This window comes from Desulfovibrio diazotrophicus, from assembly GCF_902498985.2.
Lineage (GTDB): Bacteria > Desulfobacterota > Desulfovibrionia > Desulfovibrionales > Desulfovibrionaceae > Desulfovibrio > Desulfovibrio legallii.
Map to the genome: position 1 here is coordinate 794,038 of NZ_OX346397.1, position 230,686 is coordinate 1,024,723.

Sequence of the window (230,686 nt, forward strand, 5' to 3'; positions counted from 1 at the left end):
AGCCGGCCCGCCGTTTTTTCCCAGGTTGTCGCAAAATCTGCCGCGTCCGCCACGGGCAGCCAAGGGCCACCATAACCGCCCCGCTGCAGGCCCGCGTGCACGGCCTCTGCCTGTCCTCCCTTCCAGAACACGGCCGCCGGGCCCAGAGCAGCCAGTTGCCGCCCCAGGACTTCATGGCAGGGCGCGGCCTGTGCGCCCAGTTCCAGCATTTCGCCCAACACCGCCACCAGGGGCGCACCCACAGCCTGTCCGGCGGCCGCTTCCAGCATGCGCTGCATGGACAAGGGGTTGGCGTTGTAGGTATCGTCCAGCAGCAGCCAGCCTGCCAGGCGCTGGCGGGCCAGGCGTTGTGCGGGTAACACGGCCCGCCCCAAGCCCTGGGCGATTTCCTCCATGCTCAGCCCCAGCACGTGCGCTGCTGCGGCCACGGCAGCCACGTTTTCCGCGCCGTAGGCCCCGCGAAAGGGCGCGGCCAGCGTGAACGTTACCCCTTCAAGCCGCACCCGAAAAAGCCCCTGTTCCACGATTGGCGGCGGATTCTCCGCGCCGTCCGCAACCGCTGCGCCTGAAAGAGGCGCCGGGCCCAGATAGGCGGCCGCGAAGTCCGCGCGTCGTCCTGTGGCGCTGAACAGACGCACGTCCGCGTCGTATGCGCTGGCTTCGCGCACCAGATCGGGATAGTCGGCGCAAATAAGGCCCAAGCCTCCGGAAGCCAGATACTGCAGCAGGCGCGCCTTGTGCCAGGCCACGCCCTTTGCGCCCAGGCCCTCCGTATGGCCCGCGCCCGCGTTGAGAACCAGCCCCAGATCAGGACGCAGCACCGAGCCCAGAGCATCCATGTCGCCGGCGTGGCTGATGCCCGCCTCCAGCACCCAAAAATCTTCCTGCCCGTCCGTGGCCAGCATGGCGCGGGGCATGCCGATCTGGTTGTTGTGGTTCAGGGCGTTGCGGGCCGTCCGACCGCGCACGGCCAACACCTGCGCCAGCACTTCCTTGAGCGTGGTTTTGCCCGCCGTGCCCGTGATGCCCACTACCCTGGCCCGGGTTTTGGAACGCCACAGCGCGGCAATGCGCCCCAGGGCCGTCACCGTATCCGGCACCAGCAGCACAGGCGCGCCCACAGGCGGCAAAGGCCGCTGCGCCAGCACCGCGCCTGCGCCCCGCTCCACGGCCGCTGCGGCAAAATCGTGACCATCCACGCGGCTGCCGGGCACGCAGACAAAGAGTGCGCCGGGGCAGGCCTCGCGGCTGTCCGTCACTGCAGTGGTCAGCAGACGGTCGTCCCTGCTGCCGGGCAAGCCCAGATGGGCTGCTATTTCCGCGTAACTCAGGCGCAATGCAGCAACTCCCGCACCACTTCCTGGTCACTGTAGTGGTGCTTTATTCCCTTGACGATCTGATAATCCTCATGCCCTTTACCTGCAATAAGCAAGGCGTCGTCCTTGCCCAGCAGGTCCAGCGCCCTGGCCGTGGCCGTGCGCCGGTCCACCTCCACCAGCACTTGCCGGGCGGTTTTCAGACCGGGCAGCACGTCGGCAAGAATGGCTTCCGGCTCCTCAAAGCGCGGATTGTCCGACGTCAGCACAGCCACGTCGGACCAGCGGGCCACGGCCTCGCCCATAAGCGGCCGCTTGGTGCGGTCGCGGTTGCCGCCGCAGCCGAACACAGTGACAATGCGCGCAAAGCCCGCCTCGCGCAGAGCCTTGAGCACGTTGACCAGCGCATCCGGCGTGTGGGCATAGTCCACAAAGACGTGCAGCCCTTGGGGATTGGGCACGCGCTCCAGCCGACCGCAGACGCCCGTAAAATGTTCCAAGGCCGTAAAGGTCTCCGGTTCCAGCCCCATATCCAGGGCCAGGGCCTGTACGGCCAACAGGTTGGAGGCGTTGAAAGCCCCCACCAGCGGCGAATGCAGCTCCCAGGCGTGCTTGCCCAGGCGCATGCGCAGATGACAGCCGTCAGTGCCGGCGGAGAGCAGCTCTCCCCACAGATGCCGCCGCTGCGGCCCGCCCTTCTGCAGGCCAAAAGAAAGCGCGTCGGGACAGAGCTCCAGCAACCGCCGTCCCCAGGGGTCGTCGGCATTGACGGCCACAGCCTTGTCCGCACGGGGTAATTCAAGGAAAAGCCGGGCCTTGGCCTTAAAGTAGCTCTCCATGTCCCTGTGGTAGTCCAGATGATCCTGGGTCAGGTTGGTAAAAATGGCCCCGGCAAAAGGCACGCCGTCCACGCGCTGCTGCTCTATGGCGTGGGAGGAGGCCTCCATCACAGCCACGTCCGCCCCGGCAGCGGCCATCTGCGCCAGCATGGCGTGCACATGCAGGGGGTCGGGCGTAGTCAGCGGGGCTGGTTCCGTGTGGCCGGGCCAGCGGTAGTTAACGGTGCCCATAACGCCCACTTTGTGCCCGGCTTCGCTGAACAGCCGTTCCAGCAGATAGGCGCAGGTGGTCTTGCCATTGGTGCCGGTGACGCCCAGGATCTTCAGCGCCAGCGCATCGGTGTGCCAGCGGGCCTGAGCCAACCGCCAAAGGGCCTCGCGCGGGTCAGGATGGGCCACCACAGCGCAGCCCCCGGATACGGCAGCGGCCGCATCGGGCCGGCAGACCACAGTAGCCGCGCCCGCCGCCACGGCTGCGGAAATAAAACGCGCGCCGTCCTCGCTCGCGCCGGGCACGGCCACGAAGACGTCTCCGGGCCCGACCTGACGCGAATCCGCGCGCACTTCCACGCCGCCGCGTCGGCACTGTTCCAGCAAGGCCGCAAAATCCCGTTCCATACCCGTTTTTCTCCTTTGTAACCGCAGCCGATCCCGCGCCCGCAACTGCGGTGGAGGCGGCCCGCTCCAACAGCACTATACTTTTGAGAATGCGCATTCTCAAAATTTTACGCAGCCACTCCGGCGCTTAACTGCGTGGCCCGCCTCCGTGGCAGACCTCGCTTGCGCAGATCCGTCAGGGCAGCTGCAAAACGGAATTGCCCTGAAAAAACCTGACGGACGCGGCCTCTGGCAACCCACAACCGCGCGCTGCCGCGCCGTCAGGAAAACGCGCAACACTCCAAAATCTACCGCTCTGAAAGCCAGAGGATATATTCCGCCCCACGGTCATCTTCGGGCCAGGCCGTACCCGGCAGGGGGCTCTGCTTGACCACACGGCTGCCGCTGCCTTTGAGTTCGGGCACCACGCCCGCGCGGGCAAACAGCTCTACGGCGTTGCGCACGGTTTTGCCCATGACGTCCGGCACGCGGCTGCCGGCCTTGGCCAGATGACCAGGCAGACGCATGCCCGTTTCGGGCCGAGCAGGCACGGCATTGCGCGCGGCAGGGCTGAAGGGCGTCTCCAGGCCCGCAAGTTTGAGGCTGCGGCCCCGGCCCTGAGCCGCGGCGGCCTTAGGTTTATCGGCAGCTTCGTCGGCCGACGTGGAGGCCAGCATGCCCGTATAGGTTACGGTGCGGGAAGCAATTTCCTTAAATACCGGCGCAGCCACTACGCCGCCGTACTGGTTGCGGCTGGGCTCGTCCACCATGACCAGAATAAGGTAGCGCGGCTTGTCCGCCGGGAAAAACCCCACAAAGGAGGCCAGCCGCTTGCTGCCATACGTGCCGGAGCGGTGGTCGGCCTTCTGAGCCGTGCCGGTTTTTCCGGCCACCAGCAGGCCGTCCACGCGGGCGCGCTTGCCCGTACCGTCCTTTTCTTCCACCACATCGCGCATCATGTGCATGACCTGACGCACGGCAGTTTCGGCATAGACGCGCGTGTGCGCCTCCACCACCCCGCCGTCGTCGCGGGTAAGACGCAGGGGCTTGAATACGCCGTTGTTGAGCAGAGTCAGATAGGCCTGCGCCATCTGCAGCCCGGTGACGGAAATGCTCTGCCCAAAGGATGTGGCCAGCACGTCCACTTCACTCCAGTCTCGCGGCTGACGTAGAATGCCCCTGCTGTCGGCCACGGGCACGCCCGTGTGCTGACCAAACCCCAATGCATGCAGATACTTGTAAAAAGTTGGCGCACCCAAGGAAAGGCCGATCTTTGCCATACCAATATTGGAGGAATAGCGCAGCACCTTGGTGGCCGGCAGGATGCCCTGACGAGAGGTGTCCCGGATGGTGAAGTTTTTATTCACCCATTTGCCGCCTTCGCAGTCAATGAGCGTATTGGGGGTGACCTTGTGCTCCTGCAGGGCCGCGGCCATGACAAAGGGTTTGAAGGTTGAGCCCGGTTCCAGAGCATCCGCCGCCAGGCGGTTGCGGTAGATGAGCGGACTCGCTTCCTTATAGGTGTTGGGGTTAAAAAAGGGGTACTGGGCCCAGGCCATAATCTCGCCTGAGGGCACGTCCACCACCAGCGCGCCGCCCCAGCGGGCGTCAAAGTCGCGCACAGCGCGGGCCACGGCTTCCTCCACAATAAACTGCATCTGCACGTCAATGGTCAGGGTCACGTCCTGCCCCACGGGCTCACTCTGCCCTTCTTCGTGCAGATAAAACCGTCGGCCCATGGCGTCGCGCTGCACGATCTGCCTGGTGGGCACGCAGCCCAGGCGGTCGTCCAGCGTGCGTTCAAGACCTTCCAGACCCTTGTCGTCCAGGCCGACAAAGCCCAGCAGCTGCCCGGCCATATGCTTGAAGGGATAGATACGGTCGTATTCCTTGCTCAGGCCTATGCCGGGAATATTGGCCTTGCGTACGGCCTCGGCGGTGTAGTCGTCCACCTTGCGGCGCAGCCAGACAAAGCGGCGCTTGGTCTGCGACAGCTCCGCATAGAGCTTTTGCGGATCCTGCCCCAGGATGGGCCCCAGTTTGATGGCCATGGCCTGAAAGTCTTCAATGTCCTGCGGTCGGGCATAGACTGAACGGGCCTCTACACTGCGCGCCAGCACCTGCCCGTTGCGGTCATAAATCATACCCCGCCGGCCTGTGACCAGTTCGGAAGCCATATGCTGCCGACGGGCGCGTTCCGCCAGGCGCGGCCCCTCAATCATCTGCAGGTACCAGGCCCGGCTCCACAGCCCCACCCACAACAGACAGAAGACGCCCACCACCAGGCGAATGCGGGCCCGGCCCCAGTCCACGTTGCGCGCCCAGGACGCGCGTTCGCGTTCGGACGTAACGTGACGGTTGGGCCGGGAAGTGGTCTTTTTGCGCTGGTCGGCTTCTGACCTGTTGTTTTTGCGGGATCTGAGTTTGAACATGTCGGTTCCTGCTCCGACGCCCGGCGGGCGTCCTGAAAAATAGACCTTTTAGCCCGGACAAGGCCGGGACTCAGCGCAGCTCCAGCCGCCGGATCTGCCCCGGCTTGGGTTCGTGCATGCCGAACTCTTCGGCCCGGCGACGCAGTTCATAGGGCGAAAGCAGGCGTTCGCGCTCCACTTCCAGCTTGGCCCGCAGGGCCTCGCGCTCACGCTGGGTATTCTGCGCGATGTTGATGAAATAGGTGGTATCCATGCGCTCGATGTTGCTCCACACCAGCACCAGTCCCATAATCATGCAGGATAAAAGCCCCAGCACCAGAACCAGCAGCCAACCCCTGCCGCCGGTTTGCCGCGCCGCTGCGGCCCGCTTCACGACACGGCCTCGGCGATTTTTTCCACAGCTCGCAGCTTGGCGCTGCTGGCGCGCGGGTTACGGGCCAGCTCCTCCGCATCGGCCTGGAGAGGCTTTTTATGCAACAGACGCACTTCGGGCACATGTCGACAAACACAGACGGGCACATGCCGGGGGCACCGGCAGCCCTCGGCCCAGTGGCGCATGGCCTGTTTGACCATACGGTCTTCCAGGGAATGGAAGGTGATGACAGCCAGCCTGCCGCCCAGAGAAAGCCGGGAAAGGATGCCATCCAGAAAGCGGCGCAGTTCGCCCAACTCGTCGTTGACAGCCATACGCAAGGCCTGAAAGGTGCGGGTGGCCGGGTGCCGCCGGGCCCTGGCCCGCCAGGCGGCGGGATAGGCTTTTTCCACCAGGGCAGCCAGTTCGGCAGTCGTGTCGATGCTGGCTTTCTGACGGGCCTCCACAATGACGCGGGCAATACGCCCGGCCTGGGGTTCTTCACCCAGGGTGGCGATGCATTCCTTGAGGCGGGCGAAACTTTCGCGGTTGACCCAGTGCCAGGCCGAAGGCAGGCCCGGCTGCGGGTCCATGCGCATGTCCAGCGGCCCGTCGCCGTGGAAGCTGAAGCCCCGCTCGGGCTCATCCAGCTGCAGGGACGAAACGCCGATGTCCAGCAGCGCGCCGTCTATCCTGTCCCAACCCAGTTGGTCCAAAGCCTGTGCAAATTCACTATACTGGCAGTGAAAAAAATGCGCCCTGTCGCCGAAGGGCGCCAGCCGCTGCCGGGCCAGTTCCAGGGCTTCCGCGTCACGGTCCAGACCGCAGAGCTCCACGGCAGGGGCCGCCGCAAGCACGGCGGCAGCGTGGCCGCCCAGGCCCAGAGTGCCATCCAGATACCGCCCGCCGGGGCGCGGGGCCAAAGCCTCCAGCACCTGGGTCGGCAGCACCGGCACGTGCCGGGCCGGATTTTGCTCTGACGACAAAGACTCTTGCATGACCGTATCCTGTGAGCGACGCGAGGTTGCAGGGCCTGCGGGAAGCGTGGCCCCCTCCCCGCCCGCGTTTACAGGCTGATGTTCAGGCCGCTGGCGGCCAGTTCGGCCGAAACGTCCTCAATACTCAGGGCGTTGAAGCGGGCCAGATCCCAGATTTCAAACTTGCTGAGCATCCCCACCAGCATGACGTCTTTCTCAAGCCCCACTTCATGCATGAGCGCCTGGGGGATACGCACCCGGCCCTGGGCATCGGGCGTCAGTTCCTGCGCAAGGCCCATGACCTTGGTTTTGAAGTGGGCCAGCCGGGGCGACGGCAGGGCGATGCTGCTCAACTGCGTGGTAACGGCTTCCCAGTCCTCCGGAAGGTAGGCCACCAGACGACCGTAAAAAGCGGTGAGCCAGAAGGTGCCGTTGCCGCCTTCGGCGCAAAGTCCTTCCCTGTACTCCGGCGGGAGCATAAGCCGGCCCTTGGGGTCCAGGCTGCGGGAAAGGCTTTTTTTGAAGAGTTTGTGCACCGTCTTACCACTTTTTTACTACTTTTTACCACTTTTTTCCACTTATGCCCCAAGGCTCCGAGGGTGTCAAGCGGGCTTTGCCACCATACCGACGGCTTGCCCCGGCAGGCTAAATACCTTGACAATGGCGGTAAAAGCGGCAACAGTTCAGTAAACGGGACGTTTTATGCAGAACAGAGCCGGCAGAATGCAGCATGCCGTCCCGTGGCGTTTAACCATAAAGAACACGCCACGCCCAAGGCTTGGGGACTCCGCCAGCACAGATGTTATGGGGCAATGGCATGGCCCGCCCAAGCGGCTTCAGCAAGGCATGTTCGGGAACAAACCATGAAAACCAAGATCGTCGCCACCATTGGCCCCGCCTCCAACAGCAGTGAAAAACTTCTGGCTCTGGCCGAAGCCGGAGTCAGCGTGTTCCGCCTCAATTTTTCCCACGGCGGCGCGGCGGACTTCGTGGCCATTATTGACCGCATCCGTGCGGTGGAGCGCACGCTGGCGCGGCCCATCACCATTATGCAGGATCTTTCCGGCCCCAAAATCCGCCTGGGCCTTCTGCCCGAAAAAACCATCAGCGTGAGCAAGGGCATGCGCCTGCTGCTGGGCCCCACGGACAAACGGGTAGCCGAAACCCCCTATCTGCCTTTTGACCACGACGTCATTCTGGAAAGTCTGGAACCCGGCGACCGCATGGTGCTGGCCGACGGCGGCCTGCAGTTTGCGGTGCGGGAACGGCGCGCCGACGGCCTGGTGGAACTGGAAGCGGAAAACGCAGGGCTTGTGACCTCCCGCAAAGGGCTGGCCCTGCCCGGCAAGGCCACCAAGGTGCGCGCCCTGACGGAAAAAGACAAAAAAGACTTGGCCGATGGCCTCAAACTGGGCGTGGACGCCGTGGCCGTTTCCTACGTGCAGACCGCCGACGACGTGCGGGAGGCCAAGGAGCTTATTGCCGCCGCCGGCAAGTGCGTGCCTGTGGTGGTCAAGCTGGAGCGGCAGAGTGCCGTGGACAATCTGGACGCCATTCTGCGCGAAACGGATGTGGTCATGGTGGCCCGCGGCGACCTGGGGGTAGAGTGCCCCCTGCCCCACCTGCCGGCCCTGCAAAAGCGCATCATCAGCGCCTGCAACAAGGCCTCCAAGCCCGTCATCGTGGCCACGCAGATGCTGCTTTCCATGGTCAACAGCCCCGCCCCCACCCGCGCGGAAACCACAGACGTGGCCAATGCCGTGCTGGACGGCGCGGACTGCGTCATGCTTTCGGAAGAAACGGCCATGGGCAACTTTCCGGTGGAGACCGTGCGTTACATGCGCCGCATTACCGACGAGGCCGAAAGCCTGCTGCTGCTCAACCGCAAGCTGGAGGAACCGGACGCGGACAAGGGCATTCCGGAATTTCTGGCCTATTCCGCCTGCCTGCTGGCAGACAAGGCCGGGGCCAGGGCTCTGGTTTCCCACAGCCTTTCAGGCAGCTCAGCCCGGCAGGTTTCGGCCAGGCGCCCCTCGCAGCCCATCTACGCCCTGACCCCGGACCCGGTTACGGTCAAGGCCCTCAACTTTGTCTGGGGCGTGGAACCCGTTTTTGTGGAAAACCCTGAAGAAGAACCCAGCCACCTGATCCGGGCGGAGAACTTCATCCACAACAGCCCGGAATTCGCCCCCAACGATTGCGCCGTGATCACCGCCGGGCAGGTCAAGGGCTCTTCAGCCACGCCGCGCGGCACCAACCTCGTGAAAATCTACTGGAAATAACCTATGGCCCAGAATATTAGGGAAAGCCGGCCCATCCCTCAGAACATCAATGAGGAATACTACCAGATTAGTGGAGAAATCCTCTCCAGCTTTCCCAAATACCGTCCGCCGGTAGATCTGTTCAGCTTTCGCGAGGACATCAGCGTGCTGGCCCCCTACTGCAAAAAGGGCGTGCGGCTCAGCAACGAGCAGGTGGACGAGGTGGCCGCCCTCTGCGCCGAGGGCAATCTTTTTGTTTCCCGCTCCGACCACCCCATCTACTCGCGCCATATCGTCAAGCAGCTGGACCTGGTGCTGCAGGATCAGAACCTCAAGGAAGCGGAAATCGCCGACATCTGCATCCGCGCTCTGCTCCTGCGCTACGGGCAATTTGCGGAACAGCCGGTCAAGCTGGTCTTTGAGCCTCTGTACCGCGACGTCATGGTGGTAACGGAATACCTCTGGAACGACCGCCACCGCTGCACTATCTTTATGCGGCGGCTGTTCCGCAAATATTCCCAGCCGCGCCACGCCATCAACACCATGATTGTGGGCCTCTGGCTGTGGCTGCAAGGCACGGGCGAAATCCGCCGCCGCGACCTGGACCGCATGGCCCTTGCCTTCTTGCTGCACGATGTGGGCATGCTCAAGGTGCCCGCCTTCCTGACCAACAAATCCGGCCCCCTCAAGACGGAGGAACGGGAAAAAATTCTGCCGCACCCCCTGGTGGGCATCAAACTCATGCAGAAGATGGACGTAGCCTTCGAGGAGCTGGTGCGGGCCTGCTTTGAGCACCACGAACGCCTGGACGGCTCCGGCTATCCGCAACACCTCAAGGGCGCGCAGATCAGCCGGGTGGGCCGCATCACGGCCATTGCGGATTCCTTTTCCGCCATGATCTGCGACCGCCCCTACGGCCAGGGCAAGGACATCCTGGCCGCCGCCAAAGAGCTGGCCGGCGACGCCCGCTACGACCAGGAAATGACCAACCGGCTGCTCACGGCCTTTGCCGCCGGCGGCATCGGCCCCACGGTGGATATGGACGCCGCTGTGGACGCCCCGGAAACGGCCGCGGACTGACCCCTTGCGCTCCGGCTGCCCGCGCGGCGCGCCGCCGCCGCACTCCCGCCGCGGGCGCGCCGACCTGAAAAATCCGCGGCCCACAGCCGCTCCTTGCGCCGGACGCCATCGCACCATGCAACGCCATCTTACACGCCAAGAGCTTGAAGGCCTGACCCTGTGCTGGGAACAGTGGGAGGCCGAGGCCGTCACCCGCACCCAGAAGCTCCTGCGGGCACGGCTGCACTTGGCCTTTCTGCTCATGCGCTACGGCGGCCTCCGCCTGGGCGAAGCGCTGCAGATTGTTCCCCGCGCCGCCATTGACACCATTACGGGCGTGCTCCGCGTGCCGGGCTCCAACGCCAGGGAAATCCTGCTGCCGGTGAGCGCCATGCGCAACATCCGGCGCATCCTCAGCCTGCCCCAGGCGGCCGAGCCGGATTTTTTGCAGCTGGACCAGAGCTTTTTGCGCAAAAAACTTTATGCGGTGGGCAGCCGCATGGGCCTGCCGGCCAATGCCGTAGGCCCGCGCGCCATCCGCTATTCCCGTGGCCTTGAGCTGCTGGAGCTGCACGTGCCCATGCCGCTGGTGCTCAAATTTCTGGGACAGCAGGACGCGGAGCAGCTGCTGGCCTTTCTGAATTTTTCCGGCGGCGCGGCCCGACAGGTTCTGAGCGCCCAGGCCCAACGCCGGAACGCCGCCTGCGGCGGCGAGGCGGACGATGGCGCCAACCTCTTCTGGGGCATTGTCAGCCGTATGGCCGTCGGCATGCGCAAGGTGCAGGTGGAGATCACCACTTTTTCCGATCTGCGTCTGCTTGCCGCCTGCACCCCGGAAGAGGCGGCACTTCTGGAAGTGCACGAAAACCAGGTTCTGAGCGCCCGCGTCGATCCGGAACGCATCGCCCTCACCCCGGAAAGAACCCCCCTGAGCCTTGCCAACTGCCTCAAAGGCGTGGTGGAAAGCCTGCATTCCGACCTGGTGGAAAGTTTTGCCTGCATCGGCCTTGCGGACGGCACCACCTTGCGCGCCACGCTGGAAACCGCCGCTCTTACCCAGGCGCGGCTGCGCGAGGGCGGCAAGGTCTGCGCCTACTTCTCCTCCGCCGCTGTCCGCCTTCTGGACGACTGAACCGCCGCCCTGCCCCGCAAGGGTTAGCCCCACCCCGCAGCAAGCCGTGCCGACGGACAGCCCCCGCCTGGCTTTTCTATCCCGCTTTTTCATGATACCGTGAACATTGTCGCGCACAACGCTCTACAGGCAAACTTGCCCTTACAACAGGAGTCGCACGCATGTTCTCTCCGGCACGCTTCAGCGCCGCAGTCTGCGCCGCCGTGGTTCTGACCTTCGCCCCGGCGGCCCAGGCCGCGGAAAGCCTCATGATGGCCACTACCACCAGCACCCAGGATTCCGGCCTGCTGGAATACCTTGAACCAGACTTCAGAAAGGAAACCGGCATCGACCTTAAATGGGTGGCCGTGGGCACCGGCAAGGCCCTGGAAATAGCCAAAAACTGCGACGCCGACGTGCTGCTGGTGCACGCCCCCGCGGCAGAAAAGGCCTTTGTTGCGGCAGGCCACGGCATTGACCGGCGGCAGGTCATGTACAACGACTTTATCATCGTGGGCCCCCTTGCCGATCCGGCGGACGTTAAAGGCCGCTCCGCTGACGCGGCGCTCCAGCGCATCTTTGCCGCCAAGGCAAATTTTGTAAGCCGCGGCGACCAGTCCGGCACGCACAAGGCCGAGCAAAGGCTTTGGCAACAGTGCAATCTTGCCCCTGATGCGGAGCCCCACTACATCTCCGCCGGGCAGGGCATGATGGCCACACTGAACATGGCTGCAGAAAGGCGCGCCTACGCCCTTACGGACCGCGGGACGTGGATTTCCTTCGCTGAAAGGACAGGCGACACAAACCCCCTGACCATTGTGGTGGAAGGCGATAAGGCCCTCTTCAACCAGTACAGCGTGATAACCGTCAACCCCGCCCAATGCCCCAAGGTCAGAAAAGATCTGGCCAAAAAATTTGAAGATTGGTGGGCAGCACCGTCCACCCAGCAAAAAATCGCCGCCTACAAATTGAAGGGCAAGCAGCTCTTCTTCCCCAACGCAGGCCAATAAAGCCGCACAGTGCGGAACAGACAGGGCCGAAGGCGCGGGGGCCAGGCCCTGTCTGCATTCCGAACTCCCTCAGAAAGCACCGGCGGCCACTATGGACTACCTTATCAACGGCTTTCAGAGCGCCCTGCACCTGCTGACGCGGATGGACGCGGCCACTTTTTCGGCCATTGAGGCCACACTGGCCTCCACCTGTCTGGCCATGGCGGCGGCCTTGCTGCTGGGGCTGCCCCTGGGCTTTCTGCTGGGCTACTGCGCCTTTCCGGGCCGACGTGCGCTGCGGCTTGCTTCCGATACCCTGCTGGCCTTTCCCACGGTGCTCATCGGTCTGCTGATCTATACCCTTATTACCGCGCGCGGCCCCTTGGGCGCTTACGGCCTGCTGTTCACCCTGCGGGGCATGGCCATAGGTCAGGCCGTGCTGGCCCTGCCCATTGTGGTTTCCTGGACGGCGCAGGCCGTGGAGGATCTGGACCCGCGCTGCCGCGAGACCCTCCTGACCCTGGGGGCCGATGGCCGCCAGCTGGCCCTCTGCTCCCTCTGGGAATGCCGCTACGCCGTGGGCATGGTCTGCATTACCGCCTTCGGCCGCGTCATCACCGAAGTGGGCGTGGCCATGATGCTGGGGGGCAACATCCGCTATGCCACCCGCACCATGACCACGGCCATTGCGCTGGAAACAAGCAAGGGGGATTTTGCCCAGGGCATTGCCCTGGGGCTGGTGCTGCTGCTCATGGCTTTTTTCGTTAACCTGGCGCTCGCCTTTTTCCGCCGCAGGAGCCGCGTATGACAGCCGCAATCTATGAAGGACGCGACCTTGTGCAGCGCTATGAAGGCCGCGAGGCGCTGCGTCTGCCGCGGCTGGCCATTCCGCAGGGCGCGGTGACGGCCCTCACCGGCCCCAACGGTTGCGGCAAATCCACGCTCCTGCGCCTGCTGGCCTTTCTGGAGCGCCCCGTGGCCGGAACCCTGCGCTACCACGGCGGCGCGGCCGGGCGAAAGGAAGTCACTCTTCTGCTGCAGGAACCGTATCTGCTGCGAATGAGCGTTCTCTCCAACGTACTGCTGGGCCTGCGGCTGCGCCGCCAGACAGGGAACCTGCGGCAGATCTACGCGCAGTGCATGCGGGCGGCAGGCTTTGCAGACCCCTGGGCCCTTGCCGGGCGCGGCCCGCACGAGCTTTCCGGCGGCGAACGCCAGCGCGTGGCCCTGGCCGCCCGCCTGGCCCTGCGGCCCAAGGTGCTGCTACTGGACGAGCCCACATCCAATGTGGACGCGGCCAGCGCGCGGGCCATGGCGGCGGCCGTGGCAAGCTGTGCGGCCCAGGGCGTCACGGTGGTCTGCGCCACCCACGACGCGGCCCTGCTGCGTGCCCTGGAGGCGCGGGAAATACGCCTTGGGACCGCCTGGGACGAGACTGACTGAACGACCAGGCAATACCATCGCTGCAGCCCCACAGCACAAAGCTACCCTACCCATCTGGAATAGAACAAGTTTTTGCAAAACAGCCCTCTTTTTTCCAATCCTTTGCCGTCTGCAACAGAAAAGCGAGACAATTTTTGTGCGGAGTTGCGCTCCTTTTTCCCCACAGGGTACAGAAGGGAAAACACGTACAGGCGTACCCTATGCGGCCTGGCAAGGAGGCTCCATGTTCCGTTTTCTGCGCGTCAATATGGCGACCAAGACCTGTGCTTTTGAAGAAATTCCCCAGGAATATGCCGGCCTTGGCGGCCGCGCGCTGACATCCACCATTGTCGCGCGCGAGGTACCGCCCACCTGCACCCCCATTGGCCCGCACAACAAGCTGGTCTTTGCGCCCGGCCTGCTGGGCGCTACCAACAGCCCTAACACCAACCGCCTTTCCGTTGGCTGTAAAAGCCCCCTTACCGAGGGCATCAAGGAATCCAACGCCGGCGGGCAGCCCGGCGGCCATCTGGCGCGCCTGGGCATTCTGGCCGTTATTGTGGAAAACATGGCCGAGGAAGGCTCCTGGTGGCAGCTGGAGGTGGGCAAGGACCGCGCCAGGCTCATTCCAGCCGAGGTTGCCGGCCTGAACAACTTTGCCGCTGTGGAAAAGCTGGTGGAAAAGCACGGCAAGGAATGCAGCTACATCACCATCGGCCGCGCGGGCGAATTCAGGCTGACGGCGGCCTCCATCGCCTGCACCGACCGGGAGCTGCGCCCCATGCGCCATGCAGGACGCGGCGGCGTGGGCGCGGTTATGGGCTCCAAGGGCCTCAAGGCCATCATCGTGAACCCAGAGGGCGGCAAAAGCCAGCCCCTTGCCGACGCCAAAGCCTTTCGCGAGGCCTCCAAACGCTTTGCCAAAGCCCTGGCGGAGCACCCCATTACCAGCAAAGGTCTGGCGGAATACGGCACCGCCGTGCTGGTCAATATCCTGCACGAGGCCGGGGGCCTGCCCACGGCCAACTTTACAGTGGGGCAGTTTGACAAGCACGAGGCCGTTTCCGGCGAATATATGAACAAAATTACCAAAGAGCGCGGCGGCGAAGGCGTGGTGGCCCACGGCTGCATGAGCGGCTGCATGATCCGCTGCAGCGGCATTCTGCCGGACAAAAAAGGAAAATTCCAAAGCAAATGGCCGGAATACGAAACTCTGTGGTGCTTCGGCCCCCATTCCGGCATTGCCGATCTGGACGCCATTTCCCGCTATGACTACATGTGCGACGACATCGGCCTGGACACCATTGACGTGGGCGTGGCCGTGGGCGTGGCCATGGCCGGGGGGGGCATCCCCTACGGCGACGCCAAGGCCGTGCTGGATGCCATGAACGGCATCAGCGAGGGCACCCCATTGGGCCGCGTTATCGGCTGCGGCGCGGCCACTACCGGGCGCGTCTTCGGCGTACGGCGCGTGCCCGTGGTTAAGGGGCAGAGCCTGCCCGCCTATGACCCGCGCGCGGTCAAGGGCCAGGGCGTCACCTACGCCACCACGCCCATGGGCGCGGACCACACGGCGGGTTATGCGGTCACTTCCAATATCCTCAACAGCGGCGGCACGGTCGATCCCCTCAAAAAGGAAGGGCAGATTGAGCTTTCACGCAATCTGCAGGTGGCCACCGCCTCCGTGGATTCCGTGGGCCTCTGCCTGTTCACGGCTTTTGCCATTCTGGACGTGCCGGACGCCCTGCCCGCCGTGGTGGACATGCTTAACGCCAAGTTCGACTGGCGGCTCACCGGGGAGGATGTGGTCACCCTGGGTCAGCGCGTGCTCTCCACAGAAATCGACTTCAACCGCCGCGCGGGCATCACCCAGGCGGCGGACATCCTGCCCGAATTCTTTATGGACGAGAAGCTGCCCCCGCACAACACCACCTTTGACATCACCCACGAAGAGCTCAAAACGGTGTTTAACTGGATTAAGCCATTTCAAAGTTGAAATGCCCTGGCGGCTGCGTGAGCAGACGCCCGCTGTGGAGGCGTAAGCGCAATTTATTTGCGCCGTTAAGCGCCAAAATGAGCGTGCCGCAAACTTTGAGAATGCAGATTCTCAAAGTGAATCTGCTATAAGGAGCGATAGCGCCTTTGTTCGCCGGGCCGCCCCGTACCGTGCTGGACGGCCCGGCATATTTTGTGTTGCGGCGGAAAAAAGATGCCGCTTGACGGCCCAGAACCCGCGCGGGCAGTATGGATACGGTCGCCCAACAACAGGAGCGCCTTATGCACTTAACCGTAAAGCTGAGCACAACCCTGCGCGATTATGTGCCGGACTATGCGCCGGAAACCGGGCTGCATGTCAGCATGCCGGAAGGCAGCACCGTAGCGCAGCTGGCGCAGCATCTGGGCCTGCCGCTGCAAGACATCAAAATCGTCATGGTCAACGGGCGTCAGCACAAGGTGGACGATCCCATGCGCGACGGTGACCGTGTTGCCTATTTCCCGGCTGTCGGGGGAGGCTAGCCCGTTGACCATGACCCTTCCGGAGCTGCGGGCCTTTTTCGGCCCCCACATCCGCGCGGCCTGCCCGGCGGCGGAAGGCCCGCGCGGCGCAGCGGCCCCCGCAGGCGCAGCGGAAACGCTTTTCGTCAGTCTTGACGGTATCCGCCTGTGGGCCGCGCACAACGCCCTGCCCCTCCGCGCGGCCATGGTCAGCCTGTTGGGCGCAAACGTCTGGCCGGAACGCTTCCGCCGCAATTTCGGGCTGTTTTCCGCCGCCCAGATGGCGCGCCTGCTGCACAGCCGGGTTCTGGTGCTGGGCTGCGGCGGCCTGGGCGGGCATGTGGCGGAGCTGCTGGCCCGCACCGGCCTGGGCGGCCTGCGCCTGGTGGACGACGACGTGTTTGAGGAAAGCAACCTCAACCGCCAGCGCTTCTGCGGCGAACGCGCGTTGGGGCTTTCCAAGGCGCTGACGGCGCGCGAGGCCCTGCGGGACATGGCGTCCCACATGGATGTGGAGGCCCTGCAGCTGCGGGCCGACGCCACAAGCCTGCCCGGCCTGGTGGCGGGCATGGATCTGGCCCTGGACTGCCTGGACGACATCGCCACCAAAACGGCCCTGGAAAAAGCCGCCCTGGCCGCGGGCGTGCCGTTTATCCACGGTTCCGTGCTGCGGGACGAAGGCTTCTGCTACGCCAACGCCGGGCCGGAAGCCCGCCTTGCGCAGCTCTATCCTGAAGGGCAAAGCCCCCGTCAACGCGAGCAGGCCCGGCGCGAAGGGGTAAGCGCTCTGGCCCCGGCCGCCGTGGCCTGTCTCATGGTCCGGCTAGCGCTGCGGGCCCTGCTGGAACACAGCGCGGATTCTCCCCTCTTTCATCTGGACCTGAGCGTGCCTGAGCTGGAGCCCTTTGCCTGGCCCGATTCAGCTTAGCCCGGCCCGCTTTCCCGCATACTCCCAAACAATCTGCCCGGTCTTTTCCGTACCGTAGCCGCCCATGCGCTCCACTGCCTGCCGGAAGGCCGCGCCGCGAATGACCTCCAGCAGGGCCTGCACTGCGGCCCCCGCAAAAAAACGGCGGGGAATGACCAGATCGTATTCTTCCACCCCCACCGGGATAAAGGGCAGGCCCAGGGCGTTGGCGGCGGCCCGCACGGCCAGACCGGCGTCCGCCCGGCCCGAAAGCACGGCCGCGGCCACATTCATGTGGGTATACTCCTCGTCGCAGTATCCGGAAATTCTGCCCGGCGCCAGGCCCAGGCGCTCCAGCCGGTAGTCGAGCAGCACGCGGGTGCCGCTGCCGCGCTGCCGGTTAACGAAGCGCACCCCCGGACGGGCCAGATCTTCTATACCCGCAATGCCCAGCGGGTTGCCGGGCGCGGTGAGAAGGCCCTGCTCCCTGTCCACAAGCCGCAGCAGCACTACCGGTTCGTCCAGGTTGTCTTCAATAGCTTTGCGGTTGTACACGCCGCTGGCCGGGTCCAGCAGGTGGCTGCCCGCCAGGTGGCACTGGCCGCGCTTCAGGGCCATGAGGCCGCCCAGCGAACCCACATGGGCGGACGTCAGCCGGAACTGCGGGTGCGCTTTGCGCAGCAGGCTGTCCAGCAGGTCCAGCGTGTTGTCGTGGCTGCCTATGGCCAGCAGCGCCCCGGCCAGGGCAGCGTGCGGCCGCAGCAGCTCCACCTCCACGGGCTCCCCGGCGTTGCAGCCTTCGCTGTCGCGGGGGATGCGGACAATGCCGTCCGCACGGCTGAGGCTGGTAACAGCGCCCGCGCCGCGCGCCAGGGGCACGGCCACCACCGTATCCCCCACGCAGCCCAGCTTGACCCGCAGCCGCTCTTCCATGCCAGGCCGGGAAGGCAGGGGGTTGCAGGGCACGGCGCGGATCTTTTCCCGCTCAGGAGGGCAACGCCGCTGCCACAGGGCGAGCAGGGGCAGCACAAACTCTTCCATAGCAATGCCCGCGGAAACCGGATACCCCGGCACGCCGATCACGGGTTTACCGCCCGCCACGGCCAGCACCGTGGGCTTGCCCGGCATGACGGCAACGCCATGGGCCGTCACCGTGCCCATGCCCTCCAGCACATGCACCGTAAAATCGTGGCTGCCCGCCGAAGAACCGGCATTGAGGATGACCAGATCCGCTGTTTCCAGGGCCGCGGCCACGGCGTCCCGGATGGCGGCGGGCTCATCCGGAACCACAGGCAGAACGGCAGCTTCGCCCCCGGCTTCGGCTATCATGGCGGAAAAAATCAACGAGTTGAATTCCGGCAGCGCCCGTCCCGCGCGCAGGTCCTCTTCGCGGGCCTCCGCCAGGGGCACGATCTCCGAACCGCTGGGAATAATGGAAACCCACGGCCGCCGAAAAACGGGCACATCCAGAACCCCGCCCGCGGCCAGAGCCCCAAGGTCGTAAGGGCCAAGAGAGGTGCCCGGCGGCAGGATGATTTCTGTAGCCACCATGTCCTCGCCCATCTTGCGCACATGCTGCCAGGGAAAGGCCGCTTTTTCGATGACGGCCCACTGCTCTTCCGCGTGCGGCCCCTGAACGCATTCAAGGTGGACGTGCTCCATCATGACCACGGCGTTGCAGCCCTGGGGCAGGGGGCGGCCCGTATTGATCCAGTGGGCTTCCGCGCCGATTTTAAGCCGCAGGGGCTTGCGGGCTGAAGCGCTGAAGGTGTCTTCGGCATGGACGGCAATGCCGTCCATAGCCGCCCCGTGAAAAGCCGGGGAAGACCGCAGGGCCGCCACGGGGCGGCTGAGCACGCGCCGCAGCGCCTTGGTCAGGGGCGCCTGCTCTTCGCCCAGGGTGAAGGCTGCGGCGTCAAGGTCTTTGAACCAGCGGGCGCGGGCCTCTTCCGGCGGCAGAAGGGTCAGATATGTTGTGCGCTTCAAGGCAGTTTCTCCATGCGCGTATGCCCCGCGGGGCGTGTTTCAGCGAAAAAGCTCCACCATGACCAGCTCGCCGGCGTCGTAACCCTCCCAGTTTTCCGGGCAGACCAGCAGGCCGTCCGCGGCGGCCATGCCGGAAATAAGCCCGGAAGCGCCCATGATGGGTTCCGCCGCGTAGCGAGGCCGCAGACCAGCAACGGCTGCCCGCTCCTGCTCCGCGCCGCACAGGGCGCGCAGCCTGACGCGCAGGTAGTCGCGCCTTCCCTGCGCGGAAGCTACGGAGCGAACCAGCACGGCCGGGAGCGCTGCGGGCGTTTCCGGCACGGCCCCGCCCTGCAGATGGGCCAGCAGGGGGGCCAAAAAAACGCGGGCGCAGATGAGCGCGCTGGTGGTGTGGCCAGGCAGGCCCACCAGAGCGACCACGCGGCCCGCCATAACAGATCTGGCCAGAATAAACGGCTTGCCGGGGCTGATGGCCGCCCCGTGCACCAGCAGGCTTGCCTGCGGCAGGGAGGCGAAGATTTCCACCGTGTGGTCGCGCATGCCCGCGGAAGAACCGCCGGAAACCGCCACCACATCGTATTCCTGCGCCAGGCGTGCCACGGCCGCCTGCAGGGCCTGGGCGTCGTCCCGCACCAGCCCGGCCCGCAGGGCGTCGGCTCCGGCCTCGCGGCAGAGGGCTGCAATACTGTGGGCGTTGACGTCGCGAACCTTGCCGGGCGGGGGCGTCTCCGCACTGGGGACAACTTCGTCCCCGGTGGAAAGCACCGCCACGCGCGGCCGCCGCCGCACGCCCACCCCGCTGACGCCGAAGGCCGCCAGCAGGCCCAGATCCTGGGGCCGCAGGCGCTGCCCGGCCTGCAGCAGCACATCGCCGGCCGCGGCGTCGTCGTCGCGCAGGATGACGTTGTCGCCCGGGGCCTGGCTGCGGGTTAATTCCACCAGATTGCCTCCGGCCGGGCGGGAATATTCCACCATCACCGCGCAGTCCGCGCCCTGCGGCAGCATGCCGCCAGTCAGGATGCGCGCGGCCTGGCCCTCCTGCAGAACCACCTCCGGCACAACGCCCATGGGGCAGTCCGCCACGCATTCTACCAGGGCGGGGCTGCCCTCCTGCGCGCCGAACACATCCCGCGCGCGCACGGCAAAGCCGTCCACGGTGGCGCGGTCAAAACCCGGCAGCGCTTCCGGGGCCGCAAAAGACCCGGCCAGACGGCGCCCCAGGGCCGCATCCAGCGGGACGGCCTCTTCCTCTAGAACAGGAAAGGACCGGATATGCTCAAGGACGGATTCAACGGATTGTAAGGTCAAAAAAGGCTTCACCCGGCCCTCCGGTTGGTGTGCGCGACGGTGGAAGCAGGGGGGATTGTGGCCCAAACCCGGCCAAAGGGCAAGCAAAGCCGCCTGCGCTGTACCGGGAGCAGTGGGTCACTTGGGCGGCAGGCGCAAAAGGGCACGGCGGCCCATACAAGGAAAGGGAGCCCCCCGCAGGAAGCTCCCTTTCTTGTTCAACACGGTTCCGACACTTTTATCCGTTCAACTGTCGCGATATTTCCAGCGCCTTGGCCTGCGCCTCAAAGTCGGCAAAGCCGGAATGGTGCAGGGCGTCCAGCACAGTTTCGTCCCAGTTCCAGGTGGCGTAGATGACCGGCTTGTGGAAGGTGGAGCGGAAGCCCTGGAGCTCAGCGCGGTAGAAGTCTTCCTTGGGCGTGTCCAGGTGTTCGCGGAACTGCTCGTGGCGGCGTTGCAGCTCGCCCTCGTACCATTCCTGAATATCCTGGGGTTCCTTGTATTTTTTGAGGATGTGCCCGTAGCCGTTGCGCTCCATGAGGTCGGCCAGACGCTTGTGGTGCTGCTGGCCGAGCCAGGTTCCCAGTTGGGAAGCGGGAAGGTTCTCCCCTTCCACCGCGGCGATGTCGAACACGGTCTGGTAGTAGGTATCCGGCACCACAGAGGCGGAGGTGATGCCCGCAATGGCCACAAGGCCGCGCAGGATGACGCTGTTGGAAACGCCCTGACCGCAGAAGCCTACCTTTTTGCCGTACTTCTGGCCGGTGAAGATGCTCACCAGGATAGCCCAGACCACGGCGGGGTCTTCCTCGTCGTAGATGTGGGACAAGCGGGCGTTGTCGCGGTCCGTGGCCAGAACCATCTGGGTCATGTCGTTGGAGCCGATGGAGAAGCCGTCAAACTCCGAAATGAACTGCTTGGCCAGAATGGCGTTGGAAGGCAGCTCAGACATGAGGATGATCTTGAGCCCGTCCTGCCCGCTTTTGAGCTTGTGCACCTGCTCCAGGTAGCTGCGCATGGAGCGGGCTTCCTCCAGGGTGCGCACAAAGGGCAGCATGAGCCGCAGGTTGTTGCCGCCGTAGACGCCGCGCGCCAGCTTGAAGGCCTCGATTTCCCAGTCGTGGATATTGCGCGAGACGCCGCGGTAGCCCAGCATGGGGTTGTCTTCCACATGCTCGAAGAGGTTGCCGCCCAGCAGATTGCGGTATTCGTTGCTCTTGAAGTCTGTAGTACGGTAGGTAATGGGCTTGCCATAGAAGGCCATAGCAAAAAGCGCCAGATTCTGGGCCAGGGTCTGCACATAGTGCTCCTTGCCCGTGCGGAAGCCGCGCGACTTGATGAGAGCGCGGATTTTTTCCGGCAGATTGCGCACATCGTCCATTTCTTTTTTGAGGCCGGTGCGCAGGCCCACTTCTTCGCGCAGGTGACGGATATTGTCGCGCAGGCGAGTCACGGCGGGCAGGTCTTCAATGCGGTGCACATGAGCTTCCACGGCGGCCTCGATTTCGGCCATGCGTTTAGCCGCTTCGGGGTCCGCAGGGTTGAGCAGGGCCAGCTCATCGTCATAGCCCATGATGATGCGCACATGATCGGCCAGATCCGGCGAGGTCTTGAGCACTTCGATGCGGCGGGAGGCCAGCTCCATGTGCTGGTCGATTTTGTGGTCCAGCTCACGCATCTTGCGGTGCTGCAACAGCACTTCTTCGGCGCTGAGGCTCTTGTCGGCGTCGGCCAGAGCGTCCACTTCGGCGGCCAGGCCGGTCACTTCGCCCACGTACTCGCGCAGGTTAAAGTTAAAGACAATAAGGCCCGTGGCCATTTGTTCGCGCAGCACCTTGGAAAGGCGGTTTTCCAGCTCCTTGAGCTTGGTCCGCACCACGCCTTCCAGCTCGCCCTTGTCAAAGGCTTCCAGGGCCTGCGGGTGCACGCCAATGTTGCCCAGCATGAATTCCGCGCGCAGCAGGCCCACTTCAAACTGCGGGAAGTTACGCAGGCGCGAGAGGAACAGAGCCTGCCCCACATCGGCCAGCACCAACCCCACCTTGGTTTTGGTGGGGGGTAATTTGGCCACGTCCATTTCGCCGCCCACCTGATGCAGGGGCAGCAGCCCGCGAAAGACCCGGCCGCGCGTGCCGTCCACGGTCACTTCTACCCCGTCCAGAGCGCGCAGCACATCCAGGCGTTGGATGCCGATGACGGCGGCGATGCCCAGCTCACGCGAGGTAATGGCCGCGTGGCTGGTGTCGCCGCCCACGTCGGCCATGATGGCTGATGCCACCCGCATGCCCGGCACCATGTCCGGGTCAGTGCGTTCGGCAGCCAGCACATCGCCCTTGGCAATTTTGTTCAGCTCCAGAGCGGAGCGCAAAAAGCGCACCGTGCCCTGCCCCGCCCCGCGTGAAGCGCCGTTGCCTTCCACCAGCACTTCGGCTTCGGCGGCGGCTTTGGCGTCCACCTCACGCCGCCGCATGAAGATGGTGCTGGGGTGCAGCTCCAGATCTTCATTCCAGCGGGTTTCGGGTCGGGCCTGCACGAACCAAAGCCGGTCTTTGGCGTCAATACAGAATTCCGTATCCATGATAATGCCGCCGTAAGCCTTGCTCACGGCGCGCACGCCTTCAGCCACGCGTTCGGCCTGGCTCAGAGAGAGGGCCCAGCGCAAGGCTTCCAGCTCAGAGACTTTCTCTTCTCTGGTGCCGCCGCGCTCGTCGTAAACGATGCGCATGTCCTTGCAGCCCATCTGACGGATGACCACTTCGCCGCCGTCGTCACGCTGAAAGACGTAGAGCTTGTCAGGCGTGACCTTACCGCCCACCACAGCTTCGCCCAGGCCGTAACTGGCGTCTATGCTGACCAGATCCTTGCGGTCCGTGCCGCGGCAGCCCGTGGCCGTGTCGGCGGAAAAGGCCGTGCCGGAAATGACGGGATTGATCATCTGCATCATGCAGACGGAAAGAGAAGTGTGCTCAATGGCCCATTCTTCCTTGGCCGTGGTGGCGATGGATTCGTCGCCCGTTTCTTCGGCTTTGGCCAGAGCGTCAAGGATGGCCTCGCGCCTGTAGGTCATGGAGCGCAGATTATAGGCCGAGGAGCAGTCCCAGTGGTAGGCTTCCACCACTTTGTCCTCACCCACCATATTCAGATACGTGTCCTGCAGGCCGGCGAAGGCCTTTTTGCGGGAGTCTTCGCCCGCCGCTGAGGAGCGCACGGCCACGGGGGTCATGTCGTCCTCATTTTCCTTGCAGATGGCGCGATACGCGCTGCGCACGGCCTCGTCCACCTCGGTCGGCAGGGTAACGGACAAAATGGCGGCCTGTACCATAACCGAGCGTTTGCGCAGCTGGTCAATGCCTTCGGGCGAAGTGGCAAAGCCCTCCACCACATTATTAATGAAGGTGCGCAGCTTGGTGTGCGACTGCTCGCCTTCAGCCTGGGCCGCCAGGTGGATTTGTTTGCCCAGCTGACGGACAAATTTCTGCAGGAAATCCGGATCCTGGTTAATTTCCGGGTCATTCCAGTCGATGCGGCCGTATTCGCGGTCCACAACACTGCGCACCACCCGGCCGTTGACCTTGGTTTCCTCCAGCACACGGTGGAAAGCCAGGGACGAAACGGCACGAAAGTGGGGGGCCTGGATGCCTTCAATCTGGCTTATGAGCGCCGTATTATAGTTTTTACCACCAACAAGCAGTTCCGCTTCCGGCCCAAGTTGTACGATGTCCGCTCCGGTGAGCACCAGTTTTTTCTGGATGGACTCGGACGCGGCGGTCTTGGGTTTGGGTTGGGCGGGTTTGGCGGCGGGACTTTTGGCCATGACTTCCTCCGGGTTGGGAATCAGCGATCAACCGGTGAAATTGTATCGTGACAGTACCGAACTGTCCACCAGGCGCGCACGCCGTGGGGCAGTCCACAGCGGCGTGCCGGCCCACACCCAGGCGGGCCGGCCGCACGCTACCCTATGCGGGAACCGCAATACGGGCAAAAGGCGATATTGTCCATAGGGATGGGCTGGCCGCAGGCCTCGTTGGGGCAAATGCGCGGCACCGGCCCCAGCTCCACAATGAGTTCGCCCTCCCGCACAGAAACCATTTGCTTATTTTCCTTGAAGTCCGCCGTTTTGAGTACCCGTTTGACGATGCCGTCCACGGGGGCCAACACGGCTTTCTCCTGCTTCATAATGGAGACGTTAAACAGTTCCTCCCCGGCCTTGACCAGGTCGCCGGGGTGCACATACATGACCCAAAGGTCGCCGTTGCTCGGCGCGGCCACATGGAACTTGTTGGCCGGGTCGGCCATGAGCGTACTCTTGACGCCGCCGCCCGTGGGCTGGCGCACCTGCACCTCACAGCTCATGAATTCCGAATCCAGCACATAACGGCAGATGGACAGGCCGGCGTTGTCCGGTTCGGAAATGCTCAACAAAAGCAAGTGGTGCGGTTTGCCGCTGCTGTCGTTGAAGTAGAGATCCTGCCCCACCTTGAGCCCTTCAAACCAGACGTGCAAGGGCAGATTGTTGGGGTCGCCGAATTTGGCCCGGAACTGGATGGTCTTGAGCGCGTCCGCCGGATGGTTAAGGTAAAGCACAAATTCTTCGGCGTTGGGCTTGCGTTTGAGGATATCCGTACAGGCCTTCTCCTCCGCCGCCAGGTTCACGTCGGCCAGGGAATCCAGAGGCGAAGCCTCGGTACGGTTGGCCAGAGCGTTCTTCCAGTCCGATCCGAAGGCGCTTTGATAGACCCAGTCGGCCGGGAAGCCCAGAGGCAACCGCCCGAACTTGCCCAGCAGCAGATTGCGGAAAGCGTCGTTGCAGTCCCTATAGATGGCGAGCCGCGCCTTGCGCATCTCTGCGCTCAGCTCCGCTTCGGGCACGCGGGTCACCTGGCCCAGCACCTCCAGCAGATAGCGCACCTCGTCTTCGCCGCCGCGCTTCCAGGCCCCAGTCACGGCCAGGAAGGCCGTGTTCCAGGTGATCTGCGAGCCCGGCGTCACGTCGTGATAGCGCACGATCTGCCGCGTGCCCTCCAGAAACTTGAGCATGTAGGGCAACAAATGGATGTAGCCCTGCTTCATGGCCCCTTCCTGCGAAGAAGAGGTGGCCCCGCCGGGCATGCCGTGCCGGGTGACGTCATAGTCTATGCCCTGGAAGTACGGCGCACAGTAGCGGTCATAATAGGGCATGATCTGCTTGCAGACAAAGTTGGCGTCGCGGATGGCGTTTTTGTCCAGCTGGCAGGTCAGGCCCAGTTCGTCTTCCATATAGGCCACGGTGGCAAGCACGTCGCCCTGACCGTAGGACCGCACCGCCGAGCCCAGCCCCACATCGATGATGTGCGCTCCGGCCTTGGCGGCCGCACCGCAGGACGGCACAAACAGCCCGTCCGTATAGTGCCGGTGGTAGTGCAGCACAAGCTCCGGCCAGGCCTTGCGCAGGGCGCTCACCAGCTCCGTCATAAAGCGCGGTGGGCAGACGCCGCCCATGTCTTTGAGGCCCAGGATAATCTGACGCGCGGCGGCCTTTTTGTCCTTGCCCATGATATTGGCCACCATGCCCAGGATGGCTTCAGTGACGCCCAGATAGTGCTTGACGTCAAAGCCTTTGGCCCAGGACATGGAAAGCGCCGGCTCAAAAATGGCCTCTTTGCGGTCCATGACCACTTCAGCAATGGGCCGCATATTTTCCACATGGTTAAGGAAATCGAAACAGCGCACCACCTGGTAGTGGTCGCAGATCATCTCGCCCGTGACGCGCATAAGGTTGCGCGGCTGCGGCGTGTAGCCCAGCACGTTGGTGGAGCGCACCAGCAGTTGCTTGAGCGTCTTGGGGGCAAAGCTGTTCCACTCCTTTGCTTCGGTGAAAGGGTAGGTCATGTTGGCCATCATGGCCACGTGAAAATGCGCGCCGCCGCCGTTTTCAATGGAAAAATAGCCCGCATTGTCCAGGTATGGACCAATAAGCCTGTCCTCGGCCAACCGAAAACGGTTGCCGGAATTGGACTGGGTGAAGTCGCGCGGCGTGGTGTCGGTAAAATGCACGTTGCCCGAATGGCGGATATAGTCCAAGGTGGCCGTGCGGTCCCCTTGAGGATAGGGCGAGGCCTGCCGCCGCACGGCGCTGCTGATGGGCGGCAGCACCGGCTCAAAGGGGCCAAGCACCGGGGTATCTGCCGAACGGTACTGCCCCAGCTGCACATAGGGGTTGTAGCCCTTGGCCGAGATTTCGGCCACCAGACGCGAAAGCCGTTCGCCCTCCGGAGCCAGATCCGTGTAGACCATGAGCTCCGGATGGTCGGCGATGAAGTTGGTATTGATGCCGCCCTTACGGAACAGGGCATGCTTGATGACCTGCCGGAAGAAGGGAATGGTGGTCTTGATGCCGCCGATGACATATTCCCCCAGGGCGCGGTCCATGATGCCCAGGGTCTTTTCCCAGTCGTGAGCGTAGGCGATGAGCAGCGCGCCCGCCGAATCATAGTTGGCCGGAAATTCGTAGCCCGCGCTGATGTTGGAATCCAGCCGCACGCCGGGGCCGCCGGGCGAAACATAGCGCGAAATGAGCCCAGAATTGGGGGCGAAGTTGTCCTGCGGGTTTTCACAGTTAATGCGTACCTGCATGGAACAGTAGGAGGGCCGCAGATTTTCTTCGCGGTAACGCAGCTCTGCGCCGAAGGCCACGGCAATCTGCTCTTCCACCAGGTCAATGCCGTAGCGACACTCGGTAATGCCGTGCTCCACCTGCAGGCGGGTGTTCACCTCAATGAGGTAGGGCGTGCCGTCAGGCATAACCAGGAACTCCACCGTAGCCAGGGAGTGATACCCCACGGCCTTGATCAGCCGACGAGCGTAGTCCTTGAGCTTTTCCCGCAGGTTGCGGGTAATGCCCGACCAGGGCGAAGGGGTGATTTCAATGAGCTTCTGGTGGTTGCGCTGCACGGTACAGTCGCGTTCGTCAAAGGCGAATACGTTGCCGTACATGTCGGCAATGACCTGAATTTCAATGTGCCGCACGTCGGCCAGAAATTTTTCCACAAACAGCCGTGGGTTGCCAAAGGAAGCCTGGGCCATGGTGGAAGCCTTGAAAAAGGCGTCTTCCAGCTCCGCTTCCTTATGAATGGCAAAAATGCCTCGGCCGCCGCCGCCGCCTTCGGCCTTGAGCATGATGGGCAAGCCGATTTCGGCAATAATCTTGCGGGCCGTTTCCACATCCACAGCGCCGTCAGAGCCGGGCACCACGGGAATGCCCAGCTTGCGGGCCACCTGCCTGGCCTGCACCTTGTTGCCCAGCAGGTTCATGGCCTCGGCGGTAGCGCCGATAAAGGTAATGCCGGCCTCTTTGCAGCGCTGCGGAAAGCGCGTGTCTTCAGAGGCAAAACCCCAGCCGGGGTGGATGCCTACCACGCCGCGCTGTTTGGCCTTGTCGATAATGCGGTCAATATCCAGGTAGGCCCGGGGCTCAGGGCCCAGCAAGACCAGCTCCTGCGCCGTGGCCGCCGCGGGGGCGGTCTTGTCCACATCGGTAGCGGTCATGGCCGCCACGGCATCAAACCGCTCCCGGATGGAACGGCAGATGCGCCGGGCCGGGATACCGCGGTTGGCGACAAGAATAACCTTGCCTTTCAAAAATTCCTGCACTTCCGCAAATGTCTTGTTGGCCATGCCTTTTCTCAGCCCTTTCCCGCCAAAGCACCGCCCTGGCGTCTGCTTCGGCGCGGCGGCACAACGCCCCGCGCCGTTTTCGTGGGCGGCCCGGACAACGTTTTGCCCGGGCACCCTGCCCGTGTGCCGCCCCGCGCCGCAGCCGCAAAAACAACTGCGGGCACAGACGAAAAAGCCCCCGCTTCAGCCCCCGCGCCGGAGACTGCCGCAAAAAAACTCTTCCACGCGCGCCCCCGTATCCAGAAGCACGCCGCCTGAGGCGCCCAAGCCCTCCAGACGTCCCCGCGTCACCTGGCCGTCGTCGTGCAGCTCCACCGTGAGGCCCCGCCAAAGCAGCACCTCGTCCAGCCCTTCCCGCCACCTCTCTAAAAAAGAGTGGTCGTTGTTATATGCCGAATACAGGCATATTACAAGTTGTTGCCAGAGAGCCTCTGCTGTGGGAATATGTTTGGTTGCGCCTTTGCCCCCCACGTCGGCCTCCGCAAGGCAAATGGCCTCCAGAGCCGCCCCTGCCCGCAGCTCGGCCGCATCCGGAGCCCAAACCACGTCAAGCCCCACCCCGGCCAGCAGCACGCCGCCCCGCTCCTCCAGCAACACGCCCGCCAGCTTGCGCGGATTCCCAGCCGCATCGGCCAGCACCAGATCATTGGGCCATTTGAGTTCCACGGGCCAGCCCATGCCCCGCAGCGCCCTGACCAGCAGCACACCCATGGCCGGCCCTGCAGCGCTGCCGACAAAAGGCGATGCGCACGGCAAGCGCAGCACCGCGTACAGATTACCTACCGGCGAACGCCACTGCCGACGCAACTGCCCCCGCCCTGCCGTCTGCACTACGGCCTGCACACTTTCCCACGGAGAGAGCCACCCCCGTTCCGCCAGCCTGCGCGCCGTGTCCAGGCAAGATTCCACCTGCCCGAAACGCCAGACCCTGGGGCAGCCTTCCCGCAGCGCTGCCGCGCCGCGGCTTCCATCACACTGCGAACTCTGGTACGCCTTGTCCATGCAACTCTACCTCGTGGGCGGCGCCGTGCGTGACATGCTGCTGGGCCGCACCCCCATTGAACTGGATTTTGCCTTTGACGGCAGCGCGCAGGAATTTCTGGCCGCGCATCCTGACGCCTATATGGTGGGGCACAGCGTGCACGTCTGCCTCTGGCGTGGCCGGGAATGCATGCCTCTGCACGGCGGCAGCCCGGAAGCGGATCTGCGCCGCCGCGACCTGACCATCAACGCCCTGGCCCTGGGCAGCGACGGCATAATCCACCTGCACCCCCAGACCGTGCAAGACTTGCAAGACCGACTCCTACGCCCGGCCGCGGCCACGTCCTTTGCCGACGACCCTACCCGCGTTTTCCGCCTGGCCCGTTTTGCCGCTCTCTGGCCCGACTGGCGCATCGACGCCGCAGCCTTCGCCCAGATGCGCGCTCTGGCCCCCGCTGCCCTGGCCGCCCTCCCGGCAGAGCGCGTGGCCCGCGAGCTGCGCAAGGCCCTGGCCGCTCCGGTTCCAGGGCGTTTTTTCCGCGTCCTGGCCCAGGGCAATGCCCTCACCCCCTGGTTTGCGGAGCTTCAGACCGCCCGCGCCGTCCCGGCAGGCCCTGCGCGCTGGCACGCCAACAGCGTCTTTGGCCACAGCCTGCGCCTGGCCGACCAGCTGGCCGGCGATCCTTTGGCCGTGTGGATGGCCATCTGCCACGACCTGGGCAAAATCAACACTGACCCCACCCTGCTCCCCCACCACTACGGCCACGAACAGCGCGGCGTGCCCTTGGCGCTGCAACTGGCCCAACGCCTGCGCCTGCCCGGCGTCTACGCCAAGGCCGGCGCCCTCGCCGCCGCCGAACACATGAAGGCCGGCATATTTCACTCCCTGCGCACCGGCACCCGCCGCGACCTGCTCTGGCGCGTGCACCGCGCGGGACTCGAAGAACCCTTCTGGAAACTGGCCGACGCCGACAGCGGCGCAGACATCCGCCGCACTGCCCAGGCCCAACTCCAGGCCCTGCTGCCCGTGACCCTGCCCCCGCACTGGCGCAACCGCGGCGCGGACAGCGCCCGCCGTCTGCGTGAACTCCACTGTCAGGCCTTGGCTGCTCTGCGCGATGGAGAGGAGTAAAGTTTTTGTGGGGGGAAGGGAACTTTTGTGAACAAAAGTTCCCTTCCCCCCACGCCCCCACCCTTCAAAAAACTTTTTTCAGCCGGACCGCCCAAGGCGTACCCCAACGGATGGGATATGCTGCGCAAACGGCCCCGCCGTTGGCGCGCTTCAAAAAGGCCTTGTCTGTCCCTGCAAAGCCGCGTCGGCCGCCGCAACAAAACCGGCGCAGAGGCCGTCCATGGCCGGGCCATGGTCCAAACCGCACAAATGCCCCATGCCGTGGGCCAGCAGACGCAGGCAGTGCACTGCGGGCTCCTGGCCATAGAGCAGACATTCCCGCCGCAAGGTGTCCAGAGAAAGCAGCAACGCGCCCGGCAAGCTGGCGTCGCCGGGAAAGGACAGCACATTGGTAGGCCCCACGCAGCCGAGAAAGCGCCGGTTGGCCGCGCTGATGCCCGCGTCGTCCAGAATGTGCAGGTCAACGCCGCACGGGGGGAGCACTGCGCGGCGGTCTCCTTGCGCAGCCCGCAGCATGGCCGTCAGCACGCGGGTCAGAACGCGTTGATCCAAGGGCAGCAGCCAGGCCAGGGCGGGCGTGCCCGGCACCACCCGCACGGCCGGCCCCCCGGCATTGCGCGCCGCGTTCATGGCTTGGAAAGGCCTGCATTGGAGGTCTGGGCAGAAGTCTGGGCAGCGGTCTGGGCCGCCGGGGCCGCAGAGGCTGCGGAAAGCCCCGCAGACAACGTCGCCGCAGGTGCTGCCGTCGTTGCCGGAGAAGCTGCCGCAGCTGCCGTGGGCGACGCGGTCGGACGGCCCTCCGCCTTGGGCGTGGGGCGGGCAGGGGCCGGGCGGGGCTGGGCGCGATTTTCCGCAGGCCTGCCGTCTGCGGCGCGGGCCTCAGACCCTTTGCCTTCAGCCGCTTTGCCATCCGTTTTAGACGCGCCGCCTATCCGGGCTTCAGGATAAGCAATGCGCTGGTGGAACAGCCCGGTGAGAATGCGTTGGAAATTTTCGCTCAGGTAGTGCAGGTCTTTGAAAGTCAGTTCCGATTCATCCAGCTGTCCTTCAGAAAAAATGCCCTTGATAATGGTATCGATATGGCTTTTGATGCGCGCGGGCGTGGGGTCGGTGAGTGTGCGGCTGCTGGCTTCCACCGAGTCGGCCAGCATGAGGATGGCGGCTTCTTTGGTTTGCGGACGCGGGCCGGGATAATTGTAGTCCGATTCGCGCGGCTTTTCGCCCAGATTGACGGCTTTCTGGTAAAAATAACGGATCAGGCGGGTGCCGTGGTGCTGCCCAATAATATCCGTAATCTCCTGCCCCAGTTTATAGCGCTCGGCCAGCTCAATGCCCTTCTTGACGTGCGAGAGCAGAATAAGCGCGCTCATGGAAGGGGCCAGTTTGTCGTGCTTGTTGGGGCCGCCGAACTGGTTCTCAATAAAATATTCCGGATAGGAAAGTTTGCCCACGTCATGGTAAAGGGCCGCCACCTTGCACAGCAGGCTGTTGGCCCCTATGGCTTTGGCCCCGGCCTCCACCATGTTGGCCACCACCAGAGAGTGGTGGTAGGTGCCGGGCACGGTGACCATCAACTCCTGCATGAGCGGCTGTTCCAGGCTCATGAGCTCCATAAGGCGGAAGCGCGTGCTGTAGCCGAAGCTCAGCTCCAGCACGGGGCTCACGGCAAAGAGCAGAATGAGGGAAATAAGGCTGTTCAGGCACACGGCCAGCAGTTGCATGGGCACTTCGGGCAGGGTCGTCTGAGAAAGAAAGGCTGCACCCAGCCAGATGCAGATTTGGCCAATGGTCAGGGGCACAAGACTCCAGACCACGTCCTGACGGCTCTGGGCGGAGGTCACCAGCCAGGTGGCCAGCATGCCGCCCAGAAACTGGTACAGAAAATAAGAAAAATCCTCCTGAAACATGAGCATGGTAAAAAAGGACAGCAGCAGCCCCATGGTGCAGTAGCGCCGGGCCGCAAAGACCATGGCCACCAGACCCACGGCCCCGGCCACGGGATAGCCCAGGTTCAGGGCATTGAGCACAGTCACGCTGTCCAGGCGTGAGCCCAGCACATACACAAACTTGGCCCCGCCGCAGCACAGCAGCAAAATGAGTGAAATGAGCAGCATGTCCTTGCAGCGCAGCGGCGTGCCCGGCTTGCCGCTGGGGGCCACGAAAAACCCTATGGAAAGCAGCAGAGAAAAGGCGAAAGCTCCGGCGGTAATGTTCCAGTGCATGGGGTCTGCAGCGGATTTGTACAGCGTCTGCAGTTTGATCTGCTGTTCTCGGCTGACCCGTTCGCCCCGCCGCAGAAGCAGCTCGCCCTTTTGAATTTGATAAAGGACGGGCTCCACTGTGGAAATCACGGCGCTGCCGCGCTTTTGCGTGGCCTCGCGGTTGAGGGTCAAAGAAGCGGGCATGGTGGCTGAAAGCAGAATGTTGATAGCCCGACGCGACTGCGGATTCAGACTGGGCTCCCGCCGGATGTGGGAGGAAATCTCGGCCAGAAAGGACTGCACGTCCGGCAGATTGGTCACGTCCGGACGCAGCAGTTCCGTATTGGCGTCCAGGTTACGCACAATGACCCCGGAGCGCCCCACCCTGGCCTGCCGTATATCGCTCACCAGACCTTCGGCCATATGATCACGGATGCTGGGCAAAAGCACTTTGAGCAGATAGGTCTGTACTTCCGGCTGGGCCAGTTCCGGCAGGATTTCATCGGCCACGGCCGGGGTCAGGTCTTCCACCAGACGCGGCAGGGGGCCGCTGTGGGCCGCCTTGAAGTCGCTGCCCGCGTTGAGCGTGCGCAAAATCTCCACAATGCGGTTCTGAAAGGCGGTATAGGGCTCCAGGCTCAGGTCATAGACCGGCGGCTGCAGCAACAGCACCTGCTTGCGCCGGGCCTTGGTAGCCTGGGCGTCCTCCACCAGCAGGTCGCGATCGGCAATGACGTCTGAGTCCGCCACCTGCCCGGCCACATAAACCCTGGGCACCACTTCAAAATTAGCCCCGGCCAGCAGCGAAAGCAGCAAAAGCGTGCCCCACAGAGCGGCCAGCCCCCAGCCGCAACGGTGCCGGGCGCGCAACAGGCGAAAAAGCGCCAGAATGCTAGCGGGGCGTGTCGACTTTTTCGGCGTGATCATAGGCGGTTACAATGGCTCCCACCAGAGGATGACGCACCACGTCGGCCTTGGTGAAGCGGTGCACGGCCAGGCCGGGCACCTGGGTGAGAATATCCAGGGCGTGGATGAGTCCGGAGCGCGGACGCTGACCGCCGGGTTGCACGGGCAGGTCGATCTGCGTGGTGTCGCCCGTCACCACCATGCGTGAGCCAAAACCCATGCGCGTCAGAAACATCTTCATCTGTTCCTGTGTGGTGTTCTGGGCCTCATCCAGAATGATGAAGGCGTCGTTGAGGGTGCGCCCCCGCATAAAGGCCAGCGGAGCCACTTCTATGGAACCCACTTCCATCATGGAGGCTACCTTGGGCTGGGGCATCATGTCGTGCAGCGCATCGTACAGAGGGCGCAGATAGGGGTTGACTTTCTCCGCCAGATCGCCGGGCAGAAAGCCCAGGCGTTCCCCGGCCTCCACTGCCGGGCGGGTGAGCACAATGCGTTTGACCCTGTGCTGCTGCAACATGGAAAGTGCCATGGCTACGGCCAGATAGGTCTTGCCCGTGCCCGCCGGCCCCACGGCGAAAACCAGCTCGTAGCGCCGCAAAAGGTCCAGATAGGTGCGTTGGGCCACATTGCGCGCGGTCACGGTTTTGCGCGGGGTATTCACAAACACCGCATCCCGAAAAATCTGTCCCAGATTCAGGCCGGGGTCGCCGCGCAGCATCTCGTAGGCGCGGGCCATATCCTGCTGGCTCAGCGGCACGCCGCCGCGCAGCAGATCATACAGCTGCACAAAGACGTTGCAGAGGGTTTCGCGCACCTGCGGGTCAGGGGCATCCACAATCAGGCTGGCCCCCCGGCTGGTGATGCGCGCGCCACTGGCCGCGGCCAGCAGTTCCAGATGCGCGTTGCGCGGTCCGAAAAGCTGGTTGGCCACTACAGGGTCGTCAAAAGCGACCGATTCCGCCCCGCCGGATTTCGCGCCGGCGGTTTCTGGCGTGGTCAAACGTACTACCATGCCGGTCCTCTAGCCTATTTCAGTTCCCCTGTCCATCAGGACGAACCCCACGCCGCAGCCCCGGCACGGCAGGCCCTGCGGCCGCCGCGTCCGGCAGGGCCAAGCCTGCCCGGCAAAAAAATCCTGGCACAAAAAATGCTTCACCTCCGGTACGCGACCAGCACAGCCGTGCAACGGCAAAAACCGCCGCCGGCGTCTTTTTGCAGGAGGCCCCATGAGCATATCCAGCATCAGCAGCAGCTACACCAGCGCTCTGTACCAGTGGCAAAACCAGCAGCTTACCAGTTCGGGCAGCACCAGCTCACAGAGCTCCGCCAGCAGCAGCCTGAGTAGCCTGCTCGGCAGCTACTCCATCACCAGCCAGGTTTCCAGCATGGTGGAGCTGACCCAGTATGCCATGGACGCCATGGGCCTGTCTGACGACAGCCGGGTGACCTTCAACCAGATCCTCAAGTACCGCGACCAGCTCACCAGCGAATTTAACGCCAGCGTGCAGGAAGGCCTCGCGGACCTGGGGGTGAGCGACCCAGAAGGCGTCACCTTCACCCTGGCGGCGGACGGCAGTCTGACCGCCAGCAGCAGCAACGCCGCAGACCAGAAAAACGTCCAGTCCTGGCTTACGGCCAACCCCGACCTGGGCACAAGCCTGCGTGCCGCCCTGACTGCGGCTGGTGTGGATGCCGACGCCGCCGTAAGTATGACCGTGGACAGCAAAGGCGCGCTCACTGCCGCGTCTGTGGGCGACGCCACGGACGCCGCCAGCCTGGCCACGGCGCAATCTGTGCTGCATACAAGCGCACTGGGGTCCACCCTGTACTCCGGCATGACCGACCTGGGCGTGGACGCCGACGCCACTTTCACCATACAGGTCAACGACGACGGCACCGTCACCATTGCCGGCGCAGGCGACGACACCGAAGAAATCCAGCGCTTCTTTGACAACAATCCGGATCTGGTCAAAAAATACCGGCAGATCGATGCTCTCTCCGGTCTGGACGACGCCCGCAAGGCCCTGCAGGTCTCCCCTTCGGAGCTGCGCAAGCGCATTCAGGTGGAATCCATGGCCGCCTGGTGGTCTTCATCCGACAGCGCCAGCTCCTACTTCGGCAACTACAGCGATACGGACGGCCTCTCCCTTCTCGCTGGTCTCAATCTAAGTGTATAACTGGATATTTTTATGGATGAAGGGGAACTTTTGCGAGCAAAAGTTCCCCTTCATCCATAACCCCATCCCTGCAAAAAGCGCTTTTCTCTGCACCTGGCGGACGGCAGGCGTGAACAGGGAATGCGAACCCTGAAGTAGCATGGTTGTTCTGGAGCAGATTATCTTTGCAAATAGGTATTCTCAGAGGTAATGGTACGCTCGTTCCGGCGCTTAACCGCACAAATACATAGCGCTGCTGTCTTCACCTGTAGCTTCCTTTGTCGTAACGGGCCAAGCGCCTGCGCCGCAACGGCTGAAGCTGCGCTTGCGTCTCCACGATGGGCGTCTGCTTACGAACCGCCAGGGCATTGCAACGGAGAATGCCCTATTGCAGCTTCTGATGCAGAAGCTGATTGACCAGGGCGGGATTGGCCTTGCCCCTGGTAGCGCGCATGACCTGCCCCACAAAAAAACTCATGAGCTTGGTCTTGCCGCCCCTGAAGGCGGCCACCTCGTCGGGATTCTCGGCCAGCACCGTGTCCACGGCGGCTTCCAGCGCGCCCGTATCCGAAATCTGGCCCAGGCCCTTTTCCCGCACATAGGCTTCAGGCATGGCCCCGCTACGGAACAAATCGCCGAAGATGTCGTTGGCGATCTTGGCGCTGATGACGCCCTTGTCCACCAGCGTGACCAGTTGGGCCAGGGCCTCCGGTTTCATGGCCCAGTCTGCGGCATCTGCGGGGTTGCGGTCATTGGCGTGGCATTCCCGCAGCAACGGGCCGAGAATAAAGTTGGCCACTTTGCGGGGCTCGGCCTTCTGTGCTGCGGCCTCGAAAAAGTCCGCCAGACCGCGCCCCTGCACCAGCACTTCCACTTCCGCCTCAGCCAGGCCGGTCATGGCCGCAAAACGCCGGGCGCGGGCCTGGGGCAGCTCCGGCAGGGAGGCGCGCCAGGCTTCCAGGTCTTCTGCCGCAATTTCCACGGGCAAAATGTCCGGGTCCGGAAAATAACGGTAGTCGTGGGCTTCCTCCTTGCTGCGCATGGAGGCCGTGCTGTTTTTGGCCGCGTCGTAGAGGCGCGTTTCCTGCACTACGCTGCCGCCTTCGTCCAGCACGTCCTGCTGGCGGGCGATCTCGTACTCAATGGCCCGTTGCACGTTGCGGAAAGAGTTGAGGTTCTTGAGCTCCGTGCGCGTGCCAAAGGCCGTCTGACCCACGGGCCGCAGCGAAACGTTGGCGTCGCAACGAAAGCTGCCCTCTTCCATATTGCCGTCGCACACGCCCAGATAAGTAACAATACTGTAGAGCGTCTTGAGATAGGCCACAGCCTGGGCCGCGGAACGCATGTCCGGCTCCGAAACGATTTCCACCAGGGGCGTGCCTGCGCGGTTCAAATCCACATAGCTCAGGTTTTCGCCCTGGGCGTGGATGTTCTTGCCCGCGTCGTTCTCCATGTGGATGCGGGTGATGCCGATGCGGCTCACCCGGCCGTCGGCCTCAATATCCAGATAACCCTGCTCGCAAATGGGCAGCTCAAACTGCGAAATCTGATAGCCGGCGGGCAAATCCGGATAAAAATAATTTTTCCGGGCGAAAACGGAACGCCGGTGCACCGTGCAGTTGGTGGCCAGGCCCACCAGGGCAGCGTAGTGCACTGCCTGGCGGTTGGGCACGGGCAGGGCCCCAGGCATGCCGGCGCAGACTTCGCAGACGTTGGTGTTGGCGGGCTGCCCAAAGGTGGTGGGGCAGGAACAGAACAGCTTGGAGGCCGTGGCCAGTTGCACGTGCACTTCCAGGCCGATGACGACTTCATACGCGGCCATAAATACCCTTACTCCTCAAGCGGGGCCACGCCCCGTGGTTGCGTCCTTGTCCGCCCGCGCGGCGGCCTCAGCGGGTGATGCTGGCGTCAAAATATTTGCCCACCCCATATTCGCCCCGGCGGAAGAACAGGTGGGGCGCGGGGCCGATGATCTGCATCTCACGATTCCTGGCCTGCACCTCCATGGCAATGCGCATTTCCTTGGTGCAGCCCGTGGAGAAGGTGGCGTCCTTGCCGGACCAGCGCGGCGGCACCTTGCGCCCCAGCAGGGCGAAGCTCTCTTCAATGTCTTCAACAGTCTGAAAACGCCAGACGTCGATAAAACCACTGCGCTGCACCTGCTCCCACATATACATGAGGTCGTCGCCGTCCATGCCGTCCACAAAGTGCTCCGCAGGATTGATGATCAGAATATTATCCATTTTTTCGCGCAGACTGTCCACAAAGGCCCGCACCAGGGCAATGGCCGTGGCCGTTTCGCCGGGGATACTGCCGATAATGCAGCTGTAAAACATAACCGTGCGGCCCTGCGCCTTGGCCGCGCGCATGGTGGCTATAATGCCTTCCGCATGGCTGGTGATGTCGGCCTCGCCGCATTTGCGCACGCCTGGGGCGTGGGGCCGCAGCCTGAGGTGAAAGCCCGCCTCGTCCACCCAATAGCAGAGCACGTCGCGCGTAAAACTGTGGCTCGTGCCCAGCAACACGTCCGCACAGCGCCAGCCTTTGCCCAGCACGCAGTCCGCCTCCTTCCAGGCGCGGGAAAAAGTGACGGAGACGCGGTAAAGGTTCAGCCGCTCGCGGGTGCCGTCGCTGATGACCACCAGGCGGTGTTCGCGCAAGTGGCGCAGCAGCTCATTTTTGCCCAGGTTGTTGTCGTGCAGCACGATGCCGCCCTGCAGCAGCGGCTGGACGGCCGGGTCGCTGACCATGTCTTCCACTGTGGGCGCAAAAAAATAGAAGCCTTCCTTGACGGCAAAAATAACCCGATGCCCCATACGCATGAGGCTGCGGACCATAAGCAGGTCCAGGGCCAGACCGCCCTCCGCGTCGCACAAAAAAAGCACAGTGTTCTGTCGGCGGGCCGCAGCGGCAAAATACCCCCGCAGGCTGTCGGCAACGGCCCTGGCTTGTGCAAAGGCCACGCGCGTTTCCTCTTCGGTGGGGGCGCTCTCCAGCCAGCGCCGTGAATGGGCGGAAAGGCAAAGCAGGCGCACCAGCTCGGCGTAGTCCAGTGCGACGCGAGCCTCGTCCATGTTGCCGGGGGTAAAATCTTCAGGCACGGCCCCCAGCGGACTGCTGACGGCCGGGCTCTCAACCAGCTGCAGCTGCTGCCCGACAGAGGCGCGCCGCCACTCCCGCCAAGGGTCGTCCAGTCCGCCCTCCTGCGCCAGCACCAGATTGGTCATACGTTTGACCAGCCGCGAAGGAATAAGCGTGCCCTGGGCCACATACTGCGTGAAACGGTAGCGACAAAACTGCAGCAACCGCTGCCGCCGGGGCCGGTCCAGCCCAAAGGAACGCACCAGCCGCATGATGATGCGCCAGGAACGGTTATACTGTCGGCGCAGGTCCGGCAGTGTTTGCGAGGCGCAGAGCAAGGCAAAGGTGGCGTCTGAACAAGGCAGATAAACCTGATCCTGCCCCAGATGCACCATAAAGGCCAGCTGTTCCGGGCTGGCGATGATGTCGGGATTCATGTGGAAGGCCAGGTTGTTGTCAATGAGCATGCTGTAAAGCCATGCGTCAAAGCGATCATTCTGGCCAAGACGGATGCGGCTCACGGACTCCGGCGCCGCGAAGCCGTTGCTCATGCCCTGCCCCCGCTCAGTCCGCCGGGCGCGCCCTGCAGCACAAATCCGCGGGAACGCAACCGCTCAAAAAAGCAGGTGCCTTCGCCCATAAACTGCACAGCAGCGGGCAGCCCCGCCACCCGCACCACGTCGCCGCGCTCCAGCAGCATGCCTTCCTGGCCGTCCGCCGTGAGATAACAGTCGGTGGAACCCTGCAGTATCTCTATGGTCACAGACGTATTCCCATCAAACACCATCGGGGCAATGGTATTCAAAAAAGGGCAGATAGGCACAAGACCCAGAGCGTCCATGGAGGGATAAAGCAAAGGCCCCCCCGCGGATACGCTGTAGCCGGAGCTGCCGATGGGCGTACAGATGATTACGCCGTCGCTGCGCAGGGCCCCCATGTGCACGCCGTTGACGGCAATTTCCATGCTCACCAGTCGGGCCAGGGAGCCGCGGCTCAACACCACATCGTTGACGCCGTGGCCGTGGGCCAGGTCTTTCCCCTGGCGGGTCACGGACCAGGTCAGGGCCATACAGGCGCGCACGGGCTCGTCGCCGTGCAGACACTCCACCAGCTTGTCCTGCCACTGCTCCGGCTGGGCGTCGGTCAAAAAGCCCACCCGCCCAAAATTGATGCCGAGCACCGGCACCTTGCGCCCCACCAGCCTGCGCGCCACACCCAGCATGGTGCCGTCGCCGCCGAGCACAGTCACAAAGCTCAGATCCTCTTGCGCATAGGCGGGGGAATCCTTCTCGGCCGTGATAACCGAGGCCCTGTGCCCCTGCTGACGCAACCAGGCGCCGATTTCTTCGCCCAATGCCAAAGCCTGCGCGTGGCGGGCCTTACAGACCAGAAGGATGTTGCGACTCGGTGGTTTTTTCATGCAGGCAATCTACGTTATAGCCGCTCCAACCGCAAGCCCGTTCCCGCTGTGCTTGTCAGCGGCGGGGCTTTGACATATGAATGGTGACTTCGTCATCCTGTTGCTAGAGGAAAGGCCATGCACGACACCGCTCTGGAAACCATCGCCGCGCACGCGGCCGCCGGCGCGCGCCTGCGTGAAGAATTTTTTCGTTTGCGGGCAGAAGACCTGCGCCAGGCCGCCCTGCGCACGGCGGCCTGCCTGGCCGGCGGCGGCAAGGTGCTGTTCTGCGGCAACGGCGGCAGCGCGGCGGACGCGCAGCACCTGGCTGCGGAGCTGGTCAACCGCTTTCTTATGGACCGCCCAGCCCTGCCCGGTCTGGCCCTGACCACAGACACCTCCGCCCTCACCGCCATTGGCAACGACCTGGACTTCAGCCGGGTTTTCGCCCGTCAGGTGGAAGCCTTCGGCCGCAGGGGCGACGTGCTGGTGGGCATTTCCACCTCCGGCAACAGCCCCAACGTGCTGGCGGCGCTGGAGGCGGCCCGCAAGGCAGGGTTGCACACCCTGGGCTTTACGGGCAACGGCGGCGGGGCCATGGCGCCCCTGTGCGACATTCTGCTGGATGTGCCCCACGCGGGCACCCCGCTTATTCAGGAAACGCACATCGCCGCCGGCCATTTACTTTGCCAGTTGACGGACTATTATCTGTTTGAGAATGTGGCCGCTCTGCAACCCTTGCTGGGAACGGCCAGCACAACCGAGGTCTGATCATGCCCATTTATGAGTACAGCTGCACCAAGTGCGGACACGATTTTGAAGAACTGGTCTTTGACGACAATCCGCCCGCCTGCCCCCACTGCGGTTCGCACGCCACGCACAAGCTCATGTCCTGCTGCGCCCACCGCGCGGGCGGCGCTGCCGACGGCGGCGATTACGCCCCGCCCTCCGGCAGCGGGGGCGGCTGCGCCGGGTGCTCCGGCGGCAACTGCGCAAGCTGCGGGCACTAGGCGGGCGGCATGCGCGCATCCATCGTCATCGCCACCCGCGGCAGCCAGCTGGCCCTCTGGCAGGCCAAGCACGTGAGCGCACGGCTCCGGGCCCTGCAGCCAGACCTTGAAGTAAAACTTGAAGTCATTAAAACCAAGGGCGACGTCATCCAGGACGTGCCCTTGGCCAAGGTTGGCGGCAAGGGCCTGTTTGTAAAAGAAATTGAAGAGGCCTTGCTGGACGGTCGGGCGCATCTGGCCGTACACAGCATTAAGGACGTGCCCATGGAGCTGCCCCCGGGGCTCATCCTGGGCTGCATTCCCCGTCGGGAAGAACCAGCCGATTGTCTGCTCTCCTGCCGGTATGCCGATCTGGCCGCCCTGCCGCAGGGGGCCTGCGTAGGCACCAGCAGCCTGCGCCGTCAGGCCCAACTGCTGGCCCTGCGGCCCGACCTGCGCATTGAGAGCCTGCGCGGCAATGTGGACACGCGTCTGCGCAAGCTGCGCGAGGGCCGTTACGACGCCATCATGCTGGCCACGGCCGGGTTGCGCCGCTTGGGCCTGGACGCGCCCCACGTCCAGATTCTGGACCCGGAACGCTTTCTGCCTGCCGTGGGCCAGGGCGCGCTGGGCATTGAATGCCGCGAGGACGCTACAGACCTTTTCCCTTTGCTGGCGCAGCTGGAAGACACCGCCACCCGCGTCTGCGTGGAAGCCGAACGCGGCTTTCTGGCCGGTCTCAACGGCGGCTGCCAGGTGCCCATTGCCGGGCACGCCCGGCTGCTTTCGGACGAGGCCGTGAGCCTCACAGGCCTGGTGGCGCAGGTGGACGGCAGTACGCTCCTGCGTGAAAGCGTCAGCGGGCACACGTCGCTGGCGCGCCAACTGGGCCTGGACCTGGCAGCAACGCTTTTATCCAGAGGCGGCCGCGCCATTCTGGATCAACTTTATCAGCAATAATCAGCAAGAACCGCATGCCCACCATTACTCCCCTCCCCACCTCCCGGCTGCACGCCACCTTTGATCCCGCCCGCGTGCCCTGGGAAGACAGCCGCCAGATTCCGCAGCCGCGCAACGGGCGGCGCAATCCTTTTCAGCCCCGCGCCATGCAGGCCCTGGACCTGGCCCTGCAGATCAAGGCCCAGGGCTACAACGTTTATGTTTCCGGCGATCCGGACCTGGGGCGCAGCCATATGCTGCTCACCTATCTGCGGCCGCAGGCCCGCAAAGCGCCCATCCCGCCGGATCTGGTCTATGTGCACAATTTTGCCGATCCGGACCGCCCCACCCTGCTGCCCCTGCCTGCCGGACAGGGGATAAAGCTCAAGCAAAGCCTTAAAAACCTGGTGGAGCAGATCGAACAGGAACTGCCCCGCCGTTTTGAAGCCGGCGCATACGTCAAACGCCGCGCCCGGCTGGTGGACACCTTCCAGAACGCCCGCCTGGGGCTGTTGCGCAAGATGAATTCTGTGGCCGTGGACAAGGGTTTTAACCTGGACATGGACGACAGCGGCGGCCTGACCCTCTACCCCCTGGTGGAAGGCAAGCGTCTGAGCGAAGAGGAGTTTGACCGCCTGGACAGCACGGTGCGGCTCAAGCTCAAAAGCCGGGGCGACACTCTGGTCCAGGCTATGTCCGGTTTTATGCGGCAGCTGAGCCGGGCCGAGGAAACCCTGCAGGACGGCGAACGCGACCTGGAGCGCGAGGCCTTGGGCCAGGTGCTGGATGCTTTGCTGAATCCCCTGCGCCAGCGTTTTCTCAAGATCTGCGCCCAGGTTCCCGGCCTGGAGGCCTATTTCGACGCCCTGCGCGCGGACATGCTCAAAAACCCCGAAGCATTTCTGCAGCGCGAGGCCGCGGCCGGCCCAGGCGACCACAGTCAGGCCGACGACGTGCTTTACCGCTATGCGGCCAACCTGTTGGTGGACAACAGCGCCCTTACGGGTGCGCCTGTGGTGGTGGAGGACCACCCCACTGCCGTGAACCTGCTGGGTTGCGTGGAACGCGAGTCGGAAATGGGCGCGCTGGTCACAGATTTCACTCTCATCCGGGCGGGCAGCCTGCACCGGGCCAACGGCGGTTTTCTGATCCTGCATGTGGAGGATCTGCTGCAGCACCCCACGGCCTGGGAAGGACTGCTGCGCGCCCTGCGCGCCAATGCCGCCCGCATTGAAGATACGGGCGAAAATCCGGATACGGCCATCCGCACCAAGGGCATTGTGCCGGACCCCGTGCCCCTGACCCTCAAGGTGCTGCTCATCGGCGACGACGAACTTTACGAAACCCTGCTGCTCAACGACGAGCGCTTCCCCAAGCTCTTCCGCATCAAGGCCCACATGGCCGAAGTCACGGAGCGCACGGCCGCCAATGTCCGCGCCTATCTCATCCATGTGGCCGTCATGATCACAGAGGATGACCTGCCGCCCTTTGACCGCACGGCCCTGGCCTGGCTTATTGACCTGGGTTCGCACCTCTGTGAGGATCAGCGTCGGCTTTCCCTGCGCTTTCCGCTCTTGCGCGAAATCATGATTGAAGCTGCAGCCCTGGCCCGCCTGCGCGGCGCGTCCATGGTGGACGCGGCCGTGCTGGAAGAAGCCTACGCCGCCCGCACCTACAGGGCCAATCTGGTGGAAGAAGCCTTCATGGAGGACTACGACCGCGAGATGATCAAGGTGCGCACTTCGGGCAGCGCCGTGGGGCAGGTCAACGGGCTTTCCGTCACTTGGCACGGCGATTTTGAGTTCGGCCTGCCGCACCGCATTTCCTGCTCTGTAGGCGTGGGGCATGAGGGCATTATGGACCTGGAACGCGAGGCCGAATTGGGCGGCCCCATCCACACCAAGGCCATGATGATTCTCAAAAGCTATCTCACGGACCAATTCGCCCGCAAAAAGCCGCTGGTGCTTTCGGCCTCGCTCTACTTTGACCAGAGCTATGCGGGCATTGAAGGCGACAGCGCCTCCGGCGCAGAGCTGGCCGCCCTGCTCTCGGCGCTGGCCGAAGTGCCCGTGCGCCTGGACCTGGCCTTTACCGGCGCGGTGAACCACACCGGACAAATCCTGGCCGTGGGCGGCGTCACCAGCAAGATCGAGGGCTTTTACAAAGTCTGCGCCCGGCACGGCCTCACCGGCACGCAGGGCGTGATCATCCCCCACGATAATGCCGACCACCTCATGCTGGCCCCGGACGTGTTGGCAGCCGTAGACCAGGGCCGTTTTGCCATCTATACCGTGCGCAGCATAGAGGAGGCCCTCACCCTGCTTACAGGTCTGCCCGTGGGCCGTCGCCTCAAAAACGGCGGCTTTACCCGCAACAGCCTTTACGACAAGGTAGACCGCCGTCTGGAGCAACTGGGCGACTACGCCCAGAACGCCTTCCGTCGGCCACGCCGGAGTTAGGGCATTGCAATTTTGAAAAGCCTCGCGGTTACGTACGCAACCGCCCGCCACGGAGACGCAGGCGTAACTTCAGCCGCTGCGACGCAGGAGCTTGGCCCGTTATGACGAAGGAAGTTACGGGCCAAGACGCCGGCTAGCTGCGGCTGACGACAGCGCCGGAACGGGCGTGCCGTAACCTTTGAGAATACCTATTCTCAGCGGAGGAGGAAGTTTTTTAGCCCTTTTCCCCGCACGCTGCGCAATTTTTATTTCTGATCCGAACAGTCAGGTTCTTCAGGCAGGGAGGCAAGGGGCAACTTTCTGCAGTTATATCCGCCTGACGTGGCTGCTGCCGGGCTGCGTTTGCGGCTTTGTCGCCCTGCGCCGTTGCCGGAGCATTTACGCCGCATTTTTCAAACCAGAAGCCCCGGTAATCCGCTGCGGACCACCGGGGCTTCTGTGACGCAAACAGCCCGTATCCTCAGCGCGGCTGCAAAAGCTCCTGACGCGAAACCGTGCCCAGAAAATTCTGATCCACATACTGCCAGCGCACCTGCGGCAGCGTGCCCGCCTGCGCGCCCTGCCCGTCCGCCGGAGCGGGGCCCACCACAAAGGCCTCACGGGCGCGTTGCTCAAAGGCCCGCAGCAGATCCGTGCCGGGAATTTCCAGCGTGGGCTGATCAGCCAGTTCCGCCGGCAAGGGTTCGCGGTATTCCAGCACGATCTTGTCGCGGTCAAAATTGGCCCGCGCCGCAAACTGACGCACCAGCCAGGCCGCGGGCTGACCGCTCTTGTCGGTATCCGCACCGGCAAAAGCCGCAAAGGGGTCACGCGGGCCGCGCACAATGGCGGTACTGGCCTGAAAGCCCACGTCGCCCAAAAGCTCTACACCGGGGTCTACGCTGAAAGGCCGCCGACTCGCGCCGTCCCAGAACCAGCCCTGCGGCACTTCGGCATGGGCCACAATGGCCAGCGGGCCTTGCGGCGCGCCCGCGCCATACACGGCCAGCCAGACCCGCACGGGCAGACCGCCCACCATGTCTGTATCGGCAAGCTGGATGTGCCAGCGCCCATTGCCCAGCAAGGGCAACTGCGCCGCCCGCACGCTGATGGCAGGGCGCGCGGTGGAAATATATGCGCCGTCCAGCACACCGCGCCGCTCCGCCTGGACACAGCCCAGCGCCAGTGCGCCGCACAGGACCGCCCAGCACAGCAAAAACTTTTTCATATGTCCTCCTGGCGGACCTTCTGGCCGCCCTGTCCCAGCATACGGCAAGCCGCCCCCACTGGCAACGGACGGCGCCAAGGCCTGTGGGCGTCATCACGGGTCTGTCTCAAAAAAAAGGATAACGGCCTGCAGAAAACGCTTGCCCCCGTCTTTGGTGTAGAGCCACCCGTGTAGCGCTCCGAAGCGCTTGCTGGCCTGATGCAAAAGACGCCGCAGGTTCTGTGCCTGCGGCGTCTTGCTTTTTTTGGTCGGGATGGCGCGATTTGAACGCGCGGCCTCAGCGTCCCGAACGCTGCGCTCTAGCCAAGCTGAGCCACATCCCGTCGAGAAAGGGAACATAAGCAAGTCAGTCCTTTTTTGCAAGCTATTTTTTCGTTTGTAAAATGGAACAGGCTTTAGTAGTATGCACACCACCATCAAGGACGAAATTTCTTGCCAAGCGAGCACAACGACATGATCCGCGTTATTGTGGTGGATGATTCAACCTTTATGCGCCGGGCCATCACCTCTCTGCTGGAACAGGAGCAGGACATCAAGGTGGTGGCCACCGCCCCCGATGGGCAGGCGGCGCTGCAAATTGTCGATGAAGTGGAAGCCGACGTCATGACCCTGGATGTGGAAATGCCCCGGCTGGGTGGGCTGGAAACCTTGCAGAGGCTGATGAAGACCAACCCCATGCCGGTGCTGATGATCAGCTCCCTTACGGAAAGCGGCGCCGAAAGCACCCTGAAGGCCCTGGAATACGGAGCTCTGGACTTCATCCCCAAGATCATGAGCAACGAGCGCGAAGTTTTTGGCGCAGAGCTGCGGCGCAAAGTGCGCGCCCTGGCCCGCAGAAAAGCCATTATCCGGCTCAAATACCGGCGCATCAACCACATCCCGGCGCCGCAGCCCCGCTGGCAGCCTTCGCAGCCTGCGGATTATGTGCAGACCCCCTGCCTGGGCCCGCGCGATCTGGTGGTCATCGGCGTTTCCACAGGAGGGCCGCCGGTGGTGCAAAAAATTCTTTCCTCCTTGCCGGCGGATCTGCCCGCCTGCATTCTGGTGGCCCAGCACATGCCGGCTACCTTTACGGGCCCCTTTGCCAAAAGGCTGGACAACGTCTGCCAGATTGACGTGAGCGAAGCAGTGGACGGCGACAAGTTTAAAATAGGGCACGCCTATGTCTGCCCCGGCGGCAAACATATCGGCATCCGCATGCGCGGCCCCTTGCCGGAGGTTTCCGTAACCGAGGAACCGCGCGACGCCCTGTACAAGCCCACGGTCAACCTGCTTATGGAAACGGCAGGCCGGACCATGGGCCGCCGCACCCTGGGCGTCATGCTTACGGGCATGGGCTCGGACGGTTGCGAAGGCGCACGGGTGCTGCGAGAAAAAGGCGGCTGCCTCATCGCCCAGAATGAGGCCTCCTGTGTGGTCTACGGCATGCCCAAGGCCGTGGTGGACGCCAAACTGGCCAACCTTATCCTGGATGCGGACGACATTGCCAAGGCCATCATTACAACCGTTAAAGGCTGACCCGCACCGCCACAGGACAGAAGTATGAACATGGAAAACCCTCACCCCCAGGCCCAGGAAATCGTGGAGGCCCTCAGCTCCGCAGACAGCGAAACCATTCGGGACGCGGCTTTCAAAGCCGGAGATCTGGGCTTGGAAGAGGCCGTGCCCCAGCTCTGCGAGCTGATCAAAAGCCCCAGTGTGGGCGTGCAGGAGGCCGCGGAATACGCCCTGCGCAAAATCCGGGGGCCACAGGTGGTGGGCGCTCTGCTCCCCCTGCTGCGCAGCGACGAGGCCCCGGTGCGCAATGTGGCTATGGACATACTGCGCGAAATCGGCGTGGACAGCATTGAAAGCATGCAGCCGTACCTTATGGATGAAGACCCGGACCTGCGCATCTTCATCACCGACATTCTGGGCTACTGCCGCACCCACCAGGCCTCGCTGCTGCTGGGGCGCGCCCTGCTCAAAGATCCGGAAGTCAATGTGCGCTATCAGGCGGCCGTGAGTCTAGGCAATCTGGCTTTTCCCGAAGCCGTGGGCGTGCTGGTGCAGGCCATGCACGACGAGGAATGGGTACAGTTTGCCGTGGTGGAGGCTCTGGCCAAAATCCGCGACCACTCCGCCGCCAGCGGGCTCGTCAAACTGCTGCCCCAGGCTTCGCCCCTGGTCAGTTCGGCCATTGTGGACGCCTTGGGCGATATGGGCGACGTCAAGTCCATTCCCCTGCTGTTCGGCTCGCTGGAAAACGTCAGCGTGCCCCTTCGGCACAAAATCGTCAAAGCCATAGTGCAGATTCTGAGCGGCAAGGCCCTTTCCCTGCTGGCAAACAAGGCGCAGGAACGCCTGCGCGCCTACCTTGCCGAGGCCCTGAGCGACAACGACGAAGATGTCCTCATGGCCGCTCTGCAGGGCCTGCGCAGCATCGGCAAAGCGGAAAACACGGCCCCGGTCCTCAGCCTGGCCGTTAGCCTGGACAAAGAACGCCAGCCGGAACTTTATGAAGCCGCCATTGCGGCGCTGGCCGCCATTGGCTACAACGACGCCCTGCGCGACGCCCTGCGCTGTAAAGACGAAAACCGCATTCTGGTGGCCATGGACGCCTGCCGCCTCATCCATGACCATGAGCCGGTAGAAGAGCTCAAACAGGTCTTCTGGCGCGGCAGCCAGGAACTCAAACGCGCCGCCATGACGGAAATCGCCCAGACCGGTGACTGCACGGACACGCCGTTTTTCATGTCCGCCATGGAAGAATCCGACGACGCCGAAGTGCTCAAAAGTGCCCTGGTCTTTTTCGGCAATCAGCACGCCTGCCCGGAAGTGGAGGACGTGGTCTTCAATCAGCTGGACCATCGCTATGTGGATGTACAGGAAATGGCCCTGGAAGCCTGCATCAATCTGCACAGCGCCACCCTCAACCAACGCTTTAAAGAACGTGCGGGCAACGACGACCCCATGCAGCGCATGATGGCCGTCTACGCTCTGGGCCGCTACAGCGTGCGGGAAAATCTGCCCCAGATTTTGGCCGCTCTGGAGGATCCCTCCCCCAGGGTCCGGCAGGTGGCTGTGGAGTCCTTCCAAAATCTGGGAACGGAAGCCGCGACCTTTGTGCCGCAGCTGCTGCCCAGGCTGCACGATGAAGACAAGGACGTGCGGCTGGCCGTAGTGGATCTGCTGGGCCAGATCGGTTCCCCGGACGTCATGCCCCATATTGTGGACGCCCTGAAGGACGCCAACGAATGGGTACGCATCCGGGCCATCGAAGCCCTGGGGCTGCACAAAGCGGCGGAAGCTGTGCCCACCCTGGCCCAGATGCTGGAGGACGCCAGCCCCATGGTGGCCTTCAAGATTATTGAAGCGCTGGGCGCCATCGGCGGCAATGTGGCCTTCAGCGTCCTTCTGGGTATGATGGACCACGAAGATCCGGAAATTCAGCACGCTGCGGCGGAAGCGGTGGCGGCCATACAGGCCCAACAGCAGGAGTAGGTATGTCCCAACCTCCCACATTCCCTCCCAAAAAACTGCCGGGTGAAGTCGACGCCGCCCCCCGTGCGGAAACGCCGGGAACACCGGCCCCCAGCCCCGCACCGCGCTTTCCGGCGTCCGTTGTTCCAGCAGCTCCGGCTCCAACGCCGCAGACGCAGACGGCCCCGACAAGCCGCTTCGGCGCGCCCACAGCGCCCCAGTCCACGACCGGCAGCCGTTTTGGCGCGCCTGCGTCGCCCCAGATGCCCCCAAGCAACCGCTTCGGCGCGCCTGCAACGCCCGCCGGGGGGGGGGCACCATCCTGGCAGCCTGCCCCCCGTCCGACGCCAGGCACGGATCAGGGCCGCAGCCCCCTTCCCGCCGCCGGCCAGACCGCGGCCCCAAGCGCCATGGGCCAACAGCGGCCGTGGCAGTCGCCTGGCGGCCACACGCCCCAGGGCCAAACATTGCCCCGCAGCCCTTTGGGTCAAACATCGCCGCGCACGCCCGCAGCGGCGCAAAGCCCTTTTTCCGGCGGTACGGGACAGCGCTTTACCGGCTTTCCCAAGGCAGACACGGACGTTCGTCCTCCCACATCGCCTCTGGGCGGCGCAACGCGCCCCGCCACGGGTTTTGCGCCCGCCGGTTCGCCCCTGAACAGCCCCACTTCGCCCAGCTCTGCCTTTCGCCCAGCCGGCAGCACACTGCCCGGGACGCCCCGCGCCACCTCCCCCTTTCGCAAAGATTTGCAGATTTCGGATGAAGAATTTCTGCAACTGCGCGATTTTATCTACCTGCAGTGCGGCATTTTTATTGCTGAAAACCGCAAATACCTGGTAGAAAACCGGCTTTCCAACCGCATCAAGGATCTCAACCTCAAAAGTTACGGAGAATATTACAATTATCTGCGCTTTGACGCCAATCGGCGCACAGAACTAAACAAACTTTTTGAGGTGGTCACCACCAACGAAACCAGCTTCTTCCGCAATCCGCCGCAGTTGGAAGTCTTTCAGAAAAACGTGCTGCCCGAAATCCTCGACCGTCAGCGCAAAACAGGGCACAAGCGTCTGCGCATCTGGTCCGCCGGCTGCTCCACGGGCGAAGAGCCGTACACCCTGGCCATCATCCTGCACGAGGTGCTCAAGGGCGAAGTCGCAGCCTGGGACATCAAAATCACGGCCAATGACCTCTCCTCCGCGGTGCTGGCTGCGGCCCGGCGCGGGGTCTATAACGAATACGCTCTGCGTACCACCCCCAAAGAAATAACCGGGGCGTATTTTTCCAAGGAAGGCGCGCTCTACCGCATCAAACCAGAACTGCAGCGCATGGTCGCCTTTGGTCAGATCAACCTGAACGACAAAGAACAGCTGCGCCGGGTGGAGAAATCCCAAATCGTCTTTTGTCGCAACGTCATTATTTATTTTGACGACGAAATGAAACGTAAGGTCATCAATGCCTTTTACGACAATCTGGAACTCAACGGCGCGCTGCTCATCGGGCATTCCGAATCGCTGCACAACATCAGCCGCGCCTTTCATCTAGAGCACTACAAGGGGACCATCGTTTACCGGAAACTGAGCTGACGCCGCACCATGAACGCAAAAATCCTGGCCGTGGCCAATCAGAAAGGAGGCGTCGGCAAAACCACCACCTCCCTGAACTTGGGCGGAGCCCTGGCGCGACAGGGCAAAAAAGTCCTGTTGCTGGACTTGGACCCGCACGCCTGCGCTACTCTCAATGCGCGCATCTACCCGGAGGACATGGGGCTGAGCCTGCACGACATTTTTCTGGCCAGGGAAGAAGACTGGCCGGTCCTCTGGCCGCAGGTGACCCATGTGGACGCGCTGGAAGGCATGGACGTGGCGCCGGGCAACATACGGCTTTCAGAGCTGGAGGTGGATTTCAGGGAAAGGCGGGGCAAAGGCGGCGTCCTGGCCCGCAGCCTGGCCGAGCAACGCCGGAACTACGATTTTATTGTGCTGGATTGTCCGCCGCATGTGGGCATTCTGCTGGTTAACGCCCTGGTGGCTGCGGATTTGCTTATCATTCCCATCCAGACGGATTTTCTGGCCCTGCACGGTTTGAAGCTGCTTTTCGATACCCTGCACACCCTGCGCCGGGCCCTGGGCAGACCCATCCGTTACCGGGCCGTGCCCACCATGTACGACAAGCGGGCCAAGGCCTGCACCAAGGTGCTGGAGCTTATGCGGAACAAAATGGATGGAGCGCTGTTTTCCACCATCATCGGGGTGGACACGCATTTTCGCGAGGCCAGCGCCCGCGGCTGCACCATTTACGGCGTTGACGCCCATTCCCGCGGGGCACGCGCCTACGAATCCCTGGCGGAAGAAGTGCTCGCCCTATGGTAACCACCACGCCTGAAGAATATTTTGCCGCCCAGACTCTGGATATGCCCCCGGAGGACGCCGAAGCGCCCCTGAATGCTGCAGAACGGGCCTTTGTACAAAAATATCTGGGGGGCGAACTTCTGGAAGCCATGCCCGTGCAGGCTCCACAAACCGCCCTGCCCGGTCTGGGCGGCAGGTCCACTGCGACAGCGCGGGCAAAACAGCCGACGGGCACAGCAGCTCCGGGCACGCCGGAAGCCTTGACCAAAGCCTCTCTGCGTACGCGCCTGGCCGCTGCGGAACAGCTGCAAATGGTTTCTTTTTATGTGCGGGAACAAATTTTTCTGCTGCCCGTACCAATTATTGTGGAGGTACTGCGGCACTTGCCCCTGACCCGGCTGCCCCTGGCACCGGCCTTTGTGGCCGGCGTGGTCAACCTGCGGGGGCGGGTCACGCCGCTGCTGCATCTGGATACGCTGCTCACCCTGAATGCCCAGGGCAGCTACACGCCGCAAAGCTGCATTATTGTCTGCGGCGCGGACGATATGCAGCTGGGGCTTATTGTAGACAAGGTGCACAGCATGTACAGCCTGCGGCAAGCACAGATTACCTGGAATGCCGAAGCCCTTTTGGGGGCCGGCGCGGAATTTTTATGCGGCATGGCGGAGATTGACGAACGCCTCCACGGCATTGTGGACCCGGAAAGCATTGTAAAAAAGGTTCTGGAAGGCTGATGCTCCGGCCTGTCCGGCCCTGCGGGCTTGCCAGCGGGAGGGAAACCTTTTATCATTCTTTAGTTTTTTTCTAGAGCAATTTCACGTTGAATTTGCTCGGCGACTGCGTGGGCAGGTGCCCGCCACGAAGGCGCGCAGCTTCCTGGCGCGGCACGCGTCGGGTGGGGCAGTATACCGGCTTTGTGCATCCGCATCATCAACATTCAACCGCTCTGGAACAGATTGCCCTTACGCAGAGATGTCCTCAGCGTTTACGGAATGTCCGCCGTGACGCCACAGCGCAGACACGTTGCGCTTGGGCCCCTGTTGCGGGCTTTGCCCGCACGGCCGCCGGAACATTGCAGCGGCAAGCGCGGCGGCAACTCCCCTGAGAAGGGCGCGGCGGCGGAGGTTGCTCCCACGGCTCTTGCGGACGACCGCCGGCAAACAACCGATGACGGGAAACAACATTATGAAAAAACACATCATGGTCGTTGACGACTCCAAAACCATCCGCAACCTGGTGGCCTTTGTGCTTAAAGGCGAGGGCTTCAGGGTCAGCACTGCCGAGGACGGCCTGGATGCCATTGAAAAGCTCTACGGCCTGGACCCTGTTGACCTGATTGTTTCAGACGTCAATATGCCGCGCATGGACGGCTTTACCTTTATTAAGACGATCCGCGCCCAGGACGCCTACAAAGATATTCCCATCATTGTCCTTTCCACCGAGGGGCAGGAAAAAGATATCCAGACCGGCATGAGCCTTGGCGCCAATCTGTATATGGTCAAACCGGCCCAGCCCGAAAAAATGGTCCGCAACATAAAGATGCTGTTGGGTTAGCCGATAAGGAAACCAACAGGTGACCATCCCGGCCGCCGTGGCGTTGCAGACAAGGGTGTGGGTATGAGCCAGGACTTTTTCGATCCGGAACTTTTTGCCGACTTTATTGCGGAAGCCAAAGAACATCTGGAGACCATCGAGCCCAATCTTCTGGAGCTTGAAAAATCCCCGGACAATCTGGCGTTGCTCAATGAAATTTTTAGGCCCATGCACTCCCTCAAGGGCGCATCGGGCTTTCTCGGGCTCAACCGCATCAACCAGATGGCTCACAAGTCCGAAAATATTCTGGATGCTCTGCGCAAAGGCAGCATGGTGGTCACTCCGGCAATCATGGATGTCATTCTGGCCGCCACCGACGCCCTGCGCCAGATGATCGACAATCTGGAGGCCTCCAACGCCGAGGGCGACGTGGCCATTGAACCCATCATGGCCCAGATCGACGCCATAATGGCCGGTGACGCGCCCGAAACCGCCCCCGTCGCGCAGGCGCCGGAACCGTCTGTGCAGGCTGTCCAGGAGCCACAGCCGGACCCCGCTCCCGCGGCGCCCGCAGAGCCGTCCCCCACAGCAGAGGCTGCATCCACAAGCGCCGCAGCCGACCACGGGGAACAGCTCCGGAACCAGGGTCTGAGCGGTAAGGAGTGGGTCGCCACCCTGCCGGCCAAACCCGTTTACGCGCTTACAGCCTTTGGCGAGGGGCACCTCAAAGATTTTATCGATGAATCTTCAGAAATTATTGAAAATCTGAATAACGGCCTCCTGGAACTGGAAGAAAACCCCACCGGCAAAACAGATCTGGTCAACGACCTCTTCCGCTTCTTCCACAATATGAAGGGCAACAGCGGCATCATCGGCTACAACGAGCTCAATGCCCTGACCCACGAGGCCGAAACGCTGCTCAACAACGTGCGGCAAGGCAAAATCACCCCCAGCCATGAGCTCATCGATCTGCTCCTGCTGGTGGTGGACATGATGGAAGCCCTGGTCCAGAAAATCGACGTGAGCAGTGGGCAGGTGACCCCCTTTGAAACCGAACCCGTGGTGCGCCAGCTGCAGGCGGCCCTGGCCGGGGGGCCCGTTGCCCTGCCCGATGAGCTGCTGACAGCCCAGGGCAACGGGCAGGCAGACCCGGAGGCCCCCCCTGCTGAGGAGCCGGAACCGGCAGCACAGGAAGCCGACCACCCAGTGGAAGTGGTGTCGCCCACCATCATCCCGGTAGGCTCCGAGGGTGACGACGCTGAGGCCTTTCGCGTCACCGTGCGCCAGCAGATGGAAATCATCCACGCCGCATTGGAAACCCTGAAAAAAGACGGCACGCACAAGGATTCCATCGACGCCATCTACCGTTGCCTGGTAGCCGTCAAAAACGCCTGCGGCTTCATGGGCCTCACGGACATCAAAGTCTATGCCGAGCGCACCGCCGGCATCGTGGACCAGGGCCGCACCAGCGGCATCGATTTTGGCCTTATGGTAGACCTGCTTTCGCAAGAGGTGGCCATCATTAATGATATGGTGGATAAAGCCCTGGCCGAAGGCAAGGCCGTGCATGTGGATGCGCCGGAAGAACCCGAGACTCCCCCCATGAGCCCTGCTGCGGCCAAGCCCGCCGCGGCTGCGACCGTTCCGCAGGCAGCCGACCCCACGCCTTCCGCCCCCAAACCCGTTGCGCCCAGGCCGGCGGCGTCCCCTGCGCCCAAACCCGCAGCCGCCAAGCCGGCCGCGCCTGCAGGTAAGGCCGGCGCGCCCGGCGTGCCGGAACACAAAAGTTCTTCCACCATCCGCGTGGATCACGAACGCCTGGACCACCTGATGAACCTCATCGGTGAGCTCATTATCAACCGCAACCGCTACACGCTCATTGCCCGCTCTCTGGAAGACAGCGGGCACGACGTGGACATTTCTCAGGTGGCGCAGAGCCTTTCCGAAACCACCTATGCCATGGCGCGCATTTCCGACGATTTGCAGGATACCATCATGAAGGTGCGCATGGTGCCCGTCTCTTCGGTCTTTTCGCGCTTTCCGCGCCTGGTGCGCGACCTTTCCCGCAAAAGCGGCAAAGAAGTGGACCTGGTTATGGAGGGCGAGGAAACGGAACTGGATAAAAGCGTGGTGGAAGTCATCGGCGATCCCTTGGTCCACCTCATCCGCAATTCCGTGGACCATGGCATTGAGCCTGAAGAAGAACGCGTGGCCGCCGGCAAGCCGCCCCACGGCAAAGTGACCTTGCGGGCCTTCCACAAAGGCAACTCCGTGGCCATTGAAATTGAAGACGACGGCAAGGGCATTGACCCGGCCAAGATGCGCGAAGTGGCCGTACACAAGGGCCTCATGTCCGCTGAAGAGGCCGCCCAGCTGGACGACCGCGAAGCCATTGAGCTTATTTTTGCCCCTGGTTTTTCCTCGGCCGAAAAAATCACCGATATTTCCGGACGCGGCGTGGGCATGGACGTAGTGCGCACCAATATCAAAAACCTCAAAGGCAGTGTGAGCACCCACTCCGAAGTGGGCAAAGGCACCCGCTTTACCCTCAGCCTGCCCCTGACCCTGGCCATTATCGACGCGCTCATGGTCAACGTGTCCGGCCAGATGTACGCCATCCCCCTGGACGCCGTTTCAGAAACCACCAAGATTGAAGCCGTGCGCCTGACCGACGTCAAAGGACGCAAGGCCGTCACCTTGCGCGGTGAAGTCCTGGGTGTGGTGGAACTGGCCGAAATGTTAGGCCTGCCACGCACAGACCCCTTGCCCGAAGTCCTTGCTGTGGTGGTCATCCATGATAATGATCGCCGCCTGGGCCTGGTGGTGGACCGTCTTCTGGAACGTCAGGAAATCGTCATCAAACCCCTGGGCGCCTACCTGGGCGATCTCAAGGGCATCTCCGGCGCCACCATCATGGGCGACGGTTCCGTCATCCTTATCCTGGACCCGCACGAGGTCTACCTCATGGCCACCTCCAAAGCCGCGTCCATAGCTCCGGGCGGCGCCGAGGCGGCCAAACAGCCCGCCCCACGCCCGCAGGCGTAGCGAGAAAGGGTGGCATAGGTTGTTAGAGGAAGGAAATTTGTGAGCACTTTTGTTTTGGCCCGTAACCAGCATTGCGGCCTTTGCCCGTAACGCCCTTCGGTATAACGGCCAGGCTGTGGCCAAAAGTTCCCTCCCCCTTCCTTCAAGCCTTTCCTCCCTTCAGGATGTGTGGCAGCCCTGCCAGCACAAAAAAACGGGCAACGGCTTTTACCCCCTTGCCCTTTTCTTTTGTATTTGTCTTTTGTCGGCGCAGCTGCAGCACCCCTTGCAAAAGGCCTCGCCGCGGTTATGCTCCCATTGACACGGCCCAGGGTTTGGGGGCATCTGTGAAAACGCATCGTCGAACTTTCACAATACGCGTCGCCGCCGCCCCCCACCGGGAGCTGCGGGACAGCCCGCGCAAGGTTTTTCTATGAATCTTCAGGACGGCATCATGGTCACGGCCTCCCTGGCCTCCATGGCCGCCGGCGTGGCCCTGCCCGGTCTGGCCGGCCCCCTGGCCGCCATGCCGCGCGCCATGCTCATCTTCATGCTCTACATGAGCTTTTTGGCCGTGGGGCTGGAAGACCTGCACATGCAGCTGCGTACTATGAAAGGCCCGCTCTGCCGCCTCACTGTCTACCGGCTGGTCCTGCTGGCCTTCGTCTGTTTTGCCGTATTTCGGATCTGCATGCCGCAGTTCGCTTTGGGCGCGCTGCTGCTGGGGGCCGCGCCCGTGGGTGTCATGGCGGCAGTCTTTTCGCTGATGCTGGGCGGCAATACGGCTCTTATTCTGGTGGGCAACATTGCCACATCCCTGCTTCTGCCCCTGACCCTGCCGCTGACTCTGTCCTTTACAGACGCGGCTTTGCGGCTGCTCGGCCTTACCCCATTGGCCATGCCGGAGCACCTCCATCTGGGGCGGATGAGCTTTTCTCTGGCTCTGACCATTCTTCTGCCCTTTGCCGCCGCCCACCTCACCCGCGTGCACCTGCACCGCGTGCGCTCCTTCCTTTTGCAGGCGCAGTTCCCCTTGCTTACCGGGGCCGTGGTCATTTCCAACTGCGCCATTTTCAGCAGCTACAGCGGCTTGTTGCGGCAATCCCCGATGCTGATGGTCCAGGCCCTGCTGGCGGCCTGCCTGCTTTGTCTGGTCATGACGCTGATCGCCCTGCCCCTGACGCGCGGCATGTCCAAAGAGCTCAAACTGGCCTTTCTCATTTCCTGCGGCGTCATCAACAACGTGTTGCTGATGATCGTCTGTATAGAATTTTTCAGCGCCACAGAGGCCCTGATGGCCGCAGCCTATCTGGTTCCGCTGTATATTCTGCTATTTTACTACCGCCTGTACAGTGGAAAGGCTACACAGAGCTGAAAGACACGAGGCGGCTTTACTTTCGGCAACGGTGGGACTACCGTGCGCCATTAATGGGGATTTCACGCAATTCAAGTGCGCGCGAAACATTCTATGGAAATGTGCCATGCTGCAGGCCCTGTTTAATCTTCCGCGCAATGTCTGGCTGCTGGGTTTTATCAGTCTTGTCAACGACAGCGCCAGCGAAATGCTCTATCCGCTTGTCCCCCTTTATCTTACGTCCGTACTAGGCGCGGGATCACGCGCACTGGGACTGATGGAAGGCATAGCCGAGGCCACCGCAAGCCTGCTGAAACTTTTTTCCGGCCTTCTGGTCGACAAAACCGGCAAGACAAAACCCTGGATCGTGTTCGGCTATGGAATTGCCGGGTTTGGCCGGCCGCTTATCGCCCTTGCCACTAACTGGCTGTGGGTTTTGGCCGTACGCTTTGCCGACCGCGTGGGAAAAGGGCTGCGGACTTCGCCCAGAGATACGCTGCTGGCCGCCTGTACCGAAACCGGGCACAGAGGCTTGGCCTTTGGCCTGCATCGGGCCATGGACAACGCGGGGGCAGTTATCGGCCCTTTGGCGGCCTGGGGGCTGCTGGCGTACGGCCTGCCGTTGCGCCAGATTTTTTGCTGGGCTCTTGTTCCGGCCATCATCTGCCTTGGCCTTTCCCTGGGTCTGCGCGAACCTAAAGCAGCTACTCAACAGGTTGCTGCGCCGGGATTTAACTGGAAGCTGCAGGGCCTGCCCCCGGCGTTCAAAAAGTATCTATTTGTGGCCGCGCTTTTTACCATGGGCAATTCGTCCAATATGTTTTTGCTGTTACGAGCCAGCGACCTAGGCGTGCAGGCCGCGTATATTCCGCTGCTCTGGACGACGGTTTCCGCAACAGCCATGATTTTTTCCATACCGCTGACCGCCCTTTCCGACAGGTTGGGGCGCACGGCCATTCTTACCTGCGGCTACATCGCTTACGGACTGTTTTACGTCGGCATGAGCCTTGTGGGCCACAGCCTCCCGGCTTTGTTCGCGCTGTTTGCCTTTTACGGCCTGTTTCTTGGTGCGACCGAGGGGGTGGAAAAAGCCTTGGTGGCGGACCTTGCGCCCCAGGGCATGCGCGGCGCGGCCTTTGGCTGGTTTAATCTGACGGTGGGTTTTTTTCTGCTGCCCGCATCTGTTATTTTCGGAGCCATCTATGCTGCGACAACGCCTGCCTGGGCCTTTCTTTTTTCGGCAGGCTGTTCGTTTGCGGCGGCGCTGTTGCTGGTCTGTCTGGTGCGACCGACAGCCAGGAGCGGTTCCAGAGCGTGACGATGCAACTGTTTTGAAGAGGTATTCATGTTCGGCAATCTGTTGTGCATCAGTGCGGGGGCTTCGGCCGGGGCCATTCTGCGCTGGCTGTTGGGCTTGGGGCTCAACGCCGTGTTTCCCCCCATTCCGTTGGGCACCCTGGCGGCCAACTGCATAGGCGGCTACATCATAGGCCTGGCTACGGCGGTTTTCAGCGCCTTGCCCGGCCTGGATCCCCATTGGCGGCTGCTGGTCATCACGGGTTTTCTGGGCGGGCTCACGACTTTTTCCACCTTTACGGCGGAAGTGGGCGTGCTGCTGCAGGAGCAACGCCTGCTGCTGGCTGCCGTGGCGGCTTTACTGCATTTGGGCGGCGCATTGATCCTGTTTTTTCTGGGATTGGGCACCATAAGCCTGGTCCGCAGTCTGGGAAACTGAGGCCCGCAACGCCGAAAGGCAAAACGCGCGGAGCACACAGGGCGCGGCCGCAATGCGGTCTGCGCGGGGAGGGCACATGCAGGGATATCAGATAGTGTTTTTTACCCAGCAGGAGCGTACGCACGGCGCGCTGAGCATTGCAGAATGGCTGCTGGCCACGGCCAGAGAACTGGGCATCAAGGGGGCCACTGTCAGCGCCGCACAAGGCGGCTACGGCAGGGACGGCGCGTACCGCGCCGCCCACTTTTTTGAAACCGGCGAACAACCCGTGGAAGTGGCTGTAGCTGTGAGCCCCGAACATTGCCGCCTGCTGTTTGAACGGATCAGGGCGGAAAAACTGCAGATATTTTATGTGAAGATCCCGGCGGAATTCGGCCTCACCGGCGCAGAGGACGAAGCCAACGGCGACCGCCGAAACGGATGATGCAGCGCGGTCGCCGGGCATTGCAGGAATGAAGTACTCGTTCTGTTTACCCGATGGCCGTGCCGTTGTTTTCCAGAGCCCAGTCGTCTTCTACGGGAAGGCCTGCCAGGCAGCGGCGCAGCATGTCCAGCGCGTGGCTGGAGGCCAGCCGCCGGGTGCGTTCCCGCCCCAGGTAGCGCCCTTGGGGGCGCATAACGCGCAACCAGACGTGCTGCGCGTCGCTCAGGGCCACATAGACAAGCCCCGCGGGCTTGGCGGGCGTGCCACCGTCCGGACCGGCCACTCCGGTGATGCCCAGGCCGAAATCCGCACCGTACTCGCGGCGCGCTTGCTGCGCCATGCAGCGGGCCACTTCCGGGCTGACGGCCCCATGGACGCGGAGCATGTCCTCGGGCACGCCCAGCAAGCGCATCTTGGCCGCATTGGCATAGGTCACCAGTCCATAGCCAAAAATCTGTGAGGCCCCCGGCCGGTCCGTAATCCTTTTGGCCAGCAGGCCGCCGGTGCAGGATTCGGCCGTGGCCACAGTTTTGCCCTGACGGATCAGCTCCGCCACCACCACGGCCTCCAGACTTTCCACATTCACCCCATAGACCACGGAGCCCAGTCGGCGGCGCACTTCTTCCACCACCGGCAGCGCCAGGGCGCGGGCGGCGTCAACATCGGGAGCCTTGGCCGTCACCCGCACAAACATTTCACAGTCGCCGGCGTAGGTGGCCGCCGTGGGGTTGGCCTTGTCCGTAAGTTCGGCGATGCGCAGGGCCGCAGCGCCCTCGCCCAGGCCAAAGCTGCGCACCATGAAAGAAGCGATGACCGCCCCGCCCTTGTCGGCCAGGAAGGGCACTACGCTCTGCCGCAGCATGGGCAGCAGTTCTGACGGCGGGCCGGGCAGCATGAGCACCCAGCCTTTCGCCCCTACGGGCACGGCGCAGCCGGGGGCCGTGCCCACGGCATTGGGAAAGGCCGTGGCCCCGAGCGGCAGCAGGGCCTGTTTACGCTGGTTGGACGACATGGGACGGCTGCCGAAATACTCCCGCAGACGGGCCAGGCTGTCGGCGTCTTCCTCCAACGGCACATTCGCCACGCGGGCCACGGTTTCCTTGGTCAGATCGTCGTCCGTGGGGCCCAGCCCGCCGGTAGTGATCACCACCTCGGCGCGGCCCAGGGCCTCGCGCAGGGCGGCCTCCAGGCGCGGGCCGTTGTCGCCCAGGGTCTGCACCTGCAAAAGGTCCACGCCCAGAGCGGAAAGTTCGCGCGCCACATGGGCCGCATCCGCATTGACGGTGTGTCCCAAAAGAAGTTCCGTGCCCACAGAGATGATTTCCGCCCGCATTGTCTGCTCCACAAAGGTTGCGTGCCGTCGGCGCACACGCTTTGCAAAAAGGTTTCGTCAACCGCATGGGCGCGCTCCCGCCCCTTGTCGGCAACTGCGGGCAGTGTAGCGCCGCCGCCAGGCCCGCGCAAGCGCCGTGCCCTTGGGAAAGGCGCTTGACAGAAGCCACAGGATTGGAGCACAATTTCTTATCTTTTTAGTAAGTAATAACCGCCCACACGGCGTATGAGGAACCAGCCATGCCTACCCCCCAGTGGCATTTTGAGACCCTGCAGGTGCACGCCGGGCAGGAGCAGCCCGACCCGGCCACGGGTGCGCGAGCCGTGCCCGTCTATCAGACCACATCCTATGTCTTTGACGATTGCGACCAGGCCGAAGCCCGCTTTAACCTGACGCAAGAAGGCAATATCTACAGCCGGCTGACCAACCCCACGGTGGAGGCTTTTGAGCGGCGCGTGGCGGCCCTGGAGGGTGGCGTGGCCGCCCTGGCCACGGCCAGCGGCGCGGCGGCCGTGAGCTACGCCCTGCAGAATCTGACCAAAGCCGGGGACCACCTGGTGGCCGCCAGGACAATCTACGGCGGCACCTATAGCCTGCTGGCCCACACGCTGCCCGCCTGGGGCATCGCCACCAGCTTTGCAGACCCGGACAGGCCCGCGACCTTTGTCCAGGCCTTGCGCCCCAATACTAAGGCCATTTTTGTGGAAAGTATGGGCAACCCCCACAGCAACATTCCGGACCTGGAAGGCCTGGCCGAGCTGGCCCACACGCACGGCATCCCGCTGGTGGTGGACAATACTTTTGCCACGCCCTGGCTGTTGCGTCCTCTGGAACACGGGGCAGACATTGTGGTCCATTCGGCCACCAAATTCCTTGGAGGGCACGGCGTGGCGCTGGGCGGCGTCATTGTAGACGGCGGGCGCTTTGACTGGCAGGCTTCGGGGCGCTTTCCCCAGTTTTGCGCGCCAGACCCGGCCTACCATGGTCTGAGTTTCTGCAAGGCCGCCGGAGCGGCCGCCTTTGCCGTGCGGGCCAGGGCCATCTTGCTGCGCGATCTGGGCGCCTGTCTTGCGCCCCTGCACGCCTTTTTACTCCTGCAGGGGCTGGAAACCTTGTCTCTGCGGGTGGACCGGCATGTGGAAAACGCTCTGGCCGTGGTGGATTTTCTGGCCGGACATCCCCGCGTGGAGCGCGTCAACCATCCATCCTTGCCGGGAAGCCCCAGCTACAATCTGTACCATCGCTATTTTCCTAAAGGGGGCGGCTCCATCTTCACTTTTGAGGTCAAGGGCGACGCTGCCGCAGCCCGCGCCTGCATTGATCGTCTGCGCGTCTTCTCCCTGCTGGCCAACGTGGCCGATGCCAAATCCTTAGTCATCCACCCGGCTTCCACCACCCATGCGCAGATGACGGCGGCGGAGCAGGCAGAGGCAGGCATCCTGCCCAATACGATACGGCTTTCCATCGGCATTGAGCACAAGGACGATTTGCTGGCGGATCTGGACCAGGCCCTGCGCGGCGTATAGCGCATTACGCCCTGAAATGCTCCGGATTCTGCCGTACTTTTGCAGAGGGCGTCCGCATAAGCAATCCGCTCCAGGAAGGCCGCACAAGAGCATTGTATTTTGTCGCGGCATTGCATACAAGAAGCCTGCTCTCCGGAGTGGGCTTCTTGCCGTCCCGAGGGCCTGTGCTCCAGACCATTTTTGTGGGGGGGGGACATCATGGGCAAATTTTTCGCAGCGGCAGCGCTTTTACTGCTTCTGGCCGCGTCTGCGTCCGCTGAAGAAGTGACTACCAGATATTTTACAGCTGACATTCCAGATAGTTGGAGGGTGGTGATGGCCCCCACAGAAAGCCAGGGCACCACCACGGCCATCTTTACCAACGCCGCCGGCACCACGACCGTGCGCTTTGTCGTTGGCCCCACCGGCGGAGCCGACGCCAAAACCATTGCCGCCCTGTTCGCGGACCAGTTCAAAGCGCCCAAGCCGCCCACAGAACGCAACGGGCAGTACGGCTTTGCCTTCACGGAACAAAAAGCGCCTGGTCAGGCCTGGGTGGCCACGTCCGGCGATGTATTCATGGTCACGACCTTTACCGGCGACCGCAAAACCGGTCTGGCCTTTGTGCGCCGCTACATCAAAAGTCAGGACTACGCGGACCTGCTGCCCCGTTAGCAGCTGACCGCGCTGCCGCGCCTTTTTCCAGAACCGCGCGCGGCCCCGGCACGTTCCCGGCCCGTCACAGCCATGCGCCATCCTCCGCTGCAAGCCCCTCTCCTCTGGCAGACCTTTCTGGCCTTCTGGGTGGCGGGGCTGCTGGCGGCGGTCTGGCCCTGGCCTGCGCTGTGCTGCCTTTTGGTCCTTGTTGTGGCGGATGCCCGTTTGTGGCGGCCAACCCGCCTGGCCACGGGGATGTTTTTGCTGCTGGCGGGCTTTTGTGTGGCCCATGTCCAGCTGTACGGCAGCTTTCGGCCTCTGACCCACAGCTATACAGCCGCCTCGCCATCCTGGCTTGCCGCCGGGCAAACGCCCCGACTGTGCGGCCGGGTGCGGGACGTGCAGGGCCTGCCGGACAAGCGTCTGCGTCTGCTGCTGGCGGACGTGCGGTCAATCGATACGGCGACCAGTTCTCCCGCATCCGCTGCAAGCGCCCCTTTGTCCGACCTGACCGCCTGGACCTGGGAGGAGCCGAGCTTTGCCCCCTTGCCGGGGCAGACCGTCTGCCTCAGCCGACGGCCCCTGCCTGTGCGGGGTTTTATCAATCCCGGCCTGACGGACTGGGGCCTGTGGTGGGCGGCCCAGGGCGTGCGTTGGCGACTGTGGAGCCGGGGGACGGGCCACAACCCGGAACTGCTTGGCGAACCCACGCTTTCAGCCCGCTGGCGTGAGAATCTGCGTCAGGACTTTTGCACGGCGCTGGGCCTGCCCGACGGCGCGCGCCGTACGCAGGCGGCACTTTCGTCCAATGGCCGCCCGCAGGGGCGCGGCCCCTCTACACCGTTCAATCCTGACAGCCGTGACGCCGACGCCGCCGTTCCGCAGGGCAAGGCCATCCTGCTGGCGCTGCTGTTCGGCGACCGCCGCTATCTCACGCAGGATACCCTGGACAATTTTTCCGCCGCCACCCTGACCCACAGCCTGGCCCTTTCTGGCCAGCATCTGGCCGTGGCCGGTCTGGTGGGGCTGCTCTGCGTGCTGGCGGCGGCCCGCCTGCGTCCTGGCCTGTACTTACGCCAGCCGCGCGCCGTACTGACCTTGCTGGCCAGCCTGCCGCCGGCACTGGCCTATCTGTGGCTGGGCAATGCGCCGCCTTCTCTGCTGCGGGCGGCGGTCATGCTCCTGGCCCTGGCCTTCTGGCTGCTGCGCGGGCGCGTCTGCACAACGCTGGACGCCCTCTGCGCCGCCCTGCTCTGCATTACTCTGGCTGCGCCTCTGAGCGTCTTTGATACGGGCCTGCAGCTTTCCGTGCTCTGTGTGGCCGCCATAGGCATGGGCTTGCCCTGGCTGCGCGTCCTGCTGCCGAAAAGGCCCGCACCCCACAAATCCCCAGGGCAGTGGAGCCTTTTTCGGCGGGCAGTGCGGCCGCTGGCGCAGATTTTTCTTGTTTCTCTGGGCATACAGGTAGCCTTGCTGCCCCTCAACATCCTGCTCTTCGGCAATGCGGGCCAGTGGTTCGCCCTCAACGTGTTCTGGCTGCCCGTGGCGGATCTGCTGGTCTTGCCCGCCGCCGTGGCGGGCCTGGGGCTGGCCGCCCTGGGGGCCGTGGACGCCGCCGGTCTGGTGCTGTACCTGGCAACCCTGCCCTGCACTGTTCTGGCGGACGGTCTGGACTGGCTTGCCAGTGCCGGGCTGCTGCGTAATCCGACACTGCTGCGCCCCCATTGGACAGCCCTCCCCGCCTTTGCCGCCCTGCTCACGGCCCTGGCCTACAAGGCCGGACGCCCATCGTTTTCTCCGGCAGCGCGTCGCCTGCTGGCGCTGGGGGCGGTTCTGCTCTGTGCAGGACCGCTGCTGCGGCTGCAGGCCCGCACGACGCCGGACGTGACACTGCAGGTGCTGGACGTGGGCCAGGGTGAGGCGCTGGTCCTACGCCTGCCCGGACACGTGCGCCTGCTTCTGGACGGCGGGGGCGGCTTTTCCCCCCGATTTGACCCCGGCAAGGCTTTGGTCGCGCCGGCTTTGACAACAAACGATGCGCCGCGTCTGGCGGCCGTGTGCAACAGCCACCCCGATCTGGACCACATGGGCGGCCTTATCCACGTGCTGCAGGCGCTGGACGTGCCCTTGCTGCTGGACAACGGCCAGGACAACAAAGGGGCGCGCGGCGCGCTCTGGCGCGCTGCCAGGCTGGCCCACCAGGCCCGCGCTCTGGCCGACGGCGACGTACTGCTGCTGGGCGACCCCGCCCTGGACCTGCGGCTGGAAATCCTGCACCCGCCGCGCCCGGCTGCCGGCACGGCGGGCACAACAAAAAAAGCAGCGCTGGCTGACGAAAGCGACACCGCTTTTCAGAGCGGCAATAACGCTTCGGTGGTGGCCCGGCTCACCTGTCGGGGACAAGGTCTGGCCCTGTTTACGGGCGATGCGGAAAAACCTGTGCTGCGCCGACTGCTGCGCGCGGGCCGGGACCTGCGGGCAGCGGTGCTCGTGGCCCCGCACCACGGATCAGACAACAGCTTTCTGGCTGCGTTCTATCGGGCGGTGCAGCCCCGGCTGGTGCTGGCCGCTTGCGGCTTTGAAAATCGCTACGGCTATCCGGGACGGCGGCTGCGCGCCTGGCTGCAGCATGAAGCAATTCCCTTGCTGGACACAGGCCGCCACGGCGCCCTTACCGTTACCTGGCCCCGGCGGGGCCCAGGATTCGCGCCGCCTGTGGCAAGCGCCGCCCTGCCCTACGCCCCAGAAATGTCGTACCGCTAACGTCTATTCCTGTTGAAAAAATTTTCTTGGGGCATTTCAGCTTTGCAATGCCCCGGCGGTTGCCTGAACAGCCGTTCGCCGTGGAGGCGCACACGCAGCTTCAGCCCCGTTACGACGCAGGAGCTTGGCCCGTTACGACGCAGGAAGTTACAGGCAAAGGCAGCAGAACTAGCTGTTGATGCAGGCAGTATAGCTATTTATTTGCACTGTTAGAGCATTTAACACTTGAAATGCTCGCTTACGGTAGGCAAAAGCCTGCCTTCTCGCATTTCGTGGCAAGGATTTTCAATAAAATCCTTGCAGAGCAGTTAGCTCATTTCATTCGCTAACTGCTCTAGCATTGGGGCGAACGTGTCTTTATCTTTTGTGATATATATTTTAAAAGGTAATATGCTCTAAAGAAACAGCCATCGTCAGGGGTGAAGCATTCCGTTTCTGCCTGTTGCAGTGGCTCAACGCATCCACAACTCCCCCACCATAACGTCCCTCTATTCTTCCACGCGCGGCTCGCCGCTGGCGGGAAGCGTGCCGTGGCGAATGAAGTAGTCCACCAGGCCGAAGACAGTTTCATTGCCGCAAAAACGGCCCGTGGCAATGGCGGCCCGATAGGCGGGAAGATTGGCTTCAAAGCGGCGCAGCAGGTCGGGCTTGAGGGTGAGCATGTCCGCCTGCATGCCGTAGCCCAGACGTTCGATATAGAGCGCGTTGAAGCGTTGTTCAACCATCGCTTTAAGGGGCAGGGTCAGGATAGGCTTGCCCAGGTGCAGGGCTTCGCCCATAAGGGTATGGCCGCCGCCCTGGATGACGTAGGCGCAGCCTTCCAGCAGGCGCAAAAAGCCTTCTTCGCTTTTGCGCATGAAGACCACATTGCCTTCACGGCCTTCGGTACGGTCGTAGCCGTAGACATAGCAGATTCTGTCGGTAGCCGCGCGCAGAAAATCCACCAGAGCGCGGTGGGTGGAATTGCTTTGGTAGACCAGCACATGGCCCGCGTCGTGGGGCTGTAGGGCCAGCACGCTGTCCCGCAGGATGGGCGGGGCAATGCGGGCCTTGTAGCGCGGCAGTACCGGCGGGGCGTAGAAGGAAATGATCAGATTTTCCGCCGTGGGGCGAAAGAGGTAGCGGGGGGTGAGGCCCTGGATGGCGGCGTCCCACCACATGTCGCGGGGCAGGTCGTGGCGGCAGCAGGTAATGACGTGCTGGTGGTCCAGGGTCAGACATGGCAGACCTGCGCGCTCCGCCGCGCGGGGCACGAAATATTCCAGGTCCGTCATGCACACGTCGGGGCGGAACTGGTCAATAAGGCGCGAAACCTCGTCGATGTACCGCTGTCTGTGCCAGAGCAGGGGCAGGGCCCGGCGTACGGTGGCAGGCAGGTCTACCCGGTAGTTTTTAAAGACCGTTCCCAGGTTGGGGATGCGGCATACGGGAAATTCCGGCTCCAGCACCTTGGGCGCGTCGTCGTTGGCCACAAACAGAAACTGGTGCCGCCCCAGGCGGCGCGCAATGGTGAGTCCGCGCATGGCGTGGCCGTGGCCGGTGCCGTGAATGCCGTAAAGTACACGCATGGTGCTCCTTTGCCGCGTTATGGCGGCGCGGAAGAGCCTACCAACGGGCATGGGCCGGCGTCAACGCGCCCGGCGACCGGGAGCGGCATTTTTTGAACTGCCCCTTGTTCTGTATGCGTCCGCAGGGACGCGCCGTTCAGCCTTTGACTCCCCCGAAGGGACCGCCCCGCCTTCTGCTCCGCCCACCAGCGTAAAAAGAGCCAGCGCGGCCAGCACAATGCCGCCGCCCGCCACGGTGGCTCCATCCGGCAGCCCGCCGGTCACGCCATAGTCCAGCAGCAGCGCCAGAAAGGGCGTCAAAAACATATAGTTGGTCACAAGGCTGGTGCGCGGCGTTATGGCCAGAGCCCGGCTCCAGCACAAATAGGCAGCAGCACTGGGAAAGACGCCCAGAAAACCGGCCAGGGCCAGCGCGCCCGGCGTTGCGGCGCGCACCTCGCGCAGGGTTTCCGGCACAAAGAACAGCAGCATGGCCGTGCCCGCAAAAAAGCTCCAGGCCGTGATCTGCACGGCGCTGTAAAAGGGCGCAAGGCCGCGCTGCAGGATATTGTACACGCTTAACAGCAGGGCTGCCAGCAAAACCCAGGCAATGCCGGGGGCCAGCACAAGGCTGCGGCCCCCGCCGTTCATGACCACAACGCCGCTGAACGCCAGGGCTAGGGCGCACCAGCGCAGGGCGTGCAACCTTTCGTCGAAAATCAGACGGGCCAGCACGGCGGTGATGATGGGCGTTGTGGCAATGACAATGCAGTTGGTGGTGGGATTCAGGGTTACGGACCCCAGATTGAAGGTCAGCGTATAGAGCGCGAAGCCGCACAGGCCGGAAAGCGCAAGCAACGGCAGATGCCGGAGGCGCGGACGGGCCACGCCCCCCGCCGCGGCCAGGGCCGCAAAAAGCAGCGCCGCCACGCCGCAGCGCAGCAGGCTCAGCACGCCCGGAGAAAAATATGCCAAAGCCAGTTTGGTAAAAACATAGGCGCTAGACCACAGAACAACCGTCACCAGCGCATAAAGCTGGCTGCACGCCGCAACACCCATGCTCCCTCCGTTGCCGTACCATAAAAATCCGCTGTCCCCACAAGGCAAAAGCCGGTGGGCGTTCACTCTGGGGCATGCCTGCGCCGACATGCCCCGGCGGCTGCGGAAGCAGACGCCCGCCGCAACGGCGTAAGCGCAGATATGCGTCCCGGTAAGCGCCAAGGCGCGCATACCGTAACCTTGCAGTACACATTGCCGCGGCCCTGGCCGTCCGGCGCCCTCCCCTTACGGGGCTTCCTTCTCCCGACGGTCGGCCCCCCGCATGGCCGCATCTGCCTGCAGCAGCGTCGCCGCATTGGCCAGAATATGCCTGTTGGACGCGCTTAGGGCTTCGGAAACGCGCTCCAGCATGCGAACAAACAGGGCCAGTTCGGTTTCGGAACAGGCTTTAAGCCGCGTCCACAGCATATCCTCGGCCAGAGCGTGCAACGTCTGGTGGATGCGCGCCGCGTGCCACCCCTTGGGGGTCAGGGTGTAGTGCCGGCTTTTCCTGTCGCCGGGAAGCGTGCGCGTCTGGATAAAACCGGCCACCTGCAACCGGGCGGCCATTTTGGAAACGCCGCCGCGGGTCATCCGCAGTTTTCTGGCGGCCGTCGCGCCGTTGACCGCCCCTTCCGCGGCAATGAGGGCCAGAAAGTGCAGTTCCGTAAGGATCAGGCCGCCCAGGCCCTCTTCCACCAGGGTAAAGCCCACTTTGTCAAAAAGGCCGTCCACCTCTTCCATGCGTTGCACAAGGCTGAAAATGCCCGCCATAACCTGCGGCTTCAAAGTGTCTTTTTCCGGCATACGCTCCGCCTTTGCTGGGTACGCCAGCGTAACAGACTTTTGTTGACAAGGAAACAAAATATAGATAGTTTCCCAGGAAACAAAAGGAGAGCGCCATGCTTCTGGACCTCAGCCTTCCCTTACGGCCGGAAAATTTCTGCAGTCTGGTCCCCACGCGCGCTGCCGCACTGCACGTGCCCCTGGAGCGTTTCGGGCATCTGGGCACACACCTTGATCTTATGGGACAGACGTGGCCGCAAGCCAATTTTTTGCGGCAGGGCCGGGTGTTTGATCTGCGCCATGTGCGCGGCAGGGATGTGGGCGTAGGGGATCTGCCGTGCGCGGACATTGCCCCCGGCACGTTCATTTTTCTGCGTACCGGCGTGCTGGAAGCGTTCGCCTACGGCAGCGAGGCCTATGCGCACGCGCCCGTGCAGCTTTCATGGAACCTGCTGGAAGCCTTGACGGACCGCAGGGTTGCCATGATTGGTGTGGACTGCGCCGGCGTTCGCTTGCCGGCTGAACACAAGAAAGCCGATGACTTTTGCGCCGCAGCGGGAACCTTTGTGGTGGAAAACGTCTATAACCTTGCAGCCCTGTGCGCTGCCGCCGGCGCGGCGACCTTTGCCGTCAGGACCTTTCCTCTGCGCCTTGAGGAGAGCACAGGGCTGCCCTGCCGCATTATGGCGGAACTTCCGGACGCCTGAAGCACTATGCCCGTAACACGCATGGCGCGGAGCCCTTTATCCCGCGCCTTTCTCTGGCCACAGGCGGCAAAAAAAGGCATTAACGGTCCGCCACCCCCGGACGGCTGCAAACAACTCTTTCCTGTACCGTAGTGCCCAAAACTTCTGTTTTGCTTTACCCTGTCAGGAAGCCTGCCCGGCCGGAAGCGGCAGCGCTGAGCCGCGTCCCCCAGGCCGCCCAGGGCCTGCAGTGCGCCAAAGCCGCCGCCTGCTGGCCTTGCTGCGGCGCGCCGTGCCCGAACTGTCAGGGCATCCACCCAACTCCGCGTCAGCGCGGCCTTTTCCTCCTGCGGGCGCGTCTTGACGCCCGGCAAAGCGTTCTCTACCATATGGGTGCATAAGAGGGCATTTCTATGGATGTTTTTGCGGCAGCGGCGGCCCCGACGGGGCCGGTCTGCAATACGGGGCCGGTCAGCAACGTGGTCATTCCCGTGTTCAACCGGCCGACGGCCACCTGCGTGACCATCGAGGCCCTGAACCACACAACGCGGGACGTGCCCTTTTGCATTACGGTGGTGGACAACGGCAGCGAACCTGACCTGGTGCGCAGCCTGCAGCACTGGCGGGAAGAAGGCCGCATTGACCATCTTTTTCTGCTGCCGCGCAATATGGGCGTGGCCTGCGCCGCCAATGTGGGCTGGGAACTGGTGGACGCCCCCTTGTACATGAAACGGGACAACGCTACGGCCATGGTCCGCCGACACTGGCTGCGCGACCTGCTGGCCCTTTGGCGGCACGGGCGGCAGCCCTCCACCCTGGGCGGGGCCTTTAACCGCGAAATGTTGCGCAGACACCCCGGCGGCCTGGTTACGCCGGGAGGCGAACTGGGCTGCTGCGCAGACAACCTGCCGGGCCAGGCCGTGTTTATCCCCCGTGCAGTGGCGGATACGTTGGGCTTCTGGAATGAAGAATACGGCCTACATGGCGGCGAGGATGGCGACTACGGCCTGCGCATGCGCTGCGCGGGGCTGCCGCCGTTGTCAGCGCCCGCTTTCGGGCGCACCTTCTGCATTTTAGCCTCAATCAGGAAGAGCGCGCCCTCATGGACGCCCTGCTGCCCTGACACGGCCAGCGGGCATAACACATTTTGCAGACAGTATGGGAAAAAGCATGAACATCAGCCAAATCCGTCTGGGCTTGGGCCGCGTAAAATCCAGCTGTGCGCGCCGCGACCTGGAACGCGCTCTGGACCTGGCCATTGCCGCGCTGGATGCGCTGGGCGGGCAAACGCCGCCGACGGATCTGCGCGGCGACATCCGCAACGCCGTCGCCAGCCTGGCCGCGGACCCGGACATCAGGGCCCACGCCCCTGCCCCTCTGGCCTATCAGCCCGGCATGGAACAGGACTTGGCCCGCAGTCTGCGCCAGGTGCGGGACGGCCTGAAAAACGCCCAGGAACAGGAAGATTATGCGGCAACCCTGCAGCGCAAGCAACAGCTGGACCGCTGGTTCAAGGACGGCAAGGCCTTTCTGGCCCAAGGCAAGCCCTCAGAGGCCGACGCCTGTTTTGCCGAAGCCCTGCGCCATTACCGGGATGAAACGGCCCTGTTCGGCATGATGGCCAAAGCCATGATGGAGGCCGGCGAATATGTGCGCGCCCTAGGGCACATCCGCGCCGGACTGAAGGCAAACCCGGGCAACGCCGCTCTGGCCGATCTGGCCGAAGCGTGCGCCAGCTTGCGTCAGCAGGGGAAATAGCCGCGTACAGGCGGTACAATCGCCCTTGCGCGGCTTTGCCCTAAAGCAGATTACCTTTGGGAATACGTATTCTCAAAGTTTACGGCACACTCGTTCCAGCGCTTAACCGCGCAAATAACTTGTGTTTGCGCCTCCACGGCGGGCGCCTGCTTACGCAACCGCCAGGGCATTTCAACGTTGAAGTGCCCCAGGGGGTTGCCTGCCACTGTTTTCTACGCGCCACATTGCGCAGTGTGGCAAGGGGCCTCTATGGCATATTTTTCCAATATCAATGCGGAACTTCTGGAAAAAATCCCTGTCACCAGCGGGAGTGTTCTGGAGATCGGCTGTGCTGAAGGTCAATTCGGGGCGGCTTTCCTGGCGCGGCATCCGGAAGCCGTGTATGTGGGGGTGGAACTACTGCCGGAGGTGGCGGCAAAGGCTGCCCAACGCCTGCCCACGGTGCTCTCGGGCAGCATTGAAGACGACGACGTTTTGGCGGCGGTGACCGCAGCGGCTCCGCCAGACGGCTTTGCCGTGCTGGTTCTGGGGGATGTGCTTGAACATCTGCGCGACCCCTGGCGTGCCCTGACCCGCCTGCGCGCTCTGCTGCGGCCGGATGGCCTGTGCGCAGCCTGCATCCCCAATGTGGCGCACTGGTCCGTGGTCCTGCCGCTGTTGCAGGGCAAATGGGAATATGCGGAAAACGGCCTGCTGGACCGCACGCACCTGCGTTTTTTTACCCTGGAATCTATGCGCGAACTGTTCAGAAAGGCAGGCTTTGCAGCCCTGGAGGCCAGTCCTCGCGTGCTCTGGCCAGAAAAGACCGCACCGCCCCTGCAGGCCCTGACCAAGGCCGCCGCAAGCCTGGGCATTGACGCCGCCACAGTGCAGCGCAATGCGGCCCCCTACCAATGGCTGCTGCGGGCCTTTGCCGGGCAGCTCCCCACGCCTTTGAGCGTGGCCGCCCTGGGGTTGCGCGAACAAGGCGGCGTAACCCGCGCGCGGGTGGACGCGCCCCTCACCGCCCTGGCTACCCGGCCCGGCGTGCGGGTGGCCTATGGCCACGCCAGCCTGGAACTGCCCACGGATATGCCGCCCGGCGTTTATATCTTTCACCGCTACTTTCTGCATGAGGCGGGAATGCAGCGCAAGCTGGAAGACCTTGTGGCCGCCGGCTGGGCAGTCGTTTCGGAAATTGACGACGACCCGCACCACTGGCCCCAGTATGTGGACTCGGATTTTTACGCCTTTCGGGCGGTGCACGCGGTCACCTGCAGCACCCCCCTGCTGGCGGACATGCTGCGTCCTTTCAATCCCAACGTTTTTGTGCTGCCCAATGCCGTGTCGCGGCTGGAGCCTTTTGCCCGGGCCACCCCCAAGGACGGCACACGCTGCAAAATCTTTTTCGGGGCCTTTAACCGTCAGGAAGACTGGGCCGCCATGGCCCCCACGCTCTACCCCGCCTTGCACGATCTGGGCGACGCCGTGGAGCTGGTTGTGGTCAATGACCGGGATATTTTTGACGCCGTACCCGCCGGCATTGCCAGGACCTTCCACCCTCGCCTGCGGCACGGGGACTACATGCGGGTGCTGGCGGGCTGTGATTTGGCCTTGCTGCCCCTCAACGATACCCCCTTCAATAACTTCAAGTCTGACTTGAAGTTTGTGGAATGCTGCGCCGCAGGGGTCGTGCCCGTCTGCTCCCCTGTGGTCTATGATTCTCGCCCGGAACACCGGGAAATCGGCGTTTTTGTCCCGCCTGGGGGCAACTGGGGCAAGGCCGTGCACAACCTCTGCCGCGATCCGGACGAACTGCTTGCCCGCCGGCAACGCGGCCTGACCTATGTGGCCCACCAGCGCATGTTCCACCACCAGACCGCTGCGCGCGAGGCTCTCTACCGCCACCTGGCGCAGACCCGTCCCCAGCTGGAGGCCCAACGCCGCGCCCGGCTGGCGGCATGGAAAGAGGCCTGAGGAAAAAAAGACGCCGTAGGATCGAACAAGAAGGGACTTATTTTTTTACAGTATGACGGGGAGCATGTTTGGGCCACGCGGACGCGGCATAAGGCCGCAATCAGGCCCGCCGCGCCGCCGCCCTGCCCGCCAGCACTCCGCTGGCCCAGGCCCAGTGCAGGTTATAGCCGCCGAGCAGCCCCGTAACGTCCAGCACTTCCCCCACCATATACAGGCCCGGCACGTGTCGGCTTTGCAGGGTCTGCGGGTCCAGGCCCGCAAGCGCCACGCCCCCGGCGCAAACTTCGGCCTGTTTCAGCCCGGCCAGCCCCACAGGCCGCAGCGTATGGGCGTGCACCGCCGCGTCCAGGGCCTGCCGTGCGGCGCGCGAAAGTTCAGCAATCTTGCGGCGCGCCAGCTCCGGCGGCAGCAAAACGTCGGCCAAACGCTGGGGCATGTGGCGGCAGAGCAGCCCCCGCGGGGTCTGCGCGCCTGCCCCCGGCGCGTCCAGCAGGGTCGCCAGACGTGCCCTGGGCAGAAAATCCAGCCGGATGTCCTGTCCTTCCTCCCAGAACAACGAAGCCTTGAGCGCCGCCGGACCGCTCAACCCCGTATGCGTGCAGAGCAGATCGTCTTCAAAAACATGTTCCTGCTGTGAGCCGCACATGGGTAGCGTCAGGCGCACAGGCAGGCTCAGACCGGCCAGCCCAGGCAAGGGAGAATCCGGCCCCAGCAAAAAGGGGGTCAGAGCCGGACGGGGCGGCACAATGGCGTGGCCCAGCGCCGCAGCCAGGCTGTAGCCCAAGCCGCAACCGCCCACCTTGGGCGCGGCCGGACTGCCCGCCGCCAGGACCACAGCCCCGGCCCGCAGTTCGTCCTGCGGCGTAGTTACAACAAAACCCTGTGGCGTGACGCGCACGCCGCTCACCGGCGTACGGCAGAGCAGACGGCAGCCCCGCGCTTGACAATCCGCCGTCAGAGCGGCCACAAGACGCTGCGCCGGCGCCTTGAGGAAGAGCCGCCCCTGGGCGCGTTCCTCAAAGGGCAGGCCCCAGGCGCGCACCAGATGCAGCAGCCGTTCCGGCGTAAAGGCCCGCAGAGCCGACACGCAGAAAACGCCCTCCGCATCACCACAACGGTAGTCCTGCGGACGTATGGATAGATTGCTGAAATTGGCCTTACCGCCGCCGCAGACGGCAAGTTTGCGGCCAGGAGCGGCGTTGCGCTCCAGCAGGGTCACGCGCAGGCCTCGCCCGGCAGCCTCCCGCGCGCACATAAGCCCGGCGGCTCCGGCCCCCACCACCAGCAGGTCCGCAGCCTGCGGCGCGTCCGCCTGCGGGTTTGACAGGCCGCGCGGCGCGGCGCTATGGGGAAAAAAAGCAGTCATGCGGCCACGGTATACGAGGCCGCCCCTGCTGCCAAGTCCCCCTGCCGAGGTTTGCATGCCCATTATCGCCTCCAGCTATGTTGCGCCCTTGCACCTGCGCAACGGCCACGTCAACACGGTCTGGCCCGTGCTTTTCCGTCCGCACCCCACCCTGGCGGCGGGGGTGCGGCGCGTTCGCCTGGACACGCCCGACCATGATTTTCTGGATCTGGACCTGCACCCTTCTCTGGGGCCGGACGGTCGGGAATGCCCCTTTGGGCAGGGGCGCGGCGTGGCAATCCTCTCGCACGGGCTGGAGGGCAACAGCCGCCGCAAGTATGTGCTGGGCATGGCCAACATGCTGCGGGCCGAAGGCTTTGACTGCCTGGCCTGGAACATGCGCTCCTGCTCCGGCGTGTCCAACCGTACCAGCCGCCTGTACCATATGGGGGAAATTGAAGACCTGGGCACGGTGGTCCGCTATGCCGAAGGCTTTGACCGCCCCTTGCTGCTGGCGGGCTTCAGCATGGGGGGCAACCAGATTTGCCGCTACCTGGGTCGCGGCCCGGTTTCGCCCCTGCTGCGGCTGGCGGTGGCCGTGTCCGTCCCCTGCGATCTGCCCGCTGCGGCCCCGGTCATGGACGGCCCGGCCTGCCGCCTGTATATGTGGTATTTTTTGCGGACCCTGCGCCAAAAGGTGCGGGAAAAAGCAACCCGTTTTCCGGGCTATCCTTCCGTGGAGGGCCTGGAGCGCATCCGGACCTTTGCGGCCTTTGACCAGCGCTTTACGGCCCCCACTTTCGGCTTTGCCTCGGCTCGGGACTACTGGGAGAAAAACGCCGTTTTGCCCGACCTGCCGCGCATCGCCGTGCCCACCTTGCTCCTGCTGGCGGCGGACGACCCCTTTTGCGCGCCCTCCTGCTACCCGTGGGAGACCGCCCGGCACAATCCCAACCTCTATCTGGAGGTGGCCCCCCACGGGGGGCATGTGGGCTTTGTGCAGGCGGGCCCCCTCTACTACAGCGAGGCACGGGCGCAGGACTTTGTGCGCCGACTGTGGCCGGTGCGGGACTAACGCTCAGTCATCCGCCCGCAGGGCGGCAATGAGCTTTTCCAGATCCTGCGCCTGCCGGGCCAACTCGGTGATCGCCGTGGCGCACTGGGCCATAGCCTGGTCCGTTTCTGTGGCGATGCCGCTGATGGCGCTGATGGCCCGATTGATTTCCTCTGAAGAGGCGGACTGCTGCTCCGCTGCGGCAGCTATGGAGTGGACCTGATCCCCGGCCATGCCCACCAGGTTCAGGATTTCTTCCATGGCCTCGCCGGAATGTCTGGCCATGCCCGTGGCCTCCGTCACGCGGGCCACGGCGTTTTCCATCTGGCTTACGGCGTCGGTGGTGCCGCTTTGGATGCCGCCGATGGCCTGGCGCACCTCGGTGGTGGCATGGGCTGTTTTTTCCGCCAGTTTGCGCACTTCATCGGCCACCACGGCAAAGCCGCGTCCGGCCTCGCCGGCCCGCGCCGCCTCAATGGCCGCATTAAGCGCCAGCAGGTTGGTCTGGTCTGCAATATCCGAAATCACGCCCATGATGGTCCCGATATCCCGGGCCTGTTCGCCCAGATGCTGCATAATCTCCGTCAGTCGGCCGGACTCGTCCCGGATGCCCAACACGGCTTCGGCCACAGAGGAAACCAGCGCCGCGCCGTCCTGCGCCTTTTGCTTTACCGCATCGGCGCTTTCGGAGGTGGCCCCGGCATTGCGCGCCACCTCCAGAATGGTGGCGTTCATTTCCTCCACAGCGGCGGCCGTGTCCTGCACGCGGTGGCTCTGCTCCCGCGCGCCCGAACTGGATTTGCCGATCTGGGCCGAAAGCTGCTGCGAGGCCTGGGCCATGCGCTCCACCACTTGCCCGGCCTCGACGGCGGCGCGGGCAATGGCGGCGTTTTGGGCTTCAATCCGGCTTTTCTGGGAGTGGATTTCCGTCAAATCGTTCCAAAAGGCGATGGCCCCAAGCATGACGCCGTCCAAATCATAGAAGGGAGTGGTGTGCACAGAAACGCGCAGCTGCCGACCAGAGGGTGTCGTATAGTCGAATTCTCCGGACAATGTCTTGCGCTCTTCCATGGCTTTGTCCGAAAGGGTTCTCGCTGTGGCGTCGTTGCGGAAGAACAATCCCGATCTCTGCCCCAGATACGATTCTTTTGTGCCGTTCTTTTCCAGCAGGGCGCACATGGCGTCATTGACCCAGATCATGGTAAAGTCCGGCCCCACAATGCCGCAGGGCGCGGGGATGCCGTCCAGCACCCCCTGGGAAAAGCCCAGACGCTTTTTAAGTTCGTTCACCATGCTTTGCAGATTGTCCGCGAACACGGCCATCTCTGCCCGAAAGTGCCCTTCCAGCCGCGCTTTGAAGTTGCCCGCGGCAATACTGTCGGTAAAGTCTGTCAACGCGCGCAGGGGCGTAAACACCAGACGACGGTTCAGCGTGGTCAGCATCAAGGTCGTGAACGCCATGGCCCCCAACCCCACCAGCAACAGCACATGACGTTGCGCCGTGGCCGGAGCCGTTAGCTCACTGTCATAGGCGCTCATGCAAACCAGCCACCCCGTGGCGGGCACCGTGGCTACAAACAGAAATTTGTCCTCACCCCGCCATGGGTAGTAAATAATGCCCTTGCCCTTCTCAAGGGCCTGACGCACAAATGTCTCACTGGAAAGATCCTTAAGCAGCAAGGATTTATCCGTACTGTGGGCGATAATGCGCCCGGCTGTGTCCAGCATAAAGCCGTAGCCGCGCTGGCCCAGCTTGATAGGATCCACAGTTTCGACGGTAAAGGAGTTCCAGCGCGGACATACGGCCACGGCTCCCAGCAGGGCGCCGTCAGCGTCGCGCACGGCTCTGGCCGCCACATAGATGAGCGTGTCGCCTGAAGTGGCCTTCATGACGCCGCTGCTGAAGGCCACGGCCTTACCGCTGAAAATGGCCTTGCTGTAGTCCCTGTCCGCACGGTCGCCGCCGACCAGGCTTTTGCCCTCGGCATTCTGCCCGGCAACAATTTTGCCTTTGGCGTCAAAGGCAAAAACAGACCAATAGTCGGGAAAAGCCTTCGCATAGGCGGCCATGAGCGCCTGCGCCCCTTCTGCCGGGCCACCGCGCAAGGCTTGGCGCACCGCCGCCTGCTCCGACAAAGAGGTAGCCACATCCACCGACTGCCGGATGTAATTTTCCGCCGAGCGGGCCACAATAGTGGCGGTTTGCTCCAGCGCGTCGTTCTGGACGCCGGAAACCATCCGGTAGGAGGATGTGGACACATAGGCCACCAGAACGCCGATAACCACAATAATGGCGAGTGCGCTGACCAGAGCGCTGATGGTATTGATGCGTAGCTGTCGCATAACTGTCTCGTTGTCGGCTGAGGGTAGAGGGCCTGGAGCGGCCAAGGGAAAAACAGGATGGCTGAACCGGATCAGCGCCACGCGCAGGGCGTCGCAGGGGCTCCTTATGCAGCACATCGTTACTAATAAAAATAACTTTAGAGCGCAATATGCAAAAAAGGCCGATTCGGCCTTGGCAGCAGAGTAACCAATTAACCCTGCTGCATATGTTTTTTATTCAGTTAAAACGTATGGCGCCGCAAGCGGCATACTTGCTTTTGCCCGACGCCAGGCAGCAAGAGACAGCCCCGCAGGGCCCTTACATGTTATGTTTAACATGTAAAAATCTTTACATGCGCCGCCCACCCTTCTTAACATGTGAATAAAATAACATAATGCTTTCAAATTGTTGTATATTTTACAAACATGGCACGCCCTTTGCTTTGCTTGTCTGGGCTGAAGTCAGGCATATGCGCACCACCGCAATACCGCGCCCACGCCGTTTATCAGCGTTTTACCCATAGAGCAGTTAGCGAATGAAATGAGCTAACTGCTCTGCAAGGATTTTCTTGAAAATCCTTGCCACGAAATGCGAGAAGGCAGGCTTTTGCCTGCCGTAAGCGAGCATTTCAAGCGTTAAATGCTCTAGTTGAACCCCTCAAGCTCAAAGGAGACACCCCATGTCCACTGTCACTGCTTTTCAACTGGCTGACATTCTCTTTACGGGGGCCGGCGCTCTGGGCAAGACCCCGGACCTGCTCAAGAACGCCGGGCTGCATAAGCCCCTCATCGTGACAGACCAGGGCATCGTCAAGGCCGGACTGCCCAAGCAGTTGGAGGCCGTTTTGTCCACGGCCGGCTTCTCGTACGCCATCTACGACAAAACTGTGGCCAACCCTACTGACAATAATGTGGAAGAAGCGTTTGCCCTGTACAGCAAGGAGTCCTGCGACTGTCTGATTGGTCTCGGCGGCGGCAGCTCCATGGATACGGCCAAGGGCTGCGGCATACTGGCCACCAACGGCGGCTCTATTGACGCCTACCGCGGTCTGGGGTTGCTTAAGGCTCCCCTGCCCTACTTCATTGCCGTACCCACCACGGCCGGCACAGGTTCCGAATCCACCTGCGCCGCGGTCATCACCAACACCAGGAGCGACCATCCATGGAAGATGGCCATCCTGGATGGGCGGCTGCTGCCCAAGGCGGCCATCATCGACCCCCTGCTGATGACTGGCCTGCCGCCGCACATTACCGCCGCCACGGGCATGGACGCCATGACCCACGCCGTGGAAGCCTATATCTCGCTGGGCGCCATGGAATACACCGATTCCCTGGCACTTGGGGCTATCCGCCTGGTGTTCACCTATCTGCGCAGGGCTGTAGCCAACGGCAATGATCTCGTCGCCCGCGAAAAAATGGCCTATGCCCAAACTATGGCCGGCATTGCCTTCAGCAACGCGGGGCTGGGGCTGGTCCACTCCATGGCCCACCCGCTGAGCGCCTTTTACGGCATCTCCCACGGCGACGCCAATGCCCTTGTCCTGCCCTATGTGCTTGATTTCAACAAAATCTCCTGCCGTGAAAAAATGGCGGATATCGCCGTGGCCGCCGGCATCAAAGACCTGGGCCTCTACCCCGAAGACACTGCCGTAGCAGCTATCAAACGACTCAACGCCGACGTGCGCATCCCCACCACCATTACGGAAGCCGGCGCTCGCATAGGCGTGACCATAGACCGCAAAGACATTGCCCCCATGTCCAGGGACGCCCTCAACGAAGTGACGACGCCCACCAACCCCAGAGGCGCTACGCTGAAGGATATTGAAGCCCTATACAACCAGTGCTGGTAACTCTGCCTTCGCAGCACGGGCCTCTGGAGCCGTAACTGCCCGAAGCGTCTGTAAAGCCGTTCTTTTCTGCCATTGGGAGGAGCGGCTTTACAGCAGAAGTATTATACACTTTTTTAATTGTTACAGTGTCCAGCGCCAGCGTGATTATATGAACGCACAAACAAGACCAGAATGAATAACTAATAAAATTTAGCAAAAGGAGGTGAAAGACCCGTAAAGAGTCACACAATACCTTGCACTAAACTTCTGTGCGGGATATTCTTTGTACACGGTATGCAAATTAGCGTGTACAGATGCGCAGCAAGGTCATCGGCCGCGCAGGCCTATAGGACTACTCTTTTCGGGTTAACATACAACAAGGGATAAACAATGCAGATTACAACTGCCTTGGATTCTTCAAATTATCTCAGTGGAATGGTTCTATCAGAATATAAAGAACAACACATACATAATTATTTATTTCCTTTTACTATGCAAAATGGACTTACAACGCCATTTTTGGAAAAAATATACAAAATACGCGAAATGTTCCATAGCGGTGAAATTTCTTATTCTCCGTTTATACGGCCAAGCATTATGCGGTCGTGGCAGCGTGCTTACGCAGCTGGCGTTGACGTAGATAGTGAGCCCATGAGTATATTGGACAATGCTGTTTTTCAAAAAATACTTTCTGAAAATGATTTTCTTGTCAAAGTCGCATCAAGGATTATGGACGAGCTTCTGGAAAATATTTTTCCTTCAGAATGCTGCATCATCCTCACGGATACCGAGGGCGTTTTTTTGCATACTTTGGGATCCGGGGCCGGATTTGGCAGTGGAACAGCCTGCGCCCTGCGTGGGCTGTGCAGTCGTGAAGACGAAGACGGCACCACCGCTATGAGCCTGTGCCTGCAAGAAAAGACTGCAGTATGCGTGTTTGGGTGTGAGCACTACAATCTCCGCTTTGACTGCTGGTCCTGCGCGGCAGCCCCTATTTTCGGCAAGAACGGCACGCTGGTGGGTGGGCTGACCCTGGCGGTAGAACGCGACAAGTTCCACCACCACACCCTTGGCCTGGTCATAGCCGCAGCCAAGGCCATCACCGAACAAATGCGTCTGCGTCACCTGCTGCAGGAACTGCAGGCCATGACGGACCTGCTGGGCGAGGCCGTGCTGGTTTTTGACGCAGGCGGCGCGTTGCGGCTTATCAACCGATACGCCAAGCGCCTGTTTCATGTGCGTAAAGACGTGCTGGGGCAACCCCTGTCGGCCATCGCCACGGTCACAGAGGGAACGGAGCTGCCCGCCTTTGGCGAGAAAGTCAGCGACAGGGAGTGTTCCCTGCAGTTGCGCGACGGCACAACGCTGCACTGTCTGTTTTCCGCTTCGCCCATGCCCGAAGGAGGCCTGTGCGTTACCCTGAGCTCCAGCCAGCGCATGCACAGACTGGCGGGGCGCATCACTGGCGGCAAGGCAATCTACGATTTCGCGGACATCAAGGGCTCTTCCGCGGCTATGGCGCAGTCTTTGCGCTTGGCCAAAGTCGCCAGCGACAACGCCATGACTACATTGATCCTGGGCGAAAGCGGCGTGGGCAAAGAGCTTTTTGCCCAGGCCATCCACAACGGCGGCCCCAGGCGTAATCAGCCCTTCATTGTGGTCAACTGCGGGGCCATACCCCGCGACCTGGTCCAGAGTGAGCTTTTCGGCTATGAAGCCGGCGCCTTTACCGGCGCCAAGCGCCAAGGCACGCCGGGCAAGTTTGAACTGGCCGACGGCGGCACCATTTTTCTGGACGAAATCGGCGATATGCCGCTTTCCGCCCAGATCAGCCTGCTGCGTGTGCTGCAGGAAGGCGAAGTGACCCGTGTGGGCGGCAAACAGCCCACACGGGTGGATGTGCGGGTGGTGGCCGCCACCCACCGGGATCTCAACGCCGCCGTGAGCAACGGCGCTTTTCGACGCGACCTCTACTACCGCCTGAACGTACTGCGTATCCAGGTGCCGCCCCTACGCAGCAGGCGCGAGGACATTGCTGAGCTGGCCATTTTTTTTCTGGAAAAAATTGCAAAGGCCCTGCACAAACCGCTTTCGGGTTTTACCCCGGCAGCGCTGGAGACACTACGGGCCTATGACTGGCCCGGCAATGTGCGCGAGCTGGAAAATCTGCTGGAGCGCACGGCCGTCGTGGCCGCCGGTCCTCGCATAGACGCTGACGACCTGCCGCAGGAATGTACCGCCTCCGGTGCGGCGCAGGGTTCGCATTCCGTCTGTTTCGCCCCCGTGGCGACCGACGCCGCGCCGCCTTCCCAGGAAATTCTTTGCAAGGCTCCCGCAGACCTTGTGGAGGCCTTGCGGCAGGCCGGAGGGAACGTGCGTGTAGCCGCCAGAACCCTGGGCGTGTCACGCGTGACTCTCTATGCGCGCATCAGACGCAGTGGACTTGACCTTGCCGCCATGCGTCGGCAGCATCGGGGTCCATAACCCACGGGCACAAACCTGGGGCGATTCCCTTACAAAATGAAGTTGATTCAACGGCGAGCGTATGGCTTCCGCAACTTCGAAAATTACCGCCTGCGGGTGCGCGTATTGTGCTGCTGAAATGGATGGGGAATTGTTCAGAAACCTGTCGGAAAAACTGCCCGTTGAAGGGGCTTGCCCCCGTCTTTGGTGTAGACCCCCGTTTTTGAGGTAGAGCCGTCTTTGGTGTAGAGCCTGTAGAGCCCCATGACGGGCGGGGCTCCATAATAAAAAAAGGCTACGACAGTATGCCGTAGCCTTTCAACTTCCTGGAGCCCTTGATCAGGATTGAACTGATGACCTCATCCTTACCAAGGATGCACTCTACCGACTGAGCTACAAGGGCGCGGTGACGAAGAAGGTTTGTATCCTAAGCCCCCCAATTCGTCAAGCGTTACGGGCCTGTTTTCTTCAAAATTTTTCCAGATCCGCAGCCTGTTCCCGGCCTGCCGCCGCAAGTCCGCTGCGCAACGCGCGAAAAAGCGCCCGTGCGGCGTGCGGTGCTGTTCCCGCGGCTTTTTCCCGCCGGGCTTCCAGGGTCAGGGCGTACAGTTTTTCCCGCGTCGTGGCTGGGGCGTCCGCCGTAACGCCCTCCGGCGCTGTATCCAGCCCCACCGGCAGAGCGTCCAGCAAGGCGTCCAGCTCCGCTCCTTCAGCAGTCATCAGGCGGTCGCGCCACTGCTCTGCCCGGTGCAGGGCCGCGCTGTCCGCCGTAGCCCGGGCTTGGCGGGCCTCCAGGGCGACGCGCACGGGTTCCGGGTCCACATCACGCATGAGTCGACCAATAAACTGCAGTTGCCTGCGGCGGCCCTCATGATCGCGGATGCGGGCGTAGAGCTCCAGCGCCTCCACCAGGTCAGCGGGCAGGTTGAGCGTGCGCATGTCCCCCAGCGGCAGCCGGGCAAGCTCTGCCCCCAGATCCTGCAAAGCCAGACTGGCGCGTTTTTTGGACGAACGGCTGGGCCGGGGGGCTTCCTCCTGACCGTCGGCGGTCCACTGATAACGTTGGGCGCGGGGCATGGCGGCCTAACTTTCGGGCCGCAGCAGCGGAAAGAGAATGACCTCACGGATGGAGGCCGAATCCGTAAGCAGCATAACCAGCCTGTCTATGCCCACGCCCTGCCCCGCCGCCGGCGGCATGCCGTATTCCAGAGCGCGCAGATAGTCCTCGTCCATGCTATGGGCCTCGTCGTCGCCGGCCTCGCGCTCGCGCACCTGCTCCTCAAATCGCAGACGCTGGTCCACGGGGTCGTTGAGCTCGGAAAAGGCGTTGGAAAGCTCCCGTCCGGTGATAAACAGCTCAAAGCGGTCCGTGATGCCGGGGTTCTGGTCATTTCTTCTTGAAAGTGGAGAAATTTCAGTCGGATAATGGTAAATGAAATGCGGCTGAATGAGCTTAGGCTCCACATCCAGATCAAAGAGCTTGGCCTGAAGTTTCTGCAGGTTTTCGCTGTCCGCCGCCTTTTCGCCGCGCTGGCGGATATAATCCCGCACCCGGTTGTAGTCGTTGTAAAATTCCGGACTGTGCCCACCCACCTGGCTGAGGGAATCGTAAAAACTCAGCCGCTTCCAGGCGCCGGGGGTAAGGTCGATCATCTCGCCCTGATAGGGCACCACCGTGTCGCCGCAGGCCGTGCGCGCCAGATGGGCAAAGAGCTGCTCGGTGAAGTCCATCAGGTCTTCAAAGGTGGCGTACGCCCAGTAGAATTCACACATGGTGAATTCCGGATTGTGACGCGTGTCAATGCCTTCGTTGCGGAAGTTGCGGTTAAGCTCAAAGACTTTTTCAAAGCCGCCCACCAGCAGACGCTTGAGATAGAGCTCCGGCGCGATGCGTAAAAAGAGGTCCAGATCCAGGGCATTGTGGTGCGTTTTGAAGGGCTTGGCCGTAGCCCCGCCGGCCAGGGGCTGCATCATGGGCGTTTCCACTTCCATGAAGCCGTTGTCTTCCATAAAACGGCGGAATTCGCGCACAATAAGGCTGCGCTTCAAAAAAATCTCGCGTGCCCGCGGCGTGACAATCAGGTCCACATAGCGCTGGCGGTAACGCATTTCCAAATCTTTGAGGCCGTGGTACTTTTCCGGCAAAGGTCGCATGGAGCGGGTGATCAGCTTGATGTGCCGACAGGCCACGGTAAGCTCGCCCGTCTTGGTGCGGAACAAATGGCCGGACAGGCCCACAATGTCGCCCACGTCCAGCTTTTTAACGATGGCGTAGTCTTCGGCCGCCATATGTTCCCGCGAAGCGTAGCCCTGGATACGGCCGGTCTGATCCATAATATGGAAAAAGGCCACCTTGCCGAACGAGCGCAGCGAAACAATACGCCCGGCCACGGCAAAGACATCCTCCTGCCGATCCAGCTCCTCCCCTTCCAGGGGGCCGTAGGTTTCCAGCACCCAGTTGATATCGTGCTGTTTTCGGAAATCATTGGGGAAAAGGGGCACGCCCGCATCCAGCAGATCGCAGGCCTTGGTCACACGGTTTTTGACCACTTCGTTGAGGTCGTCACGGGCCGCAAAACTTTCCAGCATGGGCATAAAATAGCCCGCGTGCGGCGACTTGGTGCCCAGCTTCACCGCAGGCTTTTTGTTCTTCTTTTCCCTTTCTTCCACGGAACCAACTCCTACGCTGCCCTGAATTCAAAGAACTGTAACGCTATGCTCTTCAGCCCCCGGCGTCAAGGCTGACGCGCCGCAGAGGTCTTCGTGCCGTACTGGCAAAGGCACAGGGCCTTGTCTTCGACCGCCATTACGTGTAAAAAGATTTTTTTGACTTCAAGGCCGTGCCATGCGCGGCATCCCAAGGAAACTCCATGCAAAAGTACACTGCCTCTTTTCTGGGGCGGGATTGCCCCGGCGTGGTGGCTACGGTCAGCCGCATCCTCGAAGAAACGGGCTGCAATATTGAGGAAGTGACCCAGACCATCCTTTCCGGCGAATTCGCGGCCATTTTCGTAGTGGCCGCGCCTGAAGGCTCTGACGCCGAAGGCCTGCGCCAAAAGCTCAGCGCCGGGCTGGAGGCCGCCGGGGTGGACCTTTCCGTGCTGGTGCGGCCGGCCATCAAGGGGCAGTGGGGCACGGACCTGCACTGTGAGCCCTTTGTGGTTACGGCGGACGGGCCGGACAAACCCGGCCTCATTGCGGCCATGAGCCGTGTGTTCGCCCGCCACGGCGTGAATATTGAAAGCCTCAAGGCCATCTTGGGCGAAGGCGGCGCCAACCACGCCCTGTTCGTTTTTGAAGTAATGGTGCCCGAAAGCGTGGACCTGGGTCGGCTGCGCCGTGAACTGGCCTGCGAAGGGCAAAAACGCGAGCTGCGCGTAAGCGTGCAGCACCGGGATATTTTTGAGGCCGTGCATCGGGTAACCCCATTTTAGCGCAGGAAGAACCATGCTTTCCGAACGTGAGATAACCAGCACCCTGAATATGCTCCGCAATGAGCATCTGGACGTGCGCACTGTCACCCTGGGCGTGAGCCTGTTTGACTGCGTAAGCCACGACCTGGACCTTTTCACCGCCAATGTACGCGCCAAACTGCGCCGCTACGCCTCCCAACTGGTGGCCGTGTGCGACGACGTGGGCGACAAGTACGGCATTCCCGTGGTCAACAAGCGCATCAGCGTAAGCCCCATCGCCGTGGTGGCCGCGCCCTTCGGCCCGGACGGCATGGTGCGGGTCTGCCGCGCCCTGGACGAGGCCGCCCGCGAAGCCGGCGTGGACTTTCTGGGCGGCTTTTCCGCCTTGGTGGAAAAAGGCTTTGCCAACGGCGACCGCGCGCTCATCGAGGCCCTGCCCGAAGCCCTCTCCCAAACCGAACGTATCTGCTCTTCCATCAACGTGGCTTCGTCCCGCAGCGGCATCAACATGGACGCCGTGGCTCTCATGGGCCGACAGATCCGTAACGTGGCTGCCGCCACAGCCGATCGCGGCGGCATAGGCTGCGCCAAACTGGTGGTTTTTGCCAACATCCCGCAGGATGTGCCCTTTATGGCCGGGGCCTACCTGGGCGTGGGCGAACCCGACGTGGTCATCAACGTGGGCGTTTCCGGCCCCGGCGTGGTCAAAAAAGCTCTGGACCGCGCCCGCGAGGCAGGCCACAACGCCAAAGGCCGCCGCCTGACCCTGCTGGACATGGCTGAAGTGATCAAACGCACGGCCTACAAAGTGACCCGCGTGGGCGAAATCATCGGCAGCGAAGTGGCCGACCGCCTGGGCATCCCCTTTGGCGTGGCCGACCTTTCCCTGGCCCCCACCCCGGCGGTGGGCGACTCCGTGGGTGAAATTTTTCAAAGCCTGGGGCTTTCCAGCATCGGCGCGCCCGGCTCCACCGCCGTGCTGGCCATGCTCAACGACGCCGTAAAAAAAGGCGGCGCCTTTGCCTCCTCTTCGGTGGGAGGCCTTTCCGGGGCCTTCATTCCCGTGTCTGAAGACTCCAGCATTGAAGCGGCAGCCACCTCCGGGCGGCTGAGTCTGGAAAAGCTGGAAGCTATGACCAGCGTCTGCTCCGTGGGTCTGGACATGATCGCCATCCCCGGTGACACGCCCGCCAGCACCATCGCCGGCATCATTGCTGACGAAATGGCCATCGGCGTCATCAACCACAAGACCACGGCCGTACGCCTCATTCCCGTGCCCGGCAAAAGCGTGGGAGACGAAGTTTCCTTTGGCGGTCTGCTGGGCAAGGCCGCCATCATCCCCGTCACGCAGGGCGACGCTTCGGAATTTATTGCCCTGGGCGGTCGCATCCCCGCGCCCATCCACAGCCTGAAGAACTGACCCGCACGGCCGGGCTACGACGGTGAACCGTCGGAGCCCGGCCCGCTGTTCGCCTCCTTCCGCAACGGGGGAGTCCCCATGCCCGCAGCACCCATCGCCTTTCAGGTCACTGCCCCATATTTCTGTTACGGCTCAAAGGAACTTGCGCACCTTTCCCGGCGCGACGCGCGTCTGGCCCGGGCCATAGAAGCCATCGGCCCTGTGCGGCGCACAGTGCGGCCGGATTTTTTCGCCGCGCTTATGCACGCCATTGTGGGCCAGCAGATAGCCACCAAGGCGCAGGAAACCGTCTGGACGCGCCTGGAAACGGCCCTCGGCCGGGTGACGCCCGCCACAGTAGCCGCCGCCGGGACAGAACTTTTGCAAAAACAGGGGCTTTCCTATCGCAAGGTGAGCTATATGCAGGCTGCGGCGGCCGCCGCCCTATGTGGGGATCTGGACCCGGAGGCCCTGCGCCGCCTGGACGACGCGGCCCTCTGTGCGGCCCTCTGCCGACTTAATGGCGTGGGCGTCTGGACCGCAGAAATGCTCATGCTGTTTTCCCTGCAGCGGCCGGACATCCTGAGCTGGGGCGACCTGGCCATCCAGCGGGGGCTGCGTATGCTCTACCGCCACAAAGAGATGCCCCGGGAACGCTTTGAACGCTGCCGACGGCGCTACAGCCCTTACGGCTCTGTAGCCAGCCTGTACCTCTGGGCCATTGCGGGCGGCGCTCTGCCGGAACTGACCGACCCGGCTGCCCGCCCGCCCCAATAAACGCCCGCCCCAATGCAAGGCGTCCCTACCGATTCCTTTTGGCAAGGCACGTACAACGCCCTCCCGGCGCGCAAGCGCGCAACCAGACGGTGCGCCCTGCGCCGCACGGCAAACGCCAGCCGCCAGAGCCACAGAGCAGATCACCGCCGCACGCGCGTCAACAGGCTTTGGGCCGGCAGCGCGTAAAGATAGCGCAACCGCAGCAGATAGCACACTGCGCCAAAGCCCAGGGCCACAATGTAGGCAATCCAGAAGCCCACGGCGCCCAGAGCCGGGGTCAGCAGGTCGGTGCGTCCCAGCACATAGCCCAGAGGCAGACCGATCAGCGCATAGGCCATAAAGCAGATGACGGAAATAATGCGCGTGTCGTTGTGTCCGCGCAAAATGCCGATGCCCGTGGCCTGTAGGCCATCCAGCACCTGGTAGGCGGCTCCGAAAAGCAGCAGATGGGCGGCCAGGGCCGCCACGGCGGCGTCTTCCGTATAAATGCCCACAATCTGCCGCCGCAGCAGCACCGTAAGCAGGGCTATGCAGAGGGCAAAGATCACGCTGAGGCTCAAGGCCGTACGGGCCACCAGTTTGGCCCTGTCCACCTGCGCCGCGCCCAGGCAGGCCCCCACGCGGATGGTGGCCGTCATGCTGATGGAAAGCGGTACCATAAAGACCAGGGCCCCAAAATTAAGGGCTATCTGATGCCCGGCCACCATGACCGTGCCCAGCGGGGCCAGCAAAATGGCGCTCAGGGCAAACAGCGCCACTTCAAAAAACAGGGCCAGCGCGCCGGGCAGCCCGATGCGCAGCACCCGCAGCACCAGCACACCGTCAAAACGCTCCGGGCCACGCCACAGTGGCCGGAACAGAGGCCGCATGGAGGCGTACTGCCGAGAAAAACGCAGGTGCAGAAACATGCACAGGGCCATGAACCAGAAGCTCACCGCCGAGGCCACGCCGCAGCCCACACCGCCCAGCTCGGGCATGCCCAGCTTACCGTAAATGAACACATAGTTGAAAGGCACGTTGATCACCAGCCCCAGCACCCCGATAATCATAGCCGGACGGGTGCGGGCAAAGCCCTCCAGAAAACCGCGCTGGTTCACAAAAAGCAGAAAGCCCGGCAGGCCCCAGAGCATGGCCCGCAGAAATCCGCCGGAAATGGCCGCCAGATGCGGCGCAAGGCCAAAAGACTCCATCTGCCAGGAAACCGTGTAAAAAAAGCTCATGAGCACCAGGCTCAGGCCAAGCGTCAGCCACAACCCCTGCCGCAGCAGGTGCGCCGCCCTGTCCGGTTGTCCGCTGCCCACGGCCTGAGCACTCAGGGGCGAAAGCGACAGCAGACAGCCAATGCCCAGCAGGGCCACAGGTTGCCACACAGACCCGGCCACGGCCACGGCGGCCATGTGTTCGGCGCTGTATTGGCCGGCCAGGGCCGTATCCACAAAAGCCATGCCCGTCTGGGCCATCTGGGCCACAAAAATGGGCAGCCCGATGGCGTAAAGGCGGCGGGCCTCCACCCAGGAAAAAAACTGCATGTAATCCCTTATTATTCCTCTGGTAAGAACAGTCCGTCCGCAGGTAAACGCTTGCCCTGGAGCACAGCGGCGCGGCCCACCAGATTGTTGATGGCGGCGCGCCCGGCCGTACCCAGATCAAGACTGAATTCGGTCACAAAGGTCTTGATGTGCGCCTCGGTGACGGCCTGCTCCATTTCCTGGGCGTGCGCCCGTACAAATTCCCGCGTGGCTTCAGGGGCGGCCTGGGCGCGGGCCAGACTGGCGGCAATGGCTTCCTGCAGGGCCAGCGCCACGGGGTGCGGCAGATCCCTGCGCACGGCAATGGCCCCCAAAGGCAGAGGCAAATGGTATTCTTTTTCCCACCACTGGCCCAGGTCCAGCACCTTGACCAAACCCAGTCGCTCATAGGTAAAGCGCCCTTCGTGGATGACCAGGCCCATGTCCGCTTCGCCCCTTGCCACAGCGGGCATGACCTCGCTGAACAGCATGGCCCGGCGCGAGCCATGAAAACCGCCGTGCAAAGTCAACAGCAGGTTGGCCGTGGTCATGGCGCCGGGCACAGCCAGGCTGGCCGTGCGCCAAGCCGCGGGGGGCATGCCCTCGCGCGCCACCACCAGTGGGCCGCAGCCCCAGCCCAGAGCCGCGCCCGCCGACAGCAGGGCGTAGTTTTCCATAATCCACGGCACCACGCCCAGGGATACTTTTGTCACGTCCAAGGCTCCCTGGCGGGCCAGGGTATTCAGCTCTTCCACATCGGCAATATGCGGCTGCAGGGGCAGCGGCGCGGGCACCCCACCGTGCAGCAGCGCATGAAAAATGAACGTGTCGTTGGGGCAAGGAGAAAAACCAAGACGCAGTGTTTGCGGATCGGAAACAGACATTATTACCTCACGTTGACAGCACGTAGCGGCCGGGATTAATCTTAAAAAGTTTCACCGTCCCCCTACGCACAGGATGCCTGACCATGCTAGACGCAGCATATTACGCTGACCTCGGCCTTTCGTCCATCTATGATAAGGTGCTGGAAGGCCGCCGCCTGGAGCCCGAAGAAGGGCTCGCCCTGTTCCGTTGCCCCGACCTCACGGCCGTGGGCGCGCTGGCCCTGCACGCCCGTTGCCGCCGTCACGGGCACCGGGCCTTTTATGTCGTTAACCGCCAGATCAACTATACCAACGTCTGCGTCAACGGCTGCGTGTTCTGCGCCTTCCGGCGCGACCACGCGGACGACCCCGGCGCGTTTGTCCTGAGCCACGAAGACATCCTGACCCGCCTGCGTGCGGCCGAGGCCTCCGCCCTGCGCCTGGACGAACTGCACATCGTGGGCGGCTGTCACCCCGACCTGCCCCTGTCCTGGTTTGAAGAGCTGCTGCGCCGCGTACGCGCCGCACACCCCCATTTGCCTATCAAGGCCTTCACTCCGGTGGAAATTGAGCATTTTTCCCGACTGGAGGGCGTAAGCACCCGCACCGTGCTGGAGCGCCTGCAACAGGCGGGCCTGGTCATGATGCCCGGCGGCGGCGCAGAAATTTTTGATGAAGAACTGCGCGCCCGCATCTGTCCGCATAAGGCCGATGCAACCGCATGGCTGCGCGTTTCGGGCGAGGCGCACAGTCTGGGCATCCAGACCAACTGCACCATGCTCTTCGGCCACCTGGAAAGCTACGAGCAGCGCGTGGATCACCTCTGCCGCCTGCGGGACCAGCAGGACAAAACCGGTGGCTTTACCTGTTTTATCCCCTTGCCCTTTCTGACGGAGAACAGCCGCCTCAAACTGCCGGAAGACAAAGTAGGCCCCCAGCGCGGCCTGGACCAGCTGCGTACTGTGGCCGTTTCCCGCTTGCTGCTGGACAACATCCCCCACATCAAGGCCTACTGGATCATGATGGGCCCCAAACTGGCCCCAGTAGCCCTGTGGTATGGGGCTGACGACCTGGACGGCACCATTATTGAAGAGCGCATCGGTCACATGGCTGGGGCGTCTTCGGCCCAGGGCCTGACCATCCATGAGCTGGAACAGATGATCCTGCGCTCCGGTTTTACGCCTGTACGGCGCAATGCCACATTCACCACCCTTTCCGAGACCGCCAGCACGGAGGCGCGCCCGTGACCAGTTTTCTGCCCGCCCACAGTCCTTTTGAAGAATCCGGCCCCGCCTTTGCCGACCTGCGGGAAGCGGCGGCTAAAGCCGCCGCCGGCCAACGCCTGGACCGCCGGGACGCCGAAGCCCTGTACTATAAGGCCAGCCTGCCCACCCTGGCCGGTCTGGCCCACCAGATGCGCCTGCGCCTGCACCCGGAGCCCGTGGTCACCTATGTGGGCGACCGCAACATCAACTACTCCAACATCTGCGTGTGCGGCTGCCGTTTCTGCGCTTTTTTTCGTCCGCCGGAAAACCCGGAAGGCTACGTCATCAGCCGGGAGGAAATGGCGCAGAAAGTGGAAGAAACCCTGCGCCTGGGCGGCACGCAGATTCTGCTTCAGGGCGGTCACCACCCCGATTTGCCCCTGGAGTGGTACGAAGACCTGCTGCGTTGGCTGCGCTCCAACTGGCCGCAGCTGCACATCCACGCCTTTTCCCCGCCGGAAATTTTTTTCTGGTCGCAGAAATTCGGCCTGAGCGTGCCCACGGTGCTGCGCCGCCTCAAGGCCGCCGGCCTGCACTCCCTGCCTGGCGGCGGGGCCGAGATACTGCATACCGCTGTGCGCGCCAGGGTTTCACCCAACAAATGCACGGCAGAACAGTGGCTGGACGTGATGGAAGCCGCCCACCACGAGGGCCTGCGCACCACGGCCACCATGATGTTCGGCCACGAAGAAGAACCCGGCCAGCGTCTGGACCACCTGTTTGCCGTGCGCGCCCTGCAGGACCGCACCCACGGCTTTACGGCCTTCATCCCCTGGACCTTCCAGCCCGCGCACACCCGCATCGCCGTGGACCCGCTGCCGGCTCCAGCCTATCTGCGCCTGCTGGCCGTCTCCCGCCTGGCACTGGACAACGTGCCCAACATCCAGGCCTCCTGGGTGACCATGGGGCCGCAGGTGGCGCAACTGGCATTGTTCTACGGGGCCAACGATTTCGGCTCCCTGATGATCGAAGAAAACGTGGTGGCCGCCGCGGGCGTGTCCTACCACATGAGTCGGCGGGATATCCACAAGGTTATCCGCGCCGCGGGCTTCACGCCCGTGCAGCGCACCATGGACTATACCCCCGTGGACCCGCAGCCGGTGGCATAGGAACGAAATTCTGCCCTATACGGGGAGGGGCCTGCCCCCAGGCGGACCTCTCCCCGGCCTTTTGCCGCCTGAGCCCCGGTTTTGCCCCCTGCCCAACCATCCAGAGAAGGCGCGCCATGAACATCCCCCCCGCTTCCCGCCCAGCGCAGCACCGCGTACTGCGCATGGGCCGCATTGGCTATCTCAATGTATTGCCCATCTACCACCCGCTGGAGGCGGGCATTCTGCCCCACGACTACGAGCTGGTTTCCGGCCCGCCGGCCTTGCTCAACACCATGATGGCGCGGGGCGAGCTGCACGTTTCTTCCTGCTCCTGCTTTGAATACGCCTGCCGCCCGGAACGCTATTTTCTGGTGGAAGACCTTTCCATTGGCTCGCGCGGGCCGGTCATGAGCGTGCTGCTGCTCTCGCGCCGCCCCGTGGAAGAACTGCAGGGCACAGAAATCCTCATCAGCGGCGAGACCCACACTTCCGTAGCCCTGCTGCGCCTGCTCCTGCGCGACCGTTACCACTGCGACGTCACGTATCGGACCGGGCAGGTGACCCCGGCCGTTAACTCCCCCACCCCGCCCGTGGCCTTTCTGGCTATTGGCGACGAGGCCTTGCGCCTGCGCAACCATAAAGACTACCCCTACCGCCTGGACCTGGCCGAAGCCTGGCGCGACTGGACAGGGCTGCCTTTTATTTTTGGCCTGTGGGTGGTGAGCCGCGCGGCGGCGGAAGCGGGCCTTTTTCACGACGACCCGGGGGCGCTGCTGCGCCGGGGGCGGGACTGGGGCCTTGAACACATGGACGTGATTCTGGACCTCACGGCCCACGGCTGCCCCCTCTCACGCGAAGAACTGGACTTTTACTACCGGAAAGGTCTGGTCTACAGCTTAGGCAAAGAAGAACTGCAGGGCTTGCGCTTGTTCTACAACAAACTGGCCCAGGCCGGGCTTATCCCCGCCGTGCCGCCGCTGGAGTTTTTCCGGTTTCCAAACCCAGCCGCGTAGTAACGCTCCGGGGCAAAAAACGCCTGCAACTCACTTTTGCGGCTGCACAAAGTGCGAAAAGTCCTGGGCATTGCCGACACACTACGCCAGCGCAGTTCCGCACCGCGCAGAGGATTTTTACAGAACAACGTACCACAGAACAGAAGCCCTTTGAGAAGATGCTTCTCAAAGGGCTTCTGTTCTGTAAAAAAATCTTTACAAAAAAACTTCTACTGCAAAGCCTTCAAAATGGCCCCACTGGAAGCGGAACTGAGGGGGCTGCCGTCCACCACCACGGCGGGCAAGCGTTTGACGCCGTAGAACTGGCTGATCTGCTGGGCCTGGTAGAGGTTCACATTGCCCGCGTTGTAGCAGTATTTGGCCACGGCCAGCTCCTGGTTGGCCGACACAGGGGGCCGCAGGCGGGCCATATAGCTATAGTGAATGGGGTAGTCCGCAGACTGCACGGTGGCGTCATATTCGTTATTAAAGGGCACGGCCTTGCCATGGGCCTTTTTTTGCGCAGCCTTGACGCTGTTCCAGCGGTCCAGGGCGTAGGTCAGGTAGGACATGGCCTGGCCCGGACGGTTGTGGGCTATCCAGATGGCCATGCCCATAAGGTCCGTGCCGTAGTATTCATGGCTGTTGGCAAAAACGACGATCTTGCACTGGGCGGGTGCAAGGGAGCGGCTGGCTTCGCTTACGGCGTGCCAGAGCTTGGCGCTCTCGGACGCGGCAAAATCCAGGAGCACCAGGATTTCGTGCGGGGCTTTGGGATCGCCAAAAACCACAGGGTAGATTTCTGCTTTCCACTGGGGCCGATAGGCGGCTTCACCTTCAATGCTGGTGACCGTGCCGCCCATCTGGTTGATCATGGCCAGCGCTTCCGGCGAACCGGCCCGCAGATTGGGCAGGCTTTGTCGCAAATAGGGGTTAAACAGGTTGGCATTGCCGCTGTGGACTTCCGAAGGCAGATTCACCGCGCCGCGTGGGGCGCTTTCGCCTCCGGAAAAGCCACAACCGCCCAACAGAAGCCCCACCAGCATCAGGGCCGACAACATTCCGCGCATAGCAACACACCTCACGCAACGATCTTTGGAGCATTCCATATAAGAAGCGTTTATTCCGCAGACGCGAACAGGGGTTGGGCCACGGCCTCAAGGTGCCGCAGCCAAAGTTGGGCAAAACCGTCGTATTCCGCCGTGCCCAGCAGCACGGGGCGGCAGCGGCGACCGCGCTCCTCAATCCGGCTGCGCCAGGACTGGGGCTGCGTGCCGGCCATATCGCGCAGGGCGTGCCGGCCCACCACCGAAAGCAACGGCAAAAGCCAGACCGCAGGGGACGTGAGCCGGGGCAGGATGTCTTCCAGCAGCACTGCGCCGTTCATGGTGCCCACGTGCACACGGGGATCCAAAGCACGCACGGCCGCAGCCAGATCGGCATAACGGCCCACGGCCGCGTGGCGCGCGCCGTGCCCCATGCAGACCACATCCTCGTCGGGCATGCGTTCCGCCGGCAGATGCCGCACCAGGGCACGGGCGGTCTCCTGCACGTCCTCAGGGTTCTGCAGAAGGGGCGTGCCCACCCGGCAGGAGAGGCCTTGTCGGGCGGCCACTTCGGCCACGGCGGCGCAGACCTGCTCGTGCTCACTGCCCGGAATAGTCTGCAAGGGCTGCACGGCCACATGGGTGAAGCGTTCAAAGCCCAGCCGGCTCAGAGCCTTGAGCACGGAATCGCTTTTTTGCCGGGCCTGGGCCAAGCGCTCGCGCAAGAGCAGCGAGGTGAAAGCCCAACGCACGGGAACGCCGGGATAGCGCTGCCGCACAAGGGCGTCAAAGCTCTTGAGGGCGTTCTGCCCCTGGGCGCTGCTCGCGCCAAAGGCCACCAGCAGGATAGCGCGCTTCATGGACAACATGTGTACGTCAGTTGCGGGACGGAAGCAAGCCGGACAGAAGGGCTGCGGCGGCCAGAAACAGAAGTGAAGCCCGCGAAGGGCCTTGTGTTGACCCTTGCCCCCTCGCAAGGATACAGTGCCGCATGCGTTCCCTGCCCCGCCAAGATACTCTTGGTGCGCGGCAAGGGCCGCCGGAGGAATATATCAATGCCAAAAGCGCTGGTTTTGGGGGGCGCTACCGGTCTGCTGGGCCAGGCGCTGGTACGCGTGCTGCGTCAAAACGGCTGGCAGGCAGCCACCCTGGGACGCGGGGACGGCAACCTGCTGAATCTGAACTTTCTGGAAGATCGCGTGGCCGCGGCCGGAGCGGATGTGGTCTTTAACGCCGTAGCCTGGACTGCCGTGGACGACGCCGAGGACCACGCCGAGGAAGCCTGTTTGCTCAACCGCACGCTGCCTGACGCCCTGGCGCGGGTGCTCAAATCGCTGGGCAATGGTCACCTGGTACACTTCAGCACCGATTTCGTCTTTTCCGGCACGGGCGAAACCCCGTGGAAGGAAGAAGACCCGCCCCATCCATCTTCAGTGTACGGCTGCACCAAGCTGGAGGGCGAACAGGCCGTGCTGCGGGTGCTGCCTGAGCGCGCCTGCGTGCTGCGTACGGCCTGGCTTTTCGGTCCAGGGCGCAAAAATTTTGTGGACACCATCCTGGCGGCCTGCCGACGGCGCGACGCCATTACCGTGGTGCACGACCAGACAGGTTCGCCCACCTACAGCCTGGACCTGGCCCAATGGAGTCTGGCCCTGGCCCAAAAACAGGCCACCGGGCTATGGCACGCGGCCAACAGCGGTCAGGCCAGCTGGTGCGACCTGGCCTGTGAGGCCGTTGCGCTGGCGGCGGCGCCCTGCCGGGTTATGCCCATCGATTCGGCGCAGTATCCGCAAAAAGCCCGCCGACCGGAATTTTCCGTGCTGGACACGGGCAAACTCGCCGCCTTTTTGGGCAAAAAACCCCGCCCCTGGCCCCAGGCCCTGCGGGACTATATTTTTTGCGAATATCTGCCCGCTATAAACGGGAACAAAAAACCCGTCCCCTGCGGGGGGGCGCGGTGAAAGCCCGCTTCCGGGCGCTCTGGCGGCCGCTGTTGGCCGCCCTGCTTCTGCTGGCCGCCGTTGCGCCGGGGGTGGGGGCACGCCCGCGCAGCCTGCAAGACCTGGCCGCCATCACCGGCAAGCTGGTGGCAACGGGCATCAAATACGGCGAAATCCCCTCCCTCTACCGTCCCCGTTATGACCGTGTATCCGATGCGGACCTGAGCCTGAGCGGTGACGATGTGGTGTTTGTGGTCCAGCTGCCCGATGGGCCGCGCATCTATCCGCAAAGCATCATGGCCTGGCACCAGGTGGTCAACGAGGTGGTGGACGACAATGCCTATGCCGTCACCTACTGCCCCATTACGGGCACACTCATGGCCTACGACGCTTCTATGGGCGGCCTGAACCTTATTTTCGACCCCGAAGGCCGCCTTTACGACGGCAACAGCGTGCTGGTGGACCGCAATTCCGGCAGTCTGTGGCTGCAGGAAACGGGAATGGCTTTTGACGGCCCGTTGCTGGGCCGGGGCCTGCCGCAATTGCCCGTTTTCTGGACCACCTGGGGCGCAGCCAAAAGCGTCTATCCCAAGGCCAAGGTGCTGGCCAGGCCTCCCGGCAACAGGGCCTATGGGCGCGACCCCTACGGCAGTTACGCGCGCACGGACACCTATTACCAGAACGACCGGCTCATTTACCCCGTGCTGCGGCTGGACCGGCGCTTTCCCCACAAAACCCCCATGCTCTGCCTAGAGTATGAGGGGTCTTTAGTGGCTATTGACATCAAGTATGTCAAAAAGAAGGGCGCGGTAAATTTTTTTGTAGGGCCCCACGCCCTGCTGGCCGCCTATGACGGCAAACTGGGCGTGGTGCGGGTATTCAACCGCCGGGTCTGGAACGATCCTTTCCTGTTCATCGCCCGCTACGGCAAACTGCAGGATCTGACCACACGCAGCCTCTGGAGTCCGGCCACGGGCAAAGCGCTGGACGGCAACATGCTGGGTGCGGGCCTGACGCAGATCTACGGCGTCTATTCCATGTGGTTCGCCTGGTACAGCATGAATCCGGAAACGCTGGTCATTCCCGGGCCCGGCGAAGTGCCCCAGAATCTGCTTTCGCCCAACCCGCCGGGACAAGGCGACGGGCCGCAGAGCTCTATGCCGCGCAGATCCCCCGACAATCCGTAGGACCAGGACGCGCAGAACGCATGGACTTTGGAGCGCACACCGAGAAAAAAACAAGCGCACCCTGTTTGCGTAACTCGGTACTGACCGCGCTTGTTCATGGGCGAAGAAATAGAGGGCAAAAGCGGTCTCGACGGCTTCAAAGGAAACGCGACTTTTTGCGCAGGGAGTGTACTCTTATGGTACTCGACCGGAGCAAAAAGCCGCGCTGACGCCGCCGGAGGGCAAAAAGACCTCCTGCCTTTCGCGACAAACCTGGTCGGGCGCGGACAAAGAGGATTTTTGTTCTCCGGCAAGGAAACGCGACTTTTTGCGCAGGGAGTGTACTCTTATGGTACTCGACCGGAGCAAAAAGCCGCGCTGACGCCGCCGGAGGGCAAAAAGACCTTTGTCCGCGCCCGACCTAGTGGGCGGCGCCCCAATCATGCCCTACCCCCCAATCCACAACCAAAGGCACGGAAAGAGCCTGCCCGCCGGGAGCCACGCCGCTCATGAGGGAGGCCACGCGGGCGCCGGTTTCCTGGGCGGCGTGTTCTGGCACTTCCAGAAGCAGCTCATCGTGAACCTGCAGCAAAAGGCGGGCCTGCAGACGGCTCAGATCCGGGTCGTGGGCCACGGCCAGCATGGCCAGCTTGATGATGTCTGCGGCGGAACCCTGGATAACGGTGTTGATGGCCTGTCGGCGGGCCAGAGCATAGGCTTGGCCGTTGGGAGAATGGATGTCGGGCAACAGGCGACGACGGCCGCCCAGGGTGGTTACGTAGCCCTGACGTTTGGCCGTGGCCTCGACCTCTTCGTAAAAGGCTTTGAGGCCGGTAAGGCGGGCAAAGTAGCGGGCAATGAATTCTTTGGCCTTGACCGTGCCTATTTTCAGCTCCTGACCCAGCTTTTGCGCGCCCATGCCATAGATGAGGCCAAAGTTGATGGTTTTGGCGTTACGGCGCTGGTCCGGACTGATCTGGTCCTGGGGCAGGTCATAGATGAGGGCGGCAGTGCGGGCGTGGATATCCTCGCCCTGGCGAAAGGCCTCCAGCAGAGCTGTATCCTGAGACATATGGGCCAGCACGCGCAGCTCTACCTGCGAGTAGTCGGCGGAAACCAGAGCCCGGCCGGGCCCGGCGATAAAGCAGGCGCGCATGCGTTTGCCCAGGGGGCCGCGCACGGGGATATTCTGCAGATTGGGATTGCTGGAAGAAAGGCGACCCGTGGCCGTGGCCTTCTGGTTGAAGGTGGTGTGGATGCGGCCCTGGGCGTCCACCAGGCGCGGCAAAGGGTCCAGATAGGTGGAGCGCATTTTTTCCAGCTTGCGGAACTGGAGGATGCTCTCTACCACCGGGTGGTGGCCGGCAAGTTTTTCCAGGGTTTCCTGACTGGTGGAGGCCTGTCCGCCGCGCGTCTTGCGCGGGGCCGGCAGCTTGAGGGTATTGAAGAGCACCTCGCCCATTTGCTGGGCCGAACGGATGTTAAAGGTAACGCCCGCTGCCGCATAGACCGTTGCCGTAAGCCGATCCAGCTCGGCCTGCACGTCGGCCAGAAAGGACTGAAAGGCCGCCGCGTCGATGGCCACGCCATAGCCTTCCATAGAAGCCAGCACGGGCGCCAGGGGCAGCTCCAGACGGCGGTAGAGGGGCAGCAGACCGTCGGCCGTCAGGCGTTCTTCCAGCACAACGGCCATACGCAGGGCCAGGGCCGCCGGCCCCATGCCGCTGCGCCTGAGGGGCGCGCCCCAGTAGGCGGCCAGACGAGGCCAGGCATAGTCGCTTTCTTCCGGATTAATGAGGTAGGCGGCCAGCCCCAGGTCGAAGCAAAAGGGCGGTTGCCTGTCCTGCGCCAAGCCCTGCCAGCAGGCCTCGCCCACCAGCAGACCTTTGAGGTCGGCAAGGACTAGGCGGCGCGCGTCTTTCAACCAGGCGCAAAGGGCCGCGGCGGTGCCGCCCCAGCGCACTTCGGTGCAGGAACAGGCCTCCCCGTCGGGCGCAGTCCGGCCTGCAGCATCCGTGTGCCATACAGCCACATGGGGCGGCTTGTCCGGCCCACCGGGCCAGATGCAGGCCACGTCCAGCCCGGTGCAGGGGGGCAGATCCGCAACCTTGGCTGCCAGGGGCAGATCGGGTTCTTCCAGCACTTCCAGCAAACTCATCTGCGGGCCAGCGCCCTGGGGAGGGACCGATGGGGCGGTTGCGGCCGACGGCGGTTCCCCGCTGGAAACGGCAGCCGCTGCAGGCGCGGCCGAGGGGGAAGACGCGCCCGCTGCGTCCGTATCCGGAGCTCCGGCATCCCGCCACTGCAGGCGCTCCAGCGCGGCCATGTCCCGCCGCAGGGCGTGCAGCTCAAATTCTTCGGCCAGGGAGGCGCAGGCCGCGGCGTCCAAAGGCCGCACACGCATGTCCTCCAGGCGCACATGGGGGCAGGCCGCGTGCGACAGGGCGGTCAGCTCCCGCCAAAGAAACATGTTCTCCAGATGATCGCGCAGCTTGTCCTGCAGCTTGGGCGGCAGCAGGGCGAAGTGGTCGCGGATGTCCTCCAGGCTGGGGCAGATTTCAAAGATTTTTTGCGCCGTCTTGGGGCCGATGCCGGGCACGCCAGGGATGTTGTCGCTGGTGTCGCCCACCAGGGCCTGCACGTCGGCCCACTGGTCGGGGGCAAAGCCCGTTTCGGCGGTAAAGGTCGCCGCGGAAAGCAGCTTTTCTTCGCGGAAGGCAGGGTCCCACATGTATACATCGGGTCCCAGGCACTGCTTGAGATCCTTGTCGCCGCTGACGATGACCACAGGCCGCTTACCGGAAAGGCGCGCCGCCAACGAGGCTATGCAGTCGTCGGCCTCGCAGCCCTCGGAAACTTCGCGGGGAATGCCCAGGGCCCGCACCATCCGGGCAATGGGCTCCAGCTGGCGGACGAGATCTTCAGGCGTGGCCTCGCGGTTAGCCTTGTAGAGCGGATAGATGTCGTGCCGGAAGTTCTTGCCCTTGCCGTCCTGCACAAAAAGGAAATGCCGGGGGCGTTCCTCCCGCAGTATCCGCAGCAGCACGCGGGTGACCACCACCAGCGCGTTGGTGGGGAAGCCGTCGGAACGCTGCATATTGCGGTTGGCGAAAAATCCCCGATAAATGAATGCGGTGCCGTCCATAAGAAAAACGGGCTCCGCGGCAAGATTGAGGCGGCTTTTAAGCGACATGACAACTCGCGGGTGCTGAAGGTGACAGGAGGCGCGGCGCGCGGGGACAGGCCCCTTGCGAAGATGCAGTCCGACGCATATACTATAGAGATGGAAACAAGTGCGCAAGTAACCGCCGCCCTGCAGGGGCCTCTGCTTTGCGTCCGCGTGGGCGGCCGCTGGGACATGGAGGCCCCTTGGCCTCCGGACGCCCAAAACGCCCTGCGGCAGGCCGCAGACCCGCGCGTGGCCCAGCTGGAGGTGACCAGCGAAGCCTTGGGCCCGTGGGACAGCAGCCTGCTGGTCTTTCTTGTGCAGCTGCTCAAGACAGCCCACGCCCGAAAGCTCATGGTGCGCACGGAGCTGCCCGACGGCCTGGAACGACTGCTGCGCCTGGCCTTTGCCGTGCCCGCCAAGGAAGGCGCAGGCAAAACCACGCAACGCCCTGGCCTGCTGGCCGAACTGGGCGGCCGGGCCTTGGGCCTGCCGCCAAAAGTGCGGGATTTTCTTGATTTTCTTGGCGATGTAACCCTGGCGCTGGGGCGGCTTTGCGTGGGCCGGGCCAATATGCGCGCGCAGGATATGCTCACGGCCATGTACGAATGCGGCGTGCTGGCCCTGCCCATTATTTCTCTGACCAGCCTGCTGTTTGGCCTGATCCTGGCCTTTGTGGGCGCGGTGCAGCTGACCCAGTTCGGCGCGCAGATCTATGTGGCGGGGCTGGTGGGCATTGGCATGCTGCGGGTCATGGGGGCCATTATGGTGGGGGTGGTCATGTCCGGTCGGGTGGGCGCGGCCTACGCGGCCCTGATCGGCACCATGCAGGTCAATGAGGAAGTGGACGCCCTTTCCGCTCTGGGCATTTCGCCGGTGGATTTTCTGGTCCTGCCCCGGGTGCTGGCCCTGACTCTGATGATCCCGCTGCTGACCATCTATGCCGACCTCATGGGCGTGTTGGGCGGCTTTGTGGTGGGCACCCTCATGCTGAACCTGAATTCTATGGAATACGCCAACGCCACCGTGCAGATGGTGCCCTTCAAACATGTGCTTATCGGCTTGGTCTACGGCACGGTGTTTGGCGTCATCGTGGCCCTGGCGGGCTGCTACCAGGGGCTGCGCTGCGGGCGCAGCGCCCAGGCCGTGGGTCGGGCCACCACCACGGCCGTGGTGCACGCCATTGTGGGCATTATCGTGGCCACATCCATTATTACCGTCATCTGCAACGTTCTGCAGGTCTGAACCATGAACGCGCCTCTTCCCGCCGCTTCCGCCGCTGCACCCCAGGACGTCCGCATCCGCGTGCGCGATCTCACCGTGGGCTACGGCTCCTTTGTGCTCATGCGGGACGTGAGCTTTGACGTACGCACCGGGGATATTTTTTTTATCATGGGCGGTTCGGGCTGCGGCAAAAGCACCCTGCTGCGCGCCCTCATGGGCCTGAAACGCCCGCAGACGGGACAAGTGCTGTACAGCGGCACAGATTTCTGGAACGGTACGGAGGCAGAACGCCGCCGCATCATGCGCCACACGGGCGTGCTGTTTCAGGGCGGCGCGCTGTGGAGTTCCATGACGCTGGCGGAGAATGTGGGCCTGCCCTTGCAGCAGTACACCAGCCTGGGCCCGGAAGAAATCCGGGAGCAGGCCGCCCTTAAACTGGCCCTGACCGGTCTGGCCGGCTTTGAGGACTACTACCCCTCGGAAATCAGCGGCGGCATGCGCAAACGGGCGGGGCTGGCCAGGGCTCTGGCCCTGGACCCGGCCATTCTGTTTCTTGACGAACCCTCCGCCGGGCTGGACCCCGTGAGCTCCCGCCTGCTGGACGACCTTATCCTGGAGCTGCGGGACAGCCTGGGGGCCACCTTTGTCATTGTTTCGCACGAGCTGGCCAGCATTTTTGCCATCGCCAGCAACAGCATTTTTCTGGACGCCCAGACCAGGGTGGTGGCCGCGCAGGGCCGCCCTGACCTGTTGGCGCAGAACCCAACCACTGCGGAAAGCGCCCGGCTGTTTCTGACCAGGGGCGCGCCCCGCGCCGCAGACCCGGAAGACGCCGGAGTCGTCTCGACAAAGGATAAGGATACAGCCTCATGAGCAAGCCCGTTTCCAAAACCGCCGTAGGCGCCTTTGTGCTCTGCGCGCTTACCCTGTTTGTGCTGAGCATTCTCTGGCTGGGCGGCAGCCGCCTGTTCAGCAACGACATGGAATACGTGCTCTATTTCGATGGTTCGGTGAGCGGCCTTTCCACAGGCGCCCCCGTGGTTTTTCGCGGCGTGCCCATGGGCAGCGTCACGCGCATCAACCTAGTGGCCAATGCGCGTGATTCCAACGTCACCATCCCGGTCTACATCCGTATCGACGAACGCAGTTTTGTGTTGGCCAAAAACGCCAGTGCGCCGGGGGAAGGCTTTCATGAGGAAATCATCCGCCGCATGGTGCAGCGGGGCATGCGGGCGCGGCTGCAACTGCAGAGCCTCATTACCGGGCAATATCGCATTGAGCTGGATTTTTACCCCGGCAGCCCGGCCAATTTCCGCTCTTCCACGCCGGAGGATGAAATCCCCACCATTCCATCGCCTATGGATACGCTCCAGAGCACCATCCAGCGCCTGCCTCTGGAGCGCATGGCCGCCTCGCTGAACACTGTCCTGCAAAATCTGGCCAATGCCCTGGAGCAGAACCGCCTGGAACGGGGACTGACGGCTTTTGCCGATACCTTTGAAGAGATGCGCGATCTGCTGCGTACAAGCCCCATGCGCCTGCACGCGGAACAGATTATGCAAAATATGGATACGGCCAGTGGCGCAGTGGAACGCGAACTGCCCACCACCCTGCTTGCCTTCCGTCAAGCGATGGAAAACATGGCCGTGGCCGCCCAGCAGCTGCGCGCCGCCACGGCCTCGGCCCAGGGCGTGCTGGGGCGGGATTCGCCCGCCATGGCCGACCTGCGCCGTATGCTCAAGGAAGGCTCGGACGCCGCGCGTGCCCTGCGCACCCTGGCCGATATGCTGGAACGCAACCCTGAAGCCCTGCTCAAAGGCAGGCAAGGGAGACACTGATGCCCCGCCTTCTGCCCCTTGCGCTCATGGCGCTGCTGCTCTGCGCCTGCGGACGCAGCGCCCCCACCAACTACTACCTGCTGGAGGCCGCCCCCGTGTCCACCGGTGCAGAGGCCCTGCCCGCCCGCACCCTGCGCCTGGCCCCCGTGGCGCTGCCCGAATATCTGGACCGCAACGGCATGGTCACCCGTGGGCCCGGCACGCAGGTTACTGTGGCCCAGTTCCACCTGTGGGCCGAATCCCTGCAGGCCAGCGTGCGCCGCAGCGTGCAGGGCGTTCTGGCCCCGGCCTTGCTGGCTGCGGGCGTCACCGTGCTGGCCCCGGCCGATGAGGACAAAAGCGACTATCTTCTGCAGCTGGACCTGCAGCGCCTGGACGGCAGCCTTACAGGCACGGCCGTACTGGAAGCGCGCTGGACGCTGCGGGACCGGCAGGACGCCGTGCTGGACCGGGGCCTCTACACGGCAGAGGAAGCCGTGCACGGCAAAGGCGCAGCAATGCGCGAGGACTACGCGGCCCTGGCCGCCGCTGAAAGCCGCCTAGTGCAGGGCCTGGGGGCGCATCTGGCCGCGCGTTTGCCCGCACTGCTGCGGGGACGACCATGAAGCCCGACCTGGACAACCAACACTGCCGCGTGCTTCTGGTAGACGACGCACCGGAAAACCTGCGCATCCTCAGTGAAAGCCTGCGCGACGACTATACCATCATGTTCGCCAAAAACGGGCCGGACGCCCTGCGCCTGGCCCGCCGTCAGCCGCCGGACCTCATCCTGCTGGACGTGATCATGCCCGGCATGGACGGCTATGAGGTCTGCCGCCGCCTCAAAGAAGACGCCGTAACCCGCGACATCCCCATCATGTTCATCACCGCCCAGAACGAAGAAACGGACGAGGCCACGGGCCTTTCACTGGGCGCGCAGGACTATGTTATCAAGCCGTTCCGAGCCTCTCTGGTACGCAACCGGGTGGCCAATCAGCTCAGATACAAACGCTACCGCGACCACCTCAATGATCTGGTGCGCGAACGCACCCGCCAGCTTTCTCTGACGCAAGAAGCCACCATTATTGCTATGGCAAGCCTGGCCGAATGGCGCGATACCGAAACGGGCGCGCACATCCGCCGCACGCAGAACTACGTCAAGGCCCTGGCCAAACACATGTCCGGCCTGCCCGACTATGCGGCGCAGCTGGATGCCGACGCCATCTTCTGGCTGTATCTTTCAGCTCCGCTGCACGACGTGGGCAAGGTGGCCATTGCCGACACCATACTGCACAAGCCGGGCCCCCTTACCGATGAAGAATATGAAGCCATGAAAGCCCATACCGTACACGGCTGGGCCGTGCTTTCCGCCGCCGATCAAATGCTGGGAGAAAACTCCTTTTTGCGCGTGGCCAGCGATATTGCCTACTGCCACCACGAACGCTGGGACGGCCGGGGCTATCCGCGCGGGCTCAAGGGAGAAGAAATCCCCCTTTCCGCCCGGCTCATGAGCCTGGCGGACGTTTACGACGCCCTGCGCAGCAAGCGCGTCTACAAGGCGCCCATGCCCCACCCAACGGCGGCCGCCATTATCCAGGACGGCAGCGGCAGCCAGTTTGACCCTGATGTGGTCAAAGCCTTTCTGGCCATTCAGGACAAGTTTGAAGCAATAGCCACCCGGTTCAACGACGCCTAGCGCAAGGCGCATCGCTCAATGCGGGCTGCGCCGCCCATCCTTTCCCTTCTTCTGCCATTCAGCTCTCCACAAGTTTGAAAAATACCTCCGGCTGCAGAATGGTGATGTTGTCCCTGGTAAACGGGCCAAACATTCCGTTCTCCTCCTGCTGGCGCAGCACCTTGTACAGCGAGATGCGGTGCACGCCGAGCAAGGAGGCCATCTCCTGTCGCGACATGCCCAGTTCCGCCTTGAGCGGATCACTGCCCGGTTGCAGCCGCTGGGCCAGGAACTTGCATGTACGCACCAGCACATTGTCCAGATAAAGCGATGACGCCTGGTTGGACAGTATCCTCAATTTCCTCGACATGGATTCCAGCAGATTGATGATGAGATCAGGCCGGGCCGTGTTGATCTCCTTCAGGGCTTCCTGAGTAAATTCGTAGGCTATACAGTCTGTTACGCAAGAAAAATAGCTTTCTGCCGGCATGGGGTCGAAAAAAGGCGTTTCGCCAAACAGGCAGCCCCCCCGAATGTACCAGAGGATTTTTTCTACCCCCTCAAGGTTCTGGTGCGTCAGGCGCACCTTGCCGCGTTCCAGAAAGTACAGGGCGCGCCCAAACTGCACGCAGTGCCCCTTGGACCAGACCACCCGTTTCCCCAAGTGCAGCACCTCACGCCAGGGGGTATTCATATTATTCATTTCTTTGAAGGCCATACCGCGCGAATAACCGTGTTCGGAATTTTCTCGCATAGCATAATCCTCCATGGTTTTTCTGATGACCATAATCCTAAAGGAAACAGAATGTGAAAAATGTTGCAATGGGAACACGCAAAACAACCAGAACGGCATATGCTTTAATCGTGGGATGAAAGTAACTATTTTCCAACTAGTTACCATTCCAATAAAATTTTTTTGGGGACGACATCCGCAATTGCGTCACCAACAGAAAACATAAGGAGTTGAATATGGGTCATCCGACAATCTATCCAACTGGTGTAACGCTTTTCAAACCGGAAAAATGCTGGAGTGGCTATACCATTTTTCAGGCTCAGGAGCTCGGCGCTGTGCTTATGGATATGAACGGGCGCGAGATAAACGTCTGGAAAGGCGTACACGGTATGCCTAACAAAATTCTTCCAGGCGGCTATCTTGTCACAAGCCGAGGCCGCCGCAGCGGTAAATACAGTGTGCAGGATGGTCTTGATGTTGTCCAGGTGGATTGGGACGGCAATATTGTCTGGAAATTTGACCAGAACGAATTCATTGAAGACCCCGGGTTTCCCGGCCGCTGGATCGCCCGCTATCACCATGACTTCCAGCGTGAAGGCAACCCCGTGGGCTACTTTGCCCCAGGCATGGAACCCAAGGCGCTTGAGGGCAAAACCCTGATCCTTGCCCACCGCAATGTGCGCAATAGCGCAATCAGCGACAAACAGCTGCTGGACGACCTGATCCTGGAAGTGGACTGGAACGGCGATATCCTCTGGGAATGGTCGTGCCATGAACATTTTGCCGAAATGGGCTTCCGCGAAGGCCCCAAAAACACCCTCTGCCGCAACCCCAACTACCGCCCCACCCAACCCGAAGGTATGGGCGACTGGATGCACATCAACTCCATGTCTGTGCTGGGCCCCAACAAATGGTACGACGCCGGTGACGAACGCTTCCACCCCGACAACATCATTGTGGACGGCCGTGAAACCAACATTATCTTCATCATCAGCAAAAAAACCGGGAAAATTACCTGGAAAATCGGGCCGGACTATGACGCCACGCCCGAACTCAAGGCCATCGGCTGGATCATCGGCCAACACCACGCGCACATGGTGCCCCATGGCCTGCCCGGCGCGGGCAATATCCTGGTTTTCGACAACGGCGGCTGGGCCGGCTACGACGTGCCCAATCCCGGCGCGCCCACAGGCGTCAAGGCTGCTCTGCGCGACCACTCCCGCGTGCTTGAGATAGACCCCGTCAGCCTCAAAATTGTGTGGCAGTACACGCCCAAGGAAGCCGGCTTCCTGGAACCCATGGACAGCAACCGCTTTTACAGCCCCTTCATCAGCGGCATGCAGCGTCTGCCCAACGGCAACACCCTGATCACCGAAGGCTCCGACGGTCGCGTGTTTGAAGTAACGCCGGAGCACGAAATCGTTTGGGAATTCATTTCGCCTTACTGGGGCAAGCATGTGCCCATGAACATGACCTACCGGGCCTACCGCGTGCCCTACGAATGGGTGCCGCAAGTGCAGAAACCGGCAGAAACCCCCATTGCGCCTCTGGATGTGACCACCTTCCGCGTGCCCGGCGCCGCCGCTGCCGGCGACAGGGCCAAGGAAGTAAGTGTGGAAGGCTGCCAGCCCTATGAGGGCAGCAACGCCCTTTGCGTGGCTTCCGTGGAAGATCCCAAGGACTAACCCCTCCATATGCTCCCGTCCGCTGTCGCCGGGCGGGGGCATTCCCCCCCATCCATCCGCAGGAGACCTGCCGTATGTTGCTAAAAACTTCGGATCTGACCCCCGGGGTGCTCGCCAAGTGGGCTTTTTCCCTGGCATTGCCCCTGGGCGTGTACTTCCTGCTGCCGCACGGCGGCAGCCTTACGCCGCCCATGCTGGCTTTTCTGGCCGTAACCCTGTGGGCTGTCTGCGCCTGGGCGCTGGACACGATGAACGATGTCGCCGTGGGCGTGTTGCTGCCCATCCTCTATACCCTGTTGTGCGGCGTTTCGCAGAAGGTGGTATTCGCCCCCTGGCTTTCCGATGTGGGCATTATCGTCATCGGCGGCTTCACGCTCGGCAAAATCATTCAGGTGACGGGTCTCGGCAAGCGCATTGCCCTGACCTGCGTCAAACTCACCGGCGGCAGCTTTGCCGGGGCCCTGGCGGGCATCACCATCGGCGCGGCCATCCTGTCCCCGCTGGTGCCCTCCATTATGGGCAAGGCCGCCATCCTCTGCGCCGTGGCCCTGGCCCTGTGCGACGCCCTGGACTTCAAGCCCAAAAGCCGCGAAGCCACAGCCGTCGTGCTGGGCACCTGCATTGCCGTGGGCTCCACCAAGCTGGCCTACCTGACTGGCGCAGGCGACCTGGTCATGGGCATGGGCCTGGTGGACAAGGTGCTCGGCACCCAGACCAGCTGGATGGAATACGCCAAATTCAACTTTCCCCCGGCCATGCTTTATACGGCCATGTCCCTGGGCATTGTGCTGCTGGTGCTGCGCACTTCCGTCAACCGGGAAAAGCTGCAGGCCACCGTCTGCAAGCAGCATGCAGAACTGGGCGCCATGACCGACGAGCAAAAGCGCGCCCTCATCCTGCTTTGCCTTACCCTGGTGCTGCTCGCTACAGACAAGCTCCACCACCTCAGCGCAGGCACGGTGCTGGTGCTCATCATGTCGGCGTCCTTTCTGCCCGGCGTCAGCCTTATGGACGGCAAGCGCTTGGCCTCGGTCAACTTTGCCCCACTGTTCTTCGTCATGGGCTGCATGGCCATCGGCGCAGCCGGGGGCTACCTCAAAGTGACGCACTGGCTGGCTGGACTGGTGTTGCCCCTGTTCAGCGAAACGGGAACGACCCTGGCAGGAGTCTGCTCCTATGCCGTAGGCGTTGCCGTTAACTTCCTGCTCACGCCGCTGGCGGCCACCTCCACGCTGTCCACGCCCATAGCCGAACTGGGCATGCAGATGGGCATTGATCCGCGCCTGCTGTACTTCTCGTTCCAGTACGGCCTGGACAACCTCATTTTCCCCTATGAATACGCTCTGTACCTATACTTTTTCAGCACCGGGTACATCAACTTCAAAGATATGGTTCTGGTCATGGCCATCCGCATTGTCCTGGCCGGCGCATTTGTCGCCTGCATTGCCATGCCCTATTGGCGCATGCTGGGCTGAACACGCACAAAACAACGCAAAAAGGCGATAACATGAAAAAATTGGCGACACTTCTGCTGGCGGCGGCTATGTTGTTGGGCGCTGCAGGCCAGAGCCGGGCGGTAGATTTTCAGGTCAAGGGCAGCTGGCAATTCGCGTTTGACTACATTAACGGCGGAAATTTTATGGGCAAAGACCATCGGGGCAACCACACCATAGGCCAGCAGTGGGCGGCGGTGCGCCAGCAGCGCGACGAATTTGAGGCCATGCAGCGGCTGCACCTGCAGCTGCATGCCGTGGCTTCGGAAAACTTGTCCGGGACCGTATTTTTCGAGATAGGCGAACAGCGCTGGGGCATGGGTTCCCAAGGGGGTGCGCTGGGCGCGGACGGCACGGTGGTCAAGGTCAAACATTCCTATATTGACTGGATGGTCCCCCACACGCCTCTCAAGCTGCGCATGGGCCTGCAGGGTGTTAAACTGCCGGGATTTGCCCTGGACAGCCCTGTGTTTCAGGACGATGTGGCGGGCATTACCGCCTCCTGGAAGTTCAACCCCAACGTAAGCGTTACCGGCGCGTGGATGCGCCTCTACAACGACAACTGGAGCGGCAACGACGCCAGCCCGGCAAACTACCTGGACAATTTTGACCTGTTTGTGCTGAGTGTGCCCGTAACCTTTGAAGGGCTGAAAATCACGCCCTGGGGCATGGCCGGAGCCATGGGCCCCAATACGCTGCTGAAAAGCAATATGATTGGAGATGCCGCCGGCGGCAGCAAAACCTTTACCCTGGCTAACCACAACACCCAGCAAGGCATAGACGGCCTGCAGCTCCGCGACGGCCTGTACCCCGCGGCCTTCAGCAGTCGGCGGCCGCAATCCACCCTCTGGAGCAGTGAATACAGCACCATGGGCTGGGGCGGCCTTACCGGCCAGTGGAGCATGCTCGACCCCTTCCGCCTGAGCTGGGATTTTGTCTACGGCAGCGTGGACCACGGACGGAAATATCTCAACCGCCAGGGCTGGTATGGCATGTTAGTGGCCGAATACGCCACGGACTGGGGCCTGCCCGGCCTCTACGGCTGGTATTTCAGCGGCGACGACGCCAACCCCGACAACGGTTCGGAGCGGATGCCTTACCTCAGCACCACCAACAACCTGACCAACTCCCTGTCCACCTTCGGGTATCGGGGCAACCCCATCATCGGCGGCGGCAAAGGCATTCTGGGCACCAACCCCACAGGCACCTGGGGCGTGGGCGCGCGCGTCAAGGATATTCCCTCACTGGAAAACCTCACCCACACCCTGCGCGTCAACTACTTCGGCGGCACCAACAACACAAAGATGGCCTCCTACATCACGGGCCGCCAGGGCCGCGACAACGACGGCCGCCAGATCTACCGCAACAATACGGACTTCAACTCCTTCGGCACATACCTCACTACAGCGGATACAGGGCTTGAAGTCAACCTGGACAGCAAGTTCAAAGCTACGGAAAACCTGACTTTCGTTGGTGAGCTGGGCTATATTCACCTCTGGCTGGACAAGGATGTCTGGGGCCAATACCAAAACATCGCCGGCACCAGCCTGAACATGAAGGACGCCTGGAAAGCCTCTGTCAACGTCATTTACGCATTCTGACAAATGACCCATTTTGTGGAGGAACAGGAATGAACACCACAGTATGTTCTTTTTTGGCCGGGACAGTGGCGCTGCTAACGCTGGGATTTTCCGGCGGGGCCGCAGCCTACGAAATCCACGACGGACCTACCGGCGTCATCAAATACGAATCGGAAAAAACCTTTAATGGCTACACCTTGTTTGCGCCCACGTACAAATGTACCACGACCTACCTTATGGACATGAACGGCGATGTGGTCCACACATGGCAAAGCAAGTACCCCCCAGGGCTCTACGCCATTCTGCTGCCCAACGGCAACCTGCTGCGGGCGGCGGCCCCCAAGGAGCAGCCGACAAAAATAGGCGGCGCAGGCGGCATCCTTGAGGAGCTGGACTGGAACAGCAATGTGGTCTGGTCCTACCGCATGCTCTCGGAGAATGAGATACAGCACCACTGCTTCGACCGTATGCCCAACGGCAATACCCTGGTGCTCGGCTGGGAACGCAAAACCCCGGCGGAATTCCAGGCCAAGGGGCGCAAGCCCGGCACCTGGCCCAAAGAAGCCAAAATCAAAGGACAGGTGGTGCGCGATTTTTGGGTGGATTTTGTACGCGAGGTGGACAGAGACGGCAAAACTGTCTGGGAATGGCACGCCTGGGACCATATCGGCACCGGCCCGGACCAGCTGGACATCAACTACGCCTTGCCCACGCCCGTGGGCCCCGGCTACGACAGCTTTGACTGGTCGCACTTCAATACCGTGCAGTACCTGCCGAAAACCGATCAGGTTCTGCTCAACTCCCGCAATTTCAGCGAAGTCTTTATTGTGGACAAAAAAAGCGGGAAAATCGTGCAGCGCTGGGGCAACCCCTCCACGCACGGCCAGGGCGCGCGCCCCGGCTGGTATGACGATGGGTCGCAACAGGTTTTTGGCGAGCACAACGCCACCATGCTGCCCAACGGCAACGTGCAGATCTTTGATAATGGCTCTGAACGGCCCGAAGGCAACCGCTCACGCGTTATTGAAGTGGATTTGAAATCCGGCAAAATCGTCTGGCAATACGCGGCCAACGGCTCCAACAGCTTCTTCAGCTACCGCCAGGGCGCGGCGCAACGCCTGTCCAACGGCAACGTGCTGGTTACCTCCACCCATCAGGGGCATCTTTTTGAAGTGACCCCGGCGGGAGAGGTGGTCTGGGAGTTCGTCAACCCCATCATGGCAGGCAAGGCCAAACCGGTCTTTTCCGACAGGGCCGACGCTGTGCCCAATGCCCATCAGACTTTCACAAATATGATCCACCGCGCGTATCGCTACGCGCCGGACTACCCCGGCCTCAAAGGCAGGGATCTGAGTCGGAAGCAACCTCTTCTGCCCGGCTACCCTCGCTTTTTTGAGGTCTGGAAACCCGCGGCGGCTCAATAGTCATATATGCAAAGTTGTTCCGCGCCGTGCAGCAGTGCCACCGGCGGCGCGGAACAACTTTTCTCCCCGCCACTGCAGAATAACGTCGCCGCCCTAGAGCAGTTTACGAATGAAATGAGTTAATTGCTCTGCAAGGATTTTCTTGAAAATCCTTGCCACGAAATGCGAGAAGGCAGGCTTTTGCCTGCCGTAAGCGAGCATTTCAAGTGTTAAATACTCTAGTGAACAATCACGGGGGCGGCGACTATCTGCAGTAAAATCCAAAACAACAACTACGGGTTGACCATAACCTTGGCCGGGCGCAGCAGCCTTTCGCCCAGTTTATAGCCGCGCTGCAGCACGCGGGTCACTGAATGCGGGGCCAAGTCGGGCTTGGCGTCAAAACCCACGGCTTCGTGCAGGCCGGGATTAAATTCCTCGCCCTCTTCGCCCACAGGACGCAGGCCATGCCTGGTCACAGCGTCCAGCAAAAGTTTGCGGGTCATGGCCACGCCCTGCAGCATATCCTTGCAGGCTTCGTCCTTGCTGCCGTACTGCAGAGCCAGATCCAGGTTGTCCAGGGTCGGCAGCAAATCGCCCAGCACCTTTTCAGCCGCATAGCGCACCTGTTCCTGATGTTCGCGGGTCAGGCGCTTTTTAAAATTGTCCATCTCCGCTGCGGCGCGCAGGCGCAGTTCTTCCATTTCCGCCTTGCAGCGAGCCTGGACGTCTGTATCCGCCGGGGCGGCGTCGGGCATAAACATGTCCACCACATCCTCGTCCCCGGCCTGTTCGGCCACGGGCATTTCCTGGCCGGGCTGCTCTCCGGGCGCCGTCACGAGGTCCGCTTCATCCGCAACGGGCGCGCCTTTGGACGCGGCATGGTCTTCAGGGCGGGCTCCCCGCGCATCGCCGGGGGCGGTTTCGGGCGCGGTCTCCCCTGCCGCCGCATCGTGGAAGGGCTGCCCGTAAAAATGGTGCATCTTATGACGCTGCATGCTTCCTCCAAAAATATCTCCGCCGCAGGGCGGCATCATTGCTGCTAAGTAAGGTCGCCCTTGCCCCGTGTCAAGACGCGTGAGCCTGTACAGCCTCGACATTCCTCGCCGCCTTCTGTATATTCGCTCTTCCAAACGAGGACCGGAGAGGCACCCCCACCACCCGCCGGCCCACAGGCCGGGCGGCAGAACGGGCGCCGCCCGCTGTGACGCGCTTCAGCGCCGTCGGCAACAGCATGCCCGCACAGGAAACCTGAACCAGCTATGACCTGTCGGATTCTGACCCTGCAACACCCGCAGGAATGGCCCAAGATGTCCCAGTGGCTGCAAGGCCGTCGCAACCCCGGCAACGAAGCCGAAGCGGCCGTGCAGGAAATTCTGGCCGCCGTGCGCGAGCGCGGCGACGCGGCTTTAGTAGACTACACCCGCAAATTCGACTGCCCGGATTTTGCCCTACCCCTGCGGGTGACCGAGCAGGAAATAGCCCGCGCCGCCGCCACAGTGCGCATTGAAGACCGCGAAATCATCAGCGCCGCCGCTGCCAACATCCGCGCTTTTCACGAGGCGCAGGTGGAAAGATCCTGGTTTCTCACCAGAAAAGACGGCAGCATCCTGGGCCAGCAGGTGCTGCCCGTGGACGCAGCGGGCCTCTATGTGCCCGGCGGACAAGGCGGCAACACGCCGCTCATCTCCAGCCTGCTCATGAGCGCCATCCCCGCCCAGGTGGCGGGCACGCCCCGTCTGGCCGTGTGCACCCCTCCCCGCAAGGACGGCAGCGTCAACCCCCACATCCTGGCCGCCGCGCACCTGCTGGACATTGACGAAGTTTACCGCGTGGGCGGGGCCTGGTCCATCGCGGCTCTGGCCTACGGCACTGAAAGCCTGGCGCCCGTGGACGTCATCGCCGGGCCCGGCAACATCTTTGTAACCACGGCCAAGCGGTTGGTGCAGGGGCAGGTGGGCATAGACATGATCGCCGGCCCCAGTGAAGTGCTGGTGGTGGCGGATTCCTCCGCCAACCCCGCTTGGCTTGCGGCGGACATGCTGTCACAGGCCGAGCACGATGCTCTGGCTTCGGCCATCTGCATCACCGACGACCCGCGCCTGGCCGAGGCTCTGAATATGGAACTGCAAAAGCAGTGTGCCGCCCTGCCCCGCGCCGCCATTGCCGCGCGTTCACTGGCGGACTGGGGGGCTATTGTGCTTACGCCCGACCTCAATGCGGCCGTGGCCGTAGCCAATCAGGTGGCCCCGGAGCATCTGGAACTCTGCGTGCGCGACCCCTGGGCCGTACTGCCGTTCATCCGCCACGCCGGGGCTGTGTTCATGGGCCAGCACAGTCCTGAGGCTGTGGGCGACTACTTTGCCGGCCCCAACCATGTGCTGCCTACCTTGGGTACGGCACGCTTCTCTTCGGCCCTGTCGGTGCAGACTTTTTGCAAAAAAACCAGTGTGGTGGCTGCCTCTTCCAGCTTTTTGCAGCAAAACAGGGCAGCCATTGCGGCCCTGGCCCGGCTGGAAGGGCTGGAGGCCCATGCCCGCTCCGTGGAAGTGCGGGGCAAAAAATAACGCGGCCTGCCCGCGGGAGTTCCCATGAAAGTTGTGGTCAAAACCCAGATCGACGCCTACCCTCTGCTTTCGCGCGGCAAGGTGCGCGACATCTATGCGGTGGACGACGATACCCTGCTCATCGTCACCACGGACCGCATGTCCGCCTTTGACGTCATCATGAATGATCCCATCCCCTACAAGGGCGTGATTTTGAACAAAATTACCCTGTTCTGGATGGAAAAATTCAAAGACATCATCCCCAACCACCTTCTGGAAAGCGATGTGGACCGCTTTCCCGCCGCCCTGGCCCCTTGGAAGGACGAGCTGGAAGGCCGCGCCGTACTCGTGCGCAAAGCGCAGCCCCTGCCGGTGGAGTGTATTGTGCGCGGCTACATCACCGGTTCGGGCTGGAAGGACTATCAAGCCAACGGCACGCTCTGCGGCTACGCCCTGCCCGCTGACCTGCGCGAATCCGACCGACTGAACCCGCCCCTGTTTACGCCCTCCACCAAGGCGGCGCTGGGCCAGCACGATGAAAACATCAGCGTGGCCAGGGCCGCCGAAATCCTGGGAGCGGAAACCGCCGCCCAGGTAGAGCGGGCCTCGCTGCAGATCTATGCCGCCGGACGCGCCTGGGCTGCAGAACGGGGCATCATCGTGGCCGACACCAAGTTTGAATTCGGTTTTATTGACGGCAAGCTGCACCTCATTGACGAGGTGCTCACGCCCGATTCCTCGCGCTTCTGGCCCGCCAAGGGCTACGAACCCGGCCACGGCCAGCCCAGCTTTGATAAGCAGTACCTGCGCGACTGGCTCAAAAAACAGCCCTGGAACATGCAGCCGCCCCCGCCGCCCCTGCCCCAGGACATTGTTGACGCCACTGCGGCCCGCTACCGTGAGGCTTATGACATTCTGACCAAATAATGGCATTTTCTGCAGGGCCGTTACTTGCGGCGGCCCTGCGCCCGGCGTGTGCTTCGGGCACGGACGCCGCGCGCCCCGCACAGCGCCATAACAGTTTTCCAGTGCGCCGTTGCGGGTTCGCAGTGCCCCCTAAACAACGGGCGGCGTGAAGCGCATAGAGCATTGCAACGTTGCAATGCCCTGACGATTGCGCAAGCAGCAGCCCGCTGTGAGGGCGCAAGCGCAGCTTCAGCCTTTGCGACGCAGAAACTTAGCCCGTTACGACGAGGGAAGTTACGGGCAAGGCAGCAGCGCTGGCTCCGGATGAAGGCAGCAGCGCTATGCCTTTGCACGGCTAAGCGCCGGAACGAGCGTGCCGTAACCTTTAAGAATACAGATTCGTAAAGGTAATCTGCGCTGGACCAGTCGCCTTTGGAAATGCACTTTCGCAAAGGCAGCAAACGTCCCAAGCGTTTGGGCACGCGCCCTCGCCGGTGCGGCAGCCTGATTATAGGGTGATTTCCCAGGTTTTTGCTGTTATAGTTATGCCGCCGCGTCGCGGGCAGACGCGCGTGACGGCTTTTGCGCCGGGTTCCCCCGGATCGCGGCCCAGCCGCACAAACTGTATGCCGGAAACACCGGCCCCCTACAGCAAGGAGGAGAATCCATGCTGCTGCAAGGAAAAAAAGCCCTGATCATGGGCCTTGCCAACAACAGAAGCATCGCCTACGGCATCGCCGCCGCCCTTAAGGAACAGGGCGCGCGCCTGGCCTTCAACTATGTGGGCGAGGCCATTAAAAAACGGGTGGAGCCCCTCAGTGAGGAACTGGGCGGTGAATTTACCTTCCAGTGTGACGTGTGCGACGACGGCCAGATCGCCGACGCTGCCGCCCTGGTCAAAGACAACTGGGGCGACCTGGACATCCTGGTCCACTCCGTAGCCTTTGCCAACCGTGAGGATCTCAACGGCCGCTTTCTGGATACCTCGCGCGACGGCTTCAAGCTGGCACTGGAAGTTTCGGCCTTTTCGCTTACCGCCCTCTGCCGCGCCTTCGAGCCTCTGCTGCACGACGGCTCTTCGGTCATGACCATGACCTACCACGGCTCCACCCAGATTATCCCCGGCTACAACGTCATGGGGGTGGCTAAATCGGCGCTGGAAGCCTCTGTGCGCTATCTGGCCTACGACCTGGGCCCCAAGGGCGTGCGTGTCAACGCCATCAGCTCCGGCCCCATCAAAACCCTGGCGGCCTCGGCCGTATCCAGCCTCAAGGATATTTTTACCCTGGTGGAAAACCACGCCCCCCTGCACCGCAACGTCCGCACCACCGATGTGGGCGGCGCCGCCGCCTTCCTGGCCTCGGATCTGGCCCACGCCGTCACCGGCCAGGTGCTCTATGTGGACAGCGGCTTCAGCAAAATGGGCGTGCCCGCCTGATGGCGGCCTGACCGCCATACGGATACTGTATGGATTACGCACTGCTGAACGCGTTAGGCATTACTGTTCTGGCCGCTTTGGCCCTGTGGGTCTTTGTGCGCGCGGCGCGCAAGGAACAAAGCCGCCACAAACAGGACGATGAAAAAAATCATTGAAGCATCGTGGCCGGTGGGAAACCGTCCGCGTCCCGGCGACAATGTGGTTGCCCGGTTTCGCCGTCAGACCGGGGGTCTGACGCCGAAAATGCGCACCTTGGCGCAGGGAAAAACAGCGCAATGGCTTCGACACGGCAAGACCTGTAAAAACAGCGCGCCGCCGCGCGGCTGAAACTGCATTTTTTGCTTGCAGTCAGCACAGTTCTGCTATATAAGCATTGGGCTTTGCGCAGCACATCTGCGCATACGGAGAGGTGTCCGAGCCGGCCGAAGGAGCTCGCCTGCTAAGCGAGTATACGGGCTTAAACCTGTATCGAGAGTTCAAATCTCTCCCTCTCCGCCACATAGCTAATAAAACCGCCAAGTTATCTGATGATAATTTGGCGGTTTTTGCGTTCAAAAAAGGGGTGTTTTTAGCGAGTACATAGGGGTCTACACCAAAGACGGGGGCAAGTGACCCTCCCCCCGAAAAGTATGCCATTGAAAAGTTCGTGTTCCTGACATAGGTGGGGATAGCCCCGCGCGAGAGGCACTCCCTAAAATTCGGACATTAGTACAGACCGATGTTGGGGGCCTGCCCTTCAGGCAGAGGCTTCCCCAAAAAATCCTTTGTAAACTCCGTGTGCTGTCCAGCGGCAAGCAAAGGCGAATCCTTGCCAGGCCGGAATGATATTTCCCCAGCCACCGGCCCAGTTTTTGATGAACAGCGATAGGTCCACGGCCCCGTTGGCTCACACTGCTCCTTTACCATTACGGCAATATCGGCAAGACTAGCCGTTTTTACCTCAGGATTTTCATGCAACACGCCAAATAGCTCCAACCATTGGTTTACGGTCCATTCAGTTATCCCATGACTATATAATCCCATAACAGATCTATTATACTTTAAATAATCTATATACAATCTAAGCATTTCTTTGATATTATCAGTAGGCATGCCGATAATGATATCTTTCAGAGAGATGCTTTGCAAAGCTGAAAGATCAACCCTCTCTGTGGCAGAGGGGAAGTGCTGCGTCATATGGCTGCGCGCAACCTGGAATCCAGCAGCATTCATAGCCTGGCGGATGTTTGCGTTCGTTTCGTTGTAAGGGCAAACAAAAGCCACGCACGTTTTCTGCATGGCATTATTTTTGCGCAACCCCTGCTCTATTTTACGGCGGGACTCGGACAGCATGTATTGCATGAACGCCTTGGTATCCATGACCAATTCCACATTGTGCTTCGCAAAAGAGATATCCTGCTCCTGCACGGGGGCGAGCAGGTGGGCGGGAATTTTCTCATGGCTCAGGCTCACAAGCTCCGCGCGCAGGCCTTTTTCCCGCAGCAAACGCACCACCCCTCCCATGGAAATATAGGGCTGAGCCATAAGGTCAATGGCGCACATCGCCTTTCCATCCGCAATCACACTCAGATGCCCCGCCTGATCAATGGTCAGGGTGGCCGCAACGCCCTCCGGGGCAAACCAGCCCACGCGCAGCACCTCTGCGGACGTAATACTGGCATGTACCGCCCCGTGTGAGACCACTTCAAAACCGGCGTTCACCTCTGGAATAATCATCTTCCAGTATTGAGGCGAAAGTGCATCTGTATTGAGCGCAAGGCTTATTTTCAGGCCAAGTTTACTTGCGGCCGAGGTAAGCGAGCGCCATACCGGCGCATTAACGGTGTCGTCCACGCAAAGGTTTATCAGGGCGTGCCGCCCACCCTCAAAACGAGGAGAGGCCGTAATGCTGTTCACAGCGGTTATTTCCGGCTGCTGATCAAGGGGCTTTGCCTGCCATTTCATAAAATCGCCCGGTGCGGGAGCATACAGACAATTGGCGAGATATGCCTTGGGCGCAGAGGGCGTCTGCAAAAACAGCTGGGGCTCAGGGCTGAGAAAAAAGATGCTGTTAATAGCGGAAATCTGCGCTCCCACCCCTGTCTGCCGCATGGCTACAAAACGACAAGCGGCGAAAAGGCAGTTCACAAGCCGCACATCCTGTTCCCCCCGCAGCAGCATAGCGGCGCCTGGAATATCGCGAAACAAGCAGTAGGCTAGGGTCATGCGGCTCTTACGCCCGGCCTGGCCATTAAGCGCCAGCATGGCGGCAGGCCCCACGCCGCCGATAAAGGTACAGCCTTGAAACACAGGGCTGCCGCCAGACACCTCAATCCCCGGCACCGGGCTGTCAGAGCTAAACAGGCAGTATTCAAACCGCCCCGTAAAACCACGCAAGGTCACGGCGGCCCTGTCCGCAACGCGAAAGGCAACACCCCGCCACACCGTGTCTGCGCCGTCGCGCAGCACCGGTCCGGGTTTCCCCGCCGGAGCAGCAACAACAACTTGGGGTTCGGTTTCGCCCGGCACGCTGCCCTGCACGGTGATCCCGGCAGTTAAAACCCGTATGGACTCTTGGTATTCCCCTGGCGCTACCACCACAACGTCACCCTTGCGGGCCTTTTGCAGCGCGTCATTAATGCTGCCCAATGGCCTGTCGGCATTGAGGCCGTCGCCACCGATGAATCCGGCGCTCACATAGAGCGTTCGCGGTGCCGGCGATACCGCCGCAAAGGCCATAGACGACCAGGCGCACAGCAGCAGAACTGCCCCACAGCACCAGATGCCCCACAGGGCTGCTGCACAAGCCCTGGGATGCCTGAATTGCAGCTTCATAACTTATTCCCCTGCTATTTTAGATAATGATTCAGGCATATTGCCGCCAAGTCGCCATAAACTTATCTCGCCGAATCCAAGGCTGCGCCCCACTTCGGCCCAATGCGCAAGGGTTGCGCCATCGGCATACCATACTTCGCAAATGTCGCCGGTGGTTCCCCCTTTAGCCAGCAGGGGACTGCCCGGCGCATTGTCTGCCGCCTTAAAGTACAGGGCGTGACTGGCGGCGTCGCGCGCCGGCTGAACACCCGCACCCTGCGCCCATGCAGCGGCCTTGCGTTCCGTAAGTTCCACAACGCCCCGCGCATTCCAGGCAAAGCCGCCTGCAGACAGCGCCAAGCCGGGCTTTACCGGCCAGTGCGCGCACCATTGGGCCAATTGCCGCAAAAAAACGTCGTCCGCCTTGGCTCCCGGCCCGTTGTGGCTCCCGTGCAGGTTGTAGGCCATCACCACATACTGCGGACCAACGGGCAGGTCGCCTTGCAGGTATTTTTGCTTAGGTTCCATGACCAAACGCAACTTTTTGCCCTGCGTTGCCAGCGTTGTGGAAAGTTCATGCGCAAACTGCAACAACTTGGGCCAATCTTCCATGGTCACCCTTTCGTAATCAAGTTCCAGCCCTTTAAAGGGATAAACCGCCAGCAAGGCCAGCAATTCTCTGCGATGCGCGGTCCTGCTGGCGTCTGTAGCCATAAGCCTGCTCACCAGGCCGGGATCTTTCTGCACGGATTTGCCGGGGCCTTCGACCACATCATTGACAACAGAAAGATAAACGCCTTGCCCCGACCCCAGGACGGCCAATGCACCGCGCAACGCCTTTTTCATGTCGGCGGTAAGAAATGGTTTGTCCTGTTTGTCAAAATACGCGGCGAACATAAGGGCGTTTTTAAAATTACTTTGCCGCAGCTCCGCAAGGCCGTTGGTCATATCCCAATCCGCTACCCAGGCATCAGCCGCAAACGACGGAGCCGCGCAAAGTAAAACAAGCAAACCGGCCTGAACCACGGAACAGAACCATTTCATAGAGACCTCCCCCGCACGGGCATGCACGGGATTTGGCACGGGCAAAAGCCCGGTATCGTGCGAAGAATATTGTTAAAAGATATATTGCAGGTGCAACGAATACTCGTCCATGTTGTAATCCGGCAGCTCCATACGTCTGTACCCCAGGGCAAGGCTCCAGCTATCAACAGGAGCCCAGTTTAGATCAAGACTGTAACGGAGAACCTGCTCCCAGCTTTTGTCCTTGGATTTGGCCATACCGTAGCCGGCAAAACCGCGAATGTGCATCTGGTCAAAGAGCGCCACGTCAACCGAAGCCACGGCCATATGGTTAACGTATTCTTGCGGCGCGTAATAATCATCTGGATTTTTATCACTATCAGCAGCACTGAACAGATAGCCCACCTGCAGTTGCGGCTTATCTAAAACAATATAACGAGGACTGATAGTGCCGCCGACGGTACGGTTGCCGTCAGTGCGCTGCATACCGAAAAATTCGGTCTGCAGCATGCCCCAATCCCATATGCGCGCCTCGGATTTCAAAGCCAGACGGTCGGCATACACATTCTTTTTGACGCTCTCCGCCGTTTCAAGCGATTGCCGGCTATAGGCCATAGTATAAAATCCGTTCATCCGCAGGAAATCCATCGAATAAGCGCCACGCCATGCCGCGCGCGCCTCCATAAAGGAAGAACCGCTGTCGGGCTGCACATCCCGCACCAGCAGATCAAGCCAGTGCTGTTTAAACGGGAAGTAACGCACCCCAATGCCCACGGCGCGGCCGTGCAGCGAATTGTGGTCGCTTTCCCAAAAAAGGTCGGCAACAGAGCCTAGTACGGAAAGATTTTCTTGCAAAAAAGTGGAAAAATGTAGTGCATACTCCGCAAAACTGCGCCCGTCATTGTCCGTCCACCCACGCGGGTTGAACGAAACCCTGGGATGCAAAAGGCGCTCTGCACGGCCCACCAGCACATCTGTACGGGGATTGTCCGGATCCAGACGTTTGGCCTCACGCGCCAGCTCATTGGCATAGGGCGCATCTTCGTCAAACAAAGCATTGCTCGCGCGGTAGTAGGCGTTGTCTGCCGGGGAAACGCCCAGCGCGGCGGCACGGGCAAACAACATTTCGGCGCGGGGCAATTGCCCGTGCCAACTTGCCAGCAAAGCCTCTGTCTGTACTGCAAGACGGGTTGGATGATTTTGCGGCATCGACGCGACGGTTTTGGCATCCAGCCGGGCATACACATTGCGCACGGGCACAAACAAGGGATCAAGGCCATTGACGTGATAGCCGTTGGCTGTGGGCACAAAGGCCACGGCAAAAACCTGGCGTGCAGCCTCTGTATATGCCTGGCGAATTTCCGCATCGCCATTGAGACTGATTTGACCGTAATCCCCGCCGGGATACATCCACGCTGTCACCGCAAAGCCTTGGTTTTGCGCAAGCTGCCGCGCCGTGGACATGGCCGTGGCCCAGCGGTTTTTCATTTCATCCGCCGTTTCCGGCCTTCCGTTGACCATGCCGCGCCGTGCCCAAAAACTCCCCCTGCGCCCGGAGGCATCCACGATTGTGCGGCCCATGGTATCGGTAAGCGCCAGTTCCCAGCGCCCGCTGCCCACCAGCGTGTGCAGCAGCGCTGCATCGGGCAGATTGTCCGGAGCGCCTGGAATAAAAGACTGCCGGCTTACCAGCAACACGGCCTTGCCGCCGCGTTGCGCCAAGGCAGCGTCTATGACCCGCAGATCCTCCGGCCGTGTTTGTCCGACAATAAGCAGCAGAGGGATGCTGCCCAGAACAGCCGTGGCGGGATCAACCTGGGATGGGCTCAAAAACTCCGACAAAGAAACAAGACGGTAGCTCGCGCCAAGCTGATCCAGGTACCCGATCACATCTTGCGGCGTATAACTTTCCCCGTTCGGCCGCGACGCCACGTTGACAAAACACAGGGCCATACCCGCGCCGTTTGGCCCCTTGGCCGACAACGACCGCACCACGGGCAAGGCGCGAGCAAAACGCGATACCGCGCCCGCATGCACGGCAGACTGCAATTGATAGTGTGCGTCATAGGGATATTCGTGCGCCATACGGCGTGAAATTTGGGCCGCCTTCTGGAAATCGTGCCGCTGCAGGGAAACATCCAGCATGCTTTCAAGGGCGTCACGCTGCGCATTGTTGCGGGCGAGCAAGCCTTCGGCATGGCTCTGTGCGGCGTCAAGGAGCGAACGGTCCGGCTCAAGCCCGGATTGTCCGCTGGAGCCCAATGCAGCCAGCCGCTCCCGTTCCTGTGGGTCAAGGTTAGCCGGATTAAGAGCGCCTCGGGCTATTTTGATCTGCTCCCTCTTAAGCCTTTCCAGTCGATCCGCCTGCATTCTGTATTCATCACGCAGAGAGCTGTTGTACAGCGACTGCACATAGGCAGAATCGGGGTCATCGGACAAATAGGTTTGCATATAAACACGTGCCGCTGGATAGCGGGCTTCGGCCAAGGCGTCTTCAGCCTGGCGGCGCAGGGCCGTCAGTTTATCAGGATCTGGCTGGCCGCTTCGCCGCAACAAGGCTTCGGCTTCAGCCCCGCGATCCTGCGCCCGCAACGCGGCAACCAGCAACGGCGTTATTGCCCTTGCGGCAGCCCCCCGGCCCATCAGAGAACGAAAAATCGTTTCCGCCCGCGCGGCATCCCCCAGGGCAAGGGCGCATTGTCCTTCGTACAGGCGGGCGGCTTGCCCTTCGGCGCGCTGAAATTCACTATAAAGCGCGCGGGCGCGGGTGTATTCAGCCACAGACATGAACAGGTTAAAAACAGCATAACGCGCGGCAAGGTTGCCGGGTTCCCCGCGCAGATAATTGTCGAAATGCCGCACAGCCGCGTCTGTCTGCCCTTCCAGCATCCTGATACGGCCAAGAATGAATTCGTGCTTCGATGAACTTTTGACAGAAGCGGCATCCAGATGGATTTCAGCCGCCGCCATATTGCCCTGCATGGCAGCGGCCAAGGCCATGCCCAGATGCACCTCGGGCAGCGCAGGGCTCAGCGTCAAAGCCCGCTGCCATAGTGCAACGGCAGCCTGTGCACCGTCACCCATGGCAAGGCTGAAACCGGCCTCACTCAACAATTTGGCGGCCTGCGGCGCGGGAATACCCTGAAGCTGCCTACTGGCCAGGATTTCCGGAATTAACGCCACGTGCTGCTGATCAATCAATTTACTCAGATATTCCGCAAAAATAGACGAGTAAAGTTGGCCGGATAACTGCAACTGCCCCACCCCGGCATCGGTCATGGGGATGTTGACAACGTGACGTTCTTGGGGCGGACTGCCGGCAAGGACTGCCGTGGCGCTGGCCTCCACCGCCCGGCTGTCTCCAGCTTCAAGCGCGCCTGCGGCCAAAGCCAGCGTATACCAAGCGGCATTGGCGCCAGAGGGGGCCGCCATGGACCGCAACAAAGGATACACAGCTGAAAATTGCCTATCTTTTACCAGGTACAGTGCAAGAGAAAACAGAGGCATTTCCGGGTACTGCATGTGAAATAGCCCTATGGCATCTGCAGTTTTACCCTGCTGCAGCAACACCACACACATAGCTGGGCCAGCTTTCTGACCATGGAGCGGATCAATGGCAATGGAATCCCGCCAAGCAATATACGCGTCATCTATTTTCCCGCTATCCCACAGTTCCCAGCCGCTGTTGCGCATCAACTCGGCCTGCTGCTCTTGTGGCGTCTGTGCGCCGCTGAACCCCAGGCTAGCCACGATCAGCCGAATATCATTCTGAGCATGAACAGCACTGACATCGTCAACATGTTCCACAACCGCCTGCCGGGCCCGCTGCATAGCTTCTCTGTTTTTGCTTTGACGAGCGAACAGAAATTTGCCAAAATTCACGGCAATACCATTGCCCGCGGCATCAAGTTTTTGTTCAAGAGCCTTCAATGCCGCATTTTCCCCAGCCTGGGCCAGGCGGTAATACAACTGCCCTTGCAGGAAAAGATCATGCGGAGCAACTTTTGCCGCCTTTTCAAGGATTGCACAGGCCCCCATCAGTTCACCTGAAGCAGCATAAGCATCGGCTGCGCGCACCGCCCAAACCTGTGGGCTTGCAGCAATTCTCCAGCCTTGCTCATAAACTGTGGCGGCCTTTTGGGGCTCATTCAAGCGTAGATAGGTTTGCGCTTTGATGGAATTCAGCGTCTCCTGGCTAAAGTCCAGTTCCGCCGCCTGGCGATAAAAGGCGTCAGCTTCGTCCTGTTTGCCGGCCAGTTGTAGGGCACGGGCCGTCATCACGGCAAATACGGCACGAAGCGGCGCCGCGCCACTCGGCCAACCATTCTGACGGCGCAGCAGCGCGGCAGCTACAGTGCCGTTGTTGGCAAGGCAGGCATTAAGCACTGCCAGCTCTTCGTCCGTAAGTTTGCCGGCAGCCCCAGCGGCACGTAAGGCGGGAAGAAATACCGCAGCATTCTGCTCCTGCCGTTCGGCCAGCAGTTTAATAAGTTCTGGCGTCACCTCCACGGCAAGCCCGCTGAAAAATCTGACCAAATCAGCGGAAAGGCCCGCAGCGTCATCCTTACGGCGGCTCTGGAAATTTTCCACAGCAAGCGCCGCCAAACGCGCATCATCCGGCTTGGCTTCAAGAGCCAGAGCATAAAAACGGGCGGCGTCTTCGTGCCGTGACAAACGCGACAGCACAAGAGCCTTTTGTATAATAAAGGGCAGAAAACCAGGATCCAGATCCATGCCTTTGTCAATTTCGGCCAGAGCTTCCGCATACATTTCGCGGCTGAAGGCGTAGTTCGCGCGGTTGTAATAGTACGCGGCGGAGAGTTTTTCAGGCGCTGCGCCAGGGTGGGGGTCCACGCTTGCGCGAGGCTCAGGGGCGGGGCTCTCCTGCGCACGAGCAGGTACCGCGAAGGCACCCCAACACAGTGCCGCAAAAAAAAGAAAATAAAACGGAAAGGCTCGCATCAGTCGCCCCCGGCGGTATACAGCATGCTTTTTCCTGCGGTAGCATAAAGAAAATTGTTGCGATTATGCCTGTGGGCAAGGGAGGTCCAAAGGAGTCTTGGAATCTCCTCCCGCGTGAAATCAAGCAAATAATGGTCGGCGGGCAAGCTGACGCCAGAGGCCGCCAGCGCTGCGACGGCATCTCGCGAAAGCCGGACTATAGGCCGGTAGCCTGCGGCAGCAATGGCCTTCAGTGCAGCAGCCACCTCCTCCCAAGAGCTTTGTACAGCGGGCTGCACCATGATGCCGTCCCATAGCCTGCGGCTTTGCTCCATGTTGAATGGAGCTATCAACAGCAGGCTCTCGTCCAAAACCAGATTGCCGGGGGCCAGGGCGGCAATAGTCATACTGCCGACATCTCTGGCGCGCAGCACCTGCCGGGAAACCCGTCCGGCGTCTGCAGGATTCTCCGCCAAGGGCACCACACAGGCGGTAATGTCTTCCACATTAGCCGGGGCCGCGGCAACGCCGCCCACAGGCTCAATACGCCAGCGGGAAGGGAGCCTTACAATATTCAAAGAATTGAAACGCCCCTCATAGCCTTCTGCGTCATCAGTGCCCAGAGCCACGGCCCCAAGCCGCAAGGCAGGTGAAACGGGCATAAAGCCCGAACCGAGTATTTTCCCACCAAGGGACACCCGAAGTCTGTTACCCTTGAGCAAAACAGCAAACTGCCAAGGCGGCTGACTGGAAATCATTTCGTCGGCAATAGTGTACAGCCCCTGGCCGGGGACACGCTCTTGCACAAGCAGCCGCGCCCCGTGCAGCGTTATGCGCAAAAAAGCGCTGGGCGTGGCGTAGCGCAGATACACATACCGGGGCAGATCGTCTCTTTGCCTGATGATCATAGATAGAGAAACGTTATCCCATAGGCTGCTGCCCCGCAAAATAACCGGCTCAGCCCTGCCGCCCTGCGGCCTCAGCACAATATCCTGCCCCGAAATTTCCACCCTGGTGCGAAAGGCCGCCCAGCTTTCTGCGGTGCCCCCCTCTGCCACAGAAAATAGCGTGCGTTCAGCGGTTCTGCGCGAAAGCATTTCCACAAGGCGCTGCGCTGTCCATTCCGGTTTAACCTGAACGCGTGTAAGCGCAAAGATATTGTCAACTGCGGAATTGAATGGCACACCCTCTCTGGTAAACATTAATTGAAAATATTTCCGCGCGAAATACCTGTTTGCTTCTTTCAGCGCATCCGGCATTGCCGCATTAAAAGAGTTTGCAGGCACCATAACAAATGCCTGAGGCGGCTTTTGCATCAATTTTTCTAACGGCACAAAAGATTTTTTATAATACTCCGCCAACCGCGTACGCATCTGGTCTTCTGTCTCCGCCGGCAGCCCTGCGGCATCGCGCAGAAAATCCGTCAAGAAATAGCCTGGGGTCACCTTGGGCATATGCTCATTAATGGGCAACAGCCCAAGCCCCTGACTGCCCACATCCCAAAAAGGACTTTTCGCCAACGCGGCTACGTTAGACTTGGTGACGAAAAAATTATTCCACTCTTTCAGGGTGTTGGTTGTCGTAAACAAGGTGGCGTGCACCCCGGTTTTTTCCATGATCTCCTGACCGAAAATAACCGTATCCTTGCGCCCGCCCTCCATCATAAGGTATAGGGCCTTTTCAGGTAACGGCTCGCCATCACGATAATACCTGACAATATCGTCTGTTGTTATCCACTGGTAGCCCGCCGCTTCCAAAGCCGCCACGTGCCGTGCAAACTGCTCGCGAGAATTGAGCCCCGGCTTTTCGCCATGCGTGAGGGAGCTGTACGAAATGGCCGTAAAGCCATCGCGCTGCGTCCACGATTCTCGGTCAAACCGCGGCGGGGCGCCACGCTCAAGGAACAAATGCACAGCAAAGCCCCCCACTGCGATCAAAAATATCCATTGCAGGCACGAGCGCAGGGCCTTCCAGGCGTCTTTAGAAAGTACATGCATGGCCTTAACTTGCCTTGCGATCACATGGATCAGTGTGCCGTGCCTCGGCTGATGTCGCATCGGAAGGCATAACAAACATTTTTTGCTCATAGCGCCGTTTGCCTTGCGCGGCCACGTCAGCAGAGGTATTGCGCGTACCCCATTCCGATTTCCAAAAGGTCAACACTGCCACGGGAAGCTGCCACAGCAACACCGCCAGATAAAATAGGCAAAAAATTATGCCGTACGGCCAGAGTGTGCTGCGCTTGAAAAGCAGATATGAAGCGCTCATAAGCGTACTGGTTACTAAAATGCCTGCAAGGTATTTGTAGGGAAACAGCCCAAGTTCAATCGGAATGACCAGCATGGTGCGCACAACAACCAACGGGGCCAGAACCGGTAAGAGGAATCCGGCATAAAACGAAAGCGCCATAAAAGGTTCTTTTCTCCACATAAAAGAACTGGCACGCAGGGTTTCACGCAGCCACGAGCGCTTCCAGCGCATTTGCTGTTTCATAAATGTGCGCATGCGGGAAGGCACAATGGTGGAGCATACCGCTGCATCTTGATACCCGGTGCGGTGGTGGGCAAGAATAAAAGGTTCTTCCGGGTTTTCCGTGGGTAACCCCTGTCAGGAACTGGCCGGGTAGAGGTTTAGACCGCCACAGAAGAAGTAGATGGCTGTCTTGAAATGCTCCCGGTTCCTATAACCGCAAGCCTTCCTCTTGATGGCCATGATCTTGCTGTTGAGGCCCTCGGCCACGCCGTTGGTGATCCTGTGGCGGCAGAAGGTCAGGATGTTCTCAAGATGTCTCTGAATCAGTCCGCCCACTTTGCGCATTGGGGCAAGATCTGACCTGTTCACCCAGACCAGCCATCGCTTCACAAAACGTCTGGCCCATCCCGTGCTCAGGTACTTCCAGACGTCGTTCAGGCTTTCCTTCATGGCCCAGGCCTTGGCCACCTTGAGGTTCGCTGTCTTCAAGGCCTCCAGGGCTGGCCGGTGTTTGTCCGGCAGATTCTCCTCCCGGTATAGCCAGAGGAATTTCGTGCCCTTGAGTCGATGGTCATCCTGACTTGTGAGTTCGCGGTGCTCTTGCTTGCGTACCCGGTCCACAGCCTCGCCTACGTGTTTCATGACGTGGAACCGATCGTGAACGATTTTCCCCGCCGCGTCCGGCACATGTTTGAGCGTAGCTTTAAAATAGGGCTCCCACATGTCCATGGCCACGGCCTTGATCCGCTCCAACTGCGCCTTGGTGAACTGAAGGTAGTACCCCTCAAGGCTTTCGGCCTTACGCTCGTCGGCCACATACTCCACCGTGCTGCCGATCAGATCACAAACCACGGTCACATAGTCGTGCCCCTTGCGGAATGCCTTCTCGTCAACGCCAAGATACCGCGAGGGATTCGATTGCTTGCGCTCCCGGCCCCGGCGCACCGCCCTTTCCATGACACCCCATGCTTCGTCCCAGGTGATGCGCAGGATGCGCCGCGCTCCTGTTACGGTGGCGCACTCGGTCAGCACGTCGATGATCAATCGCTCCATCAATATGGTGAAACGTGCCTTGGACTCGGCCCAAGGCACGTTGACCTGAAGGACGCCATGCTCGGGGCAGTCCACTCGGGGAATCCGAGCATGCAGGAACGTCTTGAACTGGCACGTGTCCAGATGGCGCCAGACACGAGGCTCGGCATGGTCGCGGCAAGCCAGCTCTCGACCACAAGTAGGGCAAAACCAGCGAACACCAGGACCATGCTCCACGCGGATGTCTACCCGACCTTCCGCCGTGTCCAGTTCAACAGCCTCAACAAACCAGGGCTCGGTCAGCCCGAGAATCCGAAAATATAGGTCCGTATCCTTCATTGGTGCCCTCCGGGAAGGACATTAGCAGATCAGCTACCCACGGAAAACCCGGAAGAGCCGAATAAAATTCGTCAAACTTCTGTCATCGCCAAATGTGGCCGGATAGCCAAAAAACTTCTGGTTGAGCCAGTCATCGAGATAGCGCAGCACCAAGTCTTTGCGATAACAGGCAAGCGGACCGGAAAGGCACGTTACGCCGTCAAAAACAGCTTCAGCCGCCTTCATGAACCTGAAAGCTACATAATAGCGTACTGCCTGCATCTTGGTAAGGGCGTTGGTCCACTTGTTCTGCACTTCCGTCCTGCCGGAAACAGCCCCCATCTTAGGATCACAAAAAGGCTGCACCACTTCCCGCACCGCCTCAGGCTCCAGGAAGCTGTCGGAATCAACAAATACCAGCAAGTCAAACTTGGCCCGCAATGCCCCTGCGGCAAGCGCATGGCGCTTGCCCATATTGTAAGGCTGCTCAATGACAATAAAACGATCGCCCTCAATTTCTTCACGCAACTGTTTCTCGATGTGCCGTACCCGTTCCATGGATTTATCTGTACTGCCGTCATCCACAAGAATGACCTCAAGTTTTTCCTGTGGATAATCCTGGTTTATGGCACATTGAATAGTTTTTTCAATCCATTTTTCTTCATTAAAACAAGGGATAACAATACTGACGCCAGGCGTAAAAGAAAGATCAAGAGGTACATTACGGTAAAAAAAAGCAAAAATAAAACGGCTAACCAAAAAAACAGATGCAATAATACCATATGTAAATACTGGAATATCAAACATAAAATAAAACACGCTTTCCTTTCTCATATAAAGAACAGCATAAACAGAAAGAGCAATCAAAAATATTGATGTAACAATCAATCGCAGCCATTTTTTCACGAGAAGATAGGTATCCAAATTTCTGGTAAAATTTACTGCAATCTTTTTTTCGCCATTAATGTCATCCACCAGACGCACCACGACTGCCGGTATGCGCACGCGAGATTCATAACCTTCCGGCAGAGTGCCGGGCGGCATGGTGAACTTCAGCACCAATTTGTCCCCTACAGAAGGACACGGTACATCTTGCCGCCATTGGAGCAGCATGCCTGATGACGATAAATCTTCGCTAAGACACCGCAAAGAGAAAGCGCTGTCTGCGGGATCACGCACAGTTACCGGAAGATGGGCCTCATACCGCTGGTGAACGCCACGTCGGGTGGTCCCGCGGCTGGGGATATCGGGCGCGAGACGACGGTCGTGCTTGGGTTTGGGGTAGATTTCCGCGTCGGATGACGCCTCGTTAGGCAAAGACATTATAGTTCACTCCGGTCAAAGATCGAATTTGAGAATTTATGCCAAACAATCAAATTATTCAATAAAAAAATACTAATAGTAACTTTTACTATAAATATCTCTTTTTTCCCCTATTTGGTAAATATGGCATACGGATTTACCATTGTATTGAATGTTCAACTCCATTTTTCTCAACCACTATGTAATAAAACAGCAAGAATATATAATGGTAACTTGCTATTTTTATGCCTAAAAGTGCACATTTAGCGGGTATACGGCAGAATAATCCCCTCTATAAAAAAGAAATAGCGTTTATGCGTAGAATTTCTGAGACTGAACTAAACAGATGCGTTCAATTCAAGCCTCCCGATTTTCCGACAGCCGGATTCTGGCAACGGTGCAGCAGGTCCCACTTGCCCCTCCCCCGCAGGACATGCCATTGGACAGGTCTGGCCGGACGGGGTATCTGATCCACAGGTGTTGCCGCATTGAGCCGCCACGGGTATACGCCTTTGGTGAAGCCCCGGCCGGAACCTTTGGCGACGTGGATACGGCCCCGAAGGCAACGGCTCCCGGACGTTACGGCAGAGAGCTGTTCCTACCCCACCGCGCTGGAGAATATTTTGGCATTTCTGAGCATGCAGGGCGTTACTTTGAACCTTGGCGGCAAGCCGTTGCTGGACGCGGCTGATCTTTCCGTTGAAACCGGTGAGCGCATCTGCCTTGTGGGCCGCAACGGAGCCGGCAAATCTTCTCTGCTGGCGCTTCTGGGCGGGCAGATGGCGCCAGACTCCGGCCTGATTCTCCGGCCCGGTACGCCAATGGGGCAAATGCCCCAGGACGTGCCCGAAGACTGGCGCGGTTCTGTTTTTTCCCTGGTAGCCGCCGCCTTGGGTGAGGAAGGCAAAGCCCTGGCCGCCGCCCATGCCGGAACGGCGCAGGGGCAGGCCGTGGAAGCCGACGCCTGGGAGCACTACGGCGAGGTGCTCGCCGTCATCAACCGGCTGGGGCTGAATCCGGACGCCGACTTCACCGCACTTTCCGGCGGCACAAAAAGGCGGGTAGCCCTGGCCAGGGCGCTTGTGTGCTCCGAAGACCTTATTCTGGACGAGCCGACCAACCACCTGGATCTCACGACCATCACCTGGCTGGAGGACTTTCTGCTGCGCAAGGTCCGCACCCTGATTTTCGTCAGCCACGACAGAGCATTTGCCGGACGCCTTGCCACGCGCGTGGTGGAAATCGACCGGGGCAGGCTGTTCAGCTATTCCTGCGGTTTTGACCGCTATCCGGAACGGCGGGAGGAACGCCTTGCCGCCGAGGAACGCGCCTGCGCACTTTTCGACAAAAAGCTCGCCCAGGAGGAGACGTGGATACGCCAGGGCATCAAGGCCCGGCGCACGCGCAACATGGGCCGGGTGCGCGCCCTTGAATCCCTGCGCTCCCAACGGGCCGCGCGGCGCGCCAGGCAGGGCAACGTGCGCATGGCCGCGCAGGAAGCCGAGCGTTCGGGCAAACTCGTGATGGCGGCGGAAAACGTAGCCTTTGCCTATCCCGGCAAACCGCCGCTTTTCAGCAATTTTTCCGCCGTGATCCAGCGTGGGGACCGCGTGGGCCTCATCGGCGACAACGGCGCCGGCAAGACCACCCTGATCCGCGTGCTGCTTGGCGAGCTGCCCTCCACGGAAGGAACGGTACGTCTGGGCACCCATTTGCAGATCAGCTACTTTGACCAGCTGCGCGAAAGTCTGGACCCGGAAGAAAGCGTCATGCACAGCGTGGCCGAGGGCAACGACGTGGTCACCGTGGGCGGCGCCACGCGCCATGTGGCCGGATATCTGCAGGACTTTCTTTTTACCCCGGACCGCCTCCGGCTGCCGGTCAAAGTCCTGTCCGGCGGGGAGCGCAACCGGCTGCTGCTGGCCAAGCTCTTTACCCGGCCGTCAAACGTGCTGGTGCTGGACGAACCCACCAACGACCTGGACGCGGAAACGCTGGAACTGCTGGAAGAACTGCTTGCGGACTATGCCGGCACCGTGCTGGTGGTCAGCCACGACCGGAGCTTTCTGGACAACATGGTGACCAGCGTGATCGCCTTGGAAGGCGACGGCAGGGCCCACGAGTATGTGGGCGCGTATACAGACTGGCTGCGCCAGCGGGCCACGCCGCCACAGGAACCGAAGGCGGAAGAAAAAGCCGTCCGTCCCGGCCGGCGGACGGACCAGCGCCCCGCCACGGACAAACCCCGCCGCCGCAGCTTCAAGGAACAGCGGGAGTTTGAACTGTTGGGCAAGGAGCTGGACGCCCTGCCAGAGCGCCTGGACGCTCTGGAGCGGGAGCAGGCCGACCTTGAAGCCGCCCTGGCCGACCCCGACTTGTTCACAAGAGATCCGGCAGCCTTTACCCGCACGACAGGCCGGCTTGCGGCCCTGGAAGAAGAACAGACGGCGCTGCTGCTGCGCTGGGAAGCTGTGGAGCAGCGGCTGCAGGAGCTCGGTGAGCTTTCCGGCTGATCCGGAAGCCGCGCAAGGGCCTACGGCTTGCCTGCCTGGCGGAGCATCCCAATACGCTGCGCTGTGGCAAACCTGCTGTTTTCATCTTGGTGTTCCTATGCCAGAGGCACCAGCTTTATCAATGGCATGCTTTACAGGGGAAGGGCAACCGGCTCTGGTTGCTCTGCCCCTGTTTTTAAAATGGCCCGGGGGATGGACTTGATTGCGCCTCGCGGCGATCTGCATCGTTGGAAAATGTATTGTCATTACAGCCTGCTTTGGATACCATGCGGAGAAATTTGTCTTAGGGCCTATTGTTCAAAATTTGCCTCTTGCCAAGCACTTTTCCACAGCTACGAGGAGAACGCATGAAACGTTGCAGTATTTTTTTGTTGGCAGTCGCCATGGTGGCAATCTCCGCAATTTCAGCCATTGCGGGCGAAAAACTGGTTGTCTACACCTCACTAAAAGAATCCATTATTGGTTCTATGAAAGAGGCCTTCGTCAAGAAATATCCTGATATAGCTGTTGACTATCAGTCTGCTGGGGCTGGGAAGCTCATGGCCAAGATTGCTACAGAGCGGCAGTCTGGCAAAATTATGGCCGACGTCATCTGGACCAGCGAAGTGCCGGACTTTTTCAACATGCGCGCCGAGGGCCTTCTGGAAAAATACATTTCGCCAGAGATGCCCAATGTCATCAACCCCTTTGCTGATTTTGACGGTTCATTTACAGCCGTCCGTCTGGGGACGTTGGGCATTGCCTACAACAAACGCTATGTGAAACAGCCGCCCACACAATGGAGCGACATGACCAAGCCTGAGTTCAAGAAGGCGTTCGGCATTGCCAACCCGGCCCTTTCCGGCACCGCATACATGAGCATCCAGCTTCTGGTGGACAAGTTTGGCTGGGACTACATCCAAAACGTGCACAAAAACGGCGCGCGCATTGGCAAGGGCTCTGGCCAGGTGGTGGACGATACAGCTTCCGGCGATTTGCTCGCCTGCATCGGCGTGGACTACATCGTGAATGAAAAGATCAAAAAAGGCGCTGACCTCGCCTTGGTGTATCCGCCCGAGATGCTCGTCATCCCCAGCCCGGCCGCTATTTTCAAAGGCACGCCGAACCTGAATGCGGCCAAAAAGTTTGTGGACTTTCTGCTTTCTGAAGAAGGCCAGCAGATCCTGGCCGAGCAAGGCACCCTGCCCGTGCGCAAAGGCATAGCCCCCGGCAAGGAATACAACCTGCCCTCCGGTGAGGACGCCATGGCCCGCAGCCTCAAAGTTGATTACAAAAAGATTTTGACTGACAAGGAAGCCATTATTAAAAAGTTTACCGACATCATGATGGCAAAATAGTTACAAAAAAGTGACAACTCTGTGACAAATCCACCGCCGTGCGCCCGGAGCGCGCGTTGGTGGGCGCAACGCCGCAGGAGCGACGCCCTTTCCCTCAGGAAAAGGGCGTCGCTCCAGAGTGGTCGTGGTCTGTGCACGGCCACATAAGGGACAGTTTATGGCGGAAATCGTACTCGACAATATTTCAAAATCCTATGGCGAACATAAGGTTTTGCAGAATCTTTCCCTAAAGCTGGAGGACGGCGAGTGCTTCACGCTTATAGGGCCTTCCGGCTGCGGCAAGACTGTGCTGCTGCGCATTATTGCCGGCTTCGAGGCGTTGGACGGGGGCAGCATGCGCATCGGCTCCGAGGTAGTGGCCGACGCCAAAACTGGAGCTTTTCTGCCGGCAGAGCAGCGCAGCCTTGGGGTGGTCTTTCAGGACTATGCCGTGTGGCCGCATATGACGGTACGGCAAAATGTAGGCTATCCTCTCAAAATCGCCAAAACCAACCCGGCGGAAGCGGCAGCGTTGGTGCAGAAAAGCATTGACGACGTGAACCTTACGGGTATGGAAGACCGCTTGCCTTCGCAACTTTCGGGCGGCCAGCAACAGCGTGTGGCCTTGGCGCGCGCGCTGGTGGCGCAGCCCAGCCTGCTTTTGCTGGATGAACCCCTGAACAACCTGGACGCCAACCTGCGCGAAGAAATGCGTTTTGAAATCAAAACGCTGCAAAAAAATCTTGGGGTCACCATCCTTTATGTTACGCATGATCAGGAAATAGCCCTGGCCATCTCGGATCGGATGGCGGTGATGGACGCGCAGGGCGCGTTGCGCCAGGTGGGCACGCCGACCGAGCTCTTTGCCCGCCCTGTGGACGAATTTGTGTTTTCCTTCCTGGGCATGAGCAATTTTCTGCACGTTCGGGTGCAGAACGGTGCGGCCGAATTGGCAGGCCAAGCCTTTCCCCTTTTGCCCGAAGCCGGTTCCTCCGGCGATCTACGGGTGGGCTTTCGACCTTCGGACGTAGTTCTGCGGCGCGAAGGCCAAGGGCTGCGGGCCAAGGTGCATCGGGCCAGTTTTTTGGGCGCGTTTATGGACTACCAGTTGGAAGTGGGCGGGCAATACCTGCGTACAGCTCTGGATACGCACGAGGCCCTGGCAAACGGCCTGCTGCTTCAAGAGGGTGAAGATTGTGTCTTTACCCTGCGTAACGCGCATTGGTTCAAATAAAAAAACACACGCGCACGACCCTGTTTCGCGCCGTCGAAGATGGCGCGGCCCGGGTGGCCATTTTTTTCAAATCAGGCGGACAGGTATGCAAGCGGTCAAACGACAACATTCTTTTGGCGTGGCGGAAGTCATTTTATTTCTGTCCATTGCCATTCTTGTCATTGTGGTTGTGGTGCCGGTGGCCCTCATCTTTTTCAACGCATTTTTTGTTGACGGTCAGTTCAACGCTGCAGATGTAGTCAAAACCCTCAGCGAGGGGGAGACGTACCAAGCGCTGTTGAACTCGCTGTTCATCGCCAGCGGCGTGACCCTTTGCGCCACCACTGTGGGCACCTTTTTTGCGTGGCTGGTAACGCGCACCGACATCCCCTACAAAGGTTTTATGAAAAGCATGTTTCTGGTGCCATTCATGCTGCCTTCGTTCATCGGCGCACTGGCCTGGAAAATGCTGCTTTCGCCCCGTGCAGGCTATATCAATCGCTTATGGCGCGACCTTACCGGCTCGGAGAGCGCGCTGTTCGACATTTTTTCGTATGGCGGCATCATCGCCATTGAAACCATGTATCTTTTCCCCTTTGTCTTCATTCAGGTCTGCGGCGCGCTGGAACGCATGGACCCAACGCTGGAGGAATCGGCCCGAATCTCCGGCGCGGGCCTCTTCACCATCACCCGCAAAATCACCCTGCCGCTGGTAATGCCCAGTATTCTTTCTGGGGCACTGCTCATCATGCTGTATTCCATGGCCCATTTTGGCACAGTGGCCGTTCTGGGCATAGAGGTGGGCATCTACAATATCCCTACCCTGATTTACGAGCGCATCCACCAGAGCGCGGGCAGCTTTGATTCCATCCGCACCGGCACTGTACTGGCCTCGGTGCTGGTGGTAACCGCAGCGTGCATCATCTGGCTGCAACGGAAGATTTTGGGATCAGGCAAATACCAAATCATCGCCGGCAAGAGCTTTCGGCCCATGGAGCTGAAGTTGCGCGGTCTGCGCACGCCGCTGTTTCTCTTCTGCCTGCTGTATATCGGCGTGACCATTGTGCTGCCCACGGTAACAATCTTTTTAGTGGGCGGACTGAAAACCTACGGGGTGCCCATCACCTGGGAGAATCTCTCTCTGGAGAACTATAAATATGTGCTCTTTGAGTGGGACCAAACCCAGCAGGCCATCAAAAACAGTATCGGGCTGGGCCTTGCTGCAGCCACCATCACCATGTTCGCGGGGGTGATGATTTCTTACGTCATTGTCAAGATGAAGGTACGCGGCAAGGGCATCCTGGAATTTTTGGGCATGCTGCCTTTTTCCGTTCCCGGTTCGGTTATTGCCCTGGGCGTTATCCTGGCCTGGAGCGGGCGCTTTGGCATCAATCTTTACAACACGATCTGGATTATCCTTATTGCCTACATAGCGCGCTACATGGCCTTTTCGCTCAAGGCCAACTCGGCCGCGCTGGAGCAGGTGCACGACTCGTTGGTAGAGGCGGCCCGCGCCTGCGGCGCCACCATGTGGCAGGCCCTGCGCGACATTGTGTTGCCCCTGGTGCGCCCCGGCATGGTCGCGGCCTTCTTCCTCATCTTTTTGCCCGCCCTGCGCGAACTCACAGTTTCCGTCATGCTTTACGGCACTACCAGCCGCACCATCGGCGTGGCTATTTACACCTTGAATGAAGACGGTGAAACGGTCACTTCAGCCGCCTTGGCAGGCATAGCGCTGATCCTTATCGTGACGGGGCAAACCATTATCAACCACTTTGCCAAAACCAGGCAGGCCTGAGCATGTCCATTACACTGACCGACGTAACCAAATATTTTGGCAAGGTTAAGGCTGTTTCCTCGCTGAATCTGAAAATCGGCGACGGCGAGTGCTTTTCCATGCTGGGGCCATCGGGCTGCGGCAAAACTACGACCCTGCGCATGGTGGCGGGCTTTGAAGATCTGGACGAAGGGGAGATCAGCGTCAACGGCAAGCTGCTTTCGTCCGGTGCGAAAAAATATTACCTGCCGCCGGAAAAACGTGATTTCGGCATGGTTTTTCAGGCCTTTGCCGTCTGGCCGCACATGAGCGTCTACGAAAACGTAGCCTTTCCATTGCGTATCAAAAAAACCAATGCGGCTGAAATCGACAAGCGTACCACCGAGGCGCTGCAGCACACAAATTTGCTGGACGTGGCGCGCAAAAGCCCCGCAGATCTTTCCGGCGGCGGCAAGCAGCGGGTAGCCCTGGCCAGGGCGCTGGCCATCAACCCTTCTGTCATGCTCCTGGACGAGCCCCTTTCCAGCCTCGACCCGCACCTGCGTGAAGAAATGCGCTTTGAAATAAAAGAGCTGCAAAAAATATACGGCTTTTCCATCATGTACGTGACCCACGATCAATCAGAGGCCATGGCCCTTTCAGATCGTATTCTGGTCATGAAAAACGGCGTGGTGCAACAAATAGCCTCGCCGCTCGAAGTGTATACCAACCCAGCCAATCGATTTGTGTTCAGTTTTATTGGGCTTTCCAACTTCACGGACATGACGGTAACCGAAAGTGCTATGGTGCTGGACGGCGTTGCCGCGCCGTTTCCTTCCGGCTGCGTTCCGGACGCGACCATTGTGCGCGCGGGCACGGGTACCATGGCAAGCCGCCCTAATGAAATCGAATTTGTCGATGAGGGCGGCGTGCCCGGCATAGTGGAACGCCGAACTTTTCTTGGCGAACTTATTGACTATCAAGTCAGAGTGGGCAAACAGGAAGTGCGGGTGCAAAAGGGACGGTATGGCAAGGGCCCTCAGACCGGGGAAGCGTGCCGACTGCATTTTCTGAAGCCGTACTGGTTTCCACTGACCGCATCAGAATGATGCGCCGCAACAGCGGCGCTCCAAGCCAGATGGCGGCGTTATTTTTCCCCTGCGACCGCCTCGGCCGTTCTTGGACTTTGTTATAATAGACAAAATTACAAGGCTTTTTTACACCATGTGCCGGGGGCCCTTACGGCTTGCCCAGGCCAGATGCCGCAGGGTATTTTGTGCAAGGTTTTTCGGGAAAATTTCTTGCCTTTTCCTCCGGCATGGACTATATAACCGTTTCGCGCGGTCATGCCCGCCCAGAGGTGCTTTTTGACGCCGGGCCTCGTTTTTGCCGCCAATTTTTTTTGCATCTGCGGAGGAAAATATGAGCAAGGAATGCGTGTTCTGCGGCAAAAAGCCCCAGGTTGGCAATCTTGTGAGCCACTCCAATATCAAGACCAAGCGTCGCTTCGCCCCCAATCTGCAGCGCGTGCGCCATCAGTTTGCTGACGGCAGCGTGCGTACGCTCACCGTGTGCACCCGTTGCCTGCGCTCCGGCGTAGTGACTAAGCCCCTGGTGCGCAAAGAGAGCTAACCTGGACAATTTTTACGCGAAGCTGTTTTCGCAGGAAGACTCCGACAGGCTTTTCTGTCGGGGTCTTATTTTTTTCTCTGCTCCGCAGTACCGTCACTCAAGCGCCTCAGGCGCCCAATTGCGCTGTATCCCGACTATACGGCCGCCCCATCCGTCCAAGACAAGCCCGGCAGCTATCCCGTGGCTGCAAGCGTCTGCGTAAAGCACAGCAGTGAAGCCGACACAGCTCGGTATACTCCAGACAGCGCCCATTTTTTTAAAGGAAGGGCTGGCTGGGGGGCAGTTGAGCTGCAGCGGGCCCGATGCTACCATGCCGTATGCGCGCTGTTTCTTCTTCCTCCCGCCATCCCTTGCCTGCCGGGCGCTGGCGCGTGCGGCGCAGGCCCGGTTCCGTCCCCCCATTCTGGCGCAAAATTCTGGAAGTGGAGGGCGCGGCAGGCTACGCCCGTGCCCGCGACCGTCTGCTGGTGCTGGAGGCCTGCCGCATTCCGTGCAGGACGGTTTGCTTTGGAGGACAACTGTGCGCCTATGTGCCGCCCTTGCTGGAGCAGCGGGCGCGCCTGGAACTGACAGAATTTGTGCAGGAGCAGAAACCGCGCCCGCCCCGGACGCCCTGGCGGCCTTTCCCCTACAGTTATCTTTCCATTCTGGCCTTGCTGCCGCTGGTGCTCTGGCACGGCTGGCGGGCAGGCTGGTGGCCTGTGCCCGTGTGCTTGCCGCCGCCGGAAACCTGGGCCACCGCCGGGATGCTGGACGCGGTGCGCGTGCGTGTGTTCGGTGAATGGTATCGGGTAGTCACGGCCCTGACCCTGCACGCCGGGCTCACCCACTTGTGCGGCAATGTGGTTTTTGGGGCGTTGTTTCTGATTTTGCTGGCCCGCTGTGTTGGGCCAGGGTCGGCCGTGCTGCTGGCCCTGCTGGGAGGGGCGGCGGGCAATGCGCTGACCGTGCCCTTGCGGCCTGGGGCCTTTACCAGTCTGGGCTTTTCCTCCGCCCTGTTTGCCGCCATAGGGGGGCTGGCCGGGGCCATGGCCCGACGGGAACGCCACTGGCGCAAAGCCATGCTGCCCGTGGCTGCTGGAGCGGCCTTGCTGGCCATGCTGGGGACGGAAGGAGAAAATACGGACTATCTAGCCCATGTGGCCGGGCTGGTCTGCGGTCTGGCCCTGGGCCTGCTACCGCTGCGGCGCGTGGGGGCGCGGCCCTCGGCCTTACGCCAGGTAGCGGCCTTTGCCTTGGCTCTGGCTCTGCCGGCAGCGGCCTGGCTGTGGGCTTTTGCCGCGGCGGGGCGGTAGCCCGCCCCGCGCCGGACAATTGTTACAGAATATATTGGCTCAGATCCTGATCGTTGCGCACGTCCTGAAGTTTTTCGGCCACATAGGCCTTGTTGACCACCACCTGCGCACCGGGCATTTCGGGCGCGTCAAAGGAAAGGTCCGCCAGAATTTTTTCCATGATGGTGTACAGCCGCCGTGCGCCGATATTTTCGGTGCGGGCGTTGGTGTCTTCGGCAAAGGCGGCAATTTCTTCCAGGCCATCGTCTGCAAAGCTGAGGCGGATCTGCTCGGTCTGCAGCAAGGCCGCGTATTGCTTGGTCAGGGCATTGTCCGGCTCTTTGAGAATGCGCAAAAATTCTTCCTTGCCCAAAGCCTGCAGTTCCACGCGCAGGGGGAAACGGCCCTGCAATTCAGGAATCATGTCCGAGGGCTTGCTGAAGTGAAAGGCCCCGGCGGCAATGAACAGGATATGATCCGTACGCACCATGCCGTACTTGGTGTTGACGGAGCTGCCCTCTACAATGGGCAGCAAATCGCGCTGCACGCCCTCACGTGAAATGTCCGAAGTATGGTTCTGCGAGGTGCTGGCAATTTTGTCGATCTCGTCGATAAAAATAATGCCGGTCTGCTCCACGCGCTCACGGGCGCGGTCCACCAGGGCTTCCTGGTCCACCAGCTTGCCGGACTCTTCCTGCACCAGCACGTTAAAGGCGTCGCGCACCTTCATTTTGCGCTGGCTGCGCTTGGGTGGAAAAGCCTTGCTGAACATGTCGCGCATCTGGCCGCCCACCTGCTCCATGCCGGGGATGGCAAAGACGTCCACGCCCATGCCTCCCTGCTCGGTCACTTCCAGCTCCACTTCACGCTGGTCCAGAAAACCCAGGCGAAACTGCTGCAAAAGTTTTTCCCGCGTGTCCGCGCGGTCAGTCACGCCGAAAGAACTGGGCAACAGCAGATCCATGAGGCGCGATTCCGCCGCGGCTTCGGCAGCCTTGCGCACGCGGGCGTTTTCCTCCTCGCGCACCAGGTTGATGCCGATTTCCATAAGATCGCGCACCATGGATTCCACATCCCGGCCCACATAGCCCACTTCTGTAAACTTGGTGGCCTCCACCTTGATGAAGGGCGCGCCGGAAAGTTTGGCCAGCCGCCGGGCTATCTCCGTTTTGCCCACGCCCGTAGGGCCCATCATAATGATGTTCTTGGGCGAGACCTCATCCCGCAGCTCCGGGTCCAGGTGCTGCCGCCGCCAGCGGTTGCGCACGGCCACAGCCACCATACGCTTGGCCTGCTCCTGCCCTATGACGAATTTATCCAGTTCGGCCACAATCTGCCGGGGTGTCAACGTGCTCATCAAACGCTCCTGCTTGGGGTAACTGCATCTGTAGTATAAGCACCTTCCGGCGTCTGGCAAGCGCAGGCCGGACTTGCGGCATCGCTGCCCCCCGCGTATGCTGCAATCAGGCAAGAATCCTTCTTGTCAGGAATAGTTATTGACAATCCCACAAGCCTGCGGCACAGTGCGGACAACCCGAGCAACAAGGAGTTGACCATGAATACCGTCACGTTTAAAGGTACGACCATGCACTTGAGCGGCAACCAGCCCGCCGTGGGGCAGAAAGCGCCGGATTTTACGCTCACCGCCACGGATATGAGCCCAAAAGGTCTGAAGGATTTTGCCGGTAAGGTGCTGGTACTGGTCAGCGTGCCTTCGCTGGACACGCCCGTCTGCGATATGGAGGTGCGCCGTTTCAATAAAGAAGCCGCCGCGCTTTCAGATAAAGTGCGCATTGTGGCCGTGAGTTGCGACCTGCCCTTTGCCCAGGCCCGCTGGTGCGGGGCCGCCGGTGTGAGCGCGGTGCAGACCCTTTCGGACTACAAGGAAGCGAACTTTGGCAAAGCCTACGGCGTGCTTATCAACGAGCTGCACCTTCTGGCGCGCACCATCTTCGTGGTGGCCCCGGACGGCACCCTGGCCTACAGCCAGATCGTGCCCGAAGTAGCCCATGAACCCGACTATGCGGCAGCCTTGGAAGCGGTGAAAAAACTGGCCTAAAGACCCTGCGCGGCTTTTGCAACAAACCGCCGTGGACGCCCTAAGGGCACAGTCCCTCTGGGCCGTCCATGGCGGTCAGGTCTGGAGCAGGCGGACCTGAAGGCCGGTCTGCCAGGGATCTTTCCAAAGAGCGCGGTAACGTGCGCTCCGGCGTGCCGTAAAGAATTCCGCCAACCAGGGGCACAAGGCCGGGGCACGCGGCCCGTCTGCAGATTCGGGCCCGTGGGTCAGGGTCTGCGCCGCCCACGTTCCCGCGTCAGGGGCAAGGCCAGCGCCGTCACCAGCAGTTGCCCCACGGCCAGGGTCACATCCTTGTCCAGCCAGGCCGCCCCCAGCACCAGCCCCGCCCCCCACAGCAGCGGCCCCACCCGACCGAGGCTATACCCCACGACCTGCGCAGCCGCGCCCAACGCCAGCAGCCCCACGGCCAGCCAGATCGGCGCAGCAGCGGGCGGCAGCCAGAGCGTCAGAGGCGCGGACGGTGCGGGCGACAAGCCGGGAGGCGGCGCAAGGCCCGGCACAGCTACTTCCAGATCAGGGCCCGCCAACTTTCCCGCGCCACCTGGCGCGGTGCGGGCAGCCCTTGCGCCGCATAGGCCGCCGTGACGCCGTCGGCCTGAATATCCAACAGGCCGGAAAGCACCAGGCAGCCGCCGGGGGTCAGACGGCGCACCAGGTCCGGGGCCATTTCCGTCAAGGGCCGGGCCAGAATGTTGGCCAGGATCAAATCATAGGTATGGCCTTCGGCGGCCTCCACGCCGCCCAACCCCAGGTCCAGACCGGGCACGGCGTTGCGGGCGCGATTTTCTTCCGCATTTTCCACGGCCAGGGGGTCGATATCCAGCCCCAGCCCCCTCAACCCACTTTTGCAGCAGGCAATGCCCAGCACGCCGGAGCCCGTACCCAGGTCCAGAAAAGTCTGACCGGCTCGCAGACGTCCCGCGTCCAGCAGGCTGCTCAGCACTTCCAGGCAAAGGGCCGTGGTGGCGTGATGCCCGGTGCCGAAGGCGCTTTTGGGCTCAATAATAATGCGTATTTTGTCTGCAAAGGCGGGGTCTTCCGCCAGCCAGGGCGGCAGCACCACAAAACGCCCGCAGACCACCGGGGTAAAAAACTGCCGCCAGGCGGCCAGCCAGTCCTGCGCCTCCAGGCTGTCCACATGGCAGACGGCCTCCGGCAGCCAGGCCAGGCTGTCCTGCCGCAGTTGCTGCACAAAATCCGGATTGTCGCAGTGCACGCGAAAAACCGTTTCTCCGGTGGGCAGACTCTGCTCTTCCCAGCCGAAGGGCACACGCAGGGTCAAAAAGCCTGTAGCCCGGTCGAAATCCGCCTCCGGAACGGTCAGCTCCCAACGAAAAATCTGTTTCATGACGTCTCCTTACACGCCGGCAGTCTGCCAGATTTTCGCCGCTGGGTCGAGCCCGCGTCAGACCCAGAGGATTGCCTTGCAGGACGAATCCGGGTAAAAGGCAAAATTTCAGCACGCATTATTTTTATAAGGATCGCGCTTCATGACCGCAGATGCAACCCTGGACGCCCTGCTCGCCCGCATCCGACAGGATTTTGATGTGGATTTTGAGCCCCTGGCAGTGGACGACAACACCCTGCACGTGCTCACTATACGCAACATGCCGCAATACATTGACAAACTTTTGCAGCGCAAGGCCGTTCACAATCCGCTCAAGGATCTGCCCCTCTGGGCCAAGGTCTGGCCGGGCTCTTTTGTACTGGGTCGCCTGCTGCGCAAATACGCCCCGGAGAGCAAAAGTCTGCTGGAGCTGGGCGCGGGCTGCGGCGTGCTGAGCCTGGTGGCCGCGCGCTACGGCTTTGCGCGCATGGTGGTGAGCGACGTGGTGGAAGACGCCCTGCGCTTTGCCCGCGCCAACGCCCTGCGCAACGGCCTGGGCGAACGTCTTGAAGTGACCAGGGTGGACGTGACCGCGCCGGGGCGCGACCCGCGCTTTGCGGCGGGCTTTGACCTCATGGCGGCCTCGGAACTGCTTTATCTGGAGTCCCTGCACCGCCCCCTGATCAAATTTGTGGACCGCCACCTGGCCCCCGGCGGCAAGGCCCTGTTCTGCACGGACATGGCCCGCGCCCAACCGCACTTTGCCAAGCTGGCGGCCAAAACCTTCACGATCACTGAAGGTCACATCGGCGTCACTGCGCACGACGAAGACGGCCAGGACCAGCGCCGCCTGTACAGCATCCTCATTCTGGAGCGTCCATGAACAGCCTGCCCCGCGTTACCCTGACTTCCTGCCCCAAGGGCTACACCCGCGACCTGGACAAGGCCATGAGCCCGGCCCAGACCATAGCCCGCGTGCGGCAACGCCTGACGGCCTCGCACCTGGATGTGCTCAGCCGCACCCGGCGCGTGGATGTGGGCCGCCTGGGCATTCCTGTTTTTCTCAGCGAATGCGGCGCGGACGCCCGGCGCATCATGCCTACCCGTAAGCAGATGGGCAAGGGATCCTCGCCGGAGCAGGCCGAAGCCTCAGCCCTCATGGAACTGATGGAGCGCTTTGCCTTCTTTCACTTCTGGCAGCAACGCCCGCAGCTGCGCACCGCCACCTGGAGCGAGGCGGAAACGCTGTTCGGCGCGGACCTTTTGCCGGTGGAAGAAATGCTGCGTTCGGTGGACGAAACGAGCCTTGCGCCCGCGGCGGCCCGGCGCGTGCTGGACTGCTGCGCCTGGCAGTTCTACCCGGCCACCCGCCTCGACAACGGCGCCACAGTCTGGCTGCCCCTGGACTGGTTCAAACTGCTGGGCGAGTTCAACGGCACTTCGGCGGGCAACACGCCGGAGGAGTCGCTGTTGCAGGGGCTCTGCGAACTGGTGGAGCGACACGTCTGCTGCCGTGTAGACCGAGAGCGCCCCGCCCTGCCCACCATCGACCCCCAATCCTGCCTGCTGGACCCTGTGCTGGGCGAACTGCTGGCAGATTTCGCGCAACAGGGCGTGCGCCTGCTGCTCAAAGATTTTTCGCTGGGCATGCCCGTGCCCACAGTGGCCGCCCTGGCCTGGGATCCCACCACCTTTCCCCAAAGCTCCGAAATCGTCTTCACGGCGGGTACGGCGGCTTCTCCGGCCAAGGCTGCGGTGCGGGCCGTGACCGAGGTGGCGCAATTGGCTGGCGATTTCTGCACCAATGCCTGCTACGAGGCTTCCGGCCTGCCCAAATTTACCGAGCTTGCCCAGACCCAATGGCTGCAAACAGGCCCCACTGTGGCTCTCGACAGCCTGCCCAGCGTGGAACATGACGATATTCTGGAGGAACTGCGCGCGGCCTTGGCCGGTCTTGCGCCCACCAAGGTCTACGCGGTGGAAACCACCCACCCCCGCCTGGGCATTCCCGCGCACTACAGCGTGGCCCCCGGCCTGGCCTTTCGTGAGCGGGATCGCAACCAGTGCCTGGGGCTGTTTGTAGGGCGCAAACTGGTGGAAGAGGCGGACGAAGATACGGCGCGGCAGGGGCTGGAAGTGCTGGCATCCTGCTATCCCGACGCGCATTTCCTGCCGTTTTTTGAAGGACAGCTGGCCCTGCGTGCCCAGAACTGGGAGGCGGCTTCGGCCCTTTTCGCCGCGGCCCGCCCCCTGCAGCCCGATGCCGACGCGCGCGCCTTGGCCACTTTTTACCAGGGCTATGCGCAGACCCTGGCCGGGCACTGGCAGGAAGCCATCCCCATTCTGGCCGAGGCTGCGGACCTCTGCCCGGAAATGAAGGAATACGCCAACCTGCTGGGTGTGGCCCGGTTCAAAACCGGCGACTACAGCGGCGCGGCACAGGCCTTTGCCGCCGTGCTGCGGGTGGACAAGGGTTCTGCCGTGGACCTGGCCAATCTGGGACTGTGCGAAAAATTCATGGGCAAGACCAAAGAAGCCCGCGAACACCTCTGGGCCGCCCTGGAACTGGACCCCGGCCTGGATTTCGCCCGCAACCACCTGGCGGAACTGGAAGGCGCGCAAGAGTAGCCCGCCCCCGGCGTTCACCACAGGCTGCGAGTGCGCACGCTGCAGCGCGCAGCCATGCCCGGCACAAGTCCGCTGCTGTCGGCAACATCCAGACGGATGCGCACATAGGTCAACGCCGTGTTGTTTTTTACAAATGCGGGCTCTGCTGCGGGCGCAGCCGCGTCGCCCGCCGGCGCTACTTCCTGCGGCAGCAAGTCTGCCACTGTGCCCGCAAGAATCCTGCCGTCCGCCTCCAGGCGCACGTCACAGGGCTGGCCGGGCTTAAGCCGGCGAGCGTCTTCAGGCAAAAAGCCGGCCCGCAGCCACAAGCCGCCGCTGGCCGCCTCCCCTTGCGGCAACAGCAACACCAGGGGTTCGTCCCGCGCGGCTGTCTGGCCGGGGGTTGCCAGCACGCGCAAAACCAGCGCGTCCTGCGGCGCGCGGAGGGTTGCCTCCGCCACAGGGACGGGCATGGGCGCATCACGCCCCGCCGGCTGCCTATAGCGCCCGCGCGAGGTCAGTTCCTTATAGCGCAGAAGTTCGCTGCGCACCCGCCCCAGTTCCTGGTCCAGGGCCGCGCGAATACGGCTGACTTCTTCAAAAGCGGCAGTGGCCCGGTCCATGGCGTCGCGGGTTTCGGCTTCGGACCGCCGGGCTGCGGCATAGACGTTCTGCCCCACCACACGCGCGCCGCCCTGACTGTCCAATCCGCGCAAATGGAGCTGGGCGCGCACGTGGGCAGCCACGCTTTCCTGCCGCTGTCGCTGTCGCATATCCTCTTCATGCCGCGCCTGGGCCAGACGGCGCACCATATCCTTTTCCGCCGCTTCGGCGTCCCGCAGGCGTGCGGCGGTTTCTTCCCTGCCGGGCGGACCGGCCATGCGCCGCAGATCGTCGGCCTCGCGCGCCGCCTGACCCAGGCGTCGGTTGTAGTCCGCAGCGTCCAAACGCGCCAGCAGCGCGCCCTGGCGCACTTCCTGCCCCGGCCTTACGCTCACCTCCAACACCCGGGCGCTGTAGGACGGGGCCACGCTGAGCACCATACCGTCCAGCTCGGCGCGGGCGCTTTCCACCCGCCCCGAATCCACCCACCACCAGACCGTGCCGACCGCTAACAAGAGCACCAGCCACAAGGGCAGCAGGCGCAGCCAGAGGGGCGGCCGGGAACGCACGGCAAGGGGCATGGACAGGGGGACAGATTCTTGCATAACGGCTCCTGCAGGGCGGCAAAGGCTCTACGCGCCCCTGTGCAAAGCCTATGCAGGGACCGTACCAGAACCCTTTACAAGGCTGGCCGGGACGCATACAACCACGCGGTACGGCCCGAACGCGGCCGCCTGTCAAATATCCGCCGGAGGCTTGTGGATGTCAAAGACAATACTGCGACTGTGCGCTCTGCTCTGTCTGGGCGCGCTGGCGGGCTGCGGCAGCACCCGCCCCGTGACGGTGGTGCAGAAGGACCAGTTCATCCGCATGGCCCATGAAATGCCCAAGGAGCTGCAGGCCCGCAACCTGCTGGACAAGGACGGCTCCTATGTGGCGCCCTTTTCTTTTGCCGGGTTCAGCGACTACGGCGAGATCCTGTTCCGCCGGCTTTCACCTTCCTTCCTGAAAGCGGATACTGCCCACGACGTCTACCTGGGGGCCACCTTTGCGGCCACCCTGCAGCCGGACAGCCGGGTCAAGCGCTGGTCCGACGGCTTTGCCATTAACCACGCCACCCAGAAGGTGACGGTAAACATGGTGGCCATTGCAGACTGGAACAACGACGGCGAAGACGAGTGGATCGTTTCCTGCCTGGTGGAGCCCAAATGGGGCGGACGCACGCGCACCTATTATGTGCTGGTGCCGCCCCCCCGCTCGGACAAAGAAACCCTCAAAGGCACCCTGGCGGCCATTTACGAATGCTTCGGCCTGGCCTGCAACCTTTATGTGCGCGACAGCCGCGTCATTGAGCGCGACGCCGCCGACCCGCTGGTCCCGCCCACCGTCGTGCAGGACGTGGTGCCCGGCCTGCAGCCCGTGACGGAACCCCCCAAGGCCGGCGGCACAGACAAGGGCGGCCTGGAAGAACGCAACCTGTAAGCCCCTTTGGCACGGCTGTGGCCTTTGGCGGCAATAAAAACGCCCGCTTTCCCGGCGGGCGTTTTTATTGCGGAATGCAGACCGCCCCAGCAAAGCGGCGCAGCAAAGTAAGGATATGACAACCGGCGCAACCTGCCGCCATGCGGCCACAGCCGTGCCGGGGCAGATCCCTATACGCCGGGCCGCAACAACGGCGGGCGTACATAACCGCCGGGCAGGCCGCGCGGGCTGAGCACGATTTGCCAGACCTGCAGGTCGCGGGCGCGAAAGGCCCCGGCGCAGCTCAACAGGTAGTACTGGAACATGCGGGCCACTTTTTCAGAACAATGGAAGGCCCCGGCCGCGCGTCCGGCCGTGAAGTTGCGGGCCCAGGCCATGAGCGTTCTGTCATAGTTGGCCCCCAGGTTGTGCCAGTCCTCCATGATGAAGCGGCCGGTGACGGCCGTGCCGATGCGGTCGATGCTGGGCAGAATGCCGTTGGTAAAGATGTACTTGCTGATCCAGGGGTCCACCGAGCGCATGGTTTTGTTGGCGCCTATGGTATGCAGCAAAAACAGCCCGTCGGACGCGAGCAGACGGCGTACCGTATGCATGAACACGGCGTAATTTTTGTAGCCCACATGCTCGAACATGCCCACGGAAACTACCCTGTCGTAGGTTCCGGTGAGGGAACGATAGTCTTCCAGCAGCCATTCCACGTCCAGGCCCTGGCTGTTGGCGCGGGCGTACTCCACCTGCGCCTTGGAAACGGTAACCCCCGTGACGCGCACGCCGTATTCCCGCGCCATATAACGGCCCAGGCCGCCCCAGCCGCAGCCTATGTCCAGCACGTGCATACCGGCCTTGAGGTCCAGCTTGCGGCAGATGAGGTCCATCTTGTTGCGTTGGGCTTCCTCCAGGCTGGACGCGCCCTCCCACAGGGCGCAGCTATATTGCATGGCCGGGTCCAGCATGGCCGTGAACATGTCGTTGCCGAAATCATAATGTTGCACGGCCACCATACGCGCCCGGCCCACCCGCTGCAGGTTGCAGAGCGTATAGGCCAGGATGCCCAGCAGCACGGGCGGGCTGAACCGGAAGCGGCGCTCCAGCCCACCGCTGAGAATGCGGTAAAAAAAGGCGTCCAGGGCCTCGCAGTCCCACCAGCCTTCCATATAGGCCTCTCCCAGGCCCAGGTTGGCGTCGCGCAGCACTCTGGCATAAAGTCTGGGGTTGTGCACCTTGATGTCCCAGGGGCGGGAGCCGTTGATGGTCACGTCCACTGAGGCAAGCATCTTTCCAATAAAAGATTCGAGCATGGCTGTTCCCTCGCGTGGCAATATGGATGCAGGGCCGGTGGCGGCCCCTTTTTTGCACCTACATCCAACGTGAAGAAATGACAACCAGACCAAAGAGCGGGGCTACCGACCGGCAGGGGCCTCCCCGGCTTCCGGCCCGGCCCCTGCAGCCGTGCTCAAGGCCGCCTGCAGCATCTTGGGCGGCAGTTTCGCCAGGGCTTCCACCACGCGCGGGTCAAAACCCGCGTCCGTACGCAATCGCCCAATGGCTTCCTCCGGGCTCATGCCCGCACGGTACGCACGGGAGCTCGTCATGGCGCAAAAAGCGTTGACCACAGCCAGAATGCGGCCGTTGGCGTCGATGGCGTCGCCCTTGAGACCGCGCGGATGCCCACTGCCGTCCATGCGTTCGCCCATGGCATACACGGCTTCGGGCACGGGCAGGCCAAAGCGCAGATCGCGCAGGATATGGTAGGCAAATTCCGGGGCGCGCATGACCTGCTGCTGCTCTTCCGGCGTCAGCCTGCCCGTCTTGGTCAGCAAATGGCGCGGCACAAACAGCCGCCCCACCTGCGATACGCGGGAGGCCAGACGCAGCGTCTCGCTGTCACGCTCCGCAAGGTCCATCTGGGGGGCCAGCATTTGCACGAGCTGTTCCATCTTCTGCGAATGGCCGACCAAGTTGGGGTCCACACTTTCCACGGCGCGCACCAGGGCAGCCATACTGCTGGCCTGACGGGCCCGCTCGGCCTCGGCCTGGCGGCGGAACTCCGTAATATCCTGAAAAATACCCACCCAGGCGCCTCCGTCCTGGGCATCGTCGTCCTGTTCAGCAAAGGGGAACAGGGTCACCCGGTACAGACGGGCCGCCTCGCCGTCACCCAAGGTGATTTCCAGGCTGTCCGCAGCGCCTCCTTCTGGCTTTCTGTCCAGCAGCGCCGTGGACGCAGGCCCGGGCAACGCACGGCGCAGGTCTTCACCCGCCAGGCTTTCTTCCTCCCGACCCAGCATGCGGGCAAAAGCTGGATTGCACATCTGCACCCGGTTTTCACCATCCACCAGCAGAAGCCCCACCTGCAAGGAGGCATTAACGCTGTCCAGCAGGGCCTTCTGCCGCCGGATAACTACATACAGCCGCTGAAAATGCTGCGCGTTGGCCCGGTGCGCGCGGCTGACCAGGGTGGCCCACACAAAGGCCAGCAGCAAAGCCGCGCCAAGACTGCCCAGGAAGCCCAGGCCGTAGATCTGCTTTTTTTGCTGCAGCAGCAGACTGTCCACAGCCGGGGCCGGGGCTTCCACCACAATGCGCCAGTCCTGAGCAGACAGCAGGCTGTCCACAGCGTAGACCATCCCCCCCAGCACGCCGGGTCGCCGCTGCAGCGCGGCTGAAACCGGCGCCACAGGTTCCCGCACCGGGGTAAGGCGCAGCCGGCCTTCTTCCACAAACAGGGCTTCCACACCCGCCGCGCAGCGCTGCAGCAGGCGGGGTGCAAACAGACGCTGTTGCTCCGGGCTCACGGCCAAAAAGGCCGTCAGGGCCTTGTCCATGGGCACGCTGACCAACAGGGCGGCTACTGAACGATTTTCACCGCCGCGTCCCAGCACTTCATACATGGGGACAGCCACATCCATAACCAGGCCATCGCCCAAAACCCGCACGGGGCCGTGGCGCAGCGCCCGGTGCTCCATGGCGTTGCGGGCCAGGGCCAGCTGGGCCGCGCCCAGTTCCGGCGCGTCCCTGGGCGCGACCAGATCCTGCCCGTGCAGCCCCACAATGCGTGCCGCCGCCCACTGCCGCCCACGGGCCGTATCCTGCAGCAAATCGCTCAGATATTCTTTCTGATCCGCCAGGCTGGCCAGAGCCGCATCGTCGTTTTCGGCAGCGTCGGGCGCGTCAAGCGCGGCCACGGCCTCCGGCGGCAGCGCCGCCACATCCACGGCGAACAGCCGGAACATTTCCGCCGTGCTCACAAAGCGCAGCTGATCTTGCAGGGCGGCATCCCAGGCGCGCACGGATTCCTTGGCCTTGTCTGCCCAGGCCTGCTGCATGTCGCGTTGACTCGCCAGAATTTCCTGCGTCATGTTGCGCAGCTGCAGGGTGCAAAGCACATAGGCCAGCGAGGCCGTTACGGCCAGCAGCAGCAAGCCCGCCCACGCCGCCATCACTTTTTTTATCCGATAGCGGTTGGCGGCCATTCCCTTTGCGGCAAGTTCTGTCTTCATACTGTACAACCCATTCTCAACCTGTGGAACGCCCAAGGGGACGCCCCCAAGGGTTACGGAACCCGGCTCACCTGCAGGTGGGCCCAGCGCCCCTGCTCATTGACGGAATACTGTGGCCGGTACTGCCGCAGCCGGTCATGGGGCAGGATGGCATTACTGAGATTATCCAGAATATAGGCCGTACCGTCCATATACACGGCCAGCACCGCATGCCCCAGATTGCGCACGGTGTCGCGCACCACCACGATGCGCATGGTTTTGGGCGAAAGGCCCAGTTCCTTGAGCGTAAAATATTTTATGATGGCGTAGTCTTCACAGTCGCCGGAGCGGCGCAAAAATTCCTGAGGAATGGCCCAGTAATCCTCTCTGCCCCAGACGTCCCTGTCCTCTCTGTATGGCCAGGCATTCCAGAATGCGTTGACATAACGCAGCAGCGATACGCCCTTTTTCCCGGCAGCACCGGCGCGAAACTGCGCCCAGGTGACGCCTTTTTTCAGCACTTGGCCAGGGGTAAAAATACCATGTTGCGCATTGCGCTTAAGCAGCTCAAGCCAGCCCGGCAGAGAAGAAAGAGGCCGCCTGAACTCCACCGTGCCAAACAGGCGCAACGTCGTATGCGGCGGAGCGGATGGCTTTGCAGGGGCCGCTGGCGACGATTCCTGATCAACGGCGGGCAGGGAGGCCACGGCATCCGCACGGCTCTGGGGAGGTCCGGCGGACTGGGGGCGGACAGCGGCGGGATTGTCCGGGGCCGCCTGGTCCACACGGGTCTGGCCTGCGGCAGCCCGGTTTGCGGCAGCCTGGCCGGAACTTTGGGCCGCGTCCGCAGGGCGGGGGGCGGCAATCTGTGCGGGCTGCGTTACAAAAGCGCGCGCTGCATCGGGCGCAGGGGGGGCGGCCTTTGCGTCAGCCCCGTCAGATCCCGGCGTTGCGGGCAGCGCAGGGGTTGCTTCGGACAGCGCGTCCCGCCTCGCCTTCCCTGTGGCCGCAACTGTCGCCGCAGACGGGTTTTCCCACGCCGCAAGAACGCCCCGGCTCCACTGCGGCGCAAGGCCCGTTCCCCAGAACAGGAGGCAGATCAGAAAAAAAATTCCGGCCAGGAGCGCGACGACTCCGGGCCGGGAACAACTGCGCTTCATAGGTGGTCCACAGACAGGATTGCTTGGGCGTCCGCACCACTCTGCCATTGCCCGGAGCGGAAGGCAACGGCCGCACGGCCGCCTATGGCCTCTACCCTGCCGCCCCCAGAAACAGCGGCGGCTGCGGAAAATTTCCGCAGCCGCCGACACCGGGCAACGGTTCCGGATGCTAGAGCAGTTAGCGAATGAAATGAGTTAACTGCTCTGCAAGGATTTTCTTGAAAATCCTTGCCACGAAATGCGAGAAGGCAGGCTTTTGCCTGCCGTAAGCGAGCATTTCAAGTGTTAACTGCTCTAAAAGGCGGGCATAATGCCCTTGGGCACCAGCACCTTTTCGATATACGCCTTCACTTCCGGAGACTGCACGGCCTTGACCAGGGCCTTGGCCTTGGGGCTGTCCTTGTCTGCGGCGCGCACCACAATGATGTTGGCGTAAGGGGATTCGCTGCCCTCCATGGCCAGAGCGTCCCGAGCCGGGATGAGGCCTGCCTCGCCCGCAAAATTGGTGTTGATGACGGCGGCGGTCACATCCTCCAGAGTGCGGGGCAGCTGGGCGGCGTCCAGCTCGTGAATTTTGAGACTGAGCGGATTTTTGGTGATGTCGGCCACGGTCACCAGCGCGCCGGGCTTGATGCCGATAAGGCCCTTGGTTTCCAGCAGGCGCAGGGCGCGGGCTTCATTGGTAGGGTCGTTGGGCACGGAAATGATGTCGCCCTTTTTGATCTGGTCCAGCTTTTTGATTTTTTTGGAATAGATGCCCAGAGGCTCAATATGCACCTTGGCAATGGATACAAGACCCAGGTTCTTTTCCTTGTTCATATTGTCCAGGTAGGGCTGATGCTGAAAAAAGTTGGCGAACAGCTGCTTGCCGGCCAGGGCCATATTGGGCTGCACGTAGTCGGTAAAGTCCTTGAGCACCAGGTTGTAGCCTTCTTTGGCCAGCAGGGGCTTGGCCACCAGCATAATGTCCTTGTGGGGAAAAGGCGTGACGCCCACCACAATGTCTTCGGCAGCCAGGGCGGGGGCGGCCATGAGCAGCAGCAGAACCAGTGACGAGAGCAGACGTTTCATACAGACTCCTTTACGCAAAAAGGTGAAGGCCGCGCCTCAGCGCAGCAGTTTGTAAAGCAGATTGCAGAGGCCCTGAATGACCAGCACCAGGATGCAGAGGATCACCACAGAATAAACCATGATGTCCACCTGAAAGCGGTTGTAGCCGTATTTGACGGCCAGATCGCCCAGACCGCCGCCGCCCACGGTGCCCGCCATAGCCGAATAGCCCAGCAAGGTGATGGCAATGACCGCCACGTTGAGCACAATGGAGGGCAAGGCTTCCGGCAGCAGCACACGAAAAATGATCTGCCCGTTGCTGGCCCCGAAGGACCGCGCGGCCTCAATGACGCCCTTGTCCACCTCCAGAAAACAGCCTTCAATGAGGCGGGCCACAAAGGGCGCGGCCGCCACGGTGAGGGGCACAATGGCCGCGGCGCTGCCGATGGAGGTGCCCACCACCAGCCGCGTAACGGGGATAATGGCAATAAGCAGAATGATGAAGGGGAAGGAACGCAGCAGATTGACCACAAAATCCACCACCTGGTAAACCGGGCGACAGGGGCGCAGGCTCATGAGGGGATTGGTCACGATCATGAGGATGGCCAGTAAAAAGCCCGATGCCAGAGAAAAGACCGTGGAGAGCAGCACCATCTGCAGCGTCTCCCAGGTGGCGGTGACGATTTCCGGCCACTTGTCCAGCAGGCGCTCCCACAGGGGCCAGAAGATCTGCGCCGCCGCGCCCATGTCAGTCAGCTGCCCGGTCATGCGCCGCCTCCTTCTCTGCCTGCGGATACTCCAGAATCTCCCAGTACAGCCGGTGGTCCTTCAGGTAGCGCAGCACAGTGTCCCTGCTCTGGTCCGGCACGTTGATGATAAGAAAGCCGAACACGTCGTCCAGGTAGCGCTCCAGCTTGCCGCCCACAATGGAAAAGTCCAGGTCCAGGCTGCGGGCCATGTGGGTGATGACCGCCTGCTGCGAGATCTCCCGCGGGAACATGAGCCGGATGTTGGTGCCGCCGGGGATGAGGGTGTATTCATTGTCGGCAAAAGCCTGCATATCCTTGCCGGGCGCGAGAAAGAGCTCCTCTGTCCGGCCCAGGCCCACGGTGCGGCCGTTGTCCAGCAAAAGCAGGCTGTGGCAAAGGCGCTTGACCACCTCCATCTGGTGCGTGACCATGATGATGGTCAGGTGCAGACGCTTGTTGATGTCCTCCAGCAGGTCCAGAATGGAGGCCGTGGTCTTGGGGTCCAAGGCCGAGGTGGCCTCGTCGCAAAGCAACACCTGCGGATTCAGGGCCAGGGCGCGGGCAATGCCCACGCGCTGCTTCTGCCCGCCGCTCAGACTCTGCACCCTTTGCCCGGCTCTGTCCGCCAGGCCCACCAGTTCCAGCAGCTCCATAACCCGCTTACGCGGGTTGCCCTTGTGCCAGATGGCCAGCGGAAAGGCCACGTTGTCAAAGACATTTTTACGGGCCATGAGATTAAAATTCTGAAAAATCATGCCCATCTTGCTCTGCAGCTCACGCAGGCGGCGGCCTTCCAGACCGGCCACCTCCACGCCCATGACCTTCACGCTGCCCTTCTGGTACGGCTCCAGACCGTTGAGGCAGCGCAGCAAGGTAGACTTGCCCGCGCCGGAATGCCCCACGATGCCGAAGATTTCGCCCTCGTGCACGCACATGTCAATATTGTGCAAGACCTCGTGCGCGCCGTAGCTCTTACAAAGACCGCTGACCTCTATCATCCGTCCTCTGCCTGCTGAACCGCCTCAAAATACTACCCTTGCCGCACGGCACGCCCGCCCCGGAAGCCATCTGGCGAAAGCCCTGGGCGCGACGCCTTCGCAGAGGGTCGCGCCCGCCCTGCCGCTACTTGCCGAACAAAATCTCCTGATAATTGGGCAGGGGCCACAAATCGTCGGCCACACGGGTTTCCAGATGGTCCGCATAGCGGCGTACCTCCTGCATTTGCGGCAACACGTCGTTGCAGTAGCGGCGCGCCGCATCCATGCCCATGCCCAGGGCCTCCACTTCCGCCAGTACCGCCTCCAGTTGCCCGCAGGCGTCCTGCAGACCGCGCAGGTATTCCGTCACCTCATCCAGGGTGCGGGTGCGGGCTTCCTTGCCCACAGCCTGCATCTGCGCCGCCGTGGCGGCCAGTTCGCCCTGATAGCGCATGCCCGCCGGGAAGATGACCGTGCGGGCCATGCGGATGACCAGATTGGCCTCAGTGCGCACGCTCTTGCAGTACTGCTCCAGATAAATTTCCTGTCGGGCCTTGAGTTCCGCGCGGTTGAGCACGCCATGGGTTTCGTAAAGCGCAATAACTTCAGGCAGGGTCAGTTCGGGCAAAGCCTCGGGCGTATTGCGCAGGTTGGGCAGACCACGACGCACGGCTTCCTTGTGCCAGACCTCGGAATAGCCGTCGCCGTTGAAAATAACGGCGCTGTGCTCGTCCATGACATGGCCGATGAAGGATTCCAGGGCGGCGTTAAAGGGCATGCCCTCGCCCAGTTTGCGTTCCAGCCAGTCGGCGGCAAAGCCCAGCGAATCGGCCATCATGGTGTTCAGCGCCGTAATGGAACCTGCAGCGGACTGGCTGGAGCCCAGGGCCCGGAACTCAAAGCGGTTACCCGTAAAGGCCACGGGGCTGGTGCGATTGCGGTCGCCGGGGTCGGCGGGCAGAGCGGGCAGGGTGTCCACACCCAGGTTAAGGGCCCGGCGCTTTTTGCCGTTGGCGGCGTCCTCCACCCTGCCGGCGCGGAAGGCTTCAAAGACTTCCGTAAGCTGGTCGCCCAAAAAGATGGACATGATGGCCGGGGGCGCTTCATTGGCGCCCAGACGGTGGTCGTTGCCGGCGCTGGCCACAGTGGTGCGCAGCAGGCCGCCGAACTTGTGCACGGCGCGGATCATGGCCGCACAAAAAACCAGAAACTTGGCGTTGGCGTGCGGGGTCTCGCCGGGGTCGAACAGGGAACCCAGCTCCGCGTTGCCGATGGAATAGTTGACGTGCTTGCCCGAACCGTTGACGCAGGCAAAGGGTTTTTCGTGCAGCAGGCACTTGAGACCGTAGCGCTTGGCCACGTTGCGCAGCATGGACATGATGATGTGGTTGTGGTCCACGGCCAGGTTGCTCACCTCATAGAGGGGCGCGATTTCGTACTGGCTGGGGGCCACCTCATTATGGCGGGTGCGCACGGGCACGCCCAGTTTGTAGAGCTCCCGCTCCACTTCCATCATGTAGGAAAGCACCCGCTGGGGGATGACCCCAAAATACTGGTCGCTGAATTCCTGCCCCTTGGCCGGGCGCGCGCCAAACAGCGACCGCCCGGCGATCTGGATGTCGGGCCGGGCAAAGTTGAAATTGTGGTCGATGCAGAAATATTCCTGCTCCAGCCCGGCGTAAGAGATGACGGGGTGCTCAGTTTCCTCGTCAAAGAGGCGCAGCACCCGTTTGGCCTGGCGATTGAGGGCCTGAGCCGAGCGCAAAAGCGGCGTTTTTTTGTCCAGGGCCACGCCCGTCCAGGAAAGGAACATGGTGGGAATGCACAAAAAAGTGCCGTTGGGGTTTTCCATGATATAAGCGGGGCTGGTCACGTCCCAGGCCGTGTAGCCGCGCGCTTCAAAGGTGGAGCGCAGGCCGCCGGAAGGAAAGGAGGAGGCGTCCGGCTCGCCCCGGATGAGCATGGATCCGGAAAATTCGGCAATGACGCCGCCGTTGCCGTCGGGCATGAGGAAGCTGTCGTGCTTTTCCGCCGTCTGTCCTGTAAGGGGATAAAAAATATGGGTAAAGTGGGTAGCGCCTTTTTCGATGGCCCAGTCCTTCATGACTGCAGCCACGGTATCGGCAATGGCGGGGTCCATGCGCTCACCGTATTCTACGGTCTTATGCAGAGCCTTGTACACGCTCTTGGGCAGGCGCTCGCGCATGACGCGGTCGTTGAACACGTTGCAGCCAAAAATATCCGTGGGTTTGGTATCCGCAAAGTTGAGGGGGGCCGCTTCCGGACGATAGCCGGTAATGGCCTGGATGGCGTCGTATCTGGCGGTATTGCTGCTCATGAAAAACCTCTTGCTGGAAGAGAGGGGGTTCGGACAAAGGTTCGTGCACAGGGCTTCCGCGCCGCGCGGCTGTCGCAAAAAACGGCGCTGCGACAACCGCGTCGGAACGGTGGTTATGCTGTCAGAACGGCAAAGCGCCCCGGCCGCAAAACAGACGCGGCGGGCTGCCGTCAACGCGGCTTTCAGGACAATTCCACTGTAAAAATGCCCCGGAAACTGCGCAGGCAGGCATCCCCTACGGGGCGTAAACGCAATGTATTTACACCGACAAGCACCGGAGTGAGCCTCACAACATTTTGAGAATGCACCTTCTCAAAATACGCGCTAGCCGACGCTGACGATTTCTATTTCAAAGGTCAGGCTTTTGCCCGCCAAGGGGTGATTGGCGTCCAGGGTGATTTCTTCCGGGCCCACTTCGGTGATGGTCACGTCCATCTGTCCCTGCTCGTTGGAAAGCTGCAGGGGCACGCCCACATTGAGGGGAATATGGTCCGGCACCTGGGCGCGGGGCACGGTGAAGATCAGCTCCGGGTCCGCCTCGCCGTAGGCTTCTTCGGGGGCGATGGTCACGCTGACTACGTCGCCGGCCTCGTGCCCTTCCACGGCGCTCTCGAAACCGGGGATGAGCATGCCCTGGCCCTGCACGAATTCCAGAGGATCACGCTCCCGCGAGGAATCGAATACCGTGCCGTCGTCAAGGGTGCCCGTGTAGTGCGCGCGCACCGTGTCGCCTTTTTTGATGCCCATAACTACTCCATTGTCTGGGGTGGGCCCGCCGCAACCGATCAGCGTTGCCGGCTGCGCAACGCGCCCTTGATGAAGATAGCAGAAAAACACGCCGCAGGCCTTCTGTCAATGCGGGCAGACCTGCGGCGGCTGCGGCGGCCCCGCGCCCCGCCAGCGGGCTTGTGCGCCCGCTCAAGTATCTTGACAGCGCGGCACAGAGAACCAATAATGATTATTTGCCTGTTCCAATCACACCGACCAGGGCCCGAACCGGACCAACCCTGCGTTTTCGGCACTGCATGAGGTACGTATGTCGCATATCCGATCCAGCTATACCGACGCCTGCTCTTTTTACGGCCGCCACACCCCCCGCGAACTGGCCGAAACTTACGGCACCCCCCTCTATGTCTACAACGAAAACATCCTGCGCCAACGCTGCCGCGAGCTCAAGGGGCTTTCCGCCCATCCCGGCTTTGGCGTGAACTATTCCGTCAAAGCCAACGCCAACCCGGTCCTGCTCAAGGTGGCGCGCCAGGAAGGCCTGGTGGTGGACGCCATGAGCCCCGGCGAACTCCATATGGACGAACTGGCGGGCTTTACCCCCAAAGAAATCCTGTATATTTCCAACAACAACTCCGCTGCGGAGCTACAGAACGCCCTGGTCAAGGGCCTGCTCGTCAGCGTGGATTCCCTCTCTCAACTGGACCTGCTGGGCAGCCTCAACCCCGGCGGCAAGGTCATGGTGCGCTTTAACCCCGGCATCGGCGCGGGGCACCACGCCAAGGTCATCACGGCGGGCAAGGCCACCAAGTTCGGCGTCACCCCGGACAAGCTGGACGATGTACTGGCCCTGCTCAAGCGCCACAATCTGACGCTGGCAGGCATCAACCAGCATATCGGTTCGCTGTTCATGGAGCCGGACGGCTACCTGAACGCCGCCACGGTACTTCTGCACCTGGCCGAACGCCTGCCCGCGGCGACCCTCGCCACGCTGGAGGTCATTGACTTCGGCGGCGGCTTCGGCATCCCTTACCACAAATACGACAACGAAACCCGGCTGGACATGGCCGACCTGGGCGCGCGGCTGCACGCCCTCATCAGCGACTGGGCCGCCCAGACCGGCTACCAGGGGCGTTTTCTTGTGGAGCCCGGCCGCTATGTGGCCGCCGAATGCGGCGTGTTGCTGGGCCGCGTGCACGCCGTGAAAAACAACGGCGACAGGCGCTATGTGGGCACGGACCTGGGCTTTAACGTGCTGGTGCGCCCAGCCATGTACGATTCCTTCCACGACTTTGAAATCTACGAAGCCCCAGGCGCGTGCGCACGCGACGCCCTGCCGCAGACCATTGTGGGCAACATCTGCGAAAGCGGCGACATCCTGGCCAAGGACCGCACCCTACCCGCCCTGCATGAGGGCGACGTCCTGGGCGTGCTGGACGCCGGGGCCTACGGCTTTACCATGGGCTCCAACTACAACATGCGCCGCCGTCCGGCGGAAGTGCTCATCCAGAGCGACGGCACGGCACGGCTCATCCGCCGGCGTGAAAACCTTGAAGACCTGGCGCGCTGCCTCCTGGATTAGTGTGACCTCCCTTCGCGGCGCCCCCCCGCCGCAAACCAGCCCCGCGCCGGACCTGAGCACCGCCCCCCGCGCCGTCTGGCGGCTTACTTGGCCGCAGATGCTCATGATGTACCTTATGTTCTTCATGGGCTTTGTGGCCGTATGGGTGGCCGGGCAGCTCAGCGCACAGGTGCAGGCCGCGCTGGGCATGGTCAACCAGTGCGGCATTCTGCTTATGGTGGTGGCCATGGCCGTCTCCAGCGGGGCAACGGCCGCGGTAAGCCAGTCTCTGGGCGCGCTGCGCGTGTCCCGCGCCCGGCGCTATGTTGTCACCACCGTGGCGGGCAGCCTGGGCCTGGGCCTGATTATTGCACTGGTCGGCTGGCTCTACGGCGACCCGCTGCTGCGCCTTTTGCAAGTGCCGGAAAGCATCTTTCCCCTCACCAGCGACATGTGGCGGGTAAGCATGCTGGGGCTGCCCGCCCAGTACGTCTACGCCTCCACGGGCGTCATGTTCCGGGCCACGCGCCAGGTGCTGCCGCCCCTCTGGGTGGCCGTGGGCGTGTGCGCCCTCAATCTGCTGGGCTGCCTGGGTCTGGGCCTGGGCTGGTTCGGCCTGCCCAAGCTGGGCTATATGGGGCTGATCTGGACGGGCGTGGCCGTGCAGTATCTGGGCGCGCTGTGCAACTGCCTGCTGCTGGCCCGCTACGGCTACCTGCGACGCGACGCCCTGCCCCCCTTCCGCTGGCTCAAGGCCGCCCTGCCCTACCTGCTCAAGGTGGCCCTGCCTGCAGGGGCCGCGCAGATCGTCTGGCAATCCGGCTACATGACCTTATTCGTATTGGTGGCCTCCCTGCCTGCGGACAGCGTCAACGCTCTGGCCGGGCTCACCGCCGGTCTGCGTGTGGAGGCCCTGCTCTTTTTGCCCGGCATGGCCTGCAATATGAGCGTGGCCGTGCTGGTGGGCAACAGCCTGGGCGCGGGCAGGCCGGAAGAGGCCAAACGCGTGGGCCTGTTCATGGTGCTGGTGGCCGCCGCGGCCATGAGCGGTATGGCCGCCCTGCTCTGGCCCTTCCGCGCCGAGGTCGCCGCCCTGCTTTCGCAGGAAGCGGGCACCCGTGCGCAGATCGTCAGTTACCTGACCTACAACCTGCTTTCCACGCCCTTTTCCATTGCCAGCACGGTCATGGGGGGCATAATGGTGGGCGCCGGGGCCACCAGGTACAACCTGCTTATCTTCGGCGGCACCTTCTGGTTGGTGCGCCTGCCGTTGGGCTGGCTGCTGGGGCATGTGCTCTGGGGCACGGCTTCGGGTGTGTTCGCAGCCATGCTCTGCTCCCAGGTTCTGCAGACCGCCATCATGTTCTATGTAGTGCGCTACCGCGACTGGACGCGCTTTGCCATGCGCTGCCGGCACCAGCGCGCCGTCTGATCACACAGCATATACCACGCCCCGGCAGGTGCACCGCCGGGCCGTGCAAGGAGATATACCCGTGAGCAAAGACTTTACCCCCGTTACCCTGGAAGACCGCGAGCGCTATTACGAACTCTGGCAGCGCACCCCCTGCCGTTCCCTGGACTATACCCTGGCCAACCTCTGGGGTTGGCAGGCCTATTACGGCCTGGAGTGGTGCTTTGCGGACAACCTTTGCTGGATACGGCAAACCCGCCCCAATCTGGTCTGCTGGGCCCCGGTGGGCGACTGGAACGCCGTGGCCTGGAAGGATCTGCTGCCCTGTGGCTTTGACGTGGCCGAGCACAGTGTGACCCGCGTGCCTGAAACCCTGCTCCATATCTGGCAAAGGGCCCTGCCGGGCCAGGTGGAAGGCCGGGAAGATCGCGGCCAGTGGGAATACCTCTACAACCAGACCGACCTGGCCGAGCTGCCCGGCAACCGTTTTCACAAAAAGCGCAACCACTACAACGGCTACATCAAGGCCTATGGCCAGCCGGACTACCGCCCCCTGAGCGACGCCATGGTGGAGGATGTGCTGGGCCTGCAGGACGACTGGTGCCAATGGCACGAATGTGAGGGTTCGCCTTCGCTGCAGGCGGAAAATGAGGCCATCAACCGCGTGCTCTCGCACTGGAACTGCTTTCGCGGCCTGACGGGCGGCTCCCTCTATGTGGAGGGCCGCATGGTGGCCTTCAGCGTGGGCGAAAACCTGGACGACGTAAGCCTGGGCGTGCACTACGAGAAAGGTCTCAATGGCTTCAAGGGCGTCTATCAGACCATGAACTGTGAGTTCTCCCGCCGCGCCGGGGCCGGCTTCACCTATATCAACCGTGCTCAGGACCTGGACGAAGAAGGCCTGCGGCAGGCCAAGATGACCTATCTGCCTGCGGACTTTCTGCGTAAACATCAGGTTGTCATCCGGCAAAAATAGCGCAACTCCACCGTGGAATTGCGCTGCTGCCCGCGCAGACAAACGCCCGCCATAAAGGCGCTGACGCCGGCTATGCGCGTTGGCAAGCGCCGGAACGGGCGTCGCACGGCCTTTGAGAAGGCGCATTATCAAAGGTAACATACCCCAAAGGCGCGAAAAACGCCTTGCGGAGGGACCATGCTTGTGCTTGCCAAAACCCTGCTGCTCTTTGTGCTGACGGCCCTGGCCGAAATCACGGGCTGCTTTCTGCCCTACGTCTGGCTGCGCAAAGGGGGGTCTCCCTGGCTTCTGCTGCCCGCCGCCGCCAGCCTGGCCGTGTTTGCCTGGCTCCTGACCCTGCATCCCGCGGCCAGCGGCCGGGTCTATGCAGCCTATGGCTGCGTGTACGTGGTCACGGCCCTGGCCTGGCTCCGCCTGGTGGACAAAGTGCACCTGTCCAATACGGATATGCTGGGCGGCGCGGTGGCCCTGGCAGGCATGCTGATCATTGTTTCCGGCTGGGGCGGCGCTTCCTGAAAGCCGCGAAGCGACCATCCCCCGATTTTACGCGGTGCGGCCCCCAAAACGTCACCAAAACAAAAAGAGGGACACTCGGCGCTGACGAGTGTCCCTCTGAAATATATTGGCGCGCCCGGAAGGGATCGAACCCTCGGCCTGATGCTTAGAAGGCATCTGCTCTGTCCAACTGAGCTACGGGCGCGTGCGTGTGGAGCGCCATAGTAGGGATGGAGCGGCCTCACGTCAAGCATCCCGCATCTGCGACGCCTTATCCATAATGCGGCAACTTGTCACACTCACACAATTTTTTTGTCATACTGCTTCTCTAGCTTACGGCAAACGGCATTGGTCCACAAGCAAGGAGTTTGTATGGACACGCACAATCCCCACCACTCCGGCCGCCGCGCTTTTCTTAAAAGCACGGCCGTCGTCGGCTTTGTCCTGGGTGGCGGCTTCGCCGCCCGCGTCGCGCCCGCGGCCACAGGCCGCCACGACATCAAACCCATTTCCTTTGACCGCTGCGTCGCCATGACACCGCAAGAAATCGCCGAGGCTTCACCCCTGGTGCGCGAATCCTGGGCCTACCTGCGTGAAACCGCCGGCAGCATCCAAAATGCCGAGCTACGCCGTCAGGTATTGGACATTCTGGATAATCCAGCCCCGACACTGGCCAAAAACCTGGACCAGGAGGCCGCTTCCCGCGCCCTGAGCAAGGCTGGCCTGCGTGTCGCCGCAGCCCAAACGCCTCTGCTGCCTCCCACCGCAGACCCGCAACGCGCGCCGCAACCCTTCCGCAGCGCACCGGGCAGCGGCTGGCAAAGCCACCACGCCTACCCCGGCGGTCTGGTCACCCATGTGGCCATGAACGTGCGCTCCACCCAGGGGCTGCTCCGCGACTATCAGGAAACCTTCGGTTTCACTCCGGATAAGGATGTGGCCCTGGCCGCGCAGTTGCTGCACGACCTGCACAAGCCCTGGGTTTTCCAGTGGCGCAAGGACGGGGCCTGCCGCACGGAACAGCCCCTGGCCGCCACGGGCGAGCACCATGTGCTCAGCGTGGCCGAAAGCATTACGCGCAAAATCCCAGCCCCGGTGGTGGTGGCCCAGGCCTGTGCCCACACGCATCCCGGCACAGCTAAAGACGAAGCGCAGGTAGTAGGCTGGATCAAGGCTGCAGCCCTGCTGGCCGGGGTGGACCCCGTGCGCGCGGACCTGCTGGCCCCTGGCGGCGAAACTTTGCCGTTGCCCCGGCGCACCGAGGGTTTTCTGGTGCACCTGGGCGACCACGATTTTGTACTCTCCGTCCCCGCTGCCCAGTGGGTCACCCCTGTGCTGCGCGCCTTGGCCGAAGAAAAGTACGGCCTCAAAGGGGCGGACCTGGACGGCCTGCCCGGCAACAACTTCCGCAATTATGTATTCGCGCAGCTCAGCGCCATGCGCCTTTACGGGGCGCTGACCGTCGGCGGGCCGGCCGCCGTGGCCGAACTGGCCGCCAGCGCGGTACGCCCGGCCTGAACACATCTCAATGAGCGTCCTCATGAAAAGTATGTTCCTGGCCTTATTAGCTCTGGTCCTGTTCCCAGCCGCCACGCAGGCCGCGACCGTCTATCCGCTGGATCAGGCCGAAATCCTTTCCGGCAGCCGTTTTGACGTCAAGGTGGAATTTTCCTCCAGGCTGCCCGACCCCAATGCCGCGCGGCTGACCATCAATGGGCGCGATGCCGCCCAGGTACTGGGCAAACAGCCCCAATTCGTGCCCGATGAGGATGGCAAAGGCTCTGCTCTCATCCTGCGCGGGGCAAGCCTTCCGGCTGGCGCGTATACGGTGGAAGCCCGTGGAGGGGATGCAGAAACCGCGCGCGTCTCCTGGCAGGTCTATGCCACACCCAAACCCGTGGCCAAAAACGTCATACTGCTCATTGCCGACGGCCTCAGCGTGGGACACCGTACGGCCGCACGGCTGCTTTCCACAGGCATGACCCAAGGCAAGTACAACGGCCGCCTGGCCATGGACACGATGCCCCACATGGCCACGGTGGGCACGGGCAGCGTAGACTCCATCGCTGCGGATTCGGCCAATACCATGAGCGCCTACACTACCGGGCACAAATCCAGCGTCAACGCCCTGGGCGTCTACGCGGACCGGACACCCGACCCCTTTGACGACCCCCGGCAGGAAACCCTGGGGGAAATTCTGCGGCGCACGGGCAAAAAATCTCTGGGCGTGGTTTCGGACGCGGAGCTGGAGGACGCCACACCAGCCGCTGTGGTGGCCCACACCCGCAAACGGGCAGAAAAAGCGGCCATTGTAGAAATGTTCTACCAGGTGCAGCCCGAAGTGCTTCTGGGCGGCGGCGCGGCCTATTTTCTGCCCAAGAGCGTGCCCGGCTCCAAGCGCAAGGACGACACAGACTATGTTCAGCGCTTCAAGGACACGGGCTACACGCTGGTCACCTCCGCCACAGAGCTGAAGGCTCTGCCCGACAATGCCGGGCGCGTGCTGGGCCTCTTCCACCCCGGGAACATGGACGGTGTACTGGACCGCCAATTTCTCAAAAAAGGCACAGTGCCCAAGTTTCCGGATCAGCCGGATCTTACGGACATGGCCCGCACAGCGCTCCAGGCGCTTTCCCGCAATCCGGAAGGCTTCGTCCTGGTGCTGGAGGCCGGCCTGGTAGACAAATATTCCCATACCCTGGACTGGGAGCGTTCAGTCTACGACACCATCATGTTCGACAAGGTGGTGGCCCTGGCCCGCGCATTTTGTGAGAAGAATCCCGACACCCTCCTGGTGGTCACGGGCGACCACACGCACTCCATCAGCGTGGCGGGCACAGTGGACGACCGCCTGCCCGGCAAAGAAATGCGGGAAAAGGTGGGCGTGTACGCCAAGGCCGGGTATCCGCTCTATGAAGATAAGAACCACGACGGCTACCCCGATGACGTGAATCCACCCAAACGCCTGGCCGTCTTCTTCGGGGCCACGCCAGACTATTACGAAACCTTCACCCCCAAGCTGGATAATCCCTTTGTGCCCGCGGTCAAGGATGAGCACGGCAACTATATTGCCAACGCGGCCTACAAGGACGCCCCCGGCGCGGAATTCCGCTCCGGCGTGCTGCCGCGTAACGAAAGTCAGGGCGTGCACACCGTAGACGAGCTGCTGCTCCACGCCCAGGGCGCGGGAGCCGATAACTTCCACGGCTTCATGGAAAATACCCAGGTCTTCAAAATCATGGCCCAGGCCCTGGGTCTGGGCCGCTGAGTCCTTCCTCCCCCCAACAAGGCGCCGTGCACTGCGAAAAAAACGCGGCGCACGACGCCGAGAGCTTGCCATGCGTGCAGCGCTGTTCTCTCCCGCAAGGCCCTTTTCTCCCTGCTTCCCGCATGGCGCTGCTGGCACGCCCCTGTGGCCCGCACCCCGCAGGAATGAGCTCCGCCACAACCCCCTGCACAGGCGCTGACAGCCGTCCCGCTTTGGGATAGGCTGTGCGCCATGACGCAGTTTTCTTCCGCCGCCGACGTAGTGCGGCATCTGGACGGTTTGGGCCTTTTTCACATGGACCTGGGGCTGAAGCGTATGCACCGCGCCCTGAAAGCGCTGCACCTGACCCGCCCGCCTTTTGTGACGGCGCAGGTGCTGGGCACCAACGGCAAGGGCTCCACGGCCGCTTTTCTGGCCTCGCTGGGCATGGCCCACGGCTGCCGCGTGGGGCTCTATACCTCCCCGCATTTTGTCCACCCGGCCGAACGCATCCGCATTGACGGCCGCCCCTGGCCGGAAGACGCATGGGCGGCCCCGGCCAACGCCGTGATGGAGGTCGCGCCGGACCTGACCTATTTTGAATTTCTTACCGTGTTGGCCCTGCTGGCCTTTGCCGAGGCGCGGGTGGACCTGGCCATACTGGAGGCCGGTCTGGGCGGCCGGTACGACGCCACCACCGCCGTGGCTGCCGATGTGCTCTGCTACACGCCCATAGCTATGGACCACAAGGCCGTGCTGGGCCCCACGCTCACGGCCATCGCCACAGACAAAGCCGCTGCCGTGCGCGGCTCGGCCCCGGTCTGCACAGCCCCCCAGTTTCCCGCCGCCGCCCGCGCCCTGGCCGCCGCCGCCAAAGCCCATAGCGCGCCGCTGACAAAGGCAGCCCCCGTGGCCCCGGACCGGCCTCTGGGGCTGGCCGGGCCGCACCAGCGCACCAACGCCGGTCTGGCCCTGACCGCCTGGCAAAGCCTGGCCCCTCTTTTGGGCAAAAACCTCCAAGACGTTACCGCCCAGGCACACGGCTTGGCCACGGCCTTTCTGCCCGGCAGGCTGCAATACGTGCCCGGCGGCGACGGCCTGCCGCCCCTTCTCCTTGACGGCGCGCACAATCCGCACGGCATGGCCGCCCTGGTTGCAGCCTTGCGGAACGCGGACCTGCACCCGGCCGGGGCCGTGTTCTCCTGCCTGGGAGACAAAGACTGGCAGCCGGCCCTGCACCTGCTCAAAGACTGCCTGGGCAACGCGCCCCTCTTTATCCCCACGTTGCGGAACGAACGCGCTGCGCCCGCCGCCGTCATCGCGGCGGCAGCCAACAGCTGCGGCCCAGCCACGGCCCAAGCCCTGCCCGACGGCCCGGAAGCGCTCTCTCAGGCCCTGTCCCGCGCCGCCGCCCTGCCTGAAGTGGGGCCGCGTCGCCCGGTGCTGCTGGCCGGGTCGCTCTATCTTTTGGCCGAATTTTACGCTCTGCGGCCGCAGTGGCTCAATCCGCCCACATCCGCCGCCTGTCGGCCTGATATTTTTGCCGCCTCTCCCGTCCAACCGACCCCGTAAGGACTTGCCATGTCTGACCTGTTTCGCGCCATTCCCGCCGTGGACGCCAGCCTCAACGCCCTGCTGGATGTTGATCCCACACTGGAAGCGGCCCCGCGCCCCTTGTTGCGCACGGCCGTGACAGAGTTTTGGGACGCACTCCGTGAGGACATCCGTCAAGGCCGTGTAACCCGCCCTGCGGACCTTGCCCTGGACGCAAACCTGTCGGCCCTGCTCGCCCATGTGCGCCGCGCACTGCTGCCCCGGCTGCGCCCCGTGCTCAACGCCACGGGCGTGGTGGTGCACACCAATATGGGCCGCTCCGTACTGGCGACGGCAGCGCAGGAGGCCGTACGGCAAGCCGCCGCCGGCTACTGCAGCCTGGAGCTGGACCTTGCAACCGGCGGCCGCGGCAGCCGCCACAGCCTGGTGGAAGACCTGCTCTGTCGCCTCACCGGAGCCGAAGCCGCACTTGTGGTCAACAATAATGCCGCAGCCGTACTGCTGGTGCTGGATACCTGCTGCAAAGGCGGCGAGGTCATTGTTTCGCGCGGGGAGTTGGTAGAGATCGGCGGCAGCTTCCGCATCCCGGAAGTGATGGAAAAAAGCGGCGCGCGCCTGCGCGAAGTGGGGGCCACCAACCGCACCCACCTGCGGGACTATGCCGCCGCCATTACGGGAGAAACCCGCGCCCTCATGCGCGTGCACACCTCCAACTACCGCATTGTGGGCTTCCACTCTGCCGTACCACTGGCGGAACTGGCGGCCCTGGCCCACGAACGCGGCCTGCCCCTGATCGAAGACCTGGGCAGCGGGAGCTTTACGGATTTTTCGCCTTGCGGCCTGCCCAACGAACCCACAGTGCCCGCCGTGGTGGCGCAGGGGGCGGATCTGGCCACCTTCTCCGGCGACAAGGTGCTGGGCGGCCCGCAGGCCGGCGTCATCGTGGGGCGGGCGGACCTGGTGGCGGCCCTCAAGCGCAACCCCCTCACCCGTGCCCTACGCTGCGACAAGCTCTGCCTGGCAGCGCTGGAGGCTACCTTGCGCCTCTATCTGGAGCCGGAAACGGCCCTCCGGCAGATCCCCACCCTGCGCATGATCACCTGCCCACCGCAAGCCTTGTCCCGCGCCGCCGGCGTTCTGGCGGCCAAACTGCGGCGCGGCCTGCGCGATGCGACGGGGCCGCTCTGCAGCGTAAGTCTACGCCGGGACGTTTCGCGCGTGGGGGGTGGGGCCTTCCCCCAGTACGACCTGCCCACTACCTTGGTCTGTCTGACCCCGGCCAAAGGCAGCGCCACGACCCTCAAGCGCGCCCTGCTGCGCACAGACCCGCCCCTCATCGGCCGCCTGGAGGGCGACGCCTTCTGCCTGGATCCGCGCACCCTGGACCCGCATCAACACCCCGCGCTGCTGCGCACCTTACGCGAGGGGCTGGCCCTCTGCGCTGACGGACTTATCTAAGAAAAAGACGGCGTGCCGTGGCGCGACGCTCCGGCACGTCCGCCATTCAGACCGGTTGAACGAAGAATGCGGCAGTACAAGCCGCAAAAGGAAGATGCATGGACACACCCTTTGCTTACACCCCCAAAAGCGCCTGGGACAACGCCGACGCCGCAGCCCGCAAGGACATGGACGCCCTGGCCGCCCGCTATGTGGACTTTCTTTCCCGTTGCAAAACCGAACGCGAAACCGTGGCCTATGTCTGCGAGCGCCTGAAGGCGCAGGGCTACGCCGCCACGGGCGACAAGGTTGTGCGGCCCCTGCGCGGCAAGGCCGTTTTTGCGGCCCGGCGCGGCGCTCTGCCGCTGGAAAAGGGCCTGAACCTGGTAGCCGCCCATGCGGACAGCCCGCGCCTGGATTTCAAGCAGCGCCCCCTGGTGGAACAGGCCGGCGTGGCCCAGGCTAAAACTCACTACTACGGCGGCATCCGCAAATACCAGTGGCTGGCGCGCCCTCTGGCCCTGCACGGGGTGGTCGTGCGCGAGGACGGCACGGTTCTGCCCGTGACCATTGGCGAAAAACCCGGCGAACCCGTGTTCTGTATTGCAGACCTGCTGCCCCACCTGGCGCAGAAGCAGTCGGCCCAACCCGTCAGCGAGGCTTTTGAAGGAGAGAAACTCAACGTCATTCTGGGCCACAGCCCCAAGCCTGCCCCCAAAACCGCAAAAGGCAAGGAAAAGGAAGACACGCCCAAAGAACCCGTCAAGGCCCTGCTGCTGGAACTGCTGCACAAAAAATACGGCATTACCGAAGAAGATTTTGTGACCGCCGAGCTGCAGGCAGTGCCCGCCGGTCCCGCACGCTTTGTGGGCTTTGACAAGGCTCTGGTGGGCGCTTACGGCCAGGACGACCGCATTTGCGTGTTCACGGCTCTTGAAGCCTTGCTGGAAGCCGCGCCCACGGGCCGAAGCATGGCCGTCATGTTCTGGGATAAGGAAGAAATCGGCTCGGACGGGGCCACCGGCGCTTCCTCGCGCTTCTTCCAGTACTGCGTGGAAGACTTGGCCCGCGCCTGGGGGCAGGACCTGCCAGCCTCGCGCGTATTTCTGGAAACCCGCGCCCTTTCGGCCGATGTGGCCGGCGCTCTGGACCCCGATTACCAGGACGTGCACGAAAAACAGAACGCCGCTCTTCTGGGCTACGGCCCCACCTTCTGCAAATTTACGGGTTCGCGCGGCAAATACGGAGCCAGCGAGGCCGATGCCGAATACTTTGCCGCCCTGCGCGGCCTGTACAACAGCAAGGGCATCCCCTGGCAGGCGGCGGAGCTCGGCAAGGTGGACCATGGCGGCGGCGGCACGGTGGCCCTGTTCCTGGCGGCCTACGGCATGCGCGTCATTGACCTGGGCCCGGCCATCCTGTCCATGCACAGCCCCTTTGAACTGGCCAGCTGCGCGGATATCTACGCCACCACCCAGGCCTACCGGACATTTCTGGAAGCGCAGGTCTAGAGCATTTAACACTTGAAATGCTCGCTTACGGCAGGCAAAAGCCTGCCTTCTCGCATTTCGTGGCAAGGATTTTCAAGAAAATCCTTGCAGGGCAGTTAGCTCATTTCATTCGCTAACTGCTCTAAGGCAGATTACCTTTGAAAATATGTGTTCGCAAAGGTTACGGCACGCTCGTTCCGGCGCTTAACCGCGCAAATACATTGCGCTTGCGCCTCCACGGCGGGCATCTGCTTCCGCAACCGCCAGGGTATTTTGAAGTTGAACTGCCCTAAACCTTGCGGCCCGGCCCGGCCTCAGGGCTGGCCGGGACATAAGAACCAGACGAGCGGACCGCGTGAGCCCCCCCCCGCGGTCCGCTGCCGTTTTGGCGGGCCGCGCGGCCTTGCGCCCCTGTGAAGTGCCCCCCGTGCAAGGGGTCAAACCCGTCTGTCCAAATCCTGAAGGGTCGCAGCGGCCCAATACAAAACAAATCGGCAAAAGGCGTCTGCAGCCGCGTCCCACGGCAAAGGCACGGCCATAGTGTCCATGCACCACCGCAGCATAACAGCGGCGTCGCCAGTTAACAGGGCGCACAACGCCTCCCAACTGTGCGCGTACTCCCCGCCCCGCAGATAGACCACGATGCGCAAGGCGAAAAAAAAGTTTTTCTGCAGCTGCCGCAGGGCGGCGGTTTTGCTGGCCCCGTCTGACAGCAAAGCGGTGTGGACCGCCCAATGGTAAAGACTGGAGACGCCGAGCCGAGCCCCCATAATGGTGTCTTGCAGCCCCACTGGCGGCAGCAAAGTTTCCAATTCGCCATAATATGCCGTGGTATCCCGCGCAAACTGAAACAACTCCAGAGCCGGCCAAGCCCGGAGCGTATCCCGGTCACAGGTAAAACCACCGGCCTTTTCGCCTTCGGGAAGCCGCCGCAAGGTCGCCCGATACGCCGCCAGCGTTTCCAGGTCCAGTCGGTCTAGGACTGTCAGGATATCTATGTCGCTCTCTTCAACGGCATCGCCACGTTCATAGCTGCCCTGCAATCCAACAAACAACACATGTGCGCCAAAGCGCCGCCGCAGGGCGGATACGGCCTCCGGCATCCAGACCTGCGGATCAATCATAAAATCTCCAGAGCGGTCAATACCGCTCTAACTTCTTTTATGCACTTCCAAGCGTCGCCAGGCCCCGATTTGCATGTCACAGGGGCAGTGCCCCTTGCGTGGCAGTAACGGCCCGCTTTTCATATACAGCACGCGCGTCGCAAATGGCGGCATGGTTGGCGGCGGCCCAGTGCACCAGCACCTTCATGGGCGTCAAAAAGGATTTGCCCAATTCCGTCAGTTGATATTCCACACGTGGCGGCACCTCCGGATATACCGTGCGCAGCAAATACCCATCCTGCTCCAAATTTCTGAGCGTTTTTGCCAGCATCTGTTTTGAAATGTCGTCCAGTTCGCGCAACAGTGCACTAAACCGCAACGTCTTGCCGTCCAGGGCTTCCAGCACAAGCAGGCTCCATTGATCGCCAATACGGTCGAGCACATCGCGGATGGGACAAGGCTGCGCAAAAACCGCCTCGGCACGCTGCGGCGCGTTCTCTTTCATCTTTCTTCCCCTACCTTGGTCACTGTTGTCTGACCTGATAATTTTTTTGCGACTCCTTGCACGCGTCCACAATTCGCCTATGCTTTGTCCAGAATATGGACCATGTATCAAATGGAAACCATGAAAACAACTCTGCCGCGCCCGCCGCAATGGCTCAACCGACAGAGATAACAGCCAACACTGTAAAATAAAGGAGCTTTAATGGTTCGCCCTCTCGCATTGGCAGCACTTATGGCGGTCATAAGCCTGCCGTTGGCCGTGCAGGCCATGGCACAGGAACAGCGCAACCTGTCCGCAGAAGAAGCCAACCGCAAACTGGTCGTGCAGTTCTATGACCAGTTTTTTAACAAACATGACGTGGCGCACGCCGCAGAAGTCATCAGTGAAGACTATATCCAGCACAATCCCGACGTACCGGACGGGAAAAAACCGTTTGTGGACTACTTCACCAAATTTTTTAAAGGAACGCCCCAATCAAAGGCGCGTATAGTGCGCACGGCCACGTCCGGCGATCTGGTCTGGCTGCATGTGCATTCCACCAATACAGCCACAGACAGAGGACAGGCGGTGCTTGACATCTTCCGCGTCAAAGACGGCAAGATTGTGGAACACTGGGACGTCATTCAGGATGTTCTGGAACAGTCGGCCAACGGAAACAGCATGTTCTAAGAAAACCTGCAGGGCATATGGCGCGGCCGCGGGCACACCCCAGCAGATTTTGCCTTTGCCCGCTGCACCGCGCCATTGCCCCTTCAGCAAACGCCCAGCCGACAAAAGCCTCCGCACAGCGGGGGAGATGCCAGATAACGACCGCGAAAGCTGCAGTGCAGGGCCGTAGCGGGAATATCCCGGCATATAAAAACATACGACCTCCTGAGCCTTGCGCCCAAGAGGTCGTATGTTTTTGTCTTTAAAAGATGATTACAGAGCGGCCTTGTAGATGGCGGCCACAGCGGCGTCCGTCATGGTGCGGGGGTTGGTAAGCCCGCAGGCGTCCTTCTGCGCATTGGCGGTCATGGTGGGGATGTCTTCCTCACGCACGTTCTTGCCGTACTTTTTGCCCAGAGCAACGAGGCCTTCCGGAATGCCCACATCTTTGGACAGGATGTTGATGGCGGCAATGGCCTTGCGGGAGGCCTCGTCAGCGCTCAGGCCCTGGGTGAGCTCACCCAGCAGCTGAGCGATGCGGCCAAAGCGGCGACGGCTGGAAATACGGTTGTATTCGCACACATGGGGCAGCAGGATGGCATTGCACTCGCCGTGGGGCAGGTCATAAAAGCCGCCCAGCTGGTGGGCCATGGCGTGCACGTGGCCCAGGCTCGCGTTGTTGAAGGCCATACCGGCCAGATACTGGGCGTAGCACATGCCTTCGCGGGCTTCTTTGTCGCGGCCGTTGGCCACAGCCCGGCGCAGGTAGCGGTTAATGTATTCCATGGCCTTTTCGGCGCAGGCGTCAGTCATGGGCGTAGCGGCCGTGGACACATAGGCCTCCACGGCGTGGGTCAGGGCGTCCATGCCGGTGGCGGCGGTCAGGGCCGGGGGCATGCCCATCATGAGGATGGGGTCGTCAATGGCCACGCTGGGGGTGCAACGCCAATCCACAATGGCCATCTTCACCTTACGGGAAGTGTCGGTGATGATGCAGAAGCGGGTCATTTCCGAAGCAGTACCGGCCGTGGTGTTCACGGCCACATAGGGCGGGAAGGGCTTGGTGGATTTGTCCACGCCTTCGTAGTCGTGGATGCGCCCGCCGTTGCCGGCCAAAAAGCCCACGCCCTTGCCGCAGTCATGGGAGCTGCCGCCGCCAAGGGTAATGAGGCTGTCGCACTTTTCGGCAGTGTACATGCCAAAGGCTTCAGCCACGTTTTTATCCGTGGGGTTGGGCACGGTTTTGTCATAAACCGCATACTTCATCTTGGCGGCATCAAGGATATCCGTAATCTGCTTGAGAATACCGGCTTTGACAATGCCCTGGTCAGTAACGACCAGAGGTTTTTTGCCACCGATGCTCTTCAGACGGGCGGGAATCTCTTTAGAACATCCCTCGCCCACAAGCGTAACATTGGGGATGAAGAAAGAAGTGATCTGCCCCATATGCATGCTTTTAAGATCCGTGCTCATACGTGACTCCTTTAGTTATGCAGTGCATTTGCCATCACAAAGGACTTCTTAAAGAAGTTTTGAAATCCTTGAAAAGGAATATACCGCACACGAAATACCTTTGCAAGCCTTCAAACGCATTTGTTCTGTTGTAATTTTTAATTTTTTTACCATTCAATACGTTCTTTTTTGCACAATATACACTGTACTTGTTCATTTTTGCACAACTGTTGCTTTGATTGAACGCCCACCCAACCTACACGTTTTATCCGGCAGCATGAGGTTGGCCACGCCGCGCCAGTCCACTCCACCCAGACCCTCTTGGAGCTGCACAACGTGCGCAAAATTCCCATCATTGCCCAGAGGCGACAAGAGGACGCCATCTTTTTTGAGGACAAGACAGAGGCGACGAACCTGCTGCTGGAACCATTGGACAGAAGGCGGGCTTTGCCGCTGACCGGAGTGAAGGCTGCGAGCCCCCTTACTGCCGGACATGCCTTCGGCTAGAGCATTTAACACTTGAAATGCTCGCTTACGGCAGGCAAAAGCCTGCCTTCTCGCATTTCGTGGCAAGGATTTTCAAGAAAATCCTTGCAGAGCAGTTAGCTCATTTCATTCGCTAACTGCTCTAAATAGTGCTGTCCCCGACAGGAGAGCGTCGAAGGAAACGGGGCCAATGCAGGGGAATTTTCTATAACGAAGAGATAGCGAAAAGGGTTGAGGCTTTTGCCCCAACCCTTTTCTGTAGTTGCCGCCTCTTTTGGCGCGAGCGCGATTGTTACGGGCGCAGGGCCTTTACCAGAACCGTGACGTTGTGCCGAAACATGTCCAGATACGTGGGCGCGGGCCCCTCCGGTCCAGAAAGGGCGTCAGCGTACAGTTCGCCGCCGGGCTTGGCTCCGGTTTCTTTGGCGATGTTCTCCACCAGACGCGGGTCGGTCATGTTTTCCACAAACAGGGCTTTGATGCCTTCCGCCTTGATCTGCCGGATGAGCGCGCCCACGTCGCGGGCAGAAGCCTCTGCTTCGGTGGAAAGGCCCTGCGGCGAAAGCAGGGTCAGACCATAGGCATCGCCGAAATAGCCGAAGGCATCGTGCGAAGTAATAATTTTGCGCTCCGCCTTGGGCACGCTGCCCAACATCTTGCGGACCCAGCCTTCGGTCTCGCCGATCCTGCCCAGATACATCCCGGCGTTTTTGCGGTATGCGGCGGCGTGGGCCGGGTCCGCCGCGGCCAGGCCGTCAGCAATATTCCGCACATAGATGCGCCCGTTGTCCAGGCTCTGCCAGGCGTGGGGATCCGTCACCTTTTTGCCGCCTTCTTCTTCATCCACCATAGTGCGGGTGCGCACGCCCTTGCTGGCGGTCACCACCACGCCCTTGTAGCCGGAAGTCTGCACCAGCCGGTCCATCCAGCCCTCCAGGTGCAGGCCGTTGACCACCACCAAGTCGGCCTGGGCCACGGCCTTGGCGTCGGCGGGGCTGGGCTGATAAACGTGGGTATCCGCATCGGGGCCCACCAAGGTGGTCACGCGCACCAGGTCGCCGCCCACATTTTTAACCATGTCGCCCAAGATGGAAAAGCTGGTCACCACCTTGAGCGGCGCGGCCAGAGCGTTTTGTGCGCCCGGCAGCGCAAAACCAAAAACAAATGCGAAAACAAGAGCGCAAACACCCATTCCAAACCGTCGCATAAATCTACCTCCAGATGCCCGGCACAGCCGGGGTTATTGCCCTTGCGCGCCGCGAGCGCGCCGCCGCAGGAAGACCAGCCCCTGCCGCGGCCCCACAAACAAAGAAACGCAATGACAGGCCCCGGCGGTGAGCACAATGGCCGGGCCGGACGGCAGGTTCCAGTAGTACGAGCACAGCAGCCCCAGGTAGCCAGAAAACATGGCAATGCCCGTAGCCACAAGAGCCTGGGACCAGACCTGCCCGGCCCAGAAGCGGGCCGCCGTAGCAGGCAGCACCAGCAGCCCCACGGCCATAAGCGTGCCCAGAGCGCGAAAGCCGCCCACCAGGTTGAGGGCCACCAGGGCCATGAACAAGGTGTGCACCCAAGGGCCCCCGCCCCCCACGGAGCGGAGAAAACCGGGGTCAAAGCATTCCACCACCAAGGGGCGGTAGATCAAGGCCAAGGTCAGCAGACTCACGCTGGCTACGCCGGCCACCAGCAACAGGGAGGCGTCGTCCACGGCCAGGATGGAACCGAACAAGACGTGCATGAGGTCCATACTGTTGCCCCGCAGCGAAACCAACAGCACCCCCAAAGCCAGGGAAATCAGATACAGGGCCGCCAGGCTGGCGTCCTCGCGCAGGGGGGTGTAGCGCGAAACCAAGCCCGCCGCCACCACCACGCCCAGCCCGGCCAGAAAACCGCCCACAGTCATGGCCGTGAGCGAAAGCCCGCAGAGCAAAAAGCCCGCCGCCACCCCCGGCAGTACGGCGTGGGACAGGGCGTCGCCCATAAGGCTCATGCGCCGCAGTACCAGAAAGGTGCCCACCGGGCCGCAGCCCAGAGCCAGGGCCAGGATGGCCGCCAGGGCGTGGCGCATGAAGGCAAATTCCGCAAAGGGCTGACAAAGCAACGTCCACAACGTGGTCATGCCGCTCCCCCCTCCGCCCCATGCGCCGCCGGGCTGTTCTGCTCCTCCAGCGGGCCGTCCCAGCGGGCGGAAAGATCCCGCGCCCGGGCCAGATTGCCCGACGTAAGCACCTGCGCCGTGGGGCCAAAGGCAATGGGGTCACGGGCAAAAAGCAGGCTCTGCGGAAAGTGCGCCCGCACCTGCTCCAGATCGTGGATCACCGCCACTACGGTGCGCCCTTCAATGTGCCAGCGCCGCACCAAAGCCAGCAGATCATCGGTGGTGCGCGCGTCCAGAGCGGTGAAGGGCTCATCCAGCAAGATCACGGGCGCGTCCTGCAGCAGCAGACGCGCAAACTGCACGCGCTGGAACTGCCCCACGGAAAGGGCGCTGATGGGCCGCGCGCCGAAATCCGCCAGATCCAAAGCCGCCAGCGCGGCCTGCACGGCCTGCCACTGTGCCCGGCCCAGCGCGCCCCAAGCCCCCACGCGCGGCCAGTGCCCCAAGGAGACCATGTCCTGCACAGTAATGGGAAAAGAGCGGTCAATGGCGGCTTGCTGGGGCAGATAGGCCAGGTCTCTGACGCTCTGCCCGCCCAGGTCGATGCGCCCCCCTCTGGGCGGCAACAGGCCCGCCAGGGCCTTGAGCAACGTGGATTTTCCCGCGCCGTTGGGCCCCACCACAGCCGTAAGACTGCCGGGCGCAAAATGGCAGCACAAATGCCGCACGGCGGGATGCCGACTGTAGGACAAAGAAAGATCGCAAACGCTGATGGGGCGGGGCTGTCGGCTCATAAGGCCCACCAGACCACGCCCCAGAGCAACGCGCACAGCGCCGCCGCCACGGCCAGCCTGCGCCAGACTGACCAGCTCAAGGGAGAAAAAGGCGCGGCCAAGGCCGCACAACTATTTGTTGTTGTCCGCATCAAGACTTTCCTGCAGGTCGGCGTCGGCGCAGGCTGCGCAACGCCCTCTGATTTCTATGGTTCCCCCGCCCAGCGCAAAACCTTCGCCGCGCAGTGCCCGATCAATAGTCGTGTACAAGGCAGGGTTGCGCACTTCGCGACTCTGGCGACAACGGTCGCAGACCAGCAAAAACACGGGCGTGCTTGGGCCCGCACAGGCGCGCGTACAGGCCACAAAGGCGTTGAGCGTTTCCAGCTTGTGGGCCAGACCGTGCTGCTGCAAAAAATCCAGCGCCCGATAGACGCTGGCCGGGGGAATGGGCCGGGCCGCCGGTTGTCGCAACGCCTCCAGAATGGCGTAAGCCTTTACCGGCTCGCCCGCCTCTTCCAGCACCGTCAGCACCCGCTGCCGCAGAAGGGTCAGCCGCACGCCGCGCACTTCCCGCAGTCCGTCGGATCCGGCGGGGGTTTTTGTCCTACCGCTCATGGCTCACCAATCCTTAGAACGTGTTCCCTTAGAACATATTGCCTCTGAGGATATGTATTCTCAAAGGTTACGGACGCTCGTCCCGGCGCTTAACCGCGCAAGTAACTTGCGCTTTTGCCTCCACGGCAGGCGGCTGCTTGCGCAACCGCCAGGGCATTTCAAGGTTGCAATGCCCGAGCGCAACCGGCCTGTTGTACAGACATACCGCGCGCCGCCGCAGGATCCGGAACAGCGCGCAAAAATGCAATGATATATTGTTGCATTTTTGTCAAGAGGACGGAGTTGACAAACAAAGGATACCTGTCCGGCATGGGGCCGCCACACCGCGTCGGCACAGGGTGCGGCAGTGCTCCCAAAGAACGCCGACGCTCGCCGTTGGCGGGATTGCCGCACTCTTACGCCGCGTCAGCGTATCTCCGACGCCATATCCGGGCAGGAAACGCGGGTTTTGCAGGCCCGTGCGCATGGATTCCGACAGAACGCCCTACACACCCTGCAACGGTCAGAAGTCGCGATAAAGGTCTGCGTCGGCGGGCAGGCGCTCCCAGTAAACCCGGCCCTTTTTGCGGTATTTGCGCAACAGCACATAAACGCTGCCCGGACCGCCGTCATGGGGCTGCGCCGTGCAGAAGGCCAGCACTACCCGCTTGAAAGGCTCCTGAGTCAGCCAGGTCTGCAGCTTGCCGCGCAGCACGCCCTGACCATCGGGCGAATTGCGGCCCCGCCCCGGCACCACCAGCACGGTTCGCAGGCCCTTGTACCAACTGCCGCGCAAAAAGCCCCGCAGGGCTTCAAAGGCCTGCTCTACAGTCAGCCCGTGCAGGTCCATATGGGCTTCCGGGCTCAGGGAACCAGCCCGCAGCTTGTTGAGGATCAGCGGGTCCAGGCCCACCACATAGCCTTCAAGGTATTCGTCGGTAAACGAGAGGGCAAACTCCAGCTTGCCGTCCATAAAATCCTGCAGGCTCAGCTCACCCTGGGCCGGCGGCGTGCCCGGCGCGGGAGCGGGAGCCACGGCACGCCCCTTGCCGACCAGGGGCGTGGCCTCGCGCACGGCCTGCAGAAAAGCGGCGGCTTCGTCGTCTGCGGCCGCACCCTGCCCCGGCCGGGCAGCGGGTTGCGCCTCTCCGACCATTGCTGAACCCGATCTCGGTAGTGCAAGGCCTGCGCCACAGGGTGTGGCGGTGGCCGGGGCCCGGTCCGCCGCGGACGCTCTCTGACGCGCGCGCTCCTGCGTTTTTGCGCCGGCGCTGCCGGGCAAAGCCTGCCGCTCGGTCAGGGTAAAGCCTTCAGGTTTCCTGCTGCGCCGCGTGGGGTGTACCCGGCTCATGGCCCGCAAAAAAAGCTCCGCGTCCCGCGCGTCTTCAGGGGACGCTGCGGGAGCAGCCGTAGAAGCGTCTGCCGGGCCTGCGGGCCGTCGGCGCATGTGCGTGGACCGCATATTGACCTCCGCGCGCGCCGCGTCCTTACGCTGCGGAAAATCCCCGACCTTGAGGCGACGAAACGGATTTTCGCCGAAACTTTCTTCCTGATCGGCCATGACACTCTCCTCACTGGGCGCGCCGAATGCGGTCCCCCCAAAAAGATACGGCCGCAGGGCTTGCCCCACGGCCGTAAGCATACGTTTGCGGCAGGGCCGACGCAAGCGCCGCCCCACGCTCCGCGCGGCGAAAAACTATTTGCCGGAAGCTCCCGCGGCCGGGGCTGCCTGACCGGACGCGGCGGGCGCGCCCTGCGGGGCCACAGGCGGGGTCGACGGCTCTGTGGCGGGTGCGGCGCTCTTGTCCGGGGCCGCCGGTACGGCTTTCTGGGCCGGAACAGCGGGGGTCTGAACGGGCGCGGCCGACTTGGCCGGAGCGGCGGTATCCTCAATCTTCACGTTCAGGATGGTAGATTCCGAACTGGGACGGGAGCTGGTCACATAGGTGTAGCTCAGAGAAGTGATCACAAAAATAACGGCCATAAGCGTGGTGAGCTTGGCCAGGATGCCGCCCGCGCCGCCGCTGCCGAAGACCGAGCTGTTGCCCCCGCCGAAAATGACGCCCATGCCTTCCTTGCCCGCCTGAAGCAGAATAAGAATGACCAACAGTACGCAGACAATAATATGCAGCGTCAGGATAAGAGTCTGCACAGATTCCTCCAAAGCGGATTGGCGTGACAAAAAGGCGCGCGACGGCAAGGGGCCGCGAGTCAACGTTCCCGGCCGGGGCCGGCAACGTCAGCAGAAAACGATTTGCAAAAAACTCTGCGCCTCCAAAGAGGCACCCCCTACCAGAAGGCCGTCCACATTGTCAAGGCCCAGCAGGGTTGCAGCGTTGGCAGGCTTGACGCTGCCGCCGTACAAAATGGGCAGCTGCACGGCCGCATCGCCCAAGGCGCGATGCAGAAGGGCGCGCGTTACGGCATGGGCTTCCTGCACCTCCGGCGGGCCCGCCACCTTGCCTGTGCCGATGGCCCACACGGGTTCGTAGGCTACGGCCAGGCGCCGGGCCAGGGCTTCACCGGTCAGAGCGGGCGGCAGGGCAGCGCACACGGGCGCAAGCTGCGCCTCCAGTACGGCCTCAAGATGCCCGGCTTCGCGCTGCGTCAGGGTTTCGCCCACGCAGAGCATGACGTTAAGGCCCTGCTCCAGCGCAAAGACCGTCTTGCGGGCCACAAAGGCCGGGTCTTCGCAAAACAGGCTGCGGCGCTCCGAGTGGCCGGCCAGCACCCAGGAAGCGCCGGCGTCCCGCAGCATGGCCGGAGAAATCTCGCCGGTAAAAGCCCCTTCGGACTCAGGATAGACGTTCTGCCCGCCCACGGCCAGGCCGGGGGTCTTGGCCACAGCCTCCGCTACCACAGTCAGAGCCGTGTACGGAGGGAAAATCAGCACCTCGCGCCCGGCGGGCAGCCCGCCTTCCAGCCCGCGCGCCAGGTCCACGGCACAGCTTGCCGCGTCCGCACGGGTTTTAAACATTTTCCAGTTGGCCGCGATGATGGTTCTCATGCTGTCCTCTTGGGTTGGAGCGCTGCGGGGAGCAAAGACAATGCGTACACATGCGCATCTTCGCCGGTGTCCACATAATAGCCTTTGCGCAGCCCCACGCGCTGAAAGCCGCAGCTTTCGTACAGGGAAACCGCGGGCGCATTGCCGGCGCGCACTTCCAGCAGAACCTTCATAATACCCCCTTTGGCGGCAAGCCGCAAGGCCGTCCGCAGCAGCCGCCGCCCCAGCCCGCGCCGCCGCAGATCCGGGCTCACGGCCAGATTGAGTATTTCCAGTTCGTCCGCCGTGTGGTATACGGAAATGTAGCCGCAGAGCGTCCGCCCCGTCCAGAGGCCCAGGGCCGCAAAGGCCCGTTGGGCAAAGGCTGCGCGGCACTGCTCTTCGGACCAGGGCAGGGAAAAACAGCGCCGTTCCAGCGTGGCCAAGGCCGTTGCATGGTCGGCGTTCAGACATTTAAGGACAGGACCAATGTCGCCCGCAGGCCGTGTAAGCATATCCTCCCCCTACGCCTTCCAGCACTCGCCCAGCCGCCTCCTGCTGGAGGTGGTGGACAAAAGCAATACCCCCGTCTGCCTGCTGCACGCGGCCAGCGTGCTGCGCCAGGGCCTGCCCCACCGGGCCGTGGCCCTGCTGCTGCGGGATAAAAACAGCCGCGCCTTGCTGACCTTTTGGCCGGAACTGGGCTGGGGCTTTTCGGCCTACGCGCGGGTGCCTGCCGGGCAGGCCTTTGAGGACTGCGCCCGCGACCTGCTGCGTGCAGACGGGCTGGACCCCGCCTGCCGCGTACTGCCCTTGGGCATGGCTGCGCCCTGCACGGAAAGCCGCAACGCCTTTGTAGCTTTTTTTGAAGCGCGGCTGCCGCTCTCCCAGGCACTGGCCAGGGGCAAAGACGCCGAGCGCCACCTTCTGGCGGACTACGACGAACTGCGGGGCATGGCCGCGCACTTCGGCGAGCTGCTCACCCCACTGTTGCGCGGGGCTGTGCAGGCCGGATACGTGCGTCCGCGCTGAACCGCGTCGCCGGGTTGTCAATCCACGCTGGTGGGGCCCAGCAGATCCACGGCCTGCGCGTGGAGCAGGCCGTTGCTGGCCAGCACGGTCTGCCCAAAACGCAGGGGCGCGCCGGTCAGGTTGCTGACCCGTCCGCCCGCCTCTTCCACCAGCAGGACGCCGGCGGCAAAATCCCAGGGCTTGAGGCCCTCTTCATAAAAAATATCCAGCTTGCCGCAGGCCACATAGGCCAGATCCACCGAGGCCGCCCCCATGCGGCGCAGCCCCTGGGTGCGGGGCAGCGCCAGCTGCAGACGGTCCAGCACACGGTCAAGCCGGTCTGTAAAATCGTACGGGAAACCCGTGCCCACCAGGGCGTCGGCAAGGGTGGCCGCCCGGCTCACGGCAATGGGCGCCTCGTTGCAAAAGGCCCCTTCACCGCGCGCCGCGTAAAAGCACTGGTCCAGCATGGGCACGTTGACCACGCCCAGCTCTGCCCGCCCTTCATGCCACAGAGCTACGGAGGTGCCCACCTGCGGGATGCGGTGCACAAAATTGGTGGTGCCGTCCACGGGGTCGATGATCCAGCACAGCCCCGTGGGCTCGGCGTCCGCACGGCTGCTCTCCTCCGCCAGAAAGGCGGCTTCGGGCAATAATGCCCCCAGACGCTCCTTAAGAAAAGCCTCCACGGCCAGGTCCGTCTGGGTGACCAGATCAATGCGGCCCTTGTGGCGCACCTCGCTGGGCCTGGACCAGTGTTCGCGCACAATGCCGCCGCTTTGGCGCACAATTTCCACGCAGTCCCGCCACAGGGACGTCCAAGCCTTCATGCTGCACTATCCTTTCAGTTGATGAAAACGGCGTGGTAAGCCTGCCGGTCCAGCATGGCGCGGGCCGTGCCGCGCAGCACCGTGGTCAGGGGGTCTTTGTCCACAAAGACCTTGAGCCGCGTTTCCTGGGCAATGTACTGGTCCAGTCCCTTAAGTAAAGAGCCTCCCCCGGCCATGAGCATGCCGTTGCGGTAGATGTCCGCCGCCAGTTCCGGCGGGGTTTTTTCAAGAGCGCGCAGCACCGCGCCCAGAATGGCCTGCACAGGCTCGCGCAGGGCCTCACGGATGTGCCCTTCGGTGATCTGCACCACGCGGGGCGCGCCGCAGACCAGATCCTTGCCGGAAACCTCCAGCACGGGGGCATTGGGCTGCGGCAGGGCCGAGCCCAGAATCTTTTTGACGTTCTCCGCCGTGTTTTCGCCCACTTCCATCCGAAAGACGTCGCGCAGATAGCGCTGCACGGCCATGTTCATGGCGTCGCCCGCCACCCGCACGGACTGGGCGTTAGCAATGCCCGCCAGGGTAATGACCGCCACCTCGCTGGTGCCGCCGCCGATGTCCAGCACCAGGTTGCCCAGGGGTTCGTGCACGGGCAGATCCGCGCCAATGGCGGCGGCCATAGGCTCCTCCACCATAGCCACGTCCGCAGCGCCGGCCAGCAAGGCCGAATCAATGACCGCGCGCTTCTCCACCTGGGTGATGCCCGAAGGGATGCAGATGACCATGGAAGGTTTGACCAGCCTGAGCCCCGTAATGGCCTTGCGCACAAAGTAGGCGATCATTTCGCGGGTGACGTCGAAATCGGCGATGACGCCGTCCTTCATGGGGCGCACGGCGCGGATGCGCTGGGGGGTGCGGCCCAGATAGTCTTTGGCGGCCGCGCCCACAGCCAGCACGGCATTCTTGTGGGTGTCGATGGCCACCACGGAAGGCTCGTTGATGACAATGCCTTGGGCGCGGGTATAGAGCAGGGTGTTGGCCGTGCCCAGGTCCATGGCGATATCTTTGGCAAGAAAGCGGAACAGTCGCCTGAACATATTCAGTATTCTTTGCTGCTTCCGGGCATGGGGGCCGTATCCGGGTCATAGACCTGCGGCCCGTCGCTGTGCACCCTGGCCCTGGGCAGCATGGTGCGCAGGCGCACTTTAAGATACAGGTTTTCCAGAAACAGGGCCAGATGGTCCACAGCCTGGCGCACAAAGCTGCGCATGGATTCGTCTATGGGCCGGGGCGTGGTATGAGCGAGGCAGAGCACGCCCCTGGTGCTTTTATTGACCATCACGGGCATACACATGGCGGCCTGAAAATCCGGCATGTCCGGCAGTTTGCCGAACAATACGGCCGACGGCGCGCCTTCCACGCCTTCGGCCACCACGGGCTGGTCGTTGCGGAAAACCCAGCCTGTAATGCCGCTGCCCATGGGCAGAATGAGCGGCTCCTCACCGGTGAGCAGCAGCCGGGCCGATTCGCTTTCCACACAGTACGTTTCGCCCGGCTGGTCCACTGAGGCAAAAGCGCAGTAGTCAAAGCCCGTGGCCTCCACCATGATGCGCAGGTAGTTGTGCAGAAACTGCGGCCAGCGCTTGTAGCGGAAGCGCAGGTCTTGAATGACGCCCAAGTCTGCGAAATACCGCGGAATATCTCCGGCAAGCTCCTGACGGCCGCGGCTGCCCTGCTGGCGGGCGATGAGCTCTGCAAACATCTGCAGAATTTTGTGGTCCTTGTCCGAAAAGGAATACTGCCGCTTGCTGTCCACGCAGAGAGCGCCGCCCGTGGGCACGGGGCAGCCCATAAAGGCCTTGATGCTGCCTTCCTCCCCGCTGGCATAGTAGCCAAGGTTGCTCTGCCGCTGGTCAAAATTGGGCACCAGCAGGGGCTGACGGTTGCGGACTATCCAGCCCACCAGTCCTTTGCCCGGCAGCACTGTGGCATTGGCGGCGATTTTGTCCCCCAGACTGAAAAAGGCGGTAAGGCGGTGGGCCTCGCCTTCTTCTTCGGGCAGAAACAGCACCACCGAGTAGGCGTCGAACACGCTGCAAACAATGCTTAGTATATGTCTTTCAAGAGAATTGGAGGTCATGGCGGGTGGGGTTGATGGTGCGGCCGCGCCTACGGCGGCGTAAGGGAACGCATTTCTTGTAGCAAAGCGGGCCCAAGCCCGCAACTGCTTTTGCGCCTCGCGTCGGTCCTCGCGGCGGCCCCGGCCCACGCCCGAATTTGCGCAGGCGCGGATTATCCCGGTTTTACCTCTGGAAATATCTCTGAAAAAAAGCTAAATAGACAAAAAAATCTCTGATGGGGCGTGCGGATGATTAAATGGCAAGAAATTTTCAGCAAAAACGGCCTGCCCTGGCAGGACGCCGCCGAACTTGCCGCCCCGGTCGCCGTCAGCGGACTGCCTGAACTCAAGCAGTTTCTGGACGCGGTGCACATCCGCTTCTGCCTGGTCAAACCCTACCAGGAAAACAAGAATTACCCTCTGGTTGAAAGCCGGGAGCTCCTGCCCTCCTTTGACAACGATATGTTTGAATACAAAGAGCTGCCGGGCTTTGCGCTGGTGGCCTTTGCCCGGCAGCTGGACTATTTTTCCGAAATTTTTCAGTTCGACAAACTTCACCCGGTGATCATTGAAGGCGAAGGCGCCTGCTGCCCGCTGGAAAACCAGGTCATGGAACAAAACCTGCTGACCCTGGCCTCGCGCCTGCCGCGCCGCCACCAGGACGTGTTCCGCCAGCAGTTCCGTTCCGCCGACACGGCGCTGCTGGAAACCTACCCTGCCCTCATGCCCTATCTGCTGAGCATGGACAGGGCCCATGTGCTGGCCTGGGGCGCGGACAACACCTTTCACCTGGCGGGCATCTTTGCCTCCTTTCCTTCCGATATCGACAGCGAACTTAAGCGCTTTGGCATCCGCATCGGCAAGTTTGCCTACGGCGACAACGACATGTACGAACGCAACCGCATGTTCGTGTACCAGTATCTTATGGAGCTCTACGGCTTTCCCATTGTTTCGGAACGACGCACCTCCAGCGCCCTGTTCGCCCGCAAACTGCACAAAATGGGCGAGCGTTTTCTGCTCCGCGTGCTGGGCCAGACCGACCGCACTCTCACCACCTACTTTGCCGGAGGCGAAAACACGCGCTACCCCCGGTTGGAAAAAATCGCCCTGGTGGCCGTGGATCAGGACCAGGAAGAGGCCCTGGAAGTCATTGACCGCGACGGCTTTTTTCTTGACAAGCCCCGGCGCGTGGTCATCCTGCGCATAACCTACCGCCAGCACAGCTTTGATTCCAGCAACGTGCGCCAGGACCGCGCCCTCTCGGTCATTGCTCAGGAAGTGCTGCACCCGCTCACGGGCGAACCCCTGCGCGGGCTCAACATCATCAAGGACACTTCCAACATGTTTCTGCGCCTCAACGACATCGTGCGGGGCGAATACTCGGGACGCATCATTTACAAACGTACCGAAGTGGTAGAAAATACCGACACCCATGAAAAACGCCTCAAATTCCTCTACAGCTGGCTGACCAAGCACCAACGCCGCATGATCAGCTACAGCGACGAATTTTTCTCCAACGTGAGCAAGGTGCTTTCCAGCTACCTCTACTCGCCGGACAACGACGAGGTCTTTGAAAACCTGCGCGAACTTTATCAGGAGGTGCGCACCCGCTTCAGCTACATCCAGCAGGCTCGCCGGGTGCGCATCCTGGAGGACATCTGCCGACGCAGCCACAAGGGCGGCCGCCTCACCTACCGACAGGCCCTGCGCGAGGCCGTGGCTTTGCTCAATGAACTCCAGTTTGAAATAGTCAACTTTTTTCCCGCCCTGGTGGACGACATCATCAACTGCTTGGAACGCATCCTCGGCGACCGCTACCTGCAACGCACCTACCTCGAGCCGCCTGAAGACTCCCTGACCCCAGCCGGTCAGGAAATACGCAAAAACTACGGCCGGCTCGTGGCGCTGCAGGACGGCTTCAAGGCTGTGCGGCGGGCGCGTGGGGGCAAGGATACAGCTGTCACATGAACGGACCTTTCTTTTATCTGCCCCCGGAAGCCTGGGGGCCCGGCGTCTGCCTGGAAGGGCAGGAAGCACGTCACCTGGCGCAGGTGCTGCGCCTGACGCCCGGCTGCGAAGTCGGTTTGCTGGACGGTCAGGGCCGCCGGGGGCGCTTTGTACTGCGCGCGGTGAACAAAAAATCCGCCCGCCTGGAACGCTTGGAAGAAGAAACGCTGCCCCGGCCCAAGGCTTTGGCCGTCATGGCCCTGGCCTTCAGCAAGGCTGTGCGGCGTGGCTTTTTTATGGAAAAGGCCGTGGAGCTGGGCGCTCACGGCGTGTGGCTGTGGCAGGGCGACCACAGCCAGGGCCGACTGCCCGCCGCCGCGCGGGAAACCTGCCGGGGGCAGATGGTGGCCGGGGCCAAACAAAGCGGCAACGCCTGGCTGCCCGATGTGCGCGCCCTCACCGGCGGTGTGGACCAGCTCGTCAGCCTGGCGGCAACGGCCGACTACCGCATTCTGCCCTGGGAAATGCAGGACGGCGTGCCCATGCTCACCCCCGACCTGGCCGGACGCCCTGGCCTCACCGTCTATGTCATCGGGCCTGAAGGCGGCTTTTCAGAGCGGGAGCTTGCGGCCCTGCGCACAGCGGGCTTTACGGCCGTAAGTCTGGGCGGCCGCGTGCTGCGCTGCGAAACGGCGGCCACCCTCTGCCTGGGCCTGCACTGGTGGGCCGCGCAACTGCCCGGCGGCCCGGACGCCGGGGGAGGCAGCCCCGCGTGAGCGTACAACAGCCCTTACCGGAACGTTTGCGCCCCGACGACCTGAACCTTTTTTTGGGCCAAAGCCATCTGGGAGAGCGGCTGCGTTCGCTCATGCAGGCCAAGCGCCTGCCCAGTCTGCTCTTTTTCGGCCCGCCGGGCTGCGGCAAGTCTACCCTGGCCCTGCTGCTGGCCAAAGGCACGGGGAAAAAGTACCTGCGCCTCAGCGCGCCCGAGGCCGGCTTGCAGCATTTGCGCCGCGCCCTTACGGGCGTGGAGGTGCTGGTGCTGGACGAACTGCATCGTTTTTCCAAGGCGCAACAGGACTTTTTTCTGCCCTTGGTGGAGTCGGGCGAACTGACCCTGCTGGCCACCACTACAGAAAATCCATCTTTCAGCGTCACCCGGCAGTTGCTTTCGCGGCTGCATGTGCTGCGCCTGCGCCCCTTGGGCCATGCGGAAATGCTGGAGCTGGCCCGGCGCGGAGCCAAGGATCTGGGCCTGGAACTGGCCGAACCCGTGGCTGACCTGCTGGCGGGCGTAGCCCACGGCGACGCCCGCACCCTGCTCAATCTGGTGGAATATGTGGCCGTCCTGCCGGAAGACCGCCGCGAACTGGAGCAGGTCAGGGCCGCTTTGCCCGAAATTCTGCAACGCCATGACAAGGACGGCGACAGCCACTATGAGCTGGCCTCGGCGCTGATCAAATCCATCCGGGGCAGCGACGTGGACGCGGCCCTCTACTACCTGGCCTGCCTGCTGGAAGGGGGAGAAGACCCGCGCTTTGTCTGCCGCAGGCTCATCCTTTCCGCTTCCGAAGATGTGGGCCTGGCCGACCCCGCCGCCCTCTCCCTGGCTGTGGCCTGCCAGCAGGCCGTGGAATTTGTGGGCATGCCCGAAGGCTTCATCCCCCTGGCGGAAACCGTCACCTACCTGGCCCTGGCCCGCAAAAGCAATTCCAGTTACGCGGCCTACCTCAATGCCGCGCGCGAGGTAAAGCTCAACGGCGCGCGGGCTGTGCCCCTGCATCTGCGCAACCCTTCCACCCAGCTGCAAAAAGACTGGGGGTACGGCAAGGAATACAAATACCCTCACAATGTTCCCGAATCCTGGGTGCCGCAGGACTACCTGCCGCCCGAACTGGCGGGGCGGCGTTTTTACCAGCCCCGCGACAACGGCGAAGAACCGCGCCTGAGCCAATGGTGGCGCAGGCTGCTTCGCCAGAGCAAAAAAACGGATCCGCAATCATGAATCCCTTTGAGGACGGGGCGCTCTGCGCCAAATTCCTTACCGGCAACGCCTACCGCAGCCCAGATCTGCGCACGGGCCTGTTCAGCCGCATGCTGCCTTCCCTCAGTTTTTACAGCCGCCTGTTCCTGGGCCCGGTGCGCTGGCTGTGCCGCCGCGCCGCCCGCGGCCTGTGCGATGACGCGGCCTGGGTCTACGCCAGCGTCTGGGTAGCGGACCTCATGGAGCGCCTGGGCTGCCCGGTGGAGGTTCAGGGCATGGAGGCCATTGACGCCGTGGACGGCCCCTGCCTGTTTGTGGCCAACCACATGAGCACGCTGGAAACCTTTATGCTGCCCGGCATTATCCGGCCGCGCCGCCCCGTGACCTTTGTGGTCAAGCAAAGCCTCACCACCATGCCCTTTTTCGGTCCGGTAATGCGTTCGCGCGACCCCATTGTGGTGGGCCGCACCAACCCGCGCGAAGACCTCAAGGCCGTATTGGAAGGCGGCCTGGAGCGCCTGCGCAAGGGCATTTCTATCATTGTTTTTCCCCAGCATACCCGCTCCAGCATTTTTGCCCCCCAGCAGTTCAACAGCATCGGCATCAAACTGGCCAAAAAAGCCGCCGTGCCCGTAGTGCCCCTGGCGCTCAAGACCGACGCCTGGGGAACGGGCAAAAAAATCAAGGAGCTTGGACCGGTCCGGCCGGGGTTGCCCGTACGCTTCAGCTTTGCCCCTCCGCTGCAGATCAGCGGTCCGGGCAAAGAAGAACACGCCGCCATCTGCCGCTATATTGACGAACACCTGCGGCAGTGGCAGCGCACGGACGGCATCAATGCCTGAGCAAGCCCGCGCCTGCGACACACCTGAAGCATTCGCCTTGACTTCACCTTTTTGTACTGGTATGACTTCTTGCCAGGATAGTGCACATAATGCAATGTGTTGACGGCGGCGCGGGCTGAACCTGCGACGCAGACGCCGCCGACAAACGGCCGGACCTGCAGCGCCCACGGCAGATCAGGTCCGCAACGTTTGCAGCGGCAAGTTTATGCGCCGGAAAAGACCTGTATAGACCTTTGCGAAGGGCTACGCCAAAGGTTATATGTTTTTTAACGCGCATCCCCATTGACTGTTCCAACAACCAACGCCCACGACCATGACGCAAAAAAACAAGAAAGAAGCTCTGCTCCAGGCGGCCAAAGAACTGTTCGGCGAATATGGCTATGTGGAAACCACTTTCAAAAAAATCTCCGAACGGGCGGGCGTAGCCCTGGGCCTTCTGACCCACCACTACGGCAACAAAGAAAAGCTCTTTCTCGCCTCCGGACTGGACGTGCTGGAACACTTTCTCGTCAAGCTGCGCGAAGCCACGGCCCAGGGACACAACGGCTTTGACGCCGCGCTGCGCTTCTGCAAGGCCTATCTTGATTTTTCCATAGACCCGGATTCCAGCTGGCTCGTGCTGGTGCGATGTTCTCCTTACAGCGATATGAAAACCAAGACGGACCGGGACATCATGGATTCCATGTTCTCTCAGGTGCACCAGGAGCTGGAACGGGTCATCGCCAAGGGCGTGGCCGACGGCAGCATTGTTTCGGTAGACAGCCACGCCACCGCGCAGGTCATCATTTCGCTCATGGTGGGGGCCAACCGTACCCGCGTGCTTACGCCTTACGCCGCACCGGATCTCTATCAGGAAGTGCTGGACTTCGTGGCCCGCTCCATCCGGCCCTGACTGCGGTTCAGGCTGCGGCCCTGTTCGCCGCCTTTCGCCAACACCCAGAGCCCGCGCCAGCCCCTCCGCCCGCAACCGGCGGGGGCTGCGTCCGTCCAGAGGCCGCCGCCCCCCTCCCGCCGAAATGGTCTGGGGCAGATTACCTTTGAGAATATGCCTTCTCAAAGGTTACGGCGCGTTCGTTCCGGAGCTGAACCGCGCAAAGGCATGGCGGTGCTGTCCTCATCCGGCGCCAGCGCTGCTGTCTTTGCCCGCAACTTCCTTCATTGTAATGGGCCAAGCTCCAGCGTCGCAACGGCTGCAGCTGCGCTTGCGCCTCTCCGGCGGGCGTCTGCTTACGCAACCGCCAGGACATTGCACCTTTGCAAGGCCCTGAACGCGGCTGCCCCCGTTCCCCCTGCCTTGTCCCGCCCCTCCTGCCGGGGCAGCCCCTTTTCGTTTCCACACGGGCTTGTCAGCCTTTGTCCGTCGGCTGCCCGGCGATGGCGGCGCTTGCTGTTTGCCCTTCTTTTGCGGTACCATCGCCATGTTGGCATTTCCTCAACCGCTTTCAGGAGGCCGTACATGCCCCGTTATCTGCAACTGCCCGTCCTTCTGCTCCTGACGGGCAGCCTGTTGTTGTCCGGTTGCGCCAGCAAGTACGGCGCACAACAAACCAAGGTCAATTATTATCCCCAGTGCTATCAGCCCGTCAGCGCCCTCCGTCAGGATGAGAACAGCACGGGTTCCAGCACGGCCGCAGGGGCCGTGGGCGGCGCACTACTGGGAGCGCTCATCGGCGGGCTTGCCACCGGCAAGGTGCAGGGCGCGGTGGCCGGAGCCGCCGCCGGCGGCGCAGTCGGCGCTGTGGGCGGCAATATTTACGGCAAATCCCAGGCTAAAAAGCGTGATGCGGCTTACGTGGAAAGTTACAACCGGCAGTTGGGCGCCGAGGCGGCCAGCATGAACCGCTCCACCGCCGCCGCCAAAGTGGCCGCCAAGTGTTACGACGAACAATTCAAACTGGCCGCCGACCAGTTCCGGGCCGGACAGATCTCCCGTCTGGAATTTCAGCAGCGCTACGACGAAATCCGCAGCGGTCTTGCAGAAACTTCGTATATTCTGGGTGACACCGCCGCCACCATGGCCCGCAAGGACGGCGAATACCGCCAGGCCCTCGCCGAACCCTACGCCACCGCACAGCCGACGGCCGCCACAGCCCCTGCCGGCAAAAAAACCAAAACCGCCAAACCGGCCGCCCCCAAAAGCAATGTGGCGGCCTCGGCTTCGGAATGGAAGCAGTCCCGGCAGGATCTGGAAAGCACCAAAAACGACCTGGACCAAAGGGTGACCAGCTACGACGAGACCGTCAAAAATCTTCTGGGCTGAGGCCGCACGGACAGCCTGACCGTGTGCCGTCCGTTCCCGGCCCCGGCCCCGTTCCCGGCCCCGCCCCATTCCCAGCACGGACCGGGGACGTCGTTTCCGGCGCGGCTGCAGGCGCGCAAAAGCCTGCGGCTCCGCTGCCTTGCAGGTGCAGGCAGGTCGTATGCAGGCGGCGTAAGCAACCGCCCGTCACACAGGTGTAAGCGCGCGTTTTTTGCGCTGGCAAGCACCGAAGTGAGCGTAGTAAAATCTTTGAGAATGGATACTCTCAAAGTTGCAATGCTTTCCTTTAAAGGTATAGTGCCACGTGGAGCGGCGCATGGAACAATCCCAGCAGCAATCCCAGCAGCAATCCCCCCAGCAGGACCCCCAGCAGGTCCGGCAGCCCGATCCGGCAACGGACGTCACAGACGCGGCCCCGCGCCCCTGGTACGCCCGGCCGCTGCTCTGGTCCCTGCTTCTGCTGCTGGCCCTGGCCCTGCTGGCCGCCTGGCTGTTCTGGCAGGAGCGACAGGCCGCTCTTGCCGCGCAGGCCCGCCTGGATCAGGAAACCGCCGCAGCCCGTGAGCACAACGCCGAGCTGGCGGCTTTTCTGCAGCGGCTGCGGGCTCTGCTCACCCAAGACCCCTGCGAAGTGCAGCGGCAGCTGCCCCTGCTCACGCCCCCCGTCGGCATCACCTGGCCGCCCTTGGGCGTGACCGCGCCCGGACAAAGCCCGACGCCGAAGGCGGCCGCAGAGGCCGAAACCCCGGCCACCGCAGCGGCCACGCCCCACACAACGCCCGCCCCGACCGCGCAGGCCGCCCAGCCCGGCAGCGTGGCGGCGCTGCTGGAACAGGCCACCGTGCTGGTCCTGGCCCTGCGGCCTGAAGGGCTGGTGCTGGGTTCGGGCTTTTTTGTGGCCCAGGGGGCCGTAGCCACCAACGCACATGTGGTGGCGCAAGCCAGTCAGGTCGTGGTGGTCAACAAGGCTCTGGGCAAGCCTCTGGCCGCCACTGTCAAAGCCCTGAGCGTGAACAACAACGAAGATTTCGCCCTGCTGGCCGTGCCGGACGCGCCCGCCATCACGCCCCTGGCCTTCACCGATACGGTAAGCCGCACCCAAAGGGTCAGCGCTTGGGGCTTTCCCGGCGCGGTCACCACGGACGATCCCAAATTTGCAGCCCTTTTGCGCGGCCAAAGCGCCCAGGCCCCGGAAGTGGTCTATACCGACGGCGTGGTGAGCGTGGTGCTGGACCGCACGCCGCCCCTTATCGTGCACACGGCCACGGTTTCCCAGGGCAACAGCGGCGGCCCCCTGGTGGACGAGCAGGGCCGGGTGGTGGGCATCAATACCGCCATCAAACTGGACGACGCCTCCTACCGGCAGTCCAGTCTGGCCATTGTCAGTGCGCGCCTGGCGGACTTTTTACGCAAGGCCGGCCTGACCGTGCGCCGTGACGCGCCCGCCGCCGCAGGAGGCCGGTCATGAGCGTGCGCATCGCCACCAGCCTGCGCGGGCGCATGCGCGCCCTGGCCAGTCAGGGGATATTTGCCACGGACTGTTACGAGCAGCTGCACACGCTGGTGCTCAACCATCTGGGGCAGGAGCACGCCGCCCTGCTGGCCGAACCCCAGCACAACAGCCAGAACGACAGCGTGGACTGGTACGCCGAAGGCCAGGGCCCGGCCGTGCCCCTGACCGATCTGCCGCCGCAGGAAGCGGACACCTTGCGCGCCAAAGCCGGAGGTCTGGCCAGAGACATCCGGGGGCTTTCCGAAAGCCTCACGGCAGACGCCCAGGCCCGCCAGGCCCTGGCCGGACAGATGCTGCGCCTGGCCCTGCAGCACCCCGCGCCCGAAGACCTCTGGAGCGTGGACGGCAGGCCCGTGCTTGTCAACTGGGGTTTTGGGCCCAGCAGCGGCAGCGCCCAGCCGCAGGACCTGGCCCGTCTGGGCCCGGCCGCCCCCCCGCCGCCTCCGGCAATGCCCGCAGCCGTGGCCCCTGCAGCCAGGCCGGGCTGCCTGCCCTGGCTGCTGCCTCTGCTTCTGCTGCTTTTGCTGCTTTGGCTTCTGGGCGCGGCTCTGGGGCTTTTACCCCCGCCCCTGCCCACGGGCTGCACGCCGGTGGACCGCACGGCCCTTACGGCAGAAGAACAGAAAACCGCCGCCCAGGAGGACGAACTCGCCCTGCTCTGGCGGCAGCTGCAGGAGCGCGCGGCCCAGTGCAAGCCAGCAACGCCCCCCGTGGCGGAAAAGAAGCCGGCGCCGGTCGCGCCGGAGCCGGAAGTGGTTACGCCCTTCTTTGGCGAAACGCCGGCAACGCCGCCGGAACCCGTCAAACCCAAAGAACAGCCCAAGCCGCAGCCCAAACCCAAGGTCGAGCCCAAGCCCGTGGAACAGCCCAAACCGCAGCCGCAGAAAAAAAAGAATGAGGATCTGAACATTCCCAAAGACGCTGCCAAAAAGAACGACCTGAGCTTTCTGGAAGGCTGCTGGACCAGCGAAACGGGCCTCTATTCCCATCCGTCCAACGAACCCATCGTGGCGGAATACTGCTTTGATAAAAGCGGCAAAGGTCGCCGTTTCGTGCGCGAACGCAACGGCCAGGTCTGCAGCGGCACGGCCACGGCGCGCTTCCAGGGCGGCAACCTGCAGTTTGAGTCCAACCAGGCCCGCTGCCCACGCGGCGGCACCTATGTGCCGCAGAAGGTGGAGTGCACGGGCAGTGAAAACACCACCCAGTGCAAGGGCAGAGAATTGGGCGGGGCCAACCACAAGTGGGACGCCCGCTTCAGAAGGAAGTAGCATGGACGCCATTCCCCGGTATCTTTCCCCGGTCAGCATCATCCCTGGCGGCTGCCCGCAGTTTCTGGATTTTGAACTGCCGACGTCCGACCTCGCGTCGTTGAAGCGCTATTTTTATGAAGAGGTGCGACAGCCGGAAGCCAACGCCCCGGATATGCCGGATGCGACGGAAAACCGTTACAAACACCTGCTGCACTGCCTGCGGGAAGAAAAAACGGACACCAGCCAGAGCGGAACCTATGTGGACATGATCACCGGGCAGCCCTGTGGAACCCCTGACGACGGCGAACTCAAGATATATGCCAAATCCGCCCTGACGGAACGGGACCTCTGGCAGGGGCAGTGGCTGCCCGTACCCTTTCTGCGCACCCTGGACCAGTTCTGGCCCGATGGAGGCAAGCGCTTTGAGTACGGCCCCTCCAACTGGGTGCGGGCCAGGGTCACCCCCTCGGATCGGCATCCCGGCATGACGCGCGTGGTCCTGCTGTTTGACACCACCGTGGAAAATCGGCCGGAACAGGGCGAACGCTACTATGCCCTCTCGCCCCAGGACGTGACGGACCACGGGCACTTTATGCTGGCCCACCATGTGCGCGACAACGCCTGGTTTCTCAACGCGCCCTGGGTGGACGAGTGGCTGGCCGGGCTCTACGACACCCTGAAGCAGGCCGAATCTTCCGAACGCGGTCGGCGCGGCTCCTGGCGGGACCACACCGCCAACGTGCTGGAGCACCTGGCCTCCTACCTCACCTGGCTGGAAATCCTGCAGAAAGCCTGCGGACACCTGGCCGTACAGGTCATCAATCCGGACCGGGACACCCCCGTGGACGTGGACCTGGTGCTGGACATCGGCAATTCGCGCACCACGGGCATTCTGGTGGAAACCCTGCCCCAGCGCGTCACCAACCTCAACGACAGTTATCTGCTGGAACTGCGTGACCTGAGCGAGCCCGAAAACGTCTACGCCGAACCTTTTGAAACTCGCGTGGAATTTGTGGACGCCCAGTTCGGCAACGACGCCCTTTCCCGCCGCTCCGGCCGACAGACGCCCGCCTTTGCCTGGCCCTCGGCCGTGCGCATCGGGCCAGAGGCCGCCCGCCTGGCCACCCAGGCCGTGTGCGCCGAAGGCACCACGGGCATGTCCAGCCCCAAACGCTACCTTTGGGACGAACGCCCATGGCTGCAAAGCTGGCGCTACAACACGGGCGGCAGGGCAGAGCCCATGGTCAGCCGCGGGCTCTTCCCCCGGCAGCTCAACCCCCTGGGCACGCCCCTGGCCTGCTTCGGCGACCCCCTGTTCAAGAAAAGCCCGGCCCTGCGCAAGCAGCAGGCCGAACCCATCTTTGAATCCCTGTTCACCCGCTCTTCACTCATGCTTTTTATGCTGGGGGAAATCCTCACCCAGGCCCTGGTCACCATTAATTCCCCGGCCACCCGCGCCCGCCGGGAGCAACCCAATCTGCCCCGCCGCCTGCGGCGGCTCATCTTTACCGTGCCCACGGCCATGCCCGTGGCGGAAAAACGCATCTTCCGCCGCTGGGTCACCTGGGCCGTGCGGGTAGTCTGGCAGGCCCTGGGTTGGAGCCAGTGGTACGCGCCCGCGCCTGCGGTCCAGACCGGGGGCGACTACCGCCAAAGCCCGCTGGTGCGCTGCGACTGGGACGAAGCCAGCTGCTCCCAACTGGTGCTCCTCTATAACGAACTGGCCGTCAAACAGCACGGTGACGCCCACCACCTCTTCCGTCTCATGGGCAAACCCCGCGCGGCCTGCGGCAACCGGCCCTGCGTGCGCATGGCTTCCATAGACATCGGCGGCGGCACTACTGACCTTTCCATTACCACATTTGAGCTGGCCAGCGGCGAAGGCGATACCCCCCGCATTGTGCCCCATACCGCATTTCGCGATGGTTTTAACATCGCCGGAGATGAAGTGCTGCGCGAAGTGGTGGCCAACCACGTCATCCCAGCTATCGGCAAGGCGTTGGAAGCCCAGGGCCTGGCCGAACCCCGCGCCCTGCTGGGCCAGCTTTTCGGCCGGGACGCCATCGGCATGTCGCAGGAAGAACGCAATACCCGCGTACGCCTGGTGCGGCAGATCGCCGTGCCCGTGGCCCTGGGCCTGCTGGCCGCCTGCGAGAATCCGGATCTGGACGGCCTCAACCAGACCTGCCCGCTGGAGCGTTTTTTTGAAGCCGACCCCCGGCGCAACCTTGCGGCCGAGGCCGACGACCCGCCCGCTCCGGGACAAAACGGCACAGATGCCAACGCCAAAAACGCCGGCAATGACGGCAGGAGCCGCCCCCTGTCCGCCGACCTGCCGCAGGACGCCGCCGCCCAGCCCGGCCAGGACAACGTCCGCGAAGGGGACGCCGCCGATGCGCCCTTCTTTGCCGCACCCGCGCCCCGTCCCCAGCAGGACACCTTGCGGGCCGTGGAAGAGCTGGTGCGCCGCGCCGCACCCGCCATCCAGCGCTTCAATATTCTGGACGTGCCCATCCAGGTCTGCCCGGCCGCTGTGGGGGCCACCATCCGCGCCACCCTGGGCGGTCCGCTTTCTGCCCTCTGCGAGCTGGTGCACATATACGACTGCGACGTGCTGCTGCTCACCGGCCGCCCCAGCGCCTGGTCGGCTGTGGTGGATTCGGTGCTGGCCCGGCTGCCCGTGCCGCCGGACAGGATCATCCCCATGCGGCGCTACCGCGCGGGGGCCTGGTACCCCTTTGCCGACGCTCTGGGCCGCATCAGCGACCCCAAAACTACCGTAGTGGTGGGGGCCATTCTCTGCGCTCTGGCCGACGGACACCTGGAAGGTTTTTCCTTTGATTCCGCATCGCTGCGCCTGACTTCCACAGCGCGCTACATTGGCGAAACAGACATCAACGGCCAGCTGCGCCGGGCCAAGGTCTGGTTTACCGTGGACGTGGACAGCAATGAGGGCAGCGAACAAAGCCGCAGAGTAGCCTTCAGCGGTCCCCTTTCCATCGGCTACCGCCAACTGGACGCCGAGCGCTGGCCTACCACCCGCTACCACCTGCTGACGTTTACGGATGAGGCGGCGCGCTCCCGCGCTGCGGGACGCCTGCCCTATACCGTGGAAGTGCGTCTGAGCGTAGCGGACGTCTGGGACGACGCCCCCCGCACTGTCGACGGGGACGAAAACCGCAGCGAAGGCGAGTTCCACATTGACGCCATTGAGGACAACCAGGGTCGCAACGTGGACCGGCGCGATCTGGAAATCCGCCTGCAAACCCTCAAACTGGACGAAGGCTACTGGCTGGACACGGGCATCGTGACCGACGCCGGCTGATATGGGGAACGTCATGCAACAGCAGGATAGCGAACTGGCGCGGCACTGCCGCCAACTGGCCGAAACCGCCCGTGAAGCCGGCGGCTGGCTTGCGGACAACGCCGCTCTGGTGGGCGGCGAACGCGCGGCCCTGCAAAAGGACATGCGCCAGGCGGCCCGTTTTTTCAGCAAATGCGAGCAGGCGGCCGTGCGCAAGATGTGCGTGGGCGTCTTTGGCCCCAGTCAATCGGGCAAGTCCTACCTTATCTCCGCCTTGGCCAGCAATGCGGCGGGCGTGCTGCTGGCCGACTTTTGCGGTGCAGAACACGATTTTATCAAAGAAATAAACCCGGAAGGCGGCAAGGAATCCACAGGCCTGGTCACCCGCTTCACCACTACCAGGCCCGAAGGCGTCAGCGCGGCCTATCCCATCCGCCTGCGTCTGCTGTCGGAAACGGACGTGGCCCGCGTGCTGGCCAACACCTACTATGCCGACTGCGACCACAAAGACGCCCCCGATGCCGACGCCCTGCGCGCCGCCCTGGAGGCCCTGGCCGCCCGCGCCGCCGCCGCGCCCCTGTCCGGCGGCCTGAGCGGCGACGATGTGGAAGAATTGCGGGATTATGTGCACAAAAACTTCGCCTCCCGCCCGCGCGTCCAACTGCTCCAAAACGGCTACTGGGCGCGGGCCGTGGAGCTGGCCCCCCGCCTGAATCTGGAAGACCGCGCCGCGCTGCTGGGCCTGATCTGGGACAGCGTGCCGCAGTTTCAGGCCGTCTATCTGGAACTCTGCGCGGCTCTGCGCGACCTGGGCAACCCCACGGAGGCCTTCTGCCCGCCCGAAGCGCTCATCCCGCGTGCCAACAGCATCATTGACGTGGCCCGTCTGCACGGTCTGGGCACGCCTGCCGGGGACGACACCTTGTCCGTCACCACCGACGCGGGCCGCACAACACGCCTGCCCCGGGCCGTCGTCACGGCCCTCACGGCCGAGATTACCATCTACATGCGCGAAAAACCTGATGATTTCTTTGACTACACCGACCTGCTGGACTTTCCCGGCTACCGGGCGCGCTACAAATTCACCAATCTGCGTGAGGCCTTGGAAAGCAAAAAGGAAACCCTCAAGGAACTGTTCCTGCGCGGCAAGGTGGCCTATCTTTTTGAGCGCTATCGAGAGGAAAAAGAACTCACCAGCATGCTGCTCTGCATCGGCCCCAGCACCCAGGAGGTGCAGGATCTGCCCCAGGCCGTTTACGAGTGGATCTGCTCCACCCACGGCGAACAACCGCAGATGCGCGCGGGCAAGCCCCCGGCCCTGTTCTTTGTGCTCACCAAGATGGACATGGAATTTGAAAAAAAGGCCGGCTCCCCCTCAGTGGAAACCCGCTGGACCACCAGACTGGAATCCTCTCTGGTCAACTTTTTTGGCCAGATGCACGACTGGCCGCAAAACTGGGACGGCGTGCACCCCTTCAACAACGTCTTTTTGCTGCGCAATCCCAATTTTCTCTGCGAGGCCATCTTCACCTACGACCAGCGGCGAGAAACCGGCATTCGCCCGGAGCAACGCGCATTTGTGGAAGAAGTGCGCCAAGCCTTCCTCCAGTCCCCCTTGGTGCGGCGGCATGTGGCCGACCCGGAAACTGTCTGGCAGGCGGCCATGACCCTCAACGACGGCGGCGTTTCCCTGCTGCGCGAACGCCTGCGGCCCCTGTGCAACCCGGAGCTCAAACGCCGACAGATCAGCGTGAGCCTGACGGAACGCAACGCCCGTCTGCGCACGGCCCTGGCCCCCTTCTATCGCAGCGACGACAGGGAAGAACTGCGCCGCCAAAAAGAACAGCTCGCCCGCACCCTGGCCGCGCTGCTGGCCGGCGTGGCGGAAAAACAGCTCTTCGGCGCGCTGCTGCGCCGTCTGCAGGTGCGGGACGAAGACCTTTACGAACTGTGCTGCAACGCCTGGCAAAACCCGACCTTTGGCGAGGCCCCGACCGCGCAGGTGGTGGGTACCCGTGTGGCTGCCAGTGACATCCTGAGCGATATTTTCGGCGACGCTGCTCCGGCCGCACCGGTACAGGAAACCGCCGCCACAGCCAGGGACACGGCGGGCGCGTTCGCCACTATGGTACTGGACCACTGGATCGAACGCCTGCGCCAGTTCGGCGGCAGCACAGAAGTGCGCACACTGTTCGGCCTGCCCGCGCGGGAGGTAGACCAGCTCTGCCACGAACTGGTCCAGGCCGCCGCCCGCTGCCGGCTGCGGGAAAACCTGGAGGCTGAATTGCGCGGCAACACGGCCTACGGCAACCTGGCCCGCGAGCGACAGGTCTGGAAGCAGGTCAGTCTGGCGGCGGACGCCATTAACGCCTTTGTGGACTGGCTGGACTTTGACCCCCGCAACAAAAGCCGGGCCGAGCGCACCCTCACCCAGGGAGGCAAGGCCGTAAGCCTGTTCGATCCGCCTCCGGATATAGTGGGCGAACCCCACATTGGCGAGCAGGAAGCCCCCTACGACCGCCTCTGGTATACGGACTGGCTGCGCGCCCTGGTGGCCAACATCATGACGAACGTGGATTTTGACGGCCAGCAGAACGTGAATCCGGAACAAAATAATCGCCTGCGCGACATCCTGCAGGTTTTCAAGGACTAGCCATGCGCGCCACCATCACTGCGGACGCCGGGCGCGGCCCCGGCTGTGCCGTTATTGTCATTGCGGACGCCCCGGAAACGGCCGGGCCGGCATTTCTTCTCCGCCGGGCTTCGGACCAGAAAAGCCTCACCACCGCCGGCTGGCAGGAAAACGAAACCCGCCTCAGCCCCGACCACTGGGAACGCCAGGGCGCAGACCTGCGCCTGCTGGTGGGCCCCGCCGTGGTGGACGCGCTGGACGATCTGGACGCCTACCGCCTGACCTTGGTCAATGCCGCGCCCTGCGTGCTGCAGGTAGGACCGCTGGTCTATTCGCCCATGCGCGGCGGGCACGGCCTGGCGGACGCCGCGCCCACGCCGGCCCCGGATCCCGAACCGGAACCGGCCCCATCGCCCACCCCGGAGCCCGCAGCGCCGCCGGAAGAAGCCGCTCCGGCAGAACCAACGGCGGAAGGCCTCAACGCGCCCGACGCGCCACCCCTGGCCCTGGAGCCAGAAGCGCCCGCCCCCAGGCGCAATCTGCCCTTGCTCCTGATCCTGGGTCTGTTGCTCCTGGCCATTCTGGCTTTTGCCCTGTGGTGGTTTGCCCTGCGCGGGCCGGTCGCGCCGTCGGCCCCCGCCGCAACGGCAGACACGCCCGCCGCAAGGGGAAGTACAGACGCGGCCGCTCCGGCACAGCAGCAAGCTGAACAGGCGCAGAGCACACCGGCGCAGCAGTCCCCCCTGCGCATGGCCAGAGAAATGCTGCGCGGTCAGGCCCAGCCGGAACAGAGTCTGAGCGCGGCCGGTCCCCTGCGTACGCCGCAGGCGAGCCCGGAACAGAGCGACGCGGCCTTTCTGCTGCTGGAAGACGCGGCGCAAAAGGGCAATGCCGCGGCCATGTACATGGTGGCCCAGTTTTATGACCCACAAAGCAGGCTGCCGCGCGGCAGCCTGCCTGTGGACCTGACCCAGGCCAGACGCTGGTATGAAGCAGCCCTACAAAAGGGCCACGCTGAAGCCCGCCCGGCCCTGGACGCCCTGCGCGCCTACGCCAAAACCCAGGCGGACAAGGGCGACGCCGAAGCCGCCGCCCTGCTGCAGGACTGGAAATAAGCGAGGAAAAACCATGCTCTCCCTTCTCCGCCCCGTACGGCGCGTGTGTTGTTGCCTGTTGCTGGCCCTGACCGCCCTGCAGCTGAGCGCGTTGTGGGCCGAGGCCGCCCCCCTGCTGCAAGAGGGCAAAAAAAGCCTCTACCAACGGGTGGTCAGCCACCCCGGCGCGGCCCTGCTGGCCGAACCCAAGGCCGACGCCGCCGTGCTGACCCAGGCGGTGACGCCCTTCACCGTATTCTATGTCTACGCCCGGCAGGAGGGCTGGCTTCAGGTGGGCGTTTCCACCAGTCAGCCCCAGGGCTGGCTGGAAGCGGCCAAGACCACGGCCTGGAACCAGTCCCTCACCCTGCTTTTCTCACCCCGCACCGGCCGCGACCCCGTGCTCTTTTTCCGCACCCGGCAGGCCCTGGACGACCTTTGCGCCGCGCCGGACATGGAAACGCGCCTGACCGCGCTGGAAGCGCAGGCCGCCGCCCTGCGCGCCCAAAGCGCCCCCGCACCGGAAAGCCTGCCCATTGTGGCCGCGGAACCGGCGGACGCCGCCGGGGCCGTTTCTGAAAAGCGCTTCTACCTCATGCCCATTCTGGACATGAAAGACCCTTACGCGGGCGTCAAGTTCCTGCAGGTGGCCTCCATTGATCCCGGCAACTACGGCAAGAACAAAAACGCGCCTTCAGGCCCGCCCAAAACCGGCATTGCCCTGGTGCTCGACACCAGCATTTCCATGAAGCCCTATATTGACCAGAGCCTCAACGTGGTGCGCCAGATCTACGACAGCATTGAAAAAAGCAACCTGGCCGACAAGGTGGGCTTTGCCGTAGTGGCCTTCCGCAGCAGCACCAAGGCCCGGCCCGGCCTGGAGTACACCACAAAAGTGGTCAGCGACTTTGCCACGGCCAAGGACCGCAAAAGTCTGGAAAACAACCTCGCCAAGGTACAGGAGGCCACAGTTTCCAGCCACGACTTCAATGAAGACTCCCTGGCGGGCGTGCAGGCCGCCGTGCAGGACCTCAACTGGGGACCCTACGCCTCCCGGCTCATCCTGCTTATTTCCGACGCCGGGCCGCTCAGGAGCACGGATCCCTACGCCTCCGTGCGCATGGGCCCCAGCGAAGTCAACGACCTGGCCCGGCAAAAGGGCATCTGGATCACCGCGCTGCACGTCAAAAGCCCCGCAGGACGGGCCAACCACGCCTATGCGGAACAGAGCTACCGCGCCCTGAGCCGCCTTTCCGGCGAAAAGTCCAACTACCAGGCCGTGGCCGCGCCCACGCCGCAGGCCGGGGCCGCCCAATTCGCCGCCGTGACCAAAACCCTGGCTTCGGGCATGCTGGACATGGTCCGCAACACGGCGGCGGGCAAGATCATGACCAAACCCAAGGACGAAAAACCGCAGAAGGAAACGCCGGAAACTGAAGCCGCCCGTCTGGCTGCCACGCTGGGCTACGCCATGCAGTTGGAATACCTGGGCCGCGCGCGGGAAAATCAGGCCCCCAGCGTGGTCAACTCCTGGATAGCGGATATGGATCTGGCCCGCCTGGCCCGCAAGGAGCAGGTCCCCAGCGTGGAGGTGGCCGTACTCCTGACCAAAAATCAGCTCAGCGACCTGAGCAGCCAGCTTAAAACCATTATCGACAATGCCGAACGCACCAAAAAAACCGACGCGCGCGACTTTTTCCAGGGGGTGCTTTCCGCCTCCACCCGCATGGCCCGCGACCCCAACTTGCCCACCCAGGGCAAAACCCTGGCCGAACTGGGCGTGCTGGCGGAATTTCTGGACGGCCTGCCCTATAAGAGCGACGTCATGCTGCTGCGCGAGGAAGACTGGTACCGCATGAGCGTGGGCGAACAGACAACCTTCATCAACCGGCTCAAGTCCCGCCTGGCCCGCTATGAAGAATACGACCGCGACCGCGCCAACTGGGAAAACTTCGGCCAGACTGACGCCGGGGAGTGGGTCTACCGTGTGCCCTTGCGCATGCTGCCCTGAGGCAGCCGCGCCCGCGCAGCCGCTTGCGCCCACCGCCGCCCCTGCGGCGGACCCGGTGTTCCGGCTGCGTCGGGTGCGCAAGACCCGCCCCGGCGACGCGGGCTTTTGCCTGCGCATAGACCGGCTTGACGTGCCGCGCGGCTCCCTGCTGGCCCTGGTGGGCCCCAGCGGCTGCGGCAAAAGCACGGCCCTGGACCTGCTGGCCTGCGCCTTGCGGCCCGACGCGCCCGCGTCCGCCCCTTCAAAAACGGAACAAGCCGCACCGGAAAAAACCGCCTTTACCTTCGCGCCCACGCCGGACACGCACACGGACGTGCTGGCCGCCTGGGAGCACGGCGGCACGGACGCTCTGGCCCGGCTGCGCCTGCGCCACCTGGGCTATGTGCTGCAGACCGGCGGTCTGCTGCCATTTCTCACTGCGCAGGAAAATATTCTGCTGCGCTGCCGCGCCCTGGGCCTTACGCCCGCGCGGCCCACGGCTGTCCCCCACGTTTTGGGCAAGGCTTCCGCCACGGCTCCCGCCAAGGATCTTGGGGGCGCCGCCGATGAAGTGGCCGCACGTCTGGGCATCACAAAACTGCTGCACCAGTACCCGGCCACCCTGTCCGTGGGCGAACGCCAGCGCGTGGCCATTGCCGCGGCCCTGGCCCACAGCCCTGCGGTGGTGCTGGCGGACGAGCCCACCGCCGCCCTGGACCCTCTGCACGCGGACGCCGTGCTGCGCCTGCTGGCCCAGCTGACGCGCGAAGGCGGCATCACCGTCATCATGGTCACCCACAACAGGCAAGCGGCCCAGGACGCTGGTTTCACCCCCGTGCCCGTACGCCTGACTGCCACGGGGGACGCGACCCTGGCCCGCATCGCCTGGCCGGACGCGGAAGAGCCGGACGCCACGACGCCGGACCAGAGCCGCCCGCCCCACAGGGCCGACAAGGAGGTCCGGTCCTGATGGCCGCCCGTACCCACCGCGTCATGTGCCGGCTGGCCTGCCGGGACTATCTGCGCGAAGCGCTGCTCTCAGCCTGCGCCGTGCTGGGCCTGGCCGCCGTGCTCACGCCCCTGCTGGTGCTCTACGGCGTCAAATTCGGCGTGGTGCAGACCCTCACGGACAGACTGCAGCACGACCCCCGCAACCTGGAAGTAAGCCCCGTCAGCAGTGGGCGTTTTACCCTGCAGGATGTGGAAAAATTCGCCGCACGGCCTGACGTGGCCTTTGCTCTGCCCCGCACCCGCGCCATCGCCGCGACCATGGACCTGCGCAACGGCAAGGAAGGCGCGCGCAAAACCGTGACGGCTTCCCTGGAGCCCAGCGCCGCGGGCGACCCCCTGCTTGCCCGCTATGGCGTCCCCGCACCCGTCATGCCCGCCCAGCCTTTGGCCGCGCCCGTGGAGGTGACGCTTTCCGCCCCGGCGGCGGAAAAACTGGGCTGCAGCCTGGGGGACACGCTTACGGGCACGCTGGAGCGTCGCTATCAGGGGCAGGTGCAGCGGGCGCGCGTGACTCTGCGCGTGGCGGGCGTCCTGCCTTTGGCCGCACAGCAGAAGGATGTGGCCTTTGTGCCCTTGCCCCTGGCCCAGGCAACGGAGGACTACCGCGACGGCCGCGCCGTGCCGGAGCTGGGGACGGCCCAGGGCTGGACCGGCGAACCGCGACCGGAAGGCCCACGCCTCTACCCCGGTTTCCGCCTGTACGCCTCCTCCCTGGAGGCCGTCACGGGTCTGCGGGAGTTTTTCGCCGGGCAGGGGTTGGAAGTCTACACCCATGCGGCGGAAATCGAACAGGTGACCAGCCTTTCCCGCGCCCTGAACACCGTTTTTGCACTCATCTGCGCGGCCGCCGCCGCCGGATTTCTGGCTTCCACAGCCAGCAGCGCCCTGGCCGGGGTCAAACGCAAGGAACGCATGCTGGGGCTGCTGCGTCTCACGGGCTTCGGCACCGGCGCATTGCTGCTCTTTCCTCTTGTGCAGGCCCTGCTCACCGCCCTGCTTGGTACGGCCACGGCCATGGGCGTCTACGCCGCGGCCGCTGCGGTCATCAACCATCTTTTCGCGGCCAGCCTCGGCGATATGGAGCAGGTCTGCCGCCTGCTGCCCAGGCATGTGCTGCTGGTCTTTGCCGCCGTAGCCGGCCTGGCCCTGACCGCGGCTCTGGGCCCGGCCTTGCGGGCTACCCGCATTGAGCCTTCGGAGGTCATCCGCGATGTCTGACATACGCCTGCGCTTCGGTTTGTTGCTTTGTCTGACCGTTCTGCTGTTTTCCCCGCCCGACGCCCACGCCGCCCTGGAACGCAAAACCGCCGTGAGCGCGGCCGCCGCCTGCAATCCCCAGCCAGAGGCAGAGGACATCGTGCTGCCCATGCCCTGCGGCCTGAGCATGGCCTTTCGCCTGGTGGCCGTGCCCGCCAAGGGCCTGCTCTGGGACATGCCCCTGCGTCCAGGCCTGGACGACAGCGCCCACCAGGACCGGGCCTTCTACGACCGCCGCTACAACGCCGCCCTTTCCGGCGCGCTGACCCTGGCGGACCTGCCCCCGTCCTGGCGCGCCCAGGCCCCCAAGGGTGAACACTTTTTCTACCTGATGGCCAAATACGAGGTTTCCAACCTCCAGTGGCGGGCGGTCATGGACAACGCCTGCCCCAACGTGCAGCAGCCCGATGCGGACGCCGCCCGCCCGGTGACGGACATCAGCTGGTACGACGCCGTGGACTTTACCCGCCGCTACACCACCTGGCTTTTGCAGAACGCCCCGGAGGCCCTGCCCCGCTTTGCCGGCGACAAACGCAACGTGGGCTTTGTGCGCCTGCCCACGGAAACCGAGTGGGAATACGCGGCGCGCGGCGGCCAGACCGCCGGGGCCCAGCAATTGCTGGATGAAGACTTCTTTGCCCTTCCGGCCGGGGCCCGCAAGGCGGACTACGCCGTGTACCGAGCCGCTGCAGGCCCGCAGGCCGAGGCCACGGCCAATATTGGTTCGCGCAGGCCCAATCCTCTGGGTCTTTATGACACGGCGGGCAATGCGGCGGAAATGGTCCTGGACACGTTCCGCTTTTCCGTGGCCGGGCGGCTGCACGGCTCCGCCGGAGGGTTTGTGCGCAAGGGCGGTTCCTTCCTTTCCGACGATGCGGGCATTTTACCCGGCCGCAGAGAAGAGGCAGCCTTTTTTCTGGCCGATGGCCCGGCCCACGCCCGCGATTTGGGCTTCCGGCCCGTGGTCAGCGGCATCAACACACCCGGCGGCGACCGCCCGGCAGAACTGCTGGCCGACTGGAACAAGGCCGGCGAGCAGCCCGTGACCGCTGACGCGGCCCGCAATCCGCTGGAGGAGCTGGACCGCCTGCTGGCCGCCGCGCCAGATAAGGCGGCCCGCGACAATTTGCTGCGCCTGCGCGCCACCATCAAAGAAAACAACATCATGCAGGAGCGGCAGAAACAGCTGGAGGCCCTCTCTCTGCTGCGCACAGGTGTATATATGACTGAAACTATTCGCAATTACGATATACGCCGCCGCAGCCTGCAATCCCAGATCACGAGCATGGGGCGCGAAATAGCCGCCGCCAAAGGCGCAACACTTGAAAAGCTGCGCGGGATATTGGATACTGCGCACAGAGGCCTGGCCATGCTGGATACCAGCTTTGCCCAGTCCCTGACCTTTTACCGCAGCAAGGTGGAAGAGACCGCCCGGCTCACGCCGGATGCGCTCGCCGCCGCCCGCCAGTCCCTGGAAAAGGACTTTACCGGCGACGACCCCTTTAACCAGAACATGCGCCGTAACCTGGACCTGTTCCGCCGCCATGTGGACCTGACGCGCCGGAACAAACCCCTCTCGCGAGAGGCCATGCAAAAAGAACTGTTGGAACGGCGTTTTCAGTAAAGCAGATTGCCTTTGAGAATATGTATTCTCAAGGTTTACAGCACGCGCGTTCCGGCGCTTACCCGCGCAAGCGCATAACGCTGCTGTCTTGGCCCGCAGCGTCCTTCGCCATAACGGGTCAAGCTCCGGCGTCGCAACAGCTGATGCTAGCCTTGCGCCTCCACGGCGGGCGACTGCTGACGCAACCGCCAGGAGGCATCAGAGCGTTGCAATGCCGCTCTGAAAGGCCCTGACAGACCGCCTGGGGCAGGGACGTCCCCTTGCTGCAACACCGCAATCCACGCGGCGAAGGGAAGCGGCGCAATCCGCCCCCACCACTGCCGCAGTGACCGCCGCTATGGCTCAAAGGAGTTTGGAACATGGCAGAAAAATTACGCATCGGCTGGATCGGCACCGGAGTCATGGGCCTCTGCATGGCTGGACATCTGCAGGCTCTTGGCCTGCCCCTCACCGTATACAACCGCACCAAAGCCAAGGCCGACCCCCTGCTGGCCAAGGGTGCGCGGTGGGCGGAGACCCCCCGCGCCGTGGCCGAAGCCTCGGATGTGGTCTTTACCATGGTCAGCTACCCCCGCGACGTGGAAAGCGTCATTCTGGGCGAAACCGGCGTGCTGCCCGGCCTGGCCAAGGGCGGCGTGGTCTGCGATATGAGCACTTCCAGCCCTGTCCTGGCCGAACGCATTGCCGCCGAAGCCCTGAAAAAGGGCTGCCTGAGCATGGATGCCCCAGTTACCGGCGGGGACGTGGGCGCGCGCGAAGGTACGCTCTGCATCTTTGTGGGCGGCGACAAGCAAGGCTACCAACGTCTACTGCCCTGCCTTGAAGCTATGGGCAAAAAAGTCCTGCACTGCGGCCCCGCCGGCATGGGCCAGCGGGCCAAGCTCGCCAACCAGATCGCCATTGCCGGCGTCATGTTCAGCATCTGCGAATCCTTCCTTTTCGCGCAGCAGGCCGGGCTGGACGTGCCCCAGTGGAAAGAACTGGTGGCCGCGGGTTCCGGCGGCAGCCTGGCCATGAACAACCTGGGCGACCGCATCCTCAAGGGCGATTTCGCCCCCGGCTTCTTTATCGACCACTTTATCAAAGACTTGGGCCTCTGCCTTGAAGAATGCCGCCGCATGAAGCTCGTCCTGCCCGGCACTGCCGCAGCGGAACAGGTCTACCGCATCATGCAGGCCAAGGGTCAGGGCAGCAAGGGTACGCAGGCCCTTATCCAGGGCCTGGCCGACATCTCCGGCGCCACTTGGACGCCCTGCTGCAAGTAAAACCGTTTGTCGGATGGGGGGTAAGACCCCCACCCGGCATACCGCGTGTTATCGCTGCAGGCACAGGCCTCGGCCCCGCTGCCGAGGCTCGCAGCCGTCCGTTGGCAGTCAGAGTTACGCCTCCGCGCCCCGCTCTTCCGGGCGAACCTCTGCCCCGCAGCCGCCATGCCAACACCATTCCCCCGTCCTCTTGACACTCTCCCCCGCAATCCTTTTGAGGACCCCGCGCTGGAGCCCTACCGGCCATTTTTGCAGGCCCGCAGCCGACGCTTTGCCGCCGAGGCGGAACGCATCCGCAGCCGTTACGGTTCTCTGCGGGCCTATGCCAACCTGCACCGGGTGCTGGGGCCGCATCTGCTGCGCAGGCCGGGGGGCGGTCGCGTCTGGCGGTGGCGGGAATACCTGCCGCAGGCCGAAGCCGTCTGGCTGGTCACGGACAAAGGACGGTTTCAACGCCACGCCCGTTGTCGCTTTCAGCGGCTGGCCGGAGATATTTTTGAACTGGTTCTGCCCGAAGCCGCCCTGGGGCACGGCAGCTATGTGGAACTGCGCGTGCAGCCCCGGCCTCAGGACACGGACAATAACACCAGCGCCGCAGAAGCCGGCCTCCTCAAACGCGTGCCGGCCTTTGCCGTCTGGGTGGAACAGGACGCGCTAACGCCCACCCAGTGGTGCGCCCGCATTTGGCGGCCGGAACAGCCCTACCGCTTTCGCCGCCGTCGGCCGGCGCGCACGCCCTTTCCGCGCATTTACGAGGCCCATGTGGGCATGGCCCAGGCCGATACGGACCACCACGGCGAACGTGTAGGCAGCTATACGGATTTTATCCGGCAGGTGCTGCCCCGCATCAAGGCCGACGGCTACACAGCCGTGCAGCTCATGGGCATTCTGGAACATCCGCTCTACCGCTCCTTCGGCTATCAGGTCAGCAGCTACTTTGCGCCCACCTCCCGCTGCGGCACGCCGGACCAGTTCAAGGCTTTGGTAGACGCCGCCCACGGCCTGGGTCTGGCCGTGCTGCTGGACATTCCCCACGGCCACGCCTGCCCCAATACCGAGCAGGGCCTGGCCGCCTATGACGGCAGTCCGTATTTTTTCAAGCCCCAGTACAATCAGTGGGGCACGCCTTCTTTTGACTTCAACCAGGAGACGGCGCGGCGTTTTCTGCTCTCCAACTGCCGCTACTGGCTGGAAGAGTTTCGTGTGGACGGCTTCCGCTTTGACGCCGTGGGCAACATTCTGTATCTGGATCACGGCCTGGACGACGATTTTTCGCATGCGGGACGCTGCTTTTACGGCAAGGACAATCAGCCCCGCGCCGACGCGGACGGCGAACTGTACCTCTGCCTGGCCAACGCCCTGACGCACGAAATCCACCCCGCCGCCGTGACCATAGCCGAAGAATTTTCCGGCATGCCGGGCCTGACCTGTCCGCCCGAAGCGGGAGGGCTGGGCTTTGACTACCGCTTTGCCATGGGCATTCCCGACTACTGGGCCAAATGCGTGCAGAGCCCGCGCGATATGGGCAGCCTGTGGCACGAGATGACCAACCACCGCCCCTATGACCGCACCATCAGTTATGTGGAGTGCCACGACCAGTGCATTAACGGCGAAGACGCCATGATCTGGCGGCTGCTTGGCCCGGCCATGTATACCGGCATGGGCCTGGCTGCGGAAGACTGGAAGATCTCGCGCGGGCTGGCCTTTTACCGGCTCATGCGCTTTATCACCCTTGCCACCGCGGACGCGGGCTACCTCAACTTTATGGGCAATGAATTCGGCCATCCGGAATGGCTGGACGCCGAAGCCCACGCCCATAGGCTATGGCGGCTGGCCGAGCGGTCGGACCTCAAATACGCCGCCCTGGCCGCCTGGGACAAAGCACAACTGCTGGAGCTGGTGCGGCCTTTCCTGTGCAATTTTAGCACAGCCCCGCTGTTCCGGTACATCCATGAAGACAAACGCCTACTGGCCTTTGAACGGGGCAGATTGCTGCTGGCTTTTAACTTCCACGAGCTGACGCCCAACAGCGACGTGACTTTTGGCGTAACGCCGGGCCGCTATGTAGAGTTGCTTTCTTCAGACGAACCCCGCTTTGCCGGACACGGCAATCTGGACCCGCGCAGCCGCCCCACAGAACACTTTACCCGTCCCGGCGACTTCACGCCCAAGACCGGGCTGGAAGACATCACCCTCTACCTGCCGCCCTTGGTGGGCCTGGCCCTGTACCGGACCTGAACATTATCTGCTCTTTTTTCTGAAATTTTCTTGACAGCAGGACGGTTGCCGCGTAAGAACATTTCTCGCGTCGGGATGTAGCGCAGTCTGGGAGCGCACTTGAATGGGGTTCAAGGGGTCGAAGGTTCAAATCCTTTCATCCCGACCAGAGATTTAAAGGGAATTCATGGAAACATGAATTCCCTTTTCTCGTTGGGGGATATGGGGACCACCTCTCTCTGCGAATCGCTGTCCCCGTTTTTGAGGTAGAGCCCCTATACCCCAAGCGGCGGCAAGGCCTCCTCAGAAAAAAGACGCAATTCTTTTTCCAGCAGTAAACGCGCCCACAGTCCCTGGCCGGACCGCAACACGCCGCTGAAAGAGCCGTCATAAACCTGCCCCGCACCGCAGGAAGGCGAACGACTCTTGAGGATGGCGGCTGTGCAGCCTTGCCGCAAGGCCAGGTCGGTCGCCCTTTGGGCTCCCAGCATAAAGGCTGCGGTCACATCCACACCGTCGCATGTGCACACGCGCTCGTGGTGAAGTTCACAAGGCGGGCGCGGCGTAGGCAGGCCGCCCAGCCATTCCGGACAGGCCGGCACAGCACAGCCTGAGGCCACCAGACGCACAACGGCGGAGCAGGTGTTGGCCCTGCCGTCATAGCGACAAGGGATGCCCGCCAGACAGGCGCTGACCACAAAGCGGATTCTCACGGTTGTGCCTCCGAAAACAGACGCCGCGCCCCTACCACTGACGACGCCCCATCATTTGCCGAACTTGCCCAACGACGCCCAAGGTAACGAGACTTTCCGGCGCACAAACGTCCTGTGGCGTCCTTAGGCCCTGTCCACGGCGTAAAAAGCCGTTATCCAGAGCGCCCAAAAGTGGGGCAAAGCCAGCAACGCCCACTCCAGGCAAAACGCAACGCCTGGCAAGCGTACGCGCATGCGCCGGAATGGGCGTCTTTCCAACCATTGAAAAGGCTTACAGGCAAAGGCCGCCACCCCGGAGCCGGACGACCTTAATGCGCCGCGGTACACGGCCGCACGCGACTTTCGTCCCACGAAATTCCTGGGGAAAAAACGACGATGTCCACAACTTTCAGGCGTCGGCATCCTCAGTGGCGGGCAGCAGGGCCGCTTCCCACAATTCCTGATAATACATGCTGGTGCCGGGATTCCAGGCCGTAGCCGTGGCGTGATCATAGCTTTCAGTAATGGGCCAGTCCGTATGCGGGGCCAGGGCGGCCTCAAAGGAAGGGGCTTCCACCACCGCCTCATATTCCAGGTTCAGCGTATAGTTGGGGCCCTTCAGATAACGCAGATGGTAGCGCGGCATAACATATCCTTATGATTATAAGAACACCGGAAGGGGGAACCCCCCTCCCGGTGCGTTACAAGTCTGATCTTTGCCCGGACTAGTGCGTGGTCATCACGAACTTGCTGATGAGAAAGAGCACCACCAGCAGAAAGATGCCCAGACCGATGCTCCAGCGCACGAGCTTCAGTTCAACAGGATCCAGGGGTTCATACTCCATCTTCTGGATTTCTTCATGGAGCTTCACTTCATTGTTATCCATAACTGTAACTCTCCCTTCGTTGGACTACGCACCCACCACAGGCGGGGTCATGCCGTGGAAGAAGGCATAGGAAATGAACAGACCAATCCAGATGATGAAGCCGAACAGGCACACGATGTACACCACGGCGAGCCGGCCGATGCCTTCTTCCTTCAGCTTGTGGAAGTTGGAAACCAGACCGATGCTGAAGAAGGTCAGCAGGAAGAAGAGCACGCGGAAGCCGTTCATGGCGCCGGACATGCCCTTACCGAGCTTGTGCAGCTCAGGCGAGGACAGGCAGATGGTCAGCAGGATCAGGAAGGTGCCCAGATACCCCAGCACGAAGCGGGGGAAGCGGTCCATCACGTCGCCCCAGGTCATGGTGCGCTCGCCGCGGGTCTTATCAAATTTGGCGGTCCAGATGTATGCCAGCACCAGAGCCCAGACGCCGATGAACATATCAATAAAGATTTTGACCGTCGTGGTCACCATCACGATCCAGCCGGGCTCCCACTGGGTGCCCAGACCGGCCATTTTGGCCAGAATCAGCGATTCTGTGATGGCGCCGCTGGCGATGGCGCCGCCGTCGGACTTGACCGCAAGGCCCATCCAGCCGCCGGCCACCATGGGCTCGCTGTACAGGAAGTACTGCGCCGCAAAGGGCAGAATCAGCATTTCAATGCAGGTGAACACAACCACCAGCGAGGAAACCATGATGGGCACCACAGGCCGGGCGCGGATGGCGCCGCCCGTGGCAATGGCCGCGGAAACGCCGCAGATGGAAATGCCCGAAGCCAGAGGCGCGGCCCATTCTTTATTGAACTTGAAGTATTTGCGCGAAATGTAGTACACAAGGGCCCAATAGAGCAGGTACGCTTCCACGATGGCGCAGAGGCCTCGGAAAATGATGTGACCGGCAAAACCGGCAGCATCAGCGGCCTTCACGCCCAATTCCGCACCCAGAATGACGATAGCGATTTTAACAAACAGCTCTGGCCGGCAGGCATCGTGCAACGATTCCGCAAAGTTGGGAGCGAAGTTGCCGATAAAGATGCCCATGAGCAGCGCCACAATCAGGCCCGCTTCCGTGCTCAGTCCCAAGGACCACGTGATGCCCATTTTGCTGAGCTGCGTGGGGTTGGCGGCCACGTAAGCGTTGGCGCCCACGGTGTAGCAGGCGATGCCAATGAAGAAAATGATAGTAAATCCATAAATGAACTTGCCCACATTGCCCTTCATGGCCTTAACGCCGATGGCGAGCAAAGCGGTAATGAACACATAGCTGGCAACCAGCGCACCCCAGCCGGGCAGCATGCCCTTGGTGGCCGAACGCCAGCTGTCCACGGGGTTATCAACCCACATGCCCATTTTGAGAACCCAACCCAACGGATCCAGGCCGACCATTTTGCCGAGGCCCAGAACGAAGATAAAGCAGCCAATCAGCAGGGCGACTTTATCCTCATTATAACCTGCCTTTGTTGATGCCATACCCAAACTCCTCCATGCAGATTATGCAAGTGAACCTAAAACACCATTCCGCCGTCACCTCCCGGCCGCAACAATCGATTTGTATCTGTTTGATACATACGACTGGGCCGACGGGATTTGCCGCGGTAACGACGGAAGAACCACTGAAACTCACTGGCCGCCCGCATTTGGGAACCGCAGTGACGTCTCCACGTCAACTTACCTGTATGCTCGATATTGTCAAGTATTCGTTCAAAGTTTAACAACCGCCGGCGAGGGCGACCGCCTTTCCCTACTTTCGTGCCATGTATGAAATTTTTTAAAAAAATGCCGACATTTTTATTGACAGGGGCACGCCTTTCACATACACCTATCTCTCGCGTTGGGCTGTCGTTCAATTGGCAGGACGGCGGATTCTGGCTCCGCTAATCAAGGTTCGAGTCCTTGCAGCCCAGCCACATATAGGGTGTCCCCATCGTCTAGCCGGCCCAGGACAACGGCCTTTCACGCCGTCGACAGGGGTTCAAATCCCCTTGGGGACGCCAAATGATTCCCATAGGTTACGCTCCAGTAGCCTTGAATTTACCCGGTTCTGTGTACCGGGACTGTGTACCGGCTCTCCTGATTGCCAGATCAGGAGAGCCTTTTTTCTTGGCCGCCCCGTTCGCAAAGTCGAGCACCTTCGCGGGGCCTCTTCCTTCCATTACCGCCAGCACCTTTTGCTCATGCTCCGCTTCGTAGCCAAGGCTCCGCAGATAGCGGGCCGTGGTGTTCGGATTCGTATGCCTGAGCTGGCGCTGCACTACGCTGAGTTCCGTGCCTTCGTTGAACAATATGCTGGCGTGAAGGTGCCGGATGGCATGAAAGCCGAACGGTTTCACCTTAGCGCGTTTGCATATCGTGTCCATGAAATGCCCTCTGGCCCGGTAGGCTTCTCCGGGGTTGTGCCAGGGGCTTGGCGAATCATCAAGGCATGTGAACACCCAGGCCGTCTTGTAGGGCCGCGCTTCCTGCCAGAACAGCAATGCCTCCCGCAAGGGAGCCGCCAGGGGCACCCAATCGTGGCGCATTGATCTGTCGCTGGTTTTGCACGTCCCAAGACGTACCCGGTTCCGTTTGAAGTCGATATCTTCCCATTCCAGGCGGAAGATTTCACTTCGCCTTGCTCCCAAGTAGAAGAAAGCCAGCAACATGGCTTTGTCTTGAGCCTCCGCAACGTTCACCACCTTCCAAAAGTCTTCCTCGCTCGGAACGTAGCGGGGTTTCCGCTGTTCCTTGAAGCGTGGAATAGAAAGAAAAGGATTCGGCGTTGTCGGGAAGCCGTCCATGTAGCGCCTTCCCCATTCCCATGCCGCCGCAAGGTTTTTTCGATCCTTGTTGGCGGAAAAGCCGGAACGGGTATCGTTCTGCTTCTGCAAGTACCTCATAACCATATCCGGCGTGATTGCCTCCAGTTGGGTGACTTTGGTGTGGGAGATAAACATTTTGAACACGCGCACTTTCTCCTTGAAAGTCTGCTTCGTAAACTGCTGCTCGGTGTAGGCGCTGTACCTATTCGCCCATTCCGTAACAGTCGGCGTAACCGTAGGGGTCACTATCGTCTGCTCCGTCAGCATTTGTTCCCTTGTTTCTCTTTCCCACTTGGCGGCGTCCCGTTTCCCTTCCAATCCGTTGGGGAACAGCTTTGTGGCTACGACTTTCTTGTCGATCTTTACCACCGCCCGCCACTGCACACCCGCCTTTGTTGGGTATCGTGTTGGCATCCAGTATTTCCCTTATGCGATTTTCAAAGAACCGTAGGCGTCCTGGTGCAACCCACACGCCACCGTACAATTCAGGATATTTCGTAATTGTTCGACGGTCAACCCCTAAAAGCTCCGCAACTTGCGAAACCGTCATAGGTGCACCAAATTCCTGTTGTAATTCTTTGAGTCCCATAGGCCGCAACTTCTATTTTTTTGGCGTTTTAACGCTTTTTTTCTTAGGAAATTCCTATGTAACAGAATAAAAAAAATCACTCTTTTTCTGGAGTGCCATATTTGTCTTTAAGACGGTTCACCGCCAAAAAGGTATTTACCGATTCCTGCACGGACATTGCCGCCGCCGTCAACGCTTCGCGTGGCGCTGTCGCCCGGCTCGGAGCCTTGGCGACACGGCTTTCACAGAGATCCATCGTCAAATCCAGCAATTCCCGCGCCTTTTCCTCATATTCCCGCAAAGCATCCTCATGCCGTTCCATACGAACCCTCCGTAATGATTATCTGATGCCTTTTCTAATTTCTTTATCCAGCTCCCTTTTCGCAACCGACAAAAGATAACCGAGATCATCCCCCAAGGCTAAAGCCATGCGGCTGGCATCGGCAATCGTGACGCTCTGCGGCTTGCCTGTATGGTAGGTTTTGCTGCGAATTTGCGCCCATTTGGTTGCCGCCGCATTGCCGGACAGTTCCGGCCAGACTTTCACGGCAAACTGGCCTTTCTTGAGGTTGTCCTCTTCCATTCGCATGGCGACAATATCAACAAATTTTCGTTCCAAGCGTTGCGAATAATTTTCTCCGGCCATGCTTCCTCCAATCGGCTACAACTTTTTCTAAAAATTTCCCTACCCGGAAAATCTTTCCTTGTCTATAGGAATGTTCGTAGTTATTTTACGATAAATCCTTACCATCAAGGAACGGTCAAAAGCTATGTATGATGCAATAAATTCACTTGTCAGCATTATTGGATCACATGAAAAGGTCGCTTTTTTTCTCGGATATTCCGATAGACAATACAGGAATATTCGTAGAAAAATTCGTCTTGGGGAAGAACTGCCGCCCCGAATTTCCAATCTGATTATCGTGAAACTGCAAGAAATTCAGCAAAATATCGGAGTAAACCATGTCCGGTAAGCCGTTGCGTCACAACATGGCAAAAGTGGAAATTCTTGGATGTTTGGAAAAAGTCGAGTCCATGCTGTCCCAAGGATTCAGCAAGCGGATCATTTATGAAAGGCTCCTCGACGAAAAACGCCTTTCAATGGCCTATGTCACATTCTGTAAGCTGACGGCAAAAATAGCAAAACCCTCTCCGCTCCCTTTCTCCCAAGAAAACACTCCCTCGGCCTCCATAAAGGCGGTCAGTCCGCCGCCCGCGCAACAAAATCCCCGTCCCGGCCCCCGGATCGTCAATACCGCCAAAGAACCGTTTCCCGATCCTCGCAAGATGAGTCTGGAAGACGGCATTTAACCCTACAGGAGTCTCTACGATGGCAACAGTGCATTTCATTCAGCAAGGCAAGGGCGGCGTGGGCAAATCCATGATTGCGTCGATTCTGTATCAGGTGTTGGGCCTTCTCGGTAAACAGGTCGCCGCCTTTGATACTGACCCGGTAAACGCCACACTGGCCGGGTTCAAGGAATTTGAGGTTACTTGTCTTGATATTCTGAAACACGGCGACATTGACCCGCGCCAGTTTGACACGCTTATCGACGCGATCATGGAGCAAGCGCCGGAAACCCATGTCATTGTGGACAATGGCGCGTCCTCCTTCCTCGCCCTCAACAGCTATATCAAGGAAAACACGATCATCGGCATTCTGGAAGAAGCCGGGCATTCCGTCTTTTTCCATTCGGTTGTCACGGGCGGGCAAGCCATTGGGGATACGGTTCTTGGTTTGCGCTCCCTGGCCCTTGGCTTTCCGGCAACGCCCATTGTGGTCTGGCTGAATCCCTATTTCGGGGAAATCGTCATGGACGGAAAGCCCTTTGAAGAATTCAAGGTCTATCAGGAATTCGCCGCGCAATTTCATGCCATTATCACCATTCCCCAAGGCAACAAGGCCACCATCGGCAAAGACCTGGAAACCCTGTTCGCCAAGCGCCAGAGTTTTGAAACCGCGATCAACTCCGGTCAGTCCATTGTGGTGCGCTCCCGCTTGCAACGCTACCGGAACGAACTGGTGGAAGCCGTGAACAACGCGGCTCTGGTGTAGGGGGAAGCCGTGTCACAAGAAATTTCCCCTGTGGAAGCCGCTGTCTCGCAAGAAACTGACGCTCCCACCCCTCTTGAAACGGAATTGGGCAATGCGCCGGGCGTGGGCCTCACGCTGGAGCAGATCCGTTCCGTGGTGGCAAAGGCGCATAACGTCATGCTGCCCAAAGATGACGCCACATTGATGATCGCCACAATCCTCAATGCCTATCTGACGGAAGTGGACAAACTCCAGGCCCGGCATGAAAAAGGGCTGACCCGGCTCATGGCCGAAAAAACGGACGAATATGTTTCCGGCGTACAAGCGGCGGTAACCCAGCTTTCCACAAGCCTTTCCTCGGCTTCGGTTGAAGGTATCCGCAAAGTTTTTGACGATCACGCGGCCCGGCTTTCAACCTTCAAGAGCAATATCTACCTTGCCGCCGTGATTGTAGGCATGTCCGCTCTCCTGAATGTGGCGGTTTTTATCTTGAAGGCGGTACGGTAATGCTGCGGGCCTGTGACGACCCTCGGCTGCTGGCCGGGCTGCGCCACTCCTGCGGGCCTGTTTTTATGGACGCGCTGGAAAACCCGGAAGTCATAGAAATTATGCTCAATCCTGATGGGACGCTCTGGATTGAAAAGTACGGGCAAGACCATGAATGTGTCGGCACTGTTTTGCCCGCCCAAAGCCGATTGATTCTTTCCCAGGTGGCAAGCGGCCTGAATCTGACGGTTAATGAACGTAGTCCCATAGTGGAAGGCGAATTTCCGCTGGATGGTTCACGATTTGAAGGGACGTTCCCGCCCATTGTCGGCCCCGGCCCTTCGTTCTCGCTCCGTAAAAAAGCCAGCCGGGTGTTTACCCTCCAAGAATATCTGGCTTCCGGCTCCATCACGGCGCGGGTGATCGATATTATCCATGACGCCGTGCTGCGGCGCTGGAATATCGTGGTCGTGGGGGGAACCTCCAGCGGAAAAACTACCTTCGTCAACGCGGTCATTGACGCGGTTTCCACGCTCACGCCCACACACCGCCTGATTATCATAGAGGATACGGCGGAACTCCAATCCAAAAGCCCCAACGCCGTGTTTTTCCGTACATCGGTCATTGCCGATGTTGATATGCGAAAATTGGCGAAGGTCAGTATGCGCTACGCCCCCAAACGTATTCTGATAGGCGAAGTGCGGGACGCCGCCGCCCTGGAACTTCTGAAACTGTGGAACACGGGGCATCCGGGCGGGATAGGCACATTTCACGCGGACAGCGCGGAAGAAGCCTTACCCCGCCTGGAAGAACTGGTAGAGGAAGCGGGCCTTGGCCCCAAGCAGAAATTGATAGGCCGGGCGGTTGATCTGGTGGTGTTCATGGAAAAGACCCCGGACAATCGGCGGCAAATATCAAACATCCTGCGCGTGGATGGCTTTGACCCGAAAACGGACACCTACAAAACGGAGTATCTCTACAAGGTGGAACAAAGCGTATGAAAACGGAACAGGCGCACGATCCCAGCACTCTTCGCTGCGGGAAGTGCAACAAACTTCTGGCAAAGGGTCGCATAGAAGTTGGAGAAATCGAGCTTTTCTGCCCTCGCTGCAAAAGCAGAATCGTCCTGCGGGCTACAAGCCCCAACGCCGCGCCGCATGACGGCCTCTACGGAGATCGTTATGCGCGTAACCAACTTCCTTCCCGCTCGTAGTTCTTCCCTCTCCCGTTTTGCCGTTTTCGGCTTTCTGGCTCTCTGCCTGTGCTTCCCCGACATAGCCGCCGCATCGGGCGGCATCACGGAATTTTCCAGCCCCCTGGAACGGGTGGTGAACACCATCACCGGCCCTGCGGGTAAATGGATTTCCATTGTGGCAATGGCCTTGTGCGGCGTCATTTTTATAATGAATAAAGATGATATAAGCGGCGGATTTAAATTACTTTTATCCGTTGTGTTCGGTATTTCCTTTATCGCCTTCGCCGCTTCCATCGTCAATAGCGTGTTCTCTTTTTCCGGGGCGGTTATATGAGCCGTCCGCTCCCCATTCATCAATCCTTGCACCGCCATGCCCATATCCTCGGCGCGGAAAGGGAACTGGTTATGACCAGCGCCCTGGTCGCGCTGCTGGTGGGCGTGGGCGGTCTGACGGCTGTTTCCATCGTTTCCGCTGCCGGATTTTGGATTATGGCCGTGTTTGCGCTCCGGCGCATGGCAAAGGCTGACCCGATTATGAGCCGGGTTTGGCTGCGGCATATCAAACAACAGGAGTTTTACCCGGCAAAGGCAAGCCGCTGGCGGGCTATAGGGGGTTTCAAATGCTGAAACTCAAAGACTACCGCTCCAGAGCCAAGGGACTGCCGGATTTGCTCCCTTATGCCGCCCTGGTCGCGCCGGGCGTCATTCTCAATAAAGACGGCTCATTTTTGGCTGCCTGGGAAATCCGGGGGCAGGATACGGCCAGTTCCACGCCTGACGAGTTGGCCTTTGTGTCCGCGCAGTTCAATAACGCGATCCGGCTGCTCGGAACCGGCTGGATGCTCCATGTGGATTCCATCCGCAGCAGTCACCGGGCCTACCCCGCGCCGGACAAGGGGCATTTTCCCGATCCGGTCACGCAACTCATTGACGATGAACGCCGGGCTTTTTTCAGTGGCAACAGATGTTTCAGCACCAGCACAGTCTTTTCCGTTACCTATAAGCCGAATTTTGAGGCTGCAAAGTTGGCCGGGAGAGTACAAGCGGGAACAGCGACAAGCCCCGTGCTGGAAAAAGCCTTGGGGCAGTTCCAAAACACCCTGGAAGAACTGGAAGATGCCTTGTCTTCGGTTCTGTATATGCAGCGGCTCACGGAATATGAGGCGTATTCCGATGATGGCGAAGCCTATACACAATCTGACCTTCTTTCCCATATCCAGCATTGTGTTTCCGGCGATTTGCACCCGCTGCGAGTGCCGAGAAAGGCCATGTATCTGGATCACCTTCTCGCCGGGAATGATCTGGTCGGGGGAGTCATCCCCCGACTCGGCGGGAAGCATCTTGCGCTGATTTCCATTGACGGGCTGCCGCAAGAATCCTTTCCGGCCATGTTTGCGGATTTGGAATCTCTCCCTTTGGAGTATCGGTTTTCCACGCGCTTTATCTGCCTCGACCAGTACGATGCCACAAAGGAAATCGACTCCTACCGCAAGGGCTGGCGGCAACAGGTTTACAGGTTTCTTGACCAGTTCTTTAACAACCCCAACGCCCGCGCCAACCGTGACGCGCTGCTGATGGCCGAAGACGCGGAAACCGCCATGACCGAAGTGCAGGGCGGTTATGTGGGTGCTGGCTACCTGACTTCCTGCATCGTCCTGATGCACGAGAATCAGGAGCAGTTGCAGGATTGGGCGCGGGAACTGCGCCGGAATATCCAGACGCTTGGTTTCGGCTGCCGGATCGAAAACATCAACGCCCTGGAAGCGTGGCTTGGAACGCATCCGGGCAATGGGTACGCCAATCTGCGGCGGCCTATGGTCAATACGCTGAACCTGGCTGACCTGTTGCCGCTGGCTTCGGTCTGGACGGGCTCCCCCGTCTGCCCCTGCCCCTTTTATCCGCCAAACTCCCGGCCCCTGGCTGTGTTGACCACGGATAAAAGTACGCCGTTCTGGTTCAATATTCATGTGGGCGATCTCGGCCACACATTGATTTTCGGGCCGACTGGCGCGGGTAAATCCACACTGCTGGCAACCCTGGCAGCGCAGTTCCGTTGTTATGAAAACGCCCGCATTTACGCTTTTGACAAGGGCATGAGCATGTTTCCGCTCTGCCTTGGGGCTGGCGGGACGCATTATAACATCGGCAATTCCGACCAGCTCTCATTCGCGCCGCTCCAGCGCATTGATTCCGAAGCGGAACGGGCCTGGGCGGAAGAATGGATCGCTTCCCTCATGGAGTTGCAGCAGATCACGGTAATGCCGTCACACCGCAACGCCATTCACGCGGCAATGCTGGACTTGTCGGCACAGCCGGAAAATCTGCGCTCCCTGACCAGCTTCTATCACATCGTACAGGATAATCAGATTAAAGAGGCTATCCAGCACTACACCGCGCAAGGGGCAATGGGGCGGCTGCTGGATGCGGATACGGACGATCTGACCCTTTCGCCGTTCATGGTCTTTGAAATTGAAGACCTGATGAACCTGGGCGACAAAAACCTGATTCCGGTTCTGACCTATCTCTTTCACCGCATTGAAACGTCCCTGGACGGAACGCCGACAATCCTTGTGCTGGATGAAGCCTGGATCATGCTCGGCCACCCGGTATTCCGGGCGAAAATCAGGGAATGGCTGAAAGTCATGCGTAAGGCGAATTGCGCGGTGATCCTTGCCACGCAAAGCCTTTCGGACGCGAAAAACTCCGGTATCCTTGACGTTCTGGCTGAATCCTGCCCGACAAAAATATTCCTGCCCAACCTCACGGCCACACAGGAAGCGCAACGCGAACTCTACATGGGCATGGGCCTGAATGAAATCCAAATCAACATTATCGCCCGCGCCACGCCGAAGCGCGATTACTACGTTGTCTCGCCGTTGGGGCGGCGGCAAGTGCAGCTTGCTCTTGGCCCTAAAACGCTGGCCTTTGTCGGCGCGTCAGACAAGGAAAGCATTGCCCGGATTCAGGAGCTTGCGGCGGAATACGGGGGCAACGGCTGGCAACACGAATGGCTGCGGGAAAGAGGCGGAGCGTGACCGATTACTGCGTCAAAGACCGCTTTTTGCTCCGGTCATGGACGAGAAGAGTCCACTCCCTCCGCAAAAAACGGCCTTTTCCTTGTTCTCGGCCACGCTTCGCCTCTTTCACAGAAATTTAAGGAGTCATTATGAAAAAGTATCTTTTAAGCCTCGCCATGCTGGTCATGCTTGCCAGTCCTGCACAGGCGTTTGTCGTCACATGCACGAATTGCAGCAATATGCTGGTGCAAATGCTGGATCGCATCACGAACATGGAAGAACTCGCCACGTTAATGAACGATTATCAGGAATCCATAACCCAAACGGCTCAACAAATCCGCATGGTGCAGCAAAATATCGAGCAGTATCAAAATATGATTCAGAACACCGTGCAGCTTCCGGCCAATCTGGTGAATGAACTCAAAGGAAGCCTGACAAGACTTTCCCTCCTTACCAACAAATTGAAAACCCAACGCGGCGACATAGTGGCCCTTGGGGAAGTTTTCAATTCCCTGTTTCCTGAATTGGGCTTTCTCGGCGGTCTGGCTTCTTCAACTCCTGAACGGGTAGCGGAAGCAAACGCCAAGTATCGCGCACAGTGGGACAAATGGGCTGAATCCGTGGATCAGGCTTCCCAAGCCACGTTCCAGCTTTCCGGCCACCAGCTTGAAGAGCTGCAAAAGGACGCCGGGCGTTTCGACCAATACCTTGATGAACTGCTTTCCACGCCGGACGGCCAGCAAAAGGCGATCATGGCCGGGAACCAACTTTCCGCCCTCCAGGTGCAGGAAGCCCGGCAACTACGTGAACTCATGGCCACACAAGTTCAATCCAGTCTGGCCAGTCAGATGAAGGCGGAAAAAGAAAGCCAGATGGCACAAGAGGCATGGCGGGACACCTTGAAAACAAACAAAATCGGCAAGGGGCAAGCAAAGCCCGATCCCTTTTAGGCGGCGGACATGAAAAAACATTTTCTGTTTCTGGCCGCGCTTTGCCTCCCGGCGCTGGCGCTCCTGTTCCTGCCGGAGCAGGCATATGCCGCTGATGAAGATTTCGTGTCCCGGCTGGTACATGAGTTTTACAACAAAACAAGCTCCTGGGAGCCGACCTTGCGGAAGTACGCCCTGACGGTATTCCGCTGGCTGGTGACTCTGGAAGTCTGCTTTCTCGGCATCAAGGCCGCGCTCAACCGCGATCAGCTTGGCGACATTCTGAAACAGTTCGTCATGCTCCTGCTCATGGCCGGATTCTTTTTGGCGGTCATTACCTACTACAAAGAATGGTCGTGGAATCTGATTAACGGTCTGGGCGCAATCGGCAGGGAACTGACCCCCGGCGGCTACTCTTCGGAATCGCCGTTTCTAACCGGGATGCAGCTCGTCAAACTGGTTCTGGATAAACTCTCCATCTGGTCGCCGGGCAACTCCGTGGCTCTGCTGCTGGCCGCTCTGGTGATCATCATCTGCTTCGCGCTGATTTCCGCGCAAGTCGTTTTCATCAAATGCGAAGCAATGGTGTCGATGGCGGCGGCGTTGATCCTGGTGGCCTTCGGCGGCAGCGCCTTTCTGAAAGATTATGCCGTCAACGCCATCCGCTACGTTCTGGCCGTGGCCTTCAAGCTCTTTGTCATGCAACTCGTCCTTGGCGTGGGCATTGCCTTCATCGAAGGCTTTTCCACGTCCACGGCAGAATTGCAGGATATTTTTGTGGTCATCGGCGCGTCCGTGGTGCTTCTCGCCCTGGTCAAATCCCTGCCTGACGTGTGCGCTGGCATTATCAATGGTTCCCACGTTTCCAGCGGCGCGGCGCTCACTGCCTCGGCTGCTGCTGTAGGCGGCGCGGCTCTCGGCACGATGATCGCCGGAAGCAACACCATCCAGAACGTGAAGGACGCGGCGAAAGTTGCCGGAATGGAAGGTGGAAGCGGCCTTGGCAAAGCGGCGAGCATGGCGAAATCCCTGTGGGGGGCGCGGCAGGACGCGAAAACCTCCGGGGAAAAATCCCTTAGTACCCGTACCCGGTCTGAAATGCAGGATCGGCTTGAACGGGCGAAAATGAATAACGACAACTCATAGGCGGTATCTATGTCTTTTTTCAAATCAAAAACCACACCGCCCGTACAGGAAAAGGGGGGAAGCCCCTACCTGAACGGGCGCGAAGAATGGCTTGAACGCTACGGCTCCTACATCAGCCGGGCGGCGCAATGGCGCATGACGGCGTTTCTCTGCCTGATGATTGCTACGGTTTCCATCACCGGCAACGTGATCCAGGCCAGCCAGGTCAAGACGGTTCCCTATATCATCGAGGTGGATGCGCTCGGCAAGGCTGCCGTTGTGGCGCGGGCGGACAGGGCCAGCGCAACCCCGAAGCGGCTGATTCAGGCTGAGATCGCCAAATGCGTCAGCGATTGGCGCACAGTCACGGCGGACGTGGAACTCCAACAAAAAATGATCGAGCGGCTTTCTTTCTTCATGGCCGGGAGTGCCAAGGGCGTTCTGCGTCAGTGGTATGAAGCCAACAACCCCTATGAAATCGCCAAGAGCGGCAAGCTGGTTCATGTGGAGATCAAAGGGCTGCCGCTGCCCGTCAGTTCCGATTCCTACCGGGTGGAGTGGGTTGAAACCGTCCGCAGCCATGCGGGCGTCATGCTCGATTCCCATACCTATGAAGCCACGGTGACGATCCAGATCAATCCGCCCACGGCGGACGCCGTTCTGCTCCGCAATCCGGGCGGGGTTTATATTACGGCGCTGTCCGCTGGTAAGGTTGTGGGTGCGTCCGCCCCGGCCAAACCCCAAAACAATCAGGAATGAGGTGTTCCATGAAAAAAATACTGTTTCTGACTCTCACCCTGGCGCTCTGCGCCAACCCCGCGTTTGCGGCCCAGGACGTTCCGCCCGGCTATCCTCCGGCCATAGACGGCATAGGCGGCGTGGACGGCGGGAAAGCCGTGCCGGAAATCGACTATATCAGCCCCAAGGTCGTGCCGCTCACTCCGAAGGAAAGAAAGGCTCTCAGCCTGTCCCAGGATTGGGCACGGCAGAATATTGATCCGGTTCTGTCCGGCGGCGGCAAGGTCGTTTACGTCCACGGGGCGAGTCTCCCCACGATTGTGGCGACGCCCATGCAAGTTTCGGATGTGGAGCTGGAAGCCGGAGAAATCGTCAATGAACTCGTGGTGGGCGATTCGGCCCGCTGGATGGTGGAATCCGGCTCCGCTGGCTCCGGCCCTGATGCCAGAGTGCATTTGTTTATCAAACCCGTGGATGCCGGGCTGGAAACCTCCACGGTGATTACCACAAACCGTCGCGTCTACCATCTGCGTCTTGTGTCACAACGCAAAGGGCATACTCCCTATGTCGGTTTCCTCTACGCGGATTCGCTGAACCGCCAAAACGCGGCCCGGCAAGCCAGAGAAGCCAGGGAACAGGAATGGAACTCCACCACCATTGACGGCCAGCACGCGGATTTGTCCAAACTCAATTTCAATTACGAGGTCAAAGGCAAAGCCGCCTGGAAGCCGGAGCGCGTCTATGACGATGGGCGGCAGACCTTTATCCGGCTGCCGGAAAAAACCGCGTCCGGGGAAATGCCCGTGCTGCTCGTCCGCAAGGGGAGCCGTGACGTGCTGGTGAATTACCGGGTGAAGGACGCGGCAATGGTTGTTGACGGCCTGTTTGAGAGGATCGCGCTCATTGTCGGCCTGGACGGAGATCAAGAGAAAGTGGAAGTCATAAGGGGGAAAAAGTAATGCGTACTTTCATTTTCCCGCTCTTGCTCATGGTGCTCTTGGCTTCGGGATGCGCGGGGCGCGGGCCTGTCGGTTCCTACTGCGGGCCGCTGTCGGAAGAAAGCGCCGTTGCCGCTATCGCCGCCGATGCCGTGGACTGCCTCTCAAGCCTGTATCCTCCGGGGCATACTTCTATTCACCTCGTCCCGGCCAAAGACGTGAATAACGGCTTTGTGCAAGCCTTTGAGAACGGTTTGCGGGCGAAAGGCTTCACGCTGGTTCCCGATGTACGGCCCGATACGCGGCAAGACGCCCTGGCTATCGCCTACACCCTGGACGCGATTTTCGAGAAGGGCGAAAAAAGCGCGTGGTATCTGCAACTCCGCATTTCGGACACGGAAGAACACGGCAAATCCATTGCGCGGGCCTACACCTCCAGCGGCCAGCCGGAAGCCGGGCAAAGCCGCACGGAAATTGCGTTCAAGCGTTCCATGCTGCAAAAGGCTGCGGGCAAAACAAAAGAAACAGCGGGAAAAGCCTATGACGCTACCCGCAATTTCCTCACGGAATAGGGGGAAATATGTCTGATACCACCCCCAACAGTCTGGAGCCGACAAAAAAGGTCAATGCCGCCCGCATGAGCAAGTGGCCGCTCTATGCCGTGCTGCTGGCCGGGCTGTTACTGCTCGGCGTCCTGGTTTACAGCGTGAATTTTGCTCACAATCAGGAAGAGGAACAGGCCGGGACGCCGAAAGTCGATATCAAAGAGGAAGAAAAGCCGCTGCTGATGGGCGAAGGGCGCGGCCTCGCCCTGGCTCCACCAGCCGGATCGCCCGCTCTGGTGGTGCCGGATGCGCCCGCGCAGGGCGGTGCGAAACGGGAACCGCTGATCGTGGTGCAGTCCGACAAAAGCCAATCTGACAATTACCGGCAGGAGTTGGAAAACCTCCGGCGCATCAAGGCGCAAGCCCAACTCACCGCGCTTTCGGCTCCGCTCGGCGTTCAAAAGGCCAGCCAGTCAAACACCGCTCCGGCTTCGTCTACTGGTTCCGGTTCCGCTCCTGACAGACCTTCCATGTCCATGCCCGACATTTCCGGGCTGCGGGAAAACGGCTATGACCCGGCGGCGGACAAGGATAAAGAGGCGTTCTTTGACCGGGCCGGGAAGGATTCCAGTTGGATTCTGCCCCACGCCAGAACTGCCGGGCAAAAGTATGAAGTCAAAACGGGCGCGGTGATTCCCGGCATTATGGTGACGGGGATAAATTCCGATCTGCCCGGCAACATCATTGCTCAGGTTTCCCAAAACGTCTTTGACACGGCCACGGGAAACCATCTGTTGTTGCCGCAAGGGGCAAAACTCTTTGGCGTTTATGATTCCCGCGTAATCTACGGGCAGGAACGGGTTTTGGTGGCCTGGAACCGCGTTGTTTTCCCTGACGGCTCCGCGATCACCCTTGGAGCCATGCCCGGTTCTGACCAGAGCGGCTACGCCGGATATTCCGACAAGGTGGATAACCACTATTTCCGCATATTCGGCTCGGCCATTCTTATGAGCATGATCAGCGGCGGCATGGCCTATACGATGGATTCACTGGATAGCGGCGGTGATAGCGACAATCCCACGCTGCAAGATGAAATGGGTTCCGCCCTGGCTGCACAGCTTGGGCAGACAACGCTCCAACTCCTGCAACGAAACCTGAACATCAAGCCCACACTGGAAATCCGGCCCGGCTATCAGTTCAATGTGATCGTGACGAAAGATATGGTTTTTCAACAGCCGTACCGTCCGCAACGGTAACTTTTTTTCCTCCTGCGAGCCTCGCGCCCAATCCTGCGCCGCCTGACGGCCTCCACAAGAGAACGTCATGGCCGCGAAAAAAATTCCGAAATATGGCCTGGGCATTGATACGCCCAAAAGCCGCCTACGCTGGCTCTATCTGCCGTTCATGCTGCTGCTCGGTCTTGGCAGCATGGTTTTGGCAACCCAACGCATAGCGGCGTTTTTTGATTATCAGGCCGCTCTCGGCCAGCCGTGGGGATTTGCCTTCGATCTTCCCTGGTATGCCCCCTGGTCGGCCTTTGTCTGGCAAGAACGGTTCGGGGCAAGTGATACCTACGGTTTTATTGATCAGGCCATAGCTCACAGCCAGGTTCTTTTCCTGCTCCCGCAATTTCTGATTATCGGATTTTGGCTCTGCTTCCAGAAGAAACTGCGCTCCAATGCCAATCTGCACGGCTCGGCGCGGTGGGCGGAAGAACGCGAAATCCGCACGATGGGCTACTTTGAAGGCAAGGGCGTCTATGTAGGCGGCTGGCTGAAAAAGTACGCTGGTTTTTCTTCCATGCTCCGCGCTTTCCGGGGCAAGCCGGAAGAGGTGCAACAGTACCTTCGGCACAACGGCCCGGAACATATCATGGTCTTTGCGCCTACGCGCTCCGGCAAGGGCGTGGGCCTGATTCTGCCCACACTGCTGGCCTGGGAAGGCTCCAGCATCGTTCTTGATATTAAGGGCGAAAACTGGGCTTTAACTGCCGGGTGGCGCAAATCGCAAGATCAGCTTGTTTTGCGTTTTGATCCCTCCGACCCTTCCGGCGCGTCGGCCCGCTTCAATCCCCTGGAAGAAATCCGCCTCGATACGCTGCTGGCGATACCGGACGTGCAGAACATGGCTTCCATGCTGGTAGACCCAACGGGCAAAGGGCTTGAAGACCACTGGAGCAAAGCGGCTTTCGCCATGCTCGGCGGGGCGATCCTGCATTGCTGCATCATGACCCGCCACGCCCAAAAGCGTACTGCCACCCTCTATGACCTCTCCTGCATGTTGGCGGACGAGAGCCGCACCATCAAACAGCTTTTTGAGGAAATGGTCAAAACTGACCACGTCGCTCTGCTCAAAGAGCTTTTCCCCAAAGGTGAGGGCGGCGACAAGGCACATATCTTTATCGCCAGTTCCGCCAGAGAAATGCTCAATAAGGCAGAAAACGAAGCCAGCGGCGTAGTTTCCACGGCGCTGACCA

185 protein-coding genes, 7 tRNA genes and 1 pseudogene (2 of these 193 running past the window's edge) are annotated in these 230,686 nt (G+C 62.0%); 117 read left to right on the forward strand and 76 right to left on the reverse strand.

Annotated elements, in window-relative coordinates; genetic code table 11:
• The 6 genes from J7I12_RS03470 to J7I12_RS03495 form a co-directional block, all read right to left on the reverse strand.
• A protein-coding gene (locus J7I12_RS03470; protein ID WP_236031450.1) for a UDP-N-acetylmuramoyl-tripeptide--D-alanyl-D-alanine ligase crosses the window boundary here: on the reverse strand, positions 1 to 1,337 show its 5' portion. Its footprint begins 109 nt before the window's first position; the window shows 1,337 of its 1,446 coding nt (coding positions 1-1,337); it begins with the start codon at positions 1,335 to 1,337; its stop codon lies off the left edge, out of view.
• On the reverse strand, positions 1,328 to 2,773 hold the full coding sequence (locus tag J7I12_RS03475) for a UDP-N-acetylmuramoyl-L-alanyl-D-glutamate--2,6-diaminopimelate ligase (protein ID WP_118229010.1): 1,446 nt from the start codon (positions 2,771 to 2,773) through the stop codon (positions 1,328 to 1,330). The genes J7I12_RS03470 and J7I12_RS03475 overlap by 10 nt, the downstream gene beginning before the upstream one ends.
• A gap of 287 nt (positions 2,774 to 3,060) precedes the next feature.
• Complete coding sequence (locus J7I12_RS03480) at positions 3,061 to 5,184, reverse strand: penicillin-binding transpeptidase domain-containing protein (protein WP_130957699.1); 2,124 nt, start codon at positions 5,182 to 5,184, stop codon at positions 3,061 to 3,063.
• 70 nt (positions 5,185 to 5,254) lie between these two features.
• A complete protein-coding gene (locus tag J7I12_RS03485) occupies positions 5,255 to 5,479 on the reverse strand; it encodes a hypothetical protein (RefSeq protein ID WP_165450857.1) in 225 nt (74 codons plus the stop codon).
• A 74-nt stretch (positions 5,480 to 5,553) separates the two neighbouring features.
• Positions 5,554 to 6,534, reverse strand: coding sequence for a 16S rRNA (cytosine(1402)-N(4))-methyltransferase RsmH (gene rsmH / locus J7I12_RS03490; RefSeq protein WP_130957698.1), 981 nt, complete (start codon positions 6,532 to 6,534; stop codon positions 5,554 to 5,556).
• A gap of 68 nt (positions 6,535 to 6,602) precedes the next feature.
• Positions 6,603 to 7,049 (reverse strand): division/cell wall cluster transcriptional repressor MraZ, encoded by a 447-nt coding sequence (locus J7I12_RS03495; RefSeq protein WP_118229014.1) that lies wholly within the window; start codon positions 7,047 to 7,049, stop codon positions 6,603 to 6,605.
• Positions 7,050 to 7,376: 327 nt separating this feature from the next.
• Here J7I12_RS03495 and pyk point away from each other — a divergent pair, with 327 nt between their 5' ends.
• The 9 genes from pyk to J7I12_RS03540 all read left to right on the forward strand — a co-directional run bounded on the left by pyk (position 7,377) and on the right by J7I12_RS03540 (position 16,779).
• Positions 7,377 to 8,795, forward strand: a complete 1,419-nt coding sequence (pyk, locus tag J7I12_RS03500) for a pyruvate kinase (protein WP_208360858.1) — start codon at positions 7,377 to 7,379, stop codon at positions 8,793 to 8,795.
• Between the two features lie 3 nt (positions 8,796 to 8,798).
• Positions 8,799 to 9,854: an HD-GYP domain-containing protein gene (locus tag J7I12_RS03505; RefSeq protein WP_208360856.1), complete on the forward strand. Its 1,056-nt coding sequence runs from the start codon at positions 8,799 to 8,801 to the stop codon at positions 9,852 to 9,854.
• Between the two features lie 115 nt (positions 9,855 to 9,969).
• Positions 9,970 to 10,965, forward strand: a complete 996-nt coding sequence (locus J7I12_RS03510; RefSeq protein ID WP_092153345.1) for a transporter — start codon at positions 9,970 to 9,972, stop codon at positions 10,963 to 10,965.
• A 161-nt stretch (positions 10,966 to 11,126) separates the two neighbouring features.
• Positions 11,127 to 11,954, forward strand: a complete 828-nt coding sequence (locus J7I12_RS03515) for an ABC transporter substrate-binding protein (protein WP_092153344.1) — start codon at positions 11,127 to 11,129, stop codon at positions 11,952 to 11,954.
• Positions 11,955 to 12,045: 91 nt separating this feature from the next.
• Complete coding sequence (locus tag J7I12_RS03520; RefSeq protein WP_208360855.1) at positions 12,046 to 12,741, forward strand: ABC transporter permease; 696 nt, start codon at positions 12,046 to 12,048, stop codon at positions 12,739 to 12,741.
• A complete protein-coding gene (locus J7I12_RS03525) occupies positions 12,738 to 13,376 on the forward strand; it encodes an ATP-binding cassette domain-containing protein (protein WP_092153342.1) in 639 nt (212 codons plus the stop codon). The genes J7I12_RS03520 and J7I12_RS03525 overlap by 4 nt, the downstream gene beginning before the upstream one ends.
• Before the next feature lie 223 nt (positions 13,377 to 13,599).
• A complete protein-coding gene (locus tag J7I12_RS03530) occupies positions 13,600 to 15,351 on the forward strand; it encodes an aldehyde ferredoxin oxidoreductase C-terminal domain-containing protein (protein ID WP_092153341.1) in 1,752 nt (583 codons plus the stop codon).
• A 281-nt stretch (positions 15,352 to 15,632) separates the two neighbouring features.
• Positions 15,633 to 15,872, forward strand: coding sequence for a MoaD/ThiS family protein (locus J7I12_RS03535; protein WP_092153340.1), 240 nt, complete (start codon positions 15,633 to 15,635; stop codon positions 15,870 to 15,872).
• Between the two features lie 10 nt (positions 15,873 to 15,882).
• On the forward strand, positions 15,883 to 16,779 hold the full coding sequence (locus J7I12_RS03540; RefSeq protein ID WP_236031503.1) for a HesA/MoeB/ThiF family protein: 897 nt from the start codon (positions 15,883 to 15,885) through the stop codon (positions 16,777 to 16,779).
• Here J7I12_RS03540 and J7I12_RS03545 read toward each other — a convergent pair.
• The 5 genes from J7I12_RS03545 to J7I12_RS03565 form a co-directional block, all read right to left on the reverse strand.
• Positions 16,771 to 18,744: a molybdopterin biosynthesis protein gene (locus tag J7I12_RS03545; protein WP_208360851.1), complete on the reverse strand. Its 1,974-nt coding sequence runs from the start codon at positions 18,742 to 18,744 to the stop codon at positions 16,771 to 16,773. The two genes, J7I12_RS03540 and J7I12_RS03545, sit on opposite strands and share 9 nt — an antisense overlap.
• Positions 18,745 to 18,783: 39 nt before the next feature.
• On the reverse strand, positions 18,784 to 20,064 hold the full coding sequence (locus J7I12_RS03550; RefSeq protein WP_303193075.1) for a molybdopterin molybdotransferase MoeA: 1,281 nt from the start codon (positions 20,062 to 20,064) through the stop codon (positions 18,784 to 18,786).
• Between the two features lie 205 nt (positions 20,065 to 20,269).
• Positions 20,270 to 23,845, reverse strand: a complete 3,576-nt coding sequence (locus tag J7I12_RS03555) for a PEP/pyruvate-binding domain-containing protein (RefSeq protein WP_498794011.1) — start codon at positions 23,843 to 23,845, stop codon at positions 20,270 to 20,272.
• A gap of 137 nt (positions 23,846 to 23,982) precedes the next feature.
• On the reverse strand, positions 23,983 to 27,684 hold the full coding sequence (locus J7I12_RS03560; protein ID WP_118229018.1) for a pyruvate carboxylase: 3,702 nt from the start codon (positions 27,682 to 27,684) through the stop codon (positions 23,983 to 23,985).
• Positions 27,685 to 27,867: 183 nt separating this feature from the next.
• The gene (locus J7I12_RS03565) at positions 27,868 to 28,686 is read right to left on the reverse strand and encodes a biotin--[acetyl-CoA-carboxylase] ligase (protein ID WP_302549050.1); all 819 of its coding nucleotides are present in this window, start codon (positions 28,684 to 28,686) and stop codon (positions 27,868 to 27,870) included.
• Between J7I12_RS03565 and J7I12_RS03570 the strand changes: the two genes are divergently transcribed.
• Entirely contained in the window at positions 28,685 to 29,797 is a 1,113-nt protein-coding gene (locus tag J7I12_RS03570; protein ID WP_302149057.1) for a tRNA nucleotidyltransferase/poly(A) polymerase-related protein, read from the forward strand. The genes J7I12_RS03565 and J7I12_RS03570 overlap by 2 nt on opposite strands.
• Before the next feature lie 150 nt (positions 29,798 to 29,947).
• Here the strand turns inward: J7I12_RS03570 and ybeY are convergent, their stop codons facing one another.
• The 3 genes from ybeY to J7I12_RS03585 are packed head-to-tail and all read right to left on the reverse strand — an operon-like array spanning position 29,948 to position 33,919.
• Positions 29,948 to 30,427 (reverse strand): rRNA maturation RNase YbeY, encoded by a 480-nt coding sequence (ybeY, locus tag J7I12_RS03575; RefSeq protein WP_288907771.1) that lies wholly within the window; start codon positions 30,425 to 30,427, stop codon positions 29,948 to 29,950.
• The gene (locus J7I12_RS03580; RefSeq protein ID WP_242621140.1) at positions 30,424 to 32,925 is read right to left on the reverse strand and encodes an HD family phosphohydrolase; all 2,502 of its coding nucleotides are present in this window, start codon (positions 32,923 to 32,925) and stop codon (positions 30,424 to 30,426) included. The genes ybeY and J7I12_RS03580 overlap by 4 nt, the downstream gene beginning before the upstream one ends.
• Positions 32,891 to 33,919, reverse strand: a complete 1,029-nt coding sequence (locus tag J7I12_RS03585) for a PhoH family protein (RefSeq protein WP_130957697.1) — start codon at positions 33,917 to 33,919, stop codon at positions 32,891 to 32,893. The genes J7I12_RS03580 and J7I12_RS03585 overlap by 35 nt, the downstream gene beginning before the upstream one ends.
• Positions 33,920 to 34,133: 214 nt before the next feature.
• Here J7I12_RS03585 and J7I12_RS03590 point away from each other — a divergent pair, with 214 nt between their 5' ends.
• Entirely contained in the window at positions 34,134 to 35,084 is a 951-nt protein-coding gene (locus J7I12_RS03590; protein ID WP_118229022.1) for a hypothetical protein, read from the forward strand.
• A gap of 364 nt (positions 35,085 to 35,448) precedes the next feature.
• Here the strand turns inward: J7I12_RS03590 and gatB are convergent, their stop codons facing one another.
• The 3 genes from gatB to J7I12_RS03605 all read right to left on the reverse strand — a co-directional run bounded on the left by gatB (position 35,449) and on the right by J7I12_RS03605 (position 39,564).
• Complete coding sequence (gatB, locus tag J7I12_RS03595) at positions 35,449 to 36,885, reverse strand: Asp-tRNA(Asn)/Glu-tRNA(Gln) amidotransferase subunit GatB (protein ID WP_118229023.1); 1,437 nt, start codon at positions 36,883 to 36,885, stop codon at positions 35,449 to 35,451.
• Positions 36,886 to 36,952: 67 nt separating this feature from the next.
• Positions 36,953 to 38,695: a hypothetical protein gene (locus J7I12_RS03600; RefSeq protein ID WP_302548561.1), complete on the reverse strand. Its 1,743-nt coding sequence runs from the start codon at positions 38,693 to 38,695 to the stop codon at positions 36,953 to 36,955.
• Entirely contained in the window at positions 38,692 to 39,564 is an 873-nt protein-coding gene (locus J7I12_RS03605) for an NAD(+)/NADH kinase (RefSeq protein WP_118229025.1), read from the reverse strand. Before J7I12_RS03605 ends, J7I12_RS03600 begins: the two co-directional genes overlap by 4 nt.
• Before the next feature lie 117 nt (positions 39,565 to 39,681).
• Between J7I12_RS03605 and J7I12_RS03610 the strand changes: the two genes are divergently transcribed.
• The 4 genes from J7I12_RS03610 to J7I12_RS03625 are packed head-to-tail and all read left to right on the forward strand — an operon-like array spanning position 39,682 to position 43,930.
• Positions 39,682 to 40,314, forward strand: a complete 633-nt coding sequence (locus tag J7I12_RS03610; protein WP_118229026.1) for a D-sedoheptulose 7-phosphate isomerase — start codon at positions 39,682 to 39,684, stop codon at positions 40,312 to 40,314.
• A gap of 2 nt (positions 40,315 to 40,316) precedes the next feature.
• Positions 40,317 to 40,553: an FmdB family zinc ribbon protein gene (locus tag J7I12_RS03615; protein WP_118229027.1), complete on the forward strand. Its 237-nt coding sequence runs from the start codon at positions 40,317 to 40,319 to the stop codon at positions 40,551 to 40,553.
• 9 nt (positions 40,554 to 40,562) lie between these two features.
• Positions 40,563 to 41,492, forward strand: a complete 930-nt coding sequence (gene hemC, locus J7I12_RS03620; RefSeq protein WP_288907774.1) for a hydroxymethylbilane synthase — start codon at positions 40,563 to 40,565, stop codon at positions 41,490 to 41,492.
• A 14-nt stretch (positions 41,493 to 41,506) separates the two neighbouring features.
• On the forward strand, positions 41,507 to 43,930 hold the full coding sequence (locus tag J7I12_RS03625; RefSeq protein ID WP_498794016.1) for a Lon protease family protein: 2,424 nt from the start codon (positions 41,507 to 41,509) through the stop codon (positions 43,928 to 43,930).
• A 460-nt stretch (positions 43,931 to 44,390) separates the two neighbouring features.
• On the opposite strand, the gene J7I12_RS03630 is transcribed toward J7I12_RS03625, so the two are convergent.
• Positions 44,391 to 45,137 carry a DUF4851 domain-containing protein gene (locus tag J7I12_RS03630; protein WP_302548562.1) on the reverse strand — a complete coding sequence of 249 codons (747 nt, stop codon included), beginning with the start codon at positions 45,135 to 45,137 and terminating at the stop codon, positions 44,391 to 44,393.
• 245 nt (positions 45,138 to 45,382) lie between these two features.
• Positions 45,383 to 45,460, reverse strand: a tRNA-Pro gene (locus tag J7I12_RS03635).
• A gap of 130 nt (positions 45,461 to 45,590) precedes the next feature.
• Here J7I12_RS03635 and J7I12_RS03640 point away from each other — a divergent pair.
• The 11 genes from J7I12_RS03640 (at position 45,591) to J7I12_RS03690 (ending at position 59,017) form a co-directional block, all read left to right on the forward strand.
• Positions 45,591 to 46,655: a protein-glutamate methylesterase/protein-glutamine glutaminase gene (locus J7I12_RS03640; RefSeq protein ID WP_118229031.1), complete on the forward strand. Its 1,065-nt coding sequence runs from the start codon at positions 45,591 to 45,593 to the stop codon at positions 46,653 to 46,655.
• Positions 46,656 to 46,679: 24 nt separating this feature from the next.
• Complete coding sequence (locus J7I12_RS03645; protein ID WP_118229032.1) at positions 46,680 to 48,620, forward strand: HEAT repeat domain-containing protein; 1,941 nt, start codon at positions 46,680 to 46,682, stop codon at positions 48,618 to 48,620.
• A gap of 683 nt (positions 48,621 to 49,303) precedes the next feature.
• Positions 49,304 to 50,182 carry a CheR family methyltransferase gene (locus J7I12_RS03650; protein WP_242621151.1) on the forward strand — a complete coding sequence of 293 codons (879 nt, stop codon included), beginning with the start codon at positions 49,304 to 49,306 and terminating at the stop codon, positions 50,180 to 50,182.
• A gap of 9 nt (positions 50,183 to 50,191) precedes the next feature.
• On the forward strand, positions 50,192 to 50,968 hold the full coding sequence (locus tag J7I12_RS03655; RefSeq protein ID WP_118229034.1) for a ParA family protein: 777 nt from the start codon (positions 50,192 to 50,194) through the stop codon (positions 50,966 to 50,968).
• A complete protein-coding gene (locus tag J7I12_RS03660; RefSeq protein WP_302548875.1) occupies positions 50,962 to 51,681 on the forward strand; it encodes a chemotaxis protein CheW in 720 nt (239 codons plus the stop codon). The genes J7I12_RS03655 and J7I12_RS03660 overlap by 7 nt, the downstream gene beginning before the upstream one ends.
• Before the next feature lie 451 nt (positions 51,682 to 52,132).
• Positions 52,133 to 52,501 (forward strand): response regulator, encoded by a 369-nt coding sequence (locus tag J7I12_RS03665; protein WP_118229077.1) that lies wholly within the window; start codon positions 52,133 to 52,135, stop codon positions 52,499 to 52,501.
• A 63-nt stretch (positions 52,502 to 52,564) separates the two neighbouring features.
• Entirely contained in the window at positions 52,565 to 55,525 is a 2,961-nt protein-coding gene (locus tag J7I12_RS03670) for a chemotaxis protein CheA (protein WP_464247024.1), read from the forward strand.
• Between the two features lie 412 nt (positions 55,526 to 55,937).
• Positions 55,938 to 56,879, forward strand: coding sequence for a symporter (locus J7I12_RS03675; protein ID WP_302548839.1), 942 nt, complete (start codon positions 55,938 to 55,940; stop codon positions 56,877 to 56,879).
• Positions 56,880 to 56,985: 106 nt separating this feature from the next.
• The gene (locus J7I12_RS03680; protein ID WP_130957689.1) at positions 56,986 to 58,176 is read left to right on the forward strand and encodes an MFS transporter; all 1,191 of its coding nucleotides are present in this window, start codon (positions 56,986 to 56,988) and stop codon (positions 58,174 to 58,176) included.
• Between the two features lie 27 nt (positions 58,177 to 58,203).
• Positions 58,204 to 58,593, forward strand: coding sequence for a fluoride efflux transporter CrcB (gene crcB, locus J7I12_RS03685; RefSeq protein WP_302548840.1), 390 nt, complete (start codon positions 58,204 to 58,206; stop codon positions 58,591 to 58,593).
• Positions 58,594 to 58,669: 76 nt separating this feature from the next.
• On the forward strand, positions 58,670 to 59,017 hold the full coding sequence (locus J7I12_RS03690; protein ID WP_302548841.1) for a DUF190 domain-containing protein: 348 nt from the start codon (positions 58,670 to 58,672) through the stop codon (positions 59,015 to 59,017).
• Between the two features lie 46 nt (positions 59,018 to 59,063).
• Here J7I12_RS03690 and J7I12_RS03695 read toward each other — a convergent pair whose 3' ends face one another.
• Positions 59,064 to 60,350, reverse strand: a complete 1,287-nt coding sequence (locus J7I12_RS03695) for a competence/damage-inducible protein A (protein ID WP_118229040.1) — start codon at positions 60,348 to 60,350, stop codon at positions 59,064 to 59,066.
• Between the two features lie 239 nt (positions 60,351 to 60,589).
• Here J7I12_RS03695 and J7I12_RS03700 point away from each other — a divergent pair, with 239 nt between their 5' ends.
• The 3 genes from J7I12_RS03700 to J7I12_RS03710 all read left to right on the forward strand — a co-directional run bounded on the left by J7I12_RS03700 (position 60,590) and on the right by J7I12_RS03710 (position 65,275).
• Positions 60,590 to 61,876 carry an O-acetylhomoserine aminocarboxypropyltransferase/cysteine synthase family protein gene (locus J7I12_RS03700; RefSeq protein ID WP_118229041.1) on the forward strand — a complete coding sequence of 429 codons (1,287 nt, stop codon included), beginning with the start codon at positions 60,590 to 60,592 and terminating at the stop codon, positions 61,874 to 61,876.
• Positions 61,877 to 62,074: 198 nt separating this feature from the next.
• Positions 62,075 to 62,530 (forward strand): hypothetical protein, encoded by a 456-nt coding sequence (locus tag J7I12_RS03705; protein WP_118229042.1) that lies wholly within the window; start codon positions 62,075 to 62,077, stop codon positions 62,528 to 62,530.
• A 72-nt stretch (positions 62,531 to 62,602) separates the two neighbouring features.
• Complete coding sequence (locus J7I12_RS03710; RefSeq protein WP_303192804.1) at positions 62,603 to 65,275, forward strand: ComEC/Rec2 family competence protein; 2,673 nt, start codon at positions 62,603 to 62,605, stop codon at positions 65,273 to 65,275.
• 488 nt (positions 65,276 to 65,763) lie between these two features.
• Here the strand turns inward: J7I12_RS03710 and J7I12_RS03715 are convergent, their stop codons facing one another.
• The 3 genes from J7I12_RS03715 to J7I12_RS03725 form a co-directional block, all read right to left on the reverse strand.
• The gene (locus J7I12_RS03715; protein ID WP_118229044.1) at positions 65,764 to 66,843 is read right to left on the reverse strand and encodes a glycosyltransferase family protein; all 1,080 of its coding nucleotides are present in this window, start codon (positions 66,841 to 66,843) and stop codon (positions 65,764 to 65,766) included.
• Between the two features lie 60 nt (positions 66,844 to 66,903).
• Complete coding sequence (locus J7I12_RS03720; protein ID WP_165450850.1) at positions 66,904 to 67,881, reverse strand: DMT family transporter; 978 nt, start codon at positions 67,879 to 67,881, stop codon at positions 66,904 to 66,906.
• A 225-nt stretch (positions 67,882 to 68,106) separates the two neighbouring features.
• Positions 68,107 to 68,667: a MarR family winged helix-turn-helix transcriptional regulator gene (locus J7I12_RS03725; protein WP_118229046.1), complete on the reverse strand. Its 561-nt coding sequence runs from the start codon at positions 68,665 to 68,667 to the stop codon at positions 68,107 to 68,109.
• A gap of 95 nt (positions 68,668 to 68,762) precedes the next feature.
• On the opposite strand from J7I12_RS03725, the gene J7I12_RS03730 reads away from it, so the two are divergent.
• The 3 genes from J7I12_RS03730 to J7I12_RS03740 all read left to right on the forward strand — a co-directional run bounded on the left by J7I12_RS03730 (position 68,763) and on the right by J7I12_RS03740 (position 73,046).
• Complete coding sequence (locus J7I12_RS03730; RefSeq protein WP_302548703.1) at positions 68,763 to 69,353, forward strand: cyclase family protein; 591 nt, start codon at positions 68,763 to 68,765, stop codon at positions 69,351 to 69,353.
• Positions 69,354 to 70,502: 1,149 nt separating this feature from the next.
• Positions 70,503 to 71,090 (forward strand): tetratricopeptide repeat protein, encoded by a 588-nt coding sequence (locus tag J7I12_RS03735; protein ID WP_118229048.1) that lies wholly within the window; start codon positions 70,503 to 70,505, stop codon positions 71,088 to 71,090.
• Positions 71,091 to 71,339: 249 nt separating this feature from the next.
• Positions 71,340 to 73,046 (forward strand): methyltransferase domain-containing protein, encoded by a 1,707-nt coding sequence (locus tag J7I12_RS03740; RefSeq protein ID WP_302548702.1) that lies wholly within the window; start codon positions 71,340 to 71,342, stop codon positions 73,044 to 73,046.
• A 100-nt stretch (positions 73,047 to 73,146) separates the two neighbouring features.
• Here J7I12_RS03740 and J7I12_RS03745 read toward each other — a convergent pair whose 3' ends face one another.
• Positions 73,147 to 74,412, reverse strand: coding sequence for a BaiN/RdsA family NAD(P)/FAD-dependent oxidoreductase (locus J7I12_RS03745; protein WP_288907643.1), 1,266 nt, complete (start codon positions 74,410 to 74,412; stop codon positions 73,147 to 73,149).
• A 55-nt stretch (positions 74,413 to 74,467) separates the two neighbouring features.
• Between J7I12_RS03745 and J7I12_RS03750 the strand changes: the two genes are divergently transcribed.
• A complete protein-coding gene (locus J7I12_RS03750; RefSeq protein ID WP_288907641.1) occupies positions 74,468 to 75,466 on the forward strand; it encodes a YheT family hydrolase in 999 nt (332 codons plus the stop codon).
• 3 nt (positions 75,467 to 75,469) lie between these two features.
• Here the strand turns inward: J7I12_RS03750 and J7I12_RS03755 are convergent, their stop codons facing one another.
• Positions 75,470 to 77,788 carry a methyl-accepting chemotaxis protein gene (locus J7I12_RS03755; protein ID WP_302548701.1) on the reverse strand — a complete coding sequence of 773 codons (2,319 nt, stop codon included), beginning with the start codon at positions 77,786 to 77,788 and terminating at the stop codon, positions 75,470 to 75,472.
• A 659-nt stretch (positions 77,789 to 78,447) separates the two neighbouring features.
• On the opposite strand from J7I12_RS03755, the gene J7I12_RS03760 reads away from it, so the two are divergent.
• From J7I12_RS03760 to J7I12_RS03770, 3 genes and pseudogenes are all read left to right on the forward strand, one after another.
• Positions 78,448 to 79,617 (forward strand): iron-containing alcohol dehydrogenase, encoded by a 1,170-nt coding sequence (locus J7I12_RS03760; RefSeq protein WP_118229053.1) that lies wholly within the window; start codon positions 78,448 to 78,450, stop codon positions 79,615 to 79,617.
• A gap of 708 nt (positions 79,618 to 80,325) precedes the next feature.
• Positions 80,326 to 82,080 carry a sigma 54-interacting transcriptional regulator gene (locus tag J7I12_RS03765; protein WP_498794024.1) on the forward strand — a complete coding sequence of 585 codons (1,755 nt, stop codon included), beginning with the start codon at positions 80,326 to 80,328 and terminating at the stop codon, positions 82,078 to 82,080.
• A 24-nt stretch (positions 82,081 to 82,104) separates the two neighbouring features.
• Positions 82,105 to 82,197 (forward strand): annotated as a pseudogene (locus J7I12_RS03770) (transposase); the annotation flags it as partial.
• 189 nt (positions 82,198 to 82,386) lie between these two features.
• Here the strand turns inward: J7I12_RS03770 and J7I12_RS03775 are convergent.
• The 3 genes from J7I12_RS03775 to lysS form a co-directional block, all read right to left on the reverse strand.
• Positions 82,387 to 82,462 (reverse strand) — tRNA-Thr (locus J7I12_RS03775).
• A gap of 65 nt (positions 82,463 to 82,527) precedes the next feature.
• On the reverse strand, positions 82,528 to 83,136 hold the full coding sequence (gene yjgA, locus J7I12_RS03780) for a ribosome biogenesis factor YjgA (RefSeq protein ID WP_303193288.1): 609 nt from the start codon (positions 83,134 to 83,136) through the stop codon (positions 82,528 to 82,530).
• Between the two features lie 6 nt (positions 83,137 to 83,142).
• Positions 83,143 to 84,648, reverse strand: a complete 1,506-nt coding sequence (gene lysS / locus J7I12_RS03785) for a lysine--tRNA ligase (protein ID WP_270229496.1) — start codon at positions 84,646 to 84,648, stop codon at positions 83,143 to 83,145.
• A 281-nt stretch (positions 84,649 to 84,929) separates the two neighbouring features.
• On the opposite strand from lysS, the gene J7I12_RS03790 reads away from it, so the two are divergent.
• The 3 genes from J7I12_RS03790 (at position 84,930) to J7I12_RS03800 (ending at position 87,648) form a co-directional block, all read left to right on the forward strand.
• Positions 84,930 to 85,493 carry a glycine cleavage system transcriptional repressor gene (locus tag J7I12_RS03790; protein WP_118230629.1) on the forward strand — a complete coding sequence of 188 codons (564 nt, stop codon included), beginning with the start codon at positions 84,930 to 84,932 and terminating at the stop codon, positions 85,491 to 85,493.
• A gap of 13 nt (positions 85,494 to 85,506) precedes the next feature.
• Entirely contained in the window at positions 85,507 to 86,892 is a 1,386-nt protein-coding gene (locus tag J7I12_RS03795) for a PFL family protein (RefSeq protein ID WP_118230630.1), read from the forward strand.
• 78 nt (positions 86,893 to 86,970) lie between these two features.
• On the forward strand, positions 86,971 to 87,648 hold the full coding sequence (locus J7I12_RS03800; protein ID WP_288907850.1) for a DNA-3-methyladenine glycosylase family protein: 678 nt from the start codon (positions 86,971 to 86,973) through the stop codon (positions 87,646 to 87,648).
• A gap of 140 nt (positions 87,649 to 87,788) precedes the next feature.
• Here J7I12_RS03800 and J7I12_RS03805 read toward each other — a convergent pair whose 3' ends face one another.
• Both J7I12_RS03805 and J7I12_RS03810 read right to left on the reverse strand, forming a co-directional pair.
• Positions 87,789 to 89,177 carry an MATE family efflux transporter gene (locus tag J7I12_RS03805; RefSeq protein ID WP_118230632.1) on the reverse strand — a complete coding sequence of 463 codons (1,389 nt, stop codon included), beginning with the start codon at positions 89,175 to 89,177 and terminating at the stop codon, positions 87,789 to 87,791.
• 11 nt (positions 89,178 to 89,188) lie between these two features.
• Complete coding sequence (locus J7I12_RS03810) at positions 89,189 to 90,040, reverse strand: 1,4-dihydroxy-6-naphtoate synthase (protein WP_302548868.1); 852 nt, start codon at positions 90,038 to 90,040, stop codon at positions 89,189 to 89,191.
• A gap of 83 nt (positions 90,041 to 90,123) precedes the next feature.
• Here J7I12_RS03810 and mqnE point away from each other — a divergent pair, with 83 nt between their 5' ends.
• From mqnE to J7I12_RS03825, 3 genes are all read left to right on the forward strand, one after another.
• Positions 90,124 to 91,266: an aminofutalosine synthase MqnE gene (gene mqnE, locus J7I12_RS03815; protein WP_288907848.1), complete on the forward strand. Its 1,143-nt coding sequence runs from the start codon at positions 90,124 to 90,126 to the stop codon at positions 91,264 to 91,266.
• Positions 91,263 to 92,393, forward strand: coding sequence for a cyclic dehypoxanthinyl futalosine synthase (gene mqnC, locus J7I12_RS03820; protein WP_118230635.1), 1,131 nt, complete (start codon positions 91,263 to 91,265; stop codon positions 92,391 to 92,393). The genes mqnE and mqnC overlap by 4 nt, the downstream gene beginning before the upstream one ends.
• A 116-nt stretch (positions 92,394 to 92,509) precedes the next feature.
• On the forward strand, positions 92,510 to 93,388 hold the full coding sequence (locus J7I12_RS03825; RefSeq protein WP_118230636.1) for a menaquinone biosynthetic enzyme MqnA/MqnD family protein: 879 nt from the start codon (positions 92,510 to 92,512) through the stop codon (positions 93,386 to 93,388).
• A gap of 209 nt (positions 93,389 to 93,597) precedes the next feature.
• Here J7I12_RS03825 and J7I12_RS03830 read toward each other — a convergent pair whose 3' ends face one another.
• A complete protein-coding gene (locus J7I12_RS03830; RefSeq protein ID WP_302548859.1) occupies positions 93,598 to 94,437 on the reverse strand; it encodes a hypothetical protein in 840 nt (279 codons plus the stop codon).
• A 50-nt stretch (positions 94,438 to 94,487) separates the two neighbouring features.
• On the reverse strand, positions 94,488 to 95,273 hold the full coding sequence (locus tag J7I12_RS03835; protein ID WP_302548858.1) for a sirohydrochlorin cobaltochelatase: 786 nt from the start codon (positions 95,271 to 95,273) through the stop codon (positions 94,488 to 94,490).
• A 195-nt stretch (positions 95,274 to 95,468) separates the two neighbouring features.
• On the opposite strand from J7I12_RS03835, the gene rfbD reads away from it, so the two are divergent.
• Positions 95,469 to 96,374 carry a dTDP-4-dehydrorhamnose reductase gene (rfbD, locus tag J7I12_RS03840; protein ID WP_118230638.1) on the forward strand — a complete coding sequence of 302 codons (906 nt, stop codon included), beginning with the start codon at positions 95,469 to 95,471 and terminating at the stop codon, positions 96,372 to 96,374.
• Positions 96,371 to 97,540 (forward strand): DUF3179 domain-containing protein, encoded by a 1,170-nt coding sequence (locus tag J7I12_RS03845; RefSeq protein WP_302548856.1) that lies wholly within the window; start codon positions 96,371 to 96,373, stop codon positions 97,538 to 97,540. The genes rfbD and J7I12_RS03845 overlap by 4 nt, the downstream gene beginning before the upstream one ends.
• 400 nt (positions 97,541 to 97,940) lie before the next feature.
• On the opposite strand, the gene polA is transcribed toward J7I12_RS03845, so the two are convergent.
• Positions 97,941 to 100,712, reverse strand: a complete 2,772-nt coding sequence (gene polA / locus J7I12_RS03850; protein ID WP_130957685.1) for a DNA polymerase I — start codon at positions 100,710 to 100,712, stop codon at positions 97,941 to 97,943.
• Between the two features lie 63 nt (positions 100,713 to 100,775).
• Between polA and J7I12_RS03855 the strand changes: the two genes are divergently transcribed.
• From J7I12_RS03855 to J7I12_RS03875, 5 genes are read left to right on the forward strand one after another with little or no spacing between them, the layout of a single operon-like run.
• Positions 100,776 to 101,930, forward strand: coding sequence for an MlaE family ABC transporter permease (locus tag J7I12_RS03855; protein WP_302413447.1), 1,155 nt, complete (start codon positions 100,776 to 100,778; stop codon positions 101,928 to 101,930).
• Between the two features lie 3 nt (positions 101,931 to 101,933).
• Entirely contained in the window at positions 101,934 to 102,782 is an 849-nt protein-coding gene (locus tag J7I12_RS03860) for an ABC transporter ATP-binding protein (protein WP_118230640.1), read from the forward strand.
• Complete coding sequence (locus J7I12_RS03865) at positions 102,779 to 103,747, forward strand: MlaD family protein (protein WP_118230641.1); 969 nt, start codon at positions 102,779 to 102,781, stop codon at positions 103,745 to 103,747. Before J7I12_RS03860 ends, J7I12_RS03865 begins: the two co-directional genes overlap by 4 nt.
• Positions 103,747 to 104,352, forward strand: a complete 606-nt coding sequence (locus tag J7I12_RS03870; protein ID WP_118230642.1) for a PqiC family protein — start codon at positions 103,747 to 103,749, stop codon at positions 104,350 to 104,352. The genes J7I12_RS03865 and J7I12_RS03870 overlap by 1 nt, the downstream gene beginning before the upstream one ends.
• A complete protein-coding gene (locus J7I12_RS03875; protein WP_130957684.1) occupies positions 104,349 to 105,422 on the forward strand; it encodes an HD domain-containing phosphohydrolase in 1,074 nt (357 codons plus the stop codon). The genes J7I12_RS03870 and J7I12_RS03875 overlap by 4 nt, the downstream gene beginning before the upstream one ends.
• A 58-nt stretch (positions 105,423 to 105,480) precedes the next feature.
• Here J7I12_RS03875 and J7I12_RS03880 read toward each other — a convergent pair whose 3' ends face one another.
• Positions 105,481 to 106,155, reverse strand: a complete 675-nt coding sequence (locus tag J7I12_RS03880) for a Crp/Fnr family transcriptional regulator (RefSeq protein ID WP_118230644.1) — start codon at positions 106,153 to 106,155, stop codon at positions 105,481 to 105,483.
• Between the two features lie 215 nt (positions 106,156 to 106,370).
• Here J7I12_RS03880 and J7I12_RS03885 point away from each other — a divergent pair, with 215 nt between their 5' ends.
• The 4 genes from J7I12_RS03885 (at position 106,371) to J7I12_RS03900 (ending at position 112,316) form a co-directional block, all read left to right on the forward strand.
• The gene (locus tag J7I12_RS03885; protein ID WP_130957683.1) at positions 106,371 to 107,819 is read left to right on the forward strand and encodes an aryl-sulfate sulfotransferase; all 1,449 of its coding nucleotides are present in this window, start codon (positions 106,371 to 106,373) and stop codon (positions 107,817 to 107,819) included.
• Between the two features lie 74 nt (positions 107,820 to 107,893).
• Complete coding sequence (locus tag J7I12_RS03890) at positions 107,894 to 109,294, forward strand: SLC13 family permease (RefSeq protein WP_118230646.1); 1,401 nt, start codon at positions 107,894 to 107,896, stop codon at positions 109,292 to 109,294.
• Positions 109,295 to 109,326: 32 nt separating this feature from the next.
• The gene (locus tag J7I12_RS03895; RefSeq protein ID WP_498794029.1) at positions 109,327 to 110,913 is read left to right on the forward strand and encodes an outer membrane homotrimeric porin; all 1,587 of its coding nucleotides are present in this window, start codon (positions 109,327 to 109,329) and stop codon (positions 110,911 to 110,913) included.
• Positions 110,914 to 110,942: 29 nt separating this feature from the next.
• Complete coding sequence (locus tag J7I12_RS03900; RefSeq protein WP_288907893.1) at positions 110,943 to 112,316, forward strand: aryl-sulfate sulfotransferase; 1,374 nt, start codon at positions 110,943 to 110,945, stop codon at positions 112,314 to 112,316.
• 272 nt (positions 112,317 to 112,588) lie between these two features.
• Here the strand turns inward: J7I12_RS03900 and grpE are convergent, their stop codons facing one another.
• Positions 112,589 to 113,293, reverse strand: coding sequence for a nucleotide exchange factor GrpE (gene grpE / locus J7I12_RS03905; RefSeq protein WP_353936896.1), 705 nt, complete (start codon positions 113,291 to 113,293; stop codon positions 112,589 to 112,591).
• A gap of 264 nt (positions 113,294 to 113,557) precedes the next feature.
• On the opposite strand from grpE, the gene hisD reads away from it, so the two are divergent.
• The 6 genes from hisD (at position 113,558) to J7I12_RS03935 (ending at position 117,683) form a co-directional block, all read left to right on the forward strand.
• The gene (gene hisD / locus J7I12_RS03910; RefSeq protein WP_302149184.1) at positions 113,558 to 114,862 is read left to right on the forward strand and encodes a histidinol dehydrogenase; all 1,305 of its coding nucleotides are present in this window, start codon (positions 113,558 to 113,560) and stop codon (positions 114,860 to 114,862) included.
• Positions 114,863 to 114,886: 24 nt separating this feature from the next.
• Positions 114,887 to 115,768: a phosphoribosylaminoimidazolesuccinocarboxamide synthase gene (locus J7I12_RS03915; RefSeq protein WP_118230650.1), complete on the forward strand. Its 882-nt coding sequence runs from the start codon at positions 114,887 to 114,889 to the stop codon at positions 115,766 to 115,768.
• Positions 115,769 to 116,414: 646 nt separating this feature from the next.
• Complete coding sequence (locus J7I12_RS03920) at positions 116,415 to 117,185, forward strand: enoyl-ACP reductase FabI (protein ID WP_118230651.1); 771 nt, start codon at positions 116,415 to 116,417, stop codon at positions 117,183 to 117,185.
• 29 nt (positions 117,186 to 117,214) lie between these two features.
• Complete coding sequence (locus J7I12_RS03925; RefSeq protein WP_270229490.1) at positions 117,215 to 117,340, forward strand: hypothetical protein; 126 nt, start codon at positions 117,215 to 117,217, stop codon at positions 117,338 to 117,340.
• Positions 117,324 to 117,512, forward strand: coding sequence for a hypothetical protein (locus J7I12_RS03930; protein ID WP_130958324.1), 189 nt, complete (start codon positions 117,324 to 117,326; stop codon positions 117,510 to 117,512). Before J7I12_RS03925 ends, J7I12_RS03930 begins: the two co-directional genes overlap by 17 nt.
• A gap of 76 nt (positions 117,513 to 117,588) precedes the next feature.
• Positions 117,589 to 117,683: transfer RNA gene (locus J7I12_RS03935), tRNA-Ser, on the forward strand.
• A gap of 207 nt (positions 117,684 to 117,890) precedes the next feature.
• Here the strand turns inward: J7I12_RS03935 and J7I12_RS03940 are convergent.
• The 7 genes from J7I12_RS03940 to J7I12_RS03970 all read right to left on the reverse strand — a co-directional run bounded on the left by J7I12_RS03940 (position 117,891) and on the right by J7I12_RS03970 (position 131,087).
• Entirely contained in the window at positions 117,891 to 119,999 is a 2,109-nt protein-coding gene (locus J7I12_RS03940) for a right-handed parallel beta-helix repeat-containing protein (protein ID WP_303192874.1), read from the reverse strand.
• Positions 120,000 to 120,002: 3 nt separating this feature from the next.
• Positions 120,003 to 121,022, reverse strand: a complete 1,020-nt coding sequence (locus J7I12_RS03945; RefSeq protein ID WP_147357547.1) for a glycoside hydrolase family 18 protein — start codon at positions 121,020 to 121,022, stop codon at positions 120,003 to 120,005.
• 72 nt (positions 121,023 to 121,094) lie between these two features.
• Positions 121,095 to 125,963 (reverse strand): tetratricopeptide repeat protein, encoded by a 4,869-nt coding sequence (locus tag J7I12_RS03950; protein WP_303192873.1) that lies wholly within the window; start codon positions 125,961 to 125,963, stop codon positions 121,095 to 121,097.
• Complete coding sequence (locus J7I12_RS03955) at positions 125,963 to 128,029, reverse strand: polysaccharide deacetylase family protein (protein WP_303192872.1); 2,067 nt, start codon at positions 128,027 to 128,029, stop codon at positions 125,963 to 125,965. The genes J7I12_RS03950 and J7I12_RS03955 overlap by 1 nt, the downstream gene beginning before the upstream one ends.
• A complete protein-coding gene (locus tag J7I12_RS03960; protein WP_498794034.1) occupies positions 127,944 to 128,435 on the reverse strand; it encodes a hypothetical protein in 492 nt (163 codons plus the stop codon). The genes J7I12_RS03955 and J7I12_RS03960 overlap by 86 nt, the downstream gene beginning before the upstream one ends.
• Before the next feature lie 114 nt (positions 128,436 to 128,549).
• On the reverse strand, positions 128,550 to 129,785 hold the full coding sequence (locus J7I12_RS03965; protein ID WP_096152604.1) for an ISL3 family transposase: 1,236 nt from the start codon (positions 129,783 to 129,785) through the stop codon (positions 128,550 to 128,552).
• Between the two features lie 33 nt (positions 129,786 to 129,818).
• The gene (locus J7I12_RS03970; protein WP_498794036.1) at positions 129,819 to 131,087 is read right to left on the reverse strand and encodes a glycosyltransferase; all 1,269 of its coding nucleotides are present in this window, start codon (positions 131,085 to 131,087) and stop codon (positions 129,819 to 129,821) included.
• Positions 131,088 to 131,689: 602 nt separating this feature from the next.
• Between J7I12_RS03970 and J7I12_RS03975 the strand changes: the two genes are divergently transcribed.
• The 7 genes from J7I12_RS03975 to J7I12_RS04005 all read left to right on the forward strand — a co-directional run bounded on the left by J7I12_RS03975 (position 131,690) and on the right by J7I12_RS04005 (position 140,791).
• Complete coding sequence (locus tag J7I12_RS03975; RefSeq protein WP_130957833.1) at positions 131,690 to 133,579, forward strand: ATP-binding cassette domain-containing protein; 1,890 nt, start codon at positions 131,690 to 131,692, stop codon at positions 133,577 to 133,579.
• 311 nt (positions 133,580 to 133,890) lie between these two features.
• On the forward strand, positions 133,891 to 134,916 hold the full coding sequence (locus J7I12_RS03980) for an ABC transporter substrate-binding protein (protein WP_303193033.1): 1,026 nt from the start codon (positions 133,891 to 133,893) through the stop codon (positions 134,914 to 134,916).
• Positions 134,917 to 135,073: 157 nt separating this feature from the next.
• Entirely contained in the window at positions 135,074 to 136,129 is a 1,056-nt protein-coding gene (locus J7I12_RS03985; RefSeq protein ID WP_118229974.1) for an ABC transporter ATP-binding protein, read from the forward strand.
• Between the two features lie 85 nt (positions 136,130 to 136,214).
• A complete protein-coding gene (locus tag J7I12_RS03990) occupies positions 136,215 to 137,906 on the forward strand; it encodes an ABC transporter permease (RefSeq protein WP_118229975.1) in 1,692 nt (563 codons plus the stop codon).
• A 2-nt stretch (positions 137,907 to 137,908) separates the two neighbouring features.
• Entirely contained in the window at positions 137,909 to 138,973 is a 1,065-nt protein-coding gene (locus tag J7I12_RS03995) for an ABC transporter ATP-binding protein (RefSeq protein WP_118229976.1), read from the forward strand.
• 313 nt (positions 138,974 to 139,286) lie between these two features.
• Positions 139,287 to 139,496 (forward strand): 50S ribosomal protein L28, encoded by a 210-nt coding sequence (gene rpmB / locus J7I12_RS04000; protein ID WP_118229977.1) that lies wholly within the window; start codon positions 139,287 to 139,289, stop codon positions 139,494 to 139,496.
• A gap of 317 nt (positions 139,497 to 139,813) precedes the next feature.
• Complete coding sequence (locus tag J7I12_RS04005; RefSeq protein WP_208360930.1) at positions 139,814 to 140,791, forward strand: rhomboid family intramembrane serine protease; 978 nt, start codon at positions 139,814 to 139,816, stop codon at positions 140,789 to 140,791.
• 22 nt (positions 140,792 to 140,813) lie between these two features.
• Here the strand turns inward: J7I12_RS04005 and hslU are convergent, their stop codons facing one another.
• Positions 140,814 to 142,127 carry an ATP-dependent protease ATPase subunit HslU gene (hslU, locus tag J7I12_RS04010; protein WP_118229979.1) on the reverse strand — a complete coding sequence of 438 codons (1,314 nt, stop codon included), beginning with the start codon at positions 142,125 to 142,127 and terminating at the stop codon, positions 140,814 to 140,816.
• 198 nt (positions 142,128 to 142,325) lie between these two features.
• Here hslU and tpx point away from each other — a divergent pair, with 198 nt between their 5' ends.
• Positions 142,326 to 142,829, forward strand: a complete 504-nt coding sequence (gene tpx, locus J7I12_RS04015) for a thiol peroxidase (protein WP_118229980.1) — start codon at positions 142,326 to 142,328, stop codon at positions 142,827 to 142,829.
• 227 nt (positions 142,830 to 143,056) lie between these two features.
• Here tpx and J7I12_RS04020 read toward each other — a convergent pair whose 3' ends face one another.
• Both J7I12_RS04020 and J7I12_RS04025 read right to left on the reverse strand, forming a co-directional pair.
• Complete coding sequence (locus J7I12_RS04020) at positions 143,057 to 143,350, reverse strand: hypothetical protein (RefSeq protein WP_118229981.1); 294 nt, start codon at positions 143,348 to 143,350, stop codon at positions 143,057 to 143,059.
• Between the two features lie 2 nt (positions 143,351 to 143,352).
• Entirely contained in the window at positions 143,353 to 144,198 is an 846-nt protein-coding gene (locus tag J7I12_RS04025; RefSeq protein WP_208360932.1) for a 50S ribosomal protein L11 methyltransferase, read from the reverse strand.
• Positions 144,199 to 144,340: 142 nt separating this feature from the next.
• Here J7I12_RS04025 and J7I12_RS04030 point away from each other — a divergent pair, with 142 nt between their 5' ends.
• Together J7I12_RS04030 and J7I12_RS04035 are read left to right on the forward strand one after the other, a co-directional pair.
• On the forward strand, positions 144,341 to 145,060 hold the full coding sequence (locus tag J7I12_RS04030) for a class I SAM-dependent methyltransferase (protein ID WP_208360934.1): 720 nt from the start codon (positions 144,341 to 144,343) through the stop codon (positions 145,058 to 145,060).
• Complete coding sequence (locus J7I12_RS04035) at positions 145,057 to 146,805, forward strand: YcaO-like family protein (protein ID WP_208360936.1); 1,749 nt, start codon at positions 145,057 to 145,059, stop codon at positions 146,803 to 146,805. The genes J7I12_RS04030 and J7I12_RS04035 overlap by 4 nt, the downstream gene beginning before the upstream one ends.
• 14 nt (positions 146,806 to 146,819) lie before the next feature.
• Here the strand turns inward: J7I12_RS04035 and J7I12_RS04040 are convergent, their stop codons facing one another.
• Positions 146,820 to 147,992: an HlyD family secretion protein gene (locus tag J7I12_RS04040; RefSeq protein ID WP_208360938.1), complete on the reverse strand. Its 1,173-nt coding sequence runs from the start codon at positions 147,990 to 147,992 to the stop codon at positions 146,820 to 146,822.
• A 157-nt stretch (positions 147,993 to 148,149) separates the two neighbouring features.
• Here J7I12_RS04040 and J7I12_RS04045 point away from each other — a divergent pair, with 157 nt between their 5' ends.
• Positions 148,150 to 148,869, forward strand: a complete 720-nt coding sequence (locus tag J7I12_RS04045; protein WP_118229986.1) for a hypothetical protein — start codon at positions 148,150 to 148,152, stop codon at positions 148,867 to 148,869.
• Between the two features lie 170 nt (positions 148,870 to 149,039).
• On the opposite strand, the gene cfa is transcribed toward J7I12_RS04045, so the two are convergent.
• The 8 genes from cfa to J7I12_RS04085 form a co-directional block, all read right to left on the reverse strand.
• Positions 149,040 to 150,167, reverse strand: a complete 1,128-nt coding sequence (gene cfa / locus J7I12_RS04050) for a cyclopropane fatty acyl phospholipid synthase (protein WP_208360940.1) — start codon at positions 150,165 to 150,167, stop codon at positions 149,040 to 149,042.
• A gap of 102 nt (positions 150,168 to 150,269) precedes the next feature.
• Positions 150,270 to 152,369 carry an HD-GYP domain-containing protein gene (locus tag J7I12_RS04055; protein WP_208360943.1) on the reverse strand — a complete coding sequence of 700 codons (2,100 nt, stop codon included), beginning with the start codon at positions 152,367 to 152,369 and terminating at the stop codon, positions 150,270 to 150,272.
• 53 nt (positions 152,370 to 152,422) lie between these two features.
• Complete coding sequence (locus J7I12_RS04060) at positions 152,423 to 153,133, reverse strand: transglutaminase-like cysteine peptidase (protein ID WP_236031536.1); 711 nt, start codon at positions 153,131 to 153,133, stop codon at positions 152,423 to 152,425.
• A 669-nt stretch (positions 153,134 to 153,802) separates the two neighbouring features.
• Positions 153,803 to 154,579, reverse strand: a complete 777-nt coding sequence (locus tag J7I12_RS04065; RefSeq protein WP_118229990.1) for a MetQ/NlpA family ABC transporter substrate-binding protein — start codon at positions 154,577 to 154,579, stop codon at positions 153,803 to 153,805.
• Between the two features lie 36 nt (positions 154,580 to 154,615).
• Positions 154,616 to 155,326, reverse strand: coding sequence for a methionine ABC transporter permease (locus tag J7I12_RS04070; RefSeq protein WP_118229991.1), 711 nt, complete (start codon positions 155,324 to 155,326; stop codon positions 154,616 to 154,618).
• On the reverse strand, positions 155,307 to 156,305 hold the full coding sequence (locus tag J7I12_RS04075) for a methionine ABC transporter ATP-binding protein (protein ID WP_118229992.1): 999 nt from the start codon (positions 156,303 to 156,305) through the stop codon (positions 155,307 to 155,309). The genes J7I12_RS04070 and J7I12_RS04075 overlap by 20 nt, the downstream gene beginning before the upstream one ends.
• A gap of 124 nt (positions 156,306 to 156,429) precedes the next feature.
• On the reverse strand, positions 156,430 to 158,622 hold the full coding sequence (locus J7I12_RS04080) for a glutamine synthetase III family protein (protein WP_118229993.1): 2,193 nt from the start codon (positions 158,620 to 158,622) through the stop codon (positions 156,430 to 156,432).
• Between the two features lie 324 nt (positions 158,623 to 158,946).
• Positions 158,947 to 159,369: an FKBP-type peptidyl-prolyl cis-trans isomerase gene (locus J7I12_RS04085; protein WP_118229994.1), complete on the reverse strand. Its 423-nt coding sequence runs from the start codon at positions 159,367 to 159,369 to the stop codon at positions 158,947 to 158,949.
• Between the two features lie 289 nt (positions 159,370 to 159,658).
• On the opposite strand from J7I12_RS04085, the gene lysA reads away from it, so the two are divergent.
• The 4 genes from lysA (at position 159,659) to J7I12_RS04105 (ending at position 163,812) form a co-directional block, all read left to right on the forward strand.
• Positions 159,659 to 160,930: a diaminopimelate decarboxylase gene (lysA, locus tag J7I12_RS04090; protein WP_208360946.1), complete on the forward strand. Its 1,272-nt coding sequence runs from the start codon at positions 159,659 to 159,661 to the stop codon at positions 160,928 to 160,930.
• 1 nt (position 160,931) lies between these two features.
• Positions 160,932 to 162,341 (forward strand): MATE family efflux transporter, encoded by a 1,410-nt coding sequence (locus tag J7I12_RS04095; RefSeq protein WP_242621180.1) that lies wholly within the window; start codon positions 160,932 to 160,934, stop codon positions 162,339 to 162,341.
• Between the two features lie 61 nt (positions 162,342 to 162,402).
• Complete coding sequence (locus J7I12_RS04100) at positions 162,403 to 163,296, forward strand: DUF2156 domain-containing protein (RefSeq protein ID WP_118229996.1); 894 nt, start codon at positions 162,403 to 162,405, stop codon at positions 163,294 to 163,296.
• 177 nt (positions 163,297 to 163,473) lie between these two features.
• A complete protein-coding gene (locus tag J7I12_RS04105; protein WP_118229997.1) occupies positions 163,474 to 163,812 on the forward strand; it encodes a YnfA family protein in 339 nt (112 codons plus the stop codon).
• Between the two features lie 107 nt (positions 163,813 to 163,919).
• Here J7I12_RS04105 and J7I12_RS04110 read toward each other — a convergent pair.
• Positions 163,920 to 163,996, reverse strand: a tRNA-Arg gene (locus J7I12_RS04110).
• 167 nt (positions 163,997 to 164,163) lie between these two features.
• Here J7I12_RS04110 and J7I12_RS04115 point away from each other — a divergent pair.
• From J7I12_RS04115 to J7I12_RS04135, 5 genes are all read left to right on the forward strand, one after another.
• Positions 164,164 to 165,309, forward strand: a complete 1,146-nt coding sequence (locus J7I12_RS04115; RefSeq protein WP_208360948.1) for a metal-dependent phosphohydrolase — start codon at positions 164,164 to 164,166, stop codon at positions 165,307 to 165,309.
• Positions 165,310 to 165,331: 22 nt separating this feature from the next.
• Positions 165,332 to 167,059 carry an alkaline phosphatase gene (locus J7I12_RS04120; RefSeq protein WP_208360950.1) on the forward strand — a complete coding sequence of 576 codons (1,728 nt, stop codon included), beginning with the start codon at positions 165,332 to 165,334 and terminating at the stop codon, positions 167,057 to 167,059.
• A gap of 231 nt (positions 167,060 to 167,290) precedes the next feature.
• Positions 167,291 to 168,610: a bifunctional folylpolyglutamate synthase/dihydrofolate synthase gene (locus J7I12_RS04125; protein WP_118230001.1), complete on the forward strand. Its 1,320-nt coding sequence runs from the start codon at positions 167,291 to 167,293 to the stop codon at positions 168,608 to 168,610.
• A 9-nt stretch (positions 168,611 to 168,619) separates the two neighbouring features.
• Positions 168,620 to 170,050: an L-seryl-tRNA(Sec) selenium transferase gene (gene selA / locus J7I12_RS04130; protein ID WP_118230002.1), complete on the forward strand. Its 1,431-nt coding sequence runs from the start codon at positions 168,620 to 168,622 to the stop codon at positions 170,048 to 170,050.
• 98 nt (positions 170,051 to 170,148) lie between these two features.
• Complete coding sequence (locus J7I12_RS04135; RefSeq protein ID WP_208360952.1) at positions 170,149 to 171,540, forward strand: aminopeptidase; 1,392 nt, start codon at positions 170,149 to 170,151, stop codon at positions 171,538 to 171,540.
• Between the two features lie 416 nt (positions 171,541 to 171,956).
• Here J7I12_RS04135 and J7I12_RS04140 read toward each other — a convergent pair whose 3' ends face one another.
• Complete coding sequence (locus J7I12_RS04140; protein ID WP_118230004.1) at positions 171,957 to 172,643, reverse strand: nucleotidyltransferase domain-containing protein; 687 nt, start codon at positions 172,641 to 172,643, stop codon at positions 171,957 to 171,959.
• 76 nt (positions 172,644 to 172,719) lie between these two features.
• Complete coding sequence (locus J7I12_RS04145; protein ID WP_118230005.1) at positions 172,720 to 173,127, reverse strand: winged helix-turn-helix transcriptional regulator; 408 nt, start codon at positions 173,125 to 173,127, stop codon at positions 172,720 to 172,722.
• Between the two features lie 201 nt (positions 173,128 to 173,328).
• On the opposite strand from J7I12_RS04145, the gene J7I12_RS04150 reads away from it, so the two are divergent.
• Complete coding sequence (locus J7I12_RS04150) at positions 173,329 to 173,796, forward strand: nuclear transport factor 2 family protein (RefSeq protein ID WP_118230006.1); 468 nt, start codon at positions 173,329 to 173,331, stop codon at positions 173,794 to 173,796.
• Positions 173,797 to 174,048: 252 nt separating this feature from the next.
• Here J7I12_RS04150 and J7I12_RS04155 read toward each other — a convergent pair whose 3' ends face one another.
• A complete protein-coding gene (locus J7I12_RS04155; protein WP_118230007.1) occupies positions 174,049 to 175,248 on the reverse strand; it encodes an iron-containing alcohol dehydrogenase in 1,200 nt (399 codons plus the stop codon).
• A gap of 315 nt (positions 175,249 to 175,563) precedes the next feature.
• Here J7I12_RS04155 and J7I12_RS04160 point away from each other — a divergent pair, with 315 nt between their 5' ends.
• Positions 175,564 to 175,734 (forward strand): hypothetical protein, encoded by a 171-nt coding sequence (locus tag J7I12_RS04160; RefSeq protein WP_165450881.1) that lies wholly within the window; start codon positions 175,564 to 175,566, stop codon positions 175,732 to 175,734.
• Positions 175,735 to 176,005: 271 nt separating this feature from the next.
• On the opposite strand, the gene J7I12_RS04165 is transcribed toward J7I12_RS04160, so the two are convergent.
• From J7I12_RS04165 to rimI, 8 genes are all read right to left on the reverse strand, one after another.
• Positions 176,006 to 176,920, reverse strand: coding sequence for a metal ABC transporter substrate-binding protein (locus J7I12_RS04165; RefSeq protein WP_118230009.1), 915 nt, complete (start codon positions 176,918 to 176,920; stop codon positions 176,006 to 176,008).
• A 33-nt stretch (positions 176,921 to 176,953) separates the two neighbouring features.
• A complete protein-coding gene (locus J7I12_RS04170) occupies positions 176,954 to 177,832 on the reverse strand; it encodes a metal ABC transporter permease (RefSeq protein WP_208360954.1) in 879 nt (292 codons plus the stop codon).
• Positions 177,829 to 178,641: a metal ABC transporter ATP-binding protein gene (locus J7I12_RS04175; protein ID WP_242621178.1), complete on the reverse strand. Its 813-nt coding sequence runs from the start codon at positions 178,639 to 178,641 to the stop codon at positions 177,829 to 177,831. The genes J7I12_RS04170 and J7I12_RS04175 overlap by 4 nt, the downstream gene beginning before the upstream one ends.
• A gap of 75 nt (positions 178,642 to 178,716) precedes the next feature.
• Complete coding sequence (locus tag J7I12_RS04180) at positions 178,717 to 179,202, reverse strand: Fur family transcriptional regulator (protein ID WP_130957831.1); 486 nt, start codon at positions 179,200 to 179,202, stop codon at positions 178,717 to 178,719.
• Between the two features lie 502 nt (positions 179,203 to 179,704).
• On the reverse strand, positions 179,705 to 180,742 hold the full coding sequence (locus J7I12_RS04185; RefSeq protein WP_208360956.1) for a Smr/MutS family protein: 1,038 nt from the start codon (positions 180,740 to 180,742) through the stop codon (positions 179,705 to 179,707).
• Positions 180,743 to 180,877: 135 nt separating this feature from the next.
• Complete coding sequence (gene secG, locus J7I12_RS04190; RefSeq protein ID WP_118230013.1) at positions 180,878 to 181,333, reverse strand: preprotein translocase subunit SecG; 456 nt, start codon at positions 181,331 to 181,333, stop codon at positions 180,878 to 180,880.
• Positions 181,334 to 181,420: 87 nt separating this feature from the next.
• Complete coding sequence (tpiA, locus tag J7I12_RS04195; protein ID WP_118230014.1) at positions 181,421 to 182,188, reverse strand: triose-phosphate isomerase; 768 nt, start codon at positions 182,186 to 182,188, stop codon at positions 181,421 to 181,423.
• A complete protein-coding gene (rimI, locus tag J7I12_RS04200) occupies positions 182,185 to 182,682 on the reverse strand; it encodes a ribosomal protein S18-alanine N-acetyltransferase (protein ID WP_118230045.1) in 498 nt (165 codons plus the stop codon). The genes tpiA and rimI overlap by 4 nt, the downstream gene beginning before the upstream one ends.
• Between rimI and J7I12_RS04205 the strand changes: the two genes are divergently transcribed.
• The gene (locus J7I12_RS04205; RefSeq protein WP_118230015.1) at positions 182,657 to 183,199 is read left to right on the forward strand and encodes an NUDIX hydrolase; all 543 of its coding nucleotides are present in this window, start codon (positions 182,657 to 182,659) and stop codon (positions 183,197 to 183,199) included. The two genes, rimI and J7I12_RS04205, sit on opposite strands and share 26 nt — an antisense overlap.
• Before the next feature lie 17 nt (positions 183,200 to 183,216).
• Here J7I12_RS04205 and J7I12_RS04210 read toward each other — a convergent pair whose 3' ends face one another.
• The 3 genes from J7I12_RS04210 to J7I12_RS04220 are packed head-to-tail and all read right to left on the reverse strand — an operon-like array spanning position 183,217 to position 186,040.
• Positions 183,217 to 184,008, reverse strand: coding sequence for an inositol monophosphatase family protein (locus J7I12_RS04210; RefSeq protein WP_208360957.1), 792 nt, complete (start codon positions 184,006 to 184,008; stop codon positions 183,217 to 183,219).
• A gap of 14 nt (positions 184,009 to 184,022) precedes the next feature.
• Positions 184,023 to 185,045, reverse strand: coding sequence for a rod shape-determining protein (locus tag J7I12_RS04215; protein WP_118230017.1), 1,023 nt, complete (start codon positions 185,043 to 185,045; stop codon positions 184,023 to 184,025).
• 2 nt (positions 185,046 to 185,047) lie between these two features.
• On the reverse strand, positions 185,048 to 186,040 hold the full coding sequence (locus J7I12_RS04220) for a GAF domain-containing protein (RefSeq protein ID WP_236031553.1): 993 nt from the start codon (positions 186,038 to 186,040) through the stop codon (positions 185,048 to 185,050).
• Between the two features lie 276 nt (positions 186,041 to 186,316).
• On the opposite strand from J7I12_RS04220, the gene J7I12_RS04225 reads away from it, so the two are divergent.
• From J7I12_RS04225 to J7I12_RS04310, 18 genes are all read left to right on the forward strand, one after another.
• Complete coding sequence (locus tag J7I12_RS04225) at positions 186,317 to 188,035, forward strand: hypothetical protein (protein WP_208360958.1); 1,719 nt, start codon at positions 186,317 to 186,319, stop codon at positions 188,033 to 188,035.
• Positions 188,032 to 188,790 (forward strand): 16S rRNA (uracil(1498)-N(3))-methyltransferase, encoded by a 759-nt coding sequence (locus J7I12_RS04230; RefSeq protein ID WP_208360959.1) that lies wholly within the window; start codon positions 188,032 to 188,034, stop codon positions 188,788 to 188,790. Before J7I12_RS04225 ends, J7I12_RS04230 begins: the two co-directional genes overlap by 4 nt.
• Positions 188,787 to 190,019: a replication-associated recombination protein A gene (locus J7I12_RS04235; protein ID WP_118230021.1), complete on the forward strand. Its 1,233-nt coding sequence runs from the start codon at positions 188,787 to 188,789 to the stop codon at positions 190,017 to 190,019. Before J7I12_RS04230 ends, J7I12_RS04235 begins: the two co-directional genes overlap by 4 nt.
• Positions 190,016 to 190,840: a lysophospholipid acyltransferase family protein gene (locus J7I12_RS04240; protein ID WP_118230022.1), complete on the forward strand. Its 825-nt coding sequence runs from the start codon at positions 190,016 to 190,018 to the stop codon at positions 190,838 to 190,840. Before J7I12_RS04235 ends, J7I12_RS04240 begins: the two co-directional genes overlap by 4 nt.
• Before the next feature lie 313 nt (positions 190,841 to 191,153).
• Positions 191,154 to 191,732 carry a TetR/AcrR family transcriptional regulator gene (locus tag J7I12_RS04245; RefSeq protein ID WP_118230023.1) on the forward strand — a complete coding sequence of 193 codons (579 nt, stop codon included), beginning with the start codon at positions 191,154 to 191,156 and terminating at the stop codon, positions 191,730 to 191,732.
• 564 nt (positions 191,733 to 192,296) lie between these two features.
• Positions 192,297 to 193,100, forward strand: coding sequence for a YMGG-like glycine zipper-containing protein (locus J7I12_RS04250; RefSeq protein ID WP_208360960.1), 804 nt, complete (start codon positions 192,297 to 192,299; stop codon positions 193,098 to 193,100).
• A 316-nt stretch (positions 193,101 to 193,416) separates the two neighbouring features.
• Positions 193,417 to 194,568, forward strand: coding sequence for a S1 family peptidase (locus J7I12_RS04255; protein ID WP_208360961.1), 1,152 nt, complete (start codon positions 193,417 to 193,419; stop codon positions 194,566 to 194,568).
• Complete coding sequence (locus tag J7I12_RS04260; RefSeq protein WP_208360962.1) at positions 194,565 to 195,884, forward strand: SrfA family protein; 1,320 nt, start codon at positions 194,565 to 194,567, stop codon at positions 195,882 to 195,884. Before J7I12_RS04255 ends, J7I12_RS04260 begins: the two co-directional genes overlap by 4 nt.
• Position 195,885: 1 nt before the next feature.
• A complete protein-coding gene (locus J7I12_RS04265) occupies positions 195,886 to 199,191 on the forward strand; it encodes a virulence factor SrfB (RefSeq protein ID WP_208360963.1) in 3,306 nt (1,101 codons plus the stop codon).
• A gap of 13 nt (positions 199,192 to 199,204) precedes the next feature.
• A complete protein-coding gene (locus J7I12_RS04270) occupies positions 199,205 to 201,823 on the forward strand; it encodes a virulence factor SrfC family protein (protein ID WP_118230028.1) in 2,619 nt (872 codons plus the stop codon).
• A 2-nt stretch (positions 201,824 to 201,825) separates the two neighbouring features.
• Positions 201,826 to 202,917, forward strand: coding sequence for an SEL1-like repeat protein (locus J7I12_RS04275; protein ID WP_130957828.1), 1,092 nt, complete (start codon positions 201,826 to 201,828; stop codon positions 202,915 to 202,917).
• A gap of 13 nt (positions 202,918 to 202,930) precedes the next feature.
• Positions 202,931 to 204,907, forward strand: coding sequence for a vWA domain-containing protein (locus J7I12_RS04280; RefSeq protein WP_118230032.1), 1,977 nt, complete (start codon positions 202,931 to 202,933; stop codon positions 204,905 to 204,907).
• Positions 204,882 to 205,856, forward strand: a complete 975-nt coding sequence (locus J7I12_RS04285) for an ABC transporter ATP-binding protein (RefSeq protein WP_236031565.1) — start codon at positions 204,882 to 204,884, stop codon at positions 205,854 to 205,856. The genes J7I12_RS04280 and J7I12_RS04285 overlap by 26 nt, the downstream gene beginning before the upstream one ends.
• Positions 205,856 to 207,115, forward strand: a complete 1,260-nt coding sequence (locus tag J7I12_RS04290; RefSeq protein ID WP_207287306.1) for an ABC transporter permease — start codon at positions 205,856 to 205,858, stop codon at positions 207,113 to 207,115. Before J7I12_RS04285 ends, J7I12_RS04290 begins: the two co-directional genes overlap by 1 nt.
• Positions 207,108 to 208,778, forward strand: coding sequence for a formylglycine-generating enzyme family protein (locus tag J7I12_RS04295; protein ID WP_208360965.1), 1,671 nt, complete (start codon positions 207,108 to 207,110; stop codon positions 208,776 to 208,778). The genes J7I12_RS04290 and J7I12_RS04295 overlap by 8 nt, the downstream gene beginning before the upstream one ends.
• Positions 208,779 to 209,137: 359 nt before the next feature.
• Positions 209,138 to 210,043, forward strand: a complete 906-nt coding sequence (locus J7I12_RS04300; protein ID WP_118230035.1) for an NAD(P)-dependent oxidoreductase — start codon at positions 209,138 to 209,140, stop codon at positions 210,041 to 210,043.
• A 165-nt stretch (positions 210,044 to 210,208) separates the two neighbouring features.
• Positions 210,209 to 212,281, forward strand: coding sequence for an alpha amylase C-terminal domain-containing protein (locus J7I12_RS04305; RefSeq protein ID WP_208360967.1), 2,073 nt, complete (start codon positions 210,209 to 210,211; stop codon positions 212,279 to 212,281).
• Between the two features lie 71 nt (positions 212,282 to 212,352).
• Positions 212,353 to 212,429 (forward strand) — tRNA-Pro (locus J7I12_RS04310).
• Between the two features lie 106 nt (positions 212,430 to 212,535).
• Here J7I12_RS04310 and J7I12_RS04315 read toward each other — a convergent pair.
• The 4 genes from J7I12_RS04315 to J7I12_RS04330 form a co-directional block, all read right to left on the reverse strand.
• Positions 212,536 to 212,973: a 2-thiouracil desulfurase family protein gene (locus J7I12_RS04315; protein WP_118230037.1), complete on the reverse strand. Its 438-nt coding sequence runs from the start codon at positions 212,971 to 212,973 to the stop codon at positions 212,536 to 212,538.
• Positions 212,974 to 213,361: 388 nt separating this feature from the next.
• Positions 213,362 to 213,598: a hypothetical protein gene (locus tag J7I12_RS04320; RefSeq protein WP_118230038.1), complete on the reverse strand. Its 237-nt coding sequence runs from the start codon at positions 213,596 to 213,598 to the stop codon at positions 213,362 to 213,364.
• 79 nt (positions 213,599 to 213,677) lie between these two features.
• Positions 213,678 to 213,839 carry a bacteriocin-type signal sequence gene (locus J7I12_RS04325; protein ID WP_118230039.1) on the reverse strand — a complete coding sequence of 54 codons (162 nt, stop codon included), beginning with the start codon at positions 213,837 to 213,839 and terminating at the stop codon, positions 213,678 to 213,680.
• A gap of 24 nt (positions 213,840 to 213,863) precedes the next feature.
• Complete coding sequence (locus J7I12_RS04330) at positions 213,864 to 215,306, reverse strand: putative sulfate exporter family transporter (protein ID WP_118230040.1); 1,443 nt, start codon at positions 215,304 to 215,306, stop codon at positions 213,864 to 213,866.
• Positions 215,307 to 215,668: 362 nt separating this feature from the next.
• Between J7I12_RS04330 and J7I12_RS04335 the strand changes: the two genes are divergently transcribed.
• Positions 215,669 to 215,743 (forward strand) — tRNA-Gln (locus tag J7I12_RS04335).
• A 10-nt stretch (positions 215,744 to 215,753) separates the two neighbouring features.
• Positions 215,754 to 215,830: transfer RNA gene (locus tag J7I12_RS04340), tRNA-Glu, on the forward strand.
• A gap of 15 nt (positions 215,831 to 215,845) precedes the next feature.
• Here J7I12_RS04340 and J7I12_RS04345 read toward each other — a convergent pair.
• From J7I12_RS04345 to J7I12_RS04355, 3 genes are all read right to left on the reverse strand, one after another.
• Positions 215,846 to 217,048 carry a tyrosine-type recombinase/integrase gene (locus J7I12_RS04345; RefSeq protein WP_498794055.1) on the reverse strand — a complete coding sequence of 401 codons (1,203 nt, stop codon included), beginning with the start codon at positions 217,046 to 217,048 and terminating at the stop codon, positions 215,846 to 215,848.
• Between the two features lie 251 nt (positions 217,049 to 217,299).
• The gene (locus tag J7I12_RS04350; protein WP_208360971.1) at positions 217,300 to 217,524 is read right to left on the reverse strand and encodes a hypothetical protein; all 225 of its coding nucleotides are present in this window, start codon (positions 217,522 to 217,524) and stop codon (positions 217,300 to 217,302) included.
• 18 nt (positions 217,525 to 217,542) lie between these two features.
• Positions 217,543 to 217,848, reverse strand: a complete 306-nt coding sequence (locus J7I12_RS04355; RefSeq protein ID WP_124791468.1) for an immunity protein — start codon at positions 217,846 to 217,848, stop codon at positions 217,543 to 217,545.
• A 317-nt stretch (positions 217,849 to 218,165) separates the two neighbouring features.
• On the opposite strand from J7I12_RS04355, the gene J7I12_RS04360 reads away from it, so the two are divergent.
• The 15 genes from J7I12_RS04360 to J7I12_RS04430 form a co-directional block, all read left to right on the forward strand.
• Positions 218,166 to 218,513, forward strand: coding sequence for a hypothetical protein (locus J7I12_RS04360; RefSeq protein ID WP_208360973.1), 348 nt, complete (start codon positions 218,166 to 218,168; stop codon positions 218,511 to 218,513).
• A gap of 19 nt (positions 218,514 to 218,532) precedes the next feature.
• Positions 218,533 to 219,258, forward strand: a complete 726-nt coding sequence (locus J7I12_RS04365) for a nucleotide-binding protein (protein WP_208360975.1) — start codon at positions 218,533 to 218,535, stop codon at positions 219,256 to 219,258.
• Between the two features lie 9 nt (positions 219,259 to 219,267).
• A complete protein-coding gene (locus tag J7I12_RS04370) occupies positions 219,268 to 219,744 on the forward strand; it encodes a hypothetical protein (protein ID WP_208360977.1) in 477 nt (158 codons plus the stop codon).
• The gene (trbB, locus tag J7I12_RS04375; protein WP_208360978.1) at positions 219,744 to 220,724 is read left to right on the forward strand and encodes a P-type conjugative transfer ATPase TrbB; all 981 of its coding nucleotides are present in this window, start codon (positions 219,744 to 219,746) and stop codon (positions 220,722 to 220,724) included. The genes J7I12_RS04370 and trbB overlap by 1 nt, the downstream gene beginning before the upstream one ends.
• Positions 220,721 to 220,936, forward strand: coding sequence for a Com family DNA-binding transcriptional regulator (locus tag J7I12_RS04380; RefSeq protein WP_208360980.1), 216 nt, complete (start codon positions 220,721 to 220,723; stop codon positions 220,934 to 220,936). Before trbB ends, J7I12_RS04380 begins: the two co-directional genes overlap by 4 nt.
• The gene (locus J7I12_RS04385; RefSeq protein WP_208360982.1) at positions 220,905 to 221,252 is read left to right on the forward strand and encodes a TrbC/VirB2 family type IV secretion system protein; all 348 of its coding nucleotides are present in this window, start codon (positions 220,905 to 220,907) and stop codon (positions 221,250 to 221,252) included. Before J7I12_RS04380 ends, J7I12_RS04385 begins: the two co-directional genes overlap by 32 nt.
• On the forward strand, positions 221,249 to 221,545 hold the full coding sequence (trbD, locus tag J7I12_RS04390; RefSeq protein WP_208360984.1) for a conjugal transfer protein TrbD: 297 nt from the start codon (positions 221,249 to 221,251) through the stop codon (positions 221,543 to 221,545). Before J7I12_RS04385 ends, trbD begins: the two co-directional genes overlap by 4 nt.
• Complete coding sequence (locus J7I12_RS04395) at positions 221,539 to 223,953, forward strand: VirB4 family type IV secretion/conjugal transfer ATPase (RefSeq protein ID WP_208360985.1); 2,415 nt, start codon at positions 221,539 to 221,541, stop codon at positions 223,951 to 223,953. The genes trbD and J7I12_RS04395 overlap by 7 nt, the downstream gene beginning before the upstream one ends.
• A 131-nt stretch (positions 223,954 to 224,084) precedes the next feature.
• Entirely contained in the window at positions 224,085 to 224,885 is an 801-nt protein-coding gene (gene trbJ, locus J7I12_RS04400) for a P-type conjugative transfer protein TrbJ (RefSeq protein ID WP_208360987.1), read from the forward strand.
• Between the two features lie 9 nt (positions 224,886 to 224,894).
• A complete protein-coding gene (gene trbL / locus J7I12_RS04405) occupies positions 224,895 to 226,010 on the forward strand; it encodes a P-type conjugative transfer protein TrbL (protein ID WP_208360989.1) in 1,116 nt (371 codons plus the stop codon).
• A 9-nt stretch (positions 226,011 to 226,019) separates the two neighbouring features.
• On the forward strand, positions 226,020 to 226,748 hold the full coding sequence (locus tag J7I12_RS04410) for a VirB8 family type IV secretion system protein (protein ID WP_208360991.1): 729 nt from the start codon (positions 226,020 to 226,022) through the stop codon (positions 226,746 to 226,748).
• A gap of 8 nt (positions 226,749 to 226,756) precedes the next feature.
• Complete coding sequence (trbG, locus tag J7I12_RS04415; RefSeq protein ID WP_208360993.1) at positions 226,757 to 227,686, forward strand: P-type conjugative transfer protein TrbG; 930 nt, start codon at positions 226,757 to 226,759, stop codon at positions 227,684 to 227,686.
• Complete coding sequence (locus J7I12_RS04420) at positions 227,686 to 228,237, forward strand: conjugal transfer lipoprotein TrbH (RefSeq protein ID WP_208360995.1); 552 nt, start codon at positions 227,686 to 227,688, stop codon at positions 228,235 to 228,237. Before trbG ends, J7I12_RS04420 begins: the two co-directional genes overlap by 1 nt.
• A gap of 65 nt (positions 228,238 to 228,302) precedes the next feature.
• Complete coding sequence (locus J7I12_RS04425) at positions 228,303 to 229,466, forward strand: TrbI/VirB10 family protein (RefSeq protein WP_208361033.1); 1,164 nt, start codon at positions 228,303 to 228,305, stop codon at positions 229,464 to 229,466.
• A 67-nt stretch (positions 229,467 to 229,533) separates the two neighbouring features.
• Positions 229,534 to 230,686: the 5' portion of a type IV secretory system conjugative DNA transfer family protein gene (locus J7I12_RS04430; RefSeq protein WP_208360997.1), read on the forward strand. Its footprint extends 884 nt past the window's final position; the window shows 1,153 of its 2,037 coding nt (coding positions 1-1,153); its start codon is at positions 229,534 to 229,536; its stop codon lies off the right edge, out of view.

Bases quoted from the DNA above. Each gene is read 5' to 3' on its own strand.
- J7I12_RS03745 (WP_288907643.1), bottom strand. From the start codon at position 74,412: ATGACTGCTTTTTTTCCCCATAGCGCCGCGCCGCGCGGCCTGTCAAAC.
- J7I12_RS03940 (WP_303192874.1), bottom strand. From the start codon at position 119,999: ATGAAGCTGCAATTCAGGCATCCCAGGGCTTGTGCAGCAGCCCTGTGG.
- lysA (WP_208360946.1), top strand. From the start codon at position 159,659: ATGTCGCATATCCGATCCAGCTATACCGACGCCTGCTCTTTTTACGGC.
- J7I12_RS03805 (WP_118230632.1), bottom strand. From the start codon at position 89,177: ATGCAGTTTTTTTCCTGGGTGGAGGCCCGCCGCCTTTACGCCATCGGG.
- J7I12_RS03520 (WP_208360855.1), top strand. From the start codon at position 12,046: ATGGACTACCTTATCAACGGCTTTCAGAGCGCCCTGCACCTGCTGACG.
- J7I12_RS04290 (WP_207287306.1), top strand. From the start codon at position 205,856: ATGGCCGCCCGTACCCACCGCGTCATGTGCCGGCTGGCCTGCCGGGAC.
- J7I12_RS03960 (WP_498794034.1), bottom strand. From the start codon at position 128,435: ATGAAACAGCAAATGCGCTGGAAGCGCTCGTGGCTGCGTGAAACCCTG.
- J7I12_RS03570 (WP_302149057.1), top strand. From the start codon at position 28,685: ATGCAACTCTACCTCGTGGGCGGCGCCGTGCGTGACATGCTGCTGGGC.
- J7I12_RS04225 (WP_208360958.1), top strand. From the start codon at position 186,317: ATGATTAAATGGCAAGAAATTTTCAGCAAAAACGGCCTGCCCTGGCAG.
- J7I12_RS03870 (WP_118230642.1), top strand. From the start codon at position 103,747: ATGCCCCGCCTTCTGCCCCTTGCGCTCATGGCGCTGCTGCTCTGCGCC.
- J7I12_RS04025 (WP_208360932.1), bottom strand. From the start codon at position 144,198: ATGAAACAGATTTTTCGTTGGGAGCTGACCGTTCCGGAGGCGGATTTC.
- J7I12_RS04065 (WP_118229990.1), bottom strand. From the start codon at position 154,579: ATGAAACGTCTGCTCTCGTCACTGGTTCTGCTGCTGCTCATGGCCGCC.
- J7I12_RS03915 (WP_118230650.1), top strand. From the start codon at position 114,887: ATGAAAGTTGTGGTCAAAACCCAGATCGACGCCTACCCTCTGCTTTCG.
- J7I12_RS03945 (WP_147357547.1), bottom strand. From the start codon at position 121,022: ATGAAATGGTTCTGTTCCGTGGTTCAGGCCGGTTTGCTTGTTTTACTT.
- J7I12_RS03530 (WP_092153341.1), top strand. From the start codon at position 13,600: ATGTTCCGTTTTCTGCGCGTCAATATGGCGACCAAGACCTGTGCTTTT.
- J7I12_RS04265 (WP_208360963.1), top strand. From the start codon at position 195,886: ATGGACGCCATTCCCCGGTATCTTTCCCCGGTCAGCATCATCCCTGGC.
- J7I12_RS04180 (WP_130957831.1), bottom strand. From the start codon at position 179,202: ATGAGCGGTAGGACAAAAACCCCCGCCGGATCCGACGGACTGCGGGAA.
- J7I12_RS03600 (WP_302548561.1), bottom strand. From the start codon at position 38,695: ATGAGCAACGGCTTCGCGGCGCCGGAGTCCGTGAGCCGCATCCGTCTT.
- J7I12_RS03630 (WP_302548562.1), bottom strand. From the start codon at position 45,137: ATGAAAAAGTTTTTGCTGTGCTGGGCGGTCCTGTGCGGCGCACTGGCG.
- ybeY (WP_288907771.1), bottom strand. From the start codon at position 30,427: ATGAACGCGGCGCGCAATGCCGGGGGGCCGGCCGTGCGGGTGGTGCCG.
- J7I12_RS03665 (WP_118229077.1), top strand. From the start codon at position 52,133: ATGAAAAAACACATCATGGTCGTTGACGACTCCAAAACCATCCGCAAC.
- J7I12_RS03610 (WP_118229026.1), top strand. From the start codon at position 39,682: ATGCACGACACCGCTCTGGAAACCATCGCCGCGCACGCGGCCGCCGGC.
- J7I12_RS04030 (WP_208360934.1), top strand. From the start codon at position 144,341: ATGACCGCAGATGCAACCCTGGACGCCCTGCTCGCCCGCATCCGACAG.
- J7I12_RS04045 (WP_118229986.1), top strand. From the start codon at position 148,150: ATGTCAAAGACAATACTGCGACTGTGCGCTCTGCTCTGTCTGGGCGCG.
- J7I12_RS03485 (WP_165450857.1), bottom strand. From the start codon at position 5,479: ATGATTATGGGACTGGTGCTGGTGTGGAGCAACATCGAGCGCATGGAT.
- J7I12_RS04075 (WP_118229992.1), bottom strand. From the start codon at position 156,305: ATGATAGAGGTCAGCGGTCTTTGTAAGAGCTACGGCGCGCACGAGGTC.
- J7I12_RS03835 (WP_302548858.1), bottom strand. From the start codon at position 95,273: ATGAAGCGCGCTATCCTGCTGGTGGCCTTTGGCGCGAGCAGCGCCCAG.
- J7I12_RS03865 (WP_118230641.1), top strand. From the start codon at position 102,779: ATGAGCAAGCCCGTTTCCAAAACCGCCGTAGGCGCCTTTGTGCTCTGC.
- J7I12_RS03750 (WP_288907641.1), top strand. From the start codon at position 74,468: ATGCCCATTATCGCCTCCAGCTATGTTGCGCCCTTGCACCTGCGCAAC.
- J7I12_RS04360 (WP_208360973.1), top strand. From the start codon at position 218,166: ATGTCCGGTAAGCCGTTGCGTCACAACATGGCAAAAGTGGAAATTCTT.
- J7I12_RS03560 (WP_118229018.1), bottom strand. From the start codon at position 27,684: ATGGCCAACAAGACATTTGCGGAAGTGCAGGAATTTTTGAAAGGCAAG.
- J7I12_RS03510 (WP_092153345.1), top strand. From the start codon at position 9,970: ATGCAACGCCATCTTACACGCCAAGAGCTTGAAGGCCTGACCCTGTGC.
- J7I12_RS03860 (WP_118230640.1), top strand. From the start codon at position 101,934: ATGAACGCGCCTCTTCCCGCCGCTTCCGCCGCTGCACCCCAGGACGTC.
- J7I12_RS03645 (WP_118229032.1), top strand. From the start codon at position 46,680: ATGAACATGGAAAACCCTCACCCCCAGGCCCAGGAAATCGTGGAGGCC.
- J7I12_RS03590 (WP_118229022.1), top strand. From the start codon at position 34,134: ATGAGCATATCCAGCATCAGCAGCAGCTACACCAGCGCTCTGTACCAG.
- trbJ (WP_208360987.1), top strand. From the start codon at position 224,085: ATGAAAAAGTATCTTTTAAGCCTCGCCATGCTGGTCATGCTTGCCAGT.
- J7I12_RS03710 (WP_303192804.1), top strand. From the start codon at position 62,603: ATGCGCCATCCTCCGCTGCAAGCCCCTCTCCTCTGGCAGACCTTTCTG.
- J7I12_RS03930 (WP_130958324.1), top strand. From the start codon at position 117,324: ATGAAAAAAATCATTGAAGCATCGTGGCCGGTGGGAAACCGTCCGCGT.
- J7I12_RS03730 (WP_302548703.1), top strand. From the start codon at position 68,763: ATGCTTCTGGACCTCAGCCTTCCCTTACGGCCGGAAAATTTCTGCAGT.
- J7I12_RS03855 (WP_302413447.1), top strand. From the start codon at position 100,776: ATGCAGTCCGACGCATATACTATAGAGATGGAAACAAGTGCGCAAGTA.
- trbD (WP_208360984.1), top strand. From the start codon at position 221,249: ATGAGCCGTCCGCTCCCCATTCATCAATCCTTGCACCGCCATGCCCAT.
- J7I12_RS04245 (WP_118230023.1), top strand. From the start codon at position 191,154: ATGACGCAAAAAAACAAGAAAGAAGCTCTGCTCCAGGCGGCCAAAGAA.
- J7I12_RS04140 (WP_118230004.1), bottom strand. From the start codon at position 172,643: ATGATTGATCCGCAGGTCTGGATGCCGGAGGCCGTATCCGCCCTGCGG.
- J7I12_RS03970 (WP_498794036.1), bottom strand. From the start codon at position 131,087: ATGTCTTTGCCTAACGAGGCGTCATCCGACGCGGAAATCTACCCCAAA.
- J7I12_RS04280 (WP_118230032.1), top strand. From the start codon at position 202,931: ATGCTCTCCCTTCTCCGCCCCGTACGGCGCGTGTGTTGTTGCCTGTTG.
- J7I12_RS04300 (WP_118230035.1), top strand. From the start codon at position 209,138: ATGGCAGAAAAATTACGCATCGGCTGGATCGGCACCGGAGTCATGGGC.
- J7I12_RS03900 (WP_288907893.1), top strand. From the start codon at position 110,943: ATGAACACCACAGTATGTTCTTTTTTGGCCGGGACAGTGGCGCTGCTA.
- J7I12_RS04145 (WP_118230005.1), bottom strand. From the start codon at position 173,127: ATGAAAGAGAACGCGCCGCAGCGTGCCGAGGCGGTTTTTGCGCAGCCT.
- J7I12_RS04420 (WP_208360995.1), top strand. From the start codon at position 227,686: ATGCGTACTTTCATTTTCCCGCTCTTGCTCATGGTGCTCTTGGCTTCG.
- J7I12_RS04330 (WP_118230040.1), bottom strand. From the start codon at position 215,306: ATGGCATCAACAAAGGCAGGTTATAATGAGGATAAAGTCGCCCTGCTG.
- selA (WP_118230002.1), top strand. From the start codon at position 168,620: ATGTCTGACCTGTTTCGCGCCATTCCCGCCGTGGACGCCAGCCTCAAC.
- J7I12_RS04125 (WP_118230001.1), top strand. From the start codon at position 167,291: ATGACGCAGTTTTCTTCCGCCGCCGACGTAGTGCGGCATCTGGACGGT.
- J7I12_RS04185 (WP_208360956.1), bottom strand. From the start codon at position 180,742: ATGGCCGATCAGGAAGAAAGTTTCGGCGAAAATCCGTTTCGTCGCCTC.
- J7I12_RS03535 (WP_092153340.1), top strand. From the start codon at position 15,633: ATGCACTTAACCGTAAAGCTGAGCACAACCCTGCGCGATTATGTGCCG.
- J7I12_RS03720 (WP_165450850.1), bottom strand. From the start codon at position 67,881: ATGGGTGTTGCGGCGTGCAGCCAGCTTTATGCGCTGGTGACGGTTGTT.
- J7I12_RS03715 (WP_118229044.1), bottom strand. From the start codon at position 66,843: ATGCGTGTACTTTACGGCATTCACGGCACCGGCCACGGCCACGCCATG.
- J7I12_RS04210 (WP_208360957.1), bottom strand. From the start codon at position 184,008: ATGAAGGCTTGGACGTCCCTGTGGCGGGACTGCGTGGAAATTGTGCGC.
- J7I12_RS03885 (WP_130957683.1), top strand. From the start codon at position 106,371: ATGGGTCATCCGACAATCTATCCAACTGGTGTAACGCTTTTCAAACCG.
- J7I12_RS03955 (WP_303192872.1), bottom strand. From the start codon at position 128,029: ATGAGCAAAAAATGTTTGTTATGCCTTCCGATGCGACATCAGCCGAGG.
- J7I12_RS04255 (WP_208360961.1), top strand. From the start codon at position 193,417: ATGGAACAATCCCAGCAGCAATCCCAGCAGCAATCCCCCCAGCAGGAC.
- J7I12_RS03540 (WP_236031503.1), top strand. From the start codon at position 15,883: ATGACCCTTCCGGAGCTGCGGGCCTTTTTCGGCCCCCACATCCGCGCG.
- J7I12_RS04425 (WP_208361033.1), top strand. From the start codon at position 228,303: ATGAGCAAGTGGCCGCTCTATGCCGTGCTGCTGGCCGGGCTGTTACTG.
- J7I12_RS04350 (WP_208360971.1), bottom strand. From the start codon at position 217,524: ATGGAACGGCATGAGGATGCTTTGCGGGAATATGAGGAAAAGGCGCGG.
- J7I12_RS04105 (WP_118229997.1), top strand. From the start codon at position 163,474: ATGCTTGTGCTTGCCAAAACCCTGCTGCTCTTTGTGCTGACGGCCCTG.
- J7I12_RS03890 (WP_118230646.1), top strand. From the start codon at position 107,894: ATGTTGCTAAAAACTTCGGATCTGACCCCCGGGGTGCTCGCCAAGTGG.
- J7I12_RS04005 (WP_208360930.1), top strand. From the start codon at position 139,814: ATGCGCGCTGTTTCTTCTTCCTCCCGCCATCCCTTGCCTGCCGGGCGC.
- J7I12_RS03800 (WP_288907850.1), top strand. From the start codon at position 86,971: ATGCCCGCAGCACCCATCGCCTTTCAGGTCACTGCCCCATATTTCTGT.
- J7I12_RS03515 (WP_092153344.1), top strand. From the start codon at position 11,127: ATGTTCTCTCCGGCACGCTTCAGCGCCGCAGTCTGCGCCGCCGTGGTT.
- J7I12_RS04085 (WP_118229994.1), bottom strand. From the start codon at position 159,369: ATGGGCATCAAAAAAGGCGACACGGTGCGCGCGCACTACACGGGCACC.
- J7I12_RS03625 (WP_498794016.1), top strand. From the start codon at position 41,507: ATGCCCACCATTACTCCCCTCCCCACCTCCCGGCTGCACGCCACCTTT.
- crcB (WP_302548840.1), top strand. From the start codon at position 58,204: ATGTTCGGCAATCTGTTGTGCATCAGTGCGGGGGCTTCGGCCGGGGCC.
- J7I12_RS03660 (WP_302548875.1), top strand. From the start codon at position 50,962: ATGGTAACCACCACGCCTGAAGAATATTTTGCCGCCCAGACTCTGGAT.
- J7I12_RS04295 (WP_208360965.1), top strand. From the start codon at position 207,108: ATGTCTGACATACGCCTGCGCTTCGGTTTGTTGCTTTGTCTGACCGTT.
- tpx (WP_118229980.1), top strand. From the start codon at position 142,326: ATGAATACCGTCACGTTTAAAGGTACGACCATGCACTTGAGCGGCAAC.
- rfbD (WP_118230638.1), top strand. From the start codon at position 95,469: ATGCCAAAAGCGCTGGTTTTGGGGGGCGCTACCGGTCTGCTGGGCCAG.
- J7I12_RS04320 (WP_118230038.1), bottom strand. From the start codon at position 213,598: ATGCCGCGCTACCATCTGCGTTATCTGAAGGGCCCCAACTATACGCTG.
- trbG (WP_208360993.1), top strand. From the start codon at position 226,757: ATGAAAAAAATACTGTTTCTGACTCTCACCCTGGCGCTCTGCGCCAAC.
- J7I12_RS04170 (WP_208360954.1), bottom strand. From the start codon at position 177,832: ATGACCACGTTGTGGACGTTGCTTTGTCAGCCCTTTGCGGAATTTGCC.
- J7I12_RS03695 (WP_118229040.1), bottom strand. From the start codon at position 60,350: ATGCGGGCGGAAATCATCTCTGTGGGCACGGAACTTCTTTTGGGACAC.
- rsmH (WP_130957698.1), bottom strand. From the start codon at position 6,534: ATGCAAGAGTCTTTGTCGTCAGAGCAAAATCCGGCCCGGCACGTGCCG.
- trbL (WP_208360989.1), top strand. From the start codon at position 224,895: ATGAAAAAACATTTTCTGTTTCTGGCCGCGCTTTGCCTCCCGGCGCTG.
- J7I12_RS04165 (WP_118230009.1), bottom strand. From the start codon at position 176,920: ATGCGACGGTTTGGAATGGGTGTTTGCGCTCTTGTTTTCGCATTTGTT.
- grpE (WP_353936896.1), bottom strand. From the start codon at position 113,293: ATGCAGCGTCATAAGATGCACCATTTTTACGGGCAGCCCTTCCACGAT.
- J7I12_RS03475 (WP_118229010.1), bottom strand. From the start codon at position 2,773: ATGGAACGGGATTTTGCGGCCTTGCTGGAACAGTGCCGACGCGGCGGC.
- J7I12_RS04365 (WP_208360975.1), top strand. From the start codon at position 218,533: ATGGCAACAGTGCATTTCATTCAGCAAGGCAAGGGCGGCGTGGGCAAA.
- J7I12_RS03830 (WP_302548859.1), bottom strand. From the start codon at position 94,437: ATGCGCGGAATGTTGTCGGCCCTGATGCTGGTGGGGCTTCTGTTGGGC.
- mqnE (WP_288907848.1), top strand. From the start codon at position 90,124: ATGCTAGACGCAGCATATTACGCTGACCTCGGCCTTTCGTCCATCTAT.
- hisD (WP_302149184.1), top strand. From the start codon at position 113,558: ATGACCTGTCGGATTCTGACCCTGCAACACCCGCAGGAATGGCCCAAG.
- J7I12_RS04260 (WP_208360962.1), top strand. From the start codon at position 194,565: ATGAGCGTGCGCATCGCCACCAGCCTGCGCGGGCGCATGCGCGCCCTG.
- J7I12_RS03565 (WP_302549050.1), bottom strand. From the start codon at position 28,686: ATGGACAAGGCGTACCAGAGTTCGCAGTGTGATGGAAGCCGCGGCGCG.
- J7I12_RS04035 (WP_208360936.1), top strand. From the start codon at position 145,057: ATGAACAGCCTGCCCCGCGTTACCCTGACTTCCTGCCCCAAGGGCTAC.
- J7I12_RS03655 (WP_118229034.1), top strand. From the start codon at position 50,192: ATGAACGCAAAAATCCTGGCCGTGGCCAATCAGAAAGGAGGCGTCGGC.
- J7I12_RS04070 (WP_118229991.1), bottom strand. From the start codon at position 155,326: ATGACCGGGCAGCTGACTGACATGGGCGCGGCGGCGCAGATCTTCTGG.
- J7I12_RS04055 (WP_208360943.1), bottom strand. From the start codon at position 152,369: ATGAAGACAGAACTTGCCGCAAAGGGAATGGCCGCCAACCGCTATCGG.
- J7I12_RS03875 (WP_130957684.1), top strand. From the start codon at position 104,349: ATGAAGCCCGACCTGGACAACCAACACTGCCGCGTGCTTCTGGTAGAC.
- yjgA (WP_303193288.1), bottom strand. From the start codon at position 83,136: ATGCCCCGCGCCCAACGTTATCAGTGGACCGCCGACGGTCAGGAGGAA.
- J7I12_RS04395 (WP_208360985.1), top strand. From the start codon at position 221,539: ATGCTGAAACTCAAAGACTACCGCTCCAGAGCCAAGGGACTGCCGGAT.
- J7I12_RS04115 (WP_208360948.1), top strand. From the start codon at position 164,164: ATGGACACGCACAATCCCCACCACTCCGGCCGCCGCGCTTTTCTTAAA.
- J7I12_RS03480 (WP_130957699.1), bottom strand. From the start codon at position 5,184: ATGTTCAAACTCAGATCCCGCAAAAACAACAGGTCAGAAGCCGACCAG.
- J7I12_RS03895 (WP_498794029.1), top strand. From the start codon at position 109,327: ATGAAAAAATTGGCGACACTTCTGCTGGCGGCGGCTATGTTGTTGGGC.
- J7I12_RS03690 (WP_302548841.1), top strand. From the start codon at position 58,670: ATGCAGGGATATCAGATAGTGTTTTTTACCCAGCAGGAGCGTACGCAC.
- J7I12_RS03825 (WP_118230636.1), top strand. From the start codon at position 92,510: ATGAACATCCCCCCCGCTTCCCGCCCAGCGCAGCACCGCGTACTGCGC.
- J7I12_RS03735 (WP_118229048.1), top strand. From the start codon at position 70,503: ATGAACATCAGCCAAATCCGTCTGGGCTTGGGCCGCGTAAAATCCAGC.
- trbB (WP_208360978.1), top strand. From the start codon at position 219,744: ATGCTGCGGGCCTGTGACGACCCTCGGCTGCTGGCCGGGCTGCGCCAC.
- rimI (WP_118230045.1), bottom strand. From the start codon at position 182,682: ATGCTTACACGGCCTGCGGGCGACATTGGTCCTGTCCTTAAATGTCTG.
- J7I12_RS03765 (WP_498794024.1), top strand. From the start codon at position 80,326: ATGGACGAGCTTCTGGAAAATATTTTTCCTTCAGAATGCTGCATCATC.
- J7I12_RS04040 (WP_208360938.1), bottom strand. From the start codon at position 147,992: ATGCAAGAATCTGTCCCCCTGTCCATGCCCCTTGCCGTGCGTTCCCGG.
- J7I12_RS04230 (WP_208360959.1), top strand. From the start codon at position 188,032: ATGAACGGACCTTTCTTTTATCTGCCCCCGGAAGCCTGGGGGCCCGGC.
- gatB (WP_118229023.1), bottom strand. From the start codon at position 36,885: ATGGCCGCGTATGAAGTCGTCATCGGCCTGGAAGTGCACGTGCAACTG.
- J7I12_RS03605 (WP_118229025.1), bottom strand. From the start codon at position 39,564: ATGAAAAAACCACCGAGTCGCAACATCCTTCTGGTCTGTAAGGCCCGC.
- J7I12_RS03985 (WP_118229974.1), top strand. From the start codon at position 135,074: ATGGCGGAAATCGTACTCGACAATATTTCAAAATCCTATGGCGAACAT.
- J7I12_RS03700 (WP_118229041.1), top strand. From the start codon at position 60,590: ATGCCTACCCCCCAGTGGCATTTTGAGACCCTGCAGGTGCACGCCGGG.
- J7I12_RS03920 (WP_118230651.1), top strand. From the start codon at position 116,415: ATGCTGCTGCAAGGAAAAAAAGCCCTGATCATGGGCCTTGCCAACAAC.
- J7I12_RS03880 (WP_118230644.1), bottom strand. From the start codon at position 106,155: ATGCGAGAAAATTCCGAACACGGTTATTCGCGCGGTATGGCCTTCAAA.
- J7I12_RS03525 (WP_092153342.1), top strand. From the start codon at position 12,738: ATGACAGCCGCAATCTATGAAGGACGCGACCTTGTGCAGCGCTATGAA.
- J7I12_RS04380 (WP_208360980.1), top strand. From the start codon at position 220,721: ATGAAAACGGAACAGGCGCACGATCCCAGCACTCTTCGCTGCGGGAAG.
- J7I12_RS03505 (WP_208360856.1), top strand. From the start codon at position 8,799: ATGGCCCAGAATATTAGGGAAAGCCGGCCCATCCCTCAGAACATCAAT.
- J7I12_RS03995 (WP_118229976.1), top strand. From the start codon at position 137,909: ATGTCCATTACACTGACCGACGTAACCAAATATTTTGGCAAGGTTAAG.
- polA (WP_130957685.1), bottom strand. From the start codon at position 100,712: ATGTCGCTTAAAAGCCGCCTCAATCTTGCCGCGGAGCCCGTTTTTCTT.
- J7I12_RS04205 (WP_118230015.1), top strand. From the start codon at position 182,657: ATGTCGCCCGCAGGCCGTGTAAGCATATCCTCCCCCTACGCCTTCCAG.
- J7I12_RS04385 (WP_208360982.1), top strand. From the start codon at position 220,905: ATGCGCGTAACCAACTTCCTTCCCGCTCGTAGTTCTTCCCTCTCCCGT.
- pyk (WP_208360858.1), top strand. From the start codon at position 7,377: ATGAAAACCAAGATCGTCGCCACCATTGGCCCCGCCTCCAACAGCAGT.
- J7I12_RS04150 (WP_118230006.1), top strand. From the start codon at position 173,329: ATGGTTCGCCCTCTCGCATTGGCAGCACTTATGGCGGTCATAAGCCTG.
- J7I12_RS03725 (WP_118229046.1), bottom strand. From the start codon at position 68,667: ATGCCGGAAAAAGACACTTTGAAGCCGCAGGTTATGGCGGGCATTTTC.
- J7I12_RS04080 (WP_118229993.1), bottom strand. From the start codon at position 158,622: ATGAGCAGCAATACCGCCAGATACGACGCCATCCAGGCCATTACCGGC.
- J7I12_RS04120 (WP_208360950.1), top strand. From the start codon at position 165,332: ATGAAAAGTATGTTCCTGGCCTTATTAGCTCTGGTCCTGTTCCCAGCC.
- J7I12_RS04250 (WP_208360960.1), top strand. From the start codon at position 192,297: ATGCCCCGTTATCTGCAACTGCCCGTCCTTCTGCTCCTGACGGGCAGC.
- J7I12_RS03670 (WP_464247024.1), top strand. From the start codon at position 52,565: ATGAGCCAGGACTTTTTCGATCCGGAACTTTTTGCCGACTTTATTGCG.
- J7I12_RS03790 (WP_118230629.1), top strand. From the start codon at position 84,930: ATGCAAAAGTACACTGCCTCTTTTCTGGGGCGGGATTGCCCCGGCGTG.
- J7I12_RS03675 (WP_302548839.1), top strand. From the start codon at position 55,938: ATGAATCTTCAGGACGGCATCATGGTCACGGCCTCCCTGGCCTCCATG.
- J7I12_RS03795 (WP_118230630.1), top strand. From the start codon at position 85,507: ATGCTTTCCGAACGTGAGATAACCAGCACCCTGAATATGCTCCGCAAT.
- J7I12_RS04355 (WP_124791468.1), bottom strand. From the start codon at position 217,848: ATGGCCGGAGAAAATTATTCGCAACGCTTGGAACGAAAATTTGTTGAT.
- J7I12_RS04325 (WP_118230039.1), bottom strand. From the start codon at position 213,839: ATGGATAACAATGAAGTGAAGCTCCATGAAGAAATCCAGAAGATGGAG.
- J7I12_RS03740 (WP_302548702.1), top strand. From the start codon at position 71,340: ATGGCATATTTTTCCAATATCAATGCGGAACTTCTGGAAAAAATCCCT.
- J7I12_RS03640 (WP_118229031.1), top strand. From the start codon at position 45,591: ATGATCCGCGTTATTGTGGTGGATGATTCAACCTTTATGCGCCGGGCC.
- J7I12_RS04240 (WP_118230022.1), top strand. From the start codon at position 190,016: ATGAATCCCTTTGAGGACGGGGCGCTCTGCGCCAAATTCCTTACCGGC.
- J7I12_RS04345 (WP_498794055.1), bottom strand. From the start codon at position 217,048: ATGCCAACACGATACCCAACAAAGGCGGGTGTGCAGTGGCGGGCGGTG.
- hslU (WP_118229979.1), bottom strand. From the start codon at position 142,127: ATGAGCACGTTGACACCCCGGCAGATTGTGGCCGAACTGGATAAATTC.
- J7I12_RS03950 (WP_303192873.1), bottom strand. From the start codon at position 125,963: ATGCGAGCCTTTCCGTTTTATTTTCTTTTTTTTGCGGCACTGTGTTGG.
- J7I12_RS04215 (WP_118230017.1), bottom strand. From the start codon at position 185,045: ATGTTCAGGCGACTGTTCCGCTTTCTTGCCAAAGATATCGCCATGGAC.
- tpiA (WP_118230014.1), bottom strand. From the start codon at position 182,188: ATGAGAACCATCATCGCGGCCAACTGGAAAATGTTTAAAACCCGTGCG.
- J7I12_RS03810 (WP_302548868.1), bottom strand. From the start codon at position 90,040: ATGTCTGTTTCCGATCCGCAAACACTGCGTCTTGGTTTTTCTCCTTGC.
- J7I12_RS04305 (WP_208360967.1), top strand. From the start codon at position 210,209: ATGCCAACACCATTCCCCCGTCCTCTTGACACTCTCCCCCGCAATCCT.
- J7I12_RS03760 (WP_118229053.1), top strand. From the start codon at position 78,448: ATGTCCACTGTCACTGCTTTTCAACTGGCTGACATTCTCTTTACGGGG.
- J7I12_RS03615 (WP_118229027.1), top strand. From the start codon at position 40,317: ATGCCCATTTATGAGTACAGCTGCACCAAGTGCGGACACGATTTTGAA.
- J7I12_RS03965 (WP_096152604.1), bottom strand. From the start codon at position 129,785: ATGAAGGATACGGACCTATATTTTCGGATTCTCGGGCTGACCGAGCCC.
- lysS (WP_270229496.1), bottom strand. From the start codon at position 84,648: ATGCTGGAAAGTTTTGCGGCCCGTGACGACCTCAACGAAGTGGTCAAA.
- J7I12_RS04270 (WP_118230028.1), top strand. From the start codon at position 199,205: ATGCAACAGCAGGATAGCGAACTGGCGCGGCACTGCCGCCAACTGGCC.
- cfa (WP_208360940.1), bottom strand. From the start codon at position 150,167: ATGCTCGAATCTTTTATTGGAAAGATGCTTGCCTCAGTGGACGTGACC.
- J7I12_RS03755 (WP_302548701.1), bottom strand. From the start codon at position 77,788: ATGCGACAGCTACGCATCAATACCATCAGCGCTCTGGTCAGCGCACTC.
- J7I12_RS04135 (WP_208360952.1), top strand. From the start codon at position 170,149: ATGGACACACCCTTTGCTTACACCCCCAAAAGCGCCTGGGACAACGCC.
- J7I12_RS04410 (WP_208360991.1), top strand. From the start codon at position 226,020: ATGTCTTTTTTCAAATCAAAAACCACACCGCCCGTACAGGAAAAGGGG.
- J7I12_RS03555 (WP_498794011.1), bottom strand. From the start codon at position 23,845: ATGGCCAAAAGTCCCGCCGCCAAACCCGCCCAACCCAAACCCAAGACC.
- J7I12_RS04155 (WP_118230007.1), bottom strand. From the start codon at position 175,248: ATGAGCACGGATCTTAAAAGCATGCATATGGGGCAGATCACTTCTTTC.
- rpmB (WP_118229977.1), top strand. From the start codon at position 139,287: ATGAGCAAGGAATGCGTGTTCTGCGGCAAAAAGCCCCAGGTTGGCAAT.
- J7I12_RS03580 (WP_242621140.1), bottom strand. From the start codon at position 32,925: ATGATCACGCCGAAAAAGTCGACACGCCCCGCTAGCATTCTGGCGCTT.
- J7I12_RS04275 (WP_130957828.1), top strand. From the start codon at position 201,826: ATGCGCGCCACCATCACTGCGGACGCCGGGCGCGGCCCCGGCTGTGCC.
- J7I12_RS03705 (WP_118229042.1), top strand. From the start codon at position 62,075: ATGGGCAAATTTTTCGCAGCGGCAGCGCTTTTACTGCTTCTGGCCGCG.
- J7I12_RS03680 (WP_130957689.1), top strand. From the start codon at position 56,986: ATGCTGCAGGCCCTGTTTAATCTTCCGCGCAATGTCTGGCTGCTGGGT.
- hemC (WP_288907774.1), top strand. From the start codon at position 40,563: ATGCGCGCATCCATCGTCATCGCCACCCGCGGCAGCCAGCTGGCCCTC.
- J7I12_RS03990 (WP_118229975.1), top strand. From the start codon at position 136,215: ATGCAAGCGGTCAAACGACAACATTCTTTTGGCGTGGCGGAAGTCATT.
- J7I12_RS03925 (WP_270229490.1), top strand. From the start codon at position 117,215: ATGGATTACGCACTGCTGAACGCGTTAGGCATTACTGTTCTGGCCGCT.
- J7I12_RS03585 (WP_130957697.1), bottom strand. From the start codon at position 33,919: ATGGTAGTACGTTTGACCACGCCAGAAACCGCCGGCGCGAAATCCGGC.